Here is a 182,284-nt window from a genome sequence, read left to right on the forward strand (position 1 = left end):
GCCCGAGAGCTGTTCGTAAGTGAAGCTGATCAAAGCCGGCGCGGCTTACCCGACGAGGCCGGGAATGCCGGTGAGCAACTGACGCATGTAGTCGACCATCAGGTTGAGCATCCACGGGCCTGCGATCACCAGCGTGACGAACACGGCGAGCAGTTTGGGGATGAACGAGAGCGTCATTTCGTTGATCTGCGTGGCGGCCTGAAACAGGCTCACGAGCAGACCGGAGACGAGGGCAACGAGCAGCAGCGGCGCGGCGAGCAGCAGCGTGACCTGCATTGCCTGATGGGCCAGCGCCATGACGGTTTCCGGAGTCATTTCGCGTTCCTCGCCGCTACATGGTGAAGCTCTGGGCCAGCGAGCCCAGCAGCAGTTGCCAGCCGTCGACCACCACGAACAGCATCAGCTTGAACGGCAGCGACACCGTGGAGGGCGAGACCATCATCATCCCCATCGACATCAGCACGCTCGCGACCACCAGATCGATGATCAGGAACGGAATGAAGATCGTGAAGCCGATCTGGAACGCCGTCTTCAGTTCGCTCGTGGCGAAGGCGGGCACGAGAATGCGCATCGGCACATCTTCGGGACCATTCATCGGCGGTGTCTTGGCCAGCTTGGCGAAGAGCGCCAGATCGGCTTCGCGCGTTTGCTTGAGCATGAACGCGTGAAACGGCTTGGCCCCGGTGTCGATGGCTTGCTCGAAGCTGATCTTGTTGGCGGCGAACGGCTGATAGGCGTTGGTGTACGCCTGGTCGAAGACCGGCGACATGACGAAGAACGTCAGGAACAGGGCCAACCCGATCAGGATCTGGTTCGGCGGCGAGGTCGTCACGCCGATGGCATGGCGCAGCAGCGAGAGCACGATGATGATGCGCGTGAAGGCGGTCATCATCAGCAGCATCGCGGGCAGGAAGCCCAGCGATGTGAGCAGCAGCATCGTCTGCACGGACAGCGAGTACGTCTGTCCGCCGCCGGGAGCCGGTGTAGTGGTCAGCGCGGGCAGCGTGGCCTGTGCGAGTGCCGTGCCCGGCAATGCAATGCAGGCGAGCGCCAGCGCAAGTGTCAGACCAAGCGTGGATCCCGCCAGACCCCGTGGCTTTCCGGCACACAGCAAGCCACGCACCATCACGAATCCTTTTTCATCGATTCGCGCAATTTTTGCGCAAAAGCCTGCGCGGCGCGATTGGCTTGCGCGCCAGGAGGGGCGACGCTGGGCGCGGCAGGCATGTCGGCGACGCGGTCCGCGTCGATCACATGCAGGCTCCGCACCTGGCCTGGCGCGACACCGAGCACGATCCAGTCACCCGCGACTTCCACGACAACGACACGTTCGCGCTGGCCGACGGCGGCGCTACCGACGATGCGCACATTGCCGCCTCCCAGCGGGCGTTGCAGCCCGAAGCGCTTGGCAAGCCACGCGAGCCCGAACAGCAAGGCCAGCACCAGCACGAGGCCCAGTCCCGTCTGCACGATGCCTGCGCCGCCAAGACTCGGCACGGCCGCCGCCTGCGAGGCGGCGCCCTGAGCCTGCGCGCTGGCGATCGACAGGAAAGCGAGACTGAAGGCGCTGCCGGCGCCGCACAGGCGCGCCAGACCGCCGAAGGCGCGCGCCGTGCGGGACTTGCCGGACGTGCGGGAGGCGGTGTGAGAGATCGTGGCGGCTGCCACGGCACGCCGCACGGGCTTGCCGTGGACTTTCGTTGCCATCATCGGTTGAGCTTACGGATGCGTTCGGATGGCGTGATGATATCAGTCAGGCGAATGCCGAACTTGTCGTTCACGACCACCACCTCGCCCTGAGCGATGAGGCAGCCATTGACCAGCACGTCCATCGGCTCGCCGGCCATGCCGTCGAGTTCCACCACGGACCCTTGGGCGAGTTGCAGCAGATTCTTGATGGCGATCTTCGTGCGGCCCAGCTCCACGGTCATCTGCACCGGGATGTCGAGAATCAGATCGATGTCGTTGTGCGTGGCCCCCGCCGGATTCCCGGCGGTGGCGGCAAGCGGCTGAAACACGGGGGCGGCGGCCGGTTGCGGCGCGCTGGCGGGTGCCGGCTCGGTAGCTGTCTGCTCCGCCATGGCACTGGCCCACTCGTCCGCCATGGCCTGGGCGTCTTCACCGGGCGTTTGAGGGGTATCGCTCATCACTCGTTGTCCTTCGTGTAATCGCTGTGTGAATGGTTGATCATCTGGTTCACGCGCAGCGCGTATTGACCATTGAAGACGCCGTAATTGCATTCCATCACGGGCACGCCGTCGACCTTGGCTTCAAGGACCTCGGGCACGTCGAGCGGAATCACATCGCCCACGCGCATATTGAGCAACTGCGAGAGCGTCATGTCGATCTGCGCGAGGTTGGTCACGATTTCGACGTCGGCCGCCTGCACCTGCTGCGAGAGCAGTCGCACCCAGCGCTTGTCGACTTCGAGCGTCTCGCCCTGCAGCGGGCTCGAGAGCTGGTCGCGCATCGGCTCGATCATCGAGTACGGCATGCAGATGTGGAATTCACCGCCGACCGAACCGAACTCGATGTCGAACGTGGTGGTGACGACCACCTCGTTGGGCGTGGCGACATTGGCGAACTGCGTATGCATTTCGGCGCGCACGTACTCGAATTCGACCGGATACACCGGCTTCCACGACGCCCCGTAGTTCTCGAACACCAGATCGAGCAGGCGCCCGATGATGCGTTGCTCGGTCTGCGTGAAATCGCGCCCTTCGACCCGGGTATGGAACCGGCCGTCGCCGCCGAACAGATTGTCCACCACCAGGAACACGAGGTTCGGGTCGAACACGAACAAGGCCGTGCCGCGCAGTGGCTTGATGTGGACCAGGTTGAGGTTGGTCGGGACGGGCAGATTACGGATGAACTCGCTGTACTTCTGGACACGCACCGGGCTCACCGAAATTTCGGCGCTACGGCGCATGAAGTTGAACAGCGCAATGCGGAACAGTCGCGAGAAGCGGTCGTTGATGATCTCGAGCGTGGGCATGCGCCCGCGCACGATACGCTCTTGCGTCGCGATGTTGTATGGCCTGATGCCGGAATGATCTTCCGACTCGGACCGGTCATCCTGTTCGCCGGTGACGCCCTTCAGAAGGGCATCGACTTCTTCCTGCGACAGGAACTCCTCATGCGCCATGAATCACTCACTGAATTACAAACGCGGTGAACAGCACTTCGCCCACGGCCTGTTGCGGCATGTTGGCCGCGAACGGCTGCGCAACCAGCGTGCGGATCTCGCTCGCCAGACGGCGCTTGCCGTCGATCGTGGCCAGATCCTGCGGCTGTTTGGACGACAACAGCAGCAACACGCGGCTGCGCACTTCGGGCATGTGCTGCGTGATGCGGGCTTGCGTCTCGGCGTCTGCCACCTTGAGCGAGAGGCCGATATGCAGGTATCGCTCGCCGTCTTCGCCGGACAGGTTCACCGTGAACGGGTCCATGCCGACAAATACAGGCGGTGGCGGGGGCGGCGGTGCTTTGGCCGCTTCGCTACGTCCGGTCAGCAAATACACAGCCGTTGCCGCACCGGCGGCGGCCATGAGCGCTACCGCAACGATCAACAGAATCCATTTGCGCACGCCCCCTCCGGAGGGAGCCGCGGCTTGCGTCGGTGCGGGATTTGCCATGTATTCGCCTGCTATTGGGTAATGATTGTCGGCTAACCCGCCAAGGGGTGATCGGCCGAAAAGAAGGGACAATCGCGTCTAACTCGCGTCTTTGTCTTAACGGCAGAAAAACCCGCTTGCTTTAGGGCAGTGCGACGCCCGGTCGCGCCGGTTTGCGCCTTATTTCACCGCCACCCCGTTCATGGCCGTGCGCGGCCCGGAAGATCAGGCAAACGTGTCGACGAGACCGTTGCTCACTCGCACTGGAACGCTCACGGTCGCGGTGAGCGTCGCGTCGTCGCCCTGACCGAAGCCCGGCGTGCCGCGTCCGTTGCCATTTCCGCTTCCGCTGCCATTCCCGCTGCCGTTCCCGTTCGCCCCTTGCTGCGCGAAGGCCTGCTGCTGCGCGTTGTCGCTGCTCACGGTCGTGTTGCCCAGCGCGATGCCGTTATTGGCAAGGCTCTCGCGCAGTTGCGGCAGGGCGGCCTGCACAGCGTCGCGTACTGCCGCGTGCTGCGAGACGAACATCGCTTGCGCGGAGTCGTTCGCCACGTTCAGCACGACGTGCAGCGGGCCGAGATCGGGCGGATTCAGGCTCAGTTGCGCGGTCTGCGCGTGCGCGGACGACAGCCACACCACTTGCTGCGAAAGCTGGTTGTTCCAGTCTTGCGTGCCGACGCGGGCATTCAATGCGAGGGCGGCCGGCAGATTGGCCTGCGCCTGCAACTGCGGCTGGGCGTCGACGGCAGGCGTGGCGGCTTGCGCAGCCTGTGCGGCGGCCTGCGTGGCGGCGGTGGTCGCTTGTGCGGCGGCGTCGCGATTGCCCTGAGCCTGCGCCATCGCGTCGGCCATGCGCTGTGCGGCCTGAGCGTCTGCACCGGCAAGGGGCGTGGCCGCCTTGGCATCGGTGGCCGCGGGTTGCGCGGCGGGGGTCGCCGGTGTCGTCGTGGCGTTCTTGGCGAGTGCGTCGAGCGAAATTCCGCCAGTCTTGCCGGCGTTCGATGCTGCCGGCGTTACCGTGCCATTGGCCGGTGCGTTGGCGTTGGCGGTCGTAGGTGCGGTCTTGGCGTCGGCAGCGCCCGCCGGCGGCTGGCCGGTCAGTTGCGCGGCGCCGGTCGCTTGCAGGGCACCGTTCACGGCGGCGGCGATGGCTGCGCCGGTGCCAGGCTTGGCATCGGTGGCACTGGCATCGGTGGCAGGCGCGGGGACCGGCGCTTGCGGCTGCAGCGGCGCATTGTTCATGGCCGCGAGCGCCACGGCGAGGGCGGCTGCCGGGTCGCCGGGCGCAGCGGTGGCTTGCGCTTCGTCGTCGGCGTTGCCATTGTCGCTATCGGCGGTCGTCGTTTTCGAAGGGGGCTTCGAAGCGTTCGTTTGCCCCGACTGCCCGGTTTGTCCGGCCGATGCACTGCTGTTCGCGGCGTTGTCCGTCGACTTTGTGCCGTTGTTGGCCGCAGTGCTGCCGGACGTATTGCTCTGGCTCGTCTGCGAGGTGCTGTTGTTCACGCTGCTGGCGGGCTGGGCGGTCTGGCGCGTCTGCTGCGAGAGCACGGTGGAGAAGGGCAGCGCGCTGCTGGCGTCGGTGCTCGACGAGCCGGCGCGGTTGGCCTTCACGGCTTGCTGGGCAGCCGCGGCGGAATCGGTCAGGAAGCTCAGAATCGACATGTCGGTTTCCTTTGCCTTCAAATCGGGGATTCGGCACGACGGCGCAGACTGCGCGCGGCGTACTCGTCGTTTTCCTTCTGCTCGCGACGCGCGACCCGCAGGGCCGTGCGGGCTTCTTCGCGCGAGGCGAGGGTGCCGAAGGAGTTCAGGCGGCGCTGCTGCGCCTGCCATTCGCGGCGCGCGGCCGCGAGACGCTCTTCGGCCTGCTCGAGCAGCATGGCTTGCTGTCCGATGGCCGTGTCGAGCGTATCGATGAATTGTTGGAAGTTGCGCCAGTCGCAGCCCGCCATGCCCTGAATCGTCGCCGTCTGCATGCGCGTGCGGTACTCGTGGCGGTACTGGCGCAGCGATTCGAGCTGACGCTCGACTTCGGCGCGCTGCGTCTGACGTTCGCCGAGCAGCCGTGCGGCTTCATCCACGTCCTTCTGGGCGAGTTCGATGAGCAACTTGAGGGGCAGGGTGGAATGCATGGCCGCCTCCGCTTAGTGGAACAGACCGTGCATCTGTTGCACGGCATCCGGGTAACTGGCCCGCTCGCGCATTCCCTGCTGCAGGAAGCCTTCGAGACGGGGATACAGCTCGATCGCCTGATCGAGCATCGGGTCGCTACCCGGTGCGTACGCGCCCACATTGATGAGGTCGCGGTTGCGCTGGTAGCGCGAGAGCATCTGTTTGAAGCGTCGAACCTTGTCGAACTGGCCGTCGTCGATGAGTGCCGCCATGGCACGGCTGATCGATTGTTCGATGTCGATCGCCGGATAGTGCCCCGATTCCGCCAACTGACGCGAGAGCACGATGTGGCCGTCGAGAATGGCGCGCGCCGAGTCGGCGATCGGATCTTGCTGATCGTCGCCTTCGGTCAGCACCGTGTAGAACGCCGTGATGGAGCCGCCGCCGTCGGGGCCGTTACCGGCGCGCTCGACCAGTGCGGGCAGCTTCGCGAACACGGACGGCGGATACCCCTTCGTGGCGGGCGGCTCGCCGATGGCGAGCGCGATTTCACGCTGCGCCATGGCGTAACGGGTGAGCGAATCCATGATCAGCAGCACGTCTTTGCCCTGATCGCGGAAGTACTCGGCCAGCGTGGTGGCGTACGCCGCGCCTTGCAGACGCAGCAGCGGCGAGACGTCGGCCGGTGCGGCCACAACGACGGAGCGCGCCAGACCGTCCGGTCCGAGAATGTTCTCGATGAAATCCTTCACTTCGCGGCCGCGTTCGCCGATCAGTCCCACGACGATGACTTCGGCCTGCGTGAAGCGGGCCATCATGCCGAGCAACACGCTCTTGCCGACGCCCGAGCCTGCGAAGAGGCCCATGCGCTGGCCGCGTCCGACGGTAAGCAGCGCGTTGATGGCGCGCACGCCGACGTCGAGCACCGATTCGATGGGGGCCCGGCCCAGCGGGTTGATCGGCACCGACGCGAGCGAGGCGCTGTCGGTCAGGCCGAGCGGGCCGAAGTCGTCGAGCGGGCGGCCGGCGGCGTCGACCACACGGCCGAGCAGCGCTTCGCCCACGGGAAGCCGTTTGCCGTTGTGACGCTGATTCGGCAGCGGGCCGTCGGCGGCGGGCTCCATCGGGAACACGCGGGCGCCGGGCAGCAGGCCCGCGACTTCCGTCTGCGGCATGAGAAACAGGCGGTCGCCGCCAAAGCCGACGACTTCCGCCTCGGCCGTGGCCGGTTCGCGCGACGGGTCGTGAACCGGCAACTCGATCAGGCAGCCAGCACCGACCGGCAGACGCAGACCGACGGCTTCGAGCACGAGACCCGCAGCACGCGTGAGACGGCCGCAACGGCGGGTCGGCTCGACGGCGTGCACATGTGCGATGCGCTCGCGCAGCGTGTTCTGCCAGCGGCGCAGATGCGCGTCGCGTGCAATTTCGCGAGCGTCCAGAGCGTGCGTGGCAACCTTCGGCGCAGCGGGCTCGGCGGCGGTTTGTGCATCCGCGTCATCAGCGTTCGGCTCGGCAGCCGCGCTTTGCGCCGGCGCCGGCGCGGCGTCGTGATCGTCGTGATCGTCGGGTTGCAGGGCGCCGGCGTGCACGGTTTGCTCGCTCGTGCCGATCTCATCCCACAGGCGCACCGAAGGCGTCGTGCCGTCGTTCGTCGGGGAGGGCGTGGACGGCGCGCCCGACGTGGCGTCGTCGTGCGTGTTCTCGGTGCTGGGCAGCACCGGCGCATGGGCGGTAAGTGGGGTGAGTTCGGCGTTCACCACGGCAGATCCTTGCCCAGCGCGGCCATCACACGTTGCCAGCGGGTGGCGACGGTGGCGTCGACCTCGCCGCTTGCGGCTTCGGCTTTGCAACCGCCGCGCTCGACGGTGGGGTCGGCGCGAATCGTCCAGCCTGCGGCGCGCAGTTCCGCGCCCACGTGGGCTTCGACGAGTGCCACGTCTTCCGGGTTGAGGATCAGACGCGGCGAACCCGTGAGCGGGTCATTGGAAAGCAGCTCGCGCACGATCGGCAGCAGCGTTTCCGGATGAATCGTGAGTGTCTGGCGCAGCGCCTGGCGGGCGATGTCGAGCGCGAGCCCGAGCAACGGCTCGGCGACTTCGCGATCGATGGCATTCACGGCAGTGCCGAAGCCGTGCGCGATATCGGCCAGTTGCGCGGCGCGCGCGTCGACTTCCTGCTGACCCGCGGCCTGTCCGGCAGCATAACCCTCGGCTTGCCCGGCGGCGAAACCCTGCGCATGACCTTCGGCACGCGCTTGCTCGCGCCAGGCGGCGATCTGTTCCACGAGCGCCGGATCGTCGAGCGGGCTGGGCGGCTTCGGTTGCGGTGGTGGCGGGGGCGGCGGCGGGTCGAATGACGCCATCTCCCAGCGTTGCCAGGCGGAGAGGCGTTCTTTCGGAATGATGGTCGACATACGCGCGGGCCCTGTCTGGTTACACGTAAGCGTCGTCGCCGCGGCCGCCGATCATGATGGCGCCCTGATCGGCCAGGCGCCGCACCACTTGCAGCACCTTCTTCTGTTCGCCTTCGACTTCCGAGACACGCACCGGACCGCGCGATTCGAGGTCTTCGCGCAGCAGTTCGGCCGCCCGCGCCGACATGTTCTTGAAGAACTTTTCGCGCAGTTCGACCGGCGCGCCCTTGAGCGCGATGATGAGCGACTCGGACTCGATTTCCTTGAGCAGCACCTGAATGCTGCGGTCTTCCACGTCGAGCAGGTTCTCGAACACGAACATCTCCTCGACGATCTTCGCCGCGAGTTCCGAGTCGTAGTTGCGCACGGCTTCGATGACCGACTCTTCGTGCACACCGCCCAGGTAGTTGAGGATTTCCGCCGCCGTGCGCACGCCGCCCATCGGGCTGCGCTTGATGTTCTCGCTGCCCGAGAGCAGCTTGGTGAGCACGTCGTTGAGTTCGCGCAACGCGGCCGGCTGAATGCCGTCGAGCGTGGCGATACGCAACACGACGTCGTTACGCAGACGTTCCGTGAAGAGCGCCAGCACTTCCGAAGCCTGATCGCGGTCGAGGTGGACGAGGATCGTGGCGATGATCTGCGGATGCTCGTGGCGGATCAGTTCGGCCACTGCCGTGGAATCCATCCACTTCAGGCCTTCGATGCCGCTGGTGTCGCCACCTTGCAGAATGCGCTCGATCAGGCCCGCCGCCTTGTCGTTGCCCAGCGCTTTGTTGAGCACTGACCGGATGTATTCGGACGAATCGAGCGAAAGCGCGGAGTGCTGTTCGGCTTCGAGCACGAAATCCTGCAACACGTCGGCGATCTGGTCGCGCGTGACTTGCCGCAGCGAGGCCATGGCCGCGCCGAGCTTCTGCACTTCACGTGGCGCGAGGTACTTGAAGACCTCCGCCGCTTCGTCTTCACCCAGCGACATCAGGAGGATGGCGCTGCGTTGGAGTCCCTCAGCCGCGCTCATCGCCACCGCCCACCCATGATTTGACTACCGTTGCCACGATCTTCGGATCCTGTCGCGCGACCTGACGCGCGTACTGCAAGTTGCGCTCGTAGGCGCTGAGTTCACCCTGCTTGCCGGGCTCGCCGTCGGCACTCTCGCCACCGGCGCCTTCGGCACCCGCCGCGCCGCCTGCCGCACCGGCGAGCGACGGCTCGGCCGGCGGCGGCGGGGTCAGGTGCTTGCGGATGGCCGGACGTATCACGCCGAACCAGAGATAGAGGCCGATCAGCCCGATCAGCGCCCACTTGCCGACTTGTTTGGCCAGCTCGATGTTCTGACGCTGACGCCACCACGGCAGGTTGGCTTCCGGATCTGCCTCGACCGTGAACGGGCTGTTGACGATGTTGAGCGTGTCGCCGCGCTGGCCGGAGAAGCCAATGGCTTCCTTCGCCAGATTCTGGATCTGGTCGAGCTGGGCCTGCGTGAGCGCCACCATTGCGGCCTTGCCCTTCGCGTCGGTGCCCGGACGATAGTTCACGACAATCGCCGCCGACAGGCGCTTCAGGCCGCCCGTGGCTTGCTGCACATGGCGAATCGTGCGGTCGATCTCGTAGTTGACCGTGGCGTCCTTGCGGTCGCTGCGCGGGCCCTGCGGCGCACTGGCGGCGCTCGCCGGGTTCGCGGCGTTCTGCTGGGCAAACTGCTGTTGCTGCTGGGTGATCGGTGCGGTGGGCTGACCCGGCGGCTGGTTCGACAGCGCGCCCGGCACCCCGCCCGGCGGCGTGATCCCGATCTGCGTGGCTTCGCTGTTCTGCTGGCTGCGCACCGCCTGCTCGCCCGAGTTCGGCTTGTAATTCTCGGACGTTTGCTCGACCTGATTGAAGTCGATGTCCGCCGTCACCTGCGCATGCACGTTGCCCGGCCCGACGATCGGGTTCAGGATCGCCTCGACACGGCGCGCATACGATTGTTCGAGTTCGCGCACGTACTTGAGCTGGCTGGCGTCCAGACCCAGCGCGTTGCCGCTCTGCGCGGAGAGCAGATTGCCGTTCTGGTCGAGCACGGTAACGTTCTTGACCGGCAGCTCCGGTACGCTCGACGCGACCATATGAACGATGGCGCTGACCTGAGCGTCGTCCAGCACGCGGCCCGGATACAGCGTGACGAGTACCGAAGCGCTCGGCTTTTGCTGCTCGCGCACGAAGACCGACGGCTTGGGAATCGCCAGATGCACGCGCGCGGCTTGTACGGCAGACAACGATTCGACCGAGCGGGCGAGTTCGCCTTCGAGTGCGCGCTGGTAATTGACCTGTTCGGCGAACTGGCTGATACCGAACTTCTGGTTGTCCATCAGTTCAAAGCCGACCAGACCGCCCTTGGGCAGACCTTGCGAGGCCAGACGCAGCCGTACGTCGTGCACCTGTTCGGACGGCACCAGAATCGCACCGCCGCCCTCGGCGAACTTGTACGGCACGTTCATCTGCTGCAGCGAGGTGATGATGGCACCGCCGTCGCGATCGCTCAGGTTGCTGTACAGCACCTTGTAGTCGGGGGCACGGCTCCACAGGAAAACCGCAATCAGCAATGCGACAAGGGCCGCGCCGCCGATGAGCAACGGCAGTCGCTCGCGCGAGCGCAACTGCATCAGCAGGGGCGGCTTGGCGGCAACGTCCGCCGTCTGGGTGGCGGCGTTCATGCGCGGCTCCACGCCAGTGGCGTTGATACGACGTTCATCGCGGTGGAAGTGCTCACTAACATGCGACAGAATTCTCCGGATACGCGTGGCGCCGCGCTCACGTCCCGAGGGGGCTAAGGATTGGAAAGAATCCGGTTCCCGGTGCGCACGATGCCGATGGTCCTGATTATTCGTTGGCGAATATGGAATCGTTCGGTGGATTAGGCGGGTGTTTTGCCGCTAATTAAGGTATTGGAGGCTTGCCAGACAGTGGTAATCTCCGACGTGACTGATAAAAGGCAAACCGGTCGAAGCGGCGCGAGGTCGCGCGCAACCGGTGCCCATTGAGGACAAGCAACATGGCCATTCCGGGGATCGAATCGGTATTGCAGAAGCTGGGCGGCGTGGCGTCGCAGGCAGCGGGCTCGATCATGGGCACGTCCAGCGCTGGCGCGGGCGCCGCATCGGCCACGGGCGGGTTCGCCTCCGAGCTGGAAGCCTCGCTCAAACGCGTGTCGTCGGCGCAGAACGGCGCAGAGTCTCAGGCACGTGCTTTCGAAATGGGCGAGCCGGGCGTGGCGCTCAACGACGTCATGGTGGATCTGCAAAAAGCCAATATCGGCTTTCAGATGAGCCTGCAAGTGCGCAACAAGCTGGTTTCCGCCTACACGACCGTGATGAATATGCAGGTGTGAGTGCAGGTGTAACGTGGGTCGACTAGCGGCCCGGCCGTAGCGACACGTCGCCGGATTGCATCCGGCGCCCGAAGAAGCCCCGTCTGTCGACGGGGCTTTTTTGTTGTCATCGGATTGAAATGACGGTCATCGCGTCGAGCGTCGTTCGGGCCGGTTTGCCCGTCACGCCGCGTTTGCGTGTATCGGCACCTCCGGCATGAAGCGTTTCAGAAACTCATGAAAGCGCGGAACGGTAAATGCGGCTTCGTCCAGCAGGGCGCTGTAAAGCATGCCTTTGCTGATGAGTTCGAGTCGAATGGGCTCCAGTGTCGTGACTGGCTGACCGAATTCGGCGGCAACGTCGCTCAAGTCGTGCGGACCTTCGCCTAACTCCGCCATTGCACGGAGATAGCGCTTTTCGTCCGGCGTCAGACGCTCGAAGCGCAGACGGTAGAAATTGTTGTCCAGTGCATTGATGGCGGCGCTGGACGCAATGCGCACGTGATCCGACGTAATCGGGCTTTCGTTGGCGGCCGTCCAGGCGAGCATTCCCCATTGCTGCAGGAAATACGGATAAGCCCCTGTTCGCTCGACGATCTCGTCCAGGGCGTCGGCGGTAATGTCTACACCGGCTTGCGTCGCGGGCGTCATGATGGCGTCGCGCGCATCTGCGGCAGAAAGTGGTCCGATATCGGAGATTTCGAACATGCGCTCGGCGTAAGACTTCGCGTCCCCGATCTGCCTGATAAGCGGCGGAAGACCCGCACCAATCAGAATGACCGGCAACTGGAGTTGTGCGCATCGATGAAGCGAGTAAAGCAGTGCTGCCAGCTCTCGCTTTGGCATCCCCTGCAATTCGTCAATGAATATGGCGAGCACCGTCTGTGCTGACCGGGCAGCACGCCCAACCTCCACGAGCAGTGCGCACAGATCGAGTTCGAGAATACCGCAGTCCGCCAGGCCGGGCTCGGGTGCGTAATCCAAGCCCACTTCGATACCGGCGTACGTGACTTTCAAGCCGGTGACGAAGCCCGCGAGGGCTCGCAGTCCCCGAGCGACGGTGTGCCTTGCCGATTGCGTTTGACTCATACGCAATAGCGCGACGCGTAGTGCCGGTGCGAGAGAGGCGGGAAGTGATTTCACCTCCGGCGCTTCGAGGTGCACGGTAATCGCACCTTGTTGCTCGGTGTCGTACAAGAGGCGCTCGAGCAGCACTGTCTTGCCGACGCCGCGTAGACCAATCAGCAGTTGGCCGTTCGAATGACGGCCGATGCGAAGGCGCTCGATGCAGATGCGCACGGTTTCGCGAATGTCGTCGCGACCGCAAAGCGATGGTGGCGGGGTGCCAGCGCCGGGATTGAAGGGATTCAGGATGCCGTCCATGAGGGAGCCTCGACTAATGTGATGACCAGAGACAGGTGCTTGGCAAGACGCGCCGAAACACTCGAAGGACATGCTAGTGAGAGGGGATGCACCGCGCGGATGCCGCGCCGCCGGCAAGCATGGCATCGCCCCGCACAGCCTTGTGTGCAGGCGCTCGGCGGGTGTGCAGCGATAAGAGGTTCTGACGGGAATTCGGAAACGTCACGCCTTGCGCGAATTGATCAATCGCGTCACAACCTAGCGCTTGCGTTGTCAGGCGGACGGTTTGGCGGCGGGGGGCGAGACGGCAGGCGCGGTGTCTGCCTGACCCTCAGGGGCAACGACGCCCGGCGGCAGCGGTGGTGGTTTGCCCCCTCGGCTCGCTTCGAGCTTGTAGAGCCAAGCGAGCAACTCCGCCACCGCTTGATAGAGCTGTGCAGGAATGCGCTGGTCGAGGTCGACCTGCGTGAGCAGACTCACCAGCTCCGGCGACTCGTGCACGTACAGTCCGTGCTCGCGCGCCGTGCGCACGATGGTCTCGGCGAGCAGGCCGTAGCCCTTCGCCACCACGCGCGGCGCCGTGTCTTTCGCGCCGTAGGCCAGCGCGACCGCCGCGCGGCGTTCCGGTGGCAACGTCATGCCTCACCTCCCGGTGGCGCGCTATGGCCAGCCGGCAGTGTCGCTGTTCCGGTCGCGTCCTCTGTCGTTGCCGAAACGGTGCCCGCGCTCACCGCCCGCGCATCCATACCGGCAGATCCGGCAGCTCCGGCATTGGCGTCATCGCCCAATGCACCGAACGACAACTGGCTCGCGATGAGGCCGACAGCAGCCAGTCGTTGGCGCAATGCCTCGCCTTCGTGCGACAGGGCATCTGCCGACGCCGCCGAATCCGTCAGCAAGCGCGCTTGCAACTGTTGTCCGGACAAGCCGATGTTGACGTCGACGGTCCCCAGAGAAGGGAGCGTCAAGCGCAGGTGCGTGTGCCATGTCGACGTGGCGGCGACTTCGTCCGGCGAGGGCTGACCGGGGCGCTCTTCGACCTGCCATTCCATCGGCGCGCCCGGCCACGCCGCGCCATTCCACTGAAACTGCGGATTGACCAGCATGTCGAGCTGCTGGCGCACCAGCGTCACGCTTTCGGCGGGCGTATTCGCGACGGCGGCGATTGCGCCGGCCGGCCCCTGCTGTGCGGCACGGTTGTTGCCGTCGCCCGTGGCGGCGAGCAACGCATCGCCTTCACGGCCGCTCGGCAGCACGCTGCTCGTCGTTTGCGCCACGCTGGCGGCATGGGCCAGCGCGGTCGCGGTGTTAGGTAAATTGGCCGCGACATGCAGACCGCCATCGGCGGCGTCACCCGTTGCGGTTTGCGCCGGAAGTCCGGGCTGGGCGGGCGATGGACTCGCTGTCGGCAACGTTGCCGGACTGGGCCCCGGCCAGGCCGCAGCCAGTGACGCTTCCGCGGCGGCGGGACCGAGCAGGCGCGTGAGCGGGCCGGGGCCCGGCAAAGTGGCGTCGGCGCCGGCCGCCCGCAACTGCGCAGCCAGATTGGCCGACGCCGGCCAGCGCAACTGCGGTTCGGCCTGCAACTGTTCGAACGAGCGGCTGCCGGACGCCCATTGCGCCAGATGCGATTCGTAGAAAAGTCCGCTGGTCGACAGCGCTTCCTTGAGCGCTGCGGCCAGCAGCGGGGCGAGGGCCGGGGCGCCGCTGCCGGGCGCGGCGGGCCATACCGGGGCACTCGCCTGCACGGGGCCGGGGGAATCAGGCGCGAGGCGCAGGATCGTATCGATGGTGCGGGCAGCGGCGGAAAGCGTTGCCTGCTGAACGGGCGTGGGCAGTCGCGCGGCGGTTTGCGCCGGCGCGTTGCCGAGACCGACTGCGGTGGGGGATGCTCGGGTCGCGAGGTCGCCAAGCGCGGAAGTGGCGTCGCCCGTCGGTTGGGTGCCGGCGACGGCGCTGGGGGCGCTCGTCGACGACGCGCCCTGCCCGAGTCCGAGCAATGAATCGAGTCGCCGTGCGAGCGTCGTGGCCAGCACCGTGTCGAGACCGGCCATGCCTTACTCCGAAATGCGGGCGCCTCAGGTGCCCAGGTTCAGGCCATAGACCTCGTGCAGGGCACGTTGACGGCGCGTGTTGTTGATCATGGCATCGAGATGCGCCAGATGCGGCACCGCGAGGTCGCGAATCGCCGCGTCGTCGGCCAGAATGCGCCGGATGATGGCGTGCTTGCGCGCGCGCTCGTCCTCGGTCAGCGGCAGGGCGGCGTCGAGTTGCTTGATCGAATCGACCTGCAGACGATACTGCGTCTCGAGGTCGATGAGGGCATCCCAATCGCCGTCACGTGCCACGCCCAGCATGCGCTCAGTGAGCCCGGCGATACTCTCGTAGCAGTTCAGCAAGATCGTGGCTTCATTCATAACGCACTCCGGTGCCCGCTTGTGCGGCGGGGGCACCCGTGCCGGCGGCCGGAGCGATCTCGCGCCAGGCCGATGCAATCGTGTCGAGCAGGGTGTCGACTTCTCGTACTTTGGCGACGTCGTTCTCGAGATTGGCTTCGAGCAGACGTCGCCCCATGTAGTCGTACAGATCGCGCAGGTTGCGGGAGAGTTCCCCGCCGACATCCATGTTCAGACCGTCGCGCAGTCCGCCGATGATACCGATGGCTTTCGAGAGCGCCTGTCCGCGCTCGGCGATGCGGCCGTCTTCAAAGTGTACGCGAGCCTTCGTGAGCGCGGCCTTGGCGCCGTCGAACAGCATCATGATGAGCTGGTGAGGGCTTGCGGCAACGACGCCCGTTTCGAGCCCGACCTTGCGATAAGCGTTGGCGGCGTTTTGACCGTACATGAGCGATTTCCAGGATCCAGGCTTACTTCGACGACGAAGACGACGAAGACGAACCACCCAGCACCTGCTTGAGGTAGTCGCTGGTGTTCTGAAGCTTCGACATGGTCGCGTCGAGCGCGGTGAACTGCGCCAGATAGCGGTTCTGCATCTGCGTCATCTGGTCCTGCCAGTCGCTTTCCTGCTGCTGCACCTGCTTGATGCTGGCATTCAGGTTCGACTGGGCCGTGCTGATGGCCCCCTTGGCGCTCAGGAAGTTGCTGACCTGGTTCGACAGCAGCGACGCATAGCCTTGCGAGAAATTGATGGTGCCGCGATTGCCGAGGTTGGTGCCGGTGACCTGGATCTTGAGACCATCGGTCTGCGAACCTGCAGCGCCGGTCAGATACTGGCCGCTGCCCGTGGCGATCACACCGCCGATCGAGCCGCCGACGTCCACGCCATCGGTGCTGGGCGAGACACCCGTGCCGAACAGCGCGGTCAGCGCATTGCCCGAGGTGACGCGTACGTTCGAGGCGGAGCCATAGCGGTTCGACGTGATCGACAGTACCCCGCCCGTCTGCTTGACCGTCACCGTCGAGCCGTTGGCGACGAACTGCGAGTTACCGTTGATCGCGGCCTGCAAGGCGGCGGCCATCTTGTCGGGCGTGTAGATGCCGTTCGGGATGGTGATGGACGTGCTCTTGCCGTCGACTTGCACCGTCAACGTATTGTTGGTGCCGTCGATGGTCGTGTTCGCGGCAAGCGTTGCGTTCGACGTGAGCGTACCCTGGGTCGCCAGGCGCGTGATGACCACGTCGTACTGGCCCGGTTGCGTATTGCTCGTCGAGCTCTGGTAGCTGATCAGACTGTCGGTCGTTGTGCCGTTGGTCGCGAGCAGAGAGGCGAGCTGGGAGAAGCCGCCCGAGCTGATCGCCTTTTGCAGCTTGCTTGTATCGACGGCGAGCTGACCCGACGTATCCGTGGCGCTGCCGCTGCCGTCACCCGCCTGGAACGTCACGCCGATGTCCGCGAGCGATGTCAGCACCGACCCCGAGACCCCCGGCAGCTTGCCGTTCAGGATCTGCTGGATCTGCGTCGTGATCATCTGCGTGGTCGTGTCACCGATCAGCGGGCCGTTGTTGTTCGAAGTGCTGCCCGGCGTGGCGCTCGACTTGTCGAAATACGTCAGTTGGCCGATGGCCGAATGCAGCGTGTTGTAGGCGGTGACGAAATCGTTGACGGCCTTGGTGACACCGTCGCTGTTGTTGCTGACGCTGACGGTGGTCGTGCCGGTCTTGAGCAGACTCATCGTCAGACCTTGCACGGCGCTCTTCACCGTGTTGGTCGGGCTCGACACAGCCAAGCCATTGATGGTCAGGCTGGCGTTCTGGCCGGCAGCCGTCTGCGTCAGGTTCTGGGTGCCGGTGGGGTCGTACGCCAGCATATTGGTGAGCGTCGAGTCGCCGCCGGCGGCGACGTCGATCTTCATGCTCATCGTTTGACCGGTCTGCGTCGAGGTCAGGACCAGGCGGTTAGGCGTGGCGCTGCCGTCATTGACGATCGTGGCCGTCACCCCGCCGTTGGCGGCGTTGATGGCGTCGCGAATGCCTTGCAGCGAGTTGTTCGTGTTCGTGATCGTGACACTGAACGGCGCCTGCTGCGCGTTCGGCGAGAAGCTGGCGCCGGTGTATGAGCCGTTGGCGAGCGTGCCGCCGGAAATCGTGCCAAAGCTGAACGTCAGCTTGGTGGACGCGCCGCTGCCGATCGAGGCGGCGGGGTCGGAAACGCCGGCCGTCGACAGGCTTTGTGCCTGTGCCAACTGGGTCGTGTTGATCGTATAGCTGCCCGCTTTCGCGGTGGTGTCTGCTGAAGCGCTCAGGATCGTCGCATCGCCCGGCGTGGCGGTCATCTGAAGGAACGACGATGCCGACGACAGGTTCGAGAGCGACGACTGGAACGAACTCAGCGCCGATTGCAGGCTGCCGAGTGCCGAGACCTTGGTCTGATAGCTGGCCTCTTGCGATTTGAGCAAGCTGAGCTTTTGCGTGGCAGGCTGCATCAGACTGGTGACGAGCGCGTTGACATCAAGTCCCGAGCCGATACCCGGTGACGAAATTGAGCCCGTTGTGCTGCTGCCAGTGGTCGCCATAAATTGCTCGCTCTCAAAAATAGTTGCTCAACTCGCAAAACGCCGGCACAAAAAGTGCTGCCTTTGTAATGCTTGCGGCGACGCCCCCCGCGAAGGTGGCGCCGCCGGCGGCCCGGCCGAGTTACCGCCGGGCGTTAAACCATGCCAAACAGGCGCTTACTGGAGAAGCTTCAGCACTTGTTGCGGCAGTTGGTTTGCCTGGGCCAGCATCGAGATACCCGCTTGTTGCAGGATCTGCGACTTGGTCAGGTTGGCCGTTTCTGCAGCGTAGTCGGTGTCTTGCACGCCCGAACGCGCCGAGGTCAGGTTCTGCGTCGTGGTCGACAGGCTCGAAATCGTCGACTGGAAGCGGTTTTGAATTGCGCCCAGGGTCGATTGCAGCGTGTCGACGGTGCCGATGGCCGAGTCGATCTGCGACAGCATCAGCGTGGCGCTGTTGACCGTCTTGACGTCGGCTTGTGCCAGGCTGCCGCTCGTAGCGTAGGTCGTTGCCGTCGTCGGCAGACCCAGCTTGGTCAGCGTTGCCGCCGTGCCGCCGCTGATCTGGAAGGCCGAACCCGAGCTCAGGTGCATCTTGCCCGTGTTGTCGACATACGCGTTCACGCCGCTGTTCGACGAATTGATCGCGTTGGCCAGGTCGGTGGCGCTGTTCATCTTGCCGGTGATGTTCGTGGCCTTGCCGTTCACGGTCAGGACCAGGTCACCTGCTGCCAGCGTTTGCGAGAACGTCGAAGCAACGGCGGTCGACGTGGTCGTCGAACCGGCAGCAGCGCCTGCGACGGCCATGCCCAGCGTGGTGGCGTCGGCGCCAGCGACCGTCAGCGTTTGTGCCGAATCGGTGTTGGTGATCGCGATTTCGCCGGCCGAGTTGACCGATGCGACGTTGCCCGTGAAACCGGCGGTTTGTGCGGCGGTGTTGATTGCCGTTGCCAGGTCGGCCGAGCTGTTGTACGTGCCAGCCTTGACGTTCACAGCGGTGCCTGCGCCCAACTGAACGGTCAGTGCGGCAACGGTGAAGCTCAACGGATTGGTCGCCGAGGACGTTTGTGCGACCGAGCCGATGCTGGCGACGGTCATGCTTTGTTGCAGGTTGACCGAGATGGTCTGGCCTGCGTTGGCGCCAACCTGGAAGTTCGCCGTGCCCATCGAGCCGTCAAGCACGTTCAGGCCGTTGAACGACGTTTGGGTGGCCAGGCGGTTCACTTCAGCCAGACGCTGTTGGACTTCCTGGTCCAGTGCGGCGCGGTCCGAATCCGAGTTCGTCGAGTTGGTCGACTGAACAGCCAGCGTGCGGATGCGTTGCAGGTTGTCGGTGATCGCCGACAGGGCGCCCGCAGCGGTTTGCACCAGCGAGATACCGTCGTTGGCGTTGCGCTGCGCTTGCTGCGTGCCGTTGATCTGGGCCGACATACGGTCCGTGATCGCGAGGCCAGCGGCATCGTCAGCAGCGCTGTTGATGCGCATGCCCGACGAGAGGCGGGTGATCGAGGTCTGCAGGCCCGATTGCGACGTATTCAGGTTACGTTGTGCAACCAGCGAGAAGATATTGGTATTGATGACAGATGACATTTAGCCACTCCTTTCCCAAAATTTTTGGCTCCGGCTTAAGCGCCGTAACTTTGGCTCACCAGCCAATCGCCGAAAGCCGCCGTTGTAGGGGATATCGGACGGCCATTGGGAAAATTTAGGGTGATTTCACAAAATGCTCTCTCACCCCCCATCGACTGACCCCGTCGATGTCGGAAAAACGCTAGTGGGCCAGTCTACAAAATTCCTCCACGATTGATTCGCCAAGGAAAGGGGCAATCTGCCGCCTATTCATATCCTGTAAGGCTTGGAGAGGTGGCGACGCGTGGCGTCACCCCAAAAGACGGGACGCGCAATTCTCAGTCCGTGGCACGGCGCGGCGGCGGCGAAAAATTTTTTTCGGGGCTATGAAAAATTCTTCGCGGCGATGGTCGGCGGGGTCTGATATGCACGTGGCCCGCTGTCGCGGGCCACGGAGTGAGTACTTAATTCGCAGAAACTGTGATGTCGATGGCGCTACGCGCAGACCGGCCCCATCTCGGCGCTGACCAGGCCATGTTGCATCACGTAATAGGTGAGTTCGGCGTTGTTGTTCAGGCGCATCTTCTCGAGCAGGCGCGTACGGTACACGCTCACTGTCTTGACGGAGAGCGAGAGCGCGTTTGCGATGTCGGTCAGGCGCTTGCCCGAGCCGATCATGCACAGTGTCTGGTACTCGCGGTCGGACAGGCGCTCGTGCGGCGGCTGATCGGCGTCCGGGCCCAGGTAGTCGGCGAGCGTCTCGGCGACCATCGGGCTCACGTACTTGCGGCCCGAAGCCACCTGGCGCACGGCCGAGACCAATTGTTGTGCGTTCGAGCGTTTGCTCAAATAACCGGCAGCCCCCGCCTTGAGTGCCCGCAGCGCGAACTGGCCTTCCCCGTACATGCTGAAGATCATGATCGGCAAACGGGGATGTTTGCGTCGCAGGGTCTTGAGAATCTCGAGACCATTGATGTCGGGCAGCGAAATGTCGAGCAGGACGATGTCCCACTGCGCTGCGTCTGTCATCTCCAGCGCTTCCGCGCCGCAATCGGCTTCGCCGATGACGGCGATGCTCCCGCTATCGGAGAGCAACTGCCGGACGCCCTGACGCACGATGGCGTGGTCGTCGACGATGAGCACTCTAAGCGTCATGATGCGTATCCGTGAAGAGCAAGCGATTCCGGGCTATGGAGGCCGGCCGGGGCCGACAGGATTTGATGCCAGGGAAGCCGCGCACTCACGAGCGTCCCCGATCCTTGATCACTGCCAATACGTAGCGTGCCGCCAAGCGCCGTACAACGCTCGCGCATGCCCGCTAATCCGAAATGTCCTTGCTTGCGACGAGCGCCGCGGGCTACGCCGCAACCGTCGTCGGAAATCGTGAGTTTGAGTGACCGGTGGCTGCCGTCGAGCGCCACGACGACGCGCGAGGCGCGTGCATGCCGGGCAACGTTGGTCAGCGCTTCTTGCGCGATACGGTACAAGGCCAGTACCGCATCGGGGGAAAGGTTCGCGACGCGCTCGCGCGTCACGTCGTCGCAGCGCCAGATGCACGTGAGGCCGCTTTGCTCGCCGAAGCCGCGCAACCAGGCGCGCAGTGCCGCAACCAGGCCCGCGTCGAGCGCGGGCGGACGGTTGCGGCCGACGAGTTCGTCAGCCGCGTCTTGTGCAGCGTTCGCCGCGTTCTGAATCTGGGTACAGAGGGATTGCCATTCGGCAGCGTCGGCCGGGGGGCGCATCGCCATACGCGCGGCCACCAATTGCAACGCCGTGAGGTGCGCGCCAAGTCCGTCGTGGATTTCCTGTGCCAGCCGCGTGCGCTCGGCTTCCCGGGCGGCGTCGATCTTGCGGGCCACCGATTGCGCCAGCGGACGTGCCGGTACTCGCGCAGAGCGCAATGCGGGCTCCGCCGGCAACACGATGTCGCTGGCGGCAGGCTGATCCGATACCGGCGTCGCGGCGCGCGTGTGCAACGTGTCGTCAAGCGACACGCGACGTCTCGCAGCCTGTGCGGCAGGATCGACGAGATACGGCATGGAGGCAAATTCCTGAGAGAAAAAGTCCCGTGCCACAACCCACGCGGCGAGACCCGCATTCAATTTAACAAACTTTACATTTCGTCACAATTACACGCGGCTGTCACCCGCATGGTTGACGGCGAATCGTAACTATTTGATTTGGATCAAAAAGTTTTCGCCCGCTTGAGGAGGATTCTGCGAAGACCCGGAATATATCAGGGTTTGTCCTAGCATATCCAGTCGAGCGTATGTTTCAAACGAAATTTCCAACGTAAACCATTGTAACGCCTTAATTTTTATCGTGACTTCATACGATTGTGATTTTCTTTCAGGTGGGGACGCGGGTTTACCACGCGCATCATCGGTGAAATGACCTGAGCGACGTTCCCTATGGGGCGTTGCTTTCGGTCTCCGAATCAAGGGGGAGCGTTACGGTCACGGTCAGGCCACGGCCCCCGTCTCCGGGCGCCAACGTCACTGCGCCGTGACTGGCCGCCACGATTTCCTTGACGATGGCCAGACCCAGCCCGGTGCCGGGCTGACCCGGCGGCGCATTGCGGTAGAAGCGTTCGAACACGCGCTGACGCGCCTCGGCTTGGATCCCTGGCCCGTCGTCGGTCACGCGCAGGCGAGCCGAGCCGTCGAGACGGTCGATAGCCACGGTCACGCGTCCCCCCTCGTGGATATAGCGGATCGCATTGTCGACAAGATTCATGACCATCGCGTGAAACAGTTCGGCGTTGCCGGCGACCCACACGTGGGTCTCCGACGTTTCCAGCCCAAGATCGATGTCGCGCTTCTGCGCAAGGGCGACGAGTTCTTCGAGCACTCCGGCGGCCACTGCGATCAGATCTACCCGAACGCGCGAGAACGCCGGGGTGTCGGCCGCTTCCGCCTGCGAAAGCAATAACAACTTGTTGGTGAGGTCGGCCAGCCCGCGGCTGCTCGTCTGCATGGCGCCGAGCACGTCGGCGAGCGCCGCGCGGTCGTCGAGCTGCGCCGCGAACTGCAATTGCGTGTCGAGCAGCGTGAGCGGCGTGCGGAGCTGATGGGCCGCGTCGGCCACGAAGCGCCGCTGCTGCTGTGCCTGCGCCGAGAGGCGCTGAATGCACAGATTGATGGCGTCGACGATGGGCCGCAGTTCGGTCTGCAGTTGTCCGGCCCGGATCGGCACCAGTTCCTGCGGCGCGCGCCCGGCGACTTCGTCCTTGAGGCGGATCAACGGATGCAGCTCGACGGTGAGTCCAATGAGCACCAGCACGGCGGCGAGGGCGGCCATGGCGATTTGGCGATGCAGCGCCGGTTCCCACAACTGCGCGAGCATGTCGTCGTGCGCGTGCATCGTCTCGGCCACGACGATCGCGACCCGGTGCGGCTTGCCCGAGTCGTACATCGTGCGAACGAAGCTGATGGCCCGCAGTGGTTCGCCGTTCACCACGATGTTCGAATAAGCCGGCACGGTCTGCGGAAAGAGCGGCGGATGCGGGAAGTCGGGCGGCCCGGCGAGGAGCCGGCCGTCTTGCGTGATGACCTGATAGAAGACCCGATCGCGCGCAGGGGACGCGAACAATTCCAGCGCCGATGGCGGCACGCTCGCGCGCAACGCCCCGTCGACCCATGTCAGTTCGCCCGCGATCACTTGGGCGGAGGTGAGCAGCGCCCGGTCCTGCACGAGTTCGGCCGTGTCGTGTGCGCTGCGATAGGCCAGCCACGCGCTCGCCCCGATGTAGAGCGAGAGCGGCAACATCAGCCACATCAGCAGCCGGACGCGCAGACTAAGCATCTTTCTCGCGCAGCAAATATCCCAGACCGCGCAGCGTCATGATGGCTGCCCGGCTAGTCTCGAGCTTCTTGCGCAACCGATGGATATAGATTTCGATGGCGTCGGCACTCGGTTCGTCGTCCAGACCGAAGACGCCGTCGACCAGAGCGCTCTTGGCGACGGTTTTGCCCTGCTTGCGCATGAGAATCTCGAGAACGGCATGTTCGCGTGATGGCAATGCCAGGGGCGCGCCCGCAATCGTGAACTGCCGCGTGCCGGTGTGATAGCTCAGGTCGGCGCACACGAGATCGGCGCTCTGCTCGGGCGAATGGCGACGCGCGAGCGCCTTGACGCGCGCGATCAACTCGCGCACTTCGAAGGGTTTCACGAGATAGTCGTCGGCACCTGCGCCGAGGCAGTCGACCTTTTCGTCGACGGAGCCGCTCGCCGTGAGAATGATGACCGGCACATTGTTGCGCCGCTCGCGCAGCCGTCGCAGCACATGCTTGCCGCCGAGCTTGGGCAGCATCAGATCGAGCAGCACCACGTCGTACGTCTCTGTTTGCAGCAGACGGTCGGCGGCGTCACCGTCGCGCGCTGCGTCGACAGTAAAGTTGTCGTCGCGCAGCATGCGGGCGAGCCAGTGGGCCAGCGTGTCGTTGTCTTCGATCAGCAACAGTTTCATAGGGGCGAAAGCGGAATGCGACGGCGAGTGTGCCCGGGGAACCCGCGCAAGCCAACAGCGGGTAAACACCCATCTGCCGGGGACGAAAACCTGCATCGGGCGAAAGCTGGATGAAAGATTCGGTTCTCTACAATCGGCAGCAAGGCAGAGGAGTCGATCGAAATGACCGCTGCCTGGCCCCGTGGTTATCCATGTGAGGCCGGCCGGCGCCGCAGTCGAAGGCTCGGGCCATTATCCCTAAAAATGATGGAGACACCACAATGCGAGCAAGCCTTGGCGTGCGTGCGCCGAAAGCCTTCGTGAAACCTGTTCTGGCCGCCGTGCTCGGCGCATCGCTGGCATTGGCCGCCTTGCCGGGTTTCGCTGCCGACAGCGGCAAGATCACGATCATGGTCGGTGGCATTACCAAAATGGTCTATCTGCCGGCCAAGCTCGCCGAGCAGCTCGGTTACTTCAAGGAAGAGGGCCTGAACGTCGAGCTGCTCTCGCAACCCGCGGGTGTCGACGCCGAAAACGAATTGCTCGCCGGCGCCGTGCAGGCCGTGGTCGGCTTCTATGATCACTCCATCGACCTGCAGAGCAAGGGCAAGGAAATCCAGGCCATCGTGATCTTCGGTCAGGTGCCCGGCGAAGTCGAGCTGGTCAATGCGAAGAGCAAGGACACCATCAAGAGCATGGCCGACGTGAAGGGCAAGACCCTGGGCGTGACCGGCCTGGGCTCGTCGACGAACTTCCTCACGCAATATCTCGCAGCCAAGCACGGCCTGACGTCGTCGCAGTATTCGGTGCTGCCGGTCGGCGCCGACAATACGTTCATCGCAGCGATCAAGCAGAACCGTATCGACGCGGGTATGACCACCGAGCCCACCGCATCGCAGTTGCTCAAGACCGGCGACGCCGCCGTGCTGGTCGACATGCGCACGATGGAAGGCACGGTCGCGGCGCTGGGCGGCGCTTACCCGGCATCGAGCCTTTATGTGCAACGCGTGTGGCTCGACAAGCACAAGCCGGAAGCGGCCAAGCTCGCCCGTGCGTTCGTGAAGACGCTCAAGTTCATCAATACGCACTCGGCTGCCGAGATCGCCGAGAAGATGCCGAAGGACTACTACGGCAATAACAAGGCGCTGTATGTGCAGGCGCTGCAGAACTCACTGCCGATGTACTCGCCGGACGGCCGCATGCCGAAGGACGGTCCCGAGACCGTGCTCAAGGTGCTCTCCGCGTTCAATCCGAACGTCAAGGGCAAGCACATCGATCTGTCGAAGACGTACACCAACGAGTTCGTCGATCAGGCGAAGTAGTCGCGCGATGGCGCGCGACCCGTTCGCCAACCTTTGACCCCGTAGTACCGGCGCGCGGTCCCTTCGACGCGCAGCCAACCGAGCCGCCCGCACCTGACGACCGTCCGGTGTGCGGGCGGGCTCACCCCTAAGAAACCGCAACGACACCGTCAGTCCTTCGACGACGTCACCGAGGAGCCGGGCACATGACCCAGACCATCACCCCCACGGCGCCGGCACGCGCTGCGAGCCCAGTCTCGCGTGACACGCCCGCCATCGAATTCGACAATGTGTCGTGCCGCTTCATCTCGCCCGACGGCAAAGCCACCGTCGCGCTGCGCAACTTCAGCATGTCGGTCGCTCGCGGCGAATTCGTCGCCATCGTCGGCCCGACCGGCTGCGGCAAGTCGACGACGCTGTCGATGATTACCGGCCTGCTGCGCCCGACGGCGGGCAGCGTGCGCGTGATGGGCCAGCCCGTGAACGGCATCGACCCGCGCATCGGCTTCGTTTTCCAGAACGACGCCGTGTTCCCGTGGCGCAGCGTGCGAGATAACGTGGCCGCCGGACCGCTGTTTCGCGGCCAGTCGAAAGACGCCGCCTATGCGCAGGCCGATGAATGGATCAAGCGCGTGGGTCTCGACAAGTTCGGCAACCACTACCCGCATCAACTCTCCGGCGGCATGCGCAAACGCGTCGCGCTGGCACAGACGTTCATCAACAACCCCGAGATTCTGTTGATGGACGAACCGTTCTCGGCGCTCGACATGCAAACGCGCACGCTCATGCAGGACGAGCTGTTGCAACTGTGGTCGTCGACGTCGGGCTCGGTGGTGTTCGTTACGCACGATCTGGAAGAGGCGATTGCGCTGGCAGATCGCGTGTTCGTGCTCACGGCGCGTCCGGCCACGTTGAAGAATGTCTACACGATCGATCTGCCGCGTCCGCGGGTGATGTCCGAGATTCGCTACGAACAGCGCTTCATCGACATCTCGCGCGAGATCTGGGCGGATCTGCGTGAAGAAGTGAAGATCGGTTGAGTTTGCGCGGCCCCTCGGGGGCTGCGTCAGTGATTTAGCGGGCCGCGTTGCCGTGGACAGCAGCGTGTGCCTTTGCCGTCAGGAGGAGGGCATGAACATGAGTGAACAAGCCGTCATGGCAGGATTTGGCGACGCCGACCTCGCACGCGAGGAAGCGGCGGCGCAGCGTCGCATCAAACAACGTCGCGCGCTGGTGGTTTTCCTGCGCGTAGCGATTCTGGTGATCGGACTCGGCGGCTGGGAGGTATCCGCGCGTCTGGGCTGGATCGATCCGTTCTTCTTCTCGCAACCGAGTCTGATCGTCCAGCAGATCTATGACTGGTGCGTAGAGGGCACGTCGCAGGGGCCGCTCTGGACACAGGTGCTCGTCACGCTTGAAGAGACCGTGCTGGGCTTTCTGATCGGTGGCGTGGCCGGTGTGATCTGCGGCATTGTGCTCGGTCGCAACAAACTGCTCTCGGATGTCTTCAGTCTCTACATCCAGATCGCCAACTCGATTCCGCGCGTGGTGCTCGGCTCGATCTTCGTGATCGCGTTCGGTCTGGGCATGGCGTCGAAGGTGGCGCTCGCGGTGGTGATGGTGTTCTTCGTCGTGTTCGCGAATGCCTTTCAGGGCGTGCGTGAAGCCGACCGTTACATGATCGCGAATGCGCAGATTCTGGGGGCGTCGCGCCGTCAGGTGACGATGTCGGTGGTGATTCCGTCGGCATTGTCGTGGATTCTCGCCAGCTTGCACGTGAGCTTCGGTTTCGCCCTCGTGGGGGCTGTGGTCGGCGAGTTCCTCGGCTCGAAGCAGGGCATCGGTCTGCTGATCTCGACCGCGCAGGGGGCCTTCAACGCGAGTGGCGTGTTCGCCGCGATGATCGTGCTGGCGGTCGTCGCGCTGGGCGCGGATTATCTGCTCACGTCGCTCGAGAAGCGTTTGCTGAAGTGGCGTCCGGCGGCATTCACCAACGAGTAAGCACGGCGATAGTTCAACGACAGCCGCTGCGCCAAAAGCAACGGCGCCATCCCTTGCGGGAGGCGCCGTTGTCATTTTGGCGGGGGGGCGCGAAGCGCCCCGGTGTCTCGATGTGCTCAGATGTTGAGCTTGGTGACCTTGGTGCCTTCGACATTCAGGTTGGCCATGAGGCCGGCGTTGGTCATGACGATCACTTCCACCGGCGACGTCGCCGTGTTCAGGTCAACCGCACCGTTGGCGCCGATCTTGACCAGCGCCACCGAGGCATCGGCACCGGCTGTCCAGCCGTCGGTGCGACGGAATTTGTCGAGTGCGTCCTGCGTCATGAACAGGAAGACGATGGCCTTCGACTGCGCTCCGATCTGCAGACCGAACGATGCCGTCACGGTGTTGTAATAGCCTTGCGTGGCGCCACCCACGCGTAGTGCGCCTTCGCCGTATTCGCCGCCCACGACGAACCCGGCTTGCAGCACCGACGGGAACACGAGCGCGCCGCGTGCCTTGCTCATCAGCTCGCGAGAACCCTTCACCGACGCATACATCTTGTCGAGTGCGCCATTGACGGCGGCATCGATTTCGCGACGTTTGTTGGCATTGGCGCCGGCCGCGTTGTCGCCCTTGTCGGCCTGCGACGGCGAGGTCGTGCTGCAGCCAGCGAGCGCGAACGCGGCGGCGGCAACAGCGACGGAACTTTTCATCAGGAAATCGCGTTTTTGCATTTTCTCCCTCCAGGTAGCGTATGCCGCACGCAAAGCGTGACGGCGCGGATGCGGATAAAACGTCATGCCGATGAAGCGTCTCGTGCGGATCGTGACACTTCGGCGTTGAAACGGATGATGAGATGGATCGTTTGGCATCCGATGGATGCGCTCACCGACCACAGCGCGGCGGCTGATAGCCCGTTGCGCTATGCCGCGAAGGTGGCGCGCGGTGCGTCGGTATGACGTCGATTATGCGGGCTCTGTTGATATTGTCAAGAAAATGGCGCGACAAGTTCCGCTAACTTGCGCTCATCTTCCGCTAAGTTGTAGGTGTCCGCCTACGTGCACTTGCGCACGTATTCTTCCTTGAGCGCTTTGCGCGGGTTGGTGCGTGTAGGAATGTCGACGCGATCGCCTGCAGGGGAATCGACTCGCCGGTCACGCGTGTAGACAGGCTTGTCAGGCGTATTCGCGATCTTGTCGGCAAGGGCGCGACATTCGTCGCGAAGCGAGGGCGATGCCGCACCGGATGCGGCGGATTGTGCGGCAGCCTGATCGCGCGCGGCTTGCGAACACTGCTCGGGAGGCAGGGGGCGGCCAACGCTATCGAAACACACTGGAGTCTGGGCGAGCGCGCAGCCGCCGGCGCCGAACAGCGCAGCGGCAACGGCCGCTTTGAGAAGGTGTTTGATCGGGGTGTGCGCTCGTTGAGCTTCGGCAGTGCGAAGCACCGGGGACGTGAGGCCGAAGGGGAAAGCGAGCGCGGCGAATGAAGCGGACATCGGGGACAGCGTGGCGGTGCGACGTGGCATCGTCTATCTCCTCAATGGGCCCCGCCTTGTCGCGGGTTCGCCTATTCTGGCACCGCCCTGGCCGGATTGTCGATAGCCGCGACGCCATGCCGCGCTGCAAGGGCGCCGGGGCGGTCGGTGCGCAACTCCAGCCGGTAACCCACGCCATAGATCGAGCGCACGATTTCCTCGTCGGGCCGGATGGCCTGCAATTTTCGACGAAGGTTCTTGATATGACTATCGACCGTGCGGTCGGCGACTACGCGGTGATCGTCGTACATGCGGTCGAGCAGGTGCGCGCGCGGAAACGTCTTGTCGGGATGGCTGGCAAGTGTGGCGAGCAATCGCAATTCGACCGGTGTGAGCGGCAGTTCATGCCCGTCGAGCCGCGCGTGATGACGCACGGCGTCGATGATGAGCGCGGGCGGTTGCGCAGAGGTGGCGTCGGGCACATTGGCCGGCGCGATGACCGTACCGCGAACCCGGCGCAGGATCGCTTTCACTCGCGCCACCACCTCGCGCGGGCTGAAGGGTTTGCAGATGTAATCGTCGGCGCCGAGTTCGAGTCCCAGCAGCCTGTCGGTCTCCGCCGCGCGAGCGGTCAGCATCACGATCGGTACTTCGGAGACTTCGCGCACCACGCGGCAGACTTCGAGGCCGTCCATACCCGGGAGCATCAGGTCCAGCAGCACCAGACGCGGCTGCGTCGCCCGCACGGCCGGGAGCACGTCGCGTCCGTCCGAGAGGATGCGGCACGGCATGCCTGCGACGCGCAGGTATTCCGCAAGCAGCGCGGCGAGCTTGGGTTCGTCTTCGACGATCAGAATCGGGGCGGCGTCGGCGAGTGTCATCGCGTCGGTCGACGATCGAAGTGCGGAAGGGGACGAAGCGGTCTGCGAGTTCGGATGCATGGGAGACGGGCTCAGCACAGGGTCGTGAGGGCTTGGGTGGCGAATCCGGCCCCGCCGGACCCGCCGGTGCCGCAGGACGACCCGGCATATAGGCCGCCCCTGTTTGCGGACGCACTGCGGTGACGGGGCAGCGTGATGGTCAAGGCGAGGCCGCCCAGCGGGGAATGCCGCGCGACGATCTGGCCGCCGTGCGCTTCCACGATGTGTTTGCACAGCGCCAGTCCCAGACCGGCACCGCCGCTGCGGCGGCTGCGCGAGGCTTCCACCCGGAACAGACGCTCGAACAGACGCGGCAGGGCGTCGTCCGGCACGCCGGGCGCTGAGTCTTCGATCTCCAGACGCAGTTGCGTGTCCGTCGACGACAGATACACGCGCACCGCACCGCCGCCGTCGGTGTAACGCAGCGAATTCTCGAACAGGTTGCCAAGCAGTTGCGTGAGACGGTGCAGATCGCCGTCGACGAAGAGGGAGTCCTCGGGAAGGTGGACGTTCAGCGAGATGCCCTTGGCGTCGAACCAGTCGCCAAAAGCGGTCACGGAGGTGGCGACGCGCTCGGTGATGTCGACGGGCGCGAACTGGTAGGTAAGCGCGCCCACATCCGAGAGCGAGAGTTCGTAGAGGTCGTCGATCAGCTTGGCGAGCAGCGAGATTTCCACGCGCAGAGAGGCGAGTGCGTCTTGCGTGAGCGGGCGTACGCCGTCTTCCATTGCTTCGATTTCGCCGCGCAACACCGAGAGCGGGGTGCGCAACTCGTGCGAGATGTCGGCGAGCAGGTCCCGGCGCAGGCGATCATTGTGGGAGAGGGTGTCGGCGAGCCGATTCAGATCGACGGCAAGGCGCGCAAGTTCGTCGGCGCCGGCCGTCGGGGCACGGGCGCTGTAATCACCCATCGCCATGCGGTGGGTCGCCTCCAGCAGCGGGGTGACGGGCACAAGCAACCGCTGGGCAACGCGCAGCGCGACGGCGCCGAGGAGCGCCACACCCAGCACCGTCAGATACATCAGGTTGTCGCCGCGCAACCAACTGTGGCCGGCCAGGGCGGCACGCACGACGAGCGTCGTGGCGGTCATGGTGACCAGCCCTGTCGCGAAGATCGCGAGGAACAGCTTGCGAGTGATGCCGGAATTCATGCGCTGGATAACTAGGCTAAAGGTGACGGCCGGAAAAAAACGGCGCCTCGCGCGGTGAGCCGATGCGTGGCCCTGCCAACGTTGGCGTGCCATTTTGTCAGCTTCGGGGGGATGCGCGCCGGGCCTCCACAAATTTTCCTCTATTTGTGCTTAGTGGCTCCACTCCCGCTTCTTACCATCGCTAACGAAGCTGGCCGCCGTGCTGTCTTCGCAATCTGCATACCATTCACACTTTTCGAACCAGGCCGGATACGGCATCCGGGACCGGCGCGGGGGCGCCTCATCATGTCGAAGCTGTCGTTGCTACAGCGCGCTGCGGCGCGCGGCCTTATCCGGACGGTCGCGTTACTAGCGGCCACAGGCATCATGCTGGGCGCCTGTTCGAGTCCACCGGCTGCGGTCACACCGATGGCCGTGATGCCAATGGCACGCGTGGCCAATGTTCAGACGACCGGGTCCATCTACCAGTCGACCAACGCCACGAACTGGTTCGAGACACCGGTGGCGCATCGCGTCGGCGATCTGCTCACGATTGCGGTGTCCGAAAACTCGTCAGGCAGCAACAAGTCGCAGAGCGACGTTTCGCGTAACGGGAGCGTCACCGCCAAGAGCGCCAAAGCCGACGGGGCCGATTCGGTGCTGGAGCGCTGGTTCAACATCGGTCAATCGGCAAGCAGCTTCAAGGGCAATGGCGCGAACAGTTCGGCCACGGCGCTGGCAGGCACGATTGCCGTGGCGATCGTGGAGGTGCTGCCCAATGGGGCTTATGTGGTCGGCGGGGAAAAGCAGGTCATGCAAGGACGGAACATGGAGACGTTCCGCTTTACCGGCGTGGTCAACAAGTTCGACATTTCGTCGGGCAATGTGGTGGCGTCCAGCAAGGTGGGGCAGGCCAGGGTGGCGCGGGTAGAAGACGGCCAGGTCGCCGACGCAAGCAATGGCGGCTGGCTGCAGAGCATTGTGCTTGGTGTGTCGCCGTTCTGATGAAGCGCCTTGCGATGGTGCTGGCGCTGGCGGCGGCGGCCAGCGCGACCCTGGGCGGGTGCCTTTTCGCTACGCCGGTGCCGGTCATGGTCGCGCAAGTGGCGTCGAGTGTGGTGTCGGCCGGGGTCGTTGTGGGAGACCAGATGCCGTCCGTCTTGCCGCCATCGCAGTCTGCCGCACCGGAACTGCTCTCGCACAACCTGTGCATCGAGCTGTCGCCGGACGGCATTTCCGATTTGCTGCCGGCGATTCAAGGGCGGCTGCGTGCGTACGGCATCGCGAGCATGATCTACAGCCCCGGCACCTCGCCGACGGGGTGCGTCGTGCTCAATTACACCGTGCGGCGCGCATGGCGGAATTCGTTGTGGGGCAACGTGCCAAGCGAATACCTCGCCTACGCGACGTTGACGCTTAGCCAGAACGGCGCCGTCATGAATACGGTGTACTTCGACGGCAGATCGTCGACGGTCGATTCGTGGTCGGCTTCGAACTCGCGCATGGCGCAACTGGTCGACCGGCTGGTGGTGTTTTGAGCCGGCGTTTTGCGGGTTGATAACGACACACCCTCACGCGCCTGTCAGAACCGGTAACTCACCTTGAGACTTCCCGCCTGTGCCGACGCACGCGCAGTGTTGACGAGCGCGTCGTAATCGAGGGACACGTCCCATCGCTTGGCCAGCGTCACGCTCAAGCTCGCGCCGAGCGTCAGGAAGCCGCGTGGCAGATTCGCCCCCGGTGCGACGAAGATGGTCCCGTCCCGCGACGCTACCGTGATAGCGCGGCCAGCATCGAGCAGTTCGTGAGCGTACGCCGCGCGGAACTGGACGTTCATGGGGCGTTGCGCGTCGCCGAACGCCTTGTCGAAGGTCACGCCGACAAACGGTTGCAGGCTCCGGGTATTGTCTGTGCCGACGCGCAGGTTCTGGCCGCCTGCACCGCTTTCGTCGAAGCCGTTTGCGTGGAAATAGGCATAACGCAGGCCCACCCGCGGTGTGATGAGGACACCGCCGAACGCCAAGGGGGCACTCGCCTGCGTTGCCGCCGTGAATTCCTGCCCGATATGATCGCCTTCGGCCGTGCCTATGGTCGCGAACGGACGCTTCTGCGACAGGAAATGGAGGCCATAGCCCACAGTGGCCGCCACGTCGACCGGTCCCATCTCGCGGCTCGCATAAGCTGCGAGACGCAGCGTGTCGCGAGTGCCGGAGTTTGCGGTGCTCTCTTCCGAGAGATCGGCATGGGAATAGCCGCCTGCCAACCCAAACGTGTTGCGCTCCACTCGCTCCTGCGCACCGGCGAGGAACCCGTATTGGTTTTCCTGAAAGCCGGGTTGCGTGCTAGTGCCCGACACCCGGCCGTGCAGACCCGTGGCCGTTGCCCACACCGTCGAGATGCCCGGTGCCTGCGCCGAGTCTCCGGTGGCAAGCCCCGTGCCGGCGGCGCGTCGCGTTGCGCGGTCGAGCACTGCCGACGTGGCCGACTGTGCATTCACCAGCGCGGCAGTGCCGAGCGCCGTATAGATGCTCGTATTCTTCGGCGCGATGACCACCGGCGTGGAATTGGCCAGCAACAGGGTGACATCGTTCGCGCCATAGGCCACGGACGATTGCAGGCCGCCGAGGTTCGCACCCGTCGCCAACGTGCCCGTGAGCGACGAAAAGCGCCCGTTCACACCGTTCGCCGCGCTCACCACGGTGTAGCGCGTGGCCGAATACGTACCGGGGTCGTACGTGATCGCCAGCACGCCGTTCAAGGTCGCGCTGCCCGATACCATTAGCAGCGACGCCGCCGTAGGACTTACCTCGATGGAAAGCGTCGCGTTCGACGCCTGCGTGTAGTTTCCACTGACGCGCAACGTGCCGATGGATCCGCCGGGTGCCACGACCCCGCTGTTCGCAACATTGCCGAGAATTGTGCCGTGTCCGCGCAGTATCCCTTGCGCACCGACGGCCACGTCGCCGCCGATCGCTGCGCTGTCATGATCGGCGTCACCGACTTCGAGCGTGCCCTCGCTGACGGTCGTCGTGCCCGTGAACCCGGTGCTCGCCCCATTGAGCACGAGCATGCCGGCGCCCTGCTTGACGAAGGCGCCGCTCCCCACGAGTTGGCCGGCATAGGTACTGTCGGTTGCCGAGTTGACTGTCAGCGTGTTCGCGCCAACGAGCATGCGGGTGCCGGCCGCGCCATACAGCCCGGAAAGCACCTGCGAACCGGCGGAGGAAATATCGAGCGTCGCGCCGCTACCCATGAGCGAAACGGCCGTCGCCGACGACAAGCGGCCACCGCCCGTCAGGGCGAGCGTGCCGCCGTTGATGGTGGTCGGGCCCGTGTAGGTGTTTGCCGCAGAGAGTGTCTGTGTGCCACCGTTTAGCGTCAGCCCGCCAGTGCCGTCGATGGTGCCCGTGAAAACGCCCGATGCATTCGTGAGCGTCAGCGTGCGCGGCCCGAGAGCGACCGTCCCGCTGCCGGCGAGACTCGTCAGGGTCGTGCCGCCTGAGGTTGCCGAGATGTCGAGCGTGCCGTTATTGGTCACGCCACCCGATGCCGCGATGCTGCCGCTGCCGCTCAACGTCAGCATGGCACCGTTGTCGATCACGGTCGCGCCGGTATAGGTGTTGACACCGGTGAGCGTTTGCGTGCCGGCGGCCAGACGCACCGCGCCCGAACCGTTGATGACGCCGTCGAACGTGCCGGACGCATTGGTAAGAGACAGTGTCTGTGCACCGAGCCGCAACGTGCCCGTGCCGGTAAGCGCCTTGATCGACGCCCCTGCGGTGACGGCGGAAATGTCCAGTACGGAATTCAGTAAGACGCTGGACGAATTGGCCAGGCTGCCGCTCCCCGACAGGGCGAGCGTGCCGCCACTAATCGTTGTCGTTCCCGTAAAAGAATTGGCCCCCGTCATCGTCAGCGTGTTCGCGCCGGCGAGATTCAGGGTGCCGGTACCGGAAATGACGCCCGACATCGTCATGCCGGCCGACGCGGTGGAGAAGGTAACGCCCGACGCCGCGTCGCTCAGGATGACGTCGTTGTTCAGTGCAAGGCCCGTGTTCAGCGCTGCGATGGTGGCAGTCGCTCCTGCATCGAAAAGCAAGTTCCCCAGGATCGAGGAACCTGTCTGCAGATTCAGCGAGTTGTTCGTGCCGCCGAACTCGATGGCCGCGGCTCGGGTTCCGCCGCCGGTCAGCGCGCCCATGATGAGACCCGAGTTGGTGATCGAATCCGTGCCCCGCGTCACGACGCCGACGCCGCCCCCGTTGCCCACACCGCCCGAGATCGTCCCGATATTTTCGAGGCTATTGAGCGTTCCGGAAAGGTTGACGCCGGTGCCCCCGGCACCGCCTGCGCCCGCGCCCGTTGCGCCTGCGCCTGCAGCGCCTCCTGCGCCGCCCGTGATCGTGCCGAAGTTGATGATGAGGGCCAGACCGCCGAGCGCGAGCAGTCCGTCACCGCCAGCGCCGCCACCGCCGCTGAAGCCGCCAGAGCCCCCGGCGCCGCCTGCGCCACCGGTAATCGCCCCGCTGTTGTAGATCGTCGCTATGCTCCCGGCCGACGTCATCCCGCTGCCACCACCACCACCGCCACCGCCGTTACCCGACACCCCGTTGCTGGTACTTCCACCGTTGCCCCCGGCCCCGCCCGTGAATGTCGCCGTAGCCCTGACGGTGATGTTGTCGCCGAGGTAATAAATCCCCGTATTGCCACCGTTTCCGCCGCTCCCGAAGTTGAGCCCGTCTGGTCCGGTATTGCCGGCGTCGCCGATTGTCGTTGCGTTGACGAAGACCCGATTACCGGTGATGGATTGCGCGGGGGCGTTGGCCGGCGCACTGGCTGCGTCTCCGGTTGCACCCGCGCCGCCGGTACCCTGAGTTCCCCAGCTTCCCTTGTCCTGGACGGTGACGGCGCTGGCGTTAATGTGACTGGATCCTCCGCCTTGGCCGTTACCGGCACCGCCGTCGCCGCTTCGGCCCGGAACACCGTCGCCGCCCGGTGCGCCGCAGCCGCTGGTGTCGCTGGTGGAGCAAGCTGCCGCCCAAGCAGGCGCCGCAGCGCCCGCGAGGGCCAGCGCAATGGCTGTGCTGCCAGCCGTTCGAATGATTCGAGCCCCCGCCGGTCTGCGGCCCGGCGCCGAGACAAAATCGGGCGTGGAAGGCGTCAGAGACGTTGGCATGGCAGGTTTCGCCTGGTGGGCTGTGCGCCCAAGTTTGCTTTGGACCACGAATATCCTCTCGTATCGCACCGTGCATGGCGACCGGCGACCGAGAAGATACGGTCACTCCCCGCAGTACGGCAGTCATGTGGACGCCAGTGCTCAGAGAGGCCGCGGTGGTTTCGATTTCTGGGCGCTGGAACGCGCGCCATCTAAGGGCGCATCGGACACCGAATGTAATACAAAGGAAGGTGATTCGCTATCACGTCCGGAGAGTCGTGCAATTTGGGGGGCATTGGGGCGACCCCCGACAAAATACTGAGCGTCGACGCTGGGCAGGCGGGGATTCGGGCAGGGACGATTCCCCGACCATGCCGGGGTAGCGCGAACGAATGCCGGAGATGCACGATGAAGTACAAAACCGACGGCTTCTGCACTCGGGAGGGGGCCCGCTCGAATGCGGCACGTTTCGATGGGCGATATTGGGCCACTACGATGGAAGCAGTCGAGCCGGGGTTCAGATCGAAGGCGATTTGCGTTTCCCGCAGCGGCAGCGGCACGAGCGGCAGCCACCGAATGGGTGCGGGCCGGTACCGAGCGGCGACGCCTCGCGTATGCGAACGCACGAGAGTGAAGCCTCGCAATCCCCTCGGAATCCATTGAATTTATTGGCGCGCCCGACTGGAATCGAACCAGTGACCCTCGGCTTCGGAGGCCGATACTCTATCCCCTGAGCTACGGGCGCTATGCTGACCACCGGTGAAGAAGGCGCGAACGCGCTACCGGCAGGCAAAGAGGTAGAAGCATAGCGGTTTTGCCGCACGCCGTCCATGCCCCGTGCATACGCCTGCCCCAAAATGCGGCAATTCACTACCGAGCGCCCCGCTCGCGCGGATTTGCTGTGGCTGCAACGGCCCCGCAGTTCGCGCACGAAGCATGCGAAACATGCCTTGGGTTTTCGCGTAAGTTAGGGAAAATACGGGACTTTTGCGGCGTCTGCGCACTGCCTTGACGTGTCATTGGCCGAGGGTTTGTTGCTACAATGGCTCGTTATTTTGACTGGATGGTGCCAGCTATCCAGTGTGATGCACTCGGTTTCCACAAAAACTATTGAGAGATCCCGCATGAGTGAAGCACATAACGAGCATGAGTCCCTCATCAAAACGCCCAAGCAGCTCATCGCCGCAGTCATTGCCGGTTTTCTCGTTCCGATCGTCATCATCGTCTTGCTGGTCAATTACGTGGGCAACAATGCCCTGACCGGCGCCGGCAGTTCCGCCATGACCGAAAAAGCCGTCGCCGAGCGCATCGCGCCCGTGGCCACGGTCGAGGTCAAGGATGCCAACGCGCCGCGCGTCTACCAGACCGGCGAACAACTTTATAAGGCCGTTTGCGCCGCCTGCCACGCGGCCGGCACCGCCGGCGCGCCCAAAGTCGGTTCCGCCGACTGGGCGCCGCGCATCGCTCAGGGCTACGACGAGATGCTCAAGATCGCGCTCGCCGGCAAAGGCGCCATGCCCGCCCGAGGCGGCACCAGCCCCGATGACGTGACGGACTACGAAATCGGCCGTGCCATCGTTTATATGGCCAATGCGTCGGGCGGCAAGTTGCAGGAGCCGGCCGAACCGGCACAGCCCGCGTCGGGGGCTGCTGCGGCCGCACCGGCCTCGGGGGCTGACGCAGGCTCCGCTGCCGCCGCCGCCGCCGCGATGGCCTCGCTCAAGACCGCTGCACCGGCCGCCGCTGGCGCGGGCGGCAATCTCGAGGCGGGGAAGAAGCTCTACGACACCGTCTGTATGGCCTGCCACGCCAGCGGCGTGATGAACGCCCCGAAGTTCGGCGACAAGGCCGCATGGGCGCCGCGTATCGCCACCGGCATCGACACGCTGCACAACGCCGCCATCAAGGGGTTGAACGCCATGCCGCCGAAGGGCGGCGCCGCCAACGCGTCGGACGACGATGTCAAGGCGGCCGTCGACTACATGGTGAGCGCGGCCAAGTAAGCCGCACCGGTCGCCGCTCGCTGGCGTCATCGCCATAAAAAATCCCCGCTTCGGCGGGGATTTTTGCTTCTGGCGCGGCGGCACACCGCAGCGGCGCGTCACACCCGCACGACCCTCTGCGGATCGAAGGCCGTGTTCTCGACGCGTCCTTCAAAGCAATAGCCGCGCGGATTGCAAAGCACCCGGGTGTGCCCGACCCGATAGTCGAACGAATCATGCGTATGGCCGTGGACCCATAGCGCGGCGTCGGATTGCTCGACGAAGGAAGTTAAATCCGAAATGAAGGCCGGATTGACGAGCGACCCCGCGAAGCGCGGATGGATGCTTTGCGGCGTCGGGGCGTGATGCGTGACCACCACCGTCGGACCGTCGTGCGGCGCCGCGAGGGCGCGCGAGAGCCACGCGATATTTTCACGGCATAGCGCCGCGCAGTCGTCCGGTGAGAAAAACGGCAGATCCGACCACGGCGCGGCCGGATCGCCAATGCGGATGCGCGTGAAGTCGCGCACGAATTTGTGCGACTCCTCGACGGCGGCGTCGTGTTTGCCCTCGGCGTCGTACAACGCGAAGTCCGTCCATAACGTGGTGCCGACGAAGCGCACGCCGCCAATCACGACGGACCCGCGCTCGAGCAGATGCACGTTGGTGCCGGCGGCGAGACGTCGCAGTTCGGCCAGCGTGCCCGCGAGCGTCGCGCCGTAGAACTCGTGATTGCCGGGTACGTAGATGACAGGGCGCGGCAATTGCCTGGCCCACTCGATGGCTTGCGCCGGCCGGCTGATATCGCCAGCGAGAATTGTGACGTCCGCTTCGACCTCGGGAACGGCCAACGGCGCCACGGACAAATGCAGGTCGGACAGAATATGCAGTCTCACGCACCACGCTCCACAAAGGCTTGAAGATCGGTGCCGCACCGCCGAAGTCGCGTGCGCCAGACGCATCACGTGCGCGCCGACGGTGTGGGCATTGGACCGAAATCAACGCGACTCGTACGTTGTTTCGCCCGTTTTCTACCGACTATCACCTGCGCCGTGCCGATGGTCAAGATGTCTTTGTCATCGAAAGGATGCGCTTCTATAGTGAAACTTCACCTGACGAGTGGAGGCGAGCCTATGCGCAAACTGTTGGTTGCTGTTCTGCTTTGTTTGACCGGTCTGGCAGGTGTGGTCGTGGCGACGAGCCCGGCAGCCGCCTGTGACCAGACGTCTTCGGGTAGTGGCAAATAGCAGCAAGCATTGACTTCACGGTGCGCCCTACTGCCGCAGACAGCCCCGGTCGGATGTCGCCGTTCCTCAAGCCAGCCCCCGTACGCGGGGGCTATTCGTTTGTGCTGAACGAAGGTCTGTCGGGTTCAGGCGCCTGACGACGATGGCGTCTTGTTCGCGCCGCCGGCGAGCATGGCCTTGAGGCTGGCGAGCCGGTCCTTCGGCGACATGGGCGCGTCTTCAGGCGGCGGGGGCGGCGCTTCGTCGAGTTGCATCTCGGGCACGAAACGCGACACCTCGCACGAGAAGGTTTCGCGCGCACGCTTGCGTTTCTTGCACCACGACAGTTGCAACGTGCGCTGCGCGCGCGTAATGCCCACGTACATCAACCGGCGTTCTTCCTCGATTTTCTCGGCTGTGACCTCCTCATCTTCGCGAATGTGGGGCAGGATGCCTTCTTCCACGCCGACGAGAAACACATGCGGATATTCGAGGCCCTTCGAGGCGTGTAGCGTCGACAGACGCACGGCGTCGGGATCGTCGCCGTCGCGGCCTTCGAGCATCGACATCAGCGCGATGGTCTGGGTGAGTTCCATCAGGCTCTTGGCGTCGTCGTCCAGGTCGTCGGGGTTATCGAGGCCGGCCTCTGCGCCGCTGGCGCGCGTGCCCTTGCGCTTCATCCATTCGAGGAACTCGAGCACGGTGGTCCAGCGCGACTGCGCCTGACGCTCGTCGAAGGTGTCGTACAGGTACGCCTCGTAGTGAATGCCCTCCATCAGGTCATCGATGACCTCGTTGGCCGGGTCACGTGCCGCACGCGCGGCGATGCGCTGAATGAAATCGCAGAATGCCCGCAGCGGTTCGAGCTGACGCGGTTGCAACCGCGCCTCGACGGCACCCATATAGACGGCTTCGAACAGCGACACCTTTGCCTGTCCCGCGAAGCCGCCGAGCACTTCGAGCGTGGTGCTGCCCACGCCACGGCGCGGCGTGGTTACGGCACGAATGAAGGCGGGGTCGTCGTCTGGGTTGGCCAGCAGCCGCAGATACGCGCACAGATCCTTGATTTCCGCCTTGTCGAAGAACGACTGACCGCCCGAGAGCACGTAAGGAATCCGTTCTCGCCGCAGCACTTGCTCGAAGATGCGCGCCTGATGGTTGCCGCGATAAAGGATGGCGTAGTCGCGAAACTCGGCGCGACGCTCGAACTTGTGCGCCGACAGACGAAACACCACGGACTCGGCCTCGTGTTCTTCGTCGTTCATCGCGGTGACGGTAATCGGGTCGCCCAGGCCGTGCTCGCTCCACAGCTTCTTCTCGAAGATTTTCGGATTCTTCGCGATGACGTTGTTCGCCGCCGTCAGAATGCGCGACGTCGAGCGGTAGTTCTGTTCCAGCTTGATGACCTTGAGCGTCGGGAAGTCGACCTGCAACTGCTTGAGGTTTTCCAGCGTGGCGCCGCGCCAGCCGTAGATGGCCTGATCGTCGTCGCCCACGGCCGTGAACGCCGCACGCGGGCCCGCGAGCAGCTTGAGCAGCAAGTATTGACAGGTGTTGGTGTCCTGATACTCGTCGATGAGCAGGTAGCGCAGCTTGTTCTGCCAGCGCTCGCGCACGTCTTCGTCGCGCGCAAAGAGTTCGGCGGGCAGACGGATGAGGTCGTCGAAATCGACCGCCTGATAGGCCTGCAAGGTGGCCATGTAATTGCGGTAGACGAGCGCGGCCTGATGCTCGTCGGCGGTCTCGGCAGCGGCCAGCGCCGTCTCGGGCGTGACCAGCCCGTTTTTCCAGAGCGAGATGGCCGTCTGCACACCGCGAATCATCGCCTTGTCGGTCGTGCCGAGCTGTTCCTGAATCAGCCCGAAGCAGTCGTCCGCGTCGAGAATGGAGAACTGCGGCTTCAGGCCGACGTGCTCGGCCTCGCGTCGCAGAATCTGCACGCCCAGCGAGTGGAACGTACAGATCGTGAGCTGATTGACGGGCACCTTGCGGCCTTCCTTGCCGGGCGTGCTGAGGGTCTTGCCTTCGAGCTGCTTGGCCACGCGCTCGCGCATTTCGGCGGCGGCCTTGTTCGTGAAGGTCACGGCGGCGATATGCTTTGGCTCGAACCCTTTCGTCTCGATCAGCCACGCGATCTTTTGCGTGATGACACGCGTCTTGCCGCTGCCGGCGCCGGCCAGCACGAGGCATGGGCCATCGAAATAGTGCGTGGCTTCGTTCTGGGCAGGATTGAGCGGAAAAGACGACATGGTGTGACGCGATGGGATGAATGCTGTGACCGGTGAGGGCGCGTGAGCCGAGGTGGGCGCGCCGGCACGGGCATCGAAGTTGGCATGCGCCAAGGGGTGGGCAAGTCTATCACGCGAGGTGTGTGCGGCCATGACACGACAGCGGGCCTCGCACGCGGCCACTGTGGGGCCGGCGCGACGCATCGTCGCAGGGGTTGCGCGGCGCGCTGGCGTCGACGTAGACGGGGTGCCTATAATGAAAAACGTTGCCATCGTGGTGAGGCCGCCGTGCAATGTCCAACCTGTGGGACGAACAATGCGCCGCGTGCGCCGTACTGTGAGAAGTGCGGCGCGAAACTCGCGGATGCCGAGCCCGGATTTCGGGATGACCGCCTGGTGGCTGGGGTCGCCGGTGCCGGTGTGCTTGACAGCATGAGCGCGCCGGCGCGCGATGCGCGCGCCGAAACAGCGCAAGCGGTTTTCGCGGCAGACGATACTTCCTCGCGCCGCGGCAAACGCGAGCGCGGCGAATCACCCGGTTGGCTCAATATTGCGCTGGTCCTCGGTACGGCGATTTTCGCTGCCGTCGCGTTGCTCGGGATCTGGTGGAATCTGCGCGCCCCGTATGTCGACCCAGCGCCCCAACCGCCCGGCGGGTTAGCCGTCACGCCTTTCGGTGCCCCCATGAATGCACCGCCTGCGGCCGCGCCGGGCGCCGCCGCCCCAGCAGCGGCCGCAGCGGCCGCACCCGGCAACGCCGAGAGCGAGGTGTCTGCCGCCCTGGCCCGGGCACAAGCGCTGGCGGCGGTCGATGCCGCGGCGTCCGGCGCGGCCGCCGACGTCGCCTCCGCCAGCCAGCCGGCACCGCTCACCGCTTCGGCCGCCACCGCCGCGCTGACCGCTGCCGCTACGGCGATGCCGCCTGCCGCCACCCGCAAGGACGCCTCGGACGACATGATGCAACTGCTCAGCCGTCGCGGCATCGGCGCCAACACGGCACGCCCGGCGGCCAACCCCGACCTCCCTGCGCATTACGACAACAACGACATCGGCCCGGTCGCGGCCGAAGCGCAACGTCAGGCGGCGCCTGCCCCGGTGGCATCGGCGCCCTCGGCGGCCAGCACCGTTGCGGCGGCGCTCGCAAAATGCGAACGCTACCGCTGGTACGAGGTGATTCCGAAGCAGCGATGTGTCTGGGCGGCGTGCAATGGGCGCTGGGGGACGGATGGGTGCCCTGCGGGGGGGAATCGGGGCGAGTCGCATTGAGCCCGAATCACGCGGCGTGCAATCAAAATAGCGAAGGTTTCCGATACTTGCCGGCGGGCGGGAAATGCCCGCCCGGCGCGGCATTACACCGATTCTCGCTCAGGCAGCCTGCGTCAAATTGACAGCCTCCGGCTTTCCCCGTAAAGTGCGCGAGCGTGGTCGGGAGAGCGCACCGGGAAGCACATGCCGGCGCCGCCGAAGGGGTAATACCCACAAACTCTCAGGCATCAAGGACCGTCCGCGCCGAAGGCTTCGCCTTCGATCTCTGGAGAGCGGTTGCGGCGTGCGTGCCACGCGAACAACCCACCGAAGGGGCCGGTAAGCGCGGCATGGCGTACAGCGCGCCACACGCACCGGGCAATCTCTCAGGTACCAAGGACAGAGGGGTCATCTCGCCAACTGGCATTGCGCCGGGCACGTGCATACGCACGCGCCGGACGCGGAAAGTGCCGGTCGTCGAGATGCCCCCTTTTTGCGTTTTCGGACCGTGTTTTCCGAAATCCCTGAACCTTGACGTCCTGAAGCCCCGATGACCGAACTCAAACGTACTCCGCTCAACGATACGCACCGCGCTGCAGGCGCCCGCATGGTCGACTTCGGCGGTTGGGACATGCCTGTGAACTACGGCTCCCAGATCGAAGAGCACAACGCCGTGCGCACCGATGCCGGCATGTTCGACGTCTCGCACATGTGCGTGGTCGATCTGCATGGCCCGAGCTGCCGCGAATTCCTGCGTTTCGCCGTTGCCAACAACGTCGACAAGCTCCAAACGCCGGGCAAGGCGCTTTACACCTGCATGCTCAACCCGAGCGGCGGCGTGATCGACGACCTCATCATCTATTTCATCGCCGAAGACTGGTTCCGGGTCGTGGTGAACGCCGGAACGGCCGACAAGGATCTCGCCTGGCTGGGCCAGCTCAACGCCCACGGCGACTACAGCCTGACGATCACCCCGCGCCGCGATCTCTCGATCGTTGCCGTGCAGGGCCCGAACGCGCGCGCCAAGGTCTGGCAGGCCGTGCCGGGCAGCCAGGCCGTAAGCGAAGCCCTCAAGCCGTTCAACGCCGCGTTTGCCAAGGACACGGCATTCGGCGAGCTGATGATCGCGCGTACGGGCTACACCGGTGAAGACGGCTTCGAAGTCATCGTGAACGCCGACCACGTGGTGGCGCTGTGGAATGCGCTGGTGGCAACGGGCGTGCGTCCGGCCGGGTTGGGCGCGCGCGACACGCTGCGTCTGGAAGCCGGCATGAACCTGTACGGCCAGGACATGGACGACGATGTGTCGCCGCTCGACGCCGGCCTTGCCTGGACGGTCGAGAAGGACAGCGAGCGCACGTTCGTCGGCAAGGATTCGCTGCTCTCGCGCGGCCAGACGTGGCGTTTCGCGGGCCTCGTGCTCGACGGCAAGGGAGGCGTGCTGCGTGCGCATCAGGTCGTGGTGACCGAGGCGGGCGACGGTGAAATCACCAGCGGCACGTTCAGCCCGAGCCTGCAGCAATCGATTGCGTTTGCCCGTCTGCCGAAGGGCGTGCCGGACGGTGCCATCGTCCAGGTGCAAATTCGTGACAAGCAATTGCCCGCACGTGTGGTCAAATTACCGTTCGTGCGTCACGGCAAGGCCGTGGTGGCGTAAGTGCCACGGTGCGGCGACACGAAACACCGATAACCGAATACCCCAAACACTGAATCCCGGAGCGTCAACATGGCGAATATCCCCGATAACCTGAAGTACACCGAGTCCGACGAATGGGCCCGCCTCGAAGCCGACGGCACCGTGACCGTGGGCATTACCGATTTCGCGCAGGAATCCCTGGGCGACATCGTGTTCGTCGAGCTGCCGGATACCGGCCGCACGGTGGCTGCCGACGAGGCGTCGACCGTGATCGAATCGGTCAAGGCGGCCGCAGACGTCCACTCGCCGGTGAGCGGCGAGATCATCGAGACCAACACGGAAGTGTCGGGCTCGCCGGATCTGGTCAACGCCGACGCCTACGGCAACTGGTTGTTCCGCCTGAAGCCGTCGAACGCTGCCGAGCTGGACAAGCTCCTCAACGCCGAGCAGTACGCCAAGAAGATCGGCGGCTGATGCCGGCGGACGGTGCCGCGAGACCTTCGGCTCGCGCGGCACCGTCTGCGTTAGCAACACCCCCGCCGTCACTTGCCGTGATCGAACGAGAGATTTGACCCATGAATGCTTTGACTGACTTGCAGGCACCGCGCCGCTCGCTCGCCGAGCTTGAGCAGCGCGATAATTTTTCCGCGCGCCACATCGGCCCGGATACCCCCGAACAACAAGCGATGCTCGCCGAACTCGGCTATGCTTCGCGCGCCGCACTGATCGACGCCGTCGTTCCCGCGTCGATCCGTCGCGACGGCAGCCAATTTGCCGCGTCGCTCGGCCAGTTCGCCGCACCGAAAACCGAGTCGCAGGCGCTGGCGCAATTGCGCGCGCTCGCCGACCAGAATCAGGTCTTCAAGTCCTTCATCGGTCAGGGCTACTTCAACACGTTCACGCCGGGTGTGATCCTGCGCAACGTGCTCGAGAACCCGGCCTGGTACACGGCCTACACGCCGTATCAGCCGGAAATCTCGCAAGGCCGTCTCGAAGCGCTGCTCAACTACCAGCAGATGATCATCGACATGACGGGGCTGGCGATCGCCAACGCGTCGATGCTCGACGAAGCGACCGCTGCCGCCGAGGCGATGACGCTGGTCAAGCGCACGGGCAAATCGAAGTCGAACACGTTCTTCGTGGCCGACGACGTGCTGCCGCAGACCATCGAAGTGGTGCAAACGCGCGCCAAGCCGCTGGGCATCGAAGTGCAGGTCGGCCCGGTCGCTGCGGCGACCGAAATCGATGCGTTCGGCGTACTGGTGCAATACCCGGGCGTTGGCGGCGACGTGCGCGACTACCGCGCGCTGGCCGACGCGGTCCACGCCAAGGGCGGCATGCTGATCGCCGCCGCCGATCTGCTGTCGCTCACGCTGCTCACGCCGCCGGGCGAATGGGGCGCGGACGTGGCCGTCGGTAACAGCCAGCGCTTTGGCGTGCCGATGGGCTTCGGCGGTCCGCACGCAGCCTATCTGGCAACGCGCGACGAACTCAAGCGTTCGATGCCGGGCCGTCTGGTCGGGGTGTCGGTCGATTCTCAGGGCAAGCCGGCGCTGCGTCTGGCGCTGCAAACGCGCGAGCAACACATTCGCCGCGAGAAGGCCACATCGAACATCTGTACCGCGCAGGCGCTGCTCGCCATCATGGCCAGCATGTACGCCGCATATCACGGCCCGCAAGGGCTGCGCGTCATCGCCGAGCGCGTGCATCGTCTGACGGCCGTGCTGGCCGCGGGCCTCACGACCCTCGGCGCTGCCCCGCGCAACGCGACGTTCTTCGACACGCTGACGGTGCCGGTGGCCGGTCGCGCCGACACCATTCACACGGTGGCGGCGGCACGCCGCTTCAACCTGCGTCGCGAAGATGCCGACACGGTGGGCATCTCGCTTGACGAGACGAGCACGCGCGACGACGTGATTGCGCTGTGGGAAGTGGTGGCCGAAGGGCTCGGCAAGCGCGCAGTCAATCTGGACTTCGACGCCATCGAGGCCACGGTGTCGAACGGTTATCCGGCGGCGCTGGCGCGCCAAAGCCAGTACCTGACGCACCCGGTGTTCAACCGCTATCACTCCGAGCACGAAATGCTGCGCTATCTGCGCAGCCTGTCCGACAAGGATCTGGCGCTCGATCGCACGATGATCCCGCTCGGTTCGTGCACGATGAAGCTCAATGCCACCTCGGAAATGCTGCCGGTGACGTGGCCGGAATTCGGTCAGATTCACCCGTTCGCCCCCACGGAACAAACGGTCGGCTATCGTTCGATGATCGACCAGCTCGAGCAGATGCTGGTGGCTGCCACCGGCTACGCCGCCGTCTCGCTCCAGCCGAATGCCGGTTCGCAGGGGGAGTATGCCGGCCTGCTCATCATTCAGGCGTATCACGCCTCGCGCGGCGAAGCGCATCGCGACATCTGCCTGATTCCCGCTTCGGCTCACGGCACGAACCCGGCATCGGCCCACATGGCTGGCATGCAGGTCGTGGTGGTCGCTTGCGACGCCAACGGCAACGTCGATCTCGCCGATCTGCAGGCGAAGGCAGAACAGCATCGCGACCGTCTGGCCGCGATCATGATGACGTACCCGTCCACGCATGGCGTGTTCGAAGCGGGTGCGCGTCAGATCTGCGAGATCGTGCATGCGAACGGTGGTCAGGTGTACGTCGACGGTGCCAACATGAATGCGATGGTCGGGCTGTGCGCACCGGGCGAATTCGGCGGCGATGTCTCGCACCTGAACCTGCACAAGACGTTCTGCATTCCGCACGGCGGTGGCGGTCCGGGCGTCGGTCCGGTGGCAGTGGGCGCACATCTGGCGCAATTCCTGCCGAATCAGCGCTCGACGGGCTACTCGCGCGACGCCGATGGCATCGGCGCAGTGTCGGCCGCACCGTACGGTTCGGCGTCGATTCTGCCGATCTCGTGGATGTACGTTGCCATGATGGGCGCGCAAGGCCTGACGGCCGCCACCGAAACGGCCATCCTCAACGCGAACTACCTCGCGAAGAAGCTCTCCCCGCACTATCCGGTGCTGTACTCGGGGCCGGGCGGACTGGTCGCGCACGAGTGCATTCTGGATCTGCGCCCGCTCAAGGACACGAGCGGCATCACCGTCGACGACGTTGCGAAGCGCCTGATGGACTTCGGCTTCCACGCCCCGACGATGAGCTTCCCGGTGCCGGGCACGCTGATGATCGAGCCGACCGAGTCGGAATCGAAGCACGAGCTCGATCGCTTCATCGATGCGATGATCGCGATTCGCGAAGAAATCCGTGCCGTGGAAGAAGGCCGTGCTGATCGCGAGGACAACCCGCTCAAGCACGCACCGCACACGGCCGATGTCGTGACGGCGGACGAATGGCCGCACGCCTACGCCCGCAGTCAGGCGGCGTACCCGGTAAAGGCACTGCGCGAGCGCAAGTACTGGCCGCCGGTGGGACGTGCCGATAACGTCTACGGCGACCGGAACCTGTTCTGCGCCTGCGTGCCGATGAGCGACTACGAGTAAAACGTCGCAAATCTCGACAAACGGGGGCTGGCAGAAACATTGCCGGCCCCTTTTTGTCTCTATGGATGTAACGCGGATGCATCAACCTGATGCCATTCGTTGCGTCACAAAAACGTTTCAGACCTTCAGGAAAGCCCCATGGCCGTTTCAGTTTTCGATTTGTTCAAGATCGGTATCGGACCGTCGAGTTCGCATACCGTGGGGCCAATGCGCGCGGCGCTGATGTTTGTGCAGGGATTGGAGCGCGACGGTCTGCTGCCGCAGGTGGCGTCGCTGCGTGCCGAGTTGTACGGCTCGCTGGGCGCCACGGGCAAGGGCCACGGCACCGACAAAGGCGTGCTGCTCGGTTTCATGGGGGAAGCGCCCGATACGGTCGACCCGTCGACGATTGCGCAGCGTCTGGCGGCGCTTCGCCGCGCGAAGGTGCTGTCGATTCTCGGCAAGCACGACGTGCCATTCGTCGAGAAGGAGCACATGGTGTTCTATCGCCGCGAAGCGATGGCCGAGCATCCGAACGGCATGAAGTTCCATGCGTTCGACGGTGCAGGCAACAAGCTGCGCGAAGGGCGATACCTGTCGGTTGGCGGCGGGTTCGTGGTGACGGCGGGGGCGTCGAACGCGCAGGTGCTCGCCGCGCACGACCAATTGCCGTACCCGTTCCGCACGGGCAAGGAACTGCTGGAGATGTGTCGCGCGAGTGGCAAGAGCATCGCCCAGTTGATGTGGGAGAACGAGAAGGTCTGGCACCACGGGGAAAACGCGGAAGAGGATATTCGTCGCGGCCTGCTGAACATCTGGCACGTGATGCAGTCGTGCGTGACGCGCGGTTGCGGTATCGGCAGCGACGAAGCCGACGGCGAACTGCCGGGGCCGCTGCACGTGCGACGTCGTGCGCCGGAGTTGTATCGTCAGCTCACGCAACGTGCCGAGCGTACGTTGTCCGATCCGCTCTCGGTGATGGACTGGGTGAATCTCTACGCGATTGCCGTCAACGAAGAGAACGCTGCGGGCGGACGCGTGGTCACGGCGCCGACAAACGGCGCAGCGGGCATCATCCCGTCGGTACTGCATTATTACGACCGCTTTGTGCACGGCGCGAACGAGCAAGGGGTGATCGACTTCCTGCTGACCGCCGGGGCCATCGGCATTTTGTATAAGCTCAACGCGTCGATTTCCGGGGCGGAAGTCGGTTGTCAGGGCGAAGTCGGCGTGGCGTGTTCGATGGCAGCGGGGGCGCTCGCAGCGGTGCAGGGCGGCACGGTCGAGCAAGTCGAAAACGCGGCCGAGATCGGCATGGAGCACAACCTCGGGCTGACTTGCGATCCGGTCGGCGGGCTGGTGCAGATTCCGTGCATCGAGCGCAACGCGATGGCGTCGGTGAAGGCGGTGAACGCGGCGCGCATGGCATTGCGGGGTGACGGCGCGCACTATGTGTCGCTCGATTCGGTCATCAAAACGATGCGCGAGACCGGTGCCGACATGAAGACGAAATACAAGGAAACGGCGCGTGGCGGACTGGCGGTGAATATCGTGGAGTGCTGAAAGTTCGTTGATTTGATCGTTTTCGGTGTGCAAGCTGCGTGGTGAAAGTCACGCAGCTTTTTCTTTTTGTGATGCTGCTTCCGTATACGTGCCTGCCATCTGCGTTTACCGGGCAAATCCCAACCCTTAATGCCGCGTACTCGCTGAGAATGTCGGCTTTCAACATCGTTGGATCGCCAATGCGTAACGTGAGAAGACATTTGGCGGTTCACAGAAAGGGGAAGGTAATGCGAAGCAGACAGTCCGGCATTTTTCTGGTCTCCGCTGCGGTTGCCGTGGGTGTCGTCGGTATGCTGATTACGTTCTGGGGTGTTCAGCAGGGACGGCAAATGCGCGTCGAGCGCGCAGAGCGAGTCGGTGAGTCGCTCAAGGTCATCGGCAACGCCGTGGAAACGTTCACGGTGAAGCATCATGGAGAGATCGATAAATTGCTCTCTGGTGCGACGCAATCGTTCAGCGTCAATGGCGCAACCTTCACGAAACGCGGAAATCCGAACGCGGGTGGCATGACAGAGATCGTGGGTCTGAATGCGGGCTCACTGATCAAGGCACTCAAACTCTCTGGCGTTGCCGCTACGCCGCCCCGGGGCGTCGGCGAGTATGCGATGCGGGTGTACCGGGTTTGCGACTCTGGCAACGCGTCGTCATGCAGTATCGAGACGCTTACGTACCTGACCGAACCGATAAAGAAGTTGTACTCGTCGGAGCCGGATCTCAATCTGGCGGCAGTCGCCGCAAAGCAGATGGGGGTCTATGGTGGCCTGTCGACGGTCGATAACGCGGGGCAATTCCGATTTGTCGAACAGGTCGAAGGGGCACTCCCGGTGGCGAACCCGCTGCAACGTCCCGGGTTGATTGCCATGCGCGGCGGCTCTCAAACGAAGGATCTGAATAATGCCGTCTCGCGAGACGGCTCGCGGGCGATGACGGGGGATCTGAATTTCAAGGATCCGGGCACGTCGCAGAAATACAGCATCGTGGGGGTTCGGGACATCAAAGCCGAGGGTGCGATGGACGTTGGCCAGATCACCATCGCGAGCAAGGCCGTGGCCAGCGAGATGGATGCCGCGACGCTGACGACAAAATCCCTGACGACCAGCGGGCCGTCGAAGTTTGGCGGTGAGCTGAATATGGGGAAGAAGGACGTTCGGAACGCAAAGACGATCGAGGCGCAGGAAGTTAAGTCCAAGCGACTTCGCTCAACGTCCGGCATCGTGGAACTCAATGAGGTGCAATCGGCGAACGAGTCATGCAACGGCTCGGGTATTGCCGTGGACGGCGCGGGCAAGGTCTTGTCGTGTCAGCCCGATGTCAAGAGCCCGACCGGAAGACTGTGGAAGCTCTCGGGCACGCCCAGTTCCAAGGAGGATGTGCCGTCGGAAGTGGTGGGAGACATTGCCAAGGAAATCATCACCGATATGGTCCTCGTCGGCGTGGAGCGGGGGGAGTCCTGGTCGATCTGGAAGCTACCCGTGTATGGCGTCGCCTCACTGGGCGGCGCGAGTTATCGGCCGGCCCTGCAAGGGTACTCGGCTTCGAATACGGTGATTTGCGGATTTGCGTCTCAGGCCGAACGCGAGGTTACGCGCCAGTGGCGTCAGCACGAACCGAAACTGACGCGGGATAGTTCGGGAACCTACACGCTCGCGGGGGCAAGCCGATACCCGTTGTTATGTCTGACGCGCGACAGGCAAACACCGGTATTCGAGGTCGACAGGACTTTCGAGATCACTGCCACGCGTTACCGCAGCCATCAAGTCGAATTCGAGCGGCTTCTCGCAGACATCATGCTGGGCGGTTACACGACAAATCAGGTCCAGGCCCACGCCATCGGGAAAATGGAATGGACCGTGACGGACATCGAACGCTTCGGGGAAGGCTACGGATACGTGGTCAAGGGGGCGCGGTCATGCAATGTGGAAACGTTCTTTAAAGACAGCAGAGGCATGGAATACGATCGCCACGCTGTGACGACAGAGGCGCATCGCGAAGGGGTGCATGTCCGGTATTCGCTGGGGGACCATGAGCACATGCGAGCGACATGCCGATTCGATTCTGCTCAAGACGTACGTGACGCGGGTTTTGATGAGGTGTGACGAGACGCATAGCGCGACACGTTCGCTCGAACGCATGACGGCGCGGCTTCGCGTCCGCGAGACCGGAAGGTGTCGGCCGAGTCCGTCACGTGATCCGGGACCACAGCGGCAGGCCGCCTGTGTTTGCCATGCGAACATCCGTGAATGACATAGGAACGACACATTCCTTCGCTAACCTGCTTGGCGATGTCTCCTTGCCTTGTCTTTGAGCCGCGCGGCGTTTGCCGGGCGGCTTTTTTCTTGTCGAACGATTGCGTATAGGAATTGACGGAAAGTTCTGGTGCTTTCTATCGCACTGGGTCAAATCTTGAGATTCTTCGTCGCTTGTCCCCTGTTTTCGAGGGGCTTACGAGTCGTTGCGACAGGAGACGCGTGACATGGAGAGTTGGCTCAAGCCGTTGGTCGATGTCGTGGGCGGGGTGCTTTCGGGATACCCGCTGGTGATCGCCTTGCTGGGGGCGGGTTTGTATTTCACCATCCGATTCGGCGCAATTCAGATTCGCGCGCTCTGGCATAGCATCTGCCTGCTGCGCTCCTCGGGCACCACCTCGGGCATCTCGCCGTTTCAGGCCTTTGCCACGGGATTGGCGAGCCGTGTCGGGACTGGCAACATCGCTGGGGTGGCGGTCGCGCTGACCATCGGCGGACCGGGCGCCATTTTCTGGATGTGGATGACGGCGCTGCTCGGCATGGCGTCGGCGTTCGTTGAATCGACGCTCGCGCAAATCTTCAAGATTCCGCACCACGACAACACCTTCCGCGGTGGTCCGGCGTACTACATCCAGATGGGTCTCGGCTCGCGAAAATTCGGCATCCTCTTTGCGCTGGCGCTGCTGTTCACCTTCGGCTTCGCACTCAACTCCGTGCAGTCGCACTCGATTGCCGAAGCGCTCGAGGCGTCGTTCGGCTGGGAGCGCACATGGATCGGCATTGCCTTGGTATTGATGACGGCGCCGATCATCTATGGCGGCGTGCGACGCGTCGCGCGCTTTGCACAATGGATCGTGCCGGTGATGGCGATCGCCTATCTCGGACTTGCCGTGTACATCTGTATCGTGAACATCGATCAGATTCCCGGCATGATCGCGATGATCCTGCGTCACGCGTTTGGGCTTGAGCCCGCCGCAGGCGGCATCGCCGGTTATGTCGTGAGTCAGGCGGTGTTGATGGGCGTGAAGCGCGGTCTTTTCTCCAACGAAGCGGGCATGGGCAGCGCGCCCAACGCGGCCGCAGTGGCGACGACCCGGCATCCGGTGCAGCAAGGGCTGATGCAGATGCTCGGCGTATTCTTCGACACGATCGTCGTATGTTCGGCTACGGCATTCATGATTCTGCTCTCCGGCCAGTTCATACCGGGTGCCGCGCCGGAAGGGGCTGTGCTCACACAACGCGCACTGGCGGCGCATGTGGGCAATTGGGCGGTCATTTTTACCGGCATCACCGTGTTCTTCCTCGCTTACTCGAGCGTGCTGGGCAACTACGCGTATGCCGAAGTGAATATGGATTACCTGACGCAACGTCCGTGGCTTCTCAATATCTTCCGTGCGCTGGTGCTGCTGGCGGTGATGCTGGGCTCCGTTGCCAGCCTGCCGTTGGTGTGGAGCTTCGCGGACGTGGGCACGGCTCTGATGGCATTCATCAATCTGATCGCCATTGGCATGCTGATGAAGTATGCGTTGATCGCGTGGCGTGACTATCAGACGCAACGCAAGGCGGGCATTGCCGAGCCGGTCTTCACGCGCGACGTGTTGCCTCCGGAGATGCAGGCGCGTTTGTCAAAGGATGTGTGGTGCGCCGAGCGTGGTGGTGAACGCTGACAACGGCCCTGTATAACAGGCGCCATTCAGTTTTCGTCGTGGTTCGAAAGATGAAGAACCGCGTGACCTGAGTCATGCGGTTTTTCATTTCGGGTCTGCGCTTCTGGATTTGCTGTCACGCATGGAGGGTTAACCGGCATTTCCCAATCCTCTCGCGTGCGACCTCACTGACAATGCCAACTTTCAACGATCTCGCAATCGCCAGCCTGTGATGCTGCGTGTTTGCCGGACGACTCCAAAGGGGGCGCATCAATGCGAAGAAACCAATCAGGCATCTTTCTCGTCTCTGCTGCCGTTGCGATTGCTGTCGTCGGCATGCTGGTTACGTTCTGGGGGGTGAATCAGATGCGCCAGATGCGCGTCGAGCGGGCAGAGCGCGTTGGGCACGGACTCAAGATTATCGGCAACGCAGCCGATACGTTCGTCGCGAAGCACTACAAGGAACTCGCGGAGCTGCTTTCGACGCCCGGTAAAACCTGGACCCTCAAAGGTCATACGTTTACCAACGCGCCTCCTTCCTCGTCGTTCGGCTACGCGCACGTCGGAAATCTCGACGCAGCCGCGCTCATCAAGGTGCTGGATATTTCAGGCGCGGGAAGCAAGCCGCCGCACGGCCTGGGCGACTATGACATTCGGGTATATCGGAAATGCGATCGGGAGAACCCGCCGAATTGTCAGATCAACTCGCTGACCTATCTCACGGAACCGGCAAAGCTCGCTTATTCGTCATCGCCCGATTACGCGTTCGCTGCGATTGTCGCGAAGACAGTCGGTGTGTACGGTGGGACGTCCATGATGGACAAGCCGCAGGAATTTCGATTTGTCGACGAGAAAATGCAGCCGATTCCTGAAGCGGTTCCGAATCCGCTGGGAAAGCCGGGATTGGTCGCCATGCGCGGCGGCTATCTGACGCACAGTCTGGACGTCAACGTCAGGCGCGATGGATCGCGCAACATCACGGGCGACCTGGACTTCGAGAACGGCAATACGCACCAAAGTATCAAAGGGATCAAGAACATCGTCGGCGTGGGAAAGCTCAGCATGAGCGAGCTTGAGATCGCGGGCAAAGCCACCGTGAAAGGTCCGCTCCATCTGAGCGACGATTCAGGCCGGAACCGGCAAGACATTGTCGGGGCGCGCAATATCGAAGGCGACGGCACGCTGACGATGAAAGGCATTGAAGTGGAGGGGGCGATGGTGTCGGGCAACGCGACGATCAGCGGTCAATTGACCGCGAAACGCGGAGCGACCGTCGAAGGCGCGCTGAGGATGCAAAGCAACAACATCGAGGGCGCGGGGCACGTGAAGGCGGATAGATTTCAATCCAACTCGGGCGTGATTCGGCTGGATCGATCCAGCGAACAGAATGCGTCTTGTCAGCCCGGCGAGATCGGGCGGGACGGCAGCGGCAAGATGCTCTCCTGCCAGAACTCCGATAGGGGTTGGACATGGCAACTGGCTCGCACTACCGAGGTCGTCACCAAAGTCGTACACAAAGAGGTCGAACGAATCGTGGAAAAAGATAGACCGCTCGTCATGGCCAAATGGACCCAGACACACGGCAATTGCAACGGCTATAAAAAGATCGTAGGGAGCAGTTGGCGCTGGAGCGGATGGTACGGGAAGATTCCCGGCGCGCAGTTCTGCACCATCGTTTCAAGAGGATGGTGTAACGCATCCACTTTTGGATACTCCGACAAAGCGGGCGTGTACAACGTTGGCGAGAAGGGCCGGCCGGTCGCCATCGGTGGTACGCCGTACGCTGAATTCGGGAACACCTACGGCGAGCTGATTTGTGCCTTCAAATCAAATGAGGATGCGCGCGCGCAAGGCTTTACGCTTTGCGACGAACGAACACAGAACTGCCAACTGAATTTCTGACGGCGCTTGGCATACTCGTCCCATGCCTCTGCTTTTTGCGCTGGCCGTTCGCCCTCGTCTGACTTGAGGCGCGATCGAGATGGCGCGGCGGCAGATCTCAAACACAAGGGCCGGTGAGTCACCTCACCGGCCCTTGTTGATGGTGCTGCTATCGAAGCGTCGTCAACTTACTTGCCGCCGACGGTCTCCAGCACGGTCCACTTGCCGTCGACCACCTTATAGACGGTGATCGAGCCGTACTTCAGATCGCCCACGCTGTCGTAAGCCAGCTCGCGCGTGGTCACGCCCGGCATGCTCGTCTTGGCCAGCACCGGCAGATACTTCGCCGGATCGGTCGAGTTGGCCTTCTTCATGGCCGACATCATCGCCATTGCGCCGTCATAGGCGTAGGGCGAGTACGTCTCCGGGGCGCTGCCGAACTTGGCCTTGTAGCGCGACTCGTACGCGGCACCGCCGGGCATTTTGTCGAGCGGCAGACCTGCAAGCGAGACGACCGAGCCGTTGGCGGCGTCGCCGGCGATCTTCAGGAACGCATCCGACTTGACCATTTCACCGGCCATCAGCGTGCTCTTCATGCCCAGTTCGCGCATTTGCTTGGCGAGCGGGCCGGCTTGCGCGTCGGCGCCGCCGTAGAAGATCACGTCCGGATTGGCGCGCTTCAGGTTGGTCAGAATGGCGCGGAAGTCCACGGCCTTGTCGTTGGCGAACTCGCGGCGCACGATCTTGCCGCCCGCAGCCTTGGCAGCCTTCTCGAACTCGTCGGCCAGACCCTGACCGTAGGCGGTGCGGTCGTCGACGATGGCGATGTTCTTGAAGCCCAGTTTCTTGACGGCGAAATTACCGACGACCGAACCCTGCTGGATGTCCGAAGTCATCATGCGGAACGTCGTCTTGAAACCCTGCTTGGTGTATTCCGGTGCCGTCGCCATGGCGATTTCGGGGATACCGGCCTGTGCGTAGATGCGCGATGCCGGGATCGTGGTGCCGGAGTTGAAGTGGCCGAGCATGCCCTTGACGCCCGTGTCGACCAGCTTCTGCGCGACCAGCGAACCCTGACGCGGGTCGGCCTGATCGTCTTCGGCCTGCAACACGAACTTCACCGGCTTGCCTTCGATGGTCGGCTTGGTGGCGTTGTATTCGTCAACGGCGAGCTGGATGCCGTTCTGCATGTCCTTGCCGTAGTGCGCCTGGGCGCCCGTGAGCGGAGCGGCAAAACCCAGCTTCACTTCCTGCGCCTGTTGCGCACCGGCGGTGCCGAACGCGAGCAGACCCGCGAGCGCGACTGCGCTGAGCGTAAGCTTCGATTGCATCAACCCTCTCCTTGCATGTGTATGTCGTTGAGCGGCGTACCTGCGGGATCGCCGCGGTACACCTTTTCGTGGAACGCCGTCGAGACCAGGCCGGTCAGGCCTGTGGCGGCATCAATCGCAATCAAACGCATAATGCGTCCGACGCGGCAGTATTGGATGGCTGCGCGCGCCGGTCAAGAGGGACATATTCCGATAGATGGTGCTACCGGCTTATGGCGAAGGTTGCGCCGCCGGGGTGCCGGTGCTACCCGGTCCGTCCGTGCCGCCTTGCCGGATCTGGCGCAGGGCGGTTTCGGCGGCCGCGTAGCGCTCAAGTACGTCCGCACCGGGGGCGCGGTCGAGGCGGCTCACACCGATGAGCGCCAGACCGCCCAGCACAAAGCCCGGCAGGATTTCGTACAGATCCCACCAGCCGAACTGCTTCCAGATCAGCACAGTGGCCGCGCCCACGACAATGCCTGCGAGCGCCCCGTTACGCGTGACGCGGGGCCACAACAGTGTGGCCAGCACCAGCGGACCGAAGGCCGCCCCGAAGCCCGCCCATGCGTAGCTCACCATGCCGAGCACGCGGCTTTCCGGATCGAGCGCCAGCAGCACGGCGACAACCGCGACGGTGAGCACCATCGCCCGGCCGATCCAGACGAGACGGCGCTGGCTGACGGGCCCGCGCGCAAAGGTCTTGTACAGGTCTTCCGTGAGCGCACTGGCGCACACCAGCAGTTGGCACGACAACGTACTCATGACGGCCGCCAGAATCGCCGCCAGCAGCACACCCGCGAGCCACGGTGTGAAGAGTTGCGTCGTCAGCGCCATGAAGATCGTTTCCGGGTTCGCCGCCACGCCCGCGCCGAGGTCCGGCCGTGCACTGTAGAAGGCCAGCCCGAAGAAGCCCACCGCCACGGCGCCAGTCAGGCACAGCACCATCCATGTCATGCAGATGCGGCGTGCCTGCGGAATCGCGGCCGCCGAGCGCGCCGCCATGAATCGCACGAGGATGTGCGGCTGGCCGAAGTAGCCGAGACCCCAGGCAAGCATCGAGATGACGCCAATGGGCGCGAGATCCCCGAACCAGTCGGTGTGTGCGGGGTGTACGGCCGTCACGGCGTCGACCGCTGCGGCCGGGCTGCCGTCGAGCGCAATCACGGCAATCGGGGTGACGACCAGCGCGGCAAACATCAGCGAGGCCTGCACCGTATCTGTCCAGCTCACCGCGAGGAAGCCGCCGATGAACACGTAGGCGATGGTCGCCACGGCGCCGATCCACAGCGCCGTGTGGTACTCGAGGCCGAACATCGTCTCGAACAGACGTGCGCCGGCGACCACGCCCGACGCGCAATAGATCGTGAAGAAGATCAGAATCACGAGCGCCGTGACGATGCGCAACACATGGCTGCGGTCGCCGAAGCGCTGTGTGAGGTACTCGGGCAGGGTCAGCGCATTGCCGCAGACCTCCGTGTGTACGCGCAGGCGCGCAGCCACGAGACGCCAGTTGGCCCACGCGCCGATCGCGAGGCCAATGGCGATCCAGACGCCGGACAGGCCGCCCACGTAAATGGCGCCTGGCAGGCCAAGCAGCAACCAGCCGCTCATGTCGGACGCACCTGCGGAGAGCGCGGTGACGAAACTGCCGAGGCGGCGTCCGCCGAGGATGTAGTCGGAGAGATTGTTGGTGGAGCGATAGCCGAGCCACCCGATCACCAGCATCAATAGCAGATACACGGTGAAGGACACCGCAGTGGGATTCCAAAGGGACATGTAGCCTCCTTGAGCGTCGGTGTCACGCGCGTCGGGCACATCTCCCGGCATGACGAAAGAGGTTGCAACGCGGGACGACGACTGCTGTGGCCGGCGATACGTGTCGCCGGCACGGGTTAACGGCGCTCACCGCGCAAAAGCGGTGAGACGCGTGAGATGTCGGGGGCGGGCGCGAAGATACCGCGAATGCGCTCAATGCGCGTAACTACGGGAGATGCGGCGGGGCGCGGAAGGCGGGGAGAGGGGCGAGCGAGGGGGGCTTGCCATCAACGAATCGCGGCCGCCAATGTCCCGAAACACAGGACATTAGCGGCCGCGAGGTGCAGCGCGATGCCGACGACAGGGGGTGTGATCGGCGAGGCAGGCCGTCAGATTTAGGACGAATCCAACAGGATGCTTCGCCAGACCTGACGGCCTGCCTCGATCAACGGACCCCGAGTCGGTCGATGGTCAGCCGATGGTCATGAGGTTGGCGTTACCCCCTGCAGCAGCCGTATTGACGGACACCGAGCGCTCGCAAAGCAGGCGCTCCAGCGCGTAGTCGTCACCGGCAGCCAGTGCCTCGGGCGCGAGGCCCTGCACCGACAGGATCGGACCGTTGCGGGTGGCGATGCGACGGTTCAGGGCAAGCAACTCGTCGCTGTCGCCTTCGAACAGCACGGCGGCGAGCGACGCCTCAGCGGCGGCGTCCACACCGGCGGCCAGCACCGAGGCGCGGCCTTTGAGCGCGGCGGGCAGGGTGCTCACCAGATCACGGGCGGCGGCGCTGTCGCTGAAGACGGCGTTGTTGCCCGTCGCCAGCACGGCAGCCAGTTGCGTGCGCGCGCCGAGCGGCGTGGCGGCCACACACAGCACCGGGCCGCGCGGCTCCAGACCGTAGGTGTTGCGCTCGCCGGTCGGTCCCGGGAGGACGGCGGTAGCGTCGAGGGCCGACGTCGCCAGATAACGGTCGACGCGATCGATCGCGGCCGCGCGGTCCGCCGTGTTGTCCTTGGCGTGCAGCCAGTCGCGGTAGCTCACCAGCGGCGAGAGCGCGGCTTCGTTGCGATGGAGTTCCGGGGCCAGCGCGGCCGGACGCATCGCGAGCAGACGCGGCAGATACATCGGACCGCCTGCTTTCGGACCCGTCCCAGACAGACCTTCGCCGCCAAACGGTTGCACGCCGACCACGGCGCCGATCACGTTCCGGTTCACGTAGACGTTGCCGACATGGGCGCGCTCGGTTACGTAGGCGATGGTTTCATCGATACGTGTGTGTACGCCGAACGTCAGGCCGTAGCCGGTGCCGTTGATCTGATCGAGCAGCTTGTCGAGTTGCGCGCGCTTGAAGCGGATTACGTGCAGCACCGGGCCGAAGACTTCGCGTTGCAGTGCCTTCAGATCGGTCAGCTCGATGAGCGTCGGCGGCACGAACGTGCCGTGGCGGGCGGCGTCCGGCAGCGTCAGTTGCTCGACGGGGAAGCCCTTGGCGCGCATCTGTTCGATGTGGTGGTTGATGCCGCTCTGGGCTTCGGCGTCGATCACCGGGCCGACGTCGATCGCCAGTCGATCCGGGTTGCCGATGGCCAGCTCCTGCATCGCGCCCTTGAGCATGTGCAGGGTCTTATCGGCGATGTCGTCCTGCAGGCACAGCACACGCAGTGCCGAGCAGCGTTGACCGGCCGAATCGAAGGCCGAGGCGAGCACGTCGTACACGACCTGTTCGGGCAGCGCCGACGAGTCCACGATCATCGCGTTCTGACCGCCGGTCTCGGCGATCAGCGGAATCGGACGGCCGTTGGCGTCGAGGCGTTCGGCCAGCGTGCGCGCAATAATGCGGGCCACTTCCGTCGAGCCGGTGAACATGACGGCCTTGATGCGAGCGTCGGCCACGAGCGCGGCGCCCACGGTCTCACCCGTACCCGGCAGCAGTTGCAGCGCGCCTGCCGGAACGCCGGCGGCCTGCATCAGGCGAACGGCTTCGGCGGCGATGAGCGGCGTCTGCTCGGCCGGTTTGGCGATGACCGGGTTACCGGCGGCGAGGGCGGCAGCGACCTGACCCACGAAGATCGCGAGCGGGAAGTTCCACGGGCTGATGCACAGCACCGGACCCAGCGGGCGGTGCGTGTCGTTGGAGAAGCCCTGACGGATCTGCGCGGCGTAGTAGCGCAGGAAATCGACGGCTTCGCGAACTTCGGCCACGGCGTTGGGCAGCGACTTGCCCGCTTCGCGCACACACAGCCCCATGAGCGTGGGCATATGGGCTTCGAGCAGGTCGGCCGAGCGCATCAGGCAGTCGGCACGCGCTTCGACCGGCGTGGCTTGCCAGATCGGGGCGGCAGCCACCGCGTGCGCGAGTGCCGCTTCCACGTCTGCCGAGGTGGCTTCGATGACCTGACCGACGACATCGCGCAGATCGGCTGGATTACGCACGGCACGCGGCGAGCCCGTGGTGCGTTCGCCATCGGCGAGCAGCGGGGCGGCGCGCCACTGCGTGCCCGCGCTCGCGAGCAAGGCCGACGACAGCGAGGCAAGACGGTGTTCGTTCGACAGATCGAAGCCCGACGAATTGGCCCGCGACGGGCCGTACAGATCGCGCGGCAGCGGAATCTTGGCGTGCGGCGCACCGAGCGGTTGCACCTTCTCGGCTTCCGAAATCGGATCGGCGATCAGCTCGTCGACGCTGATGGTTTCGTCCGCAATGCGGTTCACGAACGACGTGTTGGCGCCGTTCTCGAGCAAACGGCGCACGAGGTAGGCGAGCAGCGTTTCGTGCGTGCCGACCGGCGCGTACACGCGGCACGGGCGTGCGAGCTTGCCCGAGGCGATGGGGCCGACGACTTCCTCGTAGAGCGGCTCGCCCATGCCGTGCAGGCACTGGAATTCGTACTGGCCCGGGTAGTAGTTGTTGCCCGCGAGGTGATAGATCGCCGAGAGCGTGTAGGCGTTGTGCGTGGCGAACTGCGGGTAGATCGCATCCGGCACGGCGAGCAGCTTCTTCGCGCAGGCGAGGTACGACACATCGGTGTAGATCTTGCGCGTGTAGACCGGATAGCCTTCGAGGCCGTCGACCTGCGCGCGCTTGATTTCCGTATCCCAGTACGCGCCCTTGACCAGACGCACCATGATGCGGTGACGGCTGCGGCGTGCCAGATCGATGATGAAGTCGATCACGAACGGGCAGCGCTTCTGATATGCCTGCACCACGAAACCGATACCGTTCCAGCCGGCCAGTTCCGGGTCGAAACACAGTGCCTCGAGCAGATCGAGCGAGATTTCGAGGCGATCGGCTTCTTCGGCGTCGATATTCAGGCCGATGTCATACGAGCGGGCCAGCTTGGCGAGCGCCTGCACGCGCGGCAGCAGCTCCGCGACCGCGCGCTCGTGCTGGCTGCGCGAATAGCGCGGATGCAGGGCCGAGAGCTTGATCGAGATACCCGGACCTTCATAGATGCCGCGCCCGGCAGAGGCTTTGCCGATCGCATGGATGGCTTGCTCGTAGCTCGCGTAGTAGCGCTGGGCGTCTTCTTCGGTCGTGGCCGCTTCGCCGAGCATGTCGTACGAGTAGCGGAAGCCCTGGGCTTCGTACTTGCGGCTGTTGGCGAGGGCTTCGGAGATCGTTTCGCCTGTCACGAACTGCTCGCCCATCAGGCGCATGGCCATGTCCACGCCCTTGCGGATGAGCGGCTCGCCGCCACGGCCGATCAGGCGCGTGAGGGCCTTGGTGAGACCGGCCTCGCTGGTGGTGGTGACGAGCTTGCCGGTGATCATCAGGCCCCAGGTGGCGGCGTTGACGAACATCGACGGCGAGTTGCCCATGTGGGCGTGCCAGTCACCCTTGCTGATCTTGTCGCGAATCAGGGCGTCGCGCGTGGCCTTGTCGGGAATGCGCAGCAGGGCTTCGGCAAGGCACATGAGCGCCACGCCTTCCTGGCTGGACAGCGAGAATTCGTGAATCAGGCCCTCTACACCGCCGCCGGTGCTCTTGCCGCGCAGGGCGACGACGAGCTTGCGGGCGAGGTCCGATGCCGATGTGGCCGTCGCCGGGGCCAGCTTGGCCTGTCCGACGAGCACGGGCACGCACTCAGGCTCCGGACGGCGGTAAGCCGCCGTGATCGCCGCGCGCAGCACCGACTGCGGTTGTACGTTCTGCGCGAACTCGAGGAACGGGTGCGGCACCGTGTCGTCACCTGCATGGCCGTCGATCACCTCGGTGCCGGACTGGGTTGCGCCGCTCAACTCGGGCGGCAGCGCGCCGCTCTCGATACGCTCCAGATAGGCGAAGATGGCCTGTTTGATGAGCCAGTGCGGCGTGCGCTCGATTTGCTGGGCGGCCGTCTTGAGCCGGGTGCGCAGGACGTCGTCGACCTTGACGCCAAGAGTGGTGTTTGCCATGGAAGGGTTACCTGATGACGCGAAAACGTGACACCCATAGCGGGTGAATTGCGGCATCGTAACCGGGTTTCAAAAGAGGTGCAACCAGAGTCAATATTAGGGTTGCACCTCATGCCGTCGCAGGTACGCAGGCCGGGTACTACTTCGAATCGTTACCGTACGCGGCGCCCAGATACTCGGAGATCAGCTTGACCTGATCTTCGGGAATGGGTGCGCCGTACACCTTCACCATTTTCGTGACTTCGGCGCTCCAGAAGGCCGCGGGCATCGGCGGCTGGCTGTTGATGTAATCGACCGAGTGGCACATGACGCACCATGCGCTGGCCGACTGATGGCCGGCGAGCGTCGAGGCCTTCAGTTGCGAGGTCTCCTGCGGCAGCTTGATGTCGAGCGCGTAGGCGGGAGCGACGGCCAGGCCGAGCAGTGCGGCCGCACAAGTCGCAAGGTGCGCGAACTTCGAAACGTTCATGATCGTCCCTCGTCTCATGCCGCGATCACGCGCACGGTTTCCACCCCGTTGCGCAGATAGCCGGCCGGATTCCACAGCGATTGCAGCGGTTGCGAGACCCCTGCGCGATTGGTCGCTCTTACCTTCAATGCGTACTCGCCGGGTTGCGGTGGCGTGAAAGACGCCGTCCACTCGCGGAACGAATACTTCGACAACTCGTTGCCCAGTTGCGCGGCCTGCCATGTCTGGCCGCCGTCGGCCGAGAACTGCACGTCGCGAATGCCTTCGCCGCCATCGAACGCGATGCCGCGCACGCGCAGCGCCTTGCCCGCCGCCACGCGTTGGCCGTCGGTATGGCTGGTGACGAACGAGCGCACGGTGAAGCGCCCGATCGGTTTGGTCTTCTCCGGCGCTTTGCCAGGGGCGACACAATTGCAGTCGTTGTCGGGAATGCGGTACGCCGTGGCCATCCAGAAGCCGTCGAACACTTTGTCGATGACGTTGATGTCCGCCAGATGCTTCACCCAGTACGTGCCGTAGTAGCCCGGCACCACCAGCCGCACCGGAAAGCCGTTGAGCATCGGCAGATCCTGGCCGTTCATGGCGAACGCGACCATCACTTCGCCATCCATCGCGTGATCGAGGTCGAGCGCTTTCACGAACTCGGGCGTTGCCGGGACGATCGGCCGGTCAAGGCCTTCGAACGTGACTTGCTTCGCACTGGACGACACGCCGGCTCGCTCGAGAATTCGCTTGAGCGGAATGCCGCGCCAGCGCGCGTTGCCCATCGCCCCGTTGGCGATCTGCCCGCCGCCGACGCGCGGTTCGAAGAAGCCGCGGCTGTTGCCCGAACATTGGTGCACCGCCACGATTTCCACGGGCGCACCAAAGTCCTTCTTGAGCGATGCCAGCGAGATGTCGAGCGGCTTGGCGACGCTGCCACCCACGCGAATCCGGTGTTTCGCCGGATCGATGTCGGTCGGAATGCCGGCAAGGTGATAGCGCACGAAGAACGCATCGTTCGGGGTGATCAGCCCGTCATTGAAGACTTCGAACGGCGTTTCCAATTGCGGCGGACGCGCCGTCAGCCGGATCAGCGGCCGCTTCTGCGGATACGCGACGAGTTCGCGCTCGCCGTTCGCGAACGGCAGCGTGACCGTCTGCGGTGCGGCCGTGGCGGCAAGCACGTCGAGGGCGCGTCCGGCAAGACTGGCCCCGACGCCCAGTGCACCGGCACGTCGCAGGAAGCGGCGGCGCGAGACTTCGGCCAGCGGCGATTCGGCAGGGATGAGGGACGGTGTAGCGATGTGCGGCGCCGTGGGGGCGGCGCTTCGGTCGTGCGACTTCATCGGATGTCTCCTGTAGGACTTCTTATCTTGCGGATGACGTGAATCGTGCGACGTGCGGCGTTCGGCTAATGGCCGCATCGTCGGAGATTCTGATGAAGTTGTCAAATTTCCGGAACGCTATATACCGATTTATATTTCGAGCGGGTCGACTTCGAGATGCCAGCGCACGGGGGCCTTGAGTGCGCGCAGCTCGCCCATCCAGCGCGTCAGGAAGCGTTGAAGCGCGCCCCGATGCGCACTCTCGACCACGAGCTGTGCGCGCTCGGTGCCTGCGATCCGGACCATGGTCATCGGCACCGGATCCCACAGCGAGATGCGCGGGTCGTTCAACGCCGGGGAGGCGGCGATTTCGCGAGCTTGCTTCAGGAACGTCATCGCCTCGTCGAGACGCCGCGCTTCGGCGCGCAGCAGCGCCTGGTGGGTGTACGGCGGCAGCAGGGCGACGCGGCGTTCTTCCAGTTGCTGCGCCGCGAAGCCCGCGTAGTCGTGACGCATTAGCGAGGCGAACAACGGGTGCGACGCGTAACGTGTCTGGATCAGCACGTCGCCCGGGCCGTCGGCGCGGGCTGCCCGGCCGGCGCGTCCGGCCACCTGCATCAGTTGGGCGAAGAGACGTTCGGCCGCGCGGAAGTCGTGCGAGAACAGGGCACTGTCGGCGTTGACCACGCCCACGAGCGTGACGTTACGGAAGTCGTGCCCCTTGGCGACCATCTGCGTGCCGATCAGGATGTCGACTTCGCCCGCGTGCACCTGCGCGAATAGCGCCTGTGCGCTGCCTTTGCGGCGCGTGCTGTCGGCGTCGATGCGGGCGAGCCGTGCGTCGGGGAAATGCTCGGCGAGCGCTTCTTCGATGCGCTGTGTGCCGCGTCCCAGCGGGGCGAGATCCTGATTGCCGCAGTCGGGGCATGCATGCGGAATGCGCGACTCGGCACCGCAGTGATGGCAACGCAGCCGCCGCTCGGGCTTGTGCAACACCATGTGCGCGCTGCATCGGCGGCAGTCGCTGATCCAGCCGCACGCATCGCAATTGAGCACCGGAGCGTAGCCGCGACGGTTCAGGAACAGCAGGCTTTGTTCGCCCGCTTCGCGTCGCGCGCGAATGGCCGCGAGCAAGGGTTGCGACAGCCCCTCATGCACCGCCCGCTGACGCTTGCGCTCGATCTCCATGTCGATGAGCGAGACGCGCGGCAGCACGGCGTCGGGCGTGGCGCGCTCGGGCATCGCGAGGCGAACGTAGCGGCCCTGCTCGGCGCGTCGCCAGCTATCGAGCGACGGTGTGGCAGAGCCGAGGACAACGGGGATGCGCAGCCGGTTCGCGCGCCAGATGGCCAGGTCGCGCGCCGAGTAGCGCAGCCCTTCCTGTTGCTTGTAGGACGGATCGTGCTCTTCGTCGACGACGATCAGGCGCAGGTGCGGCAACGACGCCATCACCGCGAGCCGGGTGCCGAGCACGATGCGGGCCTCGCCGCGATGCGCCGCGAGCCAGTGCCGGGCGCGCTCGCCTTCGGCCAGTCCGCTGTGCAGGGTGACGAGCGCCTCGTCGGGGAATCGCTTGCGGAAGACGCCTTCGAGCTGTGGCGTCAGGTTGATTTCAGGCACGAGGACGAGCACCTGCGCGTCGCGCCGACCGCGATGGTGAAGGGCTTCGGCGACTGCGCGCAAATAGACTTCCGTCTTGCCGCTGCCGGTCACGCCATAGAGCAGGAACGGCGCGCAGGCAGGGCCGTCACTGGCTTGAACGTCGCCGTCCGGCGGTGTGTGATCGAGCCGCTGGGCCCCGGCCGCCTCGAGCGCATCGTGGATGGCCGCGACGGCATCTGCCTGTCCGGCAGTGAGCGTTTTGGTGGTGCCGGGAGCGTCTTCGGCGATGGGATAGGCGTCGGCGCCGGCTTCCCCTCGACCCACGCTTGGTTCGCAGTCCGCTTTGTCCACTTCGCCCGCTTCGCCCGCTTCGGCGGCATCGCGCATGGCTTCATGGAACGGCACGGTTTCGACGACGACCCATCCCGCGGTGGCCCACTGTTTGAGTACGTCGGCGGCTTTCGAGCAAAGCGCCTTTGCCTCATCGGCATCGAGCGTGCCCGCTTGCGCAAGGCCCTCGGCCAACCGGCGCTGCGCGCGCAGCCGGGCGGGCACGTTGTCTATGAGCGTCGTCAGGGCGCCATCGGCAATCCGGTAACGTTGCACACCCCGCTGGGCGAGCAGTCGCGGCCAGCGCATCGGCGTGCGCAGATGGCCCGGCACGGCCGGCAGCGCCACCTCGCCGATGCCCCGCTGGTAGTAGCGCGCCGCGAATTGCATCAGGTCGCGCCAGTCGCCGCCAAGCGGTGGCAATTCGTGCCAGACGGACGTCACGTCGCGCAGCTTTGCCGGGTCGACTTCGCTGCGCTGCGTCAATTCCCAGACAACACCCACCACCTGTCGGCGTCCGAACGGCACCTGCACCAACTGACCGGGGCTCGCGGCCTGATCGAGCCGGTAGTCGAACAACGTCAGAAGGGGCGTGTCGAGCGCCACACGGGCGATCGCCGGCGTACCGGTGCGCGGCTTGGCTACCGGAGATGGCGCATCGTCGGTCGATGCGAGAGACGGTTCGGACAGGTCGTCGGTGCGGGTCAAACTTAAAGTAAATCCTGAGAAGTCTCAGTAAACCCCGGATTTGAGTCGGCTTTCCGGTGGACTCGAAACGCTTGTGGATAACTATGTTGAGAACTGTGGGGATTATCGCTCGCCAGCCTCGCCCCACGGCCCTCACAGCGCGTAATGCCTCGACTTCACGAGAATTAAAAATGCTTTTTGATCAATAGCTTATGAACAACGTCGAAGGGGCGTCTCCGTTCACTCTCACTTGCGGCGGCGCAGCGAGAATTTGTGCATAAGTCTTCGGGACAACTCCGCAAATTGGAGGGGTTATTCAACCGGGTTTCCCTTGACATTCCCCGCTTGAAACGGCGGTTGGGTTGGCAGGGCGAAATACCCTGCGAACCCGCGCCACTGCTTGCAGGCGTGCCCGATTACGCCGTCTGGCGAAGGTTTCGGCTATAGCTATGCACTTCGTCGACGAGCGCGGCAACGTGTTCGGGTGGGGTGAACTGCGAAATGCCGTGGCCGAGATTGAAGACGTGACCCGGCGCATTGCCGTAGGCATCGAGCAGGCGGCGCACTTCCGTACGAATGGCCTCGGGCGATGCAAAGAGGGCGGTCGGGTCGAAATTGCCTTGCAGTGCACAACGATCGCCCACACGGCGGCGCGCGGCCGCGAGATCGACGGTCCAGTCGAGACCGATCGCATCGGGGCCGGTGTCGGCAATGGCTTCGAGCCACTGACCGCCACCCTTGGTGAAGACGATGTGCGGAATCCGCGCGCCGTTCCATTCTCGATGCACGCCTGCGAGCGCCTTTTGCATATAGGCGAGCGAGAACCGTTGGTAGAGACCGTCGGCCAGCGCGCCCCCCCAGGTGTCGAACACCATGATGGCCTGCGCACCCGCTTCGATCTGCGCGTTGAGATAAGCGGCGACGGCGCGGGCGTTGGTCTCGAGGATGTGCGTCATCAGGTCGGGGCGCTCGTACATCATCGTCTTGACGGTACGGAAGTCGGCCGAGCCGGCTCCTTCGACCATGTAGCACGCGAGCGTCCACGGGCTGCCCGAGAAGCCGATCAGCGGCACGCGCCCGTTCAGTGCGCGGCGGATTTCGCTCACGGCGTCGAACACGTAACGCAAGCTGTCGAGGTCAGGCGCCTGCAGGCGGCGCACGTCGTCTTCGGTGCGCAGCGGACGCGCAAAGCGCGGCCCTTCGCCCGCTTCGAACGACAGGCCGAGGCCCATGGCGTCGGGAATGGTGAGGATGTCCGAGAACAGGATGGCGGCGTCGAGCGGGAAGCGCTCGAGCGGCTGCAGCGTGACCTCGGTGGCGTAGGCGGGGTTCTTGGCCAGGGCCAGGAAGCTGCCGGCCTTGGCACGGGTGGCGTTGTATTCGGGCAGGTACCGGCCCGCCTGGCGCATCAGCCAGATCGGCGTGTACTCGGTCGGCTGGCGCAGCAGGGCGCGCAGGAAAGTATCGTTTTGCAGAGCTTGGGACACGTCGCGGCGGTGGGTTGGATGATTGGGGCAAGCGGCCATTTTACTCGGGTATCCCGGGGCCGGTCGCTTTGCGGGCTGTTATGCCGCACATAAGGCGTGCGCAGCGTGACGACTCGGTTCGCCGGCGGTTGTGTGGTGGAGGTTGGCGTCGGACAAGCGAGTCATTAGTATTAAGTCCCACGAGCTGTGTCGCACAGCTCGCACAATTCGTGCGTCATAACACCACTAGGAGACAAGCATGAAAGTCATGATGACGGCCGCCCGCGCGGCCCTCATGGCGGGGGCGGCGCTCGCCGCTTCCACCGCGATCACCGTTCACGCCCAATCGGCCGCCGCCGTCAGTCCGGGCGCGCCCCCCGCTGTGCACTCCCGGCTCGACGACATCGTGAAATCGGGCACGTTGCGCGCCTGCGCGACCGGCGACTACAAGCCCTACACGTATCGCCGCCCGGACGGTCAGTTCGAGGGTATCGATGTGGACCTGGTCGCCTCGCTTGCGAAATCGCTCGGGGTGAAGCCGGTGATCGTGCCTACGACGTGGAAAGGGCTGATGGATGACTTCACGGCCGGAAAGTGCGATATCGCGGTCGGTGGCATCTCCGTCACGCTCGATCGTGCGGCGCGCGCTTATTACAGCAGCGTTGTCATGGTCGACGGCAAATCGCCGATCGTGCGCTGCACCGACGTGGCGAAGTATCAGACGCTCGCCGATCTGAATCAGCCCAGCACGCGTGCCATCGCCAATCCGGGCGGCACGAACGAACGTTTCGCCCGTCAGTACCTGCCCAAGGCCACCCTCACGATCTATCCCGACAACGTCACGATCTTCCAGCAGATCGCCGACGGCCGTGCCGATGTGATGGTCACGGACTCGTCCGAAACCCTGCTGCAGCACAAACTCATTCCGTCACTCTGCCCGGTCAACCCCGACAAGCCGCTTCAGTTCGGAGAGAAGGCCTATCTGATTCCGCGCGGCGACGACATCTTCAAGCAATACGTCGACCAGTGGCTCAACCTTGCGCAGAAGACCGGGGAGTATCAGGCGGTCGTGGACAAGTGGCTCAAGTGACGGCGCAGGGGTCAGCCCAGCCAGTCGCGCAGACGCTGCGCGGCGTCGTGCATGACCAGTCTCGCTTGCGGGACGAACGGCTGTAACCTTGCGAAGCTATGCGTCAGGCCGGGCGCTTCAATGATCTCTGCCCGGCCACCCGACTGCGCCACGAACTGAGCGTACGACACCGCTTCGTCATGCAACGGGTCGTATTCAGCCGCAATTACCAGCGCGTTCGGCAGCGGGTGACGTGGGGCTTGCGCCGTCAGATTGATGCGCACGTCGTCCGCCGACGGCACCGTGCCGCTCAGGAATTCGCGCCAATACCAACGCATTTCGTCCCGCGTCAGGCCCACGCCGTTCGCCAGACGTTCGTAACTCGGCGTATCGAACCGGTGCTGCACTACCGGGTAGATCAGCAATTGCGCGCCAACGATCCCCGGATGCCAATCGTTGAACCACGCGGCCGCCTGCGCTGCCAGATGACCGCCGGCGCTGTCGCCCGCCACGGCCAGACGATCGACGCTCACGCCCAGCCGTGCTCGTTGCTCTGCCGCCCAGGCCAGCGCCTCGCGCGCGTCGTCGACGGGCGCCGGGAACGGATGCTCGGGCGCCAGCCGGTAGTCGACACTGAGCACCGCGACATCGCCGTCCTGCGCGAGGAAAGCGGCCAGCGTGCCGTGTGTGTCGACGTCGCCGACCACCCAGCCCCCGCCGTGGAAGTACACGACGAGCGGCACTTCGCGGTCGACCGGACGATACAACCTGGCTCGCAGATGGCGCCCCGGCAGCGGAATCTCGAAGGTCTCGCTACGCAATCCGGCGGGTAACGGGCGCAAGGCCTCGCTGGCAACGGTGGCGAACGAGGCACGCACGGCTTGCGCGCTCGGCATGTCAGCGTCGGCGCGAGCAGGGTACTTGCGCGCCATTTGGTCGTAGTAGGCGAGAAGATCGGCGTCGATGGTCATGTCAGCAGGCGCTTGGCGCGAAGTCGTTAAGAGGAGAAGACAGCGGGAGAAGACAGCATGGCTTCGTTTCGGAAACGGCTGACTCAGCGACGATTGGCTTGCGTGGAGGCGACGCCTCCCTGCATCTGCCAGCGCTGGTGTTCGATCTTGACGCAGCGATCCATCACGACATCGAGCCCTGCCGCCAGTGCGAAGGCCGCGGCTTCGTCGTTCTCGATGCCCAACTGCATCCATAAACTGTTGGCGCCAATGGCCACGGCTTCCTGCGCGATCGGGGGAATGTCGCCGCTGCGGCGGAAGCAGTCGACCATCTGTATCTGAACGCCTTCGGCGCGCAGCGCCTCGGCGGCGTCGGTCAGACTTGCATAGACGGTCTCGCCAAGAATCTTCTCGCGGGCGTCGGCAGCCTGCGGATTGACCGGCACGATCCGGTACCCCTGCTGCTGCATATAGCGAGACGTGGTGTAGCTCGGCCGGTCGGGCCGCGGCGACAAACCCACCACCCCGATTACGCGGTCGCGCGTCAGTATCTGCCCCAGACGTTCAATGGTTTCCATGCGGGTGCGGCCCCGTCCGGGCCGGTGCTGTCGTTGGACGAAATTCTTGCTCTCGGTGCGCCGCCGATCCGCGACGATGGCGCGCCCGTATCGCAGACGCCCACTTTGTTGCCACGCACAAAGAATGAACTTAGCACATTGCGGAAGGGGGTGTGAAACGCGCCGGCACGGGGTGGGCGCAAGCATCGGTGTGTCTTCGCGTCGCGCGTCGTCGATGCTTCGTCCGGCAAGTTAATCAGGATGGCGAACTAATGGGTGGTTTTTCCGTCACTCATGAAGTCCTTGCCCGGCAAGGCACAGCGCTGAATCGCGCAGGGTATGTAACGCCCGAGGTGTTACAACCTGAAACACTTTGTTACCCCTCGCGCCATACGTTTCCACCACAATGCATCTCAACGCTGACGTGCTTATCCCCCGGTAACACGGCAGCGCGACTGTATCGGCAGAAGGCGTCCCCCGGCGCAATTTGCAACGCAATTCGATGCAGTGCTCCGAATCTGGTCTCCTCGCGCTAACCCCGTAGCGTGTGGTTTTGGCGGGCCCGTGTGTCCCGCCATTTTTTTTGCCTGCGACGACCTACATCTTTCCTAACCCTTTCTCCGACATTCCCCAGGATTGCTTCGCTCTCCGATTAGTTTTCGGAAATCGATTGATTCCTGCGTAAATTAACGCCCGCATTGCCGGTCGCGGGTCGGGATTGGCGGTGAAGCGGCCCGATAGCTCAACGAGTGGCTCTGAGCCACGGTTTGAGCCACCCGAGCCCGTCGCGCGTTGCGCCCTGTGGCCGGTATTCGCACCCGATCCATCCCGCGTAGCCCAGTTCGTCGATCAGACGGAACAGGAACGGATAGTTGACTTCGCCGGTGTCCGGTTCGTGACGCGCTGGGACGCCCGCCACCTGCACGTGTCCGACGTTCGCAATGTGCTGCCGCAGCTTGACCGCGAGATCTCCTTCGACGATCTGGCAGTGATACGCGTCGAACTGCACCTTGAGATTGCTGGCGCCGAGTTCCTGACGAATGGCATGCGCCTGGTCTTGACGCGTGAGGAAATAGCGGGGGAAGTCGCGCGGATTGATCGGTTCGATGAGGATCGTGACGCCATGCGCGGCGGCTTGTCCGGCCGCGTAAGCGAGGTTATCGAGGTAGACCGCGCGGCAGCGCTCGGGTGACGCCGAAGCGTCGGGGCATCCGGCCATCACATGCAACTGACGGCAGCCAAGCGCGTCGGCGTAGTCGAGCGCCAGTTCGAGCCCGTCGCGAAATTGCGCCTCACGCCCCGGCAGGGCCGCCAGCCCGCGCTCGCCGCTTGCCCAGTCGCCAGCCGGCGCATTGAACAGCACCTGCGTCAGCCCTGCATCGTCCAGACGTGCCCGAATCTCTTGCGCCGGATGGTCGTAGGGGAACAGGAATTCCACGCCTCGGAAGCCATCGCTCGCCGCCTCGCGAAAACGGTCCAGGAACGGTACTTCCTGATAAAGCAGAGTCAGGTTCGCGGCAAATCGCGGCATCAGAATCTCCATCGCCCAAGCGGGCCGGGCAGGGTGGGGCTATGCCCGTCACAATATCACTCCCCATCGATCTGAGGCGCCGCCACGCTGCGCAACTGGAAGCGGCCGTCGTTGTTGAAGAGCCAGGTTTCGACGGCTCTCACGCGTCCGCTGCTGTCGACCAGCGCCCGGCTGGGTGCCGGTAACGGGCTGGCCCGTCGCAGGCTCGCCACGGCGATGCGTTCCGCTTCGCGGTCGCCGTTGCTGCGATAGAGCGCCACGCTCGTCACGTTCCCGCTGCGGTCCACCCAGTACTCGAGCGATACCACCGAGCGCAACATCGGCTGCGGATTGCCCGGTGTGATCTCCTTCGCGTTGACTTCGGTCACACGCTGCGCCGCGACAATCTTGTACTGATCCAGCGCCAAGGCCGGCGTCTGACCGGGTGTCAGGTTGAGGACGAGCGGTTTTTTGGGTCCGAAATCCGGATTGGCACATCCGGCAACGGCCAGAACACTGGCGACGACGGTGAGCCATGCGGCGGCGTACGGCGCCGCATGGCACCTTGCAGGTTGCGTACTCATGCACTGTCTCCCGCAACGTTCGCGACACGATGCTTGTTTTTCACGTCCTTGCGCGGCGCGTGTTGTCGCAAAGCCGGGTCGTGCGACATACATTGCGCTCTCTCCCTATCTTAGGTGGCCCATGCGTGTCGCGCAGCGCGGTTAACACGTAGCGTCCTGCGGCGGCGCGTACGCCGGACGATGCTTGAAGTTGAGCGGGCGCCAGGAAGATGCAGCCAGCGCTGCTGCCGAGGGCCCCGGGTAGCGTCATCCGGCGATAGCATGCATACTCCGAGCGCACGTTCCAGGCGTGAACGACGATGCCGCGCCGGACACTTTTTGCATGCAATGGAGTCACCATGATTACCGTGTATCACAACCCGCGTTGTTCGAAATCGCGCGAAGCGCTCGCCCTCGTCGAGGGTTCGTCGGCTGTGGGTGGCAGCGATCTGCAAATCATCGAGTATCTGAAAACACCGCCGAAACTCGCCGAACTCAAGCGTTTGCACACGCTGCTGGACGTGCCCGTGCGAGAGATGATCCGCAGCAACGAAGCCGAGTACGCGGCGCTGGGGCTGGCCGATACGGCGCTGACCGACGACGCGTTGCTCGCCGCCGTGGCGGAGCACCCGAAGCTGCTGCAGCGCCCTATCGTGGTCAACGGCGACAAGGCCGTGATTGCGCGTCCGCCGGAGCTGGCAAGCAGCGTTCTGTGAGCGCACGGCATCGGTAGCGAGCGCGTTGTGCGCGTGCCTGTGATGCCGTGTGCGGTGGTTTGCGGTGGTTTGCGCGGGTTCAGCCGTGCGCCGCGCTGTCCTTGCCGGGGCCGGTGTCGGGCGACTCGGCTTGCGTTGCCGCAGCAGCGGCTGACCCGAACACGGGGGCGTCGGCGTTGGCCGTGAGCCCTGCACCGCGCCAGCCCGGGAGCTCTGACAACGTCTTCTGCTGCTCACGCAACTCGGCGAGCATGTTGCAGAAGAGGGCGCCTTGTTCGAGTGCATCGTCGAGCGCCACGTGGGTGTGCGGCAGCGGGTCCAGCCAGACCTGCGGCAGACGCGGCTTGATGCACTTTCGGTAGGGCATGCCGGTCATGGCGAATGCGAGCGTCTTGATATCGAGCGCCGACCACGAGAACGGGCAACGGCCGACGAAACGCATCATGTACCAGAACATGAACGTGAAATCGAACCCGGCCGGGTAAGCGACGAACACCGGTTTGCCCGGCAGCTTCTCCACCCACTTCACATACGCCTTGAGCGCCTTGGCCGGATCTTCCGGATCGACGCGGCAAGCGGCCCACGCCTCGGGCTCGGTCTTCCACCATTTCATTGTCAGCGGATGCCCCTTCGCATCCGGCAGACACTCGAGGTTGGCGCTGAACGTGCCGATCAGTTCCTTATCCGCCGTGTAGGCCGCCGATGCGAAGCTCAGCATCGAATGCGGACCCGGGATCGGGCCGTCTGCCTCGACATCGGTGCTGACGAAAATCTCCTCGTCGACGGGAATGATGCGCGAGGGCGTGCGGGACATTGCCTGACTCATACACGGCTCCGGGCGAGCACGGCGTCGGCGACGTACGGGTTGGTCTGACGTTCCTGACCGAACGTGGAGACAGGGCCGTGCCCCGGAATGAACGTCACGTCGTCACCGAGCGGCCAGAGCTTGTCGCGGATCGAGGCGATCAGATCGGCATGGTTGCCACGGGGGAAGTCGGTGCGGCCGATGGAGCCGGCGAACAGCACGTCGCCCACGCAGGCCAGACGCTCCTGCGCCGAGAAGAACACCACGTGACCCGGCGTATGACCCGGGCAGTGGAGCACGTCGAGGGTCACATCGCCAAACTGGACGGTGTCGCCGTCCTCCAGCCAGCGATCAGGCGTGAACGGTTCGGGCTTGGGAAAGCCGAAGCGTGCGCTTTGCGCCTCGAGCTGGTCGATCCAGAAGGCGTCGTCCCGATGGGGGCCTTCGATCGGCACGTCGTACTTCGCGGCCAGTGCGCCCGCACCACCGCAATGGTCCAGATGGCCGTGTGTCAGGAAGATCTTCTCGAGCGTCACGCCCTGGCGCTCGATCTCGCCCGTGATCCGGTCGATATCGCCGCCAGGGTCGACCACGGCGGCGCGCTTCGTCGCATCGCAAACGAGCAGGGTGCAGTTTTGCTGGAAAGGTGTGACAGGAATCAGGGTGACGTTCATGAGTTATCGGGGACGCGGTTTTCGCTATTGTAATTCGGCCCGGGGTGCCGCCGCCCGGTTGTGCTGTGCAAGACCGATGCGTCGGCCGTGTGCCGGGCGTGCGCCACAAGAGAGCGCCGGGGTAGTCAAAGCGGGCTCGGCCGTCTTGACTGCCAAAGTGCGGTAACGCTTTGTAAACAAGTCTCAGCGTGTAAGTGAACGCTCGCTGATGGGTTGATTTTGACGACGTGTTAGACTTGCGGCCTATGCGAACACGCGACATGCTCACACGGTTCGCGGTTGGTTGCGTCCTCCCCTTGACGTTGACAGCCTGCACAACGCCGCTCGAACCCCCCAGCCAAACGGCTGCCGCCTCTTCGGCGACAGGCGAGCGCACCCGTGCGCGCGAAGCCAATGCACCGGTCGGCTCGAGCTTCGATCTGCATTGGCCGGGCCGGGCGTATCGCAACGAAGGCCTCAATCCCGGCGACCCCGATGCGCCGGAGCGCGATGGGGAAGCGCGTCTGCGCGCCGATGCCGGTACGTTCTATCAGACGGGGATGGCGTCTTGGTACGGCAAGAAGTTTCACGGCCGCCGCACGGCGACCGGCGAAGCCTTCGACATGAACGAACCGACTGCCGCGCACCCGACCTTGCCGCTGGGCAGCTTCGCGCTGGTGCGCAACGTTGCCAACAACAAGACCGTCGTCGTCAAAATTAACGATCGCGGCCCCTACACGCGCAGTCGCATCATCGATCTGTCCTTTGGCGCGGCCAAGCAACTCGAATTCGTTCGTGCCGGGCATGCCAAGGTCGAAATTCGCCGCCTCTCCCGTAGCGAAGTCGCCGCCCTCGGTCTGGACGACAACAGCAACGCGCCCTGACGCGCACCCAGGTGTGGCCGGCCGCCGCCCTTCATTCCCGAACACCCCTCTGAATCCCGCCGGAACCCATTCAAAAAATGGGACGCTGTTTGCACGTTTGTTGTGCAGAAACGTGTATTGCGGGGCCGGATCGGCCCAGTGTTGCGCTTTTCGGCGTATCTCATTGGTTGAACGCATCGCATGAACGTGCGCACTTCCTATCATGGGCGACCGAATCGACTATTTTTTTTCCGATTGCCGCATAAATCTGCCAGCGTTTAGGCGCAATCCGATGTTCTGCGGGCCTCCGGGGAAGTTGCGTTGGCAACCGTTGTTCGCTGCCGGGGATGTGGGTAGACTGTGCCCCACGCGCAGGTGCACGCTTTGTGTGCATCCGAATGAGGCCCGCTGAGACTCGGGCACGGCGCACCTATCAAAAAGCATTCCTGGAGGAGTTTTGATGTCGACAATGGGCAAACATGCCAAGCGCACTTTGCTGTGCGCCGTGGCCGCAGCGTTGTTGGGGACGACCGGCGCGGCATTCGCGCAAGCCACGAAGTCGGTGGCCGTGCTCGCTATCGTGGAGCACCCGGCACTCGACGCCATTCGTGATGGCGCGCGCGACGAACTCAAGGCGGAAGGTTACGAGGTCGGCAAGAACCTCAAGTGGGAATATCAGAGCGCGCAGGGCAACGTCGGCACGGCCGCACAGATCGCCCGCAAGTTCGTGGGCGACAAGCCGGACGCGATCATCGGCATCGCCACGCCGACGGCTCAGGCCGTGGCTGCCGCCACCAAGTCCGTGCCGCTCGTGTACTCGGGCGTGACCGATCCGGTCGCGGCACAGTTGGTCAAGAGCTGGGAGCCGTCGGGCACCAACGTGACCGGCGTGTCCGACAAGCTGCCGCTGGACAAGCAGATTGCCCTGATCAAGCGCGTCGTGCCGAACGCCAAGCGCGTGGGCATGGTGTACAACCCGGGCGAAGCCAATTCGGTCGTGGTCGTCAACGAGTTGAAGAAGCTGTTGCCCGCCGCCGGCCTGACGCTGGTCGAAGCCGCTGCACCGCGTACCGTCGACATCAGCTCGGCGGCCAGCAGCCTGGCCGGCAAGGTCGACGTGATCTACACGAACACGGACAACAATGTCGTGTCGGCGTATGAATCGCTGGTGAAGGTGGCCAACGACCGCAAGATCCCGCTGGTCGCGTCGGATACCGACAGTGTGAAGCGCGGTGCCATTGCGGCACTGGGCATCAACTACTACGACCTCGGCCGTCAGACCGGCAAGGTGGTCGGCCGTATCCTGAAGGGCGAGAAGCCGGGGGCGATCGCTTCGCAGACCAGCTCGAATCTGGAACTGTTCGTGAATACGGCAGCGGCGGCCAAGCAAGGTGTGACGCTGTCGGACGATCTGGTGAAGGAAGCCAAGACGGTCATCAAGCAGTAAAGCGCGTGACACCGGTGAAGCAGGCGAGAGCCTGCGGCACCGGCGAGCGACAGGGCGGCGCCCGGACACGATCTGTCCCCGCCGCTCTTTTCCTATCGAATGGGTGGGACGGCTCCCCCCGAATGCGGTCGCACAACGACCGGCTATGACCCGAACTGGCCTATGTCGGCCGTGCGAGCGCTGATGCCGAGACCCGGCATGGGCTGTCTTGCGCAGTGGAATTACGAAAATGTCCCTTTTTTCTATGATGGGCGCTCTGGAGATCGGTCTGATCTTCAGCCTCGTGGCGCTCGGGGTGCTGATTTCCTTCCGCATCCTCAATTTTCCCGATCTGACCGTTGACGGCAGTTTCGCGCTTGGCGGCGCGGTAGCGGCCACGCTGATCGCTGGCGGCACCAACCCGTTTGCGGCAACCGTCGCGGCGATGGCGGCTGGCGCGCTGGCGGGCTTCATCACGGGCTGGCTCAACGTGCGTCTGAAGATCATGGATCTGCTTGCCAGTATCCTGATGATGATCGCGCTCTATTCGGTGAACCTGCGTGTGATGGGGGCGCCGAACGTGCCGCTGATCACGTCGCCGACGGTCTTCACGATGATCCTGCCCGAGAACGCCCCGAACTGGCTGCCGGACTATGTGTTGCGTCCGCTGCTTCTGCTGGCGGTGGTGGTCGTGGTGAAGCTCGGCCTCGATTACTTCTTCTCGTCGCAGCAAGGGCTCGCCATGCGCTCGACGGGCGCGAATTCGCGTATGGCGCGCGCGCAGGGGGTGAACACCGGTCATGAGATTCTGGCCGGCATGGCGCTGTCGAATGCGCTCGTGGCGCTCGCCGGCGCATTGTTCGCGCAGTCGCAGGGCGGCGCGGACATTTCGATGGGGATCGGTACCATCGTGATCGGTCTGGCGGCGGTGATCATCGGCGAGACGATTCTGCCGGCACGACGCCTCATTCTCACGACGCTGGCGGTGGTGGTGGGGGCGGTGCTGTACCGCTTCTTCATCGCGCTGGCGCTCAATAGCGATTTCATCGGTCTGAAGGCGCAGGACCTCAACTTGGTGACGGCCTTGCTCGTGGCGGTGGCACTGGTGCTGCCGGCAACGCGTCGCAAGCTGTTTGCCCGCAAGAACGGAGGTGCCTGATCATGTTGAGCGCAAAAGACCTCAAGATCACTTTCAACCCGGGCACGCCCATCGAGAACCGCGCGCTGCGCGGCATGTCGCTGGACATTCCGACGGGCCAGTTCGTCACGGTCATTGGTTCGAACGGTGCGGGCAAGTCCACCTTCCTGAACGCGATCAGCGGTGACCTGTCGGTGGATTCGGGCACGATTTCCATCGATGGCAACGACGTCACGAAGAAGACGGCGTGGCAACGTGCGAGCCAGGTGGCGCGTGTGTTTCAGGATCCGATGGCGGGAACGTGCGAGGCGCTGACCATCGAGGAAAACATGGCGTTGGCGGTCAAGCGCGGCGAGCGCCGGAGTTTCCGCTTTGCGTTGAACCGCGAGTTGCGTGAGCGGTTCCGCGAGAAGTTGAGCCTGCTCAATCTCGGCCTGGAAAACCGGCTCTCGGACCGTATCGGGTTGCTCTCGGGCGGCCAGCGTCAGGCGGTGAGTCTGTTGATGGCGTCGTTGCAGCCGTCACGGATTCTGTTGCTGGACGAGCATACGGCGGCGCTGGACCCGAAGACGGCCTCGTTTGTGCTGGAACTGACGGCGCGCATCGTGCAGGAGAGCAAGCTGACGGCGATGATGGTCACGCACAGCATGCGTCAGGCACTCGATTACGGCGACCGCACGGTGATGCTGCATCAGGGCAAGGTCGTGCTGGACGTGTCGGGCGACGAGCGCAAGGGGCTGGACGTGCCCGATTTGCTGCAGATGTTCGAACGCACGCGCGGCGAACAACTCGACGACGATGCGCTGCTGCTGAGCTGATCGTCGGATCGGAATGAAAAAGCCCGCTTCGGCGGGCTTTTTTTATGGAGCGGCGCTTGGGCGAACGGAGAAACGACTGTCGGAAACCTCTGATTCCTGACGCCCCCGACACCGCTGCTCGCGCCCGGGGATCAACCGTTTTTCAGTGCCAGCGCGCGTTCATAAAGTGCGTTCTTGGGGGCTCCGGTAATCGCCGCCGCGAGCTTGGCGGCGCTTTTCGTCGGCAGCTCGGCCACGAGCAGGGCAAGGATGCGCTGCGCTTCCGCGTCCACGCCATCTCCACTCGCGCTCGCGGTCGCACCGGAGACCGCCAACACGAATTCACCACGCTGGCGGTTTGCGTCCGCCTTCAGCCACGCCACGCCGTCGCGCAGTGCACACTCGTGAATGTCTTCGAAGCGCTTGGTCAACTCTCGCCCGATCAACAGTCGCCGCTCGCCGCTGAGGCCTTCCGCCAGGGCGGCGACCGTCTCAACGATCCGGTGCGGCGCTTCGTAGAACACCTGCGCCGATGTCGAACTCGCGAGCGCCGCAATTGCCTGAGCCCGTTGCTGGGCTTTCGCAGGCAGAAATCCCACAAACGTGAACGTCTCCACCCACGCGCCGGCCGCCGAGAGCAGCGTGATCACCGCGCTCGCACCGGGCACCGGCATTACGCCGAGTCCTGCCGCCCGCACCGCATCGACCAGCCGCGCGCCCGGGTCCGAGATGCCGGGCGTGCCCGCATCCGAAATGTAGGCAATGCGCTCACCACTGCGCAGGCGTTCGACGAGCCGCGTCGCCGCTTCGTTTTCGTTGTGTTGATGGGCCGCAATCAACGGTTTGTCGATGCCATACCGCTGGAGCAACTGCGCGCTGTTGCGCGTATCTTCACAGGCGATGGCGTCGACCATGCCGAGGATGTGGAGCGCCCGCACGGTGATGTCGGCGGTATTGCCCAGCGGCGTGGCCACGACATAGAGGGTGCCGGCGGGGTAATGCTGGCCCTCGGCCAGCGACATCAGACGCTCATCCATGGCATTGGGCTCCCGCAAACGAAGGCGTCGCCTCGCGAGGCGTGCGGGCGTGGGTAACACCGGCATCGCCGGTCACGGTAAACATCGGAACAACCATGTCGAATCAGCTTGGAGAATCGTTCGAGGGCCGCGCGCAGACGCTGCTGGAGCGGCGCGGCTGGCGGCTTGTCGCGCGCAACTATCGCTGTCGCGGCGGTGAAATCGACCTCATTATGCGGGATCGCGCGGGCGTGCTGGTATTCGTCGAGGTGCGCGCGCGCGCACGCAGCGACTTTGGCGGCGCCGCAGAGAGCATCACGCGTACCAAGCGACGCCGTCTCGCGCTGGCCGCCCGGCACTATCTGTTGCGGCGTCCGGCGGGGCGTTGCCGCTTCGATGTCGTGGCGTTCGACGGTCGCCCGCCGGTGGCCCGCTGGCTGCCCGATGCCTTTCGCGCCGACGATTGCTGACGAAACCCGTGTCCCCCGGCCCTGTTACACTTGCGAAAGTGCCGTTTTCTAGACAAACGGCCTGTCAACGCCGGCCGGCGCGGGTGAGTGCCCATGGCACTTCCAAGCGAGGCCGGCAGCTTTTGCGACACCCTGGCAAACGACCATGTTGATCGAACGAATTCAGCAACACTTCACGGATAGCGTCGGAACCAAACTGGCGGCGCGCGACGCGCTGCCGGAATACATCGCCGCCGCAGCGGACGTCATGTTCGAAGCGCTGTCCAACGGCAACAAGATTCTCGCCTGTGGCAACGGTGGCTCGGCTGCCGACTGTCAGCACTTTGCGGCTGAACTCGTCGGCCGCTTCGAGCGTGAGCGTCCCGAACTGCCGGCCATCGCGCTGACCACGGACTCGTCGATCCTGACGGCTGTCGGCAACGACTACAACTTCGACGCCATCTTCTCGAAGCAGGTGCGCGCGCTCGGCCAAGAGGGCGACGTGCTGCTTGCCATCACCACGTCGGGCAATTCCAGCAATGTGCTCGCTGCCATTGAAGCCGCGCACGAGCGTGGCATGCATGTGGTCGCGCTCACCGGCAAGGGGGGCGGCAAGGTCAATGTCGTACTGGGCGAGCTGGACGTGCATATCTGCGTGCCGGCCGATCGCACCGCGCGAATTCAGGAAGTTCACCTGTTGACGATTCACTGTCTTTGCGACCTGGTCGACGCGATGCTGTTCGGCGAAGCGTGAACCTATTGTCGTCGTAAAGCGTCAAGATCATCACGGGCACCGGGTCGCGGGGGCGGACGGTGCCGGCTGAGTGCGGCGGGGGCCGCCCCGTTCGACCATCCAACAAGGAGAAAGCCCGATGAGTTTCCAACGCGTGGTTAAGCCGCTTGCCGCGGCAGCGTTGATTGTTGCAACCCTCGGCGGTTGCGCCCCCATCATTCTCGGCGGCGCCGCGACCGGCGCGCTGGTGGCCACCGACCGCCGCTCCGTCGGTGCGCAGACGGAAGACCGCGAAATTCAGGTCAAGGCCGAAGCCAACATTGCCAATACGCTGACCGACGACGCCGTGCATGTGAACGTGACCGTCTTCAACCGCCGCGTATTGCTGACCGGGGAAGTCCCGGACGACAAGAGCAAGCAGCGCGCGGTGGACATCGTCAAGCAGATCAGCAACGTGCGTGGCATTGTCGACGAACTTGCCGTCGGACCGAAGAGCTCCTTCGGCTCGCGCTCGAACGACGCCTGGATCACCAGCAAAGTGAAGGCCAATCTGATCAACACGAAGGAGATCTCGGCCAACGTCTTCAAGGTCGTCACCGAGCGTGGCGATGTGTACCTGATGGGCCTCGTTTCCGAAGAGGAAGGGCGTATTGCTGCCAATGTCGCGAGCCGGATCGACGGCGTGCAGAAGGTCGTCAAGCTTTACGAATATGTGAAGCCGGAAGAAGCGCAGCGCCTGTCGACCGAGGCGGCCAAGAACCCGGCGCCGGCGCAGGCGGACGACTCGAACGCCGCCACGGTCACGACCACGCCGATCGGCAATGACACCGTGACGGCCAAGCCGCTGTCCTCGCCCGCACCGATCAGCGACGGCCCCGTCAAGCCCGGCCCGTCGACCAAGACCGGTAACTGACGCCCGCACCCACGCCTCGGACACCCTCCGTGCGCATGCGTGCCGTCATCTGCCCAGTATTGAACCGCCGCAATCGCCACTATCGCCGCCGTCATCCGACGATCAGATGGACGATCGCGGCGGCGTTCGTTCTGATGCCTGCCGTGTGGTCTGGCGTCACGGGCACGGCGCTTGCCGCACCTGCCTCCGGCGTGCGCGCGGCGTCTCCTGTGTACGTCTCGCAGCCAGTCCCGCAGGCATCGCAACCCGACTGGCAGGCCCGCGACTGGGCGATGGCGTGCATGAGTTGTCATAATGCGTCCGCGCCGGTGAGCGCCGGCAAGGCAGTGCTGCCGACGCTGGAAGGCCGTCCGGTGACGGAACTCATGGCAGTGTTGCAAGCCATGCGTGACGGGCGTCGTCCCGCCACGCTGATGCCACAGCTCCTCAAAGGGTATCGCGACGACGAGTTACAGCGCATCGCCGCGTACTTCGCGGCGCAGCCGGCGGCCAAAGCGGCGCCGGCGCCCGCGCGTCAATCTCAATAGAGCGAACACGATGCGTCGCCGCGACTTTCTTCTCGGTTTGGGCTCTACGACGGCAATGGCCGGCGCAACCCATGCGTTGGCGGCACCGCTCTGGCCGACCCCGGTCAGGGCGCGCGCCCGTGTGGTCGTCATCGGCGGGGGATTCGGCGGCGCTACGGCCGCGAAGGCGCTACGTGTGCTCTCCGGCAATTCGATCGACGTCACCCTTGTTGAACCGAATCCGTCGTTTGTCTCTTCGCCGCTATCGAATCTCGTGGTCGGCGGGAATCTGCGTGTGAGCGACCTGACGGTGTCCTACGACCGGCTGGTTGCCCGACACGGCGTGGTCTGGCGACGCACGCGAGCCAGCGCCATCGACGCCGCCAAAAAGCAGGTGCAACTGGCCGACGGCGGCCGGCTTCCCTATGACAAGCTGATTGTTGCCCCCGGCGTATCGCTGCGCCGCGACGCCATTGCCGGACTCTCCGATCCGGCGATCCGCAACGCCTTGCCGGTAGGGTGGACCGATGCCGGGGAAAGCGCCGCGCTGCATGCGCGTCTGCGAGCGATGCCCGACGGCGGCGTGTTCGCCATCACGATTCCCGAGGCACCGTTTCGCTGCCCGCCCGCGCCGTATGAGCGAGCGTGTCAGGCGGCCGCATGGCTCAAGCAGCACAAGCCTGGCGCGAAGGTGCTCGTCTTTGACGCCAACGATCAGGTGCTCGCCGAAGCGGAGCAGTTCCAGGACGTTTGGCGCACGCAATATCCCGGAATTGTCGAGTATCACCCGCAGTTCAATTGCACTGACGTGACCATCGACGGTGCCAAGCAGATCGCACGCTTTGAACTGGGCGAGGAAGTCCGGGCCGACGTGCTCAACGTCATCCCGCCGATGCGGGCGGGCGATATCGCCGTGCAGAGTGGTCTGGCAACGGCCAACGGGCGATGGTGCGACGTCGATTTCCTGACGTTCGCCTCAAAGGCGCAATCCGACATTCATATTCTGGGCGACGCCATCCAGATCGCGCCGCAGATGCCCAAGTCCGGTCACATGGCCAACCAGCACGGCAAGGTTTGTGCCGCCGCCATCGTGGCCACGCTGTCCGGCCGCCCGGTCAATCCCGAACCGCTCTACAGCAACACCTGCTACACATTCGTGTCGGCAACCGAAGCGATGCACGTGGCAAGCGTGCACCGCTACGACGCGGCGCAGCACACCATGCTCCCGGTGCCGGGCACGGGGGGCGCGTCGCCACGCGCCACGCGAGACGAATTCACGCTGGGACTTGCATGGGCACAGGGTATCTGGGCGGATATGCTGGCCTGATGCGGATTCCGGCGGCATTCGCCATCGTCGAAATGCGTTTGGAGGAGAGGTTCTAAGCGACGCAAGGTACGTGCTACCAAAGGGCGCGATCCGGTTGTTGTGTGGGTGCCGCATCTCCCCGAATTCCCCCGTTGACGGGGCCTCACGCCTCTCGGTTACACTGGCCGCACGAAAAAATAAGCGTTGGGGGGCATAGGGATGGCGCATCGCCAGGGAGAGTCCCGTCTTGCGTCACGCGTCACGCGTGGGGGCTCGGGCAAGTCTGTTCGCAACCGTAAAATCGTCGTTCAAGTCGTTGCCGTATCGCTGTCAGCCATCAGCCTGTTGAGTGCGCAACAAGCCTGGGCCGATGCCAGCCCGGTGCGCGGCGATCCGCTGCAGAGTCTTCCGAAGATCGAGGCACCCAAGGCGCCGGCCGCCACCCTCCACATTCAGGCGCCGACGCAGGAAGACGCGCTCAAGTCGCTGCTCGCCCGCAAGATAACGCCCCAGCGTTTCGGCATCGAAGGCGTCAAGTCGCTGCCGTTCGAATCGGTGGCCGGGCTTTTCGCGCCGATGGCGGGCAAGGAAGTGACCATTGGCGATCTGGTCGAGAAGGCCAATCAGGTCACGAAGATGTATCAGGACGCGGGCTACCTGCTGTCCTTCGCGTTCGTCCCGGCCCAGGATTTCAACGATGGCTTCGTGCGCGTGACCATCGTCGAAGGCTATATCTCGAGCACGAAAATCACCGGCAAACCGGGGCCTTCGGAGCAGCGCCTGCATGACATCGCCGCGCATATCGAAGCGGAACGACCGCTCAAGCGCGCGACGTTCGAGCGTTACCTGAACCTGCTCACGCTCGTACCCGGCATGAAGATCAAGGCCGACGTGCAGCCACCCACGCAGACCGACGGCGCGACCGAACTTTCGCTGGACGTGTCGCGCCAGCCCGTGGCGTTGGGCACGTCGCTCTCGTATAACAACCCCGGCATTCGCGGCGTGTTTACGGTGACGAGCAACGCGCTCACGCCGCTCGGCGAGCAGATTCAACTCACGGCCATCGCCCCGAAGGGGCATAACGACGAAGAGTTCTATGCGGCGTCGTACATCCAGCCGCTGGGCTCGAACGGCCTTCAGGCGCGCATCGATGCGTCGCACTATCGCGGCCAGCCGGACGATCAGGCGCTTGCCGGACTCACGCGGCATCTCGATACCAAGCGGCTCGCAGTGAGCATGTCGTACCCGATTCTGCTGAACAATCAGCGCAGCCTGACGGTCAGCGGTGGCATGTACGGCGTGAATTCGCGTGATCGCTACGAAGTGCCGAATTCGCCGAACAACATCAATTCGCAGACGAACGTGCGCGCGGGGCAAGTGCAACTTGCGTACAACGAAGTCACCGACAAACAGACCCGCAGCGCCACACTGGGGGTGTTCAAGGGCTTCAACGGGATGGGCGCGAGCCAGTCCTATACGACGCAGCCCGCGGGCGTGGCGCAAATACTCGGCCCCTACGATCTGGCTTTCTGGCGCTTCACCTTCGATGGCAAGCAAGGCGTTGTCCTGCCGTGGGAATTCGGTGTCATCGTCTCGGCCGGCGCACAGTACAGCAGCAACACGCTGCCCACGTCCGAGCAGGCAACGTTCGGCGGCCAGCGCTTCGGCCTCGGCTATCCGGCGGGCGAAATCGCCGGGGACAAAGGCTGGGGGGCGTCGATCGAGCTGAACCGGATGTTCCGCACGGATTTCCGCTTTCTCAAGACCATCCAGCCGTATCTAATGCTCGATACCGCTCGCGTCTACATGAACTACGGGCAGTTGTTTCACAACCAGCTCGCCTCTATCGGCCTGGGTGTCCGGATATCTGACAGCAAGTACTACTCGCTCGACCTGTCGGTAGCCAAACCGATGGCCGACGCCCCGACCAACTCGCCGAACCGGCCGCTGCGGTTCAACGCGAACTGGTCGTATCAATTCGAGTGAGGCGGGGCCGACGCCCCGCGTCATTCCCCTCTCCAAGGGACGCAGTACGCTGAATACGTTGCTCCGGCGTGCCGTCCCCTGTCACTTTTCTTATCGGGTTTTTCCCTGATGTCTCAATCCGCCGTGTCGTCATGCATATCGCTGCGTCTGCCAGCGGGCGTGGCGTTGCACGTGCTGCAATCGTATGCGGCGTCTCGCGCTATATCCGGACGTATACACGGAAATGCGTTTCGCGGACGCGAAAATCCGGCCGTCCGGCGAGATGCATCGGGGTCCGACATGTTGCAGTGCAGCTTGCTTCTGTCGCCCGTTATTTTGATTATCCGTATATGCGTATGTGGGCATATACGGCATTTTCAGTGCCTTCACACGAACTCAAAGACTGACCGTCATGGAAGAACTCGATCGCGTATTCGAAAAGGTGTCGCACTACTTCAGCCTGCTCTCCGAGCCGACCCGGTTACGGATTCTGCACGCGCTGTGCGGCGGCGAGCGCTCGGTGAACGAGGTCGTGACGCAAGTGGGTTCGTCGCAGACGAACGTATCGCGGCATCTCGGGGCGATGTATCAGGCGGGTGTGCTGGCGCGCCGTCGCGACGGGAATCAGGTGTATTACACGATCGCAGATACCGGGGTGGTCGAGATCTGTCGCGCCGTGTGCGTGCAGGTCGCCGGCCGAATCGAGGAGGAGGCCCTGCCGGAGCGTGCCGTCGATGGCTTCATGCCGCGCGCGAACTGAGGCACGCCGCAGGCCGTTGTGAAACCGTAGCACCGCAGCAATGCAAGACCCGTAAGACAGCGCGGCAACGAGACCGCGTCCATCAGCTCGAACAAAAGCGGTAAGCCGCCAGTGTCTTCGCGATGCTGGCGGCGCCACAAAACGCGAGGAGACAGGGGTGAGCAAGACCAGCGATAGCACATCGCGAGCCGGCCGTTTGCGTCGCGCTCCGGAGAATTTCGTCGACAGCACCCTCGCCGTCGATATCGCCCGCGACGGGTTGAACCCCACACGACGCAGCTTCCTGCAACGCAGCTTTCTGGCCGCCGGTGCTGCACTCGCGGGCGGTGCTGCCTTTGCCGCCGACGCGCCGGCCGACGCCGGAGACCCGATGATTCTCGAGCCGCGTCCCTGGGCCACGTCGCTGGGCCAGCCGGTCGCAGCACGTCCGTACGGCGTGCCGTCGAAGTACGAAGCGAACCTGCAACGCCGTCAGTCGCCGGGTCTCACGCAGACGGCACAGGCCTCGGTCGCCTTTGCTCCGCTACAGGGTCTGTTCGGCATCATCACGCCGAGCGGCCTGCACTTCGAGCGTCACCATCAGGGCTGGCAGGAGATCGATCCCACACAGCATCGCCTGATGGTGCATGGCCTCGTGCGCGAAGCGAAGGTGTACACGATGGACGACATCATGCGTCTGCCTTCGGTGTCGCGCATGCACTTCATCGAATGCGGCGCGAACACCGGCATGGAGTGGGGCAACGCGGCGGTGCCGACCGTTCAGTACACGCACGGCATGCTGTCGTGCTGCGAATTCACAGGGGTGCCGCTGTCCGTGCTGCTCGACGACGTGGGCGCCGACACCAAGCGGGGCCAGTTCGTGCTTGCCGAAGGCGGTGACGGTTCCGGCATGACCCGCACCATCTCGATGGAGGCGGCGCTCTCGGATGTGCTCGTCGCCTGGGGCATGAATGGCGAAATGCTGCGCCCCGAAAACGGCTATCCGCTGCGCCTGGTCGTGCCCGGCGTGCAAGGGGTGTCGTGGGTGAAATGGCTGCGCCGCATCAAAGTGGGCGATGCGCCGTGGAATACCAAGGATGAGACCAGTCACTACGTCGACCTGATGCCGGACGGTCAGCATCGCCAATACACCTCGATTCAGGAGTGCAAGTCGGTCATCACGTCGCCCTCGGGGGGGCAGGCGCTGCTCGATCGCGGCTATTTCAACGTGACCGGCCTCGCCTGGTCGGGCCGTGGGCGCATCAAACGCGTCGACGTCTCGACCGACGGCGGAAAGTCCTGGCGCGCGGCGAGGATCGAGTCGCCCGTGCTGCCGAAGTGCCTCACGCGTTTCAACTTCGACTGGCAGTGGGACGGCTCGCCTGCGTTGCTGCAAAGCCGCGCCGTCGACGAGACAGGCTTCGTGCAGCCTCGCTATCGGCAGCTACGTGAGGTGCGTGGCACCAAGTCGATTTATCACAACAACGCTATCCAGACGTGGCAGGTGGCGGCAAGCGGGGAGGTGACCAATGTTCACGTCGATTGAACGCAAGTCGCCCCGCAATAGGCGACGTCGCGCACAGGCGGTGGCCATCGCCGCACTCTGGGCCGGTGCATTGACGCTCGCCGGGCTGACCGTCGCAGCGTGGCTCTCGGCGTCGGCGAAGGCGGCCCCGGCCAATGTGTCCCAACCCGTGCAGACGGCATCGTCGGCACCCGCCAGGGTGAAAGCACCTTCCGGGATCGGCCGCGACGCCACCCCGGCCGAACTGAGTGCCTGGGACATCGATGTGCGTCCCGATTTCAAGGGGTTGCCAAAGGGGCAGGGTTCGGTCGCCGACGGCCAGAAGCTGTTCGACGCGCGTTGTGCGTCGTGTCACGGCACGTTCGGCGAGAGCAACGAGGTGTTCAACCCGCTCGTGGGCGGCACCACGGCCGATGACATCAAGACGGGTCATGTGGCGTCGCTGCGCGCGAACAATCAGCCGGTGCGCACCACGCTCATGAAGGTCGACACGATCTCGACGATATGGGATTACATCCGTCGCGCCATGCCGTGGAATGCGCCGCGCTCGCTCACGCCGGACGAGGTATATGCGGTCACGGCCTATATCCTGAATCTCGGCGAGATCGTGCCGGCCGACTTCGTGCTGTCCGACAAGAACATCGCCGACGTGCAGAAAAGTATGCCCAACCGCAACGGCATGACGCGTGCGCACGGCATGTGGCGCGTGGGCGACAAACCGGATACTCATAACAAGGCGTGTATGCAGGATTGTCCTGAGGCTGGTATCGTGACGTCCGCACTCCCTGCGTACGCCCGCGACGCACATGGGGATCTGGCCGCGCAGAACCGGGTCATCGGACCGGTGCGCGGTGTCGATACGAAGCTGCCGCCGCTGTCGGGCACTGCCGCGCAAAATGCGTCGGTGCGCAAGACGGCGGCTCTCGTCACGCTTGGCATGACGAGTCCGGACGCGCCGGCCCAAACCGCCGCTGTGACGTCACCGGCAGCAACGCTTGCGGACAAGAACGGTTGTCTGGCCTGTCACGGCGTGACCGACAAGAAGATCGGGCCCGCCTTCTCGGAGGTCGCCACCAAGTACCATGGGCAGTCGGATGCGACTGAAAAACTGGTGGCGAAGATACGTGCCGGAGGTGCCGGTAACTGGGGCAGCATGCCAATGCCGCCTCAGGCACAGGTCGCCGAAACCGACGTCCGCACGATGGTCGACTGGATTCTCCGTGGTGCACATTGAGCGGGCAGGGTGTCCGACGGATGCGCCAGGGTTCTCAGGCCGCCGCAGGACCCCGTCCCCTACACAAATCGAAGGAGATACGATGAAGAAGATGCTGATCGCTGCGGCCATGCTGGCCGGCGCCTCGCTGGCGCATGCCGGTGTCGACGTTGCAGCGGCGACCAAGCTCGCGGGTGCCAACGCCTGTATGGGTTGCCACGCCGTCGACAAGAAGCTCGTTGGCCCGTCTTATCAGGAAGTCGCCGCCAAGTACAAGGGCGACAAGGATGCCTTGGCCAAGCTGGTGAAGAAAGTGAAGGGCGGCGGTTCGGGCGTCTGGGGTCCGATCCCGATGCCGGCGCACCCGAACCTGTCGGATGCCGACGCCAAGATCCTCGTTGAGTGGGTCCTGGCCGGCGCCCCGGCGAAGTAAGGCCGGGGCAGGGGGCTCGCTGGCAGGCCGTCATGCGGTATTGGGCGGCAGGCCGGGCGAGCGAACGGCGGCCGGTGCGTTCGGCGTATTGCGCGCGTTTCGCATCGGCGGCCTTCAGAGAGGAAACATACAGAGATGAACCAACAGCGACGCGACATGCTGCGGTTTTCCGCGGTAATGGGACTGGCGGTGGCCGCCGGGCTGATCAAGCCCGAAGAGGCGCGCGCGGCACAGGTGGAATGGAACAAGGCGGCGTTTGCGACCCGTAGCGTGGCCGATACGGTCAAGGCGCTCGGCGGCACGAGCGCGAGCCCCAGCGACCTGGTCGTGCTGACCGCCCCGGACATTGCCGAGAACGGTGCGGTCGTGCCGGTGGCGGTCACGAGCAAGGCGCCGAACACGCAATCGATCGCGATTCTGATCGAGAAGAATCCGAATACGCTCGCCGCGTCGTTCGATATTCCTGAGGGCACCGAGCCGTCGGTCACCACGCGCGTGAAGATGGGCCAGACCTCGAAGGTCTACGCGCTCGTCAAGGCGGATAACAAGTACCTCGTGGCCGAGAAGGAAATCAAGGTCACGCTGGGCGGTTGCGGCGGTTGAGCGGCGCATCGAAGAACGCTAGAGGAGCACAACATGGGTAATCCGATGCGCATTCGCGCAACCGAGGCCGGCGGTGTCGTCGAGGTCAAGGCGCTGATGAGCCACATCATGGAAACCGGTCAGCGCAAAGACGCTTCCGGTAACATCATCCCCGCACACTTCATCCAGACGGTCACGGTCACCTGCAACGGCAAGACGGTGCTGACGGCCGAATGGGGTCCGGCGGTTTCGAAAGACCCGTTCATGTCGTTCAAGTTCAAGGGCGGCAAAAAGGGCGACAAGGTCACGGTGACGTGGACCGACAACAAGGGCGACTCGCGTACCGACGAGGCGACCGTCGCCTGACGGGGTGAATGCCGGGGGTGCGCGGTGGCGCTGGCGGGGACCTTCTCCGTTGTGCGCCGAACAACCCCACAACGAGGAGAGTCAGATGCTTGAGGCGCAACATAGCGCACGGGTGAGCACCCCACGTCACGCAGCATGGCTGCGCCGGACTGTGCTCGGCGGCATGCTCGCCATCGCGGGAGCCAGCGCCCCCGTAGCCACCGTCTACGCTGCCGATAGCTCGACGGCCGACGCCATCGCGCAATACCGTGAGATGCTCGCGGACGGCAACCCGGCAGAGCTGATCGAAATGCGCGGCGAAGCCCTCTGGAAGACACCGCGCGGGCCGAACAACGTGTCGCTCGCCCAGTGCGATCTGGGCCTGGGGCCAGGCGTCGTCAAGGACGTCTACGCCCAACTGCCGCGTTACTTCCCCGATACGAAACGTGTGCTCGACGCCGAGTCGCGCATCGTCGAATGCATGGTGAATCTGCAGGGCTTCAAGCGGGCAGACGTCATCAAGCAACCGTTCTCCAAGGAAGGTCAGGACCCGACCGATCTCGAGGCACTCACCGCCTATGTGGCCGGTCAGTCGCGCGGCGCAATCATTCATGTGCCGCAGTCGCGCAAGGAAGAGAAGGAAGCCTACGCGCGTGGCCAGAAGATTTTCTATTACCGCGCGGGTCCGTACGATTTCTCGTGCGCGTCGTGCCACGGGGCGGACGACAAGCGCATTCGCCTCCAGGATCTGCCGAACCTGACCAAACCCGCTGCGGCGCGTCAGGCGTTTGCGACGTGGCCGGGCTATCGAGTCTCGCAAGGCGCACTGCGCACGATCCAGTGGCGCATGTACGACTGCTTCCGTCAGCAGCGCATGCCGGAGCTGAATTACGGCTCGCAGGCGTCGATCGATCTGATTACCTTCCTCGGTGTGATGGCCAACGGCGGCAAGATGGACGCCCCCGGCCTGAAGCGCTGACCGACCACGAGGCACACCCATGACATCATTCGCATTGCGCGCGACGAGCGTCGCGCTGGCAGCGGCGGGGGCACTCGTCGTCGGCATGGCGTTCGCCCAGGGCGAGGGCACGAAGCTCGTCACCGGTACAACCGATGCGGCGGTCGTGCAGGAGCTGCGCGACTCGTTCCGCGCATCGGGCATTGCCCAGCTCGATCGCATCGATCAAAGCGAATTGCAGAAGTTGTGCACGCAGTATGCGGTCAAGCCGATGCCGGCGAAGATTGCGGAGCGTCTCCAAAAGGCCGAACTGGCGAACGTCAAGGCACCGGCCGACGGCAAGTATCTTGGCGACTGGAAGGAAGGCGAGAAGGTCGCACAGAACGGGCGCGGCATGCAGTTCACCGACAAGGCGGACACCGTCAATGGCGGCAACTGCTACGCGTGCCATCAGTTGACCAAGAGCGAGATCTCGTTCGGCAACATCGGACCGTCGCTGTACAACTACGGCAAGCTGCGCGGCGATTCGCCCGAGGTGCTCAAGTACACGTGGGCGAAGGTCTACGACTCGCATAGCTACATGGCGTGTTCGAACATGCCGCGCTTCGGTGCGGCGGGCATCCTGACGGAACAGCAGTTGAAGGACGTCATGGCGCTGTTGCTCGATCCGGCTTCGCCTGTGAACCAGTAAGTCATTGCCGTTGCGGCGCGCGACCCGGGATCTTTCCGATCGGGGTCGCAGCCGGCTTCCGGAGTGCTGCATGACATCCCTGAAATATCCGATACGGGCAGCTGATCTCAGCGGTCCGTCGCAACGTTCCCGCGTGCAGGGTTGGCGGCGAGGTGCGCGTGGGCTCGCCTCCGGCGCCGAGACCCCTGCTGCGCGCACAGCCTTCTGGCGAGTGGGTGCGCCATTGACGCTGAGTTCGGTGCGCGCCGCTGTCGACGTCTGCGCGGCGCTTCCAGCGCGCCAGATGGCACGACGCGCCGGTATCGCGGTGCTCAGGCGCATGAGGGCGGGAGTGGGCGTGGCGTTAGCCGTGGGGGCGACGGTTCTGGGTACACCGGTTCATGCGCTCGAGGTCGGTGATACGGTCACGCTGCCGTCGCTCACGTTGCTCGACGGCAAGACGCTGCCCGCCAGCGCGTTCAAGGACCGCACGGTGATCGTGGAGTACTGGGCGTCGTGGTGCCCGTTCTGCGCGCAGCAGAACCCGCATCTGCAAAAGCTATACGAGGCCACGCGCGGCAAACCAATTCAGATCGTCACGCTCTCGATCGACAAGAAGCCGCAGGAAGCCGTCGACTATCTGAAGGCGCATGGGTACACGTTCCCTGCCGGCATGGAGAACGACGCGTGGCAGGCGGCGCTGGGTAAGCGTCGCGGATTGCCGGAGCTGTATGTGATCGGGCGCAACGGCAAGGTGTTGCGCAAGGAAGTGGGCGAGATGTTCGGCGAGGATGTGGCGGCGCTCGCGGACTACGCGGGGAAATAACAACGTGACTCGGACGTGTGACTCGGCCCGCTGACTCAACGACGTGAGTCAGCGGGCCGAGTTAGCGGGTCGAGTCAGCGAAGGGGCGTGGCACGGTCGTCACGGAATCCACGCTGAACGGTCGCTGCACAATGGCCGTGACGAATGGGGGGCGCGATCCGAACCCGCCCCGACGGATCTCATCGAATAACGATAAATCAGGCGAGCCGCACGACGTGTGCGCTACGGAGACGAAATGAATCGACGCGAGTTCATGCAGGTGTTGGCGGTGGCGGCAGCCGGAGGGATGGCGCTGTCGCATCATGAGACGGCGGCGGCCAAGGCGGCTGCGGCGTTCTACGATCTGCCGAAGTTCGGTAACGTGCACCTGCTGCACTTCACCGACTGCCATGCGCAGTTGCTGCCGATTTACTTCCGTGAACCGAGCGTCAATCTGGGCATCGGGGATCAGGCCAACAAGCCGCCGCATCTCGTGGGTGAAGCGTTCCTCAAGGCGTATGGTCTGCGTCCCGGCACGCCTGATGCGTATGCATTCACCTACCTCGATTTCGCAGCGGCGACACGCACGTACGGCAAGGTCGGCGGGTTCGCGCATCTGGCCACGCTGGTCAAGCGCATGAAGGCGTCGCGCCCCGGTGCGTTGTTGCTCGATGGCGGCGATACCTGGCAAGGGTCCGGCACGGCCATGTGGACGAAGGGCCAGGACATGGTCGACGCCACGCTCGCGTTGGGCGTCGATGTCATGACGGCGCACTGGGAATTCACGTACGGGGCGGATCGCGTGAAGTCCGTGGTCGAGGAGCAACTCAAGGGCAAGATCGACTTCGTTGCGCAGAACGTGCAGACGAACGATTTCGGCGACCCGGTCTTCGCGCCCTATACGATCAAGACGATGAATGGCGTGCCGGTGGCGATCATCGGGCAGGCATTCCCATACACGCCGATCGCGAACCCGCGCTACTTCGTGCCGGATTGGACGTTCGGCATTCAGGAAGAACGCTTGCAGTCGATGGTCAACGAAGTGCGCGGCAAGGGCGCGCAGGTCGTGGTTGTGTTGTCGCACAACGGCATGGATGTGGATCTGAAGCTGGCGTCGCGCGTGCGCGGCATCGACGCGATCATGGGCGGCCACACGCACGATGGCGTGCCGAAGCCGGTCGTCGTGGAAAACGCTGGCGGCAAGACACTCGTCACCAATGCCGGGTCGAACGGCAAGTTCCTGGCGGTGCTCGACTTCGACGTGAAGGGCGGCAAGCCGGTGGATTTCCGCTACAAGTTGCTGCCGGTGTTCGCCAATCTGCTGCCTGCCGACGCGCAGATGCAGGCGCTCATCGAGCGCGTGCGTGCACCGTTTGCGGCGAAGCTGGCCGAGCCGCTGGCGGTGACGGAGGGCGTGCTGTACCGCCGGGGCAACTTCAACGGCACCTTCGACCAGTTGCTGCTCGATGCGGTGATGGCCGAGAAGGACGCCGAAATCGGCTTCTCCCCCGGATTCCGCTGGGGGACATCGCTACTGCCGGGCGCGACGATCACGATGGAGCAACTGCTTGACCAGACGGCAGTCACCTATCCGTATACGACGCTCACGCCGATGACCGGCGAGACGATCAAGACGGTGCTCGAAGACGTGGCCGATAATCTGTTCAACCCCGATCCGTACTACCAACAGGGCGGGGACATGGTGCGTGTGGGCGGGATGGATTACACGATTGATCCGATGGCCCCGATGGGGCAGCGCATCACGGAGATGCGTCTGAACGGCAAGCTGATCGAGGCGGGCAAGACGTACAAGGTAGCCGGCTGGGCACCGGTAGCCGAAGGCGCACAGGGCGAGCCGGTCTGGGACGTCGTGGCGCGATATCTCCGGGCCCAGAAAACGGTGGTCGCGAAAGCGCCGAAAGTCCCGTCCATCAAGGGGATGAAGGGGAATTGGGGGACGGCCTGAGGTTCGGGCTGCAGCCGAGAAGAGGGCGGGGCGTTGGCACCTCCGGTTTTTGCAGGGGAAACCGAAAACCCGAGCGTTTTTGTCGGCTGCTCGTTGTGCCCAAAAAAATCGCTATAATCGTTGCTTCGTGTGGGGCGGTAGCTCAGCTGGGAGAGCGTCGCGTTCGCAATGCGAAGGTCGGGAGTTCGATCCTCCTCCGCTCCACCAAATTTGACTCCGGCAGTGCGGCCGAGCTCTGCAAGTCCCCGCGCCCTACAAGGGGCGTCGGTTTATTTGCTTGCGAAATCTTGGCCTATCGCGCGCATCAGTTAGCAGCGTACGACTCGTCGCTTAACGGGCGCCTTTGAAAATGAACTGAGGGATTCGCGACAGGATCTTTCGCGCCATAAAGAACGGCGTCACAGGAATGCCGTTCTTACGGCACGCTAGATAGGCTTCCCAGTTGCCTTTTAGTACACCACGTACGCTGTTGTTGGACACACCGCCGGTACGCATCCGTACCCATACTCTCGGCGTGTAAGCCGTGGTGATGCGGTGGATATCAAGGAACCGCAGGCACAACTCGAAATCCGCTTGTCGGGGGAAAGCTAGGTCAAATCCGCCGAAAGCATCGAAAACGTGTTTGCGTACGTAAAACGTCGGGTGTGCGGGCATCCATCCCTTGGCGCATGTGCCGGGAATATACGGCCGGCTCTTCCAGTAGCGCACAATCGTGCTGCTGCGCAGATCGCTCACATAAACCAAATCCGCATAGCATGCTTCCACTTGGGGGCCGCCCTGCACATTGAAGGCATCGGCGATCTGCTGCACGACCGTTTCATCCGCGTACGCATCGTCGGAATTCAGGAAGCCGATCACGTCACCCGTTGCCAACTTCAGCCCCTTGTTCATGGCATCGTAGATGCCCTTGTCCGGGGCCGAATACACGCGCCGCCACGGTTGCGGAAACTGAGCGACGATATCCAGCGTGCCGTCCTTCGAGGCGCCATCGACGATGATGTGCTCGATGTGCGGATATCGTTGCGCGTCCACGGCTCGCAAGGTATCGGCGACCGTGGCGGCGCTGTTGTACGTGACGGTAATAATTGTGATTTTCATGAATGACTAACCTGCGCAAACTAGCGAACCTTGCTCATCAACGATTTGACACGTTCCTTCAGCCAGAACGGTGCGTAGTTGTTGACGAGTCGCCGAATGTACACCGGTAGCCACGGCTTCACGCCGTCTGAAAACCCTGGCGAAACTCGACGGATATTTGCTAGCGTCTCACCGATTGTGGTTTCGTAACGCTTATAGATCGACTCCGGCGCTGGTCGCTCCACGGTGTAGTAAGTGGAGAGGCGGTCGAATCGATTGCCACGCAATATCTGGAACTGGTGGAAGTGATAGAACACCAGAGGTGCGCCGTCCACCTGGATCTGTTGTTGCGCATTGACGCCGATTTCATAGCGAGCGTAGTTCCACGGCGCGACCCCCGCTCCCGAGTGCCGCAGAATGCAGACCGAGGGCCACATGTCCGGCCAGGCGTCGAGATACTTCTGATCGCCCATGCGGTTTTCTTCAAGGCGGTTGTAGCACCATTCGATGCACTGCTCGCGCCAGCGGTTAAGACACGCCATGCCGGTCTCGTCGCGCTTGAAGGTCACCCATTCGACGCAGAATCTCCCTTTCACATCGAGATGCTGCAAGCGCGGTATGAAGCGATGCTCGATGATCGCGACCGAGCTATCGCCGATTTCGTCGAGCAATGGCTGCACCGGCGAGTAGAAGTACAGATCGGCGTCAAGATAGGTGATGCAATCGATCTCGGGGTGCGCGTTCAGGACGTGCCAAGGCAGCGAAGGCGAAAGCGTCCAGCAATACTCGGCGACGCTGCGCTTGCTTTTGACTTCCAGCAGTTCGGGCGTTTCTAGTTCGGATAAATGAATCAATGACGCCACGCCCGGTAGCTGCATGCGACTTAAGATGGCATGTGTGTCGTCGTCCATGCAAAGGACATGGATTCGCGAGTCGGGACTGTGGGCGTACAACGAGGTTATCATTGCCACGCCTTTGATCAGGTAGTTCCTGTCAAAGAGCGTGCAGTAATGCGTGTGCGTCGTCGCAGAGGCAGAAGCTGGGGTGCGGCACTCTGCGGTGGTTTTCTGAAGTGTTGTCATGCGGCAGCCCGTCGGGCGGAAGGTCGCTTGAAATGCTTTTTCAGGATCGGCAGGAGTTCCGCCATGCGAAGCGCATAGGTGTGTTCCTTCAGCGTTCGTGCCTGACCGGCACGCGCGATTGCGTCGGCTTCGTCTGGGTGATCCTTGTAGTATCGGATCTTCTCCACGGCTTCCGCAGCGGTGCTGTACGTAATGATTTCCTTATCGATCTCGAAAAGTTCGCCGAGATTATCCTTCTTGTCGGTCAGCAATGCAGCGCCCACGCCGGTCGCTTCATACAGGCGCATATTGTTGGCGTTGTTCTCTGCGACATTGATGTGCCGATTCACGGTGACCCGGCTACGTGCTAGGGCGCGGTACATATCCATGCCCCATACCTCGCCGTGGTGCCGCTGGCGAATCGGCGAACTGGCCGGCAATTGCTCGGCGCCATAGCCGAAGAATGCAATATCGGTCGATTTCGCAAGCGTATCGAGCAGCGGGACCGCTTTCAGATGATGCCGGCTGATGCCGCCGACGAAACTGGAGTCGATGTCCTTCTGGACAGTTCCCAATAGTGACAGCACGCGGGTGTCGAAGCCGATTCGGAAGTACTCGGAGGCGCAACCCATTCCCCGCAGACGATCAACAAAGTGCGGGAACGACGTCAATATCAGATCATAGCCCTTGATGAATGAATCGGGTGGTAACGGCGCCGCAATCTGACCGACGATCAGGCCCACATCGGCCCTCAGTCTTTCCAGGATATGTCCTGGAAAGAAACTGATGTCCTGGCAGTAGAGAACATCTGGACGATAGGCGCGGATCTGTCCCAGCGCGATATCCATGAGTCCTGGCAGGCCGGCAAGCCAACTGCCGACGAGTGGTACGCGGAAGAACTTTGGCGGGACGCGCAGCGCCAACTCGCTGTATGCGACACCGTGTTCGCGCGCCCACGTGCGTTGCAGCCCGGCGCTGTTGGCGATGACGTCCTTGACCTCGCAGCCGAGTTCGCTCAGGTGCCGGGAATAGAAGTCGGATGTCCCGTAGCAGCCGTCGATCAGAGATTTATGCTGCGCGGCGTAGGATGCGCCTTGAAGGCCCGGGTGACGCGCATAATGCGCTGCCAGCATCCTCGCGTAGTACGTATCGATGATGCAGATTTTCATAGGATTCTCGATGCGCTTTCGTTGGGCTCGCCGGTGGTTTTCGTCGATACGGCGGCCCGGTTGCCTCTATGCTGGACAATGGCCAGAAATTCGTCGATCACTGCAGTGAAGCCTGGCAGTTCGCGCATGGTCCGGAAAGCGTCCTGCAGCTCCTGGGCTGACACCTCGTGGTCGTGGCTCAATTTCCAGGCGCGCACCATGGCGTCGCGCAACGCCAGAGCCTCAGGCGGCTGCGCGAGGTTGTGGCTGTAATAGAACTGGAGCGCCTGCTCGCGCAGGAGGACGGGGTCGACCGGCAATGTCAGCGCACGGCGAAGCAGCGAAGCGTATTCTTCGACACTTGTTGCGGTCTTGCAGATGTCGAACGCGACGTGCGGGTGGTGTGCACAGGCGATCGACGGCACGCCCAGATACGCCATTTCATGTCCGATCGTGCCGTAAACGGTAATCGCGCAGGCAATACCGGCATCGGCAAGCTGACGATTCGTCACGGCCGTCGGGATCAGTTGCAGGGATGGGTAACGCTCCCGAAGCTCGCGCAATACCAGTGCACTCGGCCCCACCTGATTCGGATGGGGTTTGACGAAAAACGGAATACCGCTTTCGGTTAGCGTGTCGATGGTGAAGCATGCCCATTGCCAGAAGTCCGGGAACACCATATTCCGATAGATGTGCGGACTATCAAAGAAGTCGTGCAAGAAGACGACCGCAGCGCCGCGGACATCCGGCACTGCCGCCCCGGTATCCTGATAGGCGGACTTGGCCATATAGGCCGTCGCCGTATCGACTCCGCCACTCAGGCGCAACGACAGGTTCCGCTCTGCGGCCGCCCGCCCTTCGGATGGATCGGGCTGGGCATAGTAGCGCTCTCGATAGTCGTCCGGATTGCGGGTGTGCACGATATCATGACGGTGCAGCCGCTTGGTGAACTCCTGGAGGTTGCCGAACGCGTGGACGGCGATGCCCTCGTCCAGCGCGACACGGGCCGGAACACCATGCTGAATGTAGGTGCTGTACGAGGTCAGGTAGAGCGCGGGCATTTCACGGCGGAAATACGCTCGTGCGCGGCGCACGCCGCGAAATGTCTGCCACAGCAGGTACCACAGAAACGTATCGCTCGTGTCCACTGTCTTGGCTGGCCGGAAGCGAAGATACGTGTCGTTGATTAGGTCGCCGACGAGGATGCCGTCGATACGCAGCGGCTTGAGCGTTTCGCCTCGCTTGATAGCACGCCATGCTTTCAGGCTGCGCGCGGCGTCCGTCAGATCGTTCAGGGGAGCGAACGATTGTGCATGAAAACCGAGGCCATTACAGAAGGTATCGTACATCTCGCGCCAGGGCGCGCTATGAAGTCGGTTGAGTGGGAACAAGGCGGGTAGCAGAGCTCGCGCGGAGTGCGTCATGCCGACGCGAATCGTGGCGAACACGTGCTGCTCGATACGTAATTCCGCGCGCTGGCGCAATGCCGAGCAGACGTTCCCCAACAGACAGAAGTAGTAGTCGTCGGACACCATCTCCACGACGATGTCGACAGGACGTGCCGAGGTACGCGCAAGTGGTCGTGTGCCGAATTGCTGTGCCAACTGGCGTGTACGTGGAAGCAGGAGGCGCTGACGAAGGAGTGCGGACAGGAAATTTCGTATCTTCATAGACGCTCGGTGCCACTGCGAACATCAATCATTACTGTGGTACCTCACCTGCAGTTTGCAAAGCGCGATACATAAACTCTGCGCGGCGCCAGTCCTCGAGCGTATCGATGTCCTGGACGAAATGGCGTGGCAGCACGACGGCCCGGGCGTCGGACGAATAGAGCACGACGTCGTTCAGAAACGCTTCGGCGCGTCCCCAGTAGAACTGACCGGCATCGTGAAACGTTTCTTCGAGGTCTTGGGAGCGCGTAAGGATATGCTCTGGCTCGCGCGCTCGCACTGCACCGCTTTCATCGATCAGCAGAGCACGCTGAATGGGAAACGCATAGCTCGTCACGGAGAAGGCGTAAGCACATCCATGCCGCTTGAGCAGCTCCAGACCCTGGAGAAGAAATTGCGGTTGCACGAAAGGTGCGGTCGCATAAATACAGCAAGCCACCGCGGCAGGCTGTCCTTGATCCTTCAACCATTGCAGAGCGTGCTTGACGACAGCGTTTGTGCCAGTGTGGTCGTCGGCGAGTGATTTGGGACGGACGAACGGTGTTTCCGCCCCATAGCGACGAGCCAAAGCGGCGAGTTCGGCATCGTCGGTGGATACCATAATGCGATCAAAAGCCCCGCTTGCCCGGGCCGCTTCAATGGAGTACGCGATAATCGGTTTGCCGAGGAACTCTCGCTCATTCTTGCGAGGGATCCGCTTGCTGCCGCCGCGCGCCGGGATAATGGCAACCTTCACAGCGCGTTCTCGAGAGCTGCCACGACCTGATCTTGCATGGACTCGGTCAAGTCGGGGTACATCGGCAGGCTTAGCGCGCCTGCGTAGTAGGCTTCGGCTTGCGGAAAGTCGCCTTCACGGAAGCCCAGTGCCTGATAGTACGGCTGCATATGGACGGGAATGTAGTGAACGTTCACCCCGATGCCCGCAGCACGCATTCCTTCGAAGACTGCACGCCGACGCTCGGTTGCATGCAGTCGTACCGGATACAGATGCAATGCAGAATACGCATCGGCCATGACGTCCTGAGGACTCAGCGGAAGATGGGCGAGCTTCTGTGCATAGCGACGAGCAATCTCGTGCCGGCGTGAGACGAATTCGTCCAGGCGCTTGATCTGGCTGAGGCCCAGCGAGGCCTGCAGTTCGGTCATGCGATAGTTGTAGCCGAGCGTCAACTGTTCATAATACCAAGGACCTTCGTCGGGGCGCGTCATATCGGCACGCTCCCGGGTGATCCCGTGGCTGCGATTAAGACGCATCTTCTCCGCGAGATCGGCGTGGCGTGTAGTCGCGAGCCCGCCCTCGGCTGTGGTGACGATCTTCACCGGGTGGAAGCTGAAGACGGTGATGTCGGCATCGTCCCCATGCCCCACCGGCTTGTCCCGATAGCGGCCACCGATCGCGTGCGAGGCATCTTCCAGTACCGCAAATCCGTATCGATCGCTCAGGGCGCGAATTGCGCGCATGTCGCAGGATAGTCCGGCGAATGCGACGGGCACTACCACCTTCGGCAACCTGCCGGCACGTTCGGCTTGCGCCAGCTTTTCAGCAAGCGATTGCACGCAGATGTTCCAGGTGCCAGGTGCGATGTCGACGAAATCGACATCGGCGCCGCAGAAACGTGCCGCATTGGCCGACGCAACGAAAGTGTTCGGCACCGTCCAAAGCAAGTCGCCAGGCCCGAGGCCGAGCGCCATGCAGGCAATGTGCAGCGCGGAGGTCGCGCTATTGACGGCGACTGCGTGTGCGACGCCGCAATATTCGGCGATCGACTTCTCAAATGCAGGTACCGCAGGCCCTTGCGTGAGAAAGTCCGACCGCAGCGTAGCAACAACCGCTGCGACGTCTTCATCCGAAATACTTTGCCTGCCGTACGGAATCATGCCATTGCCTTCGCGTTGAAATCGCGGATCTCTTCGCTGGTAAGGAAGTGAGGATTGTTGCCCGAGTTGTATTCGAAGCCGTGTGTGACCGGCTGTCCGGTCTCACCCAGCGCGTTGGTCGAATAGTCGAGGTCCGCGTGATGGAACTTGATGGTCGGACGCAGAACGTAGTGATCCGCAAACTCCAGCGTCAGGTGCGAGTCGTCCGCCGGGCACATGATTTCGTGCAGCTTTTCGCCGGGGCGGATGCCCACGATGCGGATCGAGAGGCCCGGTGCCATTGCTTCGACCAGATCCGTAATGCGAATCGACGGGATCTTTGGCACGAAGATCTCACCGCCATGCATGCGCGAGAAATTCTTCAGCACGAAGTTGACGCCGTCCTGCAGGCTAATCCAGAAACGCGTCATCTCGGCGTGAGTCACTGGCAAATGATCGGTCCCCTCGGCCAGTAGCTTCGCAAAGAATGGAACAACTGAGCCACGCGAGCCCACGACGTTGCCATAGCGCACCACGGCAAATTTGGGACCATCGCGGCCGGCCATGTTGTTGGCGGCAACGAACAACTTGTCTGACGCGAGCTTGGTCGCGCCGTACAAATTGATCGGATTAGCGGCTTTGTCAGTTGAGAGTGCGATGACTTTCTTGACGTTGCACGCAATGGCGGCCGAAATCACGTTCTCAGCGCCATGCACGTTCGTCTTGATGCACTCGAGCGGGTTGTATTCCGCGGCTGGCACTTGCTTCAGCGCCGCGGCATGAATGACGAAGTCGACATCGCGCATAGCTTGCTTCAGTCGTTCGCCATCGCGCACGTCGCCAATGAAATAACGCATGCAGGGCGCATCGAATTGCTGCTGCATTTCGAACTGCTTCAGTTCGTCGCGCGAATAAATGATCAGTCTGCGGGGCTTATAGCGCGACAGGATGGTTTGCACATACATCTTGCCGAACGACCCGGTGCCGCCGGTAATGAGAATTGATTTATCGTTGAACATGGTGCAAACGTTGATAATGAGCAATAAGAAGTCGGGAGTTCACGATTTGAACAACGCGACGGCGTCGCAAACCTGTTTGATGTCCCGAGGGGTGTGGCCATATGAGATCGGCAGGCTTAGCTGCGTCTGATGGAGTTCGTCTGCAATCGGGTAATTGCCGGTGAGCGTGCGCGCCATGGCTTCTTGCCGATGTGGAGGAATCGGATAATGAACCTCCGTCTTGACGCCGCAATCCAGTAAATGCTGACGCAATGCGTCGCGTTGTGGGTGGCGAATCGCGAATATATGGAAGACGTCGAATTCGTCGTCGCGAACCTGAGGCAACGTTACGCCACGCAGCGACCCGAAGTAGATTTCCGCGAGTCGCCGCTTATGCTCAGTCATCTCGTCGATATGCCGCAGCTTCACGCGCAGCATGGCCGCCTGCATTTCGTCGAGTCGCGAATTCAAACCGATATATTTATTGACGTATTTTTGCTTCGACCCGTAGTTGCGCAAGTGGCGCAACCGGTCGGCCAAATTGTCGTCGTCAGTGGTCACCGCACCAGCATCGCCCAACGCGCCGACGTTCTTCGTGGGGTAGAAGCTGAAGCAGCCGGCGTCGCTAAAGGTGCCGGTCATTCGCCCGGCCAGCCGCGCGCCGTGTGACTGCGCACAATCTTCGATGATTCGCAAGCCGTGGTCGGCGGCAAAAGCGCAGACTTCGTCCATGCGGCAGGTTTTGCCAAACAGGTGGGTCACGCAGATAGCACGTGTGGCGGGCGTGATGGCATCCACTAACCGGGGTGGGTCGATGTTGAACGTGCGCGCATCGGGCTCGACCAGTACCGGCCGGTGTCCTGCACGAACGATAGCCAGGATGGTCGCGATGTAGGTATTCGAGGCGACCAGAACGTCCGAACCGGGCGGCAGCGCCATCGCTTCGAGCGACAGCACCATGGCGTCCAGGCCGTTGGCTACACCGATGCAGTGTTTGGTGCCGACGTAGGCAGCGAATTCGGTCTCGAATGCGTTGACCTCAGGTCCGAGGACGTACCATCCCGAACGGACGACTCGCGAGGCCGCGGCTTCGAGCTCGTCGAGGAGTGCGGCGTTGGAGTGAGCTAGATTTTCGTACTCGATTGTCATCGATCGTAGCCTTCGTCAATGTAGTCGTCCGCATCGAACGGTTCGGACGCGATGACAAGCAGCACGGCTCCCGGGCCGAACTGCATTGTGTGCCAGTCTTCCGGCTCAACGATCAGGCACTGGCTGGGCGAAGCCAGCGTGACTTGGGCCTGATGCCGTCCGTCATCGAGATTGACAACCACTTGGCCGTGAACCGCGACCAGCGCCTGCCGGGTAACGCGGTGCCGATGTCCGCCGCGCAGTTGCCCGTCGCTTTCGTAAATCCAGTAAACGCGTTTCATGTCGAACGGCAAGGTGCCGTCGAGCACGGAAAGGCCACCGCGCACGTCACGGTGAGACTTCACTTGGATAACGCGAAATTCGCTCATGATTGATGTGTCAGAAAGTCTCGATAGGCCTGCGCCAATCCGTCGTCAAGGCTTGTCGAAGCACGCCAGCCGTAACCGCTCAGTCGTCCTACGTCGAGCAACTTGCGAGGCGTGCCGTCGGGCTTGTCGGCGTCGAACACGATGTTTCCTGTATAGCCCACCGTGCGCCTGACCAGTGCGGCAAGGTCGGCAATCGTCAGATCGACGCCGGTGCCCACGTTCACGAGCGGTGGCTCGAACACGCCGGTGGTGGCCTCGTCGCTTCCGAGCAGCGTATCGAAGCGCGTGTCCGGCAGTGTCATGAGGTGTACGCACGCGTCGGCCATATCGTCGCTGTATAGGAATTCGCGACGTGGCGTGCCTGTGCCCCACACGGTCACCGACTCGGCTCCCTGAACCTTCGCTTCGTGGAATTTGCGAAGCAGGGCCGGGATGACGTGACTGTTGGTGGGGTGATAATTGTCTCCTGGGCCGTACAGGTTGGTCGGCATGACCGCGAGATAGCGGGTGCCGAATTGCCGATTGTAGCTCCAGCACATCTCGATGCCGGCGATCTTTGCGAGCGCGTAGGCGCGGTTGGTCGGTTCCAGCGGGCCCGTCAGAAGGGCCGATTCGCGCATCGGCTGCTCGGCAAGACGCGGGTAGATGCACGAGGAGCCAAGGAACAACAACCGTTTAACGCCAGTTTGCCGTGCGCTCTCGATCACATTCGTCTGAATGGCGAGATTGTCACGGATAAAGTCACCGGGGAAGGTATGGTTGGCATGAATGCCTCCAACCTTCGCTGCTGCGAGGAATACGTAATCCGGTCGAGTTTCAGCAAAAAACTTGGCCACAGCGTGCTGGTCGCAAAGATCCAGCTCGGCGTGTCCACGCAGCAGCAGATTGTTGAAGCCGCGGTTTTGCAGGTTGCGCGTGAGCGCAGTACCCACCAGCCCACGGTGCCCGGCGACGAAGATCCTGTCGGCAAAGTTCATGGTCATGCGTGGTGATCATAGGTGGCATAGCCATGACGCTTGACGAGCTCGTCGCGCTTGGCGGCCTGAAGATCTTCGTGGACCATTTCCTTGACCAGTTCGTCAAGGCTGGTACCGGGCGTCCAGCCGAGCTTCTCGCGTGCCTTCGTGGCGTCGCCAAGCAAAGTCTCGACCTCGGTCGGCCGGAAATAGCGCGGATCCACTGCGACGCGTACCGCGCCGGTCTCGTCCACCCCCTTCTCGTCGACCCCCGTGCCTTGCCAGGTGAACTTAAGGCCAAGCTCTTTCGCGGCGGCATTGACGAAATCACGCACGCTGACCTGAACGCCGGTCGCGATAACGAAGTCTTCCGGCTCGTCCTGTTGGAGCATTAGCCACTGCGCCTCGACGTAATCGCGGGCGTGGCCCCAATCGCGCTTGGCGTTGAGGTTACCCAAATACAGGCAGTCCTGAAGTCCCAGCTTGATACGCGCAAGCGCTCGCGTGATCTTACGCGTCACGAAGGTTTCGCCGCGTTTGGGGCTTTCATGGTTGAACAGAATGCCGTTGCAGGCAAACATGCCGTAGGCTTCGCGGTAGTTCACCGTGATCCAGTAGGCATACAGTTTGGCCACGGCATAAGGACTGCGCGGATAAAACGGCGTGGTTTCTCGCTGCGGAATCTCCTGAACGAGGCCGTAGAGCTCCGAGGTCGACGCCTGATAGAAGCGGGTCTTCTTTTCCAGTCCGAGAATGCGGATGGCTTCTAGCACGCGCAAAGCCCCGAGGGCGTCCGAGTTCGCCGTATATTCCGGCTCTTCGAACGACACCGCGACGTGGCTCTGGGCTGCAAGGTTATAAATCTCGTCCGGCTGAACTTGCTGGATGATTCTGACGAGAGACGACGAATCCGTCAGGTCGCCATGGTGCAGAATGAGACGCCGTCCCGATTCATGCGGATCCTGGTAGAGATGGTCGATGCGGTGGGTGTTGAACATTGACGTCCGGCGCTTGATTCCGTGGACTTCATACCCCTTGCCCAGCAACAGTTCGGCGAGATAAGCACCGTCCTGGCCGGTAATTCCTGTAATCAACGCGATTTTGCCCATTGTGTACGTTCTAGCGGTCCTGTGAGTGCCTCCACGCCGTCGAACGGATTCGACGGACGTCTTCGTGGGAGACATACGATACTGGGTGCGGTTGCATCAGCGCTCGCGGGGCATTTCTGCAGATGCCGGACAGATACTGAGTCCGGGCTATCCGAGAAAACGCATTCAAGTTTCAGCGCACGCGGCTGCTTCTAACCAGACGATGCTGCTTTCGTCGAAATAGTCGCCCAATTGGAATATGTATGGCGCCAACGCGAAAACCCCCATTATAAACCACGCTTTTCGCGGGCTGGCGCCAATTCTGGAGGGGGCTTTCACCGTTTCCCTTGTCGGTCAAGCGGCGGGAAGTTGCGGCAAACCACAGCGAATCCCCGAACTCAATTCACGTTTCTGCAACAGCCGGCATCGTGGGAAATGCGAGTCAGGTTTCAGAGAAGGGCCAACGACATCGTCGGCCCTGCAGTTCGTAGCAGGAGATCGCCGCCGGTGCTGCGCCTGCGGTAGTTGTTTATTTTGTCAGATGCGGCCGATTGCGCGGGAATATGAAAGTCTCCAGGTTCCCGCGCTGCGGCACCCGGGGGCCCAGCGTATTGATCTCGACGCAGACGAATACGAAGAACCAGGCCAGGGTCAAAGGGCCGAAGAAATTCGCGGTCCCCTGAACCGGTTGCGTCATGCTGAACACGGCCAGCATCAAATAGAGCATGCGCGCCTCGACGGAGCGCAGCCAATGCCATGCCGCGAAGAGGAATCCGAACAGTGCCACCGTTCCCAGTCCGCCCCAGTTAGCGATCCACTGCAAGATCAGATTGTGTGCCTGCGTCACTGTACCGTCCGATGTGACGACACTTACCATGCCGCCGGCACCCACCCAGGAATTGCCCTTCTCGCTGCTCTTGATGATCTGCTGCGTAATTTCCAGTCGAGTGGAGTTGAACATTTCAAAGGGTTCCTGTCGACCAAAAATCTTCCAGCTCAGGGCTATAAGTCCGGTGACGACGATGATGATGGCAATCGACCGGAATTTTGCTTGCCATGACAAATCCGACGAAAAAACGTAGTAGCTGAACGCCATAGCGATCGAGATGATCGCGGCACGCGACTGCGCGAAATAGATCAGGATCAGCGTCACCGTCATTAGCGTCAGGTATGCCTTGCGCGGGGTCGCGGCACGACCGAACCACAGCAGTAGCGTAAACATGCCGCTCCACAGGCCGAATTCGATGCGGCTGGGCGAAAATCCGTGAAACGACCACTCGAAAGTGCTCAGAACCTCGGTCCGCACCCAGGGGAAGGCGAGAAAAACGATGGGAGCTACCACCCATGCCGCTAACGTCCAAGTCATCGCCTTTAGGAACACGCGGTGAAAGCGGGTGAGTTTTGCGCTGAAAATGAACACGACGAACACGGCTAGCGGAAAGAAGCAGGCTATTGCCGCACTCGACGCGGAGAACGTGTTGTTGACGAGTGAGCAAAGATAGGCTGCAAATACCACCAGGCTCCAAACTACAACGTTTCGATCCGTTCCTGCGGCTCTGGGGGCCAGGTTCACCGTCAGCAGAGTGATCAGGAGGAAGGTGACCGGGGTGACATATCGGGACAATGCGAGCCTGATCGCGCCAACCGGGTCCTGGCCGGGCGCCAGGGACGGGTAGAGCAATGTCGCGAAATTGAGCAGGACAATGATTCCGAATAGTACGGTCGAAAACTTGAATGCGAATGAGGCATTGCTGCCTGCTGCCGACGGTGGGGCATCATGGCTGCTAACTGAATCGGGTTGTTCGCGAAAATCGTGTGATGGCAAGGCCATATGGGGAAACTCCTCAGCGCTTTGGAGACCTATGTAGGCGGCGTGTGTGTAATAGTGTTCGGATTGGCCCTATGTTGAGTAGGCCATTTCGTCGCACGGCTTAGCTCATGAGTGACGCCCACCTCAGATGGAAGCTCCATCCGGTATGCTCGTTAATAGTGACGTACAGCCTGCAAAAAAGCCTGCCGCACGTCCGGTTTGCAGAGAAGTCGAGGCCGCAATCCCTACACGGCCCGCTTGTGCACACTCAGGTTCAGCCGAAAAAACTAGCACGAATATTGTTACCATTTTGTTTCGGCGAGGACGCCCGCTATGAAGTGAGCGATGTGGCGGCGCACGTTCGCGCGCTGGCGAACGTGCGCCCCTAGTCGTTGCAGACGTCGCCCCAGCGTGTCTCCTGCCTGAAATTTTGCCACAGGCAGACGCTTGCGGATGACCATTGCCGGTGGTCGGTCATTCGGATTTCCGAACCGCTATTTATGAATCGCTTCGACCGTAGTTGTCCTGAAAACGAACGATGTCGTCTTCTCCGAGATAGCTACCCGACTGGACCTCGATAATTTCAAGCGGGATCGTTCCCGGATTGGACAATCGATGCACCTCACCCAGGGGAATATAAGTACTCTGATTCTCGGAAAGAAGAATTTTTTTCTCACCATTCGTGATTTCCGCCGTGCCGGAAACGACAACCCAGTGTTCCGCGCGATGGTGATGTTTTTGAAGGCTCAAGCTCGCTTGAGGTTTCACCTGAATACGCTTCACTTTGAAGCGCGTGCCTTCGTCCACGCTGTCGTACCATCCCCAAGGGCGATGGACCTTCCGGTGAAGGGAGTGTTCTTCGCGGTGCTGGTCCGCGAGCGTTGTCACGACACGCTTGACGTCCTGACAGCGTGCTCTATCGACAACAAGAACGGCGTCGGGCGTTTCCACGACCACGACGTTATTGACACCCACAACTGAGACCAGACGACTCGTCGCGTGCACCAGCGTATTGCTGCTGTCGATCTTGATCACGTCGCCCAGATGAGCGTTACCCAGCGCGTCCTTCGGCAGGACCTCCCACACGGCATCCCACGCACCCAGATCGCTCCAGTCGGCGGCCAGCGGCATCATGCGAATTGGGTACTCGCTGCCAGGACATTTCTCCATAACGGCATAGTCGATGGACTCGCTCGGAATGGCGGCAAACTCCGATTTGCCGGGGCGCACGAACACGCCGTCGGCCACGCGGACGTCCCATGCAAGTCGCGTCGCGGATGCGATGTCGTTGCGGAATGTCTCGAGTGCACGGACCCAGGTCGATGCACGCACTACGACCATGCCCGAGTTCCAGAAGTAATTCCCTTCGCTCACATAGCGCTGCGCATTTTCTTGGTTCGGCTTTTCAACGAAACAATCCACCGGGAACGCATGCGTTGCGGCACCTTTGACGGGTATCGTGCGAATGTAGCCGAAGCCCGTCTCCGGACGATCGGGGGTAACGCCAAGCGTGACAAAGGCACCATCGCTTGCTTCGACGATTGCCTGACGCATGGACTGTACGAACGCTGCCTGATTAGCAATTGCGTGATCCGACGGGGCAACAATCAGCACCGGATCCTCGCCCATGGAGAGCGCAGCCAGCGCTGCCAGTGTCACTGCCGGGGCGGTATTACGAGCCGTCGGCTCAAGAAGGATTCCGCTCGGGTTGACGTCGACCTCACGTAGCTGCTCCGTGACGAGAAATCGATGTTCCTCGTTGCAGACGATCAACGGCGCCGACACTTCGATCCGGTCATTGGCGACGGCCTCAAGACGATTAACCGTCGCTTGAAATAGCGATTCGCCAGCAATTAGACAGAGAAACTGTTTCGGGAAGCCGGATCGCGAAAGCGGCCATAGGCGGGAGCCGGATCCGCCGCACAGAATTACCGGACATACAGAAATCACGTGTTCCAAAGCCGCTTGCCTCTTCGATCAAAAGTCTCAAACCGAAACAATTCGATTTCAATTCCTAATGCTTTGTGTTCCCGCATTATTTTCGATTCATGAAGTCACTTGAGAGAAGCGGCTTGCGCCCGATTCTACATGGCCCATAGGCACCATTTTGATCGTGACCTCATGCCCCAAAACGGGCACAATGTTCGACACTAAATCGGATTTGTGAAAAATCGAACGATTCTAACAATCGCTTACGAATGTAGCTGCTTGTTATCTTTTGGGGTTGACGTCAAGCGGCCGTTCATCAAGATTTCCTCCGGAAATTCACTTTCTTGCATCTTGTGAGCACCACAATTACCGGTCGTAGCTGGTAATTGCATTCGTAAGTCATTCATTCCTCAATGGATAGATAACACTAGAAATCCGGTTGGCCGATGGGGTCCCGTATGCGGGTTGGACGCAGGCAGACCCGCGCGGGATGTATGTCGCAATTAGCCGATCAGTTCAAACGACAGCGGTGTGCCTTTCTTGACATCCTTCAACACACATTTGCCAAGCATCTGTTCATAGAATCGCGGATGAAGGCCCTTGCCGGGCCGGACCACGCGCAAATTCTCAGGAGTGAGGATGTCCCCGGCTTTCATGTCCTCGGCGATAAATAGCGAGCGCCTGAACATCAACGACTTTTGCTCGGCGTCGGTTGCCCCGTAAGTCACCTGACCGAGCGACTGCCAGGCGCGCTCGGTTTCGGTCACAAGCGAGGCCAGCTCGGCAGGTTCTAGCGAGAACGTGCTGTCGACCCCGCCGTCTGCGCGGCTGAGCGTGAAGTGTTTTTCGATGACGGTGGCGCCATGTGCCACCGCGGCGACCGATACGCCGACTCCCATGGTGTGATCGGACAAACCGACCTGACAGCCAAACAGTTCGCGCATGTGCGGAATCGTCAGCACGTTCGTGTTGAGCGGCGAGGCTGGGTAGGTGCTGGTGCACTTGAGCAACACTAGCTGTTTGCATCCCGCTCCGCGTGCCGTCTGTACCGCCTCGTCCAGCTCGGCGACGCTTGCCATGCCGGTCGAGATGATCATCGGCTTGCCGGTGGCTGCGACCTTGCGAATCAACGGCAGATGGCTATTCTCGAAAGAAGCAATCTTGTACGCCGGAACGTTCAGCGATTCGAGGAAGTCCACCGCGCTTTCGTCGAAAGGCGAACTGAAGCAAAGCATGCCGTGGCGGGCGGCTCGTTCCATGATCGGTGCGTGCCATTCCCACGGCGTATAGGCCTGCTTGTACAGGTCGTGGAGGCTGTTGCCCTTCCAAAGGCTGTTCTCGTCGCTGATGAAGAAATCGCCATCCCGTACGTCGAGCGTGATGGTGTCCGCCGTGTAAGTTTGCAGCTTGATCGCGTGCGCGCCGGCTTTGGCTGCGCAGTCCACGATCTCGAACGCACGCTCGATCGATTGGTTATGGTTGCCGGACATCTCGGCAATGATGAACGGCGTGAAATCAGGGCCAATATGTCGTGTGCCGATTTGGAAGCTGGGATTCATGACAAAAACCTCTTGCTGTGGATTGCCTGGGCCGATCACGTGGTGGCGTCGGCGCTTGCGAGTACGGGCGTCAGATTGATGACCACGTCGGCCAATTCGGCGACTTCTTGTTCATGGGTGATGAAGACAAGAATACCCTTGCCCTTCATGCAATCGTGCAACCCGGCGAGAACCGCTTCGCGGGTGCGTTCGTCAAGCGCGCTAGTCGCCTCGTCCAGGATCAGGACATTTGGTTCACGCAGTATGGCACGCGCGATACCAAGGCGCTGACGCTGGCCCCCGGAGAAGTTCGCCCCTTGATAGGTCATCGGGGTATTCAGGCCGGCGGGCAGCCCTTGCACGTGCTGCTCGAGATCGACAGCACGCAGGGCGCGCCAGATACGTGAGTCGTCGCACTTCATGCCGAGCAGGAGATTTTCGCGCACGCTGGCGGAGAAGATGCGCGCCTGCTGCTCGACCAGAACCACATGGTCGCGGAGTTGTTGCGCATGCGCGGGCGAGCCGTCGATAATTATCTGCCCCTTTTGCGGCTCGATCAGACCAAGCAGCATATCGGCAAGCGTTGACTTCCCGGAGCCTGAGCGCCCCGTGATGGCGTAGACCTTGCCAATTTCAAAGCGGCAGGTCAGCCGATCGAGAATGGGCTTTCCGGGGTGATACGAGAAGCCGACGTCACGAAACTCCAGACGCGAGAGCGCGCGCTCGTGGTGTGGCAAAGCGGCGTTTGCGTGCGGCTGCGGGTCTCCCGTCAATTCGTGAATATCCTTCGCGGCGCGAACGTCGATGATCAGTGTCGAGCCGGATGTCATCATGACGCCTAGCGACATGAAGACGCGAATCAGCAGCGTCGTCGCGGCGAAGAAGTAGCTCGTCGTGAGCCCCATGCTGAGGGAAGCGCCAGGCCAGACCACAACGATGCCGACGCACAGCAGCAACAGCGCCGGTAATACCTTTAGGCATTGCTTGCCGACTTCCACCGTGCAAAGCAGTTGCACGTAGCGGCGAATCTGATCGACATAGCTGTGAAGGACGAAGCCCTCCGACCCCATGGAACGGATGGATCGCAAACTGTTCAGGGCTTCGACGTATGCGGTGCCGGCTTCGCGGGATAGCTCGACCGACTGCTGGTTGGCATGCATCAACATCCGGAATGTCCAGGCAATGATCAGCGCGCACACGAAAAGAAAGCCCATCGTGCCCCAGAAGAGGGGATGCGAGAACAGGTACAGCAACAGGAATCCGGCCATCGCGGACATAAGTCCGCCCAAACTCTGGAAGGCGGAGTTGACAAGCATGCCGGCGCGGAAAGTGTCGTCGCCAGCCAGGGTGATGTAATAGCCGATCGAGCGTCTGTAGATTTCGGCAATGGGCTCGTCGTAGAGGACCCGGCGGAACGTCTTCTCACTCAGGTGTCGATGCACCTGTTTGGACAGCCATGTGGTCAATCCCCCGTGGATCAGGCCGACCAGCACGCGCAATGCCATCAGCACTAGGAAAAGCCACAGCCACGTCGCTTGGGTGGCCGATACTCCCAGCATTTGCGCCACTTCCGTCCATATCCGTACGACTGCGCCCTTGGCGTCGGTGCCTCCGGCACCCGACAACGGAATCATGAGACTCAATACAGCGTATTCAAGCAACAGCACGCATATCGTCAACGCAATAATGGCCTGTGTCACGCGGAAACGCCGCATGACATATAGCAGGAAGTAGGGGAGGTGACGTAGATTGCGAATCATCGAAAAAGTGCGGACAGCCCCGTGGAGGCGAATTATGCGGATGTCGCGGGCAAGACCTCGGCGCGGGTCACTACGAGTGCCGGAATCCGGGTGGCGGCGTCGGTGGTGTTGGCCGGTTGCCAGGCGAACGCCAACCCCTGCCATCGTGTCTGGACAGCCCCGAATGTTAGCACTGACCGGCCCGGGTTAAGGGGTTGCACCTGATTGCCATGCGCCAGCGTACCAGTGCACGGCGCGTCAACATGAAGGCGAACGGCATCGCCGCTGGCGGCGTCGAGCGCGAGCGTAAAGTCTCGATTTGCAGGCAGGCCGTCGCGCACTCTTACAACAGTGGACCCGATCTCGGCGTTGGCGTCACGTTGGGCGACGCCTGCGTAAAAGTACGGCAGGTGGGCGTCGTTCGTGGCGTCGATCATCTTGGGTGGCGCGTACATAAGGCGCTCACGGATGACCCGGCAAGGCGAGCCGACGGCGACGGAATAGGGCGGAATGTCGCGAGTGACGACCGAGTTGGCGCCGATGACGCACCCCCTGCCGATTGTGACGCCTGGCATGACCGATACGTTGATTCCGATCCAGCAGTCGTTACCGATGCTTACCGGGCGTGAACGCTCGGCCCATGGGCGGCCGCCGGCGAGCCGATCTTGCACGCGTATCGGCAGCGTAGGGGCGTATTCGAACGCGTGTTGCGCTGACGACGTGTAAAAATTGGCGGCGAATACGCAGCCATCGCCGATCTCGACGTCTCCGTGCAATTGGCTGCGGTGCTGAATGCTGGTGCCTTCACCGATAACAATGCGTGCGCCGACGCCGATTTCGCAGTCATTGCCGATCCATACATTTTGTCCTGCAATGAGCGAGCCGCCTTCCGGGATGCGCAGCACGCTCCGATGGCCCACATGGATTCCCGGGCCGAAAACGGCTGTGCCCGACTCGTACAAGAGCACTCCTAAGCCGCGCCTTACGTGTCGATGAGGCCACCATGCGGTGAGTCGTAAGCGTAGTGCGCTCGTTGCGCGGCGGATGAATCGCAGCGACATTTCAACGGTATGCCTGATAGATGTCGGGGGCGCGCCGAATCATGTCGGCCAGCGACGGGTCGCGCACCTCGGAGATCGAGGCTTTCGGATATTCGGCGCCAAACAACGCATTGCTGAACTGCAATTGGAGTACAAGCCGGGACGATCCGCTCACATGCTTGCCCTTGTGAAGGCCACGCGTGTCTTCCACGATAATCGTGCCGCGCGGGGCGACAAACTCGATGTGGCGCTCTGGACCGAAGCATTCCATCACCTCCTCGTCTCGCAACCGCACGTAGCCGCGCTTGCGCATTGCCCACGGGATGGCGCCTGTCCGATGGGAGCCGGCAATGAACGTGTGGGGACCATCGTCGGTGCCGACATCCGTCAGATAGACAAAGATCTTCAGCCATTTCACGCGATCCATGTCGAAGTGGAAGTATTGGGCAGCTTCTGCATCGGGACGGTCATGAAACGGCGTGTGCCACCACATCGACAACACGTCGGCGCGAGGACGGCTGCCGAGATAGGACTGCGACAGTGCAATAAGCGACGGGTCTGCGAGCAACGCCTGAACGTCCGGATCGGAGAGCAGATCGGCCGGTTTGTAGTCGTAACGCACGGCCTTCGGATTCGCCGGATCGAAACGGGCCGCACTCACGTTGCCCTTGGTCTGCGGCTCGTGATCCATGCGTCGCCGCAAGGCGTCTGTGGTCAGCGCGAAATTCATGAGGCGCTCGCATGCGGCAGGCGAGAGCGCCGACGGAAACACGATATAGCCGTCCCGGCGAAGTGTGTCGACGTGACGCGTCAGTGCTTCACCGCGCAGATCGCCGAGGACGCCTTTGGGCGAAGGAATATCGATGGGGCGTTGACGACGGCCGATGATGCGGCTTGCGATGTCGTTCGAGACGCCTCCCGAGAAGCAGAACAACTGAACCAACGCCATATGGCCGCGGTAGCTGGTAAGTCCTGAACGGAGATAACCCAGAACGGCGATCGGCAAGGCAAATAAACTACAGAGGGTCTTGGCAAAGAATCGCATGTTAATTATTCCGCTGGTTTCTTTGTGGCGATGCAAATGTGGACCGAAAGCCCGGATGGTACCAGCACGCCCATTGGCTCACGTGTGACAACGTGTCGCCCGATCAGCGCGCGGTCGACGTTCAACGCCGACCGATAAGGATTCGGGAGCGAACAACGTTCACCGCAGGAGTTTCTTGATGAAAATGTTGCCCTGGCGCGTATAGCCGTTGCGCTGGAAGAGCCGGTGAGATGCGACGTTCTCGTCCAGCACCTCGGCGGTAATCGCACCGACCTCGACAAAACCATTGCGCAGATATGATTCGGAGGCGCACAGCAACTCACTTCCCAGCCCGCGTGAATTGATAAGCGGGTCGAGATAGATCGATATTTCCGCCTCCGTCCCGATGCCGTCGAGATCATACCGCACAACCCCCACTGGAACGCCCTGGCGGGAGCCGATCAGCAGCATCTGCCGGGGGTTGCTTAGGACGCGTTCGACCCACGCGCGATGTTGTTCCCACTCGATAGGCGCAGAACTGCGCGAGACACTGCGGATCTTTTCGTGATTGCGCCACGTGTACATGATGGCGGCATCCGAGGCGGTGGCGCGGCGCATCGCGACGCTGAAAATGCCGATGGCGCGGCGCACCCGATCGACGCCCATGCCATGAACCGCACCGAAGGCGGTGCGGGAAATAGAGGCCAGCAGCGCCGGCTGATTCATCGTGTCGCGCAGGTACTCGGCCAGCGCTTGTGGATCGGCGGCAGAGACCTCTGGGGCGAGCAATAGGCCTGCGGCGGCTGCCGCTGCCACGACGTCGCGTTGGTTGTCCGCTACCACAAATGTGATGGTTGGCAACCCCAGACAGCATCGCTCCCAGGTGGCTGTGCCGCCGGCGCCGATGCACAAATCGGCTTCCGCCATTAGTTCCGCCATGCGGGTTGTCTGGACATGGCACGCATATCCCAACGCTTTGCAACGGGCCCGGATGCCCTCGAGATCAGGATGTTGCGCGCCGATAACCACGTCGACCGCCACGTCGGTCAGCGCCGCGCGCTGCAGGGCGTCCAGCGCCATACGTGTGTAGTTCTCGGCATCCATGCCGCCGAAGAAGACCAAAATGCGCCGCACGGTGCCGCTTCGTGGACCGATCTGTTGACGCAGCGCAAGGAACTCGGGCCGGAGCAGTGCATAGTCGGGGCCAAGCAGACGCGCACAGTTCGGCGGCACGAGATCGAGATAACGCGTCGCCATGCCGGCGTGAAAGTTCTGGTCGAGGAGCCAGTCGCATACGTGTGCGCGATCGGCGAGATCGTCGATCACCAGTATGTGTTTCGCTTTGTCGCGGACCAAACGTTCCCAACGGGCGTCGATCGCGTAGTGATCGACGATAAGCCGGTCGCAGTCTGATTCCCCAATGACGCACAGCGTATCCCTGGCGTCCTGCGCCTGAGGGGCGCCGAGCCATGCCTCATGAGCGAGCGGATCTGCGTATTCGGGGACGACGGGTGCACCGAGCGGGAGTCGGGTAACGTCGTGTCCGTTGGCTTTCAGCAACGCTTCGAGCGCATCGGGAAGATGGCGGCAAATAAAGTGGGCCCGAGAGACGAAGGGCCGGATTGCGTTGGCCAAAGCAAGGCAGCGCATCACGTGGCCGCTACCTGTCTGAAGCGAGGCATCGACCCTGAAGAAAACATTCATCTGCGGCAATCGAAAAGGGGTTATGCGAGTTACCCGCGCCGGGAGGGCGCGAACCACGTAAGTTTAACCCCACGACTCTGAAATAGCGGCCTCGCGGCGTCTTGTGGCGCTGATTGCACAACCTTTCTACCTTGACAGACCGATTTCCCGCACTAGCCTTAGCTAATATATGCGGTGAGTCCCCGAGACATGGCCCTCCCCATCCTTCTGATCGTCATTGTCGCCGCCGCGCTCGCCTTTCACTTCTGGAGCCCGTGGTGGCTGACCCCGCTGGCGTCGAACTGGCGCCAGATGGACGATACCCTCACCATTACGCTGGTCATCACCGGCGTAGCCTTCGTTGTCGTCAATCTTTTCGTGGCGTGGGCGATCTTCCGCTATCGCCATCGCGACGGACATCGGGCCGCCTACGAACCCCATAACCGCCGTCTCGAAGGCTGGCTCATCGGCATCACCACCATTGGCATCGCCGCGATGCTGGCCCCCGGGCTATTCGTCTATGCCAAGCTCATCGATCCGCCGGCCAATGCGCGGGTTGTCGAGGTCGTCGGTCAGCAGTGGCAGTGGCGCTTCCGCCTGCCCGGTCCGGATGGCCGTCTCGGCAGTTCCGACCCCAGCTACGTCACCGCCGAGAACCCGCTTGGCCTGAATCCCAAGGACCCGGCGAATCAGGACAACCGTATCGTTGACGCCCCCGAACTGCATCTGCTCGTCGGCGAGCCGGTGAAATTGCTGCTGCGCGCCAAAGACGTTCTGCACGATTTCTATGTCCCGCCGTTTCGCACGCGCATGAACATGGTGCCGGGCATGGTCACGCAAATGTGGCTCACACCGACACGCACGGGACGGTTCGACATCCTCTGCGCCCAGCTCTGCGGCGTAGGCCACGCGAACATGCGCGGTGTGGTGGTCGTCGACGATAAGCCCGCCTACGAGGCCTGGGTGGCCAGCTTGCCCACATTTGCTGCACTGCAAGCACAGCATGCGGGGGCGGCGACGTCGGACCCGCTTGCGGCCAAGGGAAAGCTGCTCGCGCAAGCCAAGGGATGCGCCAGTTGCCACACCGTCGACGGCTCGCCCGGTGTCGGGCCCACATGGCACGGCCTGTACGGCAAGACAGAGACGTTCCAGGACGGTAGTTCGGCGCACGTCGACGATGCCTACCTCACCGCCTTCATCCGCAATCCGACCGAACGCGTGCCCAAAGGCTTTGCACCGATCATGCCGAAGCTCGATCTGACCGACGACGACCTGAAGGCGCTCATCGCTTACATCAAGACGCTCAGTCCTGCGGCTTCGCCCGGCGCTGCACCCGGCCAGCCGGTCGCACCGCCTGCTGCACCCGCCGCCCCGGTTGCTGCGCAGCGCGTCACGCCGGTTTCTTCAGCCAATACGCCCGCACACGCGCTTCATGTGGCTTCCGCTCTTATGTCGACGTCCGCGCCGCCCGCGCCTTCGATCTCCGCACCGGTCATGCAACTGGCGCAGAACACGCTACAGACGCCACGGGCGCCGGCACAATTCGCGCCGCTGACGCCGTCGTCATCGCCGGATTCCGGCGCGCAGCCGCCATCCCAACCTGCACGTCGGCAAGGCGGCACAGCCGGCCTGCCGTTGCAGAACAATCCGAACACTTATGCGCCGCCGCTCGCCATCCCGCCCTCGCCGTCCGGCGGTCCGCCGCCGGGGCCGGCGCAGCCGAGTGTGCCGATGATTCGACCCGCACCGTAATTCGCACGGCACCTGCAGAAACAAGCGCGAGAAGCAAGCGCGAGAGGCAACACCGAGCGACGCAACTGAGAGACGAAACCGAAAGCACGAGACACAACGCCGCACTGACAACAACACAGGGAGACATCTCATGACCGGAGATCCCGACAGTTCCGACAGCACTGCTCATGCCGGTGCGCCCGCCGGCGGCGCCTACAGCTTCTGGACGAAGTACGTCTGGAGCCAGGACCACAAGGTGATCGCCGTGCAATACACATGCACGGCCATCGCAGTCGGGCTCGTGGGCCTCGTGCTCTCGAATCTCATGCGCATGCAACTGGGCTTCCCCGGCAAGTTCTCCTTCATCGACGCGAATCACTACTACCAGTACGTCACCATGCACGGCATGATCATGGTGATCTACCTGCTCACAGCGCTCTTCCTCGGCGGTTTCGGCAACTACCTCATTCCGTTGATGGTCGGTGCGCGCGACATGGTTTTCCCGTTTCTGAACATGCTCAGCTACTGGGTCTATCTGCTCGCGGTCATCGTGCTGCTGGCGAGCTTTTTCGTGCCGGGCGGTCCGACGGGCGCGGGCTGGACGCTCTATCCTCCACAAGCGATTCTGCCGGGCACACCGGGCACCGAGTGGGGCATCGTGTTGATGCTCATCTCGCTGGCCATCTTCATCGTCGCGGCCACGATGGGCGGTCTGAACTATGTGACGACGGTACTGCAGGCGCGCACCGAGGGCATGACGTTGCTGCGCATGCCACTCACCGTCTGGGGCATCGTGATGGCGACGGTGCTCGCGCTGCTGGCGTTCCCCGCGTTGTTCGTCTCCGCCGTGATGATGTTGCTCGACAAGACATTGCACACGAGCTTCTTCATGCCCGCGCTCGTGTCGATGGGGCAACCGCTCGACTATCGCGGCGGCAGTCCGCTGCTGTTCCAGCACCTGTTCTGGTTCTTCGGTCACCCGGAGGTGTACATCGTTGCGCTGCCCGCGTTCGGCATCGTGTCGGATCTCATCAGCGTGCACGCGCGCAAGAACATATTCGGCTACCGCATGATGGTCTGGGCGATTCTCGCCATCGGCGTGCTGTCGTTCATCGTGTGGGCGCATCACATGTTCATCAGCGGCATGAATCCGTACTTCGGATTTCTTTTTGCGACGACCACACTCATCATCGCCATCCCGACGGCCATCAAGGTCTACAACTGGGTGCTCACGCTCTGGCGTGGCGACATTCATCTGACGGTGCCGATGCTGTTCGCCATCGGCTTCATCAGCACGTTTGTCATCGGCGGACTGACCGGACTGTTCCTCGGCAACGTGAGCGTGGACATGCCGCTGTCCAACACCTATTTCGTGGTCGCGCATTTCCATATGGTGATGGGCGTCGCCCCCTTGCTGGTGATCTTCGGCGGCATCTATCACTGGTATCCGCTCGTCACCGGCAGGCGTCTGAACGACCGCCTCGGACAGTGGCATTTCTGGATCACGTTTCTCGGCACCTACGCGATCTTCTTTCCGATGCATTACCTCGGCGTGCTCGGCATGCCGCGCCGCTACTACGAGTTCCAGAACTACAGCTTCATTCCCGAATCGGCGCACACGATGAACACCTACATTTCGGTGGCGGCGTTCATTGTCGCGGCCGGTCAGTTGATGTTCCTGTTCAATCTCGCGTGGAGTCTGCGGCACGGCAAACCGGCGGGCGCGAATCCGTGGCGAGCGGCTTCGCTCGAATGGCAAACGCCTGACGTGCCACCTGTTCATGGCAACTGGGGGCCGGTGCTACCGGTGGCCTATCGCTGGCCGTATGAGTACAGCGTGCCGGGCGATATCGACGACTTCGTGCCACAGAATCTCGCGCCCGATCTCCGACGGCCAGCCACGCTGGTGCATGGCGATTCGGCGGCGCTGCATCGCCGCGACGCCTCGCCACCGACGCCACCCGATTCAACGGGCACACCACGCACACCGGGTACGCCCGATGCCCCCAAGGGAGCCACGCCATGAGACCTGTTCCATCCTGGCCGTCAACGCCACCGGGGGGCGCGCCGATTGCGCTGCCGCGTCGTCGCGCGGCGTCGCAAATCGCGCTCTGGTGGTTGATGGGGGTGATCGGCGTGTTGTTCGCGTTGATGCTTGTCGCTTACGTGATGCGCATGAGCCAAGGTGACTGGCGCCCGCTACCGCCGGTCAACGCGTTGTGGGTCAACACTGGGGTACTGGCCGCCGCATGCATCGTGATGCAGTCGTCGGCCTCGCAGGCCAGACGCGGCGAGCTACGGCGCTCGCGGCGCGAATGGCGACTCGCGGGTGCGCTGGCGCTCGCGTTCGTCGTCGGCCAACTGTGGGTCTGGCGCGATCTGGTCGCGCGTCGCTACGGGGTGTCCGGCAATCCGGCGAACAGCTTCTTCTTTCTGTTGACGGGTCTGCACGCGCTGCATCTGATCGGCGGATGGGTGGCGTGGGCATGTCTGCTACCGCGCCGTCTCACGCCCGCCACGCGCGCCCGCCGTCTGTCGTTGACCGCACAGTACTGGCACTTCCTGTTCGTGCTCTGGGTCGTGTTGTTCGCGGCGATCGTCAACCTCACGCCGGAGATCGCGCAGCGCTTGTGCGGCACCGGCGGGTTGAGCCCGTGAGGTGATGCGAGGAGTTGCATCGTGAATACGCCATCGTCTGCCGTTCCCTCCGCAGCGCAGCCACCCGACGGCTGGCGCGGTGTCGTCGCCGACTGGTCGGGAGATCGCGCCGCGTTCCACGTGCCGTGGGGCAAGGCGATGATGTGGATCTTCCTGCTCTCCGACACGTTCGTGTTCAGCAGCTTCCTCATCGGCTACATGACGGTACGAATATCGACGACCGCGGCGTGGCCCAATCCGGCAGAGATCTTCGCGCTGAACGTGAACGGTCATCCGGTGCCGCTGCTGCTTATCGCGATCATGACGTTCGTACTCATCAGCAGCAGCGGAAGCATGGCGATGGCAGTGAACTTCGCTTACCGGCGAGATCGCGACAAGACAGCCGCGTGTATTCTCGCGACCGCCTATCTCGGCATGGCGTTCGTCGGCATGCAGGCGTTCGAATGGACGAACCTGATCGTGCATGAAGGCATTCGCCCGTGGGGCAATTCGATGGGCGCGGCGCAGTTCGGTGCGTGTTTCTTCATGATCACCGGTTTTCACGGGTTACACGTGAGCGCGGGCGTCATCTATCTGCTCACGGTGATGCGCAAGGTGCTCAACGGCACGCTCGAGCGACGCAACAATTACCAACTCGTCGAGATCGCGGGCCTTTACTGGCACTTCGTCGATCTGGTCTGGGTGTTCATCTTTGCGCTGTTCTATCTCTGGTAGGAGGAGCGATGGAATCCTCTTCGACATCCGCTTTGCACACCGCCGTGACCGGTGGCGAAGCCAAGGGCCAGGAGCATTCGGTCGGCATCTACCTCAAGGTGTGGGGGTTGCTGTTCGTGCTCTCGACGCTGTCGTATCTGGTCGACTACGCGAACTTGCAAGGCTATCTGCGCTGGGGGCTGATCCTCGCGCTGATGGTAGCCAAAGCAGGGCTTATCGTGGCGGTGTTCATGCATATGCGCTGGGAGCGTCTCGCGCTCGTCTACGCGATTCTGATCCCGCCGCTCGCGCTGCTGGTATTGATGGCATTAATGGCCACCGAGGCCGACTACACGTTCCTCACGCGGCTCGCCCATTTTCACTGAGCCGGGCGCTACAGCAATTCCACCAGCCGCCGGTCGCTCTTGCGGCAGTACTCGGTGCAGGCGGCGCGCGCCGCGGTCGCCGCGCCGTGAACGAAGAGCGCCGCGTCGGCGCGCCGCGACATCGATACGACGATCGACGGCGGCGCTGGCTGCAAGGGCAGTTCCGCGACTTCCCCGTTGGCAATCAGCGCGTCGACGAACAAACGCGGAATCGCCGCGACCCCGAAACCGTCTCTGACCAACTGCACGATCACGGCTATCGATGGTGAGCCCGTGATACGTGTCTCCGAGAGCGGCACGCCGTGCACGCCCGCCAGTTTCGCCACGATGTCTTCGAGCGCACGATGCGGCGCCGTGCCGCGTCCGTAAGTGAGGATCGGATGTTGCAGCACTTGCTTCGCGAGGCCGCTGCGCGTGTTCGGAAACATGCCCGTGCGCGCGATCCAGTGCACCGGGTAGTTGGCGAGTGCGTCGCACACCACGCTGCTGTCGTCGCTGCCCTCCACGCGGATGATGAGATCGAGTTCGTCGGCAATCAGGCGCCGCTGCAACTGTACGGAGACGTCGACGGTCAACTCGACTTCCAGCGCGGGGTAGTCGGCTGCCAGCCGGCGCAGATAGTGCGGCAGCCAGCTATGCACGACGGTTTCGATCACACCCAGGCGCAATCGTCCGCGCAGGGTGCTTTCGCCTGAGGCGGCCGTCTGCAAGCGCCGCGCCGCCTCCACCACCGCCTTCGCATATCCCAGCAGGTACTCGCCGTTCGGCGTGAGCCGGAACTCGCGGCTGTCGCGATCGACGAGTTCGGTCTTCAATTCCTCTTCCAGCGTCTTTAGCCGTTGCGAAATTGCCGCCGGGGTGGCGTGCAGTGCTGCGGCCGTCGCACGAAAGTTGCGCAGCTTGGCCAGCGTGACGAAGGTTTCGAGAAATCGCGTGTTCATGAGTCTCGGCGGGCCGGGAGCGTGCCCAAAAGAGCACAACGATGCGATGAAAAAAAAGGCGGCAAACTTCGGGAAAACCCGTGAGGTTGTTAAGAAATTCTATACGGCAGGGCGTATAAAAACTCGTTAGCGACCACTTTTTTTTCTTTCTATGCTTCACCCATCCGATGCCGCAATGGCATCTCCTCCCCACGCCGGAGTTGCCATGAACCACCGAGCCATGCCGAACGACTTTTTCTCGCAACGTGACACGATCACGCCCTTCGAATTCCGTCAGGCCGTTCGCAGCGCGCAGTTTCGCGGGCCGACCGCCGGCTATTGCGGCGACTTCGCACAGGCCAATCTGGCTATTCTGCCGGTGGCGCATGCGCACGACTTCCTGCGCTTCTGCCAGAGCAATCCGAAGGCCTGCCCGCTGCTGGGCGTCGGCGAGCCGGGGCAATGGCATGTGCCGGCGCTGGGCCGCGAAGTGGACATCCGCACCGATGTGCCGGGCTACAACGTCTACCGCGACGGCAAGCTGGCCGAGCAAGTGGATAACCTCGCCGAGTACTGGCAGAGCGATTTCATCGTCTTCGCCATTGGTTGCTCGTTCTCGTTCGAAGACATGCTGGCCAAGGCGGGCATTCCGTTGCGTCACGTGGAAGAGGGCTGCAACGTGCCGATGTACCGCACCAAGATCGCGAATCAGCGTGCCGGAAAGTTCGGCGGCGAACTGGTCGTGTCGATGCGGCCGATGAAGGGCGCCGACGCGATTCGCGCCGTGCAGATCACGAGCCGATTTCCCGGCGTGCACGGTGCGCCGATCCATATCGGCGACCCCTCGGCGCTGGGCATCGAAGATCTGTCGAAGCCGGAGTTTGGCGATGCCGTCACCATTCGCGACGGCGAGCTCCCGGTGTACTGGGCGTGCGGCGTGACCCCGCAGACGGCGCTCATGGGCGCGAAGCTCCCGCTCGCCATCGCACACCGGCCCGGCTACATGCTCATGACGGATATCCCGAACGCGTCGCTTGCCGTTTTCTGACGATGTAATCACGAGGCCGATCACCCGGGCGGCGGGTCGGAAACCCCTCGACAGGCGAAGGCGCATCGCGCGTCTTCGCGGCGCAAACACGCCGCTACGCATCTGAAATCGAGCAGTAACAAGCGGTCGCAAGCTGGGCCGAAGCAAAGAGGGCGCATCAGGCAGTCATCGCGATAGGTCGTTGCAGTGCCCCCCACTATCGCGCCAAGACGGGAGGCGGCGGGCGAGGTTGCTCGCCGCCAATCCCACACGCACATGCCCTTGTGCGGATTAGTCGACATCACACGCAAGTCAGGACATCACCGGAGCCTTATCTCTCATGGAAAGCAAAACCCCACTCGCGCCCCCCGTTGCGCCGGCCCCGTCCGCCTCTCCTGAGGCAGGCGGCAGCCTGTTCGGCTGGTACGGCGACGCTACGCCGCGCGAAAAGCGCGCGTTCTGGAGCTGTAAGGTCGGCTACATGCTCGACGGCATGGACACCCAGATGCTGAGCTTCGTCATTCCGACGCTTATCGCCACATGGGGCATCAGCCTCGCGGACGCCGGCTTCATCGGCACGGTGACGCTGCTCGCCTCGGCGCTCGGCGGCTGGGTCGCCGGCATTCTGTCGGATCGCATCGGCCGCGTTCGCACACTGCAACTCACGGTATTGTGGTTCGCCGTCTTCACCGGGCTTTGCGGCCTTGCGCAGAACTATCACCAACTGCTCGTCGCGCGCGCGCTCATGGGCTTTGGCTTCGGCGGTGAATGGACGGCCGGCGCCGTGCTCATCGGTGAAGTCATCCGTGCACGTGATCGCGGCAAAGCCGTGGGTCTCGTGCAATCGGGCTGGGCCATCGGCTGGGGTTTGACGGCAATTCTCTATTCGGCGCTGTTCTCGCTGCTGCCCGCCGAGATGGCCTGGCGCGTATTGTTCCTGGTCGGCCTGCTGCCCGCGCTGCTGGTGCTCTTCATCCGCCGCTATGTGCAAGAGCCCGAGGTGTACCAGAAGGAGAAGGCCAAACAGTCGCCGGACGACGCGCCGGGACTGGCGGCCATTTTCAGCCCGGCACTGCTCTCCACGACGATTCGCGCCGCGCTGCTGACCACGGGGGCGCAAGGGGGCTACTACGCCATCACGACGTGGCTGCCCACGTTCCTGAAGACAGAGCGTCATCTCACGGTGATGGGCACCGGCGGCTATCTGGCCATGATCATTTTCGGTTCGTGGGTCGGCTATCTGGCCAGTTCGTATCTGACCGACCGCCTGGGCCGCAAGCCGAACTTCATTCTGTTCGCGGTGGGCTCGATGGTGATCGCGTTCTCGTACACGTCGCTGCCGCTGACCGACAGTGCGATGTTCTGGCTCGGTTTCCCGCTCGGCTTCTTCGCTTCGGGCATTTTCAGCGGCATGGGCGCGTTCCTGACCGAACTGTTCCCGACGCGAGTGCGCGGGTCCGGACAGGGCTTTTGCTACAACGTTGGCCGTGCCGTCGGTGCGCTGTTCCCGTTCCTGATCGGCATGCTCTCGAAGCAATACGGTCTGGGTACGACGATCGGCATCTTTGCCGCGGTCGCTTACGGCGTGCTGATCATCGCGGCGCTCACGTTGCCCGAGACGCGCGGCCGCGAACTCGAGTCGCTCGAGTCGCACACGGCGTAACACCGCGCCGTGTGTGCCGGTGAACTATCGCGGCAGCCGTCGCTGCCGCGTTCGATGACCTTTTCTTAACGCTCCCACACTAACCAGAGTGACGTGTGCGTGGCCCTGCCGGACGATGTCAGGCAGGCCCGCGCCGGGAGACGTGCGCCCCGCGCCAACATGAACCATCGACGGGGCACCGCACCGTCTGCCCTTCGATTCTCGTTTGACCATTGCTTTGCGAGTGACACCATGACGAACGCTCTCACGCCCCCCGCCCAAAACCGCGCGCCCGCACATCAGACACCTTCGCGCTGGCAGTTCTGGATCGACCGAGGCGGTACCTTCACCGATATCGTGGCGCGCCGCCCGGACGGCACGCTCATCACGCACAAGCTGCTCTCCGAAAACCCGGAGCAGTATCGCGACGCCGCCGTCGCAGGCATTCGTCACTTGCTGGGCCTGGCACCGGGCGAGCCGATTACGCCCGAACAAGTCGACATGGTGAAGATGGGAACGACCGTGGCGACCAACGCGTTGCTCGAGCGCAAAGGCGAACCGCTCGCGCTGGTGACGACGCAAGGCTTTCGCGATGCGCTGCGCATCGCGTATCAGAACCGGCCGCGCCTGTTCGATCTCGACATCGCGTTGCCGGAAGCGCTGTATGCGCAAGTCGTGGAAGTCGACGAGCGGGTCGGTGCGCACGGTGAAGTGGTGCGTGAACTGGATCTCGACGCGGCGCGTAGCGCACTCGAAGCGGTCTACGCAAAGGGCATCCGCGCGCTTGCCATCGTGTTGATGCACGGCTATCGCTATCAGGCACACGAAAGGGCGCTGGCGACGATGGCGCGTGTGCTGGGCTTCACGCAGATATCCGTCTCACACCGTGTCTCGCCGCTGATGAAGCTCGTCTCGCGCGGGGATACCACCGTCGTCGACGCCTATCTGTCGCCGATTCTGCGTCGCTACGTCGAGCAGGTCGCGAAGGAGATGCCGGGCGTCAATCTGCAATTCATGCAGAGCAGCGGGGGGCTCACGCGTGCCGACAACTTCCAGGGTAAGGACGCCATCCTGTCCGGCCCGGCAGGCGGCATCGTCGGCATGGTGAGGGCGTCGAGCGCGGCCGGCTTCGACCGGGTGATCGGCTTCGATATGGGCGGCACGTCGACCGATGTGTCGCATTACAACGGCGAATTCGAGCGCGTTTTCGAGACGCAAGTCGCCGGCGTTCGCATGCGTGCACCGATGATGAGTATTCACACCGTGGCAGCCGGCGGCGGCTCGGTGTTGTCGTTTGACGGCACGCGTTTGCGCGTGGGGCCGGACTCGGCCGGTGCGAATCCCGGGCCAGCGGCGTACCGGCGCGGTGGCCCGCTTACCGTCACGGACTGCAACGTCATGCTCGGCAAAATTCAGCCCGCGCACTTCCCGAAGGTGTTCGGACCGAACGCCGACGAGCCGCTGGATCGCGACGTCGTCGTCGCGAAGTTTACGGCGCTGGCCGCCGAGATCGAGCAGGCGACGGGCCGGCGACAGACGCCCGAAGCCCTTGCCGAAGGCTTCCTGGAAATTGCCATCGGCAGCATGGCAAACGCCATCAAGAAGATCTCTGTGCAGCGTGGTCACGATGTGAGCCGCTACGTGCTGACGACGTTCGGCGGCGCAGGGGGGCAACACGCCTGTGGCGTGGCCGATGCACTCGGCATGACGAAGGTCTTCGCGCATCCGTTGGCCGGGGTGCTCTCGGCGTATGGCATGGGGCTCGCGGATCAGACGGCGATGCGCGAGCGCATGATCGAAGCGCCACTGTCCGACGAGGGATTGCGTGCGCTCGACGATGCGCTCGCCGCGCTGGCGGGCGAGGCGGTCAACGCGCTGCTGTCGCAAGGCGTGCCGCCATCGCGCATCGAGACAGTGCGTCGCGTTCATGTGCGTTACGCCGGAACCGATTCGGCGCTGGCCGTGCCGTTCGGCGACGTTGCGCAAATGCGTGCCGCTTTCGAAGCGGCTTATCGTCAGCGGTACTCGTTCCTGATGGACGGTGCGGCGTTGATTGTCGAAGTGGCCTCGGTCGAAGCCATCGGCCACTCCGACGCCCCGGTCGACATCGCCCCGCTCGAGACGCGCATGTCGGGTGCGCCGAAGGTCGTCGATCACGTGAAGCTGTATGCGAGCGGGGCGTGGCACGAGGCGGCGCTGTTTGCCCGCGACACGCTGCTCGCAGGCGACACCATCGACGGGCCCGCCATCGTCGCAGAAAAGAGCGGCACGACGGTGGTCGAGCCGGGATGGCAGGCTGAGATGACCACGCAGGGCAATCTCGTGCTCTCCCGCGTGGTGCCGCGCGAGACGCAACGTGACGCCGGGGAACGCGCAACGCAGGCCGATCCGGTGCGCCTCGAGATCTTCAACAACCTCTTCATGTCGATCGCCGAGCAGATGGGGCTGCGTCTGCAGAACACGGCGTATTCGGTGAATATCAAGGAGCGTCTGGACTTCTCGTGCGCGCTGTTCGACCGGGAGGGCAACCTCATCGCCAACGCGCCGCACATGCCCGTGCATCTGGGATCGATGGGCGAGAGCATCAAGACCGTGATCGAACGCAATCGCGGGGCGATGCGCGAGGGCGACGTCTTCATGCTCAACGACCCATATCACGGCGGTACACACCTGCCGGACGTCACGGTGATCACACCGGTCTTCGTGACGGGCGAGGGCAGCTGCGCGGACGATGCGGCCGAACCACTCTTCTATGTCGGCTCGCGCGGCCACCACGCGGATATCGGTGGCATCACGCCGGGATCGATGCCACCCGACTCGACGCATGTCGAGGAAGAAGGCGTGCTCATCGACAACTGGCAACTGGTTGCCGCGGGCGAACTGCGCGATCGCGAAACACGCGCACTGCTGACCGGAGCACGCTATCCGGCGCGCAACATCGACCAGAACATGGCCGATCTGCGCGCGCAAGTGGCCGCGAACCAGAAGGGCGTAGATGAGCTGCGCCGCATGGTGAACGAGTTCGGACGCGATGTCGTGCTTGCTTACATGGGGCACGTGCAGGACAACGCCGAAGCTGCCGTGCGACGCGTGATCGGTGCGCTGGCCGACGGTCACTATCGCTACGCACTGGATAACGGTGCGGTGATCGAGGTCGCGATTCGCGTCGATCACGCGACACACGCGGCAACCATCGACTTCACGGGAACGTCGGCCCAGTTACCCAACAACTTCAATGCGCCGCGCGCGGTGTGCATGGCCGCCGTGCTGTACGTCTTCCGCACGCTGGTCGATGACGACATCCCGCTCAATGCGGGCTGCCTGAAACCGCTGACGGTAATCGTGCCGCAGGGCTCGATGCTCAACCCTGTGTACCCGGCAGCGGTGGTGTCGGGCAACGTGGAGACGTCGTCTGCCATTACCAACGCACTTTACGGTGCGCTGGGGCGCGTGGCGTCGAGTCAGGGCACGATGAACAACTTCACGTTCGGCAACGAGACGTATCAGTACTACGAGACCATCGCGGGCGGCAGTGGCGCGGGCGAAGGGTTCCACGGGGCAGACGCCGTGCAGACGCACATGACGAACTCGCGTCTGACCGATCCGGAGGTGCTGGAGTGGCGCTATCCGGTGCGGCTGGAGAGTCACCGGATTCGCGCCGGATCGGGCGGTGCGGGGCGTTGGCATGGCGGTAACGGTGCTGTGCGGCGCATTCGCTTCCTCACTCCGATGACGGCGTCGATTCTTTCGAACAACCGCGTCCACGCACCGTTCGGTGCGCAAGGGGGGGGCGTCGGTGCGCTGGGGGCCAACTATGTCGAACGGGTCGACGGCTCACGTGAGGCGCTGGCGCACATCGGACGCACGCAGATGCAGCCGGGCGACATCTTCGTCGTGGAAACGCCGGGCGGAGGTGGCTTCGGCGCGGCCTGAGCGATCTGCCATGAGTGAACACGGCGCGCGGATGGGAATTCGCTGAAGCGCGGCGTGATACCGGAAGGGAATGCTGCCTTTGCAAAGGCGAGCGCCGAGCGTCTTCGTACGATGCGTTATGTCTTGATTGACTGACCGCAACATACGGAGGCGCTCTCATGTCTGACCCGTTGCAACACGCGACTCTCACGTCCGCCGCATCTACCGATCCGGAACCCTGCGTGGCAGATGCGCTTCTCGTTCAGTACGAACGCGCGTGTGCCGAAATGCAGTTGGCGGGGCGTAAGTTGCATCGCCAGATGCAGGAGTACCAGGCGGTACTCGACGAAGTCGCACGTCTCGAAGCGTCGGGCACATCCGATGCCCGTGAAAAGCTCAAACGCCTCGAAGCGCTCGTCGAGAGTGAAGCGTTTCAACGCGACGAGCGCGAGATCCGGCGCATGACCGCAGCACTTGCGCACACCATCGAGCGGATGCGCGCCGACGCACCTGTGCCGCTCGACGATACCCCCACCCCGGCCGCGAAACGTGTGCTAGCCGTGCGCCTGAGACGAGGTTGCGCATGATCGATCGAGTGTATGGCGCGCCGCCGCCCACGCCGCCCTACGGCGTGTCTGCAATCAGCGCGGCTCCTGCCGCTACCCAGAATCCGCTGCTCTCGACGATGGGCGTTGCCCAGTCGCGATTGAGCACGTTGCAGTCGATGGCTGACGCTTGGCTTGTGTCGGCACAGACACGCGTGAACGTCGCGCGGGAAGCCAGCGGTTTTGCAACGTTGGTCAATGAGATGGCGCAGCGTGCGTCGACTGGAGCCAAGCAGGAAGTGCTGCCGCAAGCATTGCGTGACTTCGCCGTTGAGCACGCATTGGTGCCGCCGCAGGCCGCCAGTGAGCCGATGGATGCCGCAGGTCTGCAAAACCTCGAGTCGCAGCTTCAGTCACTGGCGCTGACCGATGGCGCGTCGAGCACCCGTGAGCAAATCCAGCTCAAACGCTTCGTGACCAGCTACGACAACACGCTCACGCTTTACAACGCCGTGATCGCCCGGCTTGGCGAAGTCACGAAGAAGATCGTGAACAGCATCTGAGCGGTGGCGCACGCGCGCCATCGAATGTCGTATGCCGTTCGTTTGCCCAGCCTCGATTCCCCTCACTTCAGGATGAAAGCCCCATGACGACTATCCAGCGGTACGTTCCTCCTCGCCTTGTTCCCCTGCAAACCGGCCTCACGCGTGACGTCAACGTCGGTGGCATTACGAAGTCGCTCGACTTTCACGGCACGCTGGCGCAGTACGCGATGCTGATGATGGAGATGAACAACGGCGAAGCACAAAACATGATTCAGGAAATGCAGCGACGCCAGAAGGAGGGGCAGGAGGCGCGCGAAGTGTCGAATCTGATCGAATCGCTGATCAATGAGATCGGCTCGAACACATCGACGAAGAAGTTGGTCGGCGACGGCATTCGCGGCTTCTTCGACAAGCACAGCATCGAGATTACCGTGTACGGCGACGGCACGAAGAAGACGATGATGCAATGGGAGGGCCGCGACAAGCGAGTCGGCGAGAATGGCTACACGACGCCGACGGGTAGCAACGCGCAATATACGGCCGCCGATCTGCGCACGCTGAAGGCCGCCGCCGAGGGGTTCACCGAGCAGGCGTCCGATAGTCGTACCGTCGACCAGATCAAGATCAACAAGAAACTTCAGGAATACAACGGCGCCTCGACGCTGGTGAACACCATCTACAGCTCGCAAGGCTCGCAGCTCAACCAGATCAACGGGTCGATGCGCACGTGAGCACGCCAACGCCCCAGGAAGCCATGCCGCCGGAAATCGACGCGGACGAAGCGCAAGGCATCTTTTCGCGATTCTTCGAAAGCGGCGGCGCACTGCGCATGCTGGCCGACCTCGACGAGGACGATCTGGCGCGCGTGCGTGCGCATGCGGGTCAGCGCTTCGCGCAAGGTCAGATCGCTGCGGCGCAATGCGTGTACTTCGTGCTCGCCACGCTCGATCAATGGTCGTTCGACGACTGGTATGGACTGGGGCTCTGCTACCAACGACTTGGGCAACATGAGCAGGCGTTGCCATGCTTTGCGAAGGCGGGTGTGATCCGCGTTTCGGACCCGCGCCCGCCGTATCTCGCCGCAATGAGCTACGAGCATACGGGCAACCGGGAATTCGCACGCAAGTCGTACGACGCCACGTTGCGCGTGTGTGGCCAACTGCCCGAGCACGACGCGCTGGCGCGTTCGGCGCGCGCCCGACGCGACGCGCTGAACGCCTCTTCGGAACCTCAAACAACATGACAGTCATTCATTCCCCACGGGCCGCCTACATGCCGGCCTGGACCGGCAGCATTGCCGACGCGCCCGCCGCCATCTCCGCAGACGAATCGATCGAATCTGACGATGCTGCTCGCAAGCGTCGGCAGCGGACCGACTGGCTCCGTACCGAGGACTTCGCGCCGGATACACCGACCGGCGTCGATTGGCGCGACGCCGATGGCGCGTTCTCGCGCTTGCTGAATCATCTTTTCTCGGCGGGCAGCGGGCTGGCCGCAGATGCGCTGCGTTCGTCCAACCCGCAAGGCGCCACAGACCTCTCTGCACTCGAAAACGTCGACCCGTCTACGCTCGCGATGATGGCGTCGATGCTCGCGATGGACGCATTGGGCGACACGGCCAAATCCACACAGCGTGCGCTGGAGTTGCTGGGCGTGCGGCAGGAGAAGCTGCGTCAGGAAGACATCAAGAAGTATCGCGAGCAGATGGACGCGAAGACTGAAGATGCGAACAAGGCGCGTAAGGGCGGCATCTTCGGTGTCGTGTTCGATTGGCTCATCGCGGCGGTCGACGTCGTGGTTGGCGCGGTCAAGGTGGTGACGGGGGTTCTGACGATGAACCCGCTGATGATCGCCGGTGGCGTGGCCGATGTCGGTGCCGGGATAGCCGGGCTCGGCGTGGCGTTCCACAAAACGATGGCGCTTGTCGACCCGAAGAACGCGGCTTATCACGAGAAGGAAGCCGCCAAGTGGGGGCATGCGCAGTTGGCGTTCCAGATGCTTGGCATGGTGATCGGCTTCGGCACCTCGGTTCGGGGCTTTCTTGCCAAGCGCGCGACGACCAAAGCCGCGAGCCGCGTGTTCAAGGCGGGCGCGGGTGAAGCGCTGGAGCAAGCGGTCAAGTCGGGCGATAAAGCTGCCATTGGTGCGATCAAGACGCGCGTGGTCTCGGAGATCGGATTCGTTGTCGGCAACGAGGTCGGCAAGCGCGTGGGCCAGTCGCTGCTGCAGAACGGAACCCAAGGCGCGCGCAGGCTGGCGAAGGCCGGCTTCAATCGCATGGCCGAGCAGTTCACGCAGCAGATGGTCGAGCAGATGGCCTCGCGCGCTTTCGACAAAGTCGTGAAGAACGCGGCGAAGCAGGTCGCGCGCGGCAAGGCCGTGAGCGCCAAGGGACTGACGCAATCGTTCACCTCGGGCATGAACGTGCAAGGTTACTTTGCGCTGGCGCGCGGTTCGTGGTCGCTCTCGACGGCGGTGCGCGGCGTGTTCTCCGGCGCCAACGCCCTTGGGCAAGGAATCGTCGGCGTGCAGCGCTCGAAACTGCAACTGGAAGCCCGCGATCTCGCTGTCGACATGATGTGGTTGCAGATGCTCATGCAGATGAACGGCGACGACAAGAAGCGTGCGGCGAAGTCGATGGAGACGTTAGTGGGTCAGCAGAACGATATCGCCGTTTCGGCCGGCGAGCAGGTCCAGAAGACCGGTGAGATGCGCATTCGAATGGCCGCCTCAATCGCCAGAGCGTGAGTGCGGCCGACTTTCCAGACGCGGTATCCACCGCGTCTTCCCTATACGGAGTGATGACATGACTACTGCATTGAGCCCGACGTTTCCCGTGCATCGCCAGATGGACAGCATGGCCTTCGACGCCCGGCAACGCGCCGGGTCCGGGAGCGAAGATTCGCAAGTGCTGCCGCGTATCCGCGAGAAGGTCGATGGACTACAGTCCGCCCAGGCGCTCATCGCGCTGTTTCTCGCCATGCGAATTGCCGAACGCAACACCGATCAGTCGTACCGCACGCGTCATGATGCGATGGTTTTCGAGCGTGGTCTGACGGCGCGCTCTGAAAAGTACAAGGCCAATCAGTCGCACTATTACGCAGGCCTGAACTCGGCCGTCGGCGGCATCGTTTCAGGGACCTTCTCTCTGGTGGGGGGTGTCGGCTCCGGCGCCGCCGGCTTCGGCGGTGAGCTCGGCAAGCTGAGAACGGTTGGCACCGCGGTCGGTGAAACGACGAAGGGTTTCAGCCAGTTCGTGAAGTCGCCGTTCGATGTCGTGTCGAACAACGATTCGCTCGCCGGGCGCGATAACGATGTGCTTGGCGAGTTCGAGATGTCGCTCACTGACGAGACACGTCGCACCAACGATCGGCTGCGTCAGCGAATCGATGCGACGAGCGCCGATATCCGTGACGTGTCGCGCTCGATGTACGGCATGATCGGGCAGCAGGTCACGAAGATGTACGAAACCATCCGATAAGCCCATGACAGTCTGCGAGCGCGCCGTTGCGGCATTTTTCAGGACTCACCGTTTTACGGCGCGCGTCGAAGTCTGCGAGCGCACGCGCATCGCAGTGGGACAGCGCGTCGAGAATGGCGAGCTGTCCCTTTGTCATCGTCTCGATAAAGTGGCCTCGGGCATCGTCCTGACGATCACCGATTTCCGGCTGAGTCCCGAGTCGAAGTCAGGAGAGCACGCCGTGCGGCGTTTCTGCCAACTGATTCGGACGCTGCTGCGCACGGTGCCCCACGTAGGCTACGTTCGCGGCATGATCCTGCCCGGCGTGAGCGATGCCCGAGTTCGCGCTGTCCGTCTGCGGCTCGGTGCGGTTCTCGAACGCGAAGGGGCGTTCTGGCGAGAGGAAGACGGCGACCGCTGGCTGGTCTTCTGCCGCGAGCACAGCCGGAGATAGGCGCGAGGTACTTGGCCTCTCTCGTCACGTGAGTGATGGTCGCGATCTTGTGCGTCTGCGACATTTTTGAAGGCGTGCGCCAGCGCTACGATTCTCTCCGGTGATGCCATTGACGATCTCCCAAACGTGCCCTGCGTTGGGGACATTCAGGGGAGCATGCCGAGCACACGCCACCAGAGATAGTCGAGGGGGAAGAGGAGCACGAGCGTAATGATCGTCATGACGACGGTCAGCCGGGTGCCATCGCGCATGCCGACGCCGCCCAGATGCATCGCAATCATCATCGGCGGGCTTTGATATGGCAGCAGCACGGTGGAAAACACCGGCACTTGCAGCATCAGGACGGTATAGAGCGGCAGGCCGCTGGCTGCGGAAAGCTGGCCTGCCAGCGGGGTCAGCACGGCGGGCAGGCCGGGCAACGTCGCCACGAGTCCGATGGCAGCGCCGATGGCGATCAGCCACGCCGCATTGATCGCCGGGGTGCCCGGCGCCATGCCGACCGCATCCAGACAAAGCCGCGCCACTTTTTCTCCCAGTCCCGTATCTGCCACCACTGCGCCGACGCCGAGAAAACCCGCGACGTAGACGAGCGGTGTGATGTGCATCTGTTCAGTGAATGTCTTCGGCGTGACGATGTGAATCGCGGGCAGCAGACAGAGAATGGCTGCCGCCACGGAGATCCATGCGGGGGAGATGCCGTGCCATGCGTCGGTGGCGAACCCGGCGAGGGCCAGGGCGAGCAGGACCGACAGGCGTCGCGCGTCGCTCGAGAGCGGTGGCGGTGTGGTGCTCGAGACGTTGTTGAGCGGACCGTCGTCAGGGAACAGGCGGCAGATCACCCACACCAGAATCGCGGCCTTGAGCGCGCCGAGCACCGGGAAGTGCAGCAGCAGATACGGCGCGTAGTGCAGCTTCACGCCATAGAACGAGTCTGCGGCGCCCATGAGCACACTGTTCGGAATGTTCGCGGGCAGGATGGTCGTGGGCGGCATGTAGCTCGCGGCGGCGACGGTCATCACGAGGCCGGTGCGTCCGCGCCGTCCCTCGGTGAGGCCGATGCGCTCGGCGAGCGCAAGCACGATCGGGATGAGCAGCAGAATGCGGCCGGTCGTGGACGGCATGACGAAGGCCAGACCCACGCACGCGACCATCACGGACGCGACGTAACGCGGATACGTCGGACGCTTCAGCGCGAAGACCGTCGCCGCGAGACGCGAACCGAGGCCGGTCGTGCGTACGGCGATGCCGGTGACGGCACCGCCGAAGACAAGCCACCACGCAGCCGAATGAAAGCCCGCAAAGATCACTTCCGGCTTCGCGACGTGAAGCAGCACGGCGAGCAGGAAGAACGTCAGTGTCGTGATCGGTTCCGGGAACATGCCGAATGCCCACGCGCCGATCGTGAACAGCACGAGCACGGCCGCTTGCGCCGCCGTGGGCGACAGACCGAGCGTGGTGCTGCCGTGGCTCGCTGCCCAAAGGGCGAGCGCGAGCAACGCGTAGGCGGCATAACCGCCGAGCGCGCGCAAGCGGGCACGTAGTTGTTCGCGACGCAGCGTGTCGGACGCGGACGGCAGGTTCGGTGTCTCGGGCGAAGCGGATTCGGTCATGGCGCTTGTCGTTTTGATGATGGGCCAGAAGGGGGCGTTATGGGGCCGGACGGAAAGCCGGACGGCTTGCATCGTGACCGGCATATCGTATGCTAGCGACTCTTCGAGCATCACTCCGATCAGGACAAATACCATCGCGAACATGCCACGCTCTGCGCCAGCGCTTGTCACGCGCCCCAATTTCTTCCCAGTGCCGCGTACGGCGCCGAGTCGCGAGGTGCCCGTCATCGCGCATCTGCGCACGCCACCGCCCGACGCGTTGATCGAGACACATAGCCACGCCTGGGGCCAGGTCATCTGCTTGCAGCGGGGCGGCCTGCGTGTCAGGGCTGGCGAGACGAGCCTGATCGCGCCGGTGTTTCGCGCTGCGTGGGTGCCGGCAGGCATGTCGCACGAGGTCACCGTACTTGGCGAAGCGCAGTTCTATGCCGTGTACCTGTGGCCAGACGTCTCGCCGCTCCCGCCCGACAGGTGCCTCGTGCTGGGCGCGTCGCCCTTGTTGCGCGATCTGGCGGCGGCGCTGGCCGGCGGTATCGCCGCAGACGATCGTCGCCATGCGCTTGTCATGAACTTGCTGTTGGAGGAGCTTCGCGCGGCACCCACGGCGTCTCTCGATCTGCGCATGCCGGACGATCGTCGTTTGCGCCAGCTGTGCGAAGCGCTCATGGAGCGCCCCGAAGATGACCGTTCGCTCTCGCAGTGGGCCGAGGAGGTGGGTGCTTCCGAGCGCACGCTCGCGCGCTTGTTCGGCACGGAGCTGGGGACGAGTTTTGGTGCGTGGCGCCAGCAGGTGCGGTTGGCGCGTGCCGTCGACTGGATTTCGCGTGGCATGCCGGTGGCCACCGTTGCAACGCGACTGGGATACGCCAATCCGGCGGCGTTCTCTGCAATGTTCCGCCGGGCGCTCGGTGTGTCGCCGCGCGAATTCACACGCGACGAACGAACGAAGTCATGACCGCCGCAACGCCTAAGCCGTGGTTCCTCTACCTGCTCGAGTGCGCGGGCGGGCGCATCTACACCGGCATCACCGTCGATGTGGGCGCGCGTTACGCGGCGCACGTCGCGGGCAAAGGCGCGCGCTTCACGCGGGCCTATCCCCCTTCGCGCGTACTGCTCTCGCTGACGTTCGCCGATCGCTCGGCGGCCTCGCGCGCCGAGTACCGCGTCAAACAACTGAGCGCCTCGCAGAAACGTGCGCTCATCGCCGGTAAGTTCGTATGCGATTTCGGCGACGTCGGCGTCGATGCCGCCCCCGGCCTCAAGGCACCAGCCGCGCCTGACGAATGATCCGGCGCACGTCGCGCTGAAGCGCGCCGAACTGGCCGCGCGACGGAATGGGCGATACCACGAGCGCCCAGCTATCGCCGGGCACGGTCTTCTCCACCACCGTGTAGTAGGTCGACTGCGTGCGGAAGAAGTCGGCGATGCCGTCGTGGCTGATGCGATAGCTGCGCTCGCCTGCGCCCGCCAGCAGGAAGACCCCGAGCGTGTAATACACGTCGCGATCGGCATTGACCGGACCGGACTGCTTGTCGAGCAGCAGCGTGCGCAACGTCTTCTCGGTGAGCAGGCTCGGGTGGCGAATGTCGAATACCTGCCACACCTTGAGCAGCGCGCCCGTCGACATCTGCCATCCCGCAAACGGCGCCAGCAAACGCCAGCTATCGGGCAGCTTGGCATCGGTCACGCCGAGCGGCGCGAAGATGCTCGTCTCGCAGAATGCCTTGTAGTCCTGGCCGGAGACGGCTTCGATCACCATGCCGAGCAGCAGATACGACACGTTCGAATAGACGAAATCCGTCTTCCCGCTCGAATGTCCGGCTTCGCCCGCGTCGAGGTAGTTGAAGAAGTCGGCACTGCCGCCGACGCGCCGGATCGCAAGCCCGCTGAACAGGCCGTTGACAGGATCGTTGAAGCCGTTCGTGGCCAGGCCCGCGCGATGCGCGAGCAGGCGTCGCACGGTCAGCTCGCGCAGCGACGGGTCGAGCGGCTTGCCGTGTTGCTTCGAGTAAGCGTCGAGCAGGTCGCCGAGCTTGGCATCGAGCGAGAGCTTACCCTGCTGCACCAGCAAGGCAATGCCGATGGCTGTCACCGACTTCGACAGGCTGGCCACGGGCAACAATTGCTGGACCTCGTCGCCGGACGTGGCGGCTTCGAGCACATCCCCGGCATCCGATTCGGTGCGCAACCAGACGTGCGACAGGTTGTAGCGCTCCTTGAGCTGCGCCACGCCCTGCGTGATAGTCGACTGCCCGATCGGGACGGCCGGCTTGATCGGTGTGGCGGTGCCGGACGACGGCAGCGCGACGACCACATTGGCCGCGCTCGCGGCACCTGCCGGCGAAGCGGTTTGTGCGAGCGCATGGCTCGCCATCATCAGCGTGACAGTGCCCAGCAGGAAACCCAGGGCCGCGCGGCGTGCAGACGCACCGCATCGACCCATAGCACGCACGACGGCATGCGAATGGCATCGCAATGCCAACGGCGTGATCAGACGTGCCCCTGCCGGACGGCGATGCCGTTCGACGTTCATTTCAACTCCCCCCGCGCACGATGCTTCGAACCGTGAAGCGACTCTCTTCGGAGTCAAAATGGTTCGGTGTGCGCACGTGCCGCATTTGCGGCGATCTTCGAGATCGAAGTTTAGGAAAAACTTCGCTCAAGTACCTAGTAAAAACCCGGCATTTTACATTAAGTTGCAGATATCACGGTTGCGCACCCATAGTCGTGCGCAATCGCCCCGGCCGAGCCCCGTGCGACGGGCACGGCGAGCACGTTCTCGCCGATATTGCGCTGCCGAAAGCTTCTCGCCTCTTGAGAAATTGCCGGGATCGACCGCCACGCGGGCCTCACAGGGCATGACGGCCGTTTTGCCAGCCGCCACCGACAAGACCTGTCACGCATCGCGGTGTAAGCTATCCGTCGAACAGGCTCCGACTCGCCCACAGGCCGCAGGGGCGGCGTCCCGTAGATGGCGTCGTGCTGGCCGAAGGCTCGACCGATACATGACTGAACCCTCCCGCGCGCGCCCGAGCCGGCCCGCCGATGTACCTTCCTCCGAGGCGCCGCCGATCGGCACCGGCGGACCCAGCGCTGTGGCACCCGCCGCTGGCGGGGACGGTGCCAACCCGCCCGCTCCTGTTGAGGCCGCTTGGCTCGCGCTGCCGGCCCCCTTCCGCTGGCTACGGCGCGTTCCCTGGAGCGCCGCGCGGCCCTGGCTGATCGTTGCCGGTGTCGCCCTGCTCGGGCTCTTCGTCTTCGATGCGCTGCATCACATGCTGCGCCACGTGCATTACGACGACATCGTCGCCGCGATTCACGACACGCCCGCGACGCGTCTGGCGCTTGCCATGCTGGCAACTCTGGCGAGCTACGCAGCTCTCACCGGTTACGACATTTCCGGCCTTCGCTTCGCCGGGGCAACGGTCAAGCGCTCGACCGTCGTGCTCACGTCGTTCATCGCCTACGCGTTGGGTAACTCTGTCGGCCTCGGGGTGCTCACCGGCGGCACCGTGCGTATGCGGATGTACGCTGCCGCGGGCGTCGACGCCTCGAAGGTCGCGCACGCCGTGGCGTTCAACGCCGGCGCTTTCGGGCTCGGCATGACGGTGTTCGGCTCGCTCGGCATGTTGTGGGGCGCGTCGCGAGTCTCGGCGCTGGTGCCGATTCCCGCGTGGATGTTGCAGATGTTCGCCGTGCTGTTGCTGGGCGGTGCTGCCGCGTTTCTCGTGTTGTGCGCCCGTAAGCGCACGGTGTCTCTCTTCGGCCGCTGGCCGATCCCGCTGCCGCCCATCCGTCTCGCGTTACGCCAGTTGCTGATCTCCGCCGCCGATCTGGGGATGGCCGCCGCCGCGTTGTGGTGCCTGCTGCCCGCAGGCGTGGTGGATCTGCCGACCTTCGTTGTCTTCTACGCGATTGCCATGGCGCTCGGTGTGCTCAGCCACGTGCCGGGCGGCGTGGGCGTGTTCGAAGCCGTGATTCTTCTCGCGACGAACGGCCACGCGCCCATCAGTCAGGTGGCGGGTGCGCTGGTGCTCTATCGCGGGATCTACTACCTGCTGCCGCTGATGCTCGCCGCGTGTCTGCTCGCCGGGTTCGAGCTACGGCAAGGTCCGGCTGCCCCGATCGGGCGGGCGGCCGTGCGCCTTTTCCCCGGTTTGCTGGCGGCGCTCACGCTCGTTGCCGGGGTGATGCTGCTGATCTCGGGCGTGACGCCAGCAACACGCGACGCGGAAGACTTCCTGCGCAATCATGTGCCGCTGTTCCTCGTGGAGGTATCGCACTTGCTCGGCAGCGTGGCCGGGTTGTCGATGCTGTTCCTCGCGCGCGGCCTGCTGCACCGGCTCGATGCGGCATGGTGGGGCTCGCTCGGGCTCACCATTGTCGCGGCGGTGCTGGCGATTCCGAAGGGCATTGCGCTGTCGGAGTGCTTCGTGCTGGCCGTGCTCGCCACGCTGTTGCTCGTCTCGCGCAAACAGTTCGACCGGCGCTCGTCGCTCTTCACGCAGACGTTCGAGCCGGGCTGGATCATTGCCGTGCTGTCGGTGCTGGGCGCATGTACCTGGCTGATGTTCATGTCGTACCGGCGCGTGGGCTACGCGAATCAGCTCTGGTGGCAATTTACGTTCGACGGCGACGCGCCGCGCTCCATGCGCGCGCTGATGGTCGTGGCCGTGATCGGACTGGGGCTGTCGCTGTGGCAACTGCTGCGTCAGTCCCCCGGCGCGACGGTGCCGGCGAGCGAGGCGGAACTGGTGCAGGCGAAGGCCATCATCCGCAAGCAACCGGCCGCCGACGCGTGTCTTGCGCTGATGGGCGACAAGAGCTTCCTGTTCTCGCCGTCGGGCAACGCTTTCATCATGTACGCGAAGCATCGCCGCTCGTGGGTGTCGCTCTCCGACCCGGTGGGCGATCAGAAGGAGTGGCCCGAACTGATCTGGCGTTTCATCGAACTGGCCGACGCCCACGGAGGCCGCGCCGCGTTCTACAAGACGCGTCCGCAGGCATTGCCGCTGTACATCGATGCCGGGCTGCGTGCCTACAAGCTCGGCGAAGAAGCGTTTGTCTCGCTGCCGGAATTCGGTCTGCAAGGCGCGCGTCGCGCGAACCTGCGACACGGCGTGGCGCGCGGCGAGCGCGAAGGTCTGACGCTGGAAATCGTGCCCCCGGAAGCTGTCGCACCGCATCTCGCGGAAATGCGTTTGGTGTCGGATGCGTGGCTCGCGCGGCAGCATACGCGGGAGAAGGGTTTCTCGCTGGGTGCGTTCGACGACGCATACGTCGCGCGTCAGCCTGTCGCGCTCGTGCGCCGCGAGGAACGCCTTGTGGCGTTCGCCACGCTGATGTGTCCCGACGTGCTGCGCATCGAGGCGAGCATCGACCTGATGCGACAGGTGCCCGACGCCCCGCCGGGCACGATGGATTTCCTGTTCGCGAAACTGATGTTGCATTTCAAGGCACAGGGCTATCAGCGCTTCGGCCTCGGCATGGCGCCGATGTCGGGCATGGAGACGCATCAACTTGCGCCTCGCTGGCATCGCTTTGGCCGCATGATGTTTGCGCACGGGGCGCGCTTCTACAACTTCCGCGGGTTGCGCAGCTTCAAGGACAAATTCGATCCGCAATGGGAGGCGCGTTATCTGATGACGCCGGGCGGCATCGCGCCGATGCTCACGCTGGCCGATGTGGCGGCGCTCGTGGGCGGCGGCTGGAAAGGGATGATTACCAAATGACCGGACACACGATGGTGACGCGCGGCGAGAGGAACGAGGGATATGCGAGATCGCGTGTGGGTGCGCACGACACGCACACGCCGCGCTGGGTGCGCCGCATCGCGCTGAGTGTTGCCGCATGCGTCGTGACGATGACGCCCGTCGCCGCATTGGCCCAGATGTCGACGCCGGCAGATTTGACCGAAGCGACGGGGGCTGCGGGTTCGCGCGCCAACGCGCTCAAGCCCGCTCCCAAGGCGGGACCGGTTGCACTACCGCCAACGGCCGCGCCGGGCGTGCCCGCACCGGCGATGCCTCAGGCGGCTGCCGCCGCCGCAGGGGCGGCGGCCTTTCGAGGTGCCGTGAACAACGCTGCGCCGGAAATCATGACCCACGGCCGTTTCGAGAACGTGCCGATCTTCCGTCCGCAAGGTGAGCCGAATGCGACGGTGCTCTTCTTCTCCGACGACGACGGCTGGACGCCGCGCGCCGAACGCATGGCCCGGGCGCTGGCGGACACCGGAGCGCTGGTGGCTGGCATCGACACCGCGCGTCTGATGGCGAACTACACGAAAGACGACATTGCCTGCGCCTACGCGGCGGGCGATCTCGACAACTTCGGCCGATGGGTCGAGGCTGCGGTGAAACTGCCCGGTTATACGCCACCGATTCTCGTTGGAGACGGGGTCGGCGGGACGTTCGCCTACGCGATGCTCGCGCAGGCGGGCAGCGATACCTTCTCAGGCGCGCTGTCGGTCGACTTCTGTCCCGTGTTGCCGATGTCGCGTGCGCTGTGTCAGGGCGAGGGCGTGCATTTCGGGCGCGGCATCACGCATACGGCGGGCGGTGCGCCGATGCGCTTGCTGCCCGCGCCCGTCATGAGCGCACCGTGGGTGACGATGGGCGGCCCGGCAGGCAACCCTGCCGCGCGCGCGCCGCGCTGCTCGGATCGTGTCGCGCAGGAATTCGCCGCGCGCACGCCGAACGCGAGCTGGCTCGTCGGCGGGCTTGCGGGCAGTCTGGGGGCTGTCGATGCCTCCGGCACGCCATCTGCCACGGGGACGCCGTCCACGTCTGTGCTGGCCGATTGGGTGACGCAGTACAAGAACGCGTTCCGGCGTCTGAATGCGCATCATGTGGCGGGAACGGCCCGGCCACCCGCGGCGGTGGCCGACTTGCCGGTCATCGAGGTAGCGGCCACCGGCAAACCTGCCGCGAACATGGCCGATACCTTCGCGATCCTGCTCTCGGGCGACGGCGGCTGGGCCGGACTCGACCGCGACGTCGCCGGCGCGCTCGCTGCTCACGGCATTCCCGTGGTCGGTGTCGATTCGCTGCGCTACTTCTGGTCGGCACGCACGCCGGCGTCCGGTGCGCTCGACATCGACCGTCTCATGCGTTTCTATCAGACCCGCTGGAACAAGAAGCGCGTCATTCTTATCGGTTACTCCCAAGGGGCCGACGTGCTGCCGTTCATGGTCAATCGCCTGCCGCCCATGGCGCGCGAGCGCGTGGGCTTGCTCGTGCTCATGGGACTTGGCCAGAAAGCGGATTTTGAATTCCGCATGACCAACTGGGTGATGTCGAGCCAGAACGGCCTGCCGATTCGTCCGGAAGTGGAGCGGCTGCCAGACGGAATGGCGATGTGCGTGTATGGGGCCGACGAGGACGACAGTAACTGCCCCGGACTCGATCCCAAGCGCGTTCAGGTCGTCAAGATGCCGGGCGGTCACCATTTCGATGGCAACTACACCGGGTTGGCCGACGTGATTCTCCAGGGGGTCGCCAAGCGTTGACGGCGGCCTGTCGTGCCGGGCCAACGTATCAGGGATCTGCTTTTTCTCGCCTTGCCTTCCGTGCGGGCGCTCCGTACACTGCCGCCAGTTTTCCCATCGACCCACGTTCCGCCCGTTCCACGCATTCCACACGAGGTGGCACGGCACACAGGAGAAGATCGACATGGCTGAGGGTTATTTCCCGAAGTGGCAGCAACAGGACACGGGCTCCGGCCGCGTGATCGCCCCCGATGAGCGTCTGCCCTGGCCGCAGACCATTGCGATGGGCGTGCAACACGTGGTCGCCATGTTCGGCTCGACCGTGCTCGCACCGTTGCTCATGGGCTTCGACCCGAACCTCGCCATCTTCATGTCGGGTATCGGCACACTGCTGTTCTTCGTGCTCGTCGGCGGCCGCGTGCCCAGCTATCTCGGCTCGAGCTTCGCCTTCATCGGCCTGGTCATCTCGGTGACGGGCTATGCCGGCAGCGGTCCGAACCTGAATATCCCGGTGGCGCTCGGCGGCATCATTGCCTGCGGCGTGCTCTACGCCATCATTGGCCTGATCGTGATGGCCGTTGGCACCCGCTGGATTGAAGCGCTCATGCCGCCGGTGGTCACCGGTGCCGTGGTTGCCGTGATCGGCCTGAATCTGGCGCCCGTCGCCGTGAAGGGAGTCTCGGCCACCAGCTTCGATACGTGGATGGCGCTCGCAACGGTTCTGTGCGTAGGTTTGGTGGCGGTGTTCGCGCGCGGCATGGTGCAACGTCTGCTGATTCTCGTGGGCCTGTTGCTCGCCTACGTGCTGTACGCGGTGCTGACCAACGGCATGGGCCTGGGCAAGCCGATCGACTTTTCCGTCGTGGCCAACGCCGCCTGGTTCGGCCTGCCGCATTTCGCCTCGCCGGTGTTCAAGCCGGAGGCCATGGTGCTGCTCGCCCCCATTGCCATCATTCTGGTGGCGGAGAACCTCGGTCACATCAAGGCGGTGAGCGCCATGACCGGGCAGAACCTCGACCGCTACATGGGCCGCGCTTTCCTGGGCGACGGGCTGGCGACCATCGTGTCGGGCAGCGTCGGCGGTACGGGCGTGACCACGTATGCCGAGAATATCGGCGTGATGGCCGTCACGAAGATCTATTCGACGGTGGTCTTCGCCGTGGCGGCGGTGATCGCCCTGGTGCTGGGCTTCTCGCCCAAGTTCGGCGCGGTTATCCAGACGATCCCCGGTCCGGTGCTGGGCGGCGTGTCGATCGTGGTGTTCGGGCTGATCACGGTGGCCGGCGCACGCATCTGGGTGCAGAACAAGGTCGATTTTTCGGATAACCGCAACCTCATCGTTGCCGCCGTCACGCTGGTGCTCGGCGCCGGCGACTTCACGCTGAAGTTCGGCAGCTTCTCGCTGGGCGGCATCGGCTGCGCCACGTTCGGTGCGATCATCCTGTACGCGCTGCTGCGCGGACGCGGCGCGTCGACGCCAGCGGCGATGTAGTTCGCCTCGTCGTCCGTCGCGAGGGCTGGCGCTGCAACACAACGGCACGACGCTTATGTCGTGCCGTTTTCATTGGCGGCGGCGGGGGTGGCCAACCGCTCGAGCAGTTGCCGCGCGTAGACGGGCAGGGCGTCGCGCTCGCGCACGCACAGCACCAGCGTGCGCAGCGCCCACGGGTCGGAGAGCGGCACGATGCCGATGCCCAGCGTGGCTGCCGAGCGCCGGGCGGCGCTCAGGGGCACGATACCCAGCGCCGCGCCGGCTGCCACGGCACGGCACAGGCTGTCGAAGTCACGCAGACGCAGGCGGTAGCGCAGCGGCCGTCCGGCACGCTTGGCGTGGCCGTCCAGATGCTCGGCCAGCGCACTTTGTTCGGGCAGGCCGATGAACTCGCTATCCAGCACGTCGATGAACGCGGCGTCGCGCCGCGTGGCCAGCGCATGACCCGGCGGTGTGACGACGACCAGCCTGTCCTGCCGGAACGGCACCGCCTCCAGGCCCGTCAGTTCGATCCAGTCGGAGACGACGCCAATGTCGGCCGCCCCTTCGAGCACCGCTTGCACGACGGCCTGACTCGTCTGCTCACGCAGTGAAATCTCGACGTTCGGATGCTCGGCGAGGAACGTCCCCAGCAGATCGGGCAGAAACTCGGACATCGCAACGGTGTTGGCGGCAATGCGCACGTTGCCCTTGAGTCCGGCCGCGTATTCGCCGAGTTCGCCGCGCATCCGTTCGATCTGGGCGAGCACGCGTCGCGCGTGAGCGAGCAGGGCGCGTCCGGCGGGGGTGGGAATGACGCCCTGGGGGTGGCGCATGAAGAGCGCTACGCCCAGCGTCTCCTCGAGACCGCGAATGCGCGCGCTGGCAGAGGCCAGCGTCAAATGGGCGCGTTCGGCGCCGCCGGTGATGCTGCCCGCTTCGGCAACCAGCAGGCAAAGACGCAGATCGGTCAGGTCGAATCGCACGGGGCAGGCCGCAGGGCGTTGGGGCAATGGCGTCAGTGTAGCGGCTCGGCCGGGGTGGGCGCACTTGGGGTGCAATGTCCGAATTTCGGGGCTTGCCGGACCCCAAACATCGATGCCAACTGACTTGGGAAAGGGCACATGGTAAACTACGCGCTTTCAAGACACGGCCGTACCCGCGACGGCCTCGCCCGCCAAGCCGCTTGATTTCATCGCCGGCGGGTCGTCTTGCCGGCGTCTTCAGGTGCGTCGCCCATATGAGCGCGATGCCCGTCGCACGCCCGACGCGGGCATTCCACCAAAAACAAACAACATCGATAACGCGCGGGGACACACATTGTGGAGTCCGCGCATTGGTCTTTATATGTCTTTTGAAAAGCTCGGCCTGTCGGCCGACATCCTGCGTGCGGTAGCCGACCTTGGCTATACGCACCCGACTCCGATTCAACTGCAAGCGATTCCGGCCGTCCTGCAAGGCGGCGATCTCCTCGCCGGTGCCCAGACCGGGACCGGCAAGACGGCAGGCTTCACGCTGCCGATTCTGCAAATGCTCGCTTCGCGCGCGCGTCCTGCCGCCGCGAACGGCAAGCGCCCCGTGCGCGCCCTCGTGCTGACCCCCACGCGTGAGCTGGCGGCGCAGGTCGAGGAAAGCGTCACGCAATACGGCAAGTACCTGCGTCTCACGTCCATGACCGTGTTCGGTGGTGTGTCGATGGTGCCGCAGGTCAAGCAATTGGCGCGTGGCGTGGATATCCTCGTCGCCACGCCGGGCCGTCTGCTCGATCACATGCAGCAGAAGACGGTCGATCTGTCCGGTGTCGAGATTCTCGTGCTGGACGAAGCCGACCGCATGCTCGACATGGGTTTCATCCGCGATATCCGCCGTGTGCTGGCGGTGTTGCCTGCGCAGCGTCAGAACCTGCTGTTCTCGGCGACGTTCTCCGACGAGATCAAGCAATTGGCCGACGGGCTGCTCAAGTCGCCTGCGCTCATCGAAGTCGCGCGTCGCAACACGACGGCCGAGACCGTCGCACAGAAGATTCACCCGGTCGATCGTGACCGCAAGCGCGAACTGCTCGAACACCTCGTGCGCGAGCACAATTGGTTCCAGGTGCTCGTGTTCACGCGCACCAAGCACGGTGCCAACCGCCTGGCCGAGCAATTGACGAAGGGCGGCATTCCCGCGCTCGCCATTCACGGCAACAAGAGTCAGGGCGCCCGCACGCGTGCGCTCGCCGAATTCAAGAGTGGCACGCTGCAAGTCCTGGTCGCGACCGATATCGCTGCGCGCGGCATCGACATCGACCAACTGCCGCACGTGGTCAACTTCGATTTGCCGGAAGTGGCGGAAGACTATGTGCACCGTATCGGCCGCACGGGCCGCGCTGGCGCGAACGGCGAAGCGGTGTCGCTGGTGTGCGTGGACGAGCACCAACTGCTCACGCAGATCGAACGTCTCATCAAACGCACCATCGATCGTGAAGTGATTCCGGGCTTCGAGCCGGACCCGCACGCCGTGGCGCAACCGATTCGCAAGACGCAGCAAGGCCGTGGCGCGGGCGGACGTGGCGGACGCAGCGGCGGCGACGATGCACGTCAGCCGGCGCGCGCTCCGCGTGAAGCCCGCGAGCCGCGCGATGCGGGTCGTGGTGCTCGTCAGGGCGGTGAGCCGAAGCCGCGCCGCGAAGGCGAGCGCAGTGGCCGTCAGGGTGGCAATGGCGGCAATGGGGGTAACGGTGGCAAGGCTGGCACCGGTGTGAACGCCGGGAATGGCGGGAATGGCGGGAATGCGGGGCAAGGCGTGCAGCAACGTCAGCAGACGCCGCGGCGTCAGGGCGAAGCCCAACGCGCGCCCGCCCGAGCCACGCAGAATTCCGCGGCACCGCGTCAGGGTCACGAGGGTCGCAACACCCAGAGCGCGCCGCGTGGCCAGGGCGGTGGTGGCGAGCGCGGCGACTTCGCTCAGCGTGCGCCGCGCCCGGCGCGCCGCGATGGGGCCGGCGGCGCCCTGCTGATGGGCAAACCCAAGCGCGACTGAGCGCTCACCGGGGTATCGACGCTGCGCGCGCCACTCACCATTCCGACGAATGTGAGTGGCGCGTTCCGCATCCGTCGAGTTGTCATGCGACGTCGCGATGTGGTCGGCGATTCGCATCGGCCAGCGTTATCCGGACTGTCCCGGAGCGGCGGGCTGCGCAAAATAAGTAAAATGTTAAGCTTTTGCGCCCGGCGGCCCGGGCGTGCCGCGACGATGACGCTGGGCCTATCGCAATCAGCCCAGCCGCACCGGCTCGCCCACGCACGCGCCGCCTTTCCGTTCTCCGAGGATTTCATGATCGCCCGTGTCACCCGGCTGTTCCCGTTGTGGGCTCTGCTGCTCTCCGTTATTGCCTTTCTTTCGCCCGGCAGCTTTTCCGGCATTACGCCGCACGTCACGGCGCTCCTGACTGTCGTGATGTTCGCGATGGGCGTTACGCTGACCTTCGACGACTTCAAGCGCGTGTTCACGCGTCCCGCCCCGATCGTCGCGGGCGTGGTGCTGCACTATCTCGTCATGCCGCTGGCGGCCTGGATCATCGCGCGCGTGTTGCACATGCCACCCGACCTGACGGCCGGCATGGTGCTCGTCGGCAGCGTGGCGAGCGGCACGGCATCGAACGTCATGATCTATCTCGCCCGTGGCGACGTGGCCCTGTCGGTCACGATCAGTGCCATGTCGACGCTCGTCGGCGTGTTCGCCACGCCGTTGCTCACACGCCTGTACGTCGATGCATCGATTGCGGTGGACGTGGAGGGCATGCTGCTGTCGATTCTTCAGATCGTGGCACTGCCGATTGGCGCGGGGCTGCTCATCAACCGTTATCTCGGCCGTGCGGTGCGCGCTGTCGAAGGCTATCTGCCGCTCGTCTCGATGGTGGCGATCGTGCTCATTATCGGCGCAGTGGTCGGCGCGAATCAGGGCAACATCGCCACGGTCGGACCGCTGGTGATGGTCGGCGTGATTCTGCACAACGGACTGGGTTTGCTCGGCGGTTACTGGGGCGGTCGTTTGCTGGGTTTCGACGAATCGATCTGCCGCACGCTGGCGATCGAAGTCGGCATGCAGAACTCAGGGCTGGCTGCCACGCTGGGCAAGATCTACTTCACGCCGCTGGCCGCATTGCCGGGCGCACTCTTCTCCGTTTGGCACAATCTCTCAGGGTCGTTGCTCGCGGGCTACTGGCGCGGCCGCCCGACGGGCACCGCCAACGATTCGCAGGCAACGCTCACGCGTCCGCTTCACTGAGTCTTTCTTGCGCCGCACGCGGGTGTGTGCGGCGCGCAACGGGTCCGCGCACCGTCATCGCGCGCATTTGCCTTTCTGCCTCTCATCGCCTACAACTTCGATATACCGTTCGCGGCGGTGAGTGAATTCGCATCACGGCCCCGTGCGTGCGTTTTGCCTCTCCCATTCCCTCGCCCACGCACATCAGCCGCGAGTCCGGGTTCGCGATCATTCCGAAAGGCGCCGCGAATGCGCGCGAGTTCTCCGAATCGGCGGGCCGCACGAATGTGCAGCCCGCACGCGCCGGCCGTCTTATTCAGAGCGAGGTCTAGGGGGGGCGGCTGGCACGCCGAAGGGGTGCCGGCGAGCGCGCGTGAGCGTTGGCTGTGAACGTTTTGCAGGGAGTCCGTCATGTCTTTGAGTGTCAACGGGATTGTCATCGACGCACGCCGCGTCGCCGATGAGATCGATCTGCATCGAGACGCGGCCGATCCGGAAGCGGCCGCCGAGCGCGCGCTCGTCAGCCGTGAGTTGTTACGCCAACGCGCGCGGGACTTGCGGCTGCTCGTCGACGCCGACGACGAGATGAACGCGAGCGACGACGACATTGTCGACGCGCTGTTCACGCGAGACGTGCAAGTGCGCCGTCCGACCGAAGCCGAATGCCGGGCCTATTTCCACGAACATGCAGGACAGTTTCGCGTGGGCGACAAGGTGCAGGCGAGTCATATCCTGTTTGCGCTGTCGGCGGGCGTGCCGCTGTCCAGCACGTTGGGACGGGCGCAGTCGGCACTGGATGCCGTGCTCGCGGAGCCAGCGTCGTTCGAGTCAGTCGCGCGAACCATGTCGGACTGCCCGTCAGGCCGCGCGGGCGGCAGTCTGGGGATGCTCGCCCGTGGCAGCGGTGCGCCGGAGTTCGAGCTGGTGCTGTTCTGCGGCGACCGCCTGGGCGTGCTGCCCAGACTCGTGAACACACGCTATGGTTTTCACGTCGTGCGTATCGAACGGCGAGTGAAAGGGCGCATGCCGCCGTTCGAGCGCGTGGCCGAGCGCATTGCCGCGCAGTTATACGAGCAAGCCCGTGCGCGCGCATTGCGTCACTACGTGGCGCTGCTTGCCGGGGCTGCCGAGATCAGCGATGCCAACGATAACGACGGGCCGACTCGCGTGCAGTAGCACGGTCGTCTGTACTACGCACCGTGTGTAAATGAGCGCGTGCGTGACGATGCGTTGAACACGTAACGTCAGCCTGATGAGTTTCCGCCGAGGGCTGAGTTCTGTCGTGGACAGAACTCAGCCCTTCTTGTTTGTGCGTGAGGGGCGCGCACCCAGCGCCGCAACACCGAGCGTTTCCACGAACTTTGTCATTCCCCCGAAACGAATGAGATGGTGTGCAGCGTGAGCGGCAGAGCACACTGGCCTATGGATCGCAATGCTCACTATAAGTGGCCGCTAAATGGGTATCAAAGCGCGAGCAGCATTCGCCTATGCTTAGGATGTCGTGATATTCGGGTGTCAACGTCACGATACTTAAAGCATGCATTGCGAACATGCGGGGGCCCTATCATGACGATCACTGCGACATGCGCTGTCGTTGGCGGCGGAATATCAGGTATTGCGACTGCGCATTATCTGCGCCGCGCCGGCATTGATGCCGAGCTTCTTGAGCAGCATCGGGCCCCGGGCGGCCGGATGCTTGGCGCGACACTTGATGGTGAGCGAATCGATCTCGGTGGCAAGAACATCGGCCGGCACTACCGACGATTTCGCGCGCTGGCGCACGAACTCGGACCCTTTGCGTTGGAGCCTTTCGGCATCAACACTTCGCGCATTCGCGACGGACGAATCGTCACGCTCGATAGCACGCACCGCCTTGCCAGCACATTCGCGTACATGCGAGGCTGCCCCCCCGCCGATGCACTACGCCTTGCGGCACTCTGCTCACGCGTGTGGCTCGATGCGCGTAATCGGTTTCTCGACGGACCATCCTTCGCCAGGCTGGCGCGTCGCGCCGACGATTCGACGCTTTCCACCTACTTCAGCCCGGCGTTTTGTCGAGCCGTGGTACGGGCCATGTCGGTGCGGATGAACGGCGCCGAGCCTGATGAAATCCATCTCGGCAACTTTGGCACCCACCTTGGGATGTGGCTCGATACCTACGACCAACTCAAGGACGGCATGGGCGCCTTCATCGATGCTGCAACCGCACCGCTAAAGATACGCTGCGACGCGCGCGTGGAGCGCGTCGTGGTGCGCAACGGGCGAGTTTCCGGTTTGCAGGTGCGTTACGCCGATGGCCGTGCCAGTGACCTGGGATATGACCATGTGGTGCTTGCAACACCTGCATGTGTCAGTGCCGAGTTGCTGCGTGAGCACGACGCGGTACTCGCGGCCGCGTTCGACGAAATACGCTATTTTCCCGTGCTTGTTGTGGTGGCTGCCTATCGCCGTCCGGTATTTTCCGTCAATGTGCGCGGCCTGTCGTTCGGGCCGGATAGCGAATTGAGCAACGCCGGCGCGTATGGCATCGAGCGGTTGGACATGGTGCGCTATACGTTCAGCGGCCGTAAGGCGCGCGCTTTGATCGCAAGCGCGCGGGGCGTCGACGGCATCGCCAGACCGCAAGCCGAAGGGCTGCTCGACCTGGCCGAGGCTGCCCTGCGTCGCCACATTCCGGTGGAGCGGGCCGATCGGCGCGATGTTGTCGCGCACCTCTTCGATCCGGGACTGTGTGCTTATGCGCCGCACCACTACCGGCTGCGTGCATTGCTCGACGATCGGCGCCACGCTATCGACGGCTTGGCATTCGCTGGCGATTACCTGCGCGGCGCGTCGATCGAGGCTTGCATGTTCGCGGCACAGGAAGCAGCGGTTCGCATCGCACAATCCTTCCCCAAGGGCAGTCGACGCTCATCACGCGGTACCGGTTACGGCTACCGCGCGTCGACGTAGGCCCAGTCTGAAGCGCACAGGCTAATCCGTCGTTGCGCACGATAGGCTCGCTTCAGTCCCCCCAATGGTTGAACGGAGTCGCCATGAACCTCCAACCTTCTTCGAGCGCCAGTGCCGCCAGTGCCACCAGTTCCCCCGATGCCTCCACGAGCGATGCCTTTGCCGTGCAGGGGAAACTCAATCGCGAGCTGGTCCACAAGACCGATGTGACCAATGTTTTCGTGGCGTCGATCAATCGGACCGCCGACACGGCCGACGGGCGCGAGTGCTTCATCGCCGAACTCGACATCGACCGGCATCACCCCTTTTTCTTCGAGCATCCGCTCGACCACGTTCCGGGCCTGATGCTGATCGAAGGCACCCGGCAGACCGGCACGGCGATTTCGCATCGCTTCTATGACGTGTCTCACGATCTCGTCTTTGTCCTCAATGCGCTGGAAGTCACCTTCGAGCACTTTGCCGAGTTGCATGCTCCCCTTTCGGTGCGATTCGTGATCGTGGCCAAGACTTATCGCCATGATCGTCTGGCCTCGCTCTCCTGCGAAAGTCAGTGGCTGCAGTTCGGCCGCCCGCTGGGCACGATGAATGCGCGCTGGAGCTTTTCTCCGCCGGCGCTGCTTGCCCGGCTGCGTCACGCTGCCAAGGCAGGCGACATCCATTGAGTCGCGGCGATCGCCCGTTGGCAGGGCGTTGCAAGGAGACATCATGAAACATCTCGCCCGTTGGCTGGGCCTGCGTTACCCGCAGGATCTTGCCCCGCTTGCACTTGTGGTGTGTACGGCGGTGTTCCAGTGGGCCGCGTACTTGCGGGTGCATGACCTGCGTGCTGCGATCGCGTGCGCGATGCTGCTCCTGCTGCCCCAGATCGCCGTATCTACCGCAGTTCATAACCAATCGCATGTCGGCATGTTCGTAGGCGCGTGGGGCAACCGCGTGCTGGAACTGGTCATGTTCCTGCAAACGGGTATGTACGCTGCGAAGTTTCGGCTGCATCACAGTCGAGGGCACCACCTGCATTACACGGAGCCCGAACGTGATCCATCGCGCTGGATCGATGCGGGCGGCCGCCGCATGTCGCGGCTTGCTTACGTTGCACACTATTTCCTCACGTATGACTATCACGTGCTTCGCATTGGGCGGACGTGCACAAGTTTGCGCCGTCGCTGCCTCTGGCAGGTGGCGGCCAGCTACGTTGTGCTGGCGGTATTGGTATTTCACGACCCGCGCAATGCGCTGGTGTTCTTCGTTGCTCCGATCGTGCTCGTCTGGCTCAACTTTATTCACATGACCTACGACGACCACATCGACCTCTACTCCCGTGACCCGTTCAAAGCGTCGCACACGAAGGCCAATCACTGGCTCAATCTCGTGTTTTTCAACAACGGTTATCACCTCGCGCATCACCTGCGCCCGGGCTTGCATTGGAGCCGCCTGCCGCAATTCCATCGGCAGATCGCGCATCGGATCGACGTGCCTGCCTCGTCGGGCGCGTTCAATCGCTGGTTTCGATAACGAGACCTCTCATGACTTCCTCATCGACGTTGGCAGGTAGTGTGCCCTCCCGTCGCCCATCGACGGCTTCGCGCGCCGTCGTTATCGGTGCGGGCATGGCTGGCTTGCTCGCTGCGTATGTGCTGGCCAGTCACTATGACGAAGTCTGTCTCGTCGAGCGCGACGAACTGGCCGATGCGCCGGGGGCCAGGCCTGGCGTGCCGCAAGGGCACTATGTTCATCAACTCCTGATGCGAGGGCGCCGCACGCTTGAGGCACTGTTCCCGGATCTCGAGCAGACGTTGCTCGAGGCCGGCGCGGTGCCGCTCGACTGGTATCGGTCTGTGCGGTGGTTCGGTGCCGCTGGCTGGATGCCGCCGGCAGGCGAAGGGTTCGTCACATGGTCGGCGAGCCGCGACTTGCTCGAGTTCGCGGTGCGCCAGCGAGTGCAAGCCGAGCGGCATGTCAGCGTGCTCAAGGGTTGCGAAGTGACAGGCCTCAGCTTTGACCCGGCGCTCGGGCGTGTTCGCGGCGTGGCGATTCGGCACCGTTGTGCGCGGACCTTGTCCGGCGATGCCGAAGGCGCCACGACATTGCCGGCCGCATTCGTTGTCGACGCCAGTGGCCGCAATTCGCGCGCACCGACGTGGCTGGCAGCCGCAGGCTTCGATACGCTCAGAGAAACCGTCGTAGACGCCCGTGTCGGGTATGCGAGCCGTCTCTACGACGTGCCGAAGCGTTCGGTCTGGCGCGATTGGCAGGCGCTGGTGGTGCATGGCCGCCCACCGGAATGCTTGCGCAGTGGCACGATCTTCCCGATCGAGGGCAATCGGTGGATTGTCACGTTGACGGGCGCCGGTGGCGACTTTCCCCCCGGCGAGGAAGATGGCTTCACAGCCTTTGCGCGCAGTCTGCGTGTGCCGGCCCTCTACGACGCCATTGCCGTCGCCGAACCGGTGTCGCCGATCCACCAGTTTCGCCGTACCGAGAACCGGTTGCGTCACTTCGACGGAATGGGGCGATGGCCGGCGGGCTTCGCGGTGCTTGGCGACGCTGCGTGCAGTTTCAATCCGGTGTACGGGCAGGGGATGACGATTGCCGCGTTGAGTGCCGTAGCACTCGACGCGCATCTGCATGTCCTTCGTCGCACCGGCGATGTCCCTGGCAGCCTTGCGTTGCAGCGAGCGCTGGCGCGCGTGGCTCGGCGCGCATGGATATTCGCAACGGGAGTCGATCTGCGTCAGACCGGAGGCGCGGTGTCAGCGCATTGGAAGGCGCGGCTCATGCAGCGCTATGTGGAGTCGTTGCTCGGACTCGCGGTGGACGACGCCGCCATCTACCGCCGGTTTCTGCGCGTGATGCACATGGTGGAGCCTCCGATGGCGCTGTTCGCGCCGCCGGTTGCCGCACAAGTCGCCTGGCGACTTGCCTGTCAGCAAGCTGCGCGCGTTTTTACGCCGGGAAGCCTTTCGTCACGACAAGGACGTGAGGCGATGGGCGTCAGAAAGACGGGGCGGAAGTGATTGCCGTCGATTCCCGTGATGACGCAAGGCAGCGCCTTGTCGGCCCCGTCTCCCTTGGCGGGCGATGTCCGCCCCGTCACGGGGCGGGTCTCGATGGGGGCGCCTATGTCCCCCGGCCCAGGGACGCTCAACCGACCCTCAGCTCGAGCGTGAGCGTGTCGAGCGTGAATGAACCGTCGTCCTGAATCTTGAAGTGACGACGCACGTTGTCGGCCATCGCTGTCTGCAAGGCGCGAATGGCCACTTGCATGGGCTCCGGCGTGCGCATGCGCGCCGTCCACGTCTTAAAGTCCAGATCGAGCGTGCGCGGCGTGAACGACGCCACCGAGAATCCCGCCCCTGCGGCCATCGTCATCCATTCGCTCGCCGCGTAATTGCGCACATGCGAGGTGTCGCGCAACACTTCCACCGCTTGCAGATAGGTGTCGAACAACGGTTGGCCGGTCGAGGCGACATCGCAGATCACCACGCGTCCGCCCGGCTTGAGCACGCGGCGCATCTCGCGCAGCGCGGCGCCCACGTCAGCCCAGTGATGCGCACTGTAGCGGCTGAACACGAGATCGAAGCTGGCGTCGGCGAATGCCAACGATTCGGCCGCGCCGAGTTGGGTGTCGATATTCGTCAGCCCCCGCTTCGTGGCCTCGCCCGCAACCACGCCGAGCATCTCTGGCGACAGGTCGTAAGCCACCACACGGGCGGCATGAGGCGCGGTGAAGAAGCTCACGTGGCCCGCGCCACAACCCAGATCGAGGACTTGCGCACCCGGATGCGCACGCGTAATCGCGGCGAGTTGCTCCAGATCGGCCCCCTGGGCGTGATTGGCGCTCGTCAGATAGGCCGAGGCCTGCGGGCCGAACTGGCCGGTGACGACGGCGTTATGCGCGTCATGGGCAGGGTGGGCGGCATGCGCCGCAGCGGAGCCGGGGGATTGCGGGGTATCGCTCACGGCGAGTCTCCTTGGTCTGTGGGATAGGGCGAGCTGGCTTCGGCGATGTACGGCTCAGGGGCTTGCGCGACATCGATGGACCTCACGATAATGGCTCGTCGATACTGGTACAAGTTGCCTATTTATCCTGGTATGAAAACTACCCCCATTGCATCGTCCGGCACCCCGTCGGCAGAGCCGGCGGCGTCTACCGATGATGCGCGCCAGCGTCGCGCGCTGGGTGACTTTCTGCGAGCGCATCGCGAGCGGCTGACCCCGGCGGCGGTCGGGCTGCCGCTGCTTGGACGGCGTCGAACGCCGGGACTGCGGCGCGAGGAAGTGGCGCAGTTATGCGGCTTGTCGTCGACCTGGTACACATGGATCGAGCAGGCGCGGGAAGTGTCGATTTCGGCGGGCGCGCTGGCAGCGGTGGCCAGCGCGCTGCGGCTCTCGCGCGCCGAACGCGCGTATCTCTTCGATCTGGCGGGCAAGCGCGATCCGGAGCGCGGCGCGGCGCCGTTGCCACATCACGCCGCAGCGCAGGTGCAAGCCGCAGTCGCCGCCGTGGCGGCCCCGGCCTACGCGCTCGACCGGTGCTGGGATGTCCTCGCGTGGAACCCCGCTGCCGCCGACATCTTTCGGGGCTGGCTCGACATGCCTGGTGCGAAGAATCTGTTGCGCTACATCTTTCTCGATGCGGGCGCACAGACGTTGATTCAGGATTGGGAGAGCCGTGCGCGACGTGTCGTCGCGGAGTTTCGCGCCGAATGCAGCGCTTATCTCGACGACACCCCCGTGCGCGCGCTCACAGACGCATTGCAACGCGAGAGCCACGTGTTCGCCGCGCTGTGGTCGCAGCAGGATGTCGTCGAGCGAGAAGGCGGCCGGCGCGGCTTTCATCACCCTGTGCGCGGGGATATCGACTTTGCTCAGGTCACGTTCCGTCTGTCCGGGCACGATGACGTCAAGCTCGTGATGCTGCTGCCATAGCGCGACGGGGGTGCCCACGGCAGGGCGCTACCATCATGCGACGGTCAGAAGGCGGGCCGCAGCCACTGCACGAACAGCGTGGTGCTGGCCATGCCGAGCAGCGTCATGATGAGCGAGCCGCCCACGTGAACGATGACGATGAGCGACGCCCAGCCCATCTCTCCTCCGCGCAGCAGCGTGGTGACTTCGGCGGAGAAGGTGGAGAACGTGGTGAGGCCGCCGAGAAACCCGGTGACGATCAACAGACGCCACTCGATGGGGATCGACGGAAAGTGGCTGAAGAGTGCCACGGCGACCCCGATCAGATAGCCACCCACGAGGTTGGCCGCGAGTGTGCCGAGCGGGAGCGTCGGCAAGACCGCATTGAACTGCAGGCTCAACGCCCAGCGCAACAGCGCGCCGAGTGCGGCCCCGATGCTGATGGCGAAGACCGAAGCGAACATGGGTGACTCCTCTGCCGATCGTATGAAAAAAAACGGCCAGTCCTTTCGGACCGGCCGCTTTCGCCTCTCAAGCGAAGACTACAGGCATTGCCACAGGACTTAGTCCTTCGGGAACGACGTGGCGCCGCCGTGCGCGCCCGACCACTCGGCCGGTGCGTGCAGGAATTTCTCGACTTCGTCGAGCGTCTTCGTGTCGAAGTGGTTCTGCTGCTTGGCAACGCGCAGCACGTCCCACCACGTCGCGAGCGAGTGCAGTTGGACATCGATGTCCTTGAGCACCTGACGGCTCTCCGGGAAGATGTCGTAGTGGAAGATCACGAACACGTGATTCACGCTCGCACCGGCTTCACGCAGCGCCTTGCAGAAGTTGATCTTGCTGCGACCGTCGGTCGTCAGATCTTCCACGAGCAGCACGCGCGAGCCTTCCGGCAGATCGCCTTCGATCTGCGCATTGCGGCCGAAGCCCTTCGGTTTTTTGCGAACGTACTGCATCGGCAGCATCAGCTTGTCGGCGATCCAGGCCGCGAACGGAATGCCTGCGGTCTCACCGCCGGCCACCGTATCGAACTGCTCGCAACCGACGTCCTGAATGATGACGGCCTCGGCGAAGTCCATCAGCGTACGGCGCACACGCGGGTACGAGATCAGCTTGCGGCAGTCGGTGTAGACCGGGCTGGCCCAGCCCGAGGTGAAGATGTACGGCTTCTCGGCGTTGAAATGCACCGCGCCCACTTCGAGCAGGATCTTGGCGGTGATGTCGGAAATCGCCTGGCGGTCGATGCCAATCATGATGCGGTTCCTTAACGTAGCTGCCCGCCGTGGGGCGTGCAGCCAGGAGTCATGGGTCAGTCAGCGCGCAGCCGCAGCGCGTAGGGCACTGGGGCAGGACGCCGTCTAAGGCGGCGGGTCTGCACGTCTTGCGACGACCGACCGGCGCTTAAGCGCGAATTATGCCACAAGTTTCAGCAGATGCGAGGGCAATTATGCACTGAGCGTATATTTTCGACGGGGCGGATACGCATCGCGTGCGCGCACGGCGCATATGAAATATCGTCTCCGACAGGTGAGTCCAAAAAAAGAGACAGTTGCCGAGCCTTTATGACAGGCATACACTCACGCCGAAAATTCAGACCCGTCGGACGCGCTCATGCCAAACGATTCCTCGCCCTCGCTTGCGGCTTCTGCCGTGCCGCAAGACAACGCCTACGCGAACCGTGCCCTCTGGGCCTCGGCCATCGGCTATGCCATGGACGGCTTCGATCTGCTGATTCTCGGCTTCATCCTGCCCGCCATCGCGGCCGACCTTGCGCTGTCCAGCGCGCAGTCGGGCGCACTCGTGACCTGGACGCTCGTGGGCGCCGTCGTCGGGGGCATCGTCTTCGGCATGCTCTCCGACCGTTATGGCCGCGTACGCGTGCTGTCCTGGACGATCCTGCTCTTCGCCGTATTCACCGGTCTGTGCTCGCTCGCCCAGGGGTATTGGGATCTGCTGGCGTACCGGACGATCGCCGGCATCGGTCTGGGCGGCGAATTCGGCATCGGCATGGCGCTCGCGGCGGAAGCATGTGCGCCCGAGCGCCGTGCTCGCGCGTCGTCGTTCGTGGGTCTGGGATGGCAGGCCGGCGTGCTCGCCGCCGCTTTGCTCACGCCGTTGCTGCTGCCGGTCATCGGCTGGCGCGGCATGTTCGCTGTGGGCCTGCTCCCCGCCGTCGTGTCGTTCGTCATGCGCCGCGCGCTCGGTGAGCCCGAGATGTTCCTCGCGCAACAGAAACAGCCGCGCGAGCACGCGCCGCTCAAACTGCTGGTGAAAGATCGCGCCACCACGCGCGCGAGCCTCGGCGTGGCGATCCTCTGCTCGGTGCAGAACTTCGGTTACTACGGCCTGATGATCTGGATGCCGTCGTACCTGTCGAAGACGTTCGGTTACTCGCTGACCAAGTCGGCCATGTGGACGGCAGTGACAGTTCTCGGCATGGCGTTCGGCATCTGGTTGTTCGGCCGTCTGGCCGATCGCGTCGGCCGCCGTCCGACGTTCATCGGTTATCAGATCGGCGCCGTCGTGATGGTATTCGTCTACGCCCAGTTGCAGTCACAGTTCGCGCTGCTGATCGGCGGGGCGGTGATGGGGCTGTTCGTGAACGGCATGATCGGCGGCTACGGCGCGCTGATTTCGGAGCTGTATCCGACGGCCGCGCGTGCAACGGCGCAAAACGTGCTGTTCAACATTGGCCGCGCCGTCGGCGGATTCGGGCCGCTCACGGTCGGGGCGCTGGCTGCTGCGTATTCGTTCAAGATGGCGCTCGTCTTCCTCGCCAGCATTTACGTGCTCGACATTCTCGCCACGCTCTTTCTGATTCCGGAGCGTCGCGGTGAAGCGCTGAAATAAGGCGCTTTGAACGCGATATCGCCCGCGCGGCAGGCGCCGCGTGCGGCATCACGCTTTCGGCGCAAGGTGTACACTTTGCGTCCTGCGGTGCGTCCGGCGCACCGTCAGTCCCGAGCTCCGGCGCGCACACGCGCGACATGCCGGATCGGGGATGCGGCAGTCATCACGCTGCCGCGCACGGAAGAAAACCGTCGACGACACAATCGTCGAATCCCTCCGGTTGGCGCTTCCCCGCCGTGATCCGTCAAAAGACGGCTGAACCCAGACGCTGCCCGCATGCGGCTCGGGTCCGGCCGTCGCCCTGTCCTTAGGTATCGAGATATGGATGAACAACTGAAACAAAGCGCCCTGGCGTACCACGAGAATCCGCGTCCGGGCAAAATCTCGGTGACGCCGACCAAGCCGCTGTCGAACCAGATCGATCTGTCGCTGGCCTACTCCCCCGGCGTGGCCTACGCCTGCGAGGCCATCGCCGAAGATCCGCTCGCGGCCAATCGTTACACGTCGCGCGGCAACCTCGTCGGTGTGATCACCAACGGTACCGCCGTGCTTGGTCTGGGCAACATTGGCCCGCTCGCCGCCAAGCCGGTGATGGAAGGCAAGGGCTGCCTGTTCAAGAAGTTCGCCGGCATCGACGTGTTCGACATCGAGCTCGCCGAGCACGATCCGGACAAGCTCGTCGAAGCCATTGCCATGCTCGAGCCGACGCTCGGCGGCATCAACCTCGAAGACATCAAGGCGCCCGAGTGCTTCTACATCGAGAAGAAGCTGCGCGAGCGCATGAAGATCCCCGTCTTCCACGACGATCAGCACGGCACCGCCATCATCGCCTCGGCCGCGATCCTCAACGGCCTGAAGGTCGTGGGCAAGGACATTGCCAAGGTGAAGCTGGTCTGCTCGGGGGCCGGCGCTGCCGCCATCGCTTGTCTGGATCTGCTGGTGAACCTCGGCCTGAAGAAAGAGAACATTCTTGTTCTCGACTCGAAGGGTGTGATTCACACCGGCCGCGACAAGCTTGACGAGAGCAAGGCGCGTTACGCTGTGGCGACCGAAGCCCGTACGCTGGCCGACGCCAGCAACGGCGCCGACGTGTTCCTCGGCTGCTCGACCGCCGGCGTGCTGACCGGCGACATGGTCAAGACGATGGGCCCGAAGCCGCTGATTCTGGCGCTCGCCAATCCAGAGCCGGAAATCCGCCCGGAAATTGCGAAGGCTGCGCGTCCGGACTGCATCGTCGCAACCGGCCGTTCGGACTATCCGAACCAGGTCAACAACGTGTTGTGCTTCCCGTTCATCTTCCGTGGCGCGCTCGACGTCGGTGCGACCACCATCACGGAAGAGATGAAGCTCGCCACCGTGCGTGCCATCGCGGAGCTGGCGCAGGAAGAAGAGCAGAGCGAAGAAGTCGCACGCGCTTATGAAGGCCAGTCGCTCGAATTCGGTCCCGAGTACATCATTCCGAAGCCGTTCGATCCGCGTCTGATCATCAAGATCGCACCGGCCGTGGCGCAAGCCGCGATGGACTCGGGCGTAGCCACGCGTCCGATCCTGGACATGGACGCCTACCGCGAACAACTCGGCACGACCGTGTATCGCACCGGTTTCATCATGCGCCCGGTGTTCGCCGCCGCCCGCGCCCGCTTCGGCAACGACGCTGCCCGTATCGTGTTCGCCGAAGGCGAAGACGAGCGCGTGCTGCGCGCGGCCCAGTTCGTGCTGGCCGAGCGTATCGCCAAGCCGATCATCATCGGCCGTCCGGCCGTGGTGGAAATGCGCCTGCAGAAGATCGGCTCGAAGCTCAAGCCGGGTGTTGATTTCGAGATCGTGAATCCGGAAGACGACACGCGTTATCAGCGTTGCTGGCAGGAGTACCACAACCTTGGCGCACGTCACGGTGTGACGCCGGAAGTTGCCAAGGCTGCCATGCGCAAGGACAACACGCTGATCGGTGCGATCCTCGTGCGTCTGGGCGAAGCCGACGGCATGATCTGCGGCATGATCGATACCTACCATCGCCATCTGGATGTGGTCGATCAGGTGCTCGGCCGCGCGGCCGGTGTCGAGAACTACGCCGCCATGAACCTGTTGATGCTCGAGAAGCGCAACCTGTTCATCAGCGACACGTACGTCAATGAGACGCCGACCTCGGAGCAACTCGCCGAGATGACCGTGCTCGCCGCGAAGGAAATCGAGCGCTTCGGCATCGCCCCGAAGGTGGCGCTGCTCTCGAACTCGAACTTCGGCAGCGTGAAGTCGGCATCGGCACAACGCATGGCCCGCGCCTGCGAACTGCTCGCCGCACGTGCGCCGGCGCTGGAAGTCGACGGTGAAATGCACGGCGACGCCGCGTTGTCGGAGACGGTGCGTCGCGCCGCGTATCCGGCGTCGCGTCTGTCGGGTGAAGCGAACCTGCTGGTCATGCCGAACGTCGAAGCGGCGAACATCACGTACAACCTGCTCAAGATGACGGGCGGCGAAGGCGTGACGGTCGGCCCGTTCCTGCTGGGCTGCGCCAAGCCGGTTCACATTCTGACGCCGGCCGCCACCGTGCGCCGCATCATCAACATGACGGCCGTTGCTGCGGCCAACGTCAGCCGTTGATGCTCAGGGGGGCGTGACGCCGGGGTAATTTCCGGTGTCCTTGCCTGCCGGCTGCGCGAGAGCGCATAAAAAATCCCGCCAGACGCTGACGCGCTGGCGGGATTTTTATTGGACCGTCGTTTTTTTGCCGATCAGGCAGCCGCGCGATGCGAACCGCCGTCGCGGAATTGCGTGAGCAACTTCGTCCACTTGATACGCGTGGCGGCGAGGTTTTGCTCCTTGACGTGCCCGTAGCCGCGAATCTCCTGCGGCAGCTCCGCCAACTGCACGGCCAGCGAGACGTTCTGCTCGTTCAGACGCGACACCAGTTCGCTCACCAGCGTTTCGTACTCGCCGATCAGCGCGCGTTCCGTGCGACGCTCGTGGGTCCGGCCGAAGATGTCGAACGCACCGCCGCGCAGCCCCTTGAACTTCGCCAGCACGCCGAACGCCTTCATCATCCACGCACCATAGGCCTTCTTGACCAGATGACCCTTGTCGTCGTGCTTGGCCAGCGACGGCGGCGCGAGATGGAAGCGCAGCGTGAAGTCGCCTTCGAACTGCTCGTTGATCTTCTTCATGAACGCCGGATCGGTGTACAGACGCGCGACTTCGTATTCATCCTTGTAGGCCATGAGCTTGTACAGCGCACGGGCGACGGCCTCGGTGAGCGGCAGTTGCGCACCTTCTTGCGTGAGCGGCGTTTCGGCGGCGCGAACGCGATCCACCGTCTGCTTGAAGCGCTCCGCGTAGGCGCGATCCTGATACGCCACGAGTTGGTCGTAACGCCGCTGGATCAGCATGTCGAGCGCGCGCGGTGTGTGCAGCGTAATCAGCTTGCCACCGGCGGCGGACGACTCCGGCGTCTCATTCTGCTGCGCGAGCTTGCGCACGCTTGCCAGATCGTGTGCCGCGCGACGGCCCCATTCGAAAGCCTGCTTGTTCTTCTCGATCGCCACACCGTTCAGTTCGATGGCGCGCATGAGCGCGGCATGCGAGAGCGGCACCCAGCCCTTCTGCCACGCATAACCCAGCACGAACGGGTTCGTGTAGATGGTGTCGCCGAGCAGGCGCAGCGAGAGATGGTTGGCGTCGACGAAGTCGACACTGTCGCCGGCCGCCGTGCGGATATCGTGCTCCGTGCTCGCACCGGGGAAGCGCCAGTTCGGGTTGTGAATGAACTCGGCCGTCGGCGTGTGGGCGCTGTTGACCACGATGTTCGTCACGCCATGCTGTACGCGTGAGAGCGTGTCGTCGCTTGCCGTCGTGATGGCGTCGCAACCGATCACCACACGCGCGTCGCCCATGGCGATGCGTGTCGCGTGAATGTCTTCCGGCTGCAACGCGATCTGCACGTGGCTCGTCACCGCGCCGCCCTTCTGCGCGAGACCGGTGACATCGAGCGTCGTGACGCCCTTGTTTTCCAGATGCGCCGCCATTCCGAGCAGGCCGCCGATGGTGACCACGCCCGTGCCGCCCACGCCCGTCACGAGAATGCCGTACGGGCGCGTGATGGCGGGCAACGCCGGTTCGGGCAGCGGCGCCAGACCGTTGCTGTCCACCTGCGCGGTCTTGGGCTTGCGCAGTTGGCCGCCTTCGACCGTCACGAAGCTCGGGCAGAAGCCGTTCAGGCAGGAGTAGTCCTTGTTGCAAGTCGACTGGTTGATCTGGCGCTTCGTGCCGAATTCCGTCTCCAGCGGCTCGACCGACAGACAGTTCGACTTCACGGAGCAATCGCCGCACCCTTCGCAGACCGCTTCATTGATGACCACACGCTTTGCCGGATCGGGATACGTGCCACGTTTGCGGCGGCGGCGCTTCTCGGTGGCGCACGTCTGGTCGTAGATCAGAATCGATGTGCCCTTGACCAGGCGCAGTTCTCGCTGCACGCGATCCAGCTCGCTGCGATGATAGACGGGGATGTCGCCCACGAGCTTCACGCCGTCGTACTTCTCGGGTTCGTCCGTCACGATGACGATCTTCGCCGCGCCTTCGGCATCCACCTGCGCCACGATCTGCGGCACGCTGAGCGTGCCGTCGACCGGCTGGCCACCCGTCATCGCGACCGCATCGTTGTACAGAATCTTGTAGGTGATGTTGACCTTCGACGAGATCGCCGCGCGAATCGCGAGCAGGCCAGAATGGAAGTACGTGCCGTCGCCGAGGTTGGCGAAGATGTGTTCGTCGCACGAGAACGGCGCCTGTCCGATCCAGGGCACGCCTTCGCCGCCCATCTGCGAGAAGGTGTCGGTCTTGCGGTCCATCCACACGGTCATGTAGTGACAGCCGATGCCGGCGATGGCGCGCGACCCTTCGGGCACATTGGTCGACGTGTTGTGCGGACAGCCCGAACAGAACCACGGTTTGCGTTCGGCCGCGACGCGCGGCTTGGCGAGCGCTTGTTCCTTCGCCTCGATCACACGCAGGCGGGCAGCGATGCGCTCGCGCACGTCGCTCGGCAACTCGAACTTTTCCAGGCGCGTGGCAATGGCCTTGGCAATCAGCGCGGGCGAGAGTTCGTAGTGAGCGGGCAGCAACCAGTTGGCCATCGGCACGGACCATTCGCCACCGGCACCGTCCTTTTCGTCGAACTTGCCATACACGCGCGGACGCACATCGTCGCGCCAGTTGTACAGTTCTTCCTTGATCGCGTATTCGAGGATCTGACGCTTCTCCTCGACCACCAGAATTTCCTGCAGACCCTGTGCGAACGCGCGCGCACCCTGCGCTTCGAGCGGCCACACACAACCCACTTTGTACAAACGAATGCCGATGCGCTGGCAAGTGGCTTCGTCCAGTCCCAGATCGGCGAGCGCCTGGCACACGTCGAGATACGCTTTGCCGCCGGTCATGATGCCGAAGCGCGCGTGGGGCGAATCGATCATCACGCGGTCGAGCTTGTTGGCGCGCACGTACGCGAGCCCGGCGTACCACTTGTAGTCGAGCAAACGCGCTTCCTGCACCAGCGGCGGATCGGGCCAGCGAATGTTCAGGCCGTCGGGCGGCATGATGAAGTCGTTCGGCAGACGGATGTCGACGTTGTGCGGATCGATCATCACCGACGCCGACGATTCGACCACATCCGTCACACACTTCATCGCGACCCACAGGCCGGAGTAGCGGCTCATCGCCCAGCCATGCAGACCGTAGTCGAGATACTCCTGAACGTTCGACGGATACAGCACGGGAATGCCGGCCGCCTTGAAGTCGTGTTCGGACTGATGCGCGAGGGTGGAGGATTTTGCGGCGTGGTCGTCGCCTGCGAGCACCAGCACGCCGCCATGCTTCGATGAGCCGGCCGAGTTGCCGTGCTTGAGCACGTCCATGGAGCGGTCAACGCCGGGGCCCTTGCCGTACCACATGGAGAACACGCCGTCGAACTTGGCCGGGTACAGGTTGACCTGCTGCGAGCCCCACACGGCAGTGGCGGCGAGGTCTTCGTTCAGGCCGGGCTGGAAGACGATGTGATGGCTGGCGAGGTGCTGTTTCGCTTTCCATAGCGACAGATCCAGACCGCCTAGCGGCGAGCCGCGATAGCCCGAAATGAAGCCCGCGGTGTTGAGCCCGGCGGCGGCATCGCGCGCCTGCTGCAACATCGGCAGGCGGACCAAAGCCTGGATGCCGCTCATGTAAGCGCGACCGCGCTCGAGCGTGTACTTGTCGTCGAGCGTGACCGATTCTAGTGCGGCCAGCAAGCTCGGATTGACGGGGGCGTTCATGGGGTGTGCTCCTCACTCTCACTGATTTTGGGATCGCCAAAACTTCCTGCCCCTCCCGCTCTCGTGAAGCAGGACGGCAGCGGTGAATACCGGCCTCTGAATATCGCTCATCAGGGGTGCTCACTTGCGTGACGTCACCCGCAGAGCGGGGCCGTTTATCGTAATACTGATGCCAGTCGGACTCATGTTAGCACCGGTGTCAGGGCGTTGCCTGACGGGTGCGGCGACGTTTCATGGGTTACCGGTCGGGGCAGTATAGCGAGCATTATGACGTTTACGTAAACGTCAGGTGGATGGCGTAAACCCTCGTCTGTGGTTTCCGCCATTGCCCCTCACATCACCGGCAGGTGCGGCATCAAGACGCAATGCTGCTTTCCGATTTCGCCTCAAAATGACGGCATTGTGTCGCGATTATGTCGGTAACCGTACGTTTGTCAGCGCCTTCTGACATGCGGGTAACAACGTGTAACGGTTCGGGGGCGGCGGGAACGGACGCGGCAGAATGGCCACTAATGCTTTACCCGACACGTTGGGTACGTACTTAGCGCACAGTCAGTGCGCGTAGCAATAAAGCGATACGCAAGAAGGAGTCACTGTGAATCAACGAAACATCGCCAAATTCCTGCTGGTTTCCGCTTCGTTTCTGACCCTGGAAGTGAGCGTCGCTCGCGCCGACGAAATGGCGCGCGACAAGACGGCCGAACCTACCCCGATTACGCAGCAGCGAACCACGCAACAGCCGCAGCGTTACGAAGGCCCGCTCGACCAGCGCACGATCGATCCGCGAGAATTCCAGCGCCGCTAATGCGGCCCGATCCATTCCGAGTGCGTTGCCGCTCCGGCAACACGCGCTAACCCGACAGGGCGCCACCTCACAAGGTTGGCGCCTTTTTCTTTGCCCGTTGGTTCTTCGGCGCTGCGCTGTAATTTGCCGTAATCGTCGTATTGGGGCGATGACTTCCCGGAAATCGTATCGATGCGCAATAATATTGCGCATACGTCTAAATAATGGGGAGAAAAATGTCAAAACTGGAACTGGACAAGATAGATCGCCGGATCCTCGCCTTGCTCCAAAGCAACGGGCGGCTATCCAATCTCGAAATCGCCGAGCAGGTCAGGCTATCCCCGAGTCCCTGCCTGCGGCGTATCCGGCGTCTGGAGGAAGCGGGCGTCATTCGCGGCTACGTTGCCCTGCTGGAGCCAACGCGTCTCGGCCTCGGCCTGCTGGCCTACGTCAACGTGCGGCTCGACAAGCGGCATCCCGGCGACGGGGAGGGCGGTTCGGTCATCGAACACTTCCGCAGCGTGGTCGAAACGTGGACGGAAGTCGTCGGCTGCTATGCGATGGCGGGCGACATGGACTATTTGCTGCGCGTGCACGTTCGCGACATGGCGCACTTCTCGCGGTTCATGCAGACGCAGTTGCTCGTGCATCCGAGCGTCGTTGATGTCAAAACCAGCTTTGTGCTCGATCAGCTCAAGGAGACGACGGCGCTCCCGCTACCGTAACCCGGCGAACGTTGTCATTTTGACGAGAACAAAAAAACCCGGCCACTCGACCGGGTTTCTTTTTTCGCCAGGCGGCTGACGCGTTGCTCAGGCAGCGCGCTGATTCGGCAAGAGGGCGCCAAACAGGCGGCGGGCGTTGCGAAGCTGGCGCTTGACCGCGTAGTCGAACGCCGCGACCTGATCCTGCATCATTTCCGAAAGCATCGACTGCGTGTCGGCTGGGGGCAGGCTCAGATACCCGTCGGCTTCGCCGTAAGCGAAGTTGATCTCCATGCCGGCCTTCTTCGCAATGCGCATCATGCGGGCGTTGCGCGAGAGGCAATGCATGTACAGCGTGTCGACGCGCTTGTTACGGCAATGGATGGCGGCGCGTTCAAACAGACGCGAGCCAATGCCGCGGCCACGGGCCGATTCGAGCACCGAGACGCCGAACTCTGCGACACGGCCGTTCTTGCCTTCCGGCAGTTGGGCGACGTGGGCAACGGCGACGAGCGCGAGATTGTCGTCGTAGACGCCAAAGACGCTGTCACGCGAGAAATCGAGGCTGACGACGTAGCGGGTGATCACATCGTCGGTGACGACCTGACCAAAGCGCAGCAGGCGGTCTTCTTCGCCGAGCGCCAGGAAGTGGCGCTGGAGCCGGTGGATGTCGCCGGACGTCAGCTCGCGAATCAGTACGCTCGACCGCTCGTTGGCGGCAACCGTCGCGCGGGCGACGTCGGGCGTGTGGTTCGGGGCAGTCATGGCGTAATCCTTGAGTATTCTTTAGTGCGTGTACTGAATTGTGCGACGCAAAAGAATTATACCCGATCGGGTAGGTAAAAACCCTAGGAAATAAATGCCGGTCGTGGAGGGAAATGTCTAAGTCGCTGAAGAATGGCGTCTTTTCTCGATCTGGCCTTCGACGGCGGGCGAGGGAAGGTTGCTGCGAGGCAACAAAAAAGGGCGATTCGTCGCCCTTTTATGTGAGTGATGACTTGCTTCGTCAGGTGCGGGAGGGGGTGGCGGCGGCCGGGATGGCGGCGTCGACACCGCCCGGCAGCGGGGCAGCGAGTCCGTGTTCGAGCACGGCGATGACCTCGTTGGCGAAATCCCGGTACCGCATGCGGCCACCGGGTTTGAGCCACGTGAAGGTCCAGTTGATCATGCCGAACAGCATCATCGTGAGCGCTGTCTGATTGTACTTGGCGACCCGGTCGGGGAACGCACGCGCGAGTTGGCGGGCGAATGCGGCCACCACGTCCCGCTGACGATTGAGCACGATCTCCCGCTGCTCGTCGTTGAGGAACTTCACGTCGTTGAGCAGCGCGATGTGACGCGTCTGCGACGTCTCGTACTCATCGAGAAACGCGCGGATCAGTTCGTGGAACGTGTCGCGCTCGGACAGTCCACGGCGTTGGCCCAGTGCCTCGACTTCGGTGACGATCAGCATCAGACGCTTGGTATAACGCTCGAGAAGATCGAACAGGATGGCGTCTTTGCTCGCGTAGTAGTGATACAGGCGAGCCTTCGACGTGCCGCACGCGGCGGCCAGCTCGGACATCGACGTGCTCGGATAGCTCGCGCGGGCGAAGGCCTCGGCCGCGACGTCAAGGATCTGTTCGCGCTGCGATTCGTGATCGGGCGCTTTGGTACGTGCCATAAACGGGGGTTACTCCAGTCGTAGATCGCACGCGGCGGGCGCAGTGGTGTCGCCGCGCAACGCGAGCCGGCCTGCCGCACCGAGTTCGCGGCAGCGCCACAACAGAAAACTGTCGGTCGCAAAAAAACCTTCGACGCGGGGCATCATCTCGCCGAGAAAGGCTGCCATCGGCGTCCAGCCAATGGGTGCCTGCGTCAGAATCTGATCGTCGATTTCGGCGAATGTCGCGCCTTCGAACGTGTTGTGCACCCAGCGGCGCACTTGCGTGTTGGCTTGCTTGAGTGCTCGCCATTCCAGCGACAGGCGGCCAATGCGCAACAGCGAGATCGGCGCGATGCGAGCGAATCGCTCGGCCAGCACTTCCGGCGAATACATACCGACGCTGGTGCGACGTTCCGCGACTGGCGATGCGCCGGGCGTTACCAGGTCGCTGCCGCGCAGCACGATCTCATTCAGACGAGCGGGCGTATTGCGCAACATGAATGCCACACGCCGCAATGTGAGTTGATCCGAGGCGCTGTCGCCATGCCAGCAAACCACCGCGTTCTCGCCTTCGGCTAGACGTTGCACCGATGCCAGTTCTTCGCGCAGCTCGCCTGCGTAATCGCGACCGGCAGACGGCAGCACGCGCTGCCAGAAAGCGGCCCGCTGCCGCTCGTTCTCGTCGATCTCGCGCAATGGCCCAATGGCCAGATCGTCACGCAGGACAAGCACGGGGTCGGCGCGAAGCGCTTGCGCCATCGCCGCGCGCAACTGCTGCGCCGCGATATCGCCACAAACGACATGGATGGTATTCATGCCCGGTAGTTTACGGTATTCCCGCACCCTCGGGTTGACGCTCCCGTAATGCCCGAAATAATCGACGCATTGGCGGGATTTCGCGCCAGTTCCGGCCGTGTTGGCGTGACGTTCGCACGGCATGGCAAACAGGCGTTCGACATGCCGTGGCCGCTGACGCCGCGGCGCCGGGCCGCCGCGTCAGCGCAGGATCAACGCTCGTCGTAGCTCACGACGACGCGCTCGGTGAGCGGGCGCGCCTGACACGTCAGCACGAAGCCCTGTTCGACCTCGTAGTCTTCCAGCGTGTAGTTCTTGTCCATCGCCACTTCGCCCTCGAGCACCTTCGCGCGGCACGTGCAGCACACGCCGCCCTTGCAGGCATACGGCAGCGACAGGCCGGCGGCCAGACCCGTATCCAGAATGCTCTGGCCTTCATACGGCTGACGCAGGCGGCGTTCCTTGCCGTCCATCACGACGACCAGTTCCGCCATCGGCGTATCGTCCGTGATGACGACCGGCTTCGCCGCGGCTGGCGACGAAGGTACGCCAAAGCGCTCGACGTGAATCTTTTCCTTGGCCACCCCGGCAGCCGCGAGGGCGGCTTCGGCCGCGTCCATCATCGGGGCCGGCCCGCAGATGAAGGCTTCGTCGATGCTCGACGCCGGAATGAGGGTCTCGAGGAAGGCCGAACACTTGTCCTGATCGAGCAGGCCGTTGAACAGCTCGACTTCCTGTGCTTCGTCCGAGAGCACGTGATACAGGCGCAGGCGGCCCAGATACGTGTTCTTCAGGTCTTCGAGCGCTTCGGCAAACATGATCGCCGGCACCGAACGGTTGCCGTAGACCAGCGTGAACTGGCTGTCCGGCTCGGCGGCCAGCGTCGTCTTGATGAGGGCGAGCATCGGCGTGATGCCCGAGCCGCCGGCGAAGCCGACGTAGTGCTTGGCGTTGTCTGCTGCCAGGCGCGTGAAGAAGCGGCCGTCCGGCGTCATCACGTCGATCTGCTGTCCCGGCTTCAACTGGTCGTTCGCGAAGTTCGAGAACTTGCCCCCCGGCACGCGCTTGATGCCCACGCGCAGCTCGCCCGTGGCTTCGTACTCGGGCACCCCGACGCAGATCGAATAGGAGCGACGCGCTTCCTCGCCGTCGATCTCGGTCTTGAGCGTAAGGAACTGGCCTTGCGTGAAGCGATAGGCGTCGCGCAACGCGTCCGGCACCGTAAAGGCGATGGAGATGGCGTCGGCGGTCTCGGGCCGGATTTCGCGGATGGTCAGCGAGTGGAATTGCGGGGTCGTCATCGTGGGCTTCCTTGCCGCCCGGGTGCAGGTGCCAACGGGCGGAGTGTCGGCATCGCTACGCGCGAAGCGGGATCAGTCGGGTCAATCAATAGGGCTTGAAGTAGTCGAACGGCTCGCGGCACGTGCGGCAACGGTAATGCGCTTTGCAGGCGGTCGAGCCGAAGGCCGATACGACTTCGGTGTCGGCCGAGCCGCAGTGCGGGCACGGCACGCCGTCCTTCGGCCGGCCGTAGAACGTGATCTTGCGTGGAGCCTCGGCAGCAACGGCATGCGCGCCCGTGGGCGGGGCAATGCCGTAGCCGCGCAGCTTCTCGCGGGCTTCGGGGCTGATCCAGTCCGTTGTCCACGCGGGCGCGAGCACGGTCTTGACGTGCCACGGGCCGAGGCCCGCGCGCGTCATGGCGGCTGCAATGTCTTCGGCGATCTGTTGCATCGCCGGGCAGCCCGAGTAGGTCGGCGTAATCACGATCTCGAATGCTGCGTCGCCGCGGTCGTTCGTGACAACTCGCACATCGCGCAGAATGCCGAGTTCCCGGATCGATACGACCGGAATCTCCGGATCGGGCACCGCTTCGAGCGTCTGCCATGCGAGCGGCAACGACGCCTCCGAGGCCGGCGTGAGCACGTCGGGCGCGACAGCGGGCGTGAGCGGGAGATTCATGGTCGGATCGGTGTCCAGGGCGGCAAACGCGTGCATCGTGGGGCTTACCAGGTCGCGCCGGGATGCTGGCGTGCCAGCCCCTGCATCTCGCCGAGCAGATAGCTCATGTGCTCGGAGTGATGACCGAACTTGCCCGTGCTTTCGAACGCACCGCCGACCGGCGCGGTGAGCGTGGCTTCGGCGAGCGCGTCGCTCACGGTGGCTTGCCACGCATCCTTGAGGTCGGCCATCGTGACGCCCGTACCGGCAGCAGCCACGGTGTCTTCGAGCGTGTCGCGCTTGAAGATCTCGTTCATGTACGGCACCAGATAGTCGAGCGCAGCTTGCGCGCGGCGGTGCGATTCCTCGGTGCCGTCGCCGAAGCGCACGAGCCAGTCGCGTGCATGGTGCAGGTGGTAATGCGCTTCCTTGACCGATTTGGCGGCAATCGCGGCGAGCTCGGTGTCGGCCGACTGTGCGAGGGCTTGCCATACTTCGACCATCAGGGCCGAGTAGAGGAAGTTGCGCACGATGGTCACGGCATAGTCGCGCTCTGCGGCGGTCGTGCCGGCCGTCGGGCCGTAATGGGGCAGCTCGACGAGCGTCCAGTTGCGGAATGCGAACTCATCGCGCCAGAAGGCGTAGTCGTCTTCCTGCTTGGTGATGCCGGTGAGATCGGTTTCCACCTTGGCGGCGTGTTGATAAAGCATGCGCGCCTGACCGATGAGATCGAGGCTCAGGTTGGTGAGCGCGATGTCTTCTTCCAGCACGGGGCCATGACCACACCACTCCGCATTGCGCTGACCGAGGATCAGGGCGTTGTCGGCGAGGCGCAGCAGATAGGACAGATGTTCCTGCGTCGGTTTCATGTTCTGGGGTCTCGCATGGGGCGCGCCGTTCGCATCGATTTGCGTGGGCGCGCCGCCGCTTACATGTGGTTCACTTCTTCCGGCAGCTGGTAGAAGGTCGGATGGCGGTAGATCTTGTCGGCGGCCGGGTCGAACAGCTCGGCCTTGTCTTCCGGTGCCGACGCCGTGATAGCGGCCGACGGCACGACCCAGATGCTCACGCCTTCCTGGCGGCGCGTGTAGACGTCGCGCGCCATGCGCAGCGCCATCTCGGCGTCGGCGGCGTGCAGGCTGCCGCTGTGCTTGTGCTCGAGGCCCATCTTGCTGCGCACGAACACTTCCCAGAGGGGCCATTCCTTGTTGCTTGCTTGCGTCATGATCGTTCCTGATGTCTTGTGAGGGGCTGGCCTGATGCGGCTCAGGCGGCCTGCTTTTCGGCGCGCTGGCGCTGCTTGGCGGCGTGCGCCAGGGCGGCGTCGCGCACCCAGGCGCCTTTCTCGTGGGCGGCCACACGCGTGCCGAGACGTTCCTTGTTGCACGGGCCTTCGCCGCCGACCACGCGCCAGAATTCGCTCCAGTCGATCTCGCCGTAGTCGTGTGCCTTTCGCGCTTCGTTCCACTTCAGGTCCGGATCGGGGAAGGTCACGCCGAGCACCTTGGCCTGTTCGACGGCGGCGTCGACGAACTTCTGGCGCAGATCGTCGTTCGAGATGCGCTTGATGCCCCACTTCATGGTTTGCGTGCTGTGGATCGAGTCTTTGTCGCTCGGACCGAACATCATCAGCACCGGCCACCACCAGCGGTTCACCGCTTCCTGCACCATGTCGCGCTGGGCTTGCGTGCCGCTCATCATCGCGAGCAGGGCATCGAAGCCCTGACGCTGGTGGAACGACTCTTCCTTGCAAACGCGAATCATGGCGCGCGCGTACGGACCATACGAGCAACGGCACAAGGGCACCTGGTTCATGATGGCCGCGCCATCGACGAGCCAGCCGATCACGCCGACATCGGCCCACGTGAGCGTCGGGTAGTTGAAGATGCTGGAATACTTGGCTTTGCCGGAGTGCAGCGCGTCGAGCATCTGATCGCGCGACGTTCCAAGCGTTTCGGCGGCGGAATACAGGTAGAGGCCGTGACCGGCTTCGTCCTGCACCTTGGCGAGCAGAATCGCTTTGCGCTTGAGGCTGGGCGCGCGCGAGATCCAGTTGCCTTCCGGCAGCATGCCGACGACTTCCGAGTGCGCGTGCTGCGAGATCTGGCGCACGAGCGTCTTGCGGTACTCGGCGGGCATGTAGTCTTGCGGCTCGATCTTATGATCGGCAGCGACGCGCGCGTCGAAGCGAGCTTGCTGCTGCTGCTCCGCCTCGCTCAGGGCGCGCACGCCCTTGGGGCTGTTGCCGGCCAGATCGATGGCTTGCGTATACATAGAGGGAGGCCTCCGCGGCATGTGGGAATATGGGATGCATTATAAACCGACCGGCCGGTCGGTCAATAAATGTTTTCCATGATATGGCGGAGGTGATTGCGACCCCACGCGCTTCCCGCGCACTTCCCGCACACTTCCCACGCCGTTGTCGCATACGCGCCACGCGTAGCGATGGCGGTGTGACCGGTGTGCCGACCCCAGAAACTTGTTTGCTATACTGCGAACGATTCTCATTTGCAAAACGGGTGACTGGACCTTTGGGGCCACACCTGGCCCGGGGACAGGAGGGGCGAATGCCCGCCGACGACACGCTGCCGCGCGACACTACGCTGCAGGGACTCTATACCGACCATCACGGCTGGCTGCATGGATGGCTGCATCGCAAGACCGGCTGCTCGCACCGCGCGGCCGATCTTGCACACGACACGTTCGTGCGTCTGCTCGAGCGCGATCCGCCGCGCGTGCTGGCGTCGCCGCGCGCTTTCCTGACGACCGTCGCGCAGCGCGTGCTCTATAACGACTGGCGCCGCGAACAGATCGAGCGTGCCTATCTCGACGCCCTTGCGCAACAGCCGGAGGCGCTCGTGCCGTCACCCGAAGAGCGCGCCATCGTACTCGAGACGCTGCTCGAGATCGACCGCTGCCTCGACGGTCTGCCCACCTTGGTTAAACGCGCCTTCCTGCTCGCGCAGTTCGACGGGCTCACGCACCTCCAGATCGCTGCCGCCCTCGGCATTTCGCTCGCGACGGTGAAGCGTCATTTGGTGCGCGCCGGCACGCAGTGCTTCTTTGCGATGGGCGCCGCATGACGCACGCTGGCGAGCCGCTTTCGCCCGTCGGCGGTTTCGACGCGCGTATCGCGCAGCAGGCTGTCGAATGGTGGGTGACGCTGACAAGCGGCGACGCCACCGAGACGCTGCGCGAGGCATGTGTTCGCTGGCGCGAGGCGCATCCCGAGCATGAGCGCGCGTGGCGGCACATCGAAAAGGCCGACCAACGCATGCGTGGCGTGTCTGGCACGCTCGGTGCGGCTGTTGCACAGGCGGCGCTGCGGGCACCGCGCTCGCATGGGCGTCGAATGGCGGTGAAGGCCATCGCCGCAGCGCTGTTCGTGGGCACCGGCGCCTGGGTGGCGACCGACCCGCTGGCCGTTCAATGGCTGCGCGCCGACGTGCGCACCGGTGTGGGGGAGCGCCGCACGCTGCACCTGACAGATGGCACCACGCTTGTCCTCAATACGCGCAGCGCCGTAAGACTGTCGATGGACGGGGATAGGCGGCGCATCACGCTCATCGAAGGCGAAATCATGGTGACGACCGGCACGGACACCGCCTATGTCCCGCCAAGACCGTTGCTCGTGGTCACGGCGCAGGCGACGCTACAGCCGCTGGGCACGCGCTTCGGGGTGCGCCGGGCTGGGCAGGGAGCCGACGGCGGATCGGTGCAGGTATTTAAAGGCGCGGTGCGCGTGATACCCAAAGCCGCTGGCCTCGATGCGGCCAGCGCGCAGATCGTGCGCGCGGGGGAACAGGCGCAGTTCACGTCAAGGGATGTAACGCCCGTGACGCCGCTCGCGCATGGCGATGGCGCCTGGGCTGACGGCATGCTCGTCGCTGTCGGCATGCGTCTCGACGGGTTCCTTGCCGAGTTGTCGCGCTATCGGCGTGGTTATGTGCGCTGCGACCCGGCCGTGGCGGCTTTGCGGGTGTCCGGCACGTATCCGCTGGGCGATACGGACGCCATTCTCGCCGTGTTGCCGCACGCATTGCCCGTATCGGTGGCGTCGGTCACGCGGTACTGGGTGACGATCGGGCCGCGTGGCTGAAGCGTCTTCTCAATCTTTTCAATTTTTTGTCCGGTCAGTGAGCTGTTTCGTCGGTCTCGCGTGACAAGGGAAGTGAAACCTTCTCTCCATTGCCTGAACGAGATCTCACACCATGGCCGTCGCTTTACCCGATTTCCCGCGCGCTGCTTGCCGTCCTGGGTTGCGTGCTTCCTCCGGTTTGCATCGTCGCAGTGTCTGCGTTGCGGCGGCGGTGACGTTTGCCTCGGCGCTATGCGCCAACCCGGCACGCGCGCAGACGGCGGGCCAGCAGGATGCGTCAGCCAAAGTCGCCGCCAGTGCCGCCGCGCGCACCTATGACATTCCGGCGGGCGCGCTCGACACCGTGCTGACGCGCTTCGGGCGCGAAGCCGGCATTCTCCTGACGTACGCACCTGCGCTCACGGCCGGTCGCCAAAGTTCCGGCGTACAAGGCCGTTTCGACGTGCCGGGCGCCTTCGGCCAGTTGCTGGCCGGCACGGGCCTGAGCGCGTCGCCTCAGGCGGGCGGTTACACGCTGGTGCCGCTGGGCGCGCCGGTTGCCGCCGCACTCACTACGGCGGGTGGTGCGGGCGATGTGGCATTGCCGGTCACGCAGGTTCAGGCACAGGCCTGGTCCGATGCGTACCGCTTGCCGGTAGACGCCAACGTCTCGCGGTCCGACGCGCCTCTTCTTGATATTGCGCAGGTCATCAATGTCGTGCCGCGTCAGGTGCTGGCCGATCAGCGCGCCCGCACGCTCGATGACGCGCTGATCAATGTGAGTGGCATCGTGCAGGGCAATACGCTGGCGGGCACGCAGGATACGCTGCTCAAACGCGGCTTCGGCGGCAACCGCGACGGTTCGATCATGCACAACGGCATGCCGCTCGTGCAGGGGCGAGGGCTCAACGCGAACGCCGATTCCGTCGAAGTGCTCAAGGGGCCGACGTCGCTGCTCTACGGGATCATGGACCCGGGCGGCGTGATCAACGTAGTGAGTAAGCGTCCGCTGCTCAAGCGCTATACGGCCTTGAGCGTGGCGGGTACGACCTACGGACACGGCAAGAACGGTGCGCAAGAAACGTTCGACACGACGGGGCCGATTGGCGATAGTGGTTTGGCGTACCGGCTGGTCGTCGACCAGAACAATCAGCAGTACTGGCGTAACTTCGGCTCGCAGCGTGAGACGTTGGTCGCACCGACGCTCGCCTACTACGGTCGCGACACGCAGGTGATACTGTCGTACGAGTACCGCAATTTCCTCACGCCATTCGATCGCGGTACCGTCATCGATCCGACGACGAACAAGCCGCTCGCTGTCCCGGCGCGCGAACGGCTGGACGACGTACACAACGAGATGACGGGGCAGTCGCATCTGGCGCAGATCACGGTCGATCATCAATTCAATTCCGACTGGAAGGCGCATTTCGGCTACAGCTACAACACCGAGACTTACGATGCCGGACAACTGCGCGTGAACGGCATCAATACGAAGACCGGGGTCATTTCACGAAGCAACGACGGCACGCGCGGCTCGGACAGCACGGACAGCTACGGCATCGCCTATCTCGACGGCAAGGTGCATCTGGCCGGCATGCGCCACGATCTGCAATTCGGCGGTGACTGGGAGTATCGGCGCATCTATCGTCGAGATCTGATTCGTCAGACGGCAAAGTGTACGTTCAGCTACCTGAATCCGGTCTACGGGTGCGAGGTGATCCCGACGACCGTGTCGGCCAGTGACAGCGATCAGACCGATACGCTGCACGATGCGTCGCTCTTCTTTCAGGACGCCATTCACGTAAGCGATCGCTGGATCGTCGTGGGCGGCTTGCGTCTGCTGACATACAGCCAGTTGGCGGGTAAGGGGCGTCCGTTCCAGGTCAACACGAACCTCAGCGACTCGAAGTGGCTGCCTCGCGCAGGGCTCATCTACAAGGCGACGGACACGCTGTCGTTGTATGGGAGCTATTCGGAGTCGCTCAAGCCCACGTCGACCATCGCGCCGCTGTCGTCCGGCGTGGTGATCGATTCGAATGTCGCACCGGAGCATGCCAGGTCGTATGAAGTCGGGGCGAAGCTCGATATACCCAACGGGTTGAGCGGTACGCTGGCCGTCTTCAACATCGACAAGCGCAATGTGCTGGTGTCGCAGTTCAACGACGCCACCAAGGCCATCGACTGGCGCACCTCTGGCGCGGCGCGCTCGCGTGGCGTCGAGCTGGATGTCTCGGGCCGTATCGGACAGCGCTGGAACGTGATCGCCAGCTACGCGTTCATCGACGCGAAGACCACGGACGATCCGCTTTACACCGGAAATACGCTGGCGAACGTGGCGCGTCATACGGCATCGCTGGCGGGCGTGTATGACTGGGGCCCGGTGCTGGGCGACGGCAGTGGTAACTTGCGCCTTGGCGCGCTCGGGCGCTACATCGGCTCGCGTCCGGGAGACTCGGCCAACAGCTTCACGCTGCCGGCGTACTTTGTCGCCGATGTGTTCGCCACGTACGACACGAAGATCGGCCGTTACCCGGTGCACTATCAGTTGAACGTCAAGAACGTCTTCAATAAGACCTATTACCCATCGAGCGCGAGTCAGTATTTCGTCGCGGTTGGCGACGCGCGCTCGGCCACGCTGTCGGCAACGTTCGCGTTCTGATCGACGCTTGTCCTTGCTGGGACGGCGGAGGTTGCGGTGCGGTGTTGAAAAGCCGCCGCGCCGCCGGTTTTCATTTTGGACGAGGTATGCGGGGCGGCGCTCGGCTCAGAGCAGATCGTCGCTCGGCAGCAGCGTGAAGGCGCCTGCTGCCGCGTTACGCCAGAAGGACGCGTAGGGTTCGACGTCGAACGTACGCGGCTGGCCGTTTTCCTCCCCGACCCAACGCAGCGCGGGCATGGTCGGCGGTGTGGGCGTTGGCGGCGCGGTGCCGGGGGGCACCAGTTCGACGCGGAAGCTCACGCGGGGTAACGTCGCCCGGTCGAAGATTCCGGCCATGCGTTCGGCAAATTCAGGGCTGTGGATCACGATCGCCAACTCGGTGTTCAGGCGAACCGAGCGAGGGTCCAGATTGAACGAGCCGAGAATGACGTCGCGACGGTCGATCACGTACACCTTGCCATGCAGGCTCGCGCGCGATGAACCGCCGAACGTGATGCGCCGTGACGAGGGTTCGCCGGTGTTGGCGCGGATCGGTTTGAATTCGTAAAGCTCGACGCCCGCTTGCAGCAGTGCCGGACGATAGCGTGCATAGCCGGCGTGGACGGCCACGACGTCGGTCGCCGCGAGCGAATTCGTCAGCACGCGCACCTTGACACCTCGCTGCGTCAGCGACGAGAGGAATCGGACGCCTCCATCCAACGGCACGAAGTACGGCGAGATGATCAGGACCTCGCGCTGTGCTTTTCCGGCTAGCTGCCGCAATCGGGTTCCGGGCGCGCTTCGGGTTTGCGCCGAGGGGGTGTCCAGTTTGTCGGGCGTGTCAGCAGCCAGCTCGGCGGGGGCCCAGAAGAGCGGCAGCTTGCCGTTGCGCAAACTGTCGGCGAGCGGCGGCTGGTGAAGTGCCTCATGGCTGGCGGGCACGCTGTCGGCGTCGCGCCAGTGACGCGCCAACGCTTCGCGTGTGTCGTCCAGCGTCGCCGTGTCGATCTCCGACTGCACCTGTTTGAGCGGATAGGACTGCGGACTCGTCCAGAAATGGTCGAAGCTGCGGGAAACGGCGTCGACGACAGGCCCGGCGCACAGCAGATCAAAATCACGGAAGGAGATATCCGGATTGGCATCGAAATACTCGTCTCCCAGATTGCGCCCGCCAACGATGGCCAACTGGTTGTCGGCGACCAGTGCCTTGTTGTGCATGCGGCGGTTGAGCTGGTTGAACTGGGTGAGCAGATTGCCTGCGCGTTCGAAAAGGGTGGTGTCGAGCGTGCCGAACGGATTGAAGACACGGATCTCAATGTTCGGGGTCTGATCGAGGACCGCGAAGGTGGGGTCGACATGGCGGCGATTGATATCGTCGACCAGCATGCGAACGCGCACGCCTCGGGCTGCGGCATCGAGCAGCGACTGGAGCAGCAGGCGCCCGGTGATGTCCTCCCCCGCGCTGTAGTACTGCACGTCGAGACTATGTTGAGCGGATTGAACGAGCGCGAGGCGCGAGGTGAAGGCGTCGGACCCTGTTGTCAGTAGTTGGAAGCCGGATTGCCCGGGATGGGCAAGGACTGCGGGGCCCAGAGCACTGGCGAGCGCACTGGGCTCGGCGGCCGAAGTGTGGGATGTCCACAGGGATGGCGCCGGGGGCGGCCGCACCGAACTGCAGGCGACGACGAGCGCGAGCGGGAGAAGTGTGACCGGTCGCCAAAAGACGCAACGCGAGAGCAACCGGAAGACGCGCGAAAGGAACATCTCGAACGCTCTATATATAGAGATAGGAGGGCGGAGACATCGACGCCGCCTTTCCATATGGGCAAGCTCTCGGGAAGCATATGCGATTTCATTGGTTGCGTCGCTCGGGGATGCCCGGATACAGTGGGCTCGTCTCCTCCATGTGTCCTGTCCCATGGATCTTGGCCCGCCCACGACGCGGGCCTTTTTTTGCCCCTTTTCAAAATATTTTCACAAAGGGCTTGCCATGGTTCGGGGTTTTCACTAATATCTCGTCTCTCGCAACGACAGCGACGCAGCGAAAGCGGCGAAGCGGTTGAGGCGACGGGCTGGAAAGCCCGGTGGTTAGTGGTTTTGGAGCTTGTGAGTTGCTACGGCAGCGAACGAAGAAAGCGAAAAAAACTGTTGACGACGACGAGAAGCTGCGACATAATCTCACTTCTCTGCTGCTGATGCAGCGACGCAAAAAACGAAGCGACGGCGCGGTAAGTGTGCGACGAAGCGAAGTCAGATGCGATTGATCTTTAAAAATTGAACAACCGATAAGTGTGGGCACTCGATGAATAGTGCGTCTGCTTCGGCAGATAAGCTTTAAATTTATTGAGGCTCAC

General features: G+C 63.6%; 151 protein-coding genes, 2 tRNA genes, 1 pseudogene and 2 riboswitches (1 of these 156 running past the window's edge). Of the genes and pseudogenes, 73 read left to right on the top strand and 81 right to left on the bottom strand.

The features are described from left to right. The 13 genes from fliR to fliF all read right to left on the bottom strand — a co-directional run. Positions 1 to 33: the start of a flagellar biosynthetic protein FliR gene (fliR, locus tag PBR20603_RS14445; protein WP_150560211.1), read on the bottom strand. The gene continues 759 nt to the left of window position 1, outside the view; 33 of the gene's 792 nt are visible here — the first part of the coding sequence; the start codon lies at positions 31 to 33; its stop codon lies off the left edge, out of view. A 12-nt stretch (positions 34 to 45) separates the two neighbouring features. Then, a complete protein-coding gene (gene fliQ / locus PBR20603_RS14450) occupies positions 46 to 315 on the bottom strand; it encodes a flagellar biosynthesis protein FliQ (RefSeq protein WP_010807718.1) in 270 nt (89 codons plus the stop codon). 16 nt (positions 316 to 331) lie between these two features. Continuing rightward, entirely contained in the window at positions 332 to 1,126 is a 795-nt protein-coding gene (fliP, locus tag PBR20603_RS14455) for a flagellar type III secretion system pore protein FliP (protein ID WP_150560212.1), read from the bottom strand. Next, entirely contained in the window at positions 1,126 to 1,710 is a 585-nt protein-coding gene (fliO, locus tag PBR20603_RS14460; protein WP_246174680.1) for a flagellar biosynthetic protein FliO, read from the bottom strand. The genes fliP and fliO overlap by 1 nt, the downstream gene beginning before the upstream one ends. Then, a complete protein-coding gene (gene fliN / locus PBR20603_RS14465) occupies positions 1,707 to 2,147 on the bottom strand; it encodes a flagellar motor switch protein FliN (protein WP_150560213.1) in 441 nt (146 codons plus the stop codon). The genes fliO and fliN overlap by 4 nt, the downstream gene beginning before the upstream one ends. After that, positions 2,147 to 3,145: a flagellar motor switch protein FliM gene (gene fliM / locus PBR20603_RS14470; RefSeq protein WP_039366468.1), complete on the bottom strand. Its 999-nt coding sequence runs from the start codon at positions 3,143 to 3,145 to the stop codon at positions 2,147 to 2,149. Before fliM ends, fliN begins: the two co-directional genes overlap by 1 nt. A gap of 7 nt (positions 3,146 to 3,152) precedes the next feature. After that, positions 3,153 to 3,635: a flagellar basal body-associated protein FliL gene (gene fliL / locus PBR20603_RS14475; protein ID WP_150560214.1), complete on the bottom strand. Its 483-nt coding sequence runs from the start codon at positions 3,633 to 3,635 to the stop codon at positions 3,153 to 3,155. Positions 3,636 to 3,839: 204 nt separating this feature from the next. Beyond that, on the bottom strand, positions 3,840 to 5,276 hold the full coding sequence (locus tag PBR20603_RS14480) for a flagellar hook-length control protein FliK (protein WP_150560215.1): 1,437 nt from the start codon (positions 5,274 to 5,276) through the stop codon (positions 3,840 to 3,842). 17 nt (positions 5,277 to 5,293) lie between these two features. Further along, complete coding sequence (gene fliJ, locus PBR20603_RS14485; RefSeq protein WP_150560216.1) at positions 5,294 to 5,746, bottom strand: flagellar export protein FliJ; 453 nt, start codon at positions 5,744 to 5,746, stop codon at positions 5,294 to 5,296. Positions 5,747 to 5,758: 12 nt separating this feature from the next. Then, positions 5,759 to 7,318, bottom strand: a complete 1,560-nt coding sequence (gene fliI, locus PBR20603_RS14490) for a flagellar protein export ATPase FliI (RefSeq protein ID WP_425495822.1) — start codon at positions 7,316 to 7,318, stop codon at positions 5,759 to 5,761. Between the two features lie 164 nt (positions 7,319 to 7,482). Further along, positions 7,483 to 8,142 (bottom strand): flagellar assembly protein FliH, encoded by a 660-nt coding sequence (gene fliH / locus PBR20603_RS14495; RefSeq protein ID WP_150560217.1) that lies wholly within the window; start codon positions 8,140 to 8,142, stop codon positions 7,483 to 7,485. A gap of 19 nt (positions 8,143 to 8,161) precedes the next feature. After that, a complete protein-coding gene (fliG, locus tag PBR20603_RS14500) occupies positions 8,162 to 9,160 on the bottom strand; it encodes a flagellar motor switch protein FliG (protein WP_150560218.1) in 999 nt (332 codons plus the stop codon). Beyond that, positions 9,147 to 10,835, bottom strand: coding sequence for a flagellar basal-body MS-ring/collar protein FliF (gene fliF, locus PBR20603_RS14505; protein ID WP_150560219.1), 1,689 nt, complete (start codon positions 10,833 to 10,835; stop codon positions 9,147 to 9,149). Before fliF ends, fliG begins: the two co-directional genes overlap by 14 nt. Before the next feature lie 338 nt (positions 10,836 to 11,173). On the opposite strand from fliF, the gene fliE reads away from it, so the two are divergent. Further along, a complete protein-coding gene (gene fliE, locus PBR20603_RS14510; protein ID WP_150560220.1) occupies positions 11,174 to 11,509 on the top strand; it encodes a flagellar hook-basal body complex protein FliE in 336 nt (111 codons plus the stop codon). Positions 11,510 to 11,671: 162 nt separating this feature from the next. Here the strand turns inward: fliE and PBR20603_RS14515 are convergent, their stop codons facing one another. The 11 genes from PBR20603_RS14515 to PBR20603_RS14565 all read right to left on the bottom strand — a co-directional run bounded on the left by PBR20603_RS14515 (position 11,672) and on the right by PBR20603_RS14565 (position 23,838). After that, the gene (locus PBR20603_RS14515; RefSeq protein ID WP_150560221.1) at positions 11,672 to 12,871 is read right to left on the bottom strand and encodes an ATP-binding protein; all 1,200 of its coding nucleotides are present in this window, start codon (positions 12,869 to 12,871) and stop codon (positions 11,672 to 11,674) included. A gap of 252 nt (positions 12,872 to 13,123) precedes the next feature. Then, a complete protein-coding gene (locus PBR20603_RS14520) occupies positions 13,124 to 13,489 on the bottom strand; it encodes an EscU/YscU/HrcU family type III secretion system export apparatus switch protein (RefSeq protein WP_150560222.1) in 366 nt (121 codons plus the stop codon). Continuing rightward, complete coding sequence (gene fliK, locus PBR20603_RS14525; RefSeq protein WP_150560223.1) at positions 13,486 to 14,904, bottom strand: flagellar hook-length control protein FliK; 1,419 nt, start codon at positions 14,902 to 14,904, stop codon at positions 13,486 to 13,488. The genes PBR20603_RS14520 and fliK overlap by 4 nt, the downstream gene beginning before the upstream one ends. Before the next feature lie 24 nt (positions 14,905 to 14,928). Beyond that, a complete protein-coding gene (locus PBR20603_RS14530) occupies positions 14,929 to 15,267 on the bottom strand; it encodes a flagellar protein FliT (protein ID WP_150560224.1) in 339 nt (112 codons plus the stop codon). Then, the gene (gene fliS / locus PBR20603_RS14535; protein ID WP_150560225.1) at positions 15,260 to 15,694 is read right to left on the bottom strand and encodes a flagellar export chaperone FliS; all 435 of its coding nucleotides are present in this window, start codon (positions 15,692 to 15,694) and stop codon (positions 15,260 to 15,262) included. Before fliS ends, PBR20603_RS14530 begins: the two co-directional genes overlap by 8 nt. Before the next feature lie 22 nt (positions 15,695 to 15,716). After that, positions 15,717 to 17,822: a flagellar filament capping protein FliD gene (gene fliD / locus PBR20603_RS14540; protein WP_150560226.1), complete on the bottom strand. Its 2,106-nt coding sequence runs from the start codon at positions 17,820 to 17,822 to the stop codon at positions 15,717 to 15,719. A 156-nt stretch (positions 17,823 to 17,978) separates the two neighbouring features. Continuing rightward, the gene (locus PBR20603_RS14545; RefSeq protein WP_150560227.1) at positions 17,979 to 19,391 is read right to left on the bottom strand and encodes a flagellin N-terminal helical domain-containing protein; all 1,413 of its coding nucleotides are present in this window, start codon (positions 19,389 to 19,391) and stop codon (positions 17,979 to 17,981) included. A 474-nt stretch (positions 19,392 to 19,865) separates the two neighbouring features. Then, positions 19,866 to 20,525 (bottom strand): response regulator, encoded by a 660-nt coding sequence (locus PBR20603_RS14550; RefSeq protein ID WP_150560228.1) that lies wholly within the window; start codon positions 20,523 to 20,525, stop codon positions 19,866 to 19,868. Next, entirely contained in the window at positions 20,522 to 21,409 is an 888-nt protein-coding gene (locus tag PBR20603_RS14555; RefSeq protein ID WP_150560229.1) for a sensor histidine kinase, read from the bottom strand. The genes PBR20603_RS14550 and PBR20603_RS14555 overlap by 4 nt, the downstream gene beginning before the upstream one ends. A 370-nt stretch (positions 21,410 to 21,779) precedes the next feature. After that, positions 21,780 to 23,174 carry a sensor histidine kinase gene (locus PBR20603_RS14560; protein WP_246174682.1) on the bottom strand — a complete coding sequence of 465 codons (1,395 nt, stop codon included), beginning with the start codon at positions 23,172 to 23,174 and terminating at the stop codon, positions 21,780 to 21,782. After that, the gene (locus tag PBR20603_RS14565) at positions 23,167 to 23,838 is read right to left on the bottom strand and encodes a response regulator transcription factor (RefSeq protein WP_150560230.1); all 672 of its coding nucleotides are present in this window, start codon (positions 23,836 to 23,838) and stop codon (positions 23,167 to 23,169) included. The genes PBR20603_RS14560 and PBR20603_RS14565 overlap by 8 nt, the downstream gene beginning before the upstream one ends. Positions 23,839 to 24,098: 260 nt before the next feature. Here PBR20603_RS14565 and PBR20603_RS14570 point away from each other — a divergent pair, with 260 nt between their 5' ends. From PBR20603_RS14570 to PBR20603_RS14580, 3 genes are all read left to right on the top strand, one after another. Beyond that, positions 24,099 to 25,139, top strand: coding sequence for an ABC transporter substrate-binding protein (locus tag PBR20603_RS14570; protein ID WP_425495816.1), 1,041 nt, complete (start codon positions 24,099 to 24,101; stop codon positions 25,137 to 25,139). Positions 25,140 to 25,324: 185 nt separating this feature from the next. Then, positions 25,325 to 26,158 (top strand): ABC transporter ATP-binding protein, encoded by an 834-nt coding sequence (locus PBR20603_RS14575; RefSeq protein ID WP_150560231.1) that lies wholly within the window; start codon positions 25,325 to 25,327, stop codon positions 26,156 to 26,158. A 91-nt stretch (positions 26,159 to 26,249) separates the two neighbouring features. Continuing rightward, positions 26,250 to 27,119, top strand: a complete 870-nt coding sequence (locus tag PBR20603_RS14580; RefSeq protein WP_150560232.1) for an ABC transporter permease — start codon at positions 26,250 to 26,252, stop codon at positions 27,117 to 27,119. Positions 27,120 to 27,235: 116 nt separating this feature from the next. Here the strand turns inward: PBR20603_RS14580 and PBR20603_RS14585 are convergent, their stop codons facing one another. The 4 genes from PBR20603_RS14585 to PBR20603_RS14600 form a co-directional block, all read right to left on the bottom strand. Then, a complete protein-coding gene (locus tag PBR20603_RS14585) occupies positions 27,236 to 27,838 on the bottom strand; it encodes a BPSL1445 family SYLF domain-containing lipoprotein (protein WP_150560233.1) in 603 nt (200 codons plus the stop codon). 320 nt (positions 27,839 to 28,158) lie between these two features. After that, positions 28,159 to 28,632 (bottom strand): hypothetical protein, encoded by a 474-nt coding sequence (locus PBR20603_RS14590; RefSeq protein ID WP_150560234.1) that lies wholly within the window; start codon positions 28,630 to 28,632, stop codon positions 28,159 to 28,161. Between the two features lie 41 nt (positions 28,633 to 28,673). Continuing rightward, positions 28,674 to 29,462: a response regulator gene (locus tag PBR20603_RS14595; protein ID WP_246174684.1), complete on the bottom strand. Its 789-nt coding sequence runs from the start codon at positions 29,460 to 29,462 to the stop codon at positions 28,674 to 28,676. A gap of 71 nt (positions 29,463 to 29,533) precedes the next feature. Then, positions 29,534 to 30,652 carry an ATP-binding protein gene (locus tag PBR20603_RS14600; protein ID WP_246174686.1) on the bottom strand — a complete coding sequence of 373 codons (1,119 nt, stop codon included), beginning with the start codon at positions 30,650 to 30,652 and terminating at the stop codon, positions 29,534 to 29,536. Between the two features lie 285 nt (positions 30,653 to 30,937). Between PBR20603_RS14600 and PBR20603_RS14605 the strand changes: the two genes are divergently transcribed. Then, a complete protein-coding gene (locus tag PBR20603_RS14605) occupies positions 30,938 to 31,636 on the top strand; it encodes a flagellar basal body L-ring protein FlgH (protein ID WP_174977923.1) in 699 nt (232 codons plus the stop codon). Beyond that, entirely contained in the window at positions 31,636 to 32,169 is a 534-nt protein-coding gene (locus tag PBR20603_RS14610) for a hypothetical protein (protein WP_150560238.1), read from the top strand. The genes PBR20603_RS14605 and PBR20603_RS14610 overlap by 1 nt, the downstream gene beginning before the upstream one ends. 44 nt (positions 32,170 to 32,213) lie before the next feature. Here the strand turns inward: PBR20603_RS14610 and PBR20603_RS14615 are convergent, their stop codons facing one another. Together PBR20603_RS14615 and PBR20603_RS14620 are read right to left on the bottom strand one after the other, a co-directional pair. Next, positions 32,214 to 35,807 (bottom strand): autotransporter outer membrane beta-barrel domain-containing protein, encoded by a 3,594-nt coding sequence (locus PBR20603_RS14615; RefSeq protein WP_150560239.1) that lies wholly within the window; start codon positions 35,805 to 35,807, stop codon positions 32,214 to 32,216. A gap of 648 nt (positions 35,808 to 36,455) precedes the next feature. Continuing rightward, a tRNA-Arg gene (locus tag PBR20603_RS14620) sits at positions 36,456 to 36,531 on the bottom strand. 379 nt (positions 36,532 to 36,910) lie between these two features. On the opposite strand from PBR20603_RS14620, the gene PBR20603_RS14625 reads away from it, so the two are divergent. Further along, positions 36,911 to 37,789 carry a c-type cytochrome gene (locus PBR20603_RS14625; protein ID WP_150560240.1) on the top strand — a complete coding sequence of 293 codons (879 nt, stop codon included), beginning with the start codon at positions 36,911 to 36,913 and terminating at the stop codon, positions 37,787 to 37,789. 98 nt (positions 37,790 to 37,887) lie between these two features. Here the strand turns inward: PBR20603_RS14625 and PBR20603_RS14630 are convergent, their stop codons facing one another. Next, complete coding sequence (locus PBR20603_RS14630; RefSeq protein WP_150560241.1) at positions 37,888 to 38,664, bottom strand: metallophosphoesterase; 777 nt, start codon at positions 38,662 to 38,664, stop codon at positions 37,888 to 37,890. A gap of 476 nt (positions 38,665 to 39,140) precedes the next feature. After that, positions 39,141 to 41,243 (bottom strand): UvrD-helicase domain-containing protein, encoded by a 2,103-nt coding sequence (locus PBR20603_RS14635; RefSeq protein ID WP_150560242.1) that lies wholly within the window; start codon positions 41,241 to 41,243, stop codon positions 39,141 to 39,143. Positions 41,244 to 41,618: 375 nt separating this feature from the next. Between PBR20603_RS14635 and PBR20603_RS14640 the strand changes: the two genes are divergently transcribed. The 8 genes from PBR20603_RS14640 to PBR20603_RS14675 all read left to right on the top strand — a co-directional run bounded on the left by PBR20603_RS14640 (position 41,619) and on the right by PBR20603_RS14675 (position 54,942). Further along, complete coding sequence (locus tag PBR20603_RS14640) at positions 41,619 to 42,488, top strand: hypothetical protein (protein WP_150560243.1); 870 nt, start codon at positions 41,619 to 41,621, stop codon at positions 42,486 to 42,488. A gap of 150 nt (positions 42,489 to 42,638) precedes the next feature. Continuing rightward, positions 42,639 to 42,735: riboswitch (glycine riboswitch) on the top strand. Positions 42,736 to 42,743: 8 nt separating this feature from the next. Next, a riboswitch (glycine riboswitch) is annotated at positions 42,744 to 42,880 on the top strand. A 137-nt stretch (positions 42,881 to 43,017) separates the two neighbouring features. After that, positions 43,018 to 44,124: a glycine cleavage system aminomethyltransferase GcvT gene (gcvT, locus tag PBR20603_RS14645; protein WP_150560244.1), complete on the top strand. Its 1,107-nt coding sequence runs from the start codon at positions 43,018 to 43,020 to the stop codon at positions 44,122 to 44,124. A gap of 69 nt (positions 44,125 to 44,193) precedes the next feature. Further along, the gene (gene gcvH, locus PBR20603_RS14650; RefSeq protein ID WP_150560245.1) at positions 44,194 to 44,577 is read left to right on the top strand and encodes a glycine cleavage system protein GcvH; all 384 of its coding nucleotides are present in this window, start codon (positions 44,194 to 44,196) and stop codon (positions 44,575 to 44,577) included. 101 nt (positions 44,578 to 44,678) lie between these two features. Then, positions 44,679 to 47,606 (top strand): aminomethyl-transferring glycine dehydrogenase, encoded by a 2,928-nt coding sequence (gene gcvP, locus PBR20603_RS14655; RefSeq protein WP_150560246.1) that lies wholly within the window; start codon positions 44,679 to 44,681, stop codon positions 47,604 to 47,606. 138 nt (positions 47,607 to 47,744) lie between these two features. After that, on the top strand, positions 47,745 to 49,148 hold the full coding sequence (locus PBR20603_RS14660; protein ID WP_150560247.1) for an L-serine ammonia-lyase: 1,404 nt from the start codon (positions 47,745 to 47,747) through the stop codon (positions 49,146 to 49,148). 227 nt (positions 49,149 to 49,375) lie between these two features. After that, positions 49,376 to 51,244: a hypothetical protein gene (locus PBR20603_RS14665; protein WP_150560248.1), complete on the top strand. Its 1,869-nt coding sequence runs from the start codon at positions 49,376 to 49,378 to the stop codon at positions 51,242 to 51,244. 377 nt (positions 51,245 to 51,621) lie between these two features. Then, entirely contained in the window at positions 51,622 to 53,061 is a 1,440-nt protein-coding gene (locus tag PBR20603_RS14670; RefSeq protein ID WP_150560249.1) for an alanine/glycine:cation symporter family protein, read from the top strand. A 252-nt stretch (positions 53,062 to 53,313) separates the two neighbouring features. Beyond that, positions 53,314 to 54,942 (top strand): hypothetical protein, encoded by a 1,629-nt coding sequence (locus PBR20603_RS14675; protein WP_150560250.1) that lies wholly within the window; start codon positions 53,314 to 53,316, stop codon positions 54,940 to 54,942. A gap of 167 nt (positions 54,943 to 55,109) precedes the next feature. Here PBR20603_RS14675 and PBR20603_RS14680 read toward each other — a convergent pair whose 3' ends face one another. The 7 genes from PBR20603_RS14680 to hemE form a co-directional block, all read right to left on the bottom strand. Next, a complete protein-coding gene (locus PBR20603_RS14680) occupies positions 55,110 to 56,252 on the bottom strand; it encodes a branched-chain amino acid ABC transporter substrate-binding protein (protein ID WP_150560251.1) in 1,143 nt (380 codons plus the stop codon). Between the two features lie 210 nt (positions 56,253 to 56,462). Beyond that, complete coding sequence (gene putP / locus PBR20603_RS14685) at positions 56,463 to 58,007, bottom strand: sodium/proline symporter PutP (protein WP_150560252.1); 1,545 nt, start codon at positions 58,005 to 58,007, stop codon at positions 56,463 to 56,465. Between the two features lie 450 nt (positions 58,008 to 58,457). Then, positions 58,458 to 62,381: a trifunctional transcriptional regulator/proline dehydrogenase/L-glutamate gamma-semialdehyde dehydrogenase gene (gene putA, locus PBR20603_RS14690; protein WP_150560253.1), complete on the bottom strand. Its 3,924-nt coding sequence runs from the start codon at positions 62,379 to 62,381 to the stop codon at positions 58,458 to 58,460. A 139-nt stretch (positions 62,382 to 62,520) separates the two neighbouring features. Continuing rightward, positions 62,521 to 62,850: a SorB family sulfite dehydrogenase c-type cytochrome subunit gene (gene sorB / locus PBR20603_RS14695; RefSeq protein ID WP_150560254.1), complete on the bottom strand. Its 330-nt coding sequence runs from the start codon at positions 62,848 to 62,850 to the stop codon at positions 62,521 to 62,523. A gap of 14 nt (positions 62,851 to 62,864) precedes the next feature. After that, positions 62,865 to 64,178, bottom strand: coding sequence for a SorA family sulfite dehydrogenase catalytic subunit (sorA, locus tag PBR20603_RS14700; RefSeq protein WP_246174688.1), 1,314 nt, complete (start codon positions 64,176 to 64,178; stop codon positions 62,865 to 62,867). Positions 64,179 to 64,307: 129 nt separating this feature from the next. Further along, the gene (locus PBR20603_RS14705; RefSeq protein WP_150560255.1) at positions 64,308 to 66,797 is read right to left on the bottom strand and encodes a primosomal protein N'; all 2,490 of its coding nucleotides are present in this window, start codon (positions 66,795 to 66,797) and stop codon (positions 64,308 to 64,310) included. Positions 66,798 to 67,192: 395 nt separating this feature from the next. After that, positions 67,193 to 68,263 carry a uroporphyrinogen decarboxylase gene (gene hemE / locus PBR20603_RS14710; RefSeq protein WP_281356013.1) on the bottom strand — a complete coding sequence of 357 codons (1,071 nt, stop codon included), beginning with the start codon at positions 68,261 to 68,263 and terminating at the stop codon, positions 67,193 to 67,195. Between the two features lie 238 nt (positions 68,264 to 68,501). On the opposite strand from hemE, the gene PBR20603_RS14715 reads away from it, so the two are divergent. Next, the gene (locus tag PBR20603_RS14715; protein ID WP_150560257.1) at positions 68,502 to 69,332 is read left to right on the top strand and encodes a transporter substrate-binding domain-containing protein; all 831 of its coding nucleotides are present in this window, start codon (positions 68,502 to 68,504) and stop codon (positions 69,330 to 69,332) included. Between the two features lie 11 nt (positions 69,333 to 69,343). Here PBR20603_RS14715 and PBR20603_RS14720 read toward each other — a convergent pair whose 3' ends face one another. The 4 genes from PBR20603_RS14720 to PBR20603_RS14735 all read right to left on the bottom strand — a co-directional run bounded on the left by PBR20603_RS14720 (position 69,344) and on the right by PBR20603_RS14735 (position 72,912). Further along, positions 69,344 to 70,282: an alpha/beta hydrolase gene (locus tag PBR20603_RS14720; RefSeq protein ID WP_150560258.1), complete on the bottom strand. Its 939-nt coding sequence runs from the start codon at positions 70,280 to 70,282 to the stop codon at positions 69,344 to 69,346. 83 nt (positions 70,283 to 70,365) lie between these two features. Then, positions 70,366 to 70,839: a CoA-binding protein gene (locus PBR20603_RS14725; protein WP_150560259.1), complete on the bottom strand. Its 474-nt coding sequence runs from the start codon at positions 70,837 to 70,839 to the stop codon at positions 70,366 to 70,368. Between the two features lie 721 nt (positions 70,840 to 71,560). Continuing rightward, positions 71,561 to 72,349 carry a 2-oxo-tetronate isomerase gene (gene otnI / locus PBR20603_RS14730; protein ID WP_150560260.1) on the bottom strand — a complete coding sequence of 263 codons (789 nt, stop codon included), beginning with the start codon at positions 72,347 to 72,349 and terminating at the stop codon, positions 71,561 to 71,563. Positions 72,350 to 72,405: 56 nt separating this feature from the next. After that, entirely contained in the window at positions 72,406 to 72,912 is a 507-nt protein-coding gene (locus PBR20603_RS14735) for an energy transducer TonB family protein (RefSeq protein ID WP_174977924.1), read from the bottom strand. A gap of 338 nt (positions 72,913 to 73,250) precedes the next feature. On the opposite strand from PBR20603_RS14735, the gene arsC reads away from it, so the two are divergent. Beyond that, on the top strand, positions 73,251 to 73,607 hold the full coding sequence (arsC, locus tag PBR20603_RS14740; RefSeq protein ID WP_150560262.1) for an arsenate reductase (glutaredoxin): 357 nt from the start codon (positions 73,251 to 73,253) through the stop codon (positions 73,605 to 73,607). A gap of 79 nt (positions 73,608 to 73,686) precedes the next feature. Here the strand turns inward: arsC and PBR20603_RS14745 are convergent, their stop codons facing one another. After that, positions 73,687 to 74,421, bottom strand: a complete 735-nt coding sequence (locus PBR20603_RS14745; protein WP_246174691.1) for a 3'-5' exonuclease family protein — start codon at positions 74,419 to 74,421, stop codon at positions 73,687 to 73,689. 8 nt (positions 74,422 to 74,429) lie between these two features. Continuing rightward, a complete protein-coding gene (locus PBR20603_RS14750; protein WP_150560264.1) occupies positions 74,430 to 75,086 on the bottom strand; it encodes an MBL fold metallo-hydrolase in 657 nt (218 codons plus the stop codon). A 296-nt stretch (positions 75,087 to 75,382) separates the two neighbouring features. Here PBR20603_RS14750 and PBR20603_RS24605 point away from each other — a divergent pair, with 296 nt between their 5' ends. The 4 genes from PBR20603_RS24605 to PBR20603_RS14770 all read left to right on the top strand — a co-directional run bounded on the left by PBR20603_RS24605 (position 75,383) and on the right by PBR20603_RS14770 (position 79,310). Next, positions 75,383 to 75,949, top strand: a complete 567-nt coding sequence (locus tag PBR20603_RS24605; protein ID WP_425495817.1) for a septal ring lytic transglycosylase RlpA family protein — start codon at positions 75,383 to 75,385, stop codon at positions 75,947 to 75,949. Between the two features lie 439 nt (positions 75,950 to 76,388). Next, positions 76,389 to 77,375 carry an ABC transporter substrate-binding protein gene (locus tag PBR20603_RS14760; RefSeq protein ID WP_150560266.1) on the top strand — a complete coding sequence of 329 codons (987 nt, stop codon included), beginning with the start codon at positions 76,389 to 76,391 and terminating at the stop codon, positions 77,373 to 77,375. Between the two features lie 229 nt (positions 77,376 to 77,604). Beyond that, a complete protein-coding gene (locus tag PBR20603_RS14765; protein WP_150560267.1) occupies positions 77,605 to 78,513 on the top strand; it encodes an ABC transporter permease in 909 nt (302 codons plus the stop codon). Positions 78,514 to 78,515: 2 nt separating this feature from the next. Beyond that, a complete protein-coding gene (locus PBR20603_RS14770) occupies positions 78,516 to 79,310 on the top strand; it encodes an ABC transporter ATP-binding protein (protein WP_150560268.1) in 795 nt (264 codons plus the stop codon). A gap of 131 nt (positions 79,311 to 79,441) precedes the next feature. On the opposite strand, the gene rsmI is transcribed toward PBR20603_RS14770, so the two are convergent. Next, positions 79,442 to 80,326: a 16S rRNA (cytidine(1402)-2'-O)-methyltransferase gene (gene rsmI, locus PBR20603_RS14775; protein ID WP_150560269.1), complete on the bottom strand. Its 885-nt coding sequence runs from the start codon at positions 80,324 to 80,326 to the stop codon at positions 79,442 to 79,444. A gap of 95 nt (positions 80,327 to 80,421) precedes the next feature. On the opposite strand from rsmI, the gene PBR20603_RS14780 reads away from it, so the two are divergent. The 17 genes from PBR20603_RS14780 (at position 80,422) to PBR20603_RS14860 (ending at position 95,620) form a co-directional block, all read left to right on the top strand. Further along, positions 80,422 to 80,775 carry a YraN family protein gene (locus PBR20603_RS14780; protein ID WP_150560270.1) on the top strand — a complete coding sequence of 118 codons (354 nt, stop codon included), beginning with the start codon at positions 80,422 to 80,424 and terminating at the stop codon, positions 80,773 to 80,775. A 145-nt stretch (positions 80,776 to 80,920) separates the two neighbouring features. Further along, positions 80,921 to 81,508, top strand: coding sequence for a phosphoheptose isomerase (locus PBR20603_RS14785; RefSeq protein ID WP_150560271.1), 588 nt, complete (start codon positions 80,921 to 80,923; stop codon positions 81,506 to 81,508). Positions 81,509 to 81,626: 118 nt separating this feature from the next. Next, the gene (locus PBR20603_RS14790) at positions 81,627 to 82,400 is read left to right on the top strand and encodes a BON domain-containing protein (protein ID WP_150560272.1); all 774 of its coding nucleotides are present in this window, start codon (positions 81,627 to 81,629) and stop codon (positions 82,398 to 82,400) included. 35 nt (positions 82,401 to 82,435) lie between these two features. Next, positions 82,436 to 82,927, top strand: coding sequence for a c-type cytochrome (locus PBR20603_RS14795; RefSeq protein WP_150560273.1), 492 nt, complete (start codon positions 82,436 to 82,438; stop codon positions 82,925 to 82,927). Between the two features lie 10 nt (positions 82,928 to 82,937). After that, the gene (locus PBR20603_RS14800) at positions 82,938 to 84,233 is read left to right on the top strand and encodes an NAD(P)/FAD-dependent oxidoreductase (RefSeq protein ID WP_150560274.1); all 1,296 of its coding nucleotides are present in this window, start codon (positions 82,938 to 82,940) and stop codon (positions 84,231 to 84,233) included. Positions 84,234 to 84,557: 324 nt separating this feature from the next. After that, a complete protein-coding gene (locus tag PBR20603_RS14805) occupies positions 84,558 to 86,198 on the top strand; it encodes a ShlB/FhaC/HecB family hemolysin secretion/activation protein (protein WP_246174695.1) in 1,641 nt (546 codons plus the stop codon). A gap of 391 nt (positions 86,199 to 86,589) precedes the next feature. After that, positions 86,590 to 86,937, top strand: coding sequence for an ArsR/SmtB family transcription factor (locus PBR20603_RS14810; RefSeq protein WP_150560276.1), 348 nt, complete (start codon positions 86,590 to 86,592; stop codon positions 86,935 to 86,937). A 157-nt stretch (positions 86,938 to 87,094) separates the two neighbouring features. Beyond that, on the top strand, positions 87,095 to 88,462 hold the full coding sequence (gene soxC, locus PBR20603_RS14815) for a sulfite dehydrogenase (RefSeq protein ID WP_150560277.1): 1,368 nt from the start codon (positions 87,095 to 87,097) through the stop codon (positions 88,460 to 88,462). Next, positions 88,446 to 89,675 carry a c-type cytochrome gene (locus tag PBR20603_RS14820; RefSeq protein WP_150560278.1) on the top strand — a complete coding sequence of 410 codons (1,230 nt, stop codon included), beginning with the start codon at positions 88,446 to 88,448 and terminating at the stop codon, positions 89,673 to 89,675. Before soxC ends, PBR20603_RS14820 begins: the two co-directional genes overlap by 17 nt. A gap of 82 nt (positions 89,676 to 89,757) precedes the next feature. Continuing rightward, complete coding sequence (locus PBR20603_RS14825; RefSeq protein WP_150560279.1) at positions 89,758 to 90,087, top strand: c-type cytochrome; 330 nt, start codon at positions 89,758 to 89,760, stop codon at positions 90,085 to 90,087. Positions 90,088 to 90,222: 135 nt separating this feature from the next. Beyond that, positions 90,223 to 90,690, top strand: a complete 468-nt coding sequence (gene soxY / locus PBR20603_RS14830; RefSeq protein ID WP_150560280.1) for a thiosulfate oxidation carrier protein SoxY — start codon at positions 90,223 to 90,225, stop codon at positions 90,688 to 90,690. Positions 90,691 to 90,723: 33 nt separating this feature from the next. Next, entirely contained in the window at positions 90,724 to 91,035 is a 312-nt protein-coding gene (gene soxZ, locus PBR20603_RS14835; RefSeq protein ID WP_150560281.1) for a thiosulfate oxidation carrier complex protein SoxZ, read from the top strand. 85 nt (positions 91,036 to 91,120) lie between these two features. Beyond that, positions 91,121 to 91,993, top strand: a complete 873-nt coding sequence (soxA, locus tag PBR20603_RS14840; protein ID WP_246174697.1) for a sulfur oxidation c-type cytochrome SoxA — start codon at positions 91,121 to 91,123, stop codon at positions 91,991 to 91,993. Between the two features lie 19 nt (positions 91,994 to 92,012). Then, a complete protein-coding gene (soxX, locus tag PBR20603_RS14845) occupies positions 92,013 to 92,663 on the top strand; it encodes a sulfur oxidation c-type cytochrome SoxX (protein ID WP_150560282.1) in 651 nt (216 codons plus the stop codon). 70 nt (positions 92,664 to 92,733) lie between these two features. Further along, a complete protein-coding gene (locus tag PBR20603_RS14850; protein WP_425495818.1) occupies positions 92,734 to 93,468 on the top strand; it encodes a TlpA family protein disulfide reductase in 735 nt (244 codons plus the stop codon). A 235-nt stretch (positions 93,469 to 93,703) separates the two neighbouring features. After that, positions 93,704 to 95,413 (top strand): thiosulfohydrolase SoxB, encoded by a 1,710-nt coding sequence (gene soxB / locus PBR20603_RS14855; RefSeq protein ID WP_150560283.1) that lies wholly within the window; start codon positions 93,704 to 93,706, stop codon positions 95,411 to 95,413. A gap of 131 nt (positions 95,414 to 95,544) precedes the next feature. Continuing rightward, a tRNA-Ala gene (locus tag PBR20603_RS14860) sits at positions 95,545 to 95,620 on the top strand. A gap of 123 nt (positions 95,621 to 95,743) precedes the next feature. Here the strand turns inward: PBR20603_RS14860 and PBR20603_RS14865 are convergent. The 18 genes from PBR20603_RS14865 to pseG form a co-directional block, all read right to left on the bottom strand. Further along, positions 95,744 to 96,511, bottom strand: a complete 768-nt coding sequence (locus tag PBR20603_RS14865; RefSeq protein ID WP_150560284.1) for a glycosyltransferase family 2 protein — start codon at positions 96,509 to 96,511, stop codon at positions 95,744 to 95,746. 20 nt (positions 96,512 to 96,531) lie between these two features. Beyond that, positions 96,532 to 97,572 carry a glycosyltransferase family protein gene (locus PBR20603_RS14870; protein WP_150560285.1) on the bottom strand — a complete coding sequence of 347 codons (1,041 nt, stop codon included), beginning with the start codon at positions 97,570 to 97,572 and terminating at the stop codon, positions 96,532 to 96,534. Beyond that, a complete protein-coding gene (locus PBR20603_RS14875) occupies positions 97,569 to 98,720 on the bottom strand; it encodes a CgeB family protein (protein ID WP_150560286.1) in 1,152 nt (383 codons plus the stop codon). Before PBR20603_RS14875 ends, PBR20603_RS14870 begins: the two co-directional genes overlap by 4 nt. Further along, entirely contained in the window at positions 98,717 to 100,369 is a 1,653-nt protein-coding gene (locus PBR20603_RS14880) for a hypothetical protein (protein WP_150560287.1), read from the bottom strand. Before PBR20603_RS14880 ends, PBR20603_RS14875 begins: the two co-directional genes overlap by 4 nt. 31 nt (positions 100,370 to 100,400) lie before the next feature. Further along, positions 100,401 to 101,105, bottom strand: coding sequence for a pseudaminic acid cytidylyltransferase (gene pseF / locus PBR20603_RS14885; protein WP_150560288.1), 705 nt, complete (start codon positions 101,103 to 101,105; stop codon positions 100,401 to 100,403). Next, positions 101,102 to 102,247, bottom strand: a complete 1,146-nt coding sequence (gene pseC, locus PBR20603_RS14890) for a UDP-4-amino-4,6-dideoxy-N-acetyl-beta-L-altrosamine transaminase (protein WP_150560289.1) — start codon at positions 102,245 to 102,247, stop codon at positions 101,102 to 101,104. Before pseC ends, pseF begins: the two co-directional genes overlap by 4 nt. Further along, positions 102,244 to 103,245, bottom strand: coding sequence for a UDP-N-acetylglucosamine 4,6-dehydratase (inverting) (gene pseB / locus PBR20603_RS14895; RefSeq protein WP_150560290.1), 1,002 nt, complete (start codon positions 103,243 to 103,245; stop codon positions 102,244 to 102,246). Before pseB ends, pseC begins: the two co-directional genes overlap by 4 nt. 39 nt (positions 103,246 to 103,284) lie before the next feature. After that, positions 103,285 to 104,373, bottom strand: a complete 1,089-nt coding sequence (locus PBR20603_RS14900) for a DegT/DnrJ/EryC1/StrS family aminotransferase (RefSeq protein WP_150560291.1) — start codon at positions 104,371 to 104,373, stop codon at positions 103,285 to 103,287. Further along, on the bottom strand, positions 104,370 to 104,741 hold the full coding sequence (locus PBR20603_RS14905) for a sugar 3,4-ketoisomerase (RefSeq protein WP_150560292.1): 372 nt from the start codon (positions 104,739 to 104,741) through the stop codon (positions 104,370 to 104,372). Before PBR20603_RS14905 ends, PBR20603_RS14900 begins: the two co-directional genes overlap by 4 nt. Beyond that, positions 104,738 to 105,724: a GDP-L-fucose synthase family protein gene (locus PBR20603_RS14910; RefSeq protein WP_425495819.1), complete on the bottom strand. Its 987-nt coding sequence runs from the start codon at positions 105,722 to 105,724 to the stop codon at positions 104,738 to 104,740. Before PBR20603_RS14910 ends, PBR20603_RS14905 begins: the two co-directional genes overlap by 4 nt. Beyond that, positions 105,721 to 106,806: a GDP-mannose 4,6-dehydratase gene (gene gmd / locus PBR20603_RS14915; RefSeq protein WP_150560294.1), complete on the bottom strand. Its 1,086-nt coding sequence runs from the start codon at positions 106,804 to 106,806 to the stop codon at positions 105,721 to 105,723. Before gmd ends, PBR20603_RS14910 begins: the two co-directional genes overlap by 4 nt. A gap of 508 nt (positions 106,807 to 107,314) precedes the next feature. Further along, positions 107,315 to 108,616 carry an O-antigen ligase family protein gene (locus tag PBR20603_RS14920; RefSeq protein WP_150560295.1) on the bottom strand — a complete coding sequence of 434 codons (1,302 nt, stop codon included), beginning with the start codon at positions 108,614 to 108,616 and terminating at the stop codon, positions 107,315 to 107,317. 477 nt (positions 108,617 to 109,093) lie between these two features. Further along, complete coding sequence (locus tag PBR20603_RS14925) at positions 109,094 to 110,554, bottom strand: mannose-1-phosphate guanylyltransferase/mannose-6-phosphate isomerase (protein ID WP_174977925.1); 1,461 nt, start codon at positions 110,552 to 110,554, stop codon at positions 109,094 to 109,096. A gap of 473 nt (positions 110,555 to 111,027) precedes the next feature. Further along, a complete protein-coding gene (gene pseI, locus PBR20603_RS14930; protein ID WP_150560356.1) occupies positions 111,028 to 112,083 on the bottom strand; it encodes a pseudaminic acid synthase in 1,056 nt (351 codons plus the stop codon). A gap of 35 nt (positions 112,084 to 112,118) precedes the next feature. Further along, complete coding sequence (locus tag PBR20603_RS14935; protein WP_174977926.1) at positions 112,119 to 113,630, bottom strand: ATP-binding cassette domain-containing protein; 1,512 nt, start codon at positions 113,628 to 113,630, stop codon at positions 112,119 to 112,121. A gap of 224 nt (positions 113,631 to 113,854) precedes the next feature. Further along, on the bottom strand, positions 113,855 to 114,763 hold the full coding sequence (locus tag PBR20603_RS14940; RefSeq protein WP_246174698.1) for an acyltransferase: 909 nt from the start codon (positions 114,761 to 114,763) through the stop codon (positions 113,855 to 113,857). A 100-nt stretch (positions 114,764 to 114,863) separates the two neighbouring features. Beyond that, positions 114,864 to 115,886 carry a phytanoyl-CoA dioxygenase family protein gene (locus PBR20603_RS14945; protein WP_150560297.1) on the bottom strand — a complete coding sequence of 341 codons (1,023 nt, stop codon included), beginning with the start codon at positions 115,884 to 115,886 and terminating at the stop codon, positions 114,864 to 114,866. A 159-nt stretch (positions 115,887 to 116,045) separates the two neighbouring features. Further along, positions 116,046 to 117,569: a UDP-2,4-diacetamido-2,4,6-trideoxy-beta-L-altropyranose hydrolase gene (gene pseG, locus PBR20603_RS14950; RefSeq protein ID WP_150560298.1), complete on the bottom strand. Its 1,524-nt coding sequence runs from the start codon at positions 117,567 to 117,569 to the stop codon at positions 116,046 to 116,048. A gap of 189 nt (positions 117,570 to 117,758) precedes the next feature. On the opposite strand from pseG, the pseudogene PBR20603_RS14955 reads away from it, so the two are divergent. The 5 genes and pseudogenes from PBR20603_RS14955 to PBR20603_RS14975 form a co-directional block, all read left to right on the top strand. Further along, positions 117,759 to 118,883: pseudogene (locus tag PBR20603_RS14955) on the top strand (cytochrome c oxidase subunit II); the annotation flags it as partial. Between the two features lie 547 nt (positions 118,884 to 119,430). Beyond that, a complete protein-coding gene (gene ctaD / locus PBR20603_RS14960; protein WP_246174700.1) occupies positions 119,431 to 121,305 on the top strand; it encodes a cytochrome c oxidase subunit I in 1,875 nt (624 codons plus the stop codon). After that, positions 121,302 to 121,937, top strand: coding sequence for a cytochrome c oxidase subunit 3 (locus tag PBR20603_RS14965; RefSeq protein WP_150560300.1), 636 nt, complete (start codon positions 121,302 to 121,304; stop codon positions 121,935 to 121,937). The genes ctaD and PBR20603_RS14965 overlap by 4 nt, the downstream gene beginning before the upstream one ends. A gap of 21 nt (positions 121,938 to 121,958) precedes the next feature. Continuing rightward, positions 121,959 to 122,651, top strand: a complete 693-nt coding sequence (locus tag PBR20603_RS14970; protein ID WP_150560301.1) for a heme-copper oxidase subunit III family protein — start codon at positions 121,959 to 121,961, stop codon at positions 122,649 to 122,651. Between the two features lie 8 nt (positions 122,652 to 122,659). Next, positions 122,660 to 123,016 (top strand): cytochrome C oxidase subunit IV family protein, encoded by a 357-nt coding sequence (locus tag PBR20603_RS14975; protein ID WP_150560302.1) that lies wholly within the window; start codon positions 122,660 to 122,662, stop codon positions 123,014 to 123,016. 8 nt (positions 123,017 to 123,024) lie between these two features. Here the strand turns inward: PBR20603_RS14975 and PBR20603_RS14980 are convergent, their stop codons facing one another. Continuing rightward, the gene (locus PBR20603_RS14980; protein ID WP_150560303.1) at positions 123,025 to 123,957 is read right to left on the bottom strand and encodes a LysR family transcriptional regulator; all 933 of its coding nucleotides are present in this window, start codon (positions 123,955 to 123,957) and stop codon (positions 123,025 to 123,027) included. Between the two features lie 253 nt (positions 123,958 to 124,210). On the opposite strand from PBR20603_RS14980, the gene PBR20603_RS14985 reads away from it, so the two are divergent. The 10 genes from PBR20603_RS14985 (at position 124,211) to PBR20603_RS15030 (ending at position 135,521) form a co-directional block, all read left to right on the top strand. Beyond that, complete coding sequence (locus PBR20603_RS14985) at positions 124,211 to 124,984, top strand: putative hydro-lyase (RefSeq protein ID WP_150560358.1); 774 nt, start codon at positions 124,211 to 124,213, stop codon at positions 124,982 to 124,984. Between the two features lie 319 nt (positions 124,985 to 125,303). Further along, positions 125,304 to 126,626, top strand: coding sequence for an MFS transporter (locus PBR20603_RS14990; RefSeq protein ID WP_150560304.1), 1,323 nt, complete (start codon positions 125,304 to 125,306; stop codon positions 126,624 to 126,626). A gap of 231 nt (positions 126,627 to 126,857) precedes the next feature. Then, positions 126,858 to 130,538 carry a hydantoinase B/oxoprolinase family protein gene (locus PBR20603_RS14995; RefSeq protein WP_150560305.1) on the top strand — a complete coding sequence of 1,227 codons (3,681 nt, stop codon included), beginning with the start codon at positions 126,858 to 126,860 and terminating at the stop codon, positions 130,536 to 130,538. 158 nt (positions 130,539 to 130,696) lie between these two features. Then, complete coding sequence (locus PBR20603_RS15000) at positions 130,697 to 131,104, top strand: hypothetical protein (RefSeq protein ID WP_150560306.1); 408 nt, start codon at positions 130,697 to 130,699, stop codon at positions 131,102 to 131,104. Continuing rightward, on the top strand, positions 131,101 to 131,625 hold the full coding sequence (locus tag PBR20603_RS15005) for a hypothetical protein (RefSeq protein WP_150560307.1): 525 nt from the start codon (positions 131,101 to 131,103) through the stop codon (positions 131,623 to 131,625). Before PBR20603_RS15000 ends, PBR20603_RS15005 begins: the two co-directional genes overlap by 4 nt. An 83-nt stretch (positions 131,626 to 131,708) precedes the next feature. Beyond that, positions 131,709 to 132,338 carry a hypothetical protein gene (locus PBR20603_RS15010; protein WP_150560308.1) on the top strand — a complete coding sequence of 210 codons (630 nt, stop codon included), beginning with the start codon at positions 131,709 to 131,711 and terminating at the stop codon, positions 132,336 to 132,338. Further along, positions 132,335 to 132,850 (top strand): tetratricopeptide repeat protein, encoded by a 516-nt coding sequence (locus PBR20603_RS15015; protein WP_246174702.1) that lies wholly within the window; start codon positions 132,335 to 132,337, stop codon positions 132,848 to 132,850. The genes PBR20603_RS15010 and PBR20603_RS15015 overlap by 4 nt, the downstream gene beginning before the upstream one ends. After that, complete coding sequence (gene sctE / locus PBR20603_RS15020; RefSeq protein ID WP_150560309.1) at positions 132,847 to 134,355, top strand: type III secretion system translocon subunit SseC family protein; 1,509 nt, start codon at positions 132,847 to 132,849, stop codon at positions 134,353 to 134,355. The genes PBR20603_RS15015 and sctE overlap by 4 nt, the downstream gene beginning before the upstream one ends. A 58-nt stretch (positions 134,356 to 134,413) precedes the next feature. Beyond that, on the top strand, positions 134,414 to 135,088 hold the full coding sequence (locus tag PBR20603_RS15025) for a hypothetical protein (RefSeq protein WP_150560310.1): 675 nt from the start codon (positions 134,414 to 134,416) through the stop codon (positions 135,086 to 135,088). 4 nt (positions 135,089 to 135,092) lie between these two features. Then, complete coding sequence (locus tag PBR20603_RS15030; RefSeq protein ID WP_150560311.1) at positions 135,093 to 135,521, top strand: hypothetical protein; 429 nt, start codon at positions 135,093 to 135,095, stop codon at positions 135,519 to 135,521. A gap of 146 nt (positions 135,522 to 135,667) precedes the next feature. Here PBR20603_RS15030 and PBR20603_RS15035 read toward each other — a convergent pair whose 3' ends face one another. Continuing rightward, positions 135,668 to 137,131, bottom strand: coding sequence for an SLC13 family permease (locus PBR20603_RS15035; protein ID WP_150560312.1), 1,464 nt, complete (start codon positions 137,129 to 137,131; stop codon positions 135,668 to 135,670). A gap of 217 nt (positions 137,132 to 137,348) precedes the next feature. On the opposite strand from PBR20603_RS15035, the gene PBR20603_RS15040 reads away from it, so the two are divergent. Then, complete coding sequence (locus PBR20603_RS15040) at positions 137,349 to 138,086, top strand: helix-turn-helix transcriptional regulator (protein ID WP_246174704.1); 738 nt, start codon at positions 137,349 to 137,351, stop codon at positions 138,084 to 138,086. Further along, positions 138,083 to 138,418, top strand: coding sequence for a GIY-YIG nuclease family protein (locus PBR20603_RS15045; protein ID WP_150560314.1), 336 nt, complete (start codon positions 138,083 to 138,085; stop codon positions 138,416 to 138,418). The genes PBR20603_RS15040 and PBR20603_RS15045 overlap by 4 nt, the downstream gene beginning before the upstream one ends. Here PBR20603_RS15045 and PBR20603_RS15050 read toward each other — a convergent pair. Next, a complete protein-coding gene (locus tag PBR20603_RS15050; protein WP_150560315.1) occupies positions 138,390 to 139,664 on the bottom strand; it encodes a serine hydrolase domain-containing protein in 1,275 nt (424 codons plus the stop codon). The two genes, PBR20603_RS15045 and PBR20603_RS15050, sit on opposite strands and share 29 nt — an antisense overlap. 472 nt (positions 139,665 to 140,136) lie before the next feature. Here PBR20603_RS15050 and mprF point away from each other — a divergent pair, with 472 nt between their 5' ends. From mprF to PBR20603_RS15065, 3 genes are all read left to right on the top strand, one after another. Continuing rightward, entirely contained in the window at positions 140,137 to 142,863 is a 2,727-nt protein-coding gene (mprF, locus tag PBR20603_RS15055; protein WP_150560316.1) for a bifunctional lysylphosphatidylglycerol flippase/synthetase MprF, read from the top strand. Beyond that, entirely contained in the window at positions 142,860 to 144,638 is a 1,779-nt protein-coding gene (locus PBR20603_RS15060; protein WP_246174705.1) for a virulence factor family protein, read from the top strand. Before mprF ends, PBR20603_RS15060 begins: the two co-directional genes overlap by 4 nt. A 163-nt stretch (positions 144,639 to 144,801) precedes the next feature. After that, on the top strand, positions 144,802 to 146,109 hold the full coding sequence (locus PBR20603_RS15065) for a solute carrier family 23 protein (RefSeq protein ID WP_150560317.1): 1,308 nt from the start codon (positions 144,802 to 144,804) through the stop codon (positions 146,107 to 146,109). A 53-nt stretch (positions 146,110 to 146,162) separates the two neighbouring features. Here the strand turns inward: PBR20603_RS15065 and PBR20603_RS15070 are convergent, their stop codons facing one another. Beyond that, the gene (locus tag PBR20603_RS15070) at positions 146,163 to 147,074 is read right to left on the bottom strand and encodes a LysR family transcriptional regulator (protein WP_150560318.1); all 912 of its coding nucleotides are present in this window, start codon (positions 147,072 to 147,074) and stop codon (positions 146,163 to 146,165) included. Between the two features lie 361 nt (positions 147,075 to 147,435). On the opposite strand from PBR20603_RS15070, the gene PBR20603_RS15075 reads away from it, so the two are divergent. The 7 genes from PBR20603_RS15075 (at position 147,436) to PBR20603_RS15105 (ending at position 156,302) form a co-directional block, all read left to right on the top strand. Further along, on the top strand, positions 147,436 to 149,109 hold the full coding sequence (locus PBR20603_RS15075; RefSeq protein ID WP_150560319.1) for a DEAD/DEAH box helicase: 1,674 nt from the start codon (positions 147,436 to 147,438) through the stop codon (positions 149,107 to 149,109). 294 nt (positions 149,110 to 149,403) lie between these two features. Beyond that, positions 149,404 to 150,357: a ketopantoate/pantoate/pantothenate transporter PanS gene (panS, locus tag PBR20603_RS15080; RefSeq protein WP_150560320.1), complete on the top strand. Its 954-nt coding sequence runs from the start codon at positions 149,404 to 149,406 to the stop codon at positions 150,355 to 150,357. Positions 150,358 to 150,747: 390 nt separating this feature from the next. Next, on the top strand, positions 150,748 to 151,512 hold the full coding sequence (locus PBR20603_RS15085) for a peptidylprolyl isomerase (RefSeq protein WP_150560321.1): 765 nt from the start codon (positions 150,748 to 150,750) through the stop codon (positions 151,510 to 151,512). A 246-nt stretch (positions 151,513 to 151,758) separates the two neighbouring features. Further along, positions 151,759 to 153,288: a protoporphyrinogen/coproporphyrinogen oxidase gene (locus PBR20603_RS15090; protein WP_246174707.1), complete on the top strand. Its 1,530-nt coding sequence runs from the start codon at positions 151,759 to 151,761 to the stop codon at positions 153,286 to 153,288. Positions 153,289 to 153,371: 83 nt separating this feature from the next. Continuing rightward, on the top strand, positions 153,372 to 153,950 hold the full coding sequence (locus PBR20603_RS15095; protein ID WP_150560322.1) for an AfsA-related hotdog domain-containing protein: 579 nt from the start codon (positions 153,372 to 153,374) through the stop codon (positions 153,948 to 153,950). A gap of 43 nt (positions 153,951 to 153,993) precedes the next feature. After that, positions 153,994 to 154,800, top strand: coding sequence for a fatty acid desaturase family protein (locus PBR20603_RS15100; RefSeq protein WP_150560323.1), 807 nt, complete (start codon positions 153,994 to 153,996; stop codon positions 154,798 to 154,800). Between the two features lie 11 nt (positions 154,801 to 154,811). After that, the gene (locus tag PBR20603_RS15105) at positions 154,812 to 156,302 is read left to right on the top strand and encodes an FAD-dependent oxidoreductase (protein ID WP_150560324.1); all 1,491 of its coding nucleotides are present in this window, start codon (positions 154,812 to 154,814) and stop codon (positions 156,300 to 156,302) included. A gap of 127 nt (positions 156,303 to 156,429) precedes the next feature. Here the strand turns inward: PBR20603_RS15105 and PBR20603_RS15110 are convergent, their stop codons facing one another. Next, positions 156,430 to 157,248 carry a class I SAM-dependent methyltransferase gene (locus tag PBR20603_RS15110; RefSeq protein ID WP_150560325.1) on the bottom strand — a complete coding sequence of 273 codons (819 nt, stop codon included), beginning with the start codon at positions 157,246 to 157,248 and terminating at the stop codon, positions 156,430 to 156,432. Between the two features lie 132 nt (positions 157,249 to 157,380). Here PBR20603_RS15110 and PBR20603_RS15115 point away from each other — a divergent pair, with 132 nt between their 5' ends. Continuing rightward, positions 157,381 to 158,217, top strand: a complete 837-nt coding sequence (locus PBR20603_RS15115) for a helix-turn-helix transcriptional regulator (protein ID WP_246174709.1) — start codon at positions 157,381 to 157,383, stop codon at positions 158,215 to 158,217. 44 nt (positions 158,218 to 158,261) lie between these two features. Here the strand turns inward: PBR20603_RS15115 and crcB are convergent, their stop codons facing one another. Together crcB and PBR20603_RS15125 are read right to left on the bottom strand one after the other, a co-directional pair. Next, positions 158,262 to 158,660 (bottom strand): fluoride efflux transporter CrcB, encoded by a 399-nt coding sequence (crcB, locus tag PBR20603_RS15120; RefSeq protein WP_150560326.1) that lies wholly within the window; start codon positions 158,658 to 158,660, stop codon positions 158,262 to 158,264. A 99-nt stretch (positions 158,661 to 158,759) separates the two neighbouring features. Beyond that, positions 158,760 to 159,449 carry an orotate phosphoribosyltransferase gene (locus tag PBR20603_RS15125; RefSeq protein ID WP_010806896.1) on the bottom strand — a complete coding sequence of 230 codons (690 nt, stop codon included), beginning with the start codon at positions 159,447 to 159,449 and terminating at the stop codon, positions 158,760 to 158,762. A 358-nt stretch (positions 159,450 to 159,807) separates the two neighbouring features. Between PBR20603_RS15125 and PBR20603_RS15130 the strand changes: the two genes are divergently transcribed. Both PBR20603_RS15130 and PBR20603_RS15135 read left to right on the top strand, forming a co-directional pair. After that, entirely contained in the window at positions 159,808 to 161,046 is a 1,239-nt protein-coding gene (locus PBR20603_RS15130; RefSeq protein WP_150560327.1) for an MFS transporter, read from the top strand. Between the two features lie 321 nt (positions 161,047 to 161,367). Beyond that, the gene (locus tag PBR20603_RS15135) at positions 161,368 to 163,647 is read left to right on the top strand and encodes an NADP-dependent malic enzyme (RefSeq protein ID WP_150560328.1); all 2,280 of its coding nucleotides are present in this window, start codon (positions 161,368 to 161,370) and stop codon (positions 163,645 to 163,647) included. A 131-nt stretch (positions 163,648 to 163,778) separates the two neighbouring features. Here the strand turns inward: PBR20603_RS15135 and PBR20603_RS15140 are convergent, their stop codons facing one another. Beyond that, entirely contained in the window at positions 163,779 to 167,345 is a 3,567-nt protein-coding gene (locus PBR20603_RS15140; protein WP_150560329.1) for an indolepyruvate ferredoxin oxidoreductase family protein, read from the bottom strand. Positions 167,346 to 167,940: 595 nt separating this feature from the next. Between PBR20603_RS15140 and PBR20603_RS15145 the strand changes: the two genes are divergently transcribed. Both PBR20603_RS15145 and PBR20603_RS15150 read left to right on the top strand, forming a co-directional pair. Beyond that, a complete protein-coding gene (locus PBR20603_RS15145; RefSeq protein ID WP_150560330.1) occupies positions 167,941 to 168,150 on the top strand; it encodes a hypothetical protein in 210 nt (69 codons plus the stop codon). A 215-nt stretch (positions 168,151 to 168,365) separates the two neighbouring features. Further along, entirely contained in the window at positions 168,366 to 168,854 is a 489-nt protein-coding gene (locus PBR20603_RS15150; protein WP_150560331.1) for an Lrp/AsnC family transcriptional regulator, read from the top strand. An 87-nt stretch (positions 168,855 to 168,941) separates the two neighbouring features. Here the strand turns inward: PBR20603_RS15150 and PBR20603_RS15155 are convergent, their stop codons facing one another. The 8 genes from PBR20603_RS15155 to paaA all read right to left on the bottom strand — a co-directional run bounded on the left by PBR20603_RS15155 (position 168,942) and on the right by paaA (position 175,488). Continuing rightward, entirely contained in the window at positions 168,942 to 169,598 is a 657-nt protein-coding gene (locus PBR20603_RS15155; RefSeq protein WP_150560332.1) for a GNAT family N-acetyltransferase, read from the bottom strand. 241 nt (positions 169,599 to 169,839) lie between these two features. Further along, complete coding sequence (locus PBR20603_RS15160; protein WP_150560333.1) at positions 169,840 to 170,496, bottom strand: TetR/AcrR family transcriptional regulator; 657 nt, start codon at positions 170,494 to 170,496, stop codon at positions 169,840 to 169,842. A 9-nt stretch (positions 170,497 to 170,505) separates the two neighbouring features. Next, positions 170,506 to 171,294, bottom strand: a complete 789-nt coding sequence (locus tag PBR20603_RS15165; protein ID WP_150560334.1) for a DUF1835 domain-containing protein — start codon at positions 171,292 to 171,294, stop codon at positions 170,506 to 170,508. Between the two features lie 191 nt (positions 171,295 to 171,485). Next, the gene (paaE, locus tag PBR20603_RS15170) at positions 171,486 to 172,574 is read right to left on the bottom strand and encodes a 1,2-phenylacetyl-CoA epoxidase subunit PaaE (RefSeq protein WP_150560335.1); all 1,089 of its coding nucleotides are present in this window, start codon (positions 172,572 to 172,574) and stop codon (positions 171,486 to 171,488) included. 85 nt (positions 172,575 to 172,659) lie between these two features. Beyond that, positions 172,660 to 173,235 carry a 1,2-phenylacetyl-CoA epoxidase subunit PaaD gene (gene paaD / locus PBR20603_RS15175; protein WP_174977927.1) on the bottom strand — a complete coding sequence of 192 codons (576 nt, stop codon included), beginning with the start codon at positions 173,233 to 173,235 and terminating at the stop codon, positions 172,660 to 172,662. A 44-nt stretch (positions 173,236 to 173,279) separates the two neighbouring features. Further along, positions 173,280 to 174,083, bottom strand: coding sequence for a 1,2-phenylacetyl-CoA epoxidase subunit PaaC (gene paaC / locus PBR20603_RS15180; RefSeq protein ID WP_150560337.1), 804 nt, complete (start codon positions 174,081 to 174,083; stop codon positions 173,280 to 173,282). 59 nt (positions 174,084 to 174,142) lie between these two features. Beyond that, a complete protein-coding gene (gene paaB, locus PBR20603_RS15185; RefSeq protein ID WP_039406438.1) occupies positions 174,143 to 174,439 on the bottom strand; it encodes a 1,2-phenylacetyl-CoA epoxidase subunit PaaB in 297 nt (98 codons plus the stop codon). Positions 174,440 to 174,480: 41 nt separating this feature from the next. Then, positions 174,481 to 175,488 (bottom strand): 1,2-phenylacetyl-CoA epoxidase subunit PaaA, encoded by a 1,008-nt coding sequence (paaA, locus tag PBR20603_RS15190; RefSeq protein WP_150560338.1) that lies wholly within the window; start codon positions 175,486 to 175,488, stop codon positions 174,481 to 174,483. 293 nt (positions 175,489 to 175,781) lie between these two features. Here paaA and PBR20603_RS15195 point away from each other — a divergent pair, with 293 nt between their 5' ends. From PBR20603_RS15195 to PBR20603_RS15205, 3 genes are all read left to right on the top strand, one after another. Further along, positions 175,782 to 176,297, top strand: a complete 516-nt coding sequence (locus PBR20603_RS15195; RefSeq protein ID WP_150560339.1) for a sigma-70 family RNA polymerase sigma factor — start codon at positions 175,782 to 175,784, stop codon at positions 176,295 to 176,297. Beyond that, entirely contained in the window at positions 176,294 to 177,313 is a 1,020-nt protein-coding gene (locus PBR20603_RS15200) for a FecR domain-containing protein (protein ID WP_150560340.1), read from the top strand. The genes PBR20603_RS15195 and PBR20603_RS15200 overlap by 4 nt, the downstream gene beginning before the upstream one ends. A 112-nt stretch (positions 177,314 to 177,425) precedes the next feature. Next, the gene (locus tag PBR20603_RS15205) at positions 177,426 to 179,951 is read left to right on the top strand and encodes a TonB-dependent siderophore receptor (protein ID WP_150560341.1); all 2,526 of its coding nucleotides are present in this window, start codon (positions 177,426 to 177,428) and stop codon (positions 179,949 to 179,951) included. Between the two features lie 105 nt (positions 179,952 to 180,056). On the opposite strand, the gene PBR20603_RS15210 is transcribed toward PBR20603_RS15205, so the two are convergent. Then, on the bottom strand, positions 180,057 to 181,694 hold the full coding sequence (locus tag PBR20603_RS15210) for a phospholipase D family protein (protein ID WP_150560342.1): 1,638 nt from the start codon (positions 181,692 to 181,694) through the stop codon (positions 180,057 to 180,059). Between the last annotated feature and the right edge of the window lie 590 nt (positions 181,695 to 182,284).

This window comes from Pandoraea bronchicola (assembly GCF_902459805.1).
GTDB classification, from domain to species: Bacteria; Pseudomonadota; Gammaproteobacteria; order Burkholderiales; family Burkholderiaceae; genus Pandoraea; species Pandoraea bronchicola.

Coding starts and splice junctions, on each gene's coding strand:
- fliQ (WP_010807718.1), bottom strand. CDS start 315: ATGACTCCGGAAACCGTCATGGCGCTGGCCCATCAGGCAATGCAGGTC.
- fliP (WP_150560212.1), bottom strand. CDS start 1,126: ATGGTGCGTGGCTTGCTGTGTGCCGGAAAGCCACGGGGTCTGGCGGGA.
- fliO (WP_246174680.1), bottom strand. CDS start 1,710: ATGATGGCAACGAAAGTCCACGGCAAGCCCGTGCGGCGTGCCGTGGCA.
- fliN (WP_150560213.1), bottom strand. CDS start 2,147: ATGAGCGATACCCCTCAAACGCCCGGTGAAGACGCCCAGGCCATGGCG.
- fliM (WP_039366468.1), bottom strand. CDS start 3,145: ATGGCGCATGAGGAGTTCCTGTCGCAGGAAGAAGTCGATGCCCTTCTG.
- fliL (WP_150560214.1), bottom strand. CDS start 3,635: ATGGCAAATCCCGCACCGACGCAAGCCGCGGCTCCCTCCGGAGGGGGC.
- PBR20603_RS14480 (WP_150560215.1), bottom strand. CDS start 5,276: ATGTCGATTCTGAGCTTCCTGACCGATTCCGCCGCGGCTGCCCAGCAA.
- fliJ (WP_150560216.1), bottom strand. CDS start 5,746: ATGCATTCCACCCTGCCCCTCAAGTTGCTCATCGAACTCGCCCAGAAG.
- fliH (WP_150560217.1), bottom strand. CDS start 8,142: ATGTCGACCATCATTCCGAAAGAACGCCTCTCCGCCTGGCAACGCTGG.
- fliG (WP_150560218.1), bottom strand. CDS start 9,160: ATGAGCGCGGCTGAGGGACTCCAACGCAGCGCCATCCTCCTGATGTCG.
- fliF (WP_150560219.1), bottom strand. CDS start 10,835: ATGAACGCCGCCACCCAGACGGCGGACGTTGCCGCCAAGCCGCCCCTG.
- fliE (WP_150560220.1), top strand. CDS start 11,174: ATGGCCATTCCGGGGATCGAATCGGTATTGCAGAAGCTGGGCGGCGTG.
- PBR20603_RS14515 (WP_150560221.1), bottom strand. CDS start 12,871: ATGGACGGCATCCTGAATCCCTTCAATCCCGGCGCTGGCACCCCGCCA.
- PBR20603_RS14520 (WP_150560222.1), bottom strand. CDS start 13,489: ATGACGTTGCCACCGGAACGCCGCGCGGCGGTCGCGCTGGCCTACGGC.
- fliK (WP_150560223.1), bottom strand. CDS start 14,904: ATGGCCGGTCTCGACACGGTGCTGGCCACGACGCTCGCACGGCGACTC.
- PBR20603_RS14530 (WP_150560224.1), bottom strand. CDS start 15,267: ATGAATGAAGCCACGATCTTGCTGAACTGCTACGAGAGTATCGCCGGG.
- fliS (WP_150560225.1), bottom strand. CDS start 15,694: ATGTACGGTCAAAACGCCGCCAACGCTTATCGCAAGGTCGGGCTCGAA.
- fliD (WP_150560226.1), bottom strand. CDS start 17,822: ATGGCGACCACTGGCAGCAGCACAACGGGCTCAATTTCGTCACCGGGT.
- PBR20603_RS14545 (WP_150560227.1), bottom strand. CDS start 19,391: ATGTCATCTGTCATCAATACCAATATCTTCTCGCTGGTTGCACAACGT.
- PBR20603_RS14550 (WP_150560228.1), bottom strand. CDS start 20,525: ATGACGCTTAGAGTGCTCATCGTCGACGACCACGCCATCGTGCGTCAG.
- PBR20603_RS14555 (WP_150560229.1), bottom strand. CDS start 21,409: ATGCCGTATCTCGTCGATCCTGCCGCACAGGCTGCGAGACGTCGCGTG.
- PBR20603_RS14560 (WP_246174682.1), bottom strand. CDS start 23,174: ATGCTTAGTCTGCGCGTCCGGCTGCTGATGTGGCTGATGTTGCCGCTC.
- PBR20603_RS14565 (WP_150560230.1), bottom strand. CDS start 23,838: ATGAAACTGTTGCTGATCGAAGACAACGACACGCTGGCCCACTGGCTC.
- PBR20603_RS14570 (WP_425495816.1), top strand. CDS start 24,099: ATGCGAGCAAGCCTTGGCGTGCGTGCGCCGAAAGCCTTCGTGAAACCT.
- PBR20603_RS14575 (WP_150560231.1), top strand. CDS start 25,325: ATGACCCAGACCATCACCCCCACGGCGCCGGCACGCGCTGCGAGCCCA.
- PBR20603_RS14580 (WP_150560232.1), top strand. CDS start 26,250: ATGAACATGAGTGAACAAGCCGTCATGGCAGGATTTGGCGACGCCGAC.
- PBR20603_RS14585 (WP_150560233.1), bottom strand. CDS start 27,838: ATGCAAAAACGCGATTTCCTGATGAAAAGTTCCGTCGCTGTTGCCGCC.
- PBR20603_RS14590 (WP_150560234.1), bottom strand. CDS start 28,632: ATGCCACGTCGCACCGCCACGCTGTCCCCGATGTCCGCTTCATTCGCC.
- PBR20603_RS14595 (WP_246174684.1), bottom strand. CDS start 29,462: ATGACACTCGCCGACGCCGCCCCGATTCTGATCGTCGAAGACGAACCC.
- PBR20603_RS14600 (WP_246174686.1), bottom strand. CDS start 30,652: ATGAATTCCGGCATCACTCGCAAGCTGTTCCTCGCGATCTTCGCGACA.
- PBR20603_RS14605 (WP_174977923.1), top strand. CDS start 30,938: ATGTCGAAGCTGTCGTTGCTACAGCGCGCTGCGGCGCGCGGCCTTATC.
- PBR20603_RS14610 (WP_150560238.1), top strand. CDS start 31,636: ATGAAGCGCCTTGCGATGGTGCTGGCGCTGGCGGCGGCGGCCAGCGCG.
- PBR20603_RS14615 (WP_150560239.1), bottom strand. CDS start 35,807: ATGCCAACGTCTCTGACGCCTTCCACGCCCGATTTTGTCTCGGCGCCG.
- PBR20603_RS14625 (WP_150560240.1), top strand. CDS start 36,911: ATGAGTGAAGCACATAACGAGCATGAGTCCCTCATCAAAACGCCCAAG.
- PBR20603_RS14635 (WP_150560242.1), bottom strand. CDS start 41,243: ATGTCGTCTTTTCCGCTCAATCCTGCCCAGAACGAAGCCACGCACTAT.
- gcvT (WP_150560244.1), top strand. CDS start 43,018: ATGACCGAACTCAAACGTACTCCGCTCAACGATACGCACCGCGCTGCA.
- gcvH (WP_150560245.1), top strand. CDS start 44,194: ATGGCGAATATCCCCGATAACCTGAAGTACACCGAGTCCGACGAATGG.
- gcvP (WP_150560246.1), top strand. CDS start 44,679: ATGAATGCTTTGACTGACTTGCAGGCACCGCGCCGCTCGCTCGCCGAG.
- PBR20603_RS14660 (WP_150560247.1), top strand. CDS start 47,745: ATGGCCGTTTCAGTTTTCGATTTGTTCAAGATCGGTATCGGACCGTCG.
- PBR20603_RS14665 (WP_150560248.1), top strand. CDS start 49,376: ATGCGAAGCAGACAGTCCGGCATTTTTCTGGTCTCCGCTGCGGTTGCC.
- PBR20603_RS14670 (WP_150560249.1), top strand. CDS start 51,622: ATGGAGAGTTGGCTCAAGCCGTTGGTCGATGTCGTGGGCGGGGTGCTT.
- PBR20603_RS14675 (WP_150560250.1), top strand. CDS start 53,314: ATGCGAAGAAACCAATCAGGCATCTTTCTCGTCTCTGCTGCCGTTGCG.
- PBR20603_RS14680 (WP_150560251.1), bottom strand. CDS start 56,252: ATGCAATCGAAGCTTACGCTCAGCGCAGTCGCGCTCGCGGGTCTGCTC.
- putP (WP_150560252.1), bottom strand. CDS start 58,007: ATGTCCCTTTGGAATCCCACTGCGGTGTCCTTCACCGTGTATCTGCTA.
- putA (WP_150560253.1), bottom strand. CDS start 62,381: ATGGCAAACACCACTCTTGGCGTCAAGGTCGACGACGTCCTGCGCACC.
- sorB (WP_150560254.1), bottom strand. CDS start 62,850: ATGAACGTTTCGAAGTTCGCGCACCTTGCGACTTGTGCGGCCGCACTG.
- sorA (WP_246174688.1), bottom strand. CDS start 64,178: ATGAAGTCGCACGACCGAAGCGCCGCCCCCACGGCGCCGCACATCGCT.
- PBR20603_RS14715 (WP_150560257.1), top strand. CDS start 68,502: ATGAAAGTCATGATGACGGCCGCCCGCGCGGCCCTCATGGCGGGGGCG.
- PBR20603_RS14720 (WP_150560258.1), bottom strand. CDS start 70,282: ATGACCATCGACGCCGATCTTCTCGCCTACTACGACCAAATGGCGCGC.
- PBR20603_RS14725 (WP_150560259.1), bottom strand. CDS start 70,839: ATGGAAACCATTGAACGTCTGGGGCAGATACTGACGCGCGACCGCGTA.
- otnI (WP_150560260.1), bottom strand. CDS start 72,349: ATGCCGCGATTTGCCGCGAACCTGACTCTGCTTTATCAGGAAGTACCG.
- PBR20603_RS14735 (WP_174977924.1), bottom strand. CDS start 72,912: ATGAGTACGCAACCTGCAAGGTGCCATGCGGCGCCGTACGCCGCCGCA.
- arsC (WP_150560262.1), top strand. CDS start 73,251: ATGATTACCGTGTATCACAACCCGCGTTGTTCGAAATCGCGCGAAGCG.
- PBR20603_RS14745 (WP_246174691.1), bottom strand. CDS start 74,421: ATGTCCCGCACGCCCTCGCGCATCATTCCCGTCGACGAGGAGATTTTC.
- PBR20603_RS14750 (WP_150560264.1), bottom strand. CDS start 75,086: ATGAACGTCACCCTGATTCCTGTCACACCTTTCCAGCAAAACTGCACC.
- PBR20603_RS14760 (WP_150560266.1), top strand. CDS start 76,389: ATGTCGACAATGGGCAAACATGCCAAGCGCACTTTGCTGTGCGCCGTG.
- PBR20603_RS14765 (WP_150560267.1), top strand. CDS start 77,605: ATGTCCCTTTTTTCTATGATGGGCGCTCTGGAGATCGGTCTGATCTTC.
- PBR20603_RS14770 (WP_150560268.1), top strand. CDS start 78,516: ATGTTGAGCGCAAAAGACCTCAAGATCACTTTCAACCCGGGCACGCCC.
- rsmI (WP_150560269.1), bottom strand. CDS start 80,326: ATGGATGAGCGTCTGATGTCGCTGGCCGAGGGCCAGCATTACCCCGCC.
- PBR20603_RS14780 (WP_150560270.1), top strand. CDS start 80,422: ATGTCGAATCAGCTTGGAGAATCGTTCGAGGGCCGCGCGCAGACGCTG.
- PBR20603_RS14785 (WP_150560271.1), top strand. CDS start 80,921: ATGTTGATCGAACGAATTCAGCAACACTTCACGGATAGCGTCGGAACC.
- PBR20603_RS14790 (WP_150560272.1), top strand. CDS start 81,627: ATGAGTTTCCAACGCGTGGTTAAGCCGCTTGCCGCGGCAGCGTTGATT.
- PBR20603_RS14795 (WP_150560273.1), top strand. CDS start 82,436: ATGCGTGCCGTCATCTGCCCAGTATTGAACCGCCGCAATCGCCACTAT.
- PBR20603_RS14800 (WP_150560274.1), top strand. CDS start 82,938: ATGCGTCGCCGCGACTTTCTTCTCGGTTTGGGCTCTACGACGGCAATG.
- PBR20603_RS14810 (WP_150560276.1), top strand. CDS start 86,590: ATGGAAGAACTCGATCGCGTATTCGAAAAGGTGTCGCACTACTTCAGC.
- PBR20603_RS14820 (WP_150560278.1), top strand. CDS start 88,446: ATGTTCACGTCGATTGAACGCAAGTCGCCCCGCAATAGGCGACGTCGC.
- PBR20603_RS14825 (WP_150560279.1), top strand. CDS start 89,758: ATGAAGAAGATGCTGATCGCTGCGGCCATGCTGGCCGGCGCCTCGCTG.
- soxY (WP_150560280.1), top strand. CDS start 90,223: ATGAACCAACAGCGACGCGACATGCTGCGGTTTTCCGCGGTAATGGGA.
- soxZ (WP_150560281.1), top strand. CDS start 90,724: ATGGGTAATCCGATGCGCATTCGCGCAACCGAGGCCGGCGGTGTCGTC.
- soxA (WP_246174697.1), top strand. CDS start 91,121: ATGCTTGAGGCGCAACATAGCGCACGGGTGAGCACCCCACGTCACGCA.
- soxX (WP_150560282.1), top strand. CDS start 92,013: ATGACATCATTCGCATTGCGCGCGACGAGCGTCGCGCTGGCAGCGGCG.
- PBR20603_RS14850 (WP_425495818.1), top strand. CDS start 92,734: ATGACATCCCTGAAATATCCGATACGGGCAGCTGATCTCAGCGGTCCG.
- soxB (WP_150560283.1), top strand. CDS start 93,704: ATGAATCGACGCGAGTTCATGCAGGTGTTGGCGGTGGCGGCAGCCGGA.
- PBR20603_RS14865 (WP_150560284.1), bottom strand. CDS start 96,511: ATGAAAATCACAATTATTACCGTCACGTACAACAGCGCCGCCACGGTC.
- PBR20603_RS14870 (WP_150560285.1), bottom strand. CDS start 97,572: ATGACAACACTTCAGAAAACCACCGCAGAGTGCCGCACCCCAGCTTCT.
- PBR20603_RS14875 (WP_150560286.1), bottom strand. CDS start 98,720: ATGAAAATCTGCATCATCGATACGTACTACGCGAGGATGCTGGCAGCG.
- PBR20603_RS14880 (WP_150560287.1), bottom strand. CDS start 100,369: ATGAAGATACGAAATTTCCTGTCCGCACTCCTTCGTCAGCGCCTCCTG.
- pseC (WP_150560289.1), bottom strand. CDS start 102,247: ATGATTCCGTACGGCAGGCAAAGTATTTCGGATGAAGACGTCGCAGCG.
- pseB (WP_150560290.1), bottom strand. CDS start 103,245: ATGTTCAACGATAAATCAATTCTCATTACCGGCGGCACCGGGTCGTTC.
- PBR20603_RS14900 (WP_150560291.1), bottom strand. CDS start 104,373: ATGACAATCGAGTACGAAAATCTAGCTCACTCCAACGCCGCACTCCTC.
- PBR20603_RS14905 (WP_150560292.1), bottom strand. CDS start 104,741: ATGAGCGAATTTCGCGTTATCCAAGTGAAGTCTCACCGTGACGTGCGC.
- PBR20603_RS14910 (WP_425495819.1), bottom strand. CDS start 105,724: ATGACCATGAACTTTGCCGACAGGATCTTCGTCGCCGGGCACCGTGGG.
- gmd (WP_150560294.1), bottom strand. CDS start 106,806: ATGGGCAAAATCGCGTTGATTACAGGAATTACCGGCCAGGACGGTGCT.
- PBR20603_RS14920 (WP_150560295.1), bottom strand. CDS start 108,616: ATGGCCTTGCCATCACACGATTTTCGCGAACAACCCGATTCAGTTAGC.
- pseI (WP_150560356.1), bottom strand. CDS start 112,083: ATGAATCCCAGCTTCCAAATCGGCACACGACATATTGGCCCTGATTTC.
- PBR20603_RS14945 (WP_150560297.1), bottom strand. CDS start 115,886: ATGCGATTCTTTGCCAAGACCCTCTGTAGTTTATTTGCCTTGCCGATC.
- pseG (WP_150560298.1), bottom strand. CDS start 117,569: ATGAATGTTTTCTTCAGGGTCGATGCCTCGCTTCAGACAGGTAGCGGC.
- ctaD (WP_246174700.1), top strand. CDS start 119,431: ATGACCGGAGATCCCGACAGTTCCGACAGCACTGCTCATGCCGGTGCG.
- PBR20603_RS14965 (WP_150560300.1), top strand. CDS start 121,302: ATGAGACCTGTTCCATCCTGGCCGTCAACGCCACCGGGGGGCGCGCCG.
- PBR20603_RS14975 (WP_150560302.1), top strand. CDS start 122,660: ATGGAATCCTCTTCGACATCCGCTTTGCACACCGCCGTGACCGGTGGC.
- PBR20603_RS14980 (WP_150560303.1), bottom strand. CDS start 123,957: ATGAACACGCGATTTCTCGAAACCTTCGTCACGCTGGCCAAGCTGCGC.
- PBR20603_RS14990 (WP_150560304.1), top strand. CDS start 125,304: ATGGAAAGCAAAACCCCACTCGCGCCCCCCGTTGCGCCGGCCCCGTCC.
- PBR20603_RS14995 (WP_150560305.1), top strand. CDS start 126,858: ATGACGAACGCTCTCACGCCCCCCGCCCAAAACCGCGCGCCCGCACAT.
- PBR20603_RS15000 (WP_150560306.1), top strand. CDS start 130,697: ATGTCTGACCCGTTGCAACACGCGACTCTCACGTCCGCCGCATCTACC.
- PBR20603_RS15005 (WP_150560307.1), top strand. CDS start 131,101: ATGATCGATCGAGTGTATGGCGCGCCGCCGCCCACGCCGCCCTACGGC.
- PBR20603_RS15010 (WP_150560308.1), top strand. CDS start 131,709: ATGACGACTATCCAGCGGTACGTTCCTCCTCGCCTTGTTCCCCTGCAA.
- sctE (WP_150560309.1), top strand. CDS start 132,847: ATGACAGTCATTCATTCCCCACGGGCCGCCTACATGCCGGCCTGGACC.
- PBR20603_RS15025 (WP_150560310.1), top strand. CDS start 134,414: ATGACTACTGCATTGAGCCCGACGTTTCCCGTGCATCGCCAGATGGAC.
- PBR20603_RS15030 (WP_150560311.1), top strand. CDS start 135,093: ATGACAGTCTGCGAGCGCGCCGTTGCGGCATTTTTCAGGACTCACCGT.
- PBR20603_RS15035 (WP_150560312.1), bottom strand. CDS start 137,131: ATGACCGAATCCGCTTCGCCCGAGACACCGAACCTGCCGTCCGCGTCC.
- PBR20603_RS15045 (WP_150560314.1), top strand. CDS start 138,083: ATGACCGCCGCAACGCCTAAGCCGTGGTTCCTCTACCTGCTCGAGTGC.
- PBR20603_RS15050 (WP_150560315.1), bottom strand. CDS start 139,664: ATGAACGTCGAACGGCATCGCCGTCCGGCAGGGGCACGTCTGATCACG.
- mprF (WP_150560316.1), top strand. CDS start 140,137: ATGACTGAACCCTCCCGCGCGCGCCCGAGCCGGCCCGCCGATGTACCT.
- PBR20603_RS15060 (WP_246174705.1), top strand. CDS start 142,860: ATGACCGGACACACGATGGTGACGCGCGGCGAGAGGAACGAGGGATAT.
- PBR20603_RS15065 (WP_150560317.1), top strand. CDS start 144,802: ATGGCTGAGGGTTATTTCCCGAAGTGGCAGCAACAGGACACGGGCTCC.
- PBR20603_RS15075 (WP_150560319.1), top strand. CDS start 147,436: ATGTCTTTTGAAAAGCTCGGCCTGTCGGCCGACATCCTGCGTGCGGTA.
- panS (WP_150560320.1), top strand. CDS start 149,404: ATGATCGCCCGTGTCACCCGGCTGTTCCCGTTGTGGGCTCTGCTGCTC.
- PBR20603_RS15085 (WP_150560321.1), top strand. CDS start 150,748: ATGTCTTTGAGTGTCAACGGGATTGTCATCGACGCACGCCGCGTCGCC.
- PBR20603_RS15090 (WP_246174707.1), top strand. CDS start 151,759: ATGGATCGCAATGCTCACTATAAGTGGCCGCTAAATGGGTATCAAAGC.
- PBR20603_RS15095 (WP_150560322.1), top strand. CDS start 153,372: ATGAACCTCCAACCTTCTTCGAGCGCCAGTGCCGCCAGTGCCACCAGT.
- PBR20603_RS15100 (WP_150560323.1), top strand. CDS start 153,994: ATGAAACATCTCGCCCGTTGGCTGGGCCTGCGTTACCCGCAGGATCTT.
- PBR20603_RS15105 (WP_150560324.1), top strand. CDS start 154,812: ATGACTTCCTCATCGACGTTGGCAGGTAGTGTGCCCTCCCGTCGCCCA.
- PBR20603_RS15115 (WP_246174709.1), top strand. CDS start 157,381: ATGAAAACTACCCCCATTGCATCGTCCGGCACCCCGTCGGCAGAGCCG.
- crcB (WP_150560326.1), bottom strand. CDS start 158,660: ATGTTCGCTTCGGTCTTCGCCATCAGCATCGGGGCCGCACTCGGCGCG.
- PBR20603_RS15125 (WP_010806896.1), bottom strand. CDS start 159,449: ATGATTGGCATCGACCGCCAGGCGATTTCCGACATCACCGCCAAGATC.
- PBR20603_RS15130 (WP_150560327.1), top strand. CDS start 159,808: ATGCCAAACGATTCCTCGCCCTCGCTTGCGGCTTCTGCCGTGCCGCAA.
- PBR20603_RS15135 (WP_150560328.1), top strand. CDS start 161,368: ATGGATGAACAACTGAAACAAAGCGCCCTGGCGTACCACGAGAATCCG.
- PBR20603_RS15140 (WP_150560329.1), bottom strand. CDS start 167,345: ATGAACGCCCCCGTCAATCCGAGCTTGCTGGCCGCACTAGAATCGGTC.
- PBR20603_RS15150 (WP_150560331.1), top strand. CDS start 168,366: ATGTCAAAACTGGAACTGGACAAGATAGATCGCCGGATCCTCGCCTTG.
- PBR20603_RS15155 (WP_150560332.1), bottom strand. CDS start 169,598: ATGACTGCCCCGAACCACACGCCCGACGTCGCCCGCGCGACGGTTGCC.
- PBR20603_RS15160 (WP_150560333.1), bottom strand. CDS start 170,496: ATGGCACGTACCAAAGCGCCCGATCACGAATCGCAGCGCGAACAGATC.
- PBR20603_RS15165 (WP_150560334.1), bottom strand. CDS start 171,294: ATGAATACCATCCATGTCGTTTGTGGCGATATCGCGGCGCAGCAGTTG.
- paaE (WP_150560335.1), bottom strand. CDS start 172,574: ATGACGACCCCGCAATTCCACTCGCTGACCATCCGCGAAATCCGGCCC.
- paaD (WP_174977927.1), bottom strand. CDS start 173,235: ATGAATCTCCCGCTCACGCCCGCTGTCGCGCCCGACGTGCTCACGCCG.
- paaC (WP_150560337.1), bottom strand. CDS start 174,083: ATGAAACCGACGCAGGAACATCTGTCCTATCTGCTGCGCCTCGCCGAC.
- paaB (WP_039406438.1), bottom strand. CDS start 174,439: ATGACGCAAGCAAGCAACAAGGAATGGCCCCTCTGGGAAGTGTTCGTG.
- paaA (WP_150560338.1), bottom strand. CDS start 175,488: ATGTATACGCAAGCCATCGATCTGGCCGGCAACAGCCCCAAGGGCGTG.
- PBR20603_RS15195 (WP_150560339.1), top strand. CDS start 175,782: ATGCCCGCCGACGACACGCTGCCGCGCGACACTACGCTGCAGGGACTC.
- PBR20603_RS15200 (WP_150560340.1), top strand. CDS start 176,294: ATGACGCACGCTGGCGAGCCGCTTTCGCCCGTCGGCGGTTTCGACGCG.
- PBR20603_RS15205 (WP_150560341.1), top strand. CDS start 177,426: ATGGCCGTCGCTTTACCCGATTTCCCGCGCGCTGCTTGCCGTCCTGGG.
- PBR20603_RS15210 (WP_150560342.1), bottom strand. CDS start 181,694: ATGTTCCTTTCGCGCGTCTTCCGGTTGCTCTCGCGTTGCGTCTTTTGG.